At 38.3% G+C, this 229,555-nt stretch carries 241 protein-coding genes, 11 tRNA genes and 3 rRNA genes (2 of these 255 running past the window's edge); 133 read left to right on the top strand and 122 right to left on the bottom strand.

The genetic code is table 11. The annotated features are described in order from the left end of the window. Positions 1–1,046: the 3' portion of an adenylosuccinate synthase gene (locus O5635_RS09065; protein ID WP_036901192.1), read on the top strand. The gene continues 268 nt to the left of window position 1, outside the view; 1,046 of the gene's 1,314 nt are visible here — the last part of the coding sequence; the start codon falls outside the window, past its left edge; its stop codon occupies positions 1,044–1,046. A gap of 40 nt (positions 1,047–1,086) precedes the next feature. Further along, positions 1,087–2,103 (top strand): adenosine kinase, encoded by a 1,017-nt coding sequence (locus tag O5635_RS09060; RefSeq protein ID WP_036901193.1) that lies wholly within the window; start codon positions 1,087–1,089, stop codon positions 2,101–2,103. A 5-nt stretch (positions 2,104–2,108) separates the two neighbouring features. Here the strand turns inward: O5635_RS09060 and cutA are convergent, their stop codons facing one another. Together cutA and O5635_RS09050 are read right to left on the bottom strand one after the other, a co-directional pair. After that, a complete protein-coding gene (gene cutA, locus O5635_RS09055; RefSeq protein WP_036901194.1) occupies positions 2,109–2,441 on the bottom strand; it encodes a divalent-cation tolerance protein CutA in 333 nt (110 codons plus the stop codon). A 33-nt stretch (positions 2,442–2,474) separates the two neighbouring features. After that, positions 2,475–3,275, bottom strand: a complete 801-nt coding sequence (locus O5635_RS09050) for a precorrin-6A/cobalt-precorrin-6A reductase (RefSeq protein WP_036901928.1) — start codon at positions 3,273–3,275, stop codon at positions 2,475–2,477. 28 nt (positions 3,276–3,303) lie between these two features. Here O5635_RS09050 and O5635_RS09045 point away from each other — a divergent pair, with 28 nt between their 5' ends. Continuing rightward, the gene (locus O5635_RS09045) at positions 3,304–3,750 is read left to right on the top strand and encodes a single-stranded DNA-binding protein (RefSeq protein ID WP_036901195.1); all 447 of its coding nucleotides are present in this window, start codon (positions 3,304–3,306) and stop codon (positions 3,748–3,750) included. A gap of 25 nt (positions 3,751–3,775) precedes the next feature. Here the strand turns inward: O5635_RS09045 and O5635_RS09040 are convergent, their stop codons facing one another. Then, positions 3,776–3,964, bottom strand: coding sequence for a hypothetical protein (locus O5635_RS09040; protein WP_036901196.1), 189 nt, complete (start codon positions 3,962–3,964; stop codon positions 3,776–3,778). Between the two features lie 52 nt (positions 3,965–4,016). On the opposite strand from O5635_RS09040, the gene O5635_RS09035 reads away from it, so the two are divergent. The 3 genes from O5635_RS09035 to O5635_RS09025 are packed head-to-tail and all read left to right on the top strand — an operon-like array spanning position 4,017 to position 6,600. Continuing rightward, positions 4,017–4,586, top strand: a complete 570-nt coding sequence (locus O5635_RS09035; protein ID WP_036901197.1) for a DUF2854 domain-containing protein — start codon at positions 4,017–4,019, stop codon at positions 4,584–4,586. Positions 4,587–4,601: 15 nt separating this feature from the next. Beyond that, positions 4,602–5,504 carry an acetylglutamate kinase gene (gene argB, locus O5635_RS09030; RefSeq protein WP_036901198.1) on the top strand — a complete coding sequence of 301 codons (903 nt, stop codon included), beginning with the start codon at positions 4,602–4,604 and terminating at the stop codon, positions 5,502–5,504. A 1-nt stretch (position 5,505) separates the two neighbouring features. After that, entirely contained in the window at positions 5,506–6,600 is a 1,095-nt protein-coding gene (locus O5635_RS09025; RefSeq protein WP_036901199.1) for a DUF3153 domain-containing protein, read from the top strand. An 8-nt stretch (positions 6,601–6,608) separates the two neighbouring features. On the opposite strand, the gene priA is transcribed toward O5635_RS09025, so the two are convergent. Beyond that, complete coding sequence (priA, locus tag O5635_RS09020) at positions 6,609–8,870, bottom strand: replication restart helicase PriA (RefSeq protein WP_036901200.1); 2,262 nt, start codon at positions 8,868–8,870, stop codon at positions 6,609–6,611. A gap of 386 nt (positions 8,871–9,256) precedes the next feature. Here priA and rpoD point away from each other — a divergent pair, with 386 nt between their 5' ends. Beyond that, positions 9,257–10,534 carry an RNA polymerase sigma factor RpoD gene (gene rpoD, locus O5635_RS09015; protein ID WP_036901201.1) on the top strand — a complete coding sequence of 426 codons (1,278 nt, stop codon included), beginning with the start codon at positions 9,257–9,259 and terminating at the stop codon, positions 10,532–10,534. Between the two features lie 180 nt (positions 10,535–10,714). Further along, a complete protein-coding gene (gene hemC / locus O5635_RS09010) occupies positions 10,715–11,665 on the top strand; it encodes a hydroxymethylbilane synthase (protein WP_036901202.1) in 951 nt (316 codons plus the stop codon). Here the strand turns inward: hemC and O5635_RS09005 are convergent, their stop codons facing one another. Both O5635_RS09005 and O5635_RS09000 read right to left on the bottom strand, forming a co-directional pair. Next, entirely contained in the window at positions 11,666–12,253 is a 588-nt protein-coding gene (locus O5635_RS09005) for an inorganic diphosphatase (RefSeq protein ID WP_036901203.1), read from the bottom strand. A gap of 26 nt (positions 12,254–12,279) precedes the next feature. Beyond that, positions 12,280–13,824, bottom strand: a complete 1,545-nt coding sequence (locus O5635_RS09000) for a carboxypeptidase M32 (protein ID WP_036901204.1) — start codon at positions 13,822–13,824, stop codon at positions 12,280–12,282. 365 nt (positions 13,825–14,189) lie between these two features. Here O5635_RS09000 and O5635_RS08995 point away from each other — a divergent pair, with 365 nt between their 5' ends. Genes O5635_RS08995 through O5635_RS08980 form a run of 4 tightly spaced genes read left to right on the top strand, consistent with a single transcriptional unit; the run spans position 14,190 to position 17,825 of the window. Then, on the top strand, positions 14,190–14,837 hold the full coding sequence (locus tag O5635_RS08995; RefSeq protein ID WP_036901205.1) for a secondary thiamine-phosphate synthase enzyme YjbQ: 648 nt from the start codon (positions 14,190–14,192) through the stop codon (positions 14,835–14,837). A 7-nt stretch (positions 14,838–14,844) separates the two neighbouring features. Then, positions 14,845–15,135, top strand: coding sequence for a 4a-hydroxytetrahydrobiopterin dehydratase (locus O5635_RS08990; RefSeq protein WP_036901206.1), 291 nt, complete (start codon positions 14,845–14,847; stop codon positions 15,133–15,135). A 60-nt stretch (positions 15,136–15,195) separates the two neighbouring features. Further along, a complete protein-coding gene (locus O5635_RS08985) occupies positions 15,196–16,278 on the top strand; it encodes a CobW family GTP-binding protein (RefSeq protein ID WP_052042723.1) in 1,083 nt (360 codons plus the stop codon). After that, positions 16,269–17,825: an ABC transporter permease gene (locus O5635_RS08980; protein ID WP_420063652.1), complete on the top strand. Its 1,557-nt coding sequence runs from the start codon at positions 16,269–16,271 to the stop codon at positions 17,823–17,825. Before O5635_RS08985 ends, O5635_RS08980 begins: the two co-directional genes overlap by 10 nt. On the opposite strand, the gene O5635_RS08975 is transcribed toward O5635_RS08980, so the two are convergent. From O5635_RS08975 to O5635_RS08960, 4 genes are all read right to left on the bottom strand, one after another. Next, the gene (locus tag O5635_RS08975) at positions 17,822–18,811 is read right to left on the bottom strand and encodes a lysylphosphatidylglycerol synthase domain-containing protein (RefSeq protein WP_072013262.1); all 990 of its coding nucleotides are present in this window, start codon (positions 18,809–18,811) and stop codon (positions 17,822–17,824) included. The two genes, O5635_RS08980 and O5635_RS08975, sit on opposite strands and share 4 nt — an antisense overlap. After that, on the bottom strand, positions 18,808–20,040 hold the full coding sequence (gene larC, locus O5635_RS08970) for a nickel pincer cofactor biosynthesis protein LarC (protein WP_036901208.1): 1,233 nt from the start codon (positions 20,038–20,040) through the stop codon (positions 18,808–18,810). Before larC ends, O5635_RS08975 begins: the two co-directional genes overlap by 4 nt. Positions 20,041–20,187: 147 nt before the next feature. Beyond that, complete coding sequence (locus O5635_RS08965) at positions 20,188–20,850, bottom strand: hypothetical protein (RefSeq protein WP_052042731.1); 663 nt, start codon at positions 20,848–20,850, stop codon at positions 20,188–20,190. 63 nt (positions 20,851–20,913) lie between these two features. Continuing rightward, positions 20,914–21,240: a hypothetical protein gene (locus O5635_RS08960; RefSeq protein WP_193742006.1), complete on the bottom strand. Its 327-nt coding sequence runs from the start codon at positions 21,238–21,240 to the stop codon at positions 20,914–20,916. 64 nt (positions 21,241–21,304) lie between these two features. Between O5635_RS08960 and xth the strand changes: the two genes are divergently transcribed. Both xth and hemL read left to right on the top strand, forming a co-directional pair. Next, a complete protein-coding gene (gene xth, locus O5635_RS08955; RefSeq protein ID WP_036901210.1) occupies positions 21,305–22,138 on the top strand; it encodes an exodeoxyribonuclease III in 834 nt (277 codons plus the stop codon). Positions 22,139–22,459: 321 nt separating this feature from the next. Further along, the gene (gene hemL / locus O5635_RS08950; protein WP_036901211.1) at positions 22,460–23,758 is read left to right on the top strand and encodes a glutamate-1-semialdehyde 2,1-aminomutase; all 1,299 of its coding nucleotides are present in this window, start codon (positions 22,460–22,462) and stop codon (positions 23,756–23,758) included. Between the two features lie 98 nt (positions 23,759–23,856). Here the strand turns inward: hemL and O5635_RS08945 are convergent, their stop codons facing one another. The 5 genes from O5635_RS08945 to O5635_RS08925 form a co-directional block, all read right to left on the bottom strand. Further along, positions 23,857–24,660 (bottom strand): prohibitin family protein, encoded by an 804-nt coding sequence (locus O5635_RS08945; protein WP_036901212.1) that lies wholly within the window; start codon positions 24,658–24,660, stop codon positions 23,857–23,859. An 82-nt stretch (positions 24,661–24,742) separates the two neighbouring features. Beyond that, entirely contained in the window at positions 24,743–24,952 is a 210-nt protein-coding gene (locus O5635_RS08940; protein WP_036901213.1) for a hypothetical protein, read from the bottom strand. A gap of 57 nt (positions 24,953–25,009) precedes the next feature. Beyond that, positions 25,010–25,507: a YajQ family cyclic di-GMP-binding protein gene (locus O5635_RS08935; RefSeq protein ID WP_036901214.1), complete on the bottom strand. Its 498-nt coding sequence runs from the start codon at positions 25,505–25,507 to the stop codon at positions 25,010–25,012. Between the two features lie 107 nt (positions 25,508–25,614). Next, positions 25,615–26,139, bottom strand: coding sequence for a DNA recombination-mediator protein A (locus tag O5635_RS08930; protein ID WP_036901215.1), 525 nt, complete (start codon positions 26,137–26,139; stop codon positions 25,615–25,617). A 33-nt stretch (positions 26,140–26,172) separates the two neighbouring features. Further along, positions 26,173–27,264: a phosphotransacetylase family protein gene (locus O5635_RS08925; RefSeq protein ID WP_036901216.1), complete on the bottom strand. Its 1,092-nt coding sequence runs from the start codon at positions 27,262–27,264 to the stop codon at positions 26,173–26,175. Positions 27,265–27,452: 188 nt separating this feature from the next. On the opposite strand from O5635_RS08925, the gene O5635_RS08920 reads away from it, so the two are divergent. Continuing rightward, on the top strand, positions 27,453–28,199 hold the full coding sequence (locus O5635_RS08920) for an SDR family oxidoreductase (RefSeq protein WP_036901217.1): 747 nt from the start codon (positions 27,453–27,455) through the stop codon (positions 28,197–28,199). 31 nt (positions 28,200–28,230) lie between these two features. Here the strand turns inward: O5635_RS08920 and map are convergent, their stop codons facing one another. Beyond that, the gene (gene map, locus O5635_RS08915; RefSeq protein WP_036901218.1) at positions 28,231–29,073 is read right to left on the bottom strand and encodes a type I methionyl aminopeptidase; all 843 of its coding nucleotides are present in this window, start codon (positions 29,071–29,073) and stop codon (positions 28,231–28,233) included. A gap of 395 nt (positions 29,074–29,468) precedes the next feature. On the opposite strand from map, the gene rplS reads away from it, so the two are divergent. The 5 genes from rplS (at position 29,469) to gltX (ending at position 32,006) form a co-directional block, all read left to right on the top strand. Next, positions 29,469–29,960, top strand: a complete 492-nt coding sequence (rplS, locus tag O5635_RS08910) for a 50S ribosomal protein L19 (protein ID WP_036901219.1) — start codon at positions 29,469–29,471, stop codon at positions 29,958–29,960. A gap of 62 nt (positions 29,961–30,022) precedes the next feature. Beyond that, a tRNA-Trp gene (locus O5635_RS08905) sits at positions 30,023–30,095 on the top strand. Between the two features lie 36 nt (positions 30,096–30,131). Further along, on the top strand, positions 30,132–30,320 hold the full coding sequence (locus tag O5635_RS08900; RefSeq protein ID WP_006043540.1) for a hyperconserved protein Hcp: 189 nt from the start codon (positions 30,132–30,134) through the stop codon (positions 30,318–30,320). Positions 30,321–30,481: 161 nt separating this feature from the next. Then, positions 30,482–30,555 (top strand) — tRNA-Asp (locus O5635_RS08895). 20 nt (positions 30,556–30,575) lie between these two features. After that, positions 30,576–32,006, top strand: a complete 1,431-nt coding sequence (gltX, locus tag O5635_RS08890; RefSeq protein WP_036901220.1) for a glutamate--tRNA ligase — start codon at positions 30,576–30,578, stop codon at positions 32,004–32,006. Between the two features lie 2 nt (positions 32,007–32,008). Here gltX and O5635_RS08885 read toward each other — a convergent pair whose 3' ends face one another. From O5635_RS08885 to tsaD, 4 genes are all read right to left on the bottom strand, one after another. Then, a complete protein-coding gene (locus O5635_RS08885; RefSeq protein ID WP_036901221.1) occupies positions 32,009–33,217 on the bottom strand; it encodes a cation:proton antiporter in 1,209 nt (402 codons plus the stop codon). A gap of 256 nt (positions 33,218–33,473) precedes the next feature. Next, on the bottom strand, positions 33,474–34,016 hold the full coding sequence (locus O5635_RS08880; protein WP_241462928.1) for a DUF1643 domain-containing protein: 543 nt from the start codon (positions 34,014–34,016) through the stop codon (positions 33,474–33,476). A gap of 32 nt (positions 34,017–34,048) precedes the next feature. Next, positions 34,049–34,225, bottom strand: a complete 177-nt coding sequence (locus tag O5635_RS08875) for a high light inducible protein (protein ID WP_036901222.1) — start codon at positions 34,223–34,225, stop codon at positions 34,049–34,051. A 39-nt stretch (positions 34,226–34,264) separates the two neighbouring features. Next, positions 34,265–35,335 carry a tRNA (adenosine(37)-N6)-threonylcarbamoyltransferase complex transferase subunit TsaD gene (tsaD, locus tag O5635_RS08870; RefSeq protein ID WP_036901941.1) on the bottom strand — a complete coding sequence of 357 codons (1,071 nt, stop codon included), beginning with the start codon at positions 35,333–35,335 and terminating at the stop codon, positions 34,265–34,267. Between the two features lie 81 nt (positions 35,336–35,416). Here tsaD and O5635_RS08865 point away from each other — a divergent pair, with 81 nt between their 5' ends. Further along, positions 35,417–35,968, top strand: a complete 552-nt coding sequence (locus O5635_RS08865; protein ID WP_036901223.1) for a photosystem I reaction center subunit III — start codon at positions 35,417–35,419, stop codon at positions 35,966–35,968. 57 nt (positions 35,969–36,025) lie between these two features. Next, positions 36,026–36,160 carry a photosystem I reaction center subunit IX gene (psaJ, locus tag O5635_RS08860; RefSeq protein ID WP_072013251.1) on the top strand — a complete coding sequence of 45 codons (135 nt, stop codon included), beginning with the start codon at positions 36,026–36,028 and terminating at the stop codon, positions 36,158–36,160. 10 nt (positions 36,161–36,170) lie between these two features. Here psaJ and gmk read toward each other — a convergent pair whose 3' ends face one another. After that, positions 36,171–36,731 carry a guanylate kinase gene (gene gmk, locus O5635_RS08855; protein ID WP_036901224.1) on the bottom strand — a complete coding sequence of 187 codons (561 nt, stop codon included), beginning with the start codon at positions 36,729–36,731 and terminating at the stop codon, positions 36,171–36,173. An 83-nt stretch (positions 36,732–36,814) separates the two neighbouring features. On the opposite strand from gmk, the gene O5635_RS08850 reads away from it, so the two are divergent. The 3 genes from O5635_RS08850 (at position 36,815) to tatC (ending at position 39,815) form a co-directional block, all read left to right on the top strand. Next, a complete protein-coding gene (locus tag O5635_RS08850; RefSeq protein ID WP_241462929.1) occupies positions 36,815–38,539 on the top strand; it encodes an Rqc2 family fibronectin-binding protein in 1,725 nt (574 codons plus the stop codon). 10 nt (positions 38,540–38,549) lie between these two features. Beyond that, on the top strand, positions 38,550–38,849 hold the full coding sequence (locus tag O5635_RS08845; RefSeq protein WP_036901944.1) for a hypothetical protein: 300 nt from the start codon (positions 38,550–38,552) through the stop codon (positions 38,847–38,849). 174 nt (positions 38,850–39,023) lie between these two features. Next, positions 39,024–39,815, top strand: a complete 792-nt coding sequence (tatC, locus tag O5635_RS08840) for a twin-arginine translocase subunit TatC (protein ID WP_241462931.1) — start codon at positions 39,024–39,026, stop codon at positions 39,813–39,815. Here the strand turns inward: tatC and O5635_RS08835 are convergent. Further along, a complete protein-coding gene (locus O5635_RS08835) occupies positions 39,766–40,260 on the bottom strand; it encodes a DUF3067 family protein (protein ID WP_081934268.1) in 495 nt (164 codons plus the stop codon). The genes tatC and O5635_RS08835 overlap by 50 nt on opposite strands. On the opposite strand from O5635_RS08835, the gene petC reads away from it, so the two are divergent. The 5 genes from petC to O5635_RS08810 are packed head-to-tail and all read left to right on the top strand — an operon-like array spanning position 40,208 to position 43,983. Next, a complete protein-coding gene (gene petC, locus O5635_RS08830; protein WP_036901226.1) occupies positions 40,208–40,744 on the top strand; it encodes a cytochrome b6-f complex iron-sulfur subunit in 537 nt (178 codons plus the stop codon). The genes O5635_RS08835 and petC overlap by 53 nt on opposite strands. A gap of 48 nt (positions 40,745–40,792) precedes the next feature. Next, complete coding sequence (gene petA, locus O5635_RS08825; RefSeq protein WP_036901227.1) at positions 40,793–41,725, top strand: cytochrome f; 933 nt, start codon at positions 40,793–40,795, stop codon at positions 41,723–41,725. A gap of 25 nt (positions 41,726–41,750) precedes the next feature. Next, the gene (lgt, locus tag O5635_RS08820; RefSeq protein WP_036901228.1) at positions 41,751–42,662 is read left to right on the top strand and encodes a prolipoprotein diacylglyceryl transferase; all 912 of its coding nucleotides are present in this window, start codon (positions 41,751–41,753) and stop codon (positions 42,660–42,662) included. Then, on the top strand, positions 42,659–43,411 hold the full coding sequence (cobM, locus tag O5635_RS08815; protein WP_036901229.1) for a precorrin-4 C(11)-methyltransferase: 753 nt from the start codon (positions 42,659–42,661) through the stop codon (positions 43,409–43,411). The genes lgt and cobM overlap by 4 nt, the downstream gene beginning before the upstream one ends. A 38-nt stretch (positions 43,412–43,449) precedes the next feature. After that, positions 43,450–43,983, top strand: coding sequence for a helix-turn-helix domain-containing protein (locus tag O5635_RS08810; protein ID WP_052042739.1), 534 nt, complete (start codon positions 43,450–43,452; stop codon positions 43,981–43,983). Here O5635_RS08810 and O5635_RS08805 read toward each other — a convergent pair. Then, positions 43,972–45,603, bottom strand: a complete 1,632-nt coding sequence (locus O5635_RS08805; protein ID WP_036901230.1) for a Ppx/GppA phosphatase family protein — start codon at positions 45,601–45,603, stop codon at positions 43,972–43,974. The two genes, O5635_RS08810 and O5635_RS08805, sit on opposite strands and share 12 nt — an antisense overlap. Before the next feature lie 87 nt (positions 45,604–45,690). Between O5635_RS08805 and O5635_RS08800 the strand changes: the two genes are divergently transcribed. Together O5635_RS08800 and O5635_RS08795 are read left to right on the top strand one after the other, a co-directional pair. Further along, a complete protein-coding gene (locus tag O5635_RS08800; RefSeq protein ID WP_152557277.1) occupies positions 45,691–46,575 on the top strand; it encodes a 4-hydroxybenzoate polyprenyltransferase in 885 nt (294 codons plus the stop codon). A gap of 2 nt (positions 46,576–46,577) precedes the next feature. Next, the gene (locus O5635_RS08795; protein WP_036901231.1) at positions 46,578–47,480 is read left to right on the top strand and encodes a S66 peptidase family protein; all 903 of its coding nucleotides are present in this window, start codon (positions 46,578–46,580) and stop codon (positions 47,478–47,480) included. Here O5635_RS08795 and ispD read toward each other — a convergent pair. Beyond that, a complete protein-coding gene (gene ispD / locus O5635_RS08790; RefSeq protein WP_036901956.1) occupies positions 47,461–48,141 on the bottom strand; it encodes a 2-C-methyl-D-erythritol 4-phosphate cytidylyltransferase in 681 nt (226 codons plus the stop codon). The two genes, O5635_RS08795 and ispD, sit on opposite strands and share 20 nt — an antisense overlap. Positions 48,142–48,257: 116 nt before the next feature. Here ispD and fabG point away from each other — a divergent pair, with 116 nt between their 5' ends. Continuing rightward, positions 48,258–49,010 (top strand): 3-oxoacyl-[acyl-carrier-protein] reductase, encoded by a 753-nt coding sequence (gene fabG / locus O5635_RS08785; RefSeq protein WP_036901232.1) that lies wholly within the window; start codon positions 48,258–48,260, stop codon positions 49,008–49,010. A gap of 319 nt (positions 49,011–49,329) precedes the next feature. On the opposite strand, the gene O5635_RS08780 is transcribed toward fabG, so the two are convergent. Continuing rightward, positions 49,330–49,647: a hypothetical protein gene (locus O5635_RS08780; protein WP_193742015.1), complete on the bottom strand. Its 318-nt coding sequence runs from the start codon at positions 49,645–49,647 to the stop codon at positions 49,330–49,332. Between O5635_RS08780 and groL the strand changes: the two genes are divergently transcribed. Next, the gene (groL, locus tag O5635_RS08775; protein ID WP_269607505.1) at positions 49,634–51,316 is read left to right on the top strand and encodes a chaperonin GroEL; all 1,683 of its coding nucleotides are present in this window, start codon (positions 49,634–49,636) and stop codon (positions 51,314–51,316) included. The genes O5635_RS08780 and groL overlap by 14 nt on opposite strands. A gap of 71 nt (positions 51,317–51,387) precedes the next feature. Here the strand turns inward: groL and O5635_RS08770 are convergent, their stop codons facing one another. The 5 genes from O5635_RS08770 to O5635_RS08750 form a co-directional block, all read right to left on the bottom strand. Further along, positions 51,388–51,933, bottom strand: coding sequence for a hypothetical protein (locus O5635_RS08770; protein ID WP_036901235.1), 546 nt, complete (start codon positions 51,931–51,933; stop codon positions 51,388–51,390). Between the two features lie 4 nt (positions 51,934–51,937). Next, positions 51,938–52,792: an ABC transporter permease gene (locus O5635_RS08765; RefSeq protein ID WP_036901236.1), complete on the bottom strand. Its 855-nt coding sequence runs from the start codon at positions 52,790–52,792 to the stop codon at positions 51,938–51,940. A gap of 54 nt (positions 52,793–52,846) precedes the next feature. After that, the gene (locus O5635_RS08760; RefSeq protein WP_036901237.1) at positions 52,847–53,860 is read right to left on the bottom strand and encodes a daunorubicin resistance protein DrrA family ABC transporter ATP-binding protein; all 1,014 of its coding nucleotides are present in this window, start codon (positions 53,858–53,860) and stop codon (positions 52,847–52,849) included. A gap of 72 nt (positions 53,861–53,932) precedes the next feature. After that, positions 53,933–54,934, bottom strand: a complete 1,002-nt coding sequence (locus tag O5635_RS08755) for a heme o synthase (RefSeq protein WP_036901238.1) — start codon at positions 54,932–54,934, stop codon at positions 53,933–53,935. After that, positions 54,927–55,844 carry a COX15/CtaA family protein gene (locus O5635_RS08750; RefSeq protein ID WP_241462932.1) on the bottom strand — a complete coding sequence of 306 codons (918 nt, stop codon included), beginning with the start codon at positions 55,842–55,844 and terminating at the stop codon, positions 54,927–54,929. Before O5635_RS08750 ends, O5635_RS08755 begins: the two co-directional genes overlap by 8 nt. Before the next feature lie 265 nt (positions 55,845–56,109). Here O5635_RS08750 and O5635_RS08745 point away from each other — a divergent pair, with 265 nt between their 5' ends. The 4 genes from O5635_RS08745 (at position 56,110) to O5635_RS08730 (ending at position 59,640) form a co-directional block, all read left to right on the top strand. Further along, positions 56,110–56,934 (top strand): cytochrome c oxidase subunit II, encoded by an 825-nt coding sequence (locus O5635_RS08745; RefSeq protein WP_036901240.1) that lies wholly within the window; start codon positions 56,110–56,112, stop codon positions 56,932–56,934. Beyond that, the gene (ctaD, locus tag O5635_RS08740; RefSeq protein WP_036901241.1) at positions 56,931–58,592 is read left to right on the top strand and encodes a cytochrome c oxidase subunit I; all 1,662 of its coding nucleotides are present in this window, start codon (positions 56,931–56,933) and stop codon (positions 58,590–58,592) included. Before O5635_RS08745 ends, ctaD begins: the two co-directional genes overlap by 4 nt. Further along, the gene (locus tag O5635_RS08735; RefSeq protein WP_036901242.1) at positions 58,589–59,203 is read left to right on the top strand and encodes a cytochrome c oxidase subunit 3; all 615 of its coding nucleotides are present in this window, start codon (positions 58,589–58,591) and stop codon (positions 59,201–59,203) included. The genes ctaD and O5635_RS08735 overlap by 4 nt, the downstream gene beginning before the upstream one ends. 74 nt (positions 59,204–59,277) lie before the next feature. Then, on the top strand, positions 59,278–59,640 hold the full coding sequence (locus O5635_RS08730) for an AbrB family transcriptional regulator (protein WP_036901243.1): 363 nt from the start codon (positions 59,278–59,280) through the stop codon (positions 59,638–59,640). Between the two features lie 45 nt (positions 59,641–59,685). Here O5635_RS08730 and O5635_RS08725 read toward each other — a convergent pair whose 3' ends face one another. Further along, the gene (locus tag O5635_RS08725) at positions 59,686–60,351 is read right to left on the bottom strand and encodes a riboflavin synthase (RefSeq protein ID WP_036901244.1); all 666 of its coding nucleotides are present in this window, start codon (positions 60,349–60,351) and stop codon (positions 59,686–59,688) included. A gap of 569 nt (positions 60,352–60,920) precedes the next feature. Between O5635_RS08725 and O5635_RS08720 the strand changes: the two genes are divergently transcribed. After that, positions 60,921–62,054: an aldo/keto reductase gene (locus O5635_RS08720; protein WP_036901246.1), complete on the top strand. Its 1,134-nt coding sequence runs from the start codon at positions 60,921–60,923 to the stop codon at positions 62,052–62,054. Here the strand turns inward: O5635_RS08720 and O5635_RS08715 are convergent. From O5635_RS08715 to topA, 5 genes are read right to left on the bottom strand one after another with little or no spacing between them, the layout of a single operon-like run. After that, positions 62,043–63,047 (bottom strand): ABC transporter substrate-binding protein, encoded by a 1,005-nt coding sequence (locus O5635_RS08715; RefSeq protein WP_036901247.1) that lies wholly within the window; start codon positions 63,045–63,047, stop codon positions 62,043–62,045. The genes O5635_RS08720 and O5635_RS08715 overlap by 12 nt on opposite strands. 31 nt (positions 63,048–63,078) lie before the next feature. After that, positions 63,079–64,251 carry a nicotinate-nucleotide--dimethylbenzimidazole phosphoribosyltransferase gene (locus O5635_RS08710; protein ID WP_036901248.1) on the bottom strand — a complete coding sequence of 391 codons (1,173 nt, stop codon included), beginning with the start codon at positions 64,249–64,251 and terminating at the stop codon, positions 63,079–63,081. A 15-nt stretch (positions 64,252–64,266) separates the two neighbouring features. Further along, complete coding sequence (locus O5635_RS08705) at positions 64,267–64,953, bottom strand: DUF2232 domain-containing protein (RefSeq protein ID WP_052042845.1); 687 nt, start codon at positions 64,951–64,953, stop codon at positions 64,267–64,269. Between the two features lie 5 nt (positions 64,954–64,958). Then, on the bottom strand, positions 64,959–65,456 hold the full coding sequence (locus O5635_RS08700) for a hypothetical protein (protein ID WP_269607496.1): 498 nt from the start codon (positions 65,454–65,456) through the stop codon (positions 64,959–64,961). Beyond that, positions 65,456–68,149, bottom strand: coding sequence for a type I DNA topoisomerase (topA, locus tag O5635_RS08695; RefSeq protein ID WP_036901249.1), 2,694 nt, complete (start codon positions 68,147–68,149; stop codon positions 65,456–65,458). Before topA ends, O5635_RS08700 begins: the two co-directional genes overlap by 1 nt. Positions 68,150–68,277: 128 nt before the next feature. Between topA and O5635_RS08690 the strand changes: the two genes are divergently transcribed. Continuing rightward, positions 68,278–69,849 carry an NAD(P)H-quinone oxidoreductase subunit N gene (locus O5635_RS08690; protein WP_036901250.1) on the top strand — a complete coding sequence of 524 codons (1,572 nt, stop codon included), beginning with the start codon at positions 68,278–68,280 and terminating at the stop codon, positions 69,847–69,849. Next, positions 69,842–70,540, top strand: coding sequence for an ABC transporter ATP-binding protein (locus tag O5635_RS08685; RefSeq protein ID WP_036901251.1), 699 nt, complete (start codon positions 69,842–69,844; stop codon positions 70,538–70,540). Before O5635_RS08690 ends, O5635_RS08685 begins: the two co-directional genes overlap by 8 nt. A 24-nt stretch (positions 70,541–70,564) precedes the next feature. Here the strand turns inward: O5635_RS08685 and O5635_RS08680 are convergent, their stop codons facing one another. Continuing rightward, on the bottom strand, positions 70,565–71,323 hold the full coding sequence (locus O5635_RS08680) for a biotin--[acetyl-CoA-carboxylase] ligase (protein ID WP_052042744.1): 759 nt from the start codon (positions 71,321–71,323) through the stop codon (positions 70,565–70,567). A 6-nt stretch (positions 71,324–71,329) separates the two neighbouring features. Next, positions 71,330–71,671 carry a PspA/IM30 family protein gene (locus O5635_RS08675; RefSeq protein WP_052042747.1) on the bottom strand — a complete coding sequence of 114 codons (342 nt, stop codon included), beginning with the start codon at positions 71,669–71,671 and terminating at the stop codon, positions 71,330–71,332. 65 nt (positions 71,672–71,736) lie between these two features. On the opposite strand from O5635_RS08675, the gene O5635_RS08670 reads away from it, so the two are divergent. Beyond that, entirely contained in the window at positions 71,737–72,252 is a 516-nt protein-coding gene (locus O5635_RS08670) for a DUF721 domain-containing protein (protein ID WP_036901252.1), read from the top strand. Positions 72,253–72,264: 12 nt separating this feature from the next. On the opposite strand, the gene ubiE is transcribed toward O5635_RS08670, so the two are convergent. Then, a complete protein-coding gene (gene ubiE / locus O5635_RS08665) occupies positions 72,265–72,972 on the bottom strand; it encodes a bifunctional demethylmenaquinone methyltransferase/2-methoxy-6-polyprenyl-1,4-benzoquinol methylase UbiE (RefSeq protein ID WP_036901253.1) in 708 nt (235 codons plus the stop codon). Positions 72,973–73,024: 52 nt separating this feature from the next. Next, positions 73,025–73,801 (bottom strand): imidazole glycerol phosphate synthase subunit HisF, encoded by a 777-nt coding sequence (gene hisF, locus O5635_RS08660; RefSeq protein ID WP_036901254.1) that lies wholly within the window; start codon positions 73,799–73,801, stop codon positions 73,025–73,027. A 56-nt stretch (positions 73,802–73,857) separates the two neighbouring features. Between hisF and O5635_RS08655 the strand changes: the two genes are divergently transcribed. Genes O5635_RS08655 through O5635_RS08645 form a run of 3 tightly spaced genes read left to right on the top strand, consistent with a single transcriptional unit; the run spans position 73,858 to position 76,840 of the window. Next, entirely contained in the window at positions 73,858–74,082 is a 225-nt protein-coding gene (locus tag O5635_RS08655) for a DUF2862 domain-containing protein (protein WP_036901255.1), read from the top strand. Between the two features lie 11 nt (positions 74,083–74,093). Beyond that, positions 74,094–75,044, top strand: coding sequence for a chlorophyll synthase ChlG (gene chlG / locus O5635_RS08650; RefSeq protein WP_036901256.1), 951 nt, complete (start codon positions 74,094–74,096; stop codon positions 75,042–75,044). Continuing rightward, on the top strand, positions 75,044–76,840 hold the full coding sequence (locus tag O5635_RS08645) for a transglycosylase domain-containing protein (protein WP_269607489.1): 1,797 nt from the start codon (positions 75,044–75,046) through the stop codon (positions 76,838–76,840). Before chlG ends, O5635_RS08645 begins: the two co-directional genes overlap by 1 nt. Positions 76,841–76,854: 14 nt before the next feature. Here O5635_RS08645 and O5635_RS08640 read toward each other — a convergent pair whose 3' ends face one another. Beyond that, positions 76,855–78,186: a 16S rRNA (cytosine(967)-C(5))-methyltransferase gene (locus O5635_RS08640; RefSeq protein ID WP_036901258.1), complete on the bottom strand. Its 1,332-nt coding sequence runs from the start codon at positions 78,184–78,186 to the stop codon at positions 76,855–76,857. 220 nt (positions 78,187–78,406) lie between these two features. Between O5635_RS08640 and trmH the strand changes: the two genes are divergently transcribed. Further along, positions 78,407–79,096, top strand: coding sequence for a tRNA (guanosine(18)-2'-O)-methyltransferase TrmH (trmH, locus tag O5635_RS08635; protein WP_036901259.1), 690 nt, complete (start codon positions 78,407–78,409; stop codon positions 79,094–79,096). 40 nt (positions 79,097–79,136) lie between these two features. On the opposite strand, the gene O5635_RS08630 is transcribed toward trmH, so the two are convergent. The 3 genes from O5635_RS08630 to O5635_RS08620 form a co-directional block, all read right to left on the bottom strand. Next, entirely contained in the window at positions 79,137–79,952 is an 816-nt protein-coding gene (locus tag O5635_RS08630) for an ABC transporter permease (protein ID WP_036901260.1), read from the bottom strand. 321 nt (positions 79,953–80,273) lie between these two features. Next, positions 80,274–82,082: a translation elongation factor 4 gene (gene lepA / locus O5635_RS08625; RefSeq protein WP_036901261.1), complete on the bottom strand. Its 1,809-nt coding sequence runs from the start codon at positions 82,080–82,082 to the stop codon at positions 80,274–80,276. 89 nt (positions 82,083–82,171) lie between these two features. Further along, on the bottom strand, positions 82,172–83,662 hold the full coding sequence (locus tag O5635_RS08620) for a malate:quinone oxidoreductase (RefSeq protein WP_036901262.1): 1,491 nt from the start codon (positions 83,660–83,662) through the stop codon (positions 82,172–82,174). 78 nt (positions 83,663–83,740) lie between these two features. Here O5635_RS08620 and O5635_RS08615 point away from each other — a divergent pair, with 78 nt between their 5' ends. The 4 genes from O5635_RS08615 (at position 83,741) to O5635_RS08600 (ending at position 86,852) form a co-directional block, all read left to right on the top strand. Further along, positions 83,741–83,986 carry a NifU family protein gene (locus tag O5635_RS08615; protein WP_036901263.1) on the top strand — a complete coding sequence of 82 codons (246 nt, stop codon included), beginning with the start codon at positions 83,741–83,743 and terminating at the stop codon, positions 83,984–83,986. Between the two features lie 571 nt (positions 83,987–84,557). Then, complete coding sequence (locus O5635_RS08610; protein WP_072013263.1) at positions 84,558–84,725, top strand: DUF4278 domain-containing protein; 168 nt, start codon at positions 84,558–84,560, stop codon at positions 84,723–84,725. A 581-nt stretch (positions 84,726–85,306) separates the two neighbouring features. Next, entirely contained in the window at positions 85,307–85,528 is a 222-nt protein-coding gene (locus tag O5635_RS08605) for a hypothetical protein (RefSeq protein WP_036901264.1), read from the top strand. Between the two features lie 148 nt (positions 85,529–85,676). Further along, a complete protein-coding gene (locus tag O5635_RS08600; RefSeq protein WP_036901968.1) occupies positions 85,677–86,852 on the top strand; it encodes an aminotransferase class V-fold PLP-dependent enzyme in 1,176 nt (391 codons plus the stop codon). Here O5635_RS08600 and O5635_RS08595 read toward each other — a convergent pair. Genes O5635_RS08595 through yidD form a run of 3 tightly spaced genes read right to left on the bottom strand, consistent with a single transcriptional unit; the run spans position 86,835 to position 88,986 of the window. After that, complete coding sequence (locus tag O5635_RS08595; protein WP_036901265.1) at positions 86,835–88,382, bottom strand: UDP-N-acetylmuramoyl-L-alanyl-D-glutamate--2,6-diaminopimelate ligase; 1,548 nt, start codon at positions 88,380–88,382, stop codon at positions 86,835–86,837. The genes O5635_RS08600 and O5635_RS08595 overlap by 18 nt on opposite strands. 23 nt (positions 88,383–88,405) lie before the next feature. Beyond that, a complete protein-coding gene (locus O5635_RS08590) occupies positions 88,406–88,714 on the bottom strand; it encodes a glutaredoxin family protein (RefSeq protein ID WP_036901266.1) in 309 nt (102 codons plus the stop codon). Between the two features lie 5 nt (positions 88,715–88,719). Beyond that, the gene (gene yidD, locus O5635_RS08585; protein WP_072013252.1) at positions 88,720–88,986 is read right to left on the bottom strand and encodes a membrane protein insertion efficiency factor YidD; all 267 of its coding nucleotides are present in this window, start codon (positions 88,984–88,986) and stop codon (positions 88,720–88,722) included. Between the two features lie 68 nt (positions 88,987–89,054). On the opposite strand from yidD, the gene rpsD reads away from it, so the two are divergent. Beyond that, positions 89,055–89,663, top strand: coding sequence for a 30S ribosomal protein S4 (gene rpsD, locus O5635_RS08580; RefSeq protein WP_036901970.1), 609 nt, complete (start codon positions 89,055–89,057; stop codon positions 89,661–89,663). Positions 89,664–89,795: 132 nt separating this feature from the next. Continuing rightward, on the top strand, positions 89,796–91,655 hold the full coding sequence (locus O5635_RS08575) for a hypothetical protein (protein WP_269607482.1): 1,860 nt from the start codon (positions 89,796–89,798) through the stop codon (positions 91,653–91,655). 106 nt (positions 91,656–91,761) lie between these two features. Here the strand turns inward: O5635_RS08575 and pseC are convergent, their stop codons facing one another. Together pseC and pseB are read right to left on the bottom strand one after the other, a co-directional pair. Continuing rightward, positions 91,762–92,934, bottom strand: coding sequence for a UDP-4-amino-4,6-dideoxy-N-acetyl-beta-L-altrosamine transaminase (gene pseC, locus O5635_RS08570; RefSeq protein ID WP_036901268.1), 1,173 nt, complete (start codon positions 92,932–92,934; stop codon positions 91,762–91,764). Continuing rightward, a complete protein-coding gene (gene pseB, locus O5635_RS08565; RefSeq protein ID WP_036901269.1) occupies positions 92,934–93,935 on the bottom strand; it encodes a UDP-N-acetylglucosamine 4,6-dehydratase (inverting) in 1,002 nt (333 codons plus the stop codon). Before pseB ends, pseC begins: the two co-directional genes overlap by 1 nt. 519 nt (positions 93,936–94,454) lie before the next feature. Between pseB and hisH the strand changes: the two genes are divergently transcribed. The 5 genes from hisH (at position 94,455) to cysK (ending at position 101,130) form a co-directional block, all read left to right on the top strand. After that, positions 94,455–95,087, top strand: coding sequence for an imidazole glycerol phosphate synthase subunit HisH (gene hisH / locus O5635_RS08560; protein WP_036901270.1), 633 nt, complete (start codon positions 94,455–94,457; stop codon positions 95,085–95,087). A gap of 7 nt (positions 95,088–95,094) precedes the next feature. Next, positions 95,095–97,140, top strand: a complete 2,046-nt coding sequence (locus O5635_RS08555; RefSeq protein ID WP_072013253.1) for an N-acetyl sugar amidotransferase — start codon at positions 95,095–95,097, stop codon at positions 97,138–97,140. A 288-nt stretch (positions 97,141–97,428) separates the two neighbouring features. Then, the gene (locus O5635_RS08550; protein ID WP_036901271.1) at positions 97,429–98,598 is read left to right on the top strand and encodes a trans-sulfuration enzyme family protein; all 1,170 of its coding nucleotides are present in this window, start codon (positions 97,429–97,431) and stop codon (positions 98,596–98,598) included. Then, positions 98,595–100,067, top strand: a complete 1,473-nt coding sequence (locus O5635_RS08545) for a PLP-dependent transferase (protein WP_269607478.1) — start codon at positions 98,595–98,597, stop codon at positions 100,065–100,067. Before O5635_RS08550 ends, O5635_RS08545 begins: the two co-directional genes overlap by 4 nt. A gap of 85 nt (positions 100,068–100,152) precedes the next feature. Next, positions 100,153–101,130 (top strand): cysteine synthase A, encoded by a 978-nt coding sequence (gene cysK / locus O5635_RS08540; protein WP_036901273.1) that lies wholly within the window; start codon positions 100,153–100,155, stop codon positions 101,128–101,130. A 13-nt stretch (positions 101,131–101,143) separates the two neighbouring features. On the opposite strand, the gene queA is transcribed toward cysK, so the two are convergent. The 5 genes from queA to lipB all read right to left on the bottom strand — a co-directional run bounded on the left by queA (position 101,144) and on the right by lipB (position 107,399). Then, positions 101,144–102,259, bottom strand: coding sequence for a tRNA preQ1(34) S-adenosylmethionine ribosyltransferase-isomerase QueA (gene queA, locus O5635_RS08535; RefSeq protein WP_036901274.1), 1,116 nt, complete (start codon positions 102,257–102,259; stop codon positions 101,144–101,146). A 37-nt stretch (positions 102,260–102,296) separates the two neighbouring features. After that, complete coding sequence (locus tag O5635_RS08530; protein WP_036901275.1) at positions 102,297–103,670, bottom strand: dihydrolipoamide acetyltransferase family protein; 1,374 nt, start codon at positions 103,668–103,670, stop codon at positions 102,297–102,299. Between the two features lie 445 nt (positions 103,671–104,115). Next, positions 104,116–104,547 carry a YlqD family protein gene (locus tag O5635_RS08525; protein ID WP_036901276.1) on the bottom strand — a complete coding sequence of 144 codons (432 nt, stop codon included), beginning with the start codon at positions 104,545–104,547 and terminating at the stop codon, positions 104,116–104,118. Between the two features lie 80 nt (positions 104,548–104,627). Continuing rightward, entirely contained in the window at positions 104,628–106,604 is a 1,977-nt protein-coding gene (locus O5635_RS08520; protein ID WP_241462934.1) for an AMP-binding protein, read from the bottom strand. An 87-nt stretch (positions 106,605–106,691) separates the two neighbouring features. Beyond that, complete coding sequence (lipB, locus tag O5635_RS08515) at positions 106,692–107,399, bottom strand: lipoyl(octanoyl) transferase LipB (RefSeq protein WP_036901277.1); 708 nt, start codon at positions 107,397–107,399, stop codon at positions 106,692–106,694. Between lipB and hpf the strand changes: the two genes are divergently transcribed. Genes hpf through O5635_RS08490 form a run of 5 tightly spaced genes read left to right on the top strand, consistent with a single transcriptional unit; the run spans position 107,382 to position 112,077 of the window. Continuing rightward, on the top strand, positions 107,382–107,969 hold the full coding sequence (gene hpf / locus O5635_RS08510; protein WP_036901278.1) for a ribosome hibernation-promoting factor, HPF/YfiA family: 588 nt from the start codon (positions 107,382–107,384) through the stop codon (positions 107,967–107,969). The genes lipB and hpf overlap by 18 nt on opposite strands. Positions 107,970–107,987: 18 nt before the next feature. Next, positions 107,988–108,665, top strand: a complete 678-nt coding sequence (gene deoC, locus O5635_RS08505) for a deoxyribose-phosphate aldolase (protein WP_036901279.1) — start codon at positions 107,988–107,990, stop codon at positions 108,663–108,665. Beyond that, on the top strand, positions 108,662–109,447 hold the full coding sequence (gene recO / locus O5635_RS08500) for a DNA repair protein RecO (RefSeq protein WP_036901280.1): 786 nt from the start codon (positions 108,662–108,664) through the stop codon (positions 109,445–109,447). Before deoC ends, recO begins: the two co-directional genes overlap by 4 nt. 23 nt (positions 109,448–109,470) lie before the next feature. Further along, entirely contained in the window at positions 109,471–110,769 is a 1,299-nt protein-coding gene (locus O5635_RS08495) for an MFS transporter (RefSeq protein ID WP_036901281.1), read from the top strand. Between the two features lie 36 nt (positions 110,770–110,805). Next, positions 110,806–112,077, top strand: coding sequence for a glycosyltransferase family 4 protein (locus O5635_RS08490; protein ID WP_036901282.1), 1,272 nt, complete (start codon positions 110,806–110,808; stop codon positions 112,075–112,077). On the opposite strand, the gene proC is transcribed toward O5635_RS08490, so the two are convergent. The 7 genes from proC to O5635_RS08455 all read right to left on the bottom strand — a co-directional run bounded on the left by proC (position 111,983) and on the right by O5635_RS08455 (position 117,394). Further along, positions 111,983–112,846, bottom strand: a complete 864-nt coding sequence (gene proC, locus O5635_RS08485; RefSeq protein ID WP_052042753.1) for a pyrroline-5-carboxylate reductase — start codon at positions 112,844–112,846, stop codon at positions 111,983–111,985. The genes O5635_RS08490 and proC overlap by 95 nt on opposite strands. Next, positions 112,816–113,388 carry a cell division protein SepF gene (locus O5635_RS08480; protein ID WP_036901283.1) on the bottom strand — a complete coding sequence of 191 codons (573 nt, stop codon included), beginning with the start codon at positions 113,386–113,388 and terminating at the stop codon, positions 112,816–112,818. The genes proC and O5635_RS08480 overlap by 31 nt, the downstream gene beginning before the upstream one ends. Before the next feature lie 159 nt (positions 113,389–113,547). Continuing rightward, the gene (locus tag O5635_RS08475) at positions 113,548–114,189 is read right to left on the bottom strand and encodes a YggS family pyridoxal phosphate-dependent enzyme (RefSeq protein ID WP_052042757.1); all 642 of its coding nucleotides are present in this window, start codon (positions 114,187–114,189) and stop codon (positions 113,548–113,550) included. A 7-nt stretch (positions 114,190–114,196) separates the two neighbouring features. Then, positions 114,197–114,469, bottom strand: a complete 273-nt coding sequence (locus O5635_RS08470; RefSeq protein ID WP_036901284.1) for a PipX family protein — start codon at positions 114,467–114,469, stop codon at positions 114,197–114,199. A gap of 92 nt (positions 114,470–114,561) precedes the next feature. Further along, positions 114,562–115,449, bottom strand: coding sequence for an energy-coupling factor transporter transmembrane component T family protein (locus O5635_RS08465; RefSeq protein ID WP_036901285.1), 888 nt, complete (start codon positions 115,447–115,449; stop codon positions 114,562–114,564). A gap of 3 nt (positions 115,450–115,452) precedes the next feature. Continuing rightward, on the bottom strand, positions 115,453–116,823 hold the full coding sequence (der, locus tag O5635_RS08460; RefSeq protein WP_036901286.1) for a ribosome biogenesis GTPase Der: 1,371 nt from the start codon (positions 116,821–116,823) through the stop codon (positions 115,453–115,455). Between the two features lie 151 nt (positions 116,824–116,974). After that, positions 116,975–117,394, bottom strand: a complete 420-nt coding sequence (locus tag O5635_RS08455; RefSeq protein ID WP_052042759.1) for a DUF1823 family protein — start codon at positions 117,392–117,394, stop codon at positions 116,975–116,977. Positions 117,395–117,451: 57 nt separating this feature from the next. Here O5635_RS08455 and O5635_RS08450 point away from each other — a divergent pair, with 57 nt between their 5' ends. After that, positions 117,452–117,661 carry a hypothetical protein gene (locus O5635_RS08450; protein WP_036901287.1) on the top strand — a complete coding sequence of 70 codons (210 nt, stop codon included), beginning with the start codon at positions 117,452–117,454 and terminating at the stop codon, positions 117,659–117,661. Positions 117,662–117,664: 3 nt separating this feature from the next. On the opposite strand, the gene cobI is transcribed toward O5635_RS08450, so the two are convergent. The 3 genes from cobI to aroQ are packed head-to-tail and all read right to left on the bottom strand — an operon-like array spanning position 117,665 to position 119,592. Next, positions 117,665–118,495 carry a precorrin-2 C(20)-methyltransferase gene (gene cobI / locus O5635_RS08445; protein WP_241462935.1) on the bottom strand — a complete coding sequence of 277 codons (831 nt, stop codon included), beginning with the start codon at positions 118,493–118,495 and terminating at the stop codon, positions 117,665–117,667. A 33-nt stretch (positions 118,496–118,528) separates the two neighbouring features. Then, the gene (locus tag O5635_RS08440; RefSeq protein ID WP_036901288.1) at positions 118,529–119,146 is read right to left on the bottom strand and encodes a tRNA-(ms[2]io[6]A)-hydroxylase; all 618 of its coding nucleotides are present in this window, start codon (positions 119,144–119,146) and stop codon (positions 118,529–118,531) included. After that, the gene (gene aroQ / locus O5635_RS08435; RefSeq protein ID WP_036901289.1) at positions 119,146–119,592 is read right to left on the bottom strand and encodes a type II 3-dehydroquinate dehydratase; all 447 of its coding nucleotides are present in this window, start codon (positions 119,590–119,592) and stop codon (positions 119,146–119,148) included. The genes O5635_RS08440 and aroQ overlap by 1 nt, the downstream gene beginning before the upstream one ends. A gap of 107 nt (positions 119,593–119,699) precedes the next feature. Between aroQ and O5635_RS08430 the strand changes: the two genes are divergently transcribed. Both O5635_RS08430 and O5635_RS08425 read left to right on the top strand, forming a co-directional pair. After that, positions 119,700–119,781, top strand: a tRNA-Tyr gene (locus O5635_RS08430). A gap of 9 nt (positions 119,782–119,790) precedes the next feature. Then, positions 119,791–119,862, top strand: a tRNA-Thr gene (locus tag O5635_RS08425). A gap of 304 nt (positions 119,863–120,166) precedes the next feature. Here O5635_RS08425 and O5635_RS08420 read toward each other — a convergent pair. Continuing rightward, positions 120,167–120,745, bottom strand: a complete 579-nt coding sequence (locus O5635_RS08420) for a hypothetical protein (protein ID WP_036901290.1) — start codon at positions 120,743–120,745, stop codon at positions 120,167–120,169. Positions 120,746–120,868: 123 nt separating this feature from the next. Between O5635_RS08420 and O5635_RS08415 the strand changes: the two genes are divergently transcribed. The 4 genes from O5635_RS08415 (at position 120,869) to O5635_RS08400 (ending at position 124,445) form a co-directional block, all read left to right on the top strand. Further along, positions 120,869–121,786, top strand: coding sequence for an ADP-ribosylglycohydrolase family protein (locus tag O5635_RS08415; RefSeq protein WP_036901291.1), 918 nt, complete (start codon positions 120,869–120,871; stop codon positions 121,784–121,786). Positions 121,787–121,937: 151 nt separating this feature from the next. Beyond that, positions 121,938–123,158, top strand: coding sequence for a type IV pilin protein (locus O5635_RS08410; RefSeq protein WP_206537194.1), 1,221 nt, complete (start codon positions 121,938–121,940; stop codon positions 123,156–123,158). Between the two features lie 223 nt (positions 123,159–123,381). Next, positions 123,382–123,741 carry a DUF7326 family protein gene (locus O5635_RS08405; RefSeq protein WP_036901293.1) on the top strand — a complete coding sequence of 120 codons (360 nt, stop codon included), beginning with the start codon at positions 123,382–123,384 and terminating at the stop codon, positions 123,739–123,741. 302 nt (positions 123,742–124,043) lie between these two features. Beyond that, positions 124,044–124,445 (top strand): hypothetical protein, encoded by a 402-nt coding sequence (locus O5635_RS08400; protein WP_036901294.1) that lies wholly within the window; start codon positions 124,044–124,046, stop codon positions 124,443–124,445. Between the two features lie 80 nt (positions 124,446–124,525). On the opposite strand, the gene O5635_RS08395 is transcribed toward O5635_RS08400, so the two are convergent. Continuing rightward, positions 124,526–125,230, bottom strand: a complete 705-nt coding sequence (locus O5635_RS08395) for a TVP38/TMEM64 family protein (RefSeq protein WP_269607468.1) — start codon at positions 125,228–125,230, stop codon at positions 124,526–124,528. Positions 125,231–125,494: 264 nt separating this feature from the next. Between O5635_RS08395 and O5635_RS08390 the strand changes: the two genes are divergently transcribed. Together O5635_RS08390 and O5635_RS08385 are read left to right on the top strand one after the other, a co-directional pair. Continuing rightward, a complete protein-coding gene (locus O5635_RS08390) occupies positions 125,495–126,874 on the top strand; it encodes an aldehyde dehydrogenase family protein (protein ID WP_036901296.1) in 1,380 nt (459 codons plus the stop codon). A 222-nt stretch (positions 126,875–127,096) separates the two neighbouring features. Beyond that, on the top strand, positions 127,097–127,819 hold the full coding sequence (locus O5635_RS08385; RefSeq protein ID WP_420063643.1) for a LysM peptidoglycan-binding domain-containing protein: 723 nt from the start codon (positions 127,097–127,099) through the stop codon (positions 127,817–127,819). Positions 127,820–127,835: 16 nt separating this feature from the next. Here the strand turns inward: O5635_RS08385 and O5635_RS08380 are convergent, their stop codons facing one another. Beyond that, a complete protein-coding gene (locus tag O5635_RS08380) occupies positions 127,836–128,873 on the bottom strand; it encodes a hypothetical protein (RefSeq protein ID WP_152557296.1) in 1,038 nt (345 codons plus the stop codon). A gap of 130 nt (positions 128,874–129,003) precedes the next feature. Between O5635_RS08380 and O5635_RS08375 the strand changes: the two genes are divergently transcribed. Together O5635_RS08375 and O5635_RS08370 are read left to right on the top strand one after the other, a co-directional pair. After that, the gene (locus tag O5635_RS08375; RefSeq protein ID WP_036901987.1) at positions 129,004–129,213 is read left to right on the top strand and encodes a photosystem I reaction center subunit IV; all 210 of its coding nucleotides are present in this window, start codon (positions 129,004–129,006) and stop codon (positions 129,211–129,213) included. 5 nt (positions 129,214–129,218) lie between these two features. Continuing rightward, positions 129,219–130,079 (top strand): DNA-formamidopyrimidine glycosylase, encoded by an 861-nt coding sequence (locus O5635_RS08370; RefSeq protein WP_036901299.1) that lies wholly within the window; start codon positions 129,219–129,221, stop codon positions 130,077–130,079. Positions 130,080–130,146: 67 nt separating this feature from the next. On the opposite strand, the gene rrf is transcribed toward O5635_RS08370, so the two are convergent. From rrf to O5635_RS08345, 5 genes are all read right to left on the bottom strand, one after another. Then, positions 130,147–130,263: ribosomal RNA gene (rrf, locus tag O5635_RS08365) — 5S ribosomal RNA — on the bottom strand. Positions 130,264–130,343: 80 nt separating this feature from the next. Further along, positions 130,344–133,219 (bottom strand): 23S ribosomal RNA (locus O5635_RS08360). A 381-nt stretch (positions 133,220–133,600) separates the two neighbouring features. Next, positions 133,601–133,673 (bottom strand) — tRNA-Ala (locus tag O5635_RS08355). Positions 133,674–133,682: 9 nt separating this feature from the next. Then, positions 133,683–133,756, bottom strand: a tRNA-Ile gene (locus O5635_RS08350). Positions 133,757–133,928: 172 nt separating this feature from the next. Then, positions 133,929–135,413: ribosomal RNA gene (locus O5635_RS08345) — 16S ribosomal RNA — on the bottom strand. The 16S, 23S and 5S rRNA genes sit together here with 2 tRNA genes alongside, the layout of an rRNA operon. 645 nt (positions 135,414–136,058) lie before the next feature. Between O5635_RS08345 and O5635_RS08340 the strand changes: the two genes are divergently transcribed. Next, entirely contained in the window at positions 136,059–137,507 is a 1,449-nt protein-coding gene (locus O5635_RS08340) for a glycoside hydrolase 100 family protein (protein ID WP_036901300.1), read from the top strand. On the opposite strand, the gene petD is transcribed toward O5635_RS08340, so the two are convergent. Next, a complete protein-coding gene (gene petD, locus O5635_RS08335; protein ID WP_036901301.1) occupies positions 137,493–137,975 on the bottom strand; it encodes a cytochrome b6-f complex subunit IV in 483 nt (160 codons plus the stop codon). The two genes, O5635_RS08340 and petD, sit on opposite strands and share 15 nt — an antisense overlap. Before the next feature lie 60 nt (positions 137,976–138,035). Beyond that, a complete protein-coding gene (gene petB / locus O5635_RS08330) occupies positions 138,036–138,692 on the bottom strand; it encodes a cytochrome b6 (RefSeq protein WP_036901302.1) in 657 nt (218 codons plus the stop codon). A gap of 76 nt (positions 138,693–138,768) precedes the next feature. Between petB and ctpZ the strand changes: the two genes are divergently transcribed. The 6 genes from ctpZ to O5635_RS08300 all read left to right on the top strand — a co-directional run bounded on the left by ctpZ (position 138,769) and on the right by O5635_RS08300 (position 143,461). Beyond that, positions 138,769–140,094, top strand: coding sequence for a carboxyl-terminal processing protease CtpZ (gene ctpZ, locus O5635_RS08325; RefSeq protein WP_052042860.1), 1,326 nt, complete (start codon positions 138,769–138,771; stop codon positions 140,092–140,094). Continuing rightward, the gene (locus O5635_RS08320) at positions 140,084–141,340 is read left to right on the top strand and encodes an HD domain-containing protein (protein WP_036901303.1); all 1,257 of its coding nucleotides are present in this window, start codon (positions 140,084–140,086) and stop codon (positions 141,338–141,340) included. The genes ctpZ and O5635_RS08320 overlap by 11 nt, the downstream gene beginning before the upstream one ends. Positions 141,341–141,367: 27 nt before the next feature. Then, positions 141,368–141,994 carry a septum site-determining protein MinC gene (minC, locus tag O5635_RS08315; protein WP_241462936.1) on the top strand — a complete coding sequence of 209 codons (627 nt, stop codon included), beginning with the start codon at positions 141,368–141,370 and terminating at the stop codon, positions 141,992–141,994. A 139-nt stretch (positions 141,995–142,133) separates the two neighbouring features. Beyond that, the gene (gene minD / locus O5635_RS08310; protein WP_036901305.1) at positions 142,134–142,949 is read left to right on the top strand and encodes a septum site-determining protein MinD; all 816 of its coding nucleotides are present in this window, start codon (positions 142,134–142,136) and stop codon (positions 142,947–142,949) included. Between the two features lie 4 nt (positions 142,950–142,953). Further along, the gene (minE, locus tag O5635_RS08305) at positions 142,954–143,274 is read left to right on the top strand and encodes a cell division topological specificity factor MinE (RefSeq protein WP_269607460.1); all 321 of its coding nucleotides are present in this window, start codon (positions 142,954–142,956) and stop codon (positions 143,272–143,274) included. Positions 143,275–143,389: 115 nt separating this feature from the next. After that, positions 143,390–143,461, top strand: a tRNA-Thr gene (locus tag O5635_RS08300). A gap of 178 nt (positions 143,462–143,639) precedes the next feature. Here O5635_RS08300 and O5635_RS08295 read toward each other — a convergent pair. The 5 genes from O5635_RS08295 to O5635_RS08275 all read right to left on the bottom strand — a co-directional run bounded on the left by O5635_RS08295 (position 143,640) and on the right by O5635_RS08275 (position 146,402). Next, the gene (locus O5635_RS08295; protein WP_036901992.1) at positions 143,640–144,230 is read right to left on the bottom strand and encodes an L-threonylcarbamoyladenylate synthase; all 591 of its coding nucleotides are present in this window, start codon (positions 144,228–144,230) and stop codon (positions 143,640–143,642) included. 20 nt (positions 144,231–144,250) lie between these two features. Then, a complete protein-coding gene (gene prmC / locus O5635_RS08290) occupies positions 144,251–145,114 on the bottom strand; it encodes a peptide chain release factor N(5)-glutamine methyltransferase (protein ID WP_052042762.1) in 864 nt (287 codons plus the stop codon). An 18-nt stretch (positions 145,115–145,132) separates the two neighbouring features. After that, positions 145,133–145,582 carry an acyl-CoA thioesterase gene (locus O5635_RS08285; RefSeq protein ID WP_036901307.1) on the bottom strand — a complete coding sequence of 150 codons (450 nt, stop codon included), beginning with the start codon at positions 145,580–145,582 and terminating at the stop codon, positions 145,133–145,135. Between the two features lie 159 nt (positions 145,583–145,741). Next, positions 145,742–145,891 (bottom strand): photosystem II reaction center protein PsbM, encoded by a 150-nt coding sequence (gene psbM, locus O5635_RS08280; RefSeq protein WP_072013255.1) that lies wholly within the window; start codon positions 145,889–145,891, stop codon positions 145,742–145,744. Positions 145,892–146,039: 148 nt separating this feature from the next. Next, complete coding sequence (locus O5635_RS08275) at positions 146,040–146,402, bottom strand: 2Fe-2S iron-sulfur cluster-binding protein (RefSeq protein ID WP_036901995.1); 363 nt, start codon at positions 146,400–146,402, stop codon at positions 146,040–146,042. Positions 146,403–146,642: 240 nt separating this feature from the next. Between O5635_RS08275 and psbB the strand changes: the two genes are divergently transcribed. The 9 genes from psbB (at position 146,643) to O5635_RS08230 (ending at position 153,985) form a co-directional block, all read left to right on the top strand. Continuing rightward, positions 146,643–148,166 carry a photosystem II chlorophyll-binding protein CP47 gene (psbB, locus tag O5635_RS08270; RefSeq protein WP_036901308.1) on the top strand — a complete coding sequence of 508 codons (1,524 nt, stop codon included), beginning with the start codon at positions 146,643–146,645 and terminating at the stop codon, positions 148,164–148,166. A 33-nt stretch (positions 148,167–148,199) separates the two neighbouring features. Continuing rightward, positions 148,200–148,298, top strand: a complete 99-nt coding sequence (locus O5635_RS08265) for a photosystem II reaction center protein T (RefSeq protein WP_072013256.1) — start codon at positions 148,200–148,202, stop codon at positions 148,296–148,298. A gap of 194 nt (positions 148,299–148,492) precedes the next feature. Then, the gene (gene nrdR, locus O5635_RS08260) at positions 148,493–148,966 is read left to right on the top strand and encodes a transcriptional regulator NrdR (protein ID WP_036901309.1); all 474 of its coding nucleotides are present in this window, start codon (positions 148,493–148,495) and stop codon (positions 148,964–148,966) included. A 101-nt stretch (positions 148,967–149,067) separates the two neighbouring features. Continuing rightward, positions 149,068–150,180 carry a 30S ribosomal protein S1 gene (locus O5635_RS08255; RefSeq protein ID WP_036901310.1) on the top strand — a complete coding sequence of 371 codons (1,113 nt, stop codon included), beginning with the start codon at positions 149,068–149,070 and terminating at the stop codon, positions 150,178–150,180. Positions 150,181–150,194: 14 nt separating this feature from the next. Beyond that, positions 150,195–150,971 carry an HAD family hydrolase gene (locus O5635_RS08250; RefSeq protein WP_036901311.1) on the top strand — a complete coding sequence of 259 codons (777 nt, stop codon included), beginning with the start codon at positions 150,195–150,197 and terminating at the stop codon, positions 150,969–150,971. A gap of 41 nt (positions 150,972–151,012) precedes the next feature. Beyond that, positions 151,013–152,245: a methionine adenosyltransferase gene (gene metK, locus O5635_RS08245; protein WP_269607451.1), complete on the top strand. Its 1,233-nt coding sequence runs from the start codon at positions 151,013–151,015 to the stop codon at positions 152,243–152,245. Positions 152,246–152,256: 11 nt separating this feature from the next. Next, positions 152,257–153,501, top strand: coding sequence for an FGGY-family carbohydrate kinase (locus tag O5635_RS08240; RefSeq protein ID WP_036901313.1), 1,245 nt, complete (start codon positions 152,257–152,259; stop codon positions 153,499–153,501). An 86-nt stretch (positions 153,502–153,587) separates the two neighbouring features. Further along, positions 153,588–153,660 (top strand) — tRNA-Phe (locus tag O5635_RS08235). 103 nt (positions 153,661–153,763) lie between these two features. Next, positions 153,764–153,985 carry a hypothetical protein gene (locus O5635_RS08230; protein ID WP_036901314.1) on the top strand — a complete coding sequence of 74 codons (222 nt, stop codon included), beginning with the start codon at positions 153,764–153,766 and terminating at the stop codon, positions 153,983–153,985. 8 nt (positions 153,986–153,993) lie between these two features. On the opposite strand, the gene O5635_RS08225 is transcribed toward O5635_RS08230, so the two are convergent. Then, entirely contained in the window at positions 153,994–155,451 is a 1,458-nt protein-coding gene (locus tag O5635_RS08225) for a nucleotide sugar dehydrogenase (protein WP_036901315.1), read from the bottom strand. Positions 155,452–155,561: 110 nt separating this feature from the next. Between O5635_RS08225 and O5635_RS08220 the strand changes: the two genes are divergently transcribed. From O5635_RS08220 to O5635_RS08200, 5 genes are read left to right on the top strand one after another with little or no spacing between them, the layout of a single operon-like run. Then, a complete protein-coding gene (locus O5635_RS08220) occupies positions 155,562–156,950 on the top strand; it encodes an MFS transporter (RefSeq protein WP_036901316.1) in 1,389 nt (462 codons plus the stop codon). A 12-nt stretch (positions 156,951–156,962) separates the two neighbouring features. Beyond that, on the top strand, positions 156,963–157,757 hold the full coding sequence (locus O5635_RS08215; RefSeq protein WP_036901317.1) for a phycobilisome rod-core linker polypeptide: 795 nt from the start codon (positions 156,963–156,965) through the stop codon (positions 157,755–157,757). Between the two features lie 16 nt (positions 157,758–157,773). Beyond that, the gene (locus O5635_RS08210; protein WP_036901318.1) at positions 157,774–157,962 is read left to right on the top strand and encodes a hypothetical protein; all 189 of its coding nucleotides are present in this window, start codon (positions 157,774–157,776) and stop codon (positions 157,960–157,962) included. Between the two features lie 37 nt (positions 157,963–157,999). Continuing rightward, positions 158,000–158,488 (top strand): phycobiliprotein lyase, encoded by a 489-nt coding sequence (locus tag O5635_RS08205; RefSeq protein ID WP_241462937.1) that lies wholly within the window; start codon positions 158,000–158,002, stop codon positions 158,486–158,488. Beyond that, positions 158,475–159,053, top strand: coding sequence for a chromophore lyase CpcT/CpeT (locus O5635_RS08200; protein WP_036901320.1), 579 nt, complete (start codon positions 158,475–158,477; stop codon positions 159,051–159,053). The genes O5635_RS08205 and O5635_RS08200 overlap by 14 nt, the downstream gene beginning before the upstream one ends. A gap of 20 nt (positions 159,054–159,073) precedes the next feature. On the opposite strand, the gene O5635_RS08195 is transcribed toward O5635_RS08200, so the two are convergent. After that, the gene (locus O5635_RS08195) at positions 159,074–160,360 is read right to left on the bottom strand and encodes a HEAT repeat domain-containing protein (protein WP_269607449.1); all 1,287 of its coding nucleotides are present in this window, start codon (positions 160,358–160,360) and stop codon (positions 159,074–159,076) included. A 184-nt stretch (positions 160,361–160,544) separates the two neighbouring features. Between O5635_RS08195 and O5635_RS08190 the strand changes: the two genes are divergently transcribed. Then, the gene (locus tag O5635_RS08190; protein ID WP_036901323.1) at positions 160,545–161,438 is read left to right on the top strand and encodes a HEAT repeat domain-containing protein; all 894 of its coding nucleotides are present in this window, start codon (positions 160,545–160,547) and stop codon (positions 161,436–161,438) included. Between the two features lie 16 nt (positions 161,439–161,454). On the opposite strand, the gene O5635_RS08185 is transcribed toward O5635_RS08190, so the two are convergent. Genes O5635_RS08185 through O5635_RS08175 form a run of 3 tightly spaced genes read right to left on the bottom strand, consistent with a single transcriptional unit; the run spans position 161,455 to position 163,185 of the window. Continuing rightward, positions 161,455–162,069: a HEAT repeat domain-containing protein gene (locus O5635_RS08185; protein ID WP_036901324.1), complete on the bottom strand. Its 615-nt coding sequence runs from the start codon at positions 162,067–162,069 to the stop codon at positions 161,455–161,457. A 53-nt stretch (positions 162,070–162,122) separates the two neighbouring features. Beyond that, entirely contained in the window at positions 162,123–162,590 is a 468-nt protein-coding gene (locus O5635_RS08180) for a bleomycin hydrolase (protein WP_036901326.1), read from the bottom strand. Between the two features lie 46 nt (positions 162,591–162,636). Continuing rightward, positions 162,637–163,185 carry a bleomycin hydrolase gene (locus O5635_RS08175; protein WP_036901327.1) on the bottom strand — a complete coding sequence of 183 codons (549 nt, stop codon included), beginning with the start codon at positions 163,183–163,185 and terminating at the stop codon, positions 162,637–162,639. A gap of 237 nt (positions 163,186–163,422) precedes the next feature. Between O5635_RS08175 and O5635_RS08170 the strand changes: the two genes are divergently transcribed. The 3 genes from O5635_RS08170 (at position 163,423) to O5635_RS08160 (ending at position 167,443) form a co-directional block, all read left to right on the top strand. After that, positions 163,423–163,632: a hypothetical protein gene (locus O5635_RS08170; protein ID WP_036901329.1), complete on the top strand. Its 210-nt coding sequence runs from the start codon at positions 163,423–163,425 to the stop codon at positions 163,630–163,632. Positions 163,633–163,710: 78 nt separating this feature from the next. Further along, positions 163,711–166,158, top strand: a complete 2,448-nt coding sequence (locus tag O5635_RS08165) for a UvrD-helicase domain-containing protein (protein WP_036901336.1) — start codon at positions 163,711–163,713, stop codon at positions 166,156–166,158. A gap of 25 nt (positions 166,159–166,183) precedes the next feature. Then, entirely contained in the window at positions 166,184–167,443 is a 1,260-nt protein-coding gene (locus O5635_RS08160; RefSeq protein WP_052042768.1) for a CCA tRNA nucleotidyltransferase, read from the top strand. A gap of 24 nt (positions 167,444–167,467) precedes the next feature. Here O5635_RS08160 and selD read toward each other — a convergent pair whose 3' ends face one another. Next, positions 167,468–169,657: a selenide, water dikinase SelD gene (selD, locus tag O5635_RS08155; RefSeq protein ID WP_036901337.1), complete on the bottom strand. Its 2,190-nt coding sequence runs from the start codon at positions 169,655–169,657 to the stop codon at positions 167,468–167,470. Here selD and mtnP point away from each other — a divergent pair. Continuing rightward, positions 169,643–170,605 (top strand): S-methyl-5'-thioadenosine phosphorylase, encoded by a 963-nt coding sequence (gene mtnP / locus O5635_RS08150; RefSeq protein WP_036901338.1) that lies wholly within the window; start codon positions 169,643–169,645, stop codon positions 170,603–170,605. The genes selD and mtnP overlap by 15 nt on opposite strands. On the opposite strand, the gene O5635_RS08145 is transcribed toward mtnP, so the two are convergent. The 6 genes from O5635_RS08145 to O5635_RS08120 all read right to left on the bottom strand — a co-directional run bounded on the left by O5635_RS08145 (position 170,602) and on the right by O5635_RS08120 (position 172,847). Continuing rightward, positions 170,602–170,799 carry a photosystem II reaction center protein J gene (locus O5635_RS08145; protein ID WP_036901339.1) on the bottom strand — a complete coding sequence of 66 codons (198 nt, stop codon included), beginning with the start codon at positions 170,797–170,799 and terminating at the stop codon, positions 170,602–170,604. The two genes, mtnP and O5635_RS08145, sit on opposite strands and share 4 nt — an antisense overlap. Before the next feature lie 14 nt (positions 170,800–170,813). Further along, positions 170,814–170,933: a photosystem II reaction center protein L gene (locus O5635_RS08140; protein ID WP_011124485.1), complete on the bottom strand. Its 120-nt coding sequence runs from the start codon at positions 170,931–170,933 to the stop codon at positions 170,814–170,816. 21 nt (positions 170,934–170,954) lie between these two features. After that, on the bottom strand, positions 170,955–171,101 hold the full coding sequence (gene psbF / locus O5635_RS08135) for a cytochrome b559 subunit beta (RefSeq protein ID WP_011124484.1): 147 nt from the start codon (positions 171,099–171,101) through the stop codon (positions 170,955–170,957). A 3-nt stretch (positions 171,102–171,104) separates the two neighbouring features. Continuing rightward, entirely contained in the window at positions 171,105–171,353 is a 249-nt protein-coding gene (gene psbE / locus O5635_RS08130) for a cytochrome b559 subunit alpha (RefSeq protein WP_036901340.1), read from the bottom strand. Positions 171,354–171,457: 104 nt separating this feature from the next. Then, entirely contained in the window at positions 171,458–172,471 is a 1,014-nt protein-coding gene (locus O5635_RS08125; protein ID WP_036901341.1) for a photosynthesis system II assembly factor Ycf48, read from the bottom strand. A 10-nt stretch (positions 172,472–172,481) separates the two neighbouring features. Continuing rightward, a complete protein-coding gene (locus O5635_RS08120; protein WP_420063651.1) occupies positions 172,482–172,847 on the bottom strand; it encodes a rubredoxin in 366 nt (121 codons plus the stop codon). Between the two features lie 148 nt (positions 172,848–172,995). Here O5635_RS08120 and O5635_RS08115 point away from each other — a divergent pair, with 148 nt between their 5' ends. Genes O5635_RS08115 through O5635_RS08105 form a run of 3 tightly spaced genes read left to right on the top strand, consistent with a single transcriptional unit; the run spans position 172,996 to position 174,642 of the window. Then, positions 172,996–173,358 (top strand): NAD(P)H-quinone oxidoreductase subunit 3, encoded by a 363-nt coding sequence (locus tag O5635_RS08115; RefSeq protein WP_036901345.1) that lies wholly within the window; start codon positions 172,996–172,998, stop codon positions 173,356–173,358. Further along, positions 173,324–174,082 (top strand): NADH dehydrogenase subunit K, encoded by a 759-nt coding sequence (locus O5635_RS08110; protein ID WP_193742008.1) that lies wholly within the window; start codon positions 173,324–173,326, stop codon positions 174,080–174,082. Before O5635_RS08115 ends, O5635_RS08110 begins: the two co-directional genes overlap by 35 nt. Positions 174,083–174,087: 5 nt before the next feature. Then, complete coding sequence (locus tag O5635_RS08105) at positions 174,088–174,642, top strand: NAD(P)H-quinone oxidoreductase subunit J (RefSeq protein WP_072013257.1); 555 nt, start codon at positions 174,088–174,090, stop codon at positions 174,640–174,642. On the opposite strand, the gene O5635_RS08100 is transcribed toward O5635_RS08105, so the two are convergent. Continuing rightward, positions 174,639–175,898, bottom strand: a complete 1,260-nt coding sequence (locus O5635_RS08100; RefSeq protein WP_152557297.1) for a uridine diphosphate-N-acetylglucosamine-binding protein YvcK — start codon at positions 175,896–175,898, stop codon at positions 174,639–174,641. The genes O5635_RS08105 and O5635_RS08100 overlap by 4 nt on opposite strands. A gap of 242 nt (positions 175,899–176,140) precedes the next feature. On the opposite strand from O5635_RS08100, the gene O5635_RS08095 reads away from it, so the two are divergent. Beyond that, positions 176,141–176,953 (top strand): ABC transporter ATP-binding protein, encoded by an 813-nt coding sequence (locus O5635_RS08095; RefSeq protein WP_152557284.1) that lies wholly within the window; start codon positions 176,141–176,143, stop codon positions 176,951–176,953. A 5-nt stretch (positions 176,954–176,958) separates the two neighbouring features. After that, positions 176,959–177,804, top strand: coding sequence for an MlaD family protein (locus O5635_RS08090; RefSeq protein ID WP_036901347.1), 846 nt, complete (start codon positions 176,959–176,961; stop codon positions 177,802–177,804). Positions 177,805–177,818: 14 nt separating this feature from the next. Here the strand turns inward: O5635_RS08090 and bchD are convergent, their stop codons facing one another. Then, positions 177,819–179,939 carry a magnesium chelatase ATPase subunit D gene (gene bchD, locus O5635_RS08085; protein WP_036901348.1) on the bottom strand — a complete coding sequence of 707 codons (2,121 nt, stop codon included), beginning with the start codon at positions 179,937–179,939 and terminating at the stop codon, positions 177,819–177,821. Between the two features lie 49 nt (positions 179,940–179,988). On the opposite strand from bchD, the gene folK reads away from it, so the two are divergent. Together folK and O5635_RS08075 are read left to right on the top strand one after the other, a co-directional pair. Next, on the top strand, positions 179,989–180,570 hold the full coding sequence (gene folK, locus O5635_RS08080) for a 2-amino-4-hydroxy-6-hydroxymethyldihydropteridine diphosphokinase (RefSeq protein WP_036901350.1): 582 nt from the start codon (positions 179,989–179,991) through the stop codon (positions 180,568–180,570). 73 nt (positions 180,571–180,643) lie between these two features. Then, positions 180,644–181,204, top strand: a complete 561-nt coding sequence (locus tag O5635_RS08075; RefSeq protein WP_036901352.1) for an NUDIX hydrolase — start codon at positions 180,644–180,646, stop codon at positions 181,202–181,204. A gap of 54 nt (positions 181,205–181,258) precedes the next feature. Here the strand turns inward: O5635_RS08075 and O5635_RS08070 are convergent, their stop codons facing one another. Both O5635_RS08070 and O5635_RS08065 read right to left on the bottom strand, forming a co-directional pair. Next, complete coding sequence (locus O5635_RS08070; RefSeq protein ID WP_036901353.1) at positions 181,259–182,455, bottom strand: DegT/DnrJ/EryC1/StrS family aminotransferase; 1,197 nt, start codon at positions 182,453–182,455, stop codon at positions 181,259–181,261. A 40-nt stretch (positions 182,456–182,495) separates the two neighbouring features. Continuing rightward, positions 182,496–183,128, bottom strand: a complete 633-nt coding sequence (locus O5635_RS08065) for a thioredoxin family protein (RefSeq protein WP_036901355.1) — start codon at positions 183,126–183,128, stop codon at positions 182,496–182,498. 108 nt (positions 183,129–183,236) lie between these two features. Between O5635_RS08065 and fabI the strand changes: the two genes are divergently transcribed. The 3 genes from fabI to O5635_RS08050 all read left to right on the top strand — a co-directional run bounded on the left by fabI (position 183,237) and on the right by O5635_RS08050 (position 186,253). Continuing rightward, on the top strand, positions 183,237–184,019 hold the full coding sequence (fabI, locus tag O5635_RS08060; protein ID WP_036901357.1) for an enoyl-ACP reductase FabI: 783 nt from the start codon (positions 183,237–183,239) through the stop codon (positions 184,017–184,019). Positions 184,020–184,054: 35 nt separating this feature from the next. Continuing rightward, entirely contained in the window at positions 184,055–184,675 is a 621-nt protein-coding gene (gene hisB / locus O5635_RS08055; protein WP_036901359.1) for an imidazoleglycerol-phosphate dehydratase HisB, read from the top strand. Between the two features lie 81 nt (positions 184,676–184,756). Beyond that, the gene (locus O5635_RS08050) at positions 184,757–186,253 is read left to right on the top strand and encodes a carotenoid oxygenase family protein (RefSeq protein ID WP_052042865.1); all 1,497 of its coding nucleotides are present in this window, start codon (positions 184,757–184,759) and stop codon (positions 186,251–186,253) included. Here the strand turns inward: O5635_RS08050 and rdgB are convergent. Then, on the bottom strand, positions 186,246–186,875 hold the full coding sequence (gene rdgB, locus O5635_RS08045; protein WP_036901363.1) for an RdgB/HAM1 family non-canonical purine NTP pyrophosphatase: 630 nt from the start codon (positions 186,873–186,875) through the stop codon (positions 186,246–186,248). The genes O5635_RS08050 and rdgB overlap by 8 nt on opposite strands. Next, positions 186,872–188,329, bottom strand: coding sequence for a phosphoglucosamine mutase (locus O5635_RS08040; protein ID WP_036901365.1), 1,458 nt, complete (start codon positions 188,327–188,329; stop codon positions 186,872–186,874). Before O5635_RS08040 ends, rdgB begins: the two co-directional genes overlap by 4 nt. 52 nt (positions 188,330–188,381) lie before the next feature. On the opposite strand from O5635_RS08040, the gene O5635_RS08035 reads away from it, so the two are divergent. Continuing rightward, complete coding sequence (locus O5635_RS08035) at positions 188,382–189,845, top strand: TM0106 family RecB-like putative nuclease (RefSeq protein ID WP_036901367.1); 1,464 nt, start codon at positions 188,382–188,384, stop codon at positions 189,843–189,845. Positions 189,846–189,847: 2 nt separating this feature from the next. On the opposite strand, the gene O5635_RS08030 is transcribed toward O5635_RS08035, so the two are convergent. Then, on the bottom strand, positions 189,848–190,693 hold the full coding sequence (locus O5635_RS08030) for a folate-binding protein YgfZ (protein WP_036901368.1): 846 nt from the start codon (positions 190,691–190,693) through the stop codon (positions 189,848–189,850). Beyond that, a complete protein-coding gene (gene pyrE, locus O5635_RS08025; protein ID WP_036901371.1) occupies positions 190,690–191,274 on the bottom strand; it encodes an orotate phosphoribosyltransferase in 585 nt (194 codons plus the stop codon). Before pyrE ends, O5635_RS08030 begins: the two co-directional genes overlap by 4 nt. Positions 191,275–191,383: 109 nt before the next feature. Here pyrE and O5635_RS08020 point away from each other — a divergent pair. The 3 genes from O5635_RS08020 (at position 191,384) to O5635_RS08010 (ending at position 193,798) form a co-directional block, all read left to right on the top strand. Continuing rightward, positions 191,384–191,456 (top strand) — tRNA-Ile (locus tag O5635_RS08020). 13 nt (positions 191,457–191,469) lie between these two features. Beyond that, the gene (locus O5635_RS08015) at positions 191,470–192,753 is read left to right on the top strand and encodes a hemolysin family protein (protein ID WP_036901374.1); all 1,284 of its coding nucleotides are present in this window, start codon (positions 191,470–191,472) and stop codon (positions 192,751–192,753) included. 37 nt (positions 192,754–192,790) lie between these two features. After that, a complete protein-coding gene (locus O5635_RS08010) occupies positions 192,791–193,798 on the top strand; it encodes a Gfo/Idh/MocA family protein (protein WP_036901376.1) in 1,008 nt (335 codons plus the stop codon). A 120-nt stretch (positions 193,799–193,918) separates the two neighbouring features. Here the strand turns inward: O5635_RS08010 and O5635_RS08005 are convergent, their stop codons facing one another. Continuing rightward, complete coding sequence (locus O5635_RS08005) at positions 193,919–194,062, bottom strand: photosystem II reaction center protein K (protein WP_036902007.1); 144 nt, start codon at positions 194,060–194,062, stop codon at positions 193,919–193,921. 33 nt (positions 194,063–194,095) lie between these two features. Beyond that, positions 194,096–195,214, bottom strand: coding sequence for a tRNA guanosine(34) transglycosylase Tgt (gene tgt / locus O5635_RS08000; RefSeq protein WP_036902010.1), 1,119 nt, complete (start codon positions 195,212–195,214; stop codon positions 194,096–194,098). Positions 195,215–195,255: 41 nt separating this feature from the next. Here tgt and O5635_RS07995 point away from each other — a divergent pair, with 41 nt between their 5' ends. After that, complete coding sequence (locus O5635_RS07995) at positions 195,256–196,080, top strand: adenosylcobinamide-GDP ribazoletransferase (protein ID WP_241462938.1); 825 nt, start codon at positions 195,256–195,258, stop codon at positions 196,078–196,080. Here the strand turns inward: O5635_RS07995 and O5635_RS07990 are convergent. Further along, positions 196,049–197,179, bottom strand: a complete 1,131-nt coding sequence (locus O5635_RS07990; protein ID WP_036901377.1) for a sensor histidine kinase — start codon at positions 197,177–197,179, stop codon at positions 196,049–196,051. The genes O5635_RS07995 and O5635_RS07990 overlap by 32 nt on opposite strands. A gap of 354 nt (positions 197,180–197,533) precedes the next feature. Between O5635_RS07990 and O5635_RS07985 the strand changes: the two genes are divergently transcribed. Next, complete coding sequence (locus tag O5635_RS07985; RefSeq protein WP_036901378.1) at positions 197,534–197,902, top strand: DUF3155 domain-containing protein; 369 nt, start codon at positions 197,534–197,536, stop codon at positions 197,900–197,902. Here the strand turns inward: O5635_RS07985 and O5635_RS07980 are convergent. Continuing rightward, positions 197,899–198,504 carry an alpha/beta hydrolase gene (locus O5635_RS07980; RefSeq protein ID WP_036901379.1) on the bottom strand — a complete coding sequence of 202 codons (606 nt, stop codon included), beginning with the start codon at positions 198,502–198,504 and terminating at the stop codon, positions 197,899–197,901. The genes O5635_RS07985 and O5635_RS07980 overlap by 4 nt on opposite strands. Positions 198,505–198,566: 62 nt before the next feature. Here O5635_RS07980 and purH point away from each other — a divergent pair, with 62 nt between their 5' ends. Further along, positions 198,567–200,123: a bifunctional phosphoribosylaminoimidazolecarboxamide formyltransferase/IMP cyclohydrolase gene (gene purH / locus O5635_RS07975; RefSeq protein ID WP_036901382.1), complete on the top strand. Its 1,557-nt coding sequence runs from the start codon at positions 198,567–198,569 to the stop codon at positions 200,121–200,123. A gap of 17 nt (positions 200,124–200,140) precedes the next feature. Here purH and O5635_RS07970 read toward each other — a convergent pair whose 3' ends face one another. The 4 genes from O5635_RS07970 to sfsA form a co-directional block, all read right to left on the bottom strand. Further along, on the bottom strand, positions 200,141–200,686 hold the full coding sequence (locus tag O5635_RS07970) for a DoxX family protein (RefSeq protein ID WP_036902014.1): 546 nt from the start codon (positions 200,684–200,686) through the stop codon (positions 200,141–200,143). Positions 200,687–200,834: 148 nt separating this feature from the next. After that, positions 200,835–202,040 carry a 4-hydroxy-3-methylbut-2-enyl diphosphate reductase gene (locus O5635_RS07965; protein WP_036901383.1) on the bottom strand — a complete coding sequence of 402 codons (1,206 nt, stop codon included), beginning with the start codon at positions 202,038–202,040 and terminating at the stop codon, positions 200,835–200,837. 109 nt (positions 202,041–202,149) lie between these two features. Continuing rightward, a complete protein-coding gene (locus O5635_RS07960; protein WP_269607436.1) occupies positions 202,150–203,640 on the bottom strand; it encodes an ammonium transporter in 1,491 nt (496 codons plus the stop codon). 153 nt (positions 203,641–203,793) lie between these two features. Next, the gene (sfsA, locus tag O5635_RS07955; protein WP_036901388.1) at positions 203,794–204,540 is read right to left on the bottom strand and encodes a DNA/RNA nuclease SfsA; all 747 of its coding nucleotides are present in this window, start codon (positions 204,538–204,540) and stop codon (positions 203,794–203,796) included. Between the two features lie 86 nt (positions 204,541–204,626). On the opposite strand from sfsA, the gene murJ reads away from it, so the two are divergent. Continuing rightward, positions 204,627–206,234, top strand: a complete 1,608-nt coding sequence (gene murJ / locus O5635_RS07950; protein WP_036901391.1) for a murein biosynthesis integral membrane protein MurJ — start codon at positions 204,627–204,629, stop codon at positions 206,232–206,234. Here murJ and O5635_RS07945 read toward each other — a convergent pair. From O5635_RS07945 to O5635_RS07935, 3 genes are read right to left on the bottom strand one after another with little or no spacing between them, the layout of a single operon-like run. Further along, entirely contained in the window at positions 206,221–206,484 is a 264-nt protein-coding gene (locus tag O5635_RS07945; RefSeq protein ID WP_036901393.1) for a hypothetical protein, read from the bottom strand. The genes murJ and O5635_RS07945 overlap by 14 nt on opposite strands. Positions 206,485–206,508: 24 nt before the next feature. Then, the gene (locus tag O5635_RS07940; protein ID WP_036901396.1) at positions 206,509–206,799 is read right to left on the bottom strand and encodes a DUF3181 family protein; all 291 of its coding nucleotides are present in this window, start codon (positions 206,797–206,799) and stop codon (positions 206,509–206,511) included. A gap of 45 nt (positions 206,800–206,844) precedes the next feature. After that, entirely contained in the window at positions 206,845–207,120 is a 276-nt protein-coding gene (locus tag O5635_RS07935; RefSeq protein ID WP_332299663.1) for a hypothetical protein, read from the bottom strand. Positions 207,121–207,170: 50 nt separating this feature from the next. Between O5635_RS07935 and O5635_RS07930 the strand changes: the two genes are divergently transcribed. From O5635_RS07930 to O5635_RS07910, 5 genes are all read left to right on the top strand, one after another. Then, positions 207,171–207,244 (top strand) — tRNA-Arg (locus tag O5635_RS07930). A 118-nt stretch (positions 207,245–207,362) separates the two neighbouring features. Next, positions 207,363–208,619 (top strand): serine hydroxymethyltransferase, encoded by a 1,257-nt coding sequence (gene glyA, locus O5635_RS07925; RefSeq protein ID WP_052042871.1) that lies wholly within the window; start codon positions 207,363–207,365, stop codon positions 208,617–208,619. A gap of 10 nt (positions 208,620–208,629) precedes the next feature. Next, positions 208,630–209,913: a competence/damage-inducible protein A gene (locus O5635_RS07920; RefSeq protein ID WP_036902020.1), complete on the top strand. Its 1,284-nt coding sequence runs from the start codon at positions 208,630–208,632 to the stop codon at positions 209,911–209,913. Between the two features lie 12 nt (positions 209,914–209,925). Further along, entirely contained in the window at positions 209,926–211,335 is a 1,410-nt protein-coding gene (leuC, locus tag O5635_RS07915; RefSeq protein ID WP_036901398.1) for a 3-isopropylmalate dehydratase large subunit, read from the top strand. Positions 211,336–211,358: 23 nt separating this feature from the next. After that, a complete protein-coding gene (locus O5635_RS07910) occupies positions 211,359–211,982 on the top strand; it encodes a 3-isopropylmalate dehydratase small subunit (RefSeq protein ID WP_036902023.1) in 624 nt (207 codons plus the stop codon). Positions 211,983–212,018: 36 nt separating this feature from the next. Here O5635_RS07910 and O5635_RS07905 read toward each other — a convergent pair whose 3' ends face one another. The 3 genes from O5635_RS07905 to psbN all read right to left on the bottom strand — a co-directional run bounded on the left by O5635_RS07905 (position 212,019) and on the right by psbN (position 214,576). Then, positions 212,019–214,079: a DUF3769 domain-containing protein gene (locus O5635_RS07905; protein WP_036901400.1), complete on the bottom strand. Its 2,061-nt coding sequence runs from the start codon at positions 214,077–214,079 to the stop codon at positions 212,019–212,021. Positions 214,080–214,174: 95 nt separating this feature from the next. Continuing rightward, entirely contained in the window at positions 214,175–214,303 is a 129-nt protein-coding gene (locus O5635_RS07900; protein WP_036901402.1) for a photosystem II reaction center protein I, read from the bottom strand. Positions 214,304–214,435: 132 nt separating this feature from the next. After that, on the bottom strand, positions 214,436–214,576 hold the full coding sequence (psbN, locus tag O5635_RS07895; protein WP_036901404.1) for a photosystem II reaction center protein PsbN: 141 nt from the start codon (positions 214,574–214,576) through the stop codon (positions 214,436–214,438). A gap of 86 nt (positions 214,577–214,662) precedes the next feature. Between psbN and psbH the strand changes: the two genes are divergently transcribed. The 4 genes from psbH to O5635_RS07875 are packed head-to-tail and all read left to right on the top strand — an operon-like array spanning position 214,663 to position 216,057. After that, positions 214,663–214,866: a photosystem II reaction center phosphoprotein PsbH gene (gene psbH, locus O5635_RS07890; RefSeq protein ID WP_036901405.1), complete on the top strand. Its 204-nt coding sequence runs from the start codon at positions 214,663–214,665 to the stop codon at positions 214,864–214,866. A 33-nt stretch (positions 214,867–214,899) separates the two neighbouring features. Further along, positions 214,900–215,118 (top strand): TatA/E family twin arginine-targeting protein translocase, encoded by a 219-nt coding sequence (locus O5635_RS07885; RefSeq protein ID WP_036901406.1) that lies wholly within the window; start codon positions 214,900–214,902, stop codon positions 215,116–215,118. Positions 215,119–215,177: 59 nt separating this feature from the next. After that, positions 215,178–215,807 (top strand): aminoacyl-tRNA hydrolase, encoded by a 630-nt coding sequence (pth, locus tag O5635_RS07880; RefSeq protein ID WP_036901407.1) that lies wholly within the window; start codon positions 215,178–215,180, stop codon positions 215,805–215,807. Then, positions 215,800–216,057, top strand: a complete 258-nt coding sequence (locus tag O5635_RS07875) for a DUF3146 family protein (protein ID WP_036901409.1) — start codon at positions 215,800–215,802, stop codon at positions 216,055–216,057. Before pth ends, O5635_RS07875 begins: the two co-directional genes overlap by 8 nt. On the opposite strand, the gene O5635_RS07870 is transcribed toward O5635_RS07875, so the two are convergent. The 3 genes from O5635_RS07870 to ntcA all read right to left on the bottom strand — a co-directional run bounded on the left by O5635_RS07870 (position 216,041) and on the right by ntcA (position 218,268). Next, positions 216,041–216,478, bottom strand: coding sequence for a hypothetical protein (locus O5635_RS07870; protein WP_036901410.1), 438 nt, complete (start codon positions 216,476–216,478; stop codon positions 216,041–216,043). The two genes, O5635_RS07875 and O5635_RS07870, sit on opposite strands and share 17 nt — an antisense overlap. A 4-nt stretch (positions 216,479–216,482) precedes the next feature. Next, positions 216,483–217,469: a DUF3084 domain-containing protein gene (locus O5635_RS07865; RefSeq protein WP_036901412.1), complete on the bottom strand. Its 987-nt coding sequence runs from the start codon at positions 217,467–217,469 to the stop codon at positions 216,483–216,485. A gap of 64 nt (positions 217,470–217,533) precedes the next feature. Then, the gene (gene ntcA / locus O5635_RS07860) at positions 217,534–218,268 is read right to left on the bottom strand and encodes a global nitrogen regulator NtcA (RefSeq protein WP_036901416.1); all 735 of its coding nucleotides are present in this window, start codon (positions 218,266–218,268) and stop codon (positions 217,534–217,536) included. 239 nt (positions 218,269–218,507) lie between these two features. Between ntcA and O5635_RS07855 the strand changes: the two genes are divergently transcribed. The 3 genes from O5635_RS07855 to thyX are packed head-to-tail and all read left to right on the top strand — an operon-like array spanning position 218,508 to position 220,338. Next, complete coding sequence (locus O5635_RS07855) at positions 218,508–219,110, top strand: cob(I)yrinic acid a,c-diamide adenosyltransferase (RefSeq protein WP_036901418.1); 603 nt, start codon at positions 218,508–218,510, stop codon at positions 219,108–219,110. Beyond that, positions 219,110–219,703 carry a dCTP deaminase gene (dcd, locus tag O5635_RS07850; RefSeq protein ID WP_036901421.1) on the top strand — a complete coding sequence of 198 codons (594 nt, stop codon included), beginning with the start codon at positions 219,110–219,112 and terminating at the stop codon, positions 219,701–219,703. The genes O5635_RS07855 and dcd overlap by 1 nt, the downstream gene beginning before the upstream one ends. A gap of 2 nt (positions 219,704–219,705) precedes the next feature. Further along, the gene (gene thyX, locus O5635_RS07845) at positions 219,706–220,338 is read left to right on the top strand and encodes an FAD-dependent thymidylate synthase (protein ID WP_036901424.1); all 633 of its coding nucleotides are present in this window, start codon (positions 219,706–219,708) and stop codon (positions 220,336–220,338) included. A 5-nt stretch (positions 220,339–220,343) separates the two neighbouring features. On the opposite strand, the gene O5635_RS07840 is transcribed toward thyX, so the two are convergent. Beyond that, positions 220,344–220,910, bottom strand: a complete 567-nt coding sequence (locus tag O5635_RS07840) for a thioredoxin domain-containing protein (RefSeq protein WP_052042771.1) — start codon at positions 220,908–220,910, stop codon at positions 220,344–220,346. A gap of 124 nt (positions 220,911–221,034) precedes the next feature. Here O5635_RS07840 and glmM point away from each other — a divergent pair, with 124 nt between their 5' ends. Then, positions 221,035–222,405, top strand: a complete 1,371-nt coding sequence (gene glmM, locus O5635_RS07835; RefSeq protein ID WP_036902029.1) for a phosphoglucosamine mutase — start codon at positions 221,035–221,037, stop codon at positions 222,403–222,405. Here the strand turns inward: glmM and trmB are convergent. Beyond that, a complete protein-coding gene (trmB, locus tag O5635_RS07830; RefSeq protein ID WP_036901426.1) occupies positions 222,402–223,085 on the bottom strand; it encodes a tRNA (guanosine(46)-N7)-methyltransferase TrmB in 684 nt (227 codons plus the stop codon). The genes glmM and trmB overlap by 4 nt on opposite strands. An 85-nt stretch (positions 223,086–223,170) precedes the next feature. Here trmB and O5635_RS07825 point away from each other — a divergent pair, with 85 nt between their 5' ends. Continuing rightward, positions 223,171–223,782 carry a DUF3177 family protein gene (locus O5635_RS07825; RefSeq protein ID WP_036901428.1) on the top strand — a complete coding sequence of 204 codons (612 nt, stop codon included), beginning with the start codon at positions 223,171–223,173 and terminating at the stop codon, positions 223,780–223,782. A 7-nt stretch (positions 223,783–223,789) separates the two neighbouring features. Here the strand turns inward: O5635_RS07825 and ileS are convergent, their stop codons facing one another. Together ileS and O5635_RS07815 are read right to left on the bottom strand one after the other, a co-directional pair. Then, the gene (ileS, locus tag O5635_RS07820; RefSeq protein ID WP_036901430.1) at positions 223,790–226,711 is read right to left on the bottom strand and encodes an isoleucine--tRNA ligase; all 2,922 of its coding nucleotides are present in this window, start codon (positions 226,709–226,711) and stop codon (positions 223,790–223,792) included. Positions 226,712–226,732: 21 nt separating this feature from the next. Further along, positions 226,733–227,284: a hypothetical protein gene (locus O5635_RS07815; protein WP_052042773.1), complete on the bottom strand. Its 552-nt coding sequence runs from the start codon at positions 227,282–227,284 to the stop codon at positions 226,733–226,735. Positions 227,285–227,669: 385 nt separating this feature from the next. Between O5635_RS07815 and O5635_RS07810 the strand changes: the two genes are divergently transcribed. Both O5635_RS07810 and crtR read left to right on the top strand, forming a co-directional pair. Next, positions 227,670–227,751: transfer RNA gene (locus O5635_RS07810), tRNA-Leu, on the top strand. A 138-nt stretch (positions 227,752–227,889) separates the two neighbouring features. Beyond that, positions 227,890–228,915, top strand: a complete 1,026-nt coding sequence (crtR, locus tag O5635_RS07805; RefSeq protein WP_269607435.1) for a beta-carotene hydroxylase — start codon at positions 227,890–227,892, stop codon at positions 228,913–228,915. A 6-nt stretch (positions 228,916–228,921) separates the two neighbouring features. On the opposite strand, the gene gatC is transcribed toward crtR, so the two are convergent. Further along, positions 228,922–229,215: an Asp-tRNA(Asn)/Glu-tRNA(Gln) amidotransferase subunit GatC gene (gatC, locus tag O5635_RS07800; RefSeq protein ID WP_036901434.1), complete on the bottom strand. Its 294-nt coding sequence runs from the start codon at positions 229,213–229,215 to the stop codon at positions 228,922–228,924. Continuing rightward, positions 229,215–229,555 carry the 3' portion of a creatininase family protein gene (locus tag O5635_RS07795; protein WP_036901435.1) on the bottom strand. It continues 457 nt past the right edge of the window, so the window shows 341 of its 798 coding nt (coding positions 458–798); its start codon lies beyond the right edge, outside the window — the gene reads right to left on this strand; it ends in the stop codon at positions 229,215–229,217. Before O5635_RS07795 ends, gatC begins: the two co-directional genes overlap by 1 nt.

Genomic DNA, 229,555 nt, shown 5'->3' with positions numbered 1-229,555 from the left:
ATATTAATATTTCCGACTTACAGCTAGCCTCAACTGCTCATGTAACGATGCCTTACCACCGTTTGATTGATCAAGCGATGGAAAACAATAGGGGGCATCAAAAGATCGGGACAACTGGGAGAGGGATTGGGCCAACCTATTCTGATAAGGCACAAAGGAATGGAATAAGAGTTGGCGATCTTCTAGATGAGAAAAAGCTCAGAGAAAGATTGCGCATACCTCTTGAAGAAAAGAATAATGTTCTGCAAAAGGTATTTGGCGAAAAGCCTTTAGAAGAGGAAAAAATAATTAAAGAATATCTTGAGTACGGTGATCGCTTAAGACCGCATGTTGTTGATTGCACAAGAGTCATTCATCAAGCTGCAAGAAATAAAAAAAATATCCTTTTTGAAGGAGCTCAGGGGACACTTCTAGACCTTGATCATGGAACATATCCCTTCGTAACATCATCTAATCCTGTATCAGGGGGGGCATGCATAGGAGCAGGAGTAGGTCCAACGCTTATAGATAGGGTAATTGGAGTAGCTAAAGCATATACAACAAGAGTAGGAGAAGGCCCTTTCCCTACTGAATTGCAAGGCAGCATTAATGATCAGTTGTGTGACAGAGGAGGAGAGTATGGAACAACCACTGGAAGGAGAAGACGATGCGGATGGTTTGATGGGGTTATAGGTAAATATGCAGTACAGGTAAATGGATTGGATTGCCTAGCAATTACGAAATTGGATGTCCTCGATGAGCTTGAAGAGATAAAAGTTTGCATTGCATATCAATTAGATAATGAAAGAATTGAACATTTCCCAAGTAGCTCAGAAGATTTCAGCAGATGCAAACCAATATTCAAGACACTGCAAGGATGGCAATCATCAACTGCTAATTGCAGAAGGTTGGAAGATCTACCTCCTTCAGCAATGGCTTACCTAAGATTCCTAGCAGAACTTATGGAAGTGCCAATAGCCATTGTTTCACTAGGTGCTAGTAGAGATCAAACTATTGTTGTTGAAGATCCTATTCATGGCCCTAAGCGTGCTTTATTAAATATTTAAACTTAAACTAATAGCTAATAAAAACTCTGAAGGAGACAATTTGAAAAAAGGAGACAAGACACTCAAAAAGCAATTTGATGTTGTAGGGATAGGGAATTCAATTGTAGATATTCTTGTACATTCAACAGACACTTTTTTAGAACAGAATTCATTGACTAAAGGTTCCATGACCCTAGTTGATCAGAGCAAAGCAGAAGAACTATACCTAGTAAGCGGACCTGGTCTGGAAAGCTCTGGAGGCTCTGCTGCAAATACAATTGCAGGACTAGCACAACTAGGAATTGAAGCAGGCTTTATAGGACGAGTAAAAAATGATGATCTTGGGAAAATATTTACACATGATATATGTTCAACAGGTGCTAATTACCAGACTCCTCCAATTGATATAGGACCATCAACTGCAAGGTGCTTAATACTTATAACGCCTGATGCACAGAGAACTATGTGCACTTACTTAGGTGCTTCAGTTTTTCTCAATCCTCAAGATATAGATCTATCTTTAGTAAAACAAGCAAAAGTTCTATATCTAGAAGGTTATTTGTGGGATCATCCTGAAGCCAAAAAAGCTTTTATAACTTCTGCAAAGGAATGCAAATCTTCAGGAGGTAAAATTGCTCTTTCTCTCTCAGATGCATTTTGCGTTGAACGACACAGAGAAAGCTTTCAAGAATTAATTAGTAATTATATAGATATAATATTTGCCAATGAAGGTGAAATAATTTCACTATACAAAAGCAAAGGCCTAGATGAAGCTAAAAGCATTATCAATAAGCATTGTGATATATCAGTCCTAACGATGGGAGAGAATGGTTCTATTATAATTTCAGGTGGAAATTGTTTCACAATTAAACCATATAGAATGGGAGAAGTAATTGATACGACTGGTGCTGGTGATCTTTACGCAAGTGGCTTTCTTTATGGTTACTCTCTCGGAAAAAGTCTAGACATATGTGGGCAAATAGGCTCAATCTGCGCTGGCCATATAGTTACACAAGTCGGCACCAGGTCTCAAATTGACCTTAAAAAGCTAGTTAATAATTATTTAGATGAAACATAACTATTTTAAGTCATAATTGCATGCTGCAGCCAATCCCCATATGCTTTACTGCAATCCGCATCCCAAAAAACTATCTCGGGTTTTAAATATGAATGTAATTTTTTTATTTCTTTTAAAAGTAAATCCAATTTATTGTGATTAGTTTTTATCATAAGTTGAACCTCTTTACTCTCTTCAATTGAACCATCCCACCAATACATAGATTTAATTTTGCGTAAAGTAATGCACGCTGCATATTTCTTAACTAGCAGCCTATTAGCTAAATAATTAGCACTATCATTATTCTTTTCTGTAGTTAGAACCAAGACACAGTTTTTACGCTTTATAGATTTAGACATAGATAGAAATTTAAAAGTTAAAACAAGAAGGTATTAAAGCCCTATATATTGCAATAATTTTACCAGGGTATCAGCCACTAAAATACCTTCAGGCGCAGTGGGCCTTGATATAAGCCAGAGCTTGATATTTTGCGCTTTACAGATGGACTGCCATAATCTTTGAGTTCCACCTCCTGATTCTCTACAAATAACCCCATTTATATTCCAGCTTCTACAGAGTGCTTTCTCTATTGCACCTTCAGGCGAAGAAGTCAAAGGTTGTAAAATTGCTAAGTTTTCTTCAGGTATTTTGCAAGATAATGCTTTGGCGAAACTAGAAACTCGAGGCAAAACTCTTGCAAATGGAATTGCACCAATATCATGGATTTCATTTAAACATTCTGATAAATATTTTGAACCTATAGCTAAAAGTAATTTTTTGCCTTTCAAGTTAAAACTTGAAAGATCATGAAAATTTCTTATGAAGTTAGCCCCAGGTAGGTTCTCACAATAACGTTCATATCTAATAATGATTTGGCCAAATATTAAACAAGCTTTTCTCAAATCAGAGCTTATTATTCTTGCGAAAGGGTGTGTTGCATCAATAACATAGTCAAATCCATTGTGATTTTCCTGAGCATTGCTTAAAACCAAAGAAATTTCTTCAACTCCTTTCAAAGAACCAACCCATAAAGACTCCAAACCCAAGCCAAAGTATGACAAAGAAGCCTCATAAGAAACAACACTGACGCTAACTTTGCACCCTCTGTCTATAAAGGCTTTTGCCAGCTCTGGTCCTTCCTGCGTGCCGGTTAACAACCAAATATGTAGGTGGCAATTTTTTCTACTGTGCATCAAGATAACTCTGCGCGCTTGAATTGAAATGAATCACTGCTTACTCGAAGCTGTTGTGAGGCAAGCTCCAACAATTCGTTACACCCAAGGGAACACCACTCCCATAGCAGAAATGGAAGTTAGTTTTAACGGTCTTAGAGCGGATGACCCTCAAGGCTTTATAAAAGTAATTGGATGGGGGAACTTGGCACAAGAATTACAAAATAATATTCATGTTGGTCAGAAACTTGTTTTAGAAGGGCGCCTGAGAATGAATACAATCCCCCGACAAGATGGAACAAAAGAAAAGAAGGCAGAATTCACTCTCGCTAGGTTTCATAGCATTTCAGAGCAATCCAACACTAGAGACTCTTCTCCCCTGAACACACCAGAAGTTCAGAGCAAAGCAGCAGCGAACTCACCAAGCGATGGTCAACCATCTACAAGTTGGGACAGCTCGCCTTTAATTCCCGACACAGATGAAATACCTTTCTAAACGCCAAGCCTTTTGAAAGTTGCAGTTAGTCAGACTCGAACTTCTCATATGCAACAGTTAAAAGCTGACTCAATTCCCTTTCCAAAGCAGCTAAATCATGCCTAAGCTCAGGCCAGTCCCCTTGATCAATTTTCTCTAAAATCAAAGCTCTATCATCATTTAATAGAGCTATTAATTCATTTGGATCAATAGTTTTGCTTTTAGATGAATCCATAAATCCTTTTTCTTAATGAAATTCTGAAACAACTAATGCCAAAATAAAGTTCATGAATAAATCAATTTCTCCAGCAAGTCTAATTTCTATTTTAGGAGCCTTGTTAACTGTTATAGGACTAAGTTCTTACTTCAGCAATGCCGCTAATCTGAGTGTACCAACCTTTTTTTATGGCGTACCTATTCTTCTTATTGGACTGGCTTTAAAGAATTCTGAATTATCCCCTGCAAATTGCAAGAATTCATCAAAGGAATTAACACTGCTCAAAACAAAAGTTCCTCAAGAGTTCCAAGATCTAATTGATGATGTAACTAGATGGCGATATGGGCAAAGAGCACATCTTGAATCTTCTCTTCAAGTACTTAAACTGTGGGACGAATTGAAGCCTCCGCAACTCAAAGAAATAGCTATTCTTGATAAAGGAACAAGATCTGGGATTCAAATGAAATTCGAAGTTAATGGAGTCCCGATAGAAAAGTGGGAGGAGAAAAAAGATCGATTAGGTAGATTTTTCGCAAAAAATTTCGAAGCAACCTTAATCAGCTGCGGTACAGGACAACTAGAATTAACGCTACTGCCTAGTCAAAAACCTGGAGATGGTCTAACAAAAGACGACATTTAATGATTTTATTACCTCGTGGACAACAAAAATTCTGAAAATCAATTTAACTCAGCTCATTTAGGAAATGATGCAATAAGAGTGTCTGTTCTAAGCGAAGCTCTTCCATATATCCAGAAGTTTGCAGGACGTCGAATTGTAATCAAATATGGAGGCGCAGCAATGTCAAGTGAAAAATTAAAAAAAGCGGTTTTCAGAGATATTGCATTACTTTCAAGTGTTGGAGCCCAACTAGTGATTATTCATGGTGGAGGGCCTGAAATTAATCAATGGCTACAAAATTTCGGAATTAATAGTGAGTTTCGAAATGGATTGAGAGTTACTGATAGGCAAACAATGGACATTGTCGAAATGGTTCTTGTTGGAAGAGTTAATAAGCAGATTGTTAATGGAATCAATCAATTGGGTTCACTATCTGTAGGCCTATGTGGGATTGATGGCGGCCTTATAGAAGCCAGGAAGCTAGGGGATGGCAGTCATGGATTAGTTGGAGAAGTCGCGAAAGTAAACACTGATGTTATTGAACCACTTTTAGCGAAAGGCTACATACCTGTAATTTCTAGTGTGGCCTCATCATCGCAAGGAGAATCTTTAAACATTAACGCTGATACTGTTGCAGGAGAAATTGCAGCAGCATTAGGAGCGGAAAAGCTCATTTTACTTACTGACACGCTTGGCGTGCTTAAAGACCAAGACAATCCCTCTTCGCTCATAAGGTGCATACGTCTAAACGAAGCAAGAAAATTAATTGAAACAAACGTCGTAACTGGTGGAATGGTACCTAAAACCAACTGTTGCATTAGAGCGTTAGCTCAAGGAGTCTCTGCTGCACATATTATTGATGGTCGAATCCCCCATGCTTTATTGCTTGAAATATTTACAGATGCTGGTATAGGAACAATGATTACTGGTAGGGGGTGAATTGCAGGTCTCTGAAAGTTTAAATAGTGCTGAGATTGCGCTGGCGAAAGGCGAATATAGGCAGTGTCTTGCGTTACTTAACAAATTAGACAAAGTAAATAATCTAACTCTTGAGATTGAAGGGAAGGTCAAACTCTTAATGATTACTGCTTATATGGGGCAAGGTGATGAAAAAGAAGCTATTGCACTATGTCAAAATCTTCTAAGTCATAGTGATATAAGCATTCGTCAGAATGCAAAACACCTTCTTTCCATACTGACAGCTCCCACACTTATAAGACCAGATAATTGGTCTGTTAAAGTCCCAAATTTAAAGCTCGAGCCCATAACAAAAACAAGCCAAGGGCGCAAAAAAATTATCAAAAAAAAGGACGTGCAATTACCACCTACAGGTCCAACACAACCATTAAAAGCAGGTTTTACATTACTAGTTATAGGTATCCTATTAGGGATAACTATTATTTTGAGTGGGTGTGTGCGGTATACCACTGAAATCAAACTAATGGGACCGGACAAGCTAACAATGAATGTAAATGTAGACAGCAACTCGAACAAACTAATACCATGGCAATATCAATTCCAAAATTCATTAAATACAACAATCCCAAAAATAAATATCTTAACAACAGAAGATGGTAAACAAGTATTTAATACTCCCTCTCTTAGCTCTATAGAAGCTAATGCATTGCTAAAGCAAACTATAGATTCCGCATTAGAAGTGACAGGTATTAAAGTTGAACCTCCAGACATGAACTTGAATCAAACAAACTTTTTAATTGGCTATAAACAGTTGTTCAAGTTAAAAGTAGACCTTAGAGATCTTCCTCAAATACCTGGGTTAAAACTGTCACTTGTAGTAAAGCCAGCTCCAAGCAAATTAGGAATAAAAGCGTTCCCTCAACCTGCTATTACAAAAAGTTCAAGTGTTAATTGGGAACTAAAGGAAGGTCTCCTTAATGAGCTTGAACTGAAGTACTGGAGATGGAGCAAGCTTGGATTAGGAGTCGCTTCTGTGATATTGGCTTTAACCTTGGTAATTGTCCTGCAGAACCTTAAAGTAAAAATGGGCTACGGATTTCCCGAACTGCCTCCTTAATTTGATTGTCAAAGATTAATTGGATCGGGGTCTACTGAAAGATTGACACCTTTAGGAAGACATTCCCACAATTTATTACCTTGCGGCAAGGGCAAGGGAGCGCCTTCTGGTCCATGCAATAAAATCTGCCAGCGACTTTTGCCTGCAATTTTTTCTACTAAGGCAGGTGCAGGTCCAATGATAGTCCACCCTTTGGCCTTGCAAAGAGGTTCTATGTATTCTGCCAAGGCAGTAGCCGAAGTTGCAGTTACAGAAGCACGCTCTCCAGACAGGCGAAGCAAACAAGCCCGACTGTAAGGGACCAAGCCAGCCTCGCTTCTTAATTTGGCTTCTTTACCTAGAAAATCCTCATAACAACCATCAACTAAATGTTTGATAACTGGATGGTCGGGAGAGTAAGTCTGCACAAAAACTTTTCCAGGTTTATCCCCTCGTCCAGCCCTTCCTGCCAATTGCATAAAAAGCTGTAGAGATTGCTCTTCTGCAAACAAATCAGGTCGATGCAACAAACCATCTGCGGCAAGAACCACAGCAAGAGTCACCCGAGGGATATCCATACCTTTGGCAAGCATTTGCGTGCCTATAAGAACATCAGCTTCTCCAGAGGAAAATCTTTGCAGCAATCGGCGATGGCCATCGCGGCCACCAGTTGTATCACGATCAAAGCGTAACAACTTCAAATGGCTTAATTCATTAGACAGGTGCTCTACTACTCTCTGTGTTCCTGCGCCAAAAGGCTTGAAAGCACTTGATCCACACTCATTACACCGAAAGCCAATATTTGCTCGATGGTCACACCAATGACACCGTAACCATTGAGACCCTTGCTGCCCTTTGTGAACAGTTAAAGAGACATCGCAATTTGGGCATTGGACCACATCTCCACAACTACGACAACTTAAGAAAGTGTTATAACCTCTTCTAGGCACCAAAACAACTGCTTGCTCTTTCAGCTCGGGTAAAAGTGAAAGCCTCTTCATCAAGGGTTTACTTATCAGCCGCCTATTACCTTCAGATAGCTCCTGCCTCATGTCTACAACATGAACTAAAGGTAAAGGCTGGTTAGCAATACGAGAAGAAAGTCTTGCAACAGCTATCGATCCTGCAGGTTGCAATTCCTTCCATGTAGACAATGATGGTGTAGCACTGCCTAAAATAATTCTCGCTCCAGTTCTTTTTGCTCTATCTAAAGCCAAATCTCTAGCGTGATAACAAGGCATTGGGGACTCTTGTTTATAAGAACTATCATGTTCTTCATCTAAAACAATCAAACCTAACGGTGACAAAGGCAAGAAAACTGCGGAACGAGTCCCTACAACAATTGTGGGTTCCGAAGTTGTTAAAATCTTACGCCAAGTGCTGATACGTTCATTCTCAGAACATCCACTATGATATTCCAAAACTTGAGAGCCGAAACGTCTAACAAAGCGATCTACAAGTTGAGGTATTAAACCAATCTCAGGGGCTAAGATTAAGCAATGTCTACCTTTAGTCAGTTCTTGTGAAGCTATTTGAAGATAAACTTCTGTTTTTCCTGAACCTGTTACACCCCACAATAAAAGAGCAGTTCCTGGTGATTGTTTAGAAAAGCAATCAATAGCAAGTTTTTGTTCGTCAGTTAAATTCCGCGGTTTCTCTTGTTCATTTACTAAAAACCCTTTGTCTTTTCTAAAACGATCATTAGTTTTTTGGATCGTACGTTTTTCACGCAATACTGCACCAATAGATAAGCAACTCCTTAATACTCCGAGAGTTACTCCATTTGCCAATAAGTCCTTTTGCCATATACCACCACCCTTTGTCTTAATCAAAGCAATAACTCCTTGCTGCTTCGAGGGAAGATTTTGCTGACAATCAAATGATGGGTTTATAGAAACCCATAAAAGCCTTTTTAGTTTTTTGTTGGCTGATTTTCTATACCCAAGCCATCCTGGAGGCAAGGCCGCTTTTAGCATTCGAAAGGAACTTGTATAGCATTTCGATGCAGATTCCTCTAACCAGTCTTGCCATTCCTGATCTACAGCTGCCTTCTGAACAATCTCCTCAACTTCTGTCAAAGAACGATTCTTTTCTTGATCTTTACATCTTTTACCACTTAAAGGATCCTCTCTTATTCGCTTACCTACAACAAGACCGTTCATCTGCCGGCCACGCAAAGTCACTGCAACAATATCTCCTAAATCAATACTCAACCCTTTGCTATCGCAATAGGTAAAGGAACGTCCTTCTCTACCAACTTGAAGCCATACTTCTATTTCAAAAAATCCCATAAAAGCAATAGTTGCTAACTTTGAAAATTTTTCTTAAAATTAAAGAGTAAGCAGCAAACTGCTGTTGCGTTAATCATTCAGAGTTCTGTTCAGAGGGAAGGAGCGAAGTCAAAGCAATTTAAGGTTATGTTCCTTAATTGTTTGGCCGTCCTAAGAAAGCCCCTAGCAACGCTGCAATGATGATAAATACCTTCATTCAACTGCAACAAAAACTTTAAAATAGTTTTTAAAGTCATCAATGAAGAGTATTCGCTTAAAAAATAGCGAATACTCCTCTCAATAGGCTTTTAAAAGCGTAAGTTTTAAAAAGTTGCAATTGATGATCAAGGATCGTTTTTAAGAAATATTTATTAATTAAATTTCTACCATTTTTTAAACTTTTAGCAATGAGTTCTGTCGTCTCCAAAAAACCTGTTGCAAAGGCAAAAACCAAAGCAACAAAAAAAGACGGTTCTAAAGCTGTCGAAACTAAATCATTAAAAAGCACTAAAAGTAAATCAATTACAAAAAAATCAAAAGGGAAAAGTACTGCAAAATCTAAAGGGAAAGCCTCTACTAAGTCTAAATCTCTTGAACCAAATAATTTAGATCTTGCAGCTGATCAATTACTTGCTCAAGCAAGCAATACTGAAATCAATGCGGATATATCATTAACTAACGCTCTAGAGAGCCCCGTTGATAAAGCACTCGCAAGTATAAAAATTGGCCCTAAAGGAGTTTATACGGAAGATTCTATAAGAGTTTATCTACAAGAAATTGGTCGGATCAGATTACTTAGGCCAGACGAAGAGATTGAACTCGCCAGAAAGATTGCTGATCTTCTTGAATTGGAAGAACTTGCCACTCAATTTGAGAGTGAGAATGGGCATTACCCATCAAAAAAAGAATGGGCTGCTTTAGTCGAAATGCCAGTAATAAGATTTCGAAGAAGGCTAATGCTTGGAAGACGTGCTAAGGAAAAAATGGTGCAATCTAATCTTCGATTAGTTGTTTCAATAGCAAAAAAATATATGAATAGAGGGCTTTCTTTCCAAGATTTAATTCAGGAAGGCAGTCTTGGTCTTATTAGAGCAGCCGAAAAATTTGATCATGAAAAAGGATATAAGTTTTCTACCTATGCAACATGGTGGATTCGTCAAGCCATTACAAGAGCAATTGCAGACCAAAGTCGAACCATCAGACTCCCTGTTCATTTATACGAAACTATTTCAAGAATTAAGAAGACAACGAAAGTCCTTAGTCAAGAATTTGGCAGGAAACCCTCCGAGGAGGAAATTGCAGAAAGCATGGAAATGACTATTGAGAAGCTTCGATTCATTGCTAAGAGTGCTCAATTGCCAATATCTTTAGAGACACCTATTGGCAAAGAAGAAGACTCTCGTCTTGGTGATTTCATTGAATCAGATTCAGAGAATCCAGAGCTGGACGTTGCAAAAACACTGCTTAGAGAAGATTTGGAAGGAGTTCTTGCAACCCTCAGTCCTCGAGAAAGAGATGTCCTGCGGCTTAGGTATGGTCTTGATGATGGCCGTATGAAAACTCTAGAAGAAATTGGACAAATTTTTGATGTAACAAGAGAACGAATTCGTCAAATTGAGGCCAAAGCTCTTAGGAAACTTCGTCACCCTAATAGAAATGGTGTGCTTAAAGAATATATTAAATAGAAGAATATAGTTAGCAAAGTCTGCTTAATCGCTGCTCCAGTCTAGAAATAAAGAATTGAATTTCAGTGTCCAAATATCAAACTACATTTTTTACAAGGATCAGAGTAATTAAAGTATCGCAATATGAGTGAATTAGGGTTACCTCCAATGAGTAAGGTGAATAAGAAATAAATAATACTAATGGTTCTAGACCAAGTGCGTATAGCAACTCGCAGAAGCAAGCTAGCCATGGTCCAGACAAACTGGGTGAAAGATCAGCTTGAGAAGGCCTATCCCGGCATTAATGTTTCAGTAGAGGCAATGGCTACACAAGGGGACAAGATCCTAGATGTAGCACTTGCCAAGATTGGAGATAAAGGACTCTTTACTAAAGAACTTGAAGCACAAATGCTAATTGGGAGAGCAGATATAGCAGTACATTCTCTAAAAGACCTCCCAACAAACCTGCCAGAAGGATTAATACTTGGATGCGTAACTGAACGAGAAGATCCAGCAGATGCCTTAGTGGTAAATGAAAAATTTAAAACCCATCAACTACATACTCTCCCCTCAGGGACGGTAGTAGGAACTAGTTCACTTAGACGACTAGCACAACTTCGACATCATTATCCCCATCTGGTTTTCAAAGACGTTAGAGGTAATCTAATTACCAGACTTGAAAAACTTGATGCGGGAGAATACGATTCTTTAATTTTAGCCGCTGCAGGATTAACAAGATTAGGTTTTAGCGACAGAATTCATCAATTAATTCCGAGTAAAATATCTCTACATGCAGTTGGGCAAGGTGCATTAGGAATCGAATGTGTAAAAGGGAAATCAGAAGTGATTGAAATTATTAAAACTCTTGAACATCTGCCAACTTCCCAAAGGTGCCTAGCAGAAAGATCATTTCTAAGAGAGTTGGAAGGAGGATGTCAGGTTCCTATTGGGGTTAATAGCCAAATAGATAATGATGAATTGATACTTACAGGAATGGTGGCAAGTCTTGATGGTAAAAAGTTAATTAAAGACTCTAAAAGGGGAGATAAAACAAATCCCGAGTTAATTGGAATAGATTTAGCAAATGAGTTGAAATCTCAAGGCGCAATGGAAATACTGCAAGATATTTTTGACAATGTACGTTCAACTTAATTAATCTACTAATTTTGGATCAATTTCAGTTAAATAGCGAGTCTCACAAGATTTAATAATTTCAATTGCTTTCTCTACCCCAAAAAAGCCATTAACTTTGCATGTACCTGGCTTTTTAAGATCTTTATAGTGCTCCCAATAATATTTTGTTTCTTGCAGCCAGTGTTCTCCTAATTGCTCAAAACTTTTTATGTGATCTAAGCGTTTATCATCTGCAATAACACCAATAATTTTGTCATCAACCTCCCCTCCATCATCAAAAGTCATAACCCCAATAATCCTCGCTTCAACAACTGAGCCTGGAACCAAAGGCTCTGTAACTTGAACAATCTCAATATCCAAAGGGTCACCATCTTCATCCCATGTTCTAGGAATACATCCATAAGCAAATGGATAGGCTAAAGATGAGTAACCAACACGATCAAGTTTTAAATGCCCCGTTTCCGTAATTAATTCGTATTTATTAATTGTGTTGGAATTAAGTTCAACTATTGTATTTACCCGTAAATCCTTTTCTGCTGCGAATGCAGGCAGAACATGTAGGAGGTTGGACATAACCCTACTTGGCGCTTGATCAAGATTGGCCATACTGAAAAATATTTTCGAGAGGCATCCTAAGGTGTACTGGTCATTTGCTCTAACTTATTCTGTAAATACTTCAAAAAAGGTTCGCTGGAAAGAGGTTTTTTAGTCACTTTTTCCACCAATTGCTCAGCGTTAACTTGTCTCCCAAAATGATGCACTTCTTTTCTTAGCCAAGACAAAAGCTCTGACTCCGAACCCTCTAAAATGCAACTGCCAATAGGATCTTTTGCGTATATTCCACTTTTATCTAAATCGAGAATCATTGCTTCAGCCAGTTGAGCACTAATTAAATGTCCGATTAAATAGGAAGGGAAGTAGCCAAAAGCACCTTCACTCCAATGGACATCTTGTAAGCAACCTTCAGAATCATTTGTTGGCTCTATGCCAATAAGGTCACGATATTTTTTATTCCATTCAGAAGGTATTGCATCTACTTCTAATCCGTCTTCAAGTAATGAAATCTCTAGTTCAGTACGAATCAATATATGCAAACCATAGCTAAGTTCATCAGCTTCAACGCGATTCAATCCAGGTGTTAATGGATTCATTTGTCTCCATAAATCATCCCCAGACTGAAGCGGAGCTCCTGCTTCTTCAAAGTACTTCCAAAACCGATTTGCAAATTCCTTACTTCTGGCAACTCTGTTTTCCCAAAAAAGTGATTGGCTTTCGTGAACTGCCATAGAGGTCGCTTGCCCCAAAGGCCAAGCGAACCATTGGTGAGTTTCAGCAGGAAGCCCTTGTTCATAGAGCGAGTGTCCCCATTCATGAGCTGTAGCAAGAAAACATGATAGAGGCTGTCCCGGTACTACTCGAGTAGTAAGGCGAAAATCCTTTGGACCAAGAGTAATAGAAAAAGGGTGGGGGGACCTTGCTAAAGATGTGAGTTTATTATCCCTCCCCCATGTATTCAGTAAACGATCACAAAGAGCTTGCTGAGACTTTTCTGATAAGTCCCATTTAGGTTGCTTTAAATTTTTAGGAGTACTGTATTTATCTATAAGTTCAGGTAAACATTTTTTTAGAGGTTCAAATAATTCATCCAATCTTTTGATTGTTAGATCAGGTTCAAAAGGTTGAGCCAATGTTTCCCAACAACTTCTTTGCTCATTAAGCTGCTTAGCTTGCTCTTGCCTAAGCAAAATTAATTTCTTAAGCGCAGGTTTAAAACATTGGAAATCATTTTTTAATTTAGCTTGTTGCCAAAGAGCATACCCATTTGCCTGAGCAGCTGAAATTTGACTCACTAATTCAGGATCTAACTTCTTTTGACGAGTTATCTCTTGATCTAGCAATTCGAGATTTCTTTTCTTTGCAAGCAACTCATTGGAAATAGAATTGTGATTATTGTTTTGTAATTCTTCCTTTGCATTAATCAGCAATTCCTGAAAATAGTCACTAGTTTGTCTTGAATGTAATGACCTTGCTAAAAGACTTAATTGAGCTCCTCTCCACTCAGCCCCTAAAGCTGGCATTGCAGTATTTTGATCCCAGTAAAGGGTACTGTGAATTGAGCCAAGTACCTTAGTCTCCTGGAGATAGTCTCCTAGCTTTTGCCACGCTTTATCAGACAATTGATTTGATCGACATTTATTAAGCCTAATGTCAAATCAACCAATCAGTCTTTAAATATCAGGCTTTATTAGTTATCTCTGATGCCATCCTGAACCTATAGCAAGATAGTTCTTGGTCGCCTTCAAAAGCAAAATCTGCAAAAGATTCGCCATATTTATAGAGAAAGTCTTTTTAAAACTTAAGTTATTTTAGACCTAACAGAGAACAGCTTGAACACTGTAAGATATAAAATAAGCTTTGCCTCTTATAATTATTAGTCTAAAAAGAAAAATAATAATTCATTAAATTATTTATAATTTTTTGTTGTATTTTTAAAAAAGATTTATTAGAGTGAAGGAAAATTCTAATATTATTTTAAAAATCAGTGGATCAAATCTTTTCAGAAATTACCTTTAAAACAAATGGTGAAGGCTTTCTAAATATCACTCCAAAAATCAATGAATGGATAATCAAAAATAAAATAAATCAGGCCATCCTTGTTCTATCTATTCAACATACTAGTTGCAGCCTGACAATTAATGAAAATGCTGATCCAAAAGTTTTAAAAGACCTTTCTTCATACATGAAAGCGATAGTGCCGGAAAAAGAATTTACCTCTCTTAATAAGACAAGTTTAAAGCAAGAGTACCTGCATTCAGAAGAAGGGATTGATGATATGCCTGCTCATATTAAAACAGCCCTCACATGTACTTGCTTAAGTTTAAGCATTAATGATTCTAAGCTTGTACTAGGGACATGGCAGGCAATTTATCTTTGGGAGCACCGTTATGCTAATAATTTCAGAAAGGTAAGCTTACATGCAGTTGGAGAAATAGCTAAAGTTGAGTCAAGGCCAAAAAGTGAATCCTTGAATCAAATTCTCGTAAAAACAAATCCTGAAAAAATAAATAAAGAAGTCATCAAAAGGGACAACCCTGAACAAACCAATCAAGATGGTGAAATTGAAACAAAGTTAGATTTACTAATCGATCGTATGCATGATTTAACTAGTCAAAAGAATCAACCCACTTAATAATGTTATGGAAAGATCATTGTTAACTCAAAGTGAACTCAGCAAACTCAGTGATGTGCTGCCTGAATGGAAATTAGAAGATAACAAACTCCAAAGAACATTTAAATTCGATAATTTCATTCAAGCATTTGGTTTTATAAGCAAAGTCGCTCTTTTATCAGAGTCATCAAATCATCATCCTGAGTGGGATAATGTGTATTCTAAAGTCTCAATTAAGCTAACAACACATGACCTTGGAGGAATTAGCAGTCTTGACATTAAACTTGCTAATGAAATTAATGCCGTTTTTACGATGTAAGGCACTTTATACTTAAAAAATATCTCTGAAAAGCTTTCAAGCTCTTTCTCCTACAAAAGCATGAGTTCATTAAAAGAAAAATCCTTAGGAAAAGCTGAGGTCGTTGAAATTGACTCAAAAACCCTTCCAGTAACTATCCTCACAGGTTTTCTAGGAGCAGGGAAAACAACTTTGCTTAATCATATACTTAGCAACCAAAAAGGATTGAAGACTGCTGTTCTAGTAAATGAGTTTGGGGAGATTGGTATTGATAATGACTTAATCATTAAAACTGGAGAGGATATGATTGAATTAAGTAATGGCTGTATTTGTTGCTCAATAAATGGGGAACTTCTTAAGGCTGTAGAAAAAATCCTTTCAAAGAGGGACAGTGTTGATTATCTAATAGTAGAGACTACAGGGTTAGCAGATCCTTTACCTATTGCCATGACATTTCTTGGCAGTGAACTTAGAGACAGTACTCGTCTTGATTCAATTATTACTCTTATTGATGCTGAAAACTTTAACGATGAAATTACCACTAGCGAAATAGCAAGATCACAGGTGATTTATGGAGACATCTTGGTAATAAATAAATGTGATCTTGTAAAAGAAGAAAAAATTAATGAGCTTGAGAAAGAATTATCTGGCTTAAAAAAAGACGCTAGAATCTTAAAAAGTTCCAATGGAGTTGTACCGCTTGGATTACTCTTAAGTGTTGGACTTTTCGAATCAGACCGCCTTCACTTAGAGGGAACTTCTAACAAGCACGATCATGATAATTGTGATCATGATCACGGGATATGCAATCATGAGCATAGTCATAATAAGGATTCTCATAATCATCATGACAATGAAATTGAAGGATTTTCTTCTTTTTCATTTACGTCCGATGGTCCTTTCTCACTAAGAAAATTTCAGAATTTTCTGGACAATCAATTACCTTCAGAGGTCTTTAGAGCAAAAGGGATACTTTGGTTTAATGAAAGTGATAGAAAGCATATTTTTCACCTAGCAGGAAAGCGTTTTTCAATTGATGACAGCGAATGGATTGGAGAGCGCAAAAACCAAATTGTTTTAATTGGAAAATCAATGGATCGTAGGAAACTAAAACTACAATTAACAGCTTGTGTTGAATCTCATTCTGGGAAGGGATTTGCTTGAGCTCTTTTAATTCAAAATCAAAACAAGGAAGAGCCCTTTTAAATCTACTTGCGATTGTTCTTGCTTTTTTAATTTTATGGCCAATTTTCGGTCTTCTTGGCGAGGGAATAAATGGCATTAAAACAGGTGTTGTTCGCCTAGGACTTGATGGATTAAGTCAAATATGGGGGACTTTTCAACTTGTTTTATTTACTTCAATAGCTGGAGGTTTGCTCGGCACTATTAATGGGTGGCTTTTAGCAAACTGCAGATTTAATGGAAGGAAATTCCTTCGTATAGCTCAACTATTGCCTCTAGCAACTCCTGCATATTTACTTTCAGCAACGCTAATTGATCTAGGCAGCATAAATTCTCTACGAGTTCATGGCATGAGCTGGGGTGTCTTAATAATGGCTTTAACGACATATCCATATGTTTTTCTTTTAAGCACAGAAAGCTTTGCAAAATGTGGAAAGAATCAACTTGAAGCTTGCAGAAGTCTAGGGATTGGTCCTTGGAATGGTTTCATGAGCATTGCACTTCCGATGACACTGCCTGCTATAGGAGCAGGAATAGCACTTATGGGAATGGAAGTAATAAATGAACTTGGAGCAGTTGAATTACTAAATATCCCAAGCATTTCAGCTGGAATTATTGAAAATTGGATTACAGAAGGGAACCCTGCAGGAGCAATAGCTCTTGCCTTAATTGCGCTGGCCTTTGTAATGTTTCTAGTCGTATACGAAAAAATCCTAAGAAGAAAAAGCAGGAGATGGTCTGAAGATGTTGATGGAGCTGACTCTCCTACATGGGAATTGCAAGGTTATAGACAATTATTAGCTCAATGTATAACAATTACCCCTCCACTTTTCACTCTTGGTATTCCTTTAATATGGGTAGCAATTAACTTAGACCAAATTCAACAAGGATTAGATATAGAGCTTGTAGAACTATCAATTAGAAGTATTTGTTTGGGATTAATTTCTGCATCATTTGCGATGTTTGCAGCAATATTTCTGGGAATTGCTAAAAGATGGGAGTCAAATACATGGATGCAAAGTATTACTTTCCTTTCAGGTATTGGCTACGCTATACCAGGGGCTGTCTTGGCACTAGCCTTGCTTTCATTTGGAGGAGATCCATGGGGTTTCTCCCCTTTATTATTGTTACTCTGGGGTTATTCAACTAGGTTCTTAGCAGTAGGGAAAGGAGGAATAGATTCGGCATTTGAAAGAATTAACCCAAATATTGATGAAGCGGCAACTAGCCTAGGTTCACAATGGAAAGAAATTTTAAATAAGATACATTTACCATTGCTGAAAGGGCCTATTGCTGTTGGATTTTTATTAATTTTTGTAGATACATTAAAAGAGTTACCACTAACTTTTGTTTTAAGACCTTTTAATTTTGACACACTTTCCGTAAGAATTTTTCAATACGCTGGCGATGAAAGAATGGGTGAATCTATCATTCCTTCCTTGATTATACTCTCAGTGGGGCTAATAGCATCCATTGCACTAATACCAACGCTAGATTATAAAAATAAATCCCCCAAGATAGACAACTAATTCTCTCTTGAGATTCGACTAAATCGAGAAAAGAATCTTATGTTGCTACCTACTAGTGCAGCAAATAGATCAGCTAAGCTTGCAATTAACCGATAACAAAGCAAAACTGAAATAAGTGAAATCTCTGGGGCGCCACCTTTTACTAGTAAAAGAATAGAAGCTTCAAAAATACCTACACCTCCAGGGGCAGAAGGTACAGCAAGGCCTATTATCCAAGAGAGAGAAAATGCCGAAAGCCAACTAAAAGTTGTCAAACTATCCTGGATAGAAAATGCATATAAACAAAACCAGAACCCTCCAAAGCGCAATAAAATAAAAGCTAATTCTGCTAAGATTGCAATATAAGGGTAATTAGAGTGTTGTATAACACTTAGATTTGAAGATTGGGAAAAAGAAATTTCTTCATCTATTTTTTTGAAATCGGAAATCTTTAAGCTTTTCAATGAGGAAATAACTGGTCGTCTAAATTTCCGGGTAAGCAAAAGTAATGGGAAAAAGCAAATTATCATAGTCAAGAAATGAAGCCTATTAAAAGGTACCCAAAATAATGCTGCTATTATCATAAATAAAGGTTCTAATATAACTGAATAAAAAGCAGTTTCTAGACTCATATATTTCTTTAATGTTCTAAACCTCTCTAAAAAATGCCAAATACCTCCTGGTAAATATTTTAGAATGTTTGTAGTTAAAAATAGACTTATAAAATTAATATCTTTAGATTTATAGCCCAGCCATATTACAATCCTCTTCCATGCATATGCATTAACTATCAGACTTAGGAAACTTACAAAAAAACCAAATATCAAGAAGAGAAAAGAAGATTTAGGTATTGATTGTTGAGATAATTTACCAAAATTAGAATAAATTGAATATCCTATAAAAAGAAAAGAAAAAAATGTAATCCAAATTTTTAATCCACCAGGTAAATATACTTTTTTAAATAATTCTCTACAAATATGAATTACTTTTCTAAATTTATCAATCATATTTTCCATTCCTCTGTTGAAGAGAATGTTTCAGTTCTAAGAAAAAACTCATTACGAATCTCATCTATAGTTTTACCTGTCTTAGAGCTGATTCTAACCAATTCATCATGTTCAGGCTTAATAGTTAATTGACCATTAGGACGGCGAACTTGCTTTGCATTAATTTCACCAAAAGGAGTCAAGCAAACCCCTATCCTTCTAGGTAAAACCCAGCGACCTTCCAATGTTTCTCTAATTCCTATGGTGACTCCATGCAACAACCAAACCATTCTTAACTTATCCAAATCATTTTCTCTTACCAAAGCTATTACTGATATACCTTGCCGGCCTTTCTTCATATGAATAGGTTGAGAAACAACTTCAATTGCACCGGCAGCAACAAGTCGGCTCCTCAACATAGATATATCTTCTGGAGTGGCATCATCAATCCATGACTCTTGCTTATATATCTCTTGCCAAGCAAAATTTTGAATACTTGAATTAAATTTTTTGCATTCTTCCACTTCCAATAAGCACGCCCTTAATAAATTAGGCCTATCTAGTTTACGAGTCCCTAAACCAATACCTAGTGATTTAATACTCAAAGATTTAGGCCTAGAAAATGCATCAGCAAGTACTATCATCAATGCCAATCCCGTTGGTGTAGTTAACTCACCCAATGGTTCATCATCTTTGGAGGAAAGAATAATCTGATGGTTTTTGACTAGTTCTAAAACTGCAGGAACCGGAACTGGCAATTTACCATGCTCAGTTTGAACAAAACCCGAGCCTGCTGGTGGTGGAGTACAGCATATCCTCTCAGGAGCTAAATGTTCTATTGCAGCACAAACACCTATAACGTCAACCAAAGTATCTAATGACCCAATTTCATGAAATTCAACAAGCGCAATATCAATGCCATGAACAGATGATTCAGCATAAGCTAAGGCCTCAAAAACTTTCAGAGAATTCTGCTTTACAATTTCCTTTAAGGTAGAATCGACAATTAAATTCTTGATGTCAACCCACCTTCGATGATTTTTTTTAGTCTCATTGCTCTCCACCAATACTCGTTTTCCTCTGAGGCCAAAGCTTTTCCCTTCTTGAATTTTAAAACAAGACTTAGTTTCAATGCCTACAGCTGATAACGCACTTTCTATAACATTAAGGGGAACACCTAGGTCAACCAAGGACCCTAATAACATATCTCCTGCAAGGCCAGTAGGACAATCAAAAAAAAGTTGTTTCATTTTCTAATCAAATAAAGAGGGGCAAGTATTTCATTACAAAAGTGTCAACTGTTTAATCTAATTACCCCAGAATAAGAATAGCAGTTATTAAAAAAAACCTTTTTCGAAATGCAGAGTAACAAGTCCTAGAGACATTAAAAAAAGATTTCATTCAATCTTCTTTCGTTTATACAAATACGAACTCTTACTTTTATTCTTTCCACCTCTAGTAGATATGGGGGCTATAGTTTCATAATTCTCTAAGTGCAAAAATTGTCCAATACGTCTCACCTCTAAACTTACAAAATTTCTTAAGCTATCTAGTGGAATGCTTCCTTTTAATCTTAGCTTAAATGGGAGTGGCCTGGTTCCATTCAACCTTGATTTTTGCCGTACTTTAATAACTAAGTCATTACTTTCAGGTTTTGTATATATCAATTCTCCCCTTATCGAAAAATAATTATCGCCTTCTTTCACACTGTCTAAAACTTCGGTCGATTCTTTAGCTTGATTTTTTAAATCAGGTTGGTCTTCGCATTTTGAGTTCAAAGTGCTTGGTTCCCAAATACCACTTATTTGGAAATGCAAATGATCTGAATCTCTACATCTGGGGTATACGACCCACAGATGCGGTTTGTCCATAGGTATATGTCTTTTCATTAGAGTCATAACTCTCCCTAAAACAACAGCTTCTAATTCTTCTCCAGCAGAATCAACAAGATTTCCACGTGTAAAACAATTTCCATCAACTGGTTTATACATCCCTCTAACAAGCCCTATGGCTCGATATTGCAAAGGCTCGGTAACCGGTGGAATTGGATGATCTCTCATAAATAGTCTTTATCCGACCATCTCAAAATCTAGCCAAAATCTGAATAGTTGCTAATAAAAATTTCAATTTACAGGGGGTATAACCAAGTTGTCTTGTTCTTGACTATTGAAATTATGAATGGCTTCATCAAGTGCATCAGTAGGATTTGTGGCATCATCCATAGCTGTTGCTCTTCTAATAGCATTCATTAAATCCATTGGGCCTGAAGGCAAATCAGGCTTATTTGGATCGTCAAAGTCAGTATGAGCATTCCTTTCGGGCTCAAGACTATTGAAGCCAGCTAAATGAAAGGATTTATTTCTAAGCAAGGTGTTTTGCACGCCAACTAAAGCAAGTATTGGAAGAAGGGTATAAAAAATACGAAAAAAATATCGCGTAGGAGACTTCATCAGTTCAAACATTAATCGAATAAATATAGCTAGATTATAGCAATATATTTATGAACATTCTCTAGTGCTGATTTCTACTTGGAACGTCAACTCAGTTAGAACACGAATCAATCAAATTGAATCCTTCCTAGAAGAGGTGAAACCTGATTTATTATGCCTCCAAGAAACAAAGGTTGAAGATAAATTTTTCCCAAGAGAATCTTTTGAGAAAAATGGTTATAATGTTAGTTTTTATGGTCAAAAATCATATAATGGGGTTGCATTAATAAGCAAAATTCCACAAGAAGATATTCGCTTTGGGTTTATTGGTGAACTTGCAAATTCCTCCGAAATTAAACATTTTGATGAACAAAAAAGAATTATAAGTGCTTCATTAAATGGTATTAGATTCGTCAATGTATATGTACCTAATGGCTCTTCTTTAAATTCTGAAAAATACATTTATAAACTGAAATGGCTTGAGTTGCTAAAAAAATATCTTGCTTATCAGTCAAAAAGAGAAGAGCCTTTATGTCTTCTAGGTGATTTCAATATTGCTCTTGAAGATAAAGATATCCACAGTCCTGAAAGATTATCAGGGGGTATTATGGCAAGTGAACCTGAAAGGAAAGCTCTAAAATATATATTAAAGGAAAGGCTAGAAGATATATTTAGAATTTTTGAACAAAATACAAACCACTGGAGTTGGTGGGATTACCGTAGTGGCGCATGGGATCGAGACAAAGGCTGGAGGATTGATCATATATACCTATCAAGTGAACTTGTTGATAATGTCAAAAGTTGCGTAATTCACAAAAAAACTCGAGGCAACATTAAACCAAGTGACCATGCGCCAGTAATTGTCGATATCAATTGGCCTCCAGATGAAATTTATGATGAAGATGATCATTTTCTATAACAACCAATCAATAATTGAAAATATCAAAGCTTTAAAGCCACACATCAATTCTTGTTAAGCAAATTGTGAAGATCTATTTTCAAATCCCCACACTATTTGCAACATCTTACGTAATGTTTTTTAAAGCCTTTTAAAACCAATGGATTTCCTCTAAGAGTGCTGCTACAGCAAGGTTTACCTTCCTGCCTAGTGCAATAATATTTTTTTAACAATAGACAAATCACCCTATGGGATTTAGAACAAACAAACATTTACGAGACGAATTGGGCTGTTTTGAGCCATTATGGCGAACTGTCTTAGCAGCCCATTAGATTAGTTGCCGTGACAAACGCTTTTAACACAAATCTTTCCCAGGCAGTTTTTAACGCTGCTCAAGAACTAATGCCTGGTGGTGTCAGCTCTCCTGTTAGGGCTTTCAAATCAGTCAATGGTGATCCGATTGTCTTTGACAGGGTAAAAGGTGCTTATGCTTGGGATATTGATGGAAATCGCTTCATTGACTATGTCGGAAGCTGGGGGCCAGCCATCTGCGGCCATTCTCACCCTGAGGTTATAGCCGCCCTGCAAGAAGCCTTAGAGAAAGGCACAAGCTTCGGAGCTCCTTGCGCATTGGAAAACAAGCTCGCCGAAATGGTCATAGAAGCTTTGCCAAGCGTAGAGATGGTTCGTTTTGTCAATAGTGGTACAGAAGCTTGCATGTCTGTATTAAGGCTTATCAGAGCTTTTACTGGAAGAGACAAAATAATCAAATTTGAAGGTTGTTATCACGGCCATGCAGATATGTTCCTGGTCAAAGCAGGATCAGGCGTTGCAACCCTTGGACTGCCTGATTCTCCCGGTGTACCAAGAAGTACAACTTCAAACACTCTTACAGCCCCTTACAACGATTTAGAGGCCGTTAAGGAACTATTTGCAGAAAACCCTGATGCTATAGCGGGCGTAATCCTCGAACCTGTTGTTGGCAATGCTGGCTTCATACCCCCAGAGCCAGGTTTCCTAGAAGGCCTAAGAGAACTAACAAAAGAAAATGGTTCTCTTTTGGTTTTTGATGAAGTTATGACTGGGTTCAGGATTAGTTATGGAGGTGCGCAAGGAAGGTTCGGAGTCAAGCCTGACCTAACTACTATGGGCAAAGTTATTGGTGGTGGTCTGCCTGTAGGGGCTTATGGAGGCAGGAAAGAAATCATGTCAATGGTTGCCCCTGCAGGGCCAATGTACCAAGCAGGAACACTCAGTGGGAATCCACTTGCAATGACAGCAGGGATAAAAACCCTAGAACTTTTGAAACAAGAAGGAATCTACGAAAAACTAGAAAATCTTTCTCAAAGATTAATTAATGGTATTTGTGAAGCAGCAAAGCAAGCTGGGCTTCCTATTTCCGGGAGCTGTATTGGCGGAATGTTTGGTTTTTATCTATGTGAAGGGCCAGTGAGAAACTTCCAAGAAGCAAAACAAACTGATTCCGAACGTTTTGGAAGGCTGCACAGATCAATGCTTGAAAAAGGTATTTATTTAGCTCCAAGTGCTTTTGAAGCTGGATTCACATCACTAGCCCACTCAGAAGATGATATAGAAACAACGATCAAAGCTTTCCAAGAGACTTTTCAAGAAATTGCATGAAAGACTAGTTAGCAATTAATTAGCTATCTGTGCTTGCACCTTTTTAAAAGGATGCAAGCACAGATAGCTAATTAATCATTTTGAATGAGAGATAATTATTATTTTCTCCCACCAACAATTACAGGCGGAGTGGATCCTTTATTTCCAGGCAATGAAGGGACAACTTGAGTTCTACCATCCCACTTATCTAAGAACAATTTAAATAAGACCTGATCATCCAAGCTTCTAGTAAGAGTTTCATATCTAAGCGCTTCTTGTTCAGCAATCTTCACCTCTGTTTGAGCTTTAAGTAACTGCTGCTCAGCAATTTGCTTTTGCTCAATAGCAGCTTTATATTCATCAGCTATTTTCAAGTTTGTTAAGTCTAGTGCTTGTACACTTACATAATCAAACTTGCTAAGTTCTTCAGAAACAGTCTTCTCTACTAATTCAGAAATATCACTCCATTGACTGGCAATTGTAACCAGCTCATATTGAGAGAAGACCGATTTCAAAGCCTTTAATAAAGAAGGCTTTATGATTTTTGAATAAACTTCTCTATCACTGTAAGTAATTGTTCGAAAAACTCGACCAGCTTCACTTGCTTTCAAAGCATATTTGACAGTTGCATTTGCATCTATAACCTGCAAATCCTTAGTAAGAGAGCTAAATTTTTCATCTTGTACCTGCGTCCTAACATCAAAAGGGTAAAAAGACTGTACAAAAGGAACCTTAAAATTCAAACCTGCTCGCCTAGAGCCTCCACTGACTTTCCCAAGAGTTGTAACTACAGCAACTTGACCTGCAGGAACAATGAATAAAGCTTGAGTAAGCAGCAAAATCCCTGTAAATGAAAGGATAAGCATTAGAGTTGCTGCCCCACCTGATCCCCCAGGCGTGACATTGCGGATAGGAGTAGTCATAGTTTTTTTAAGATACTTAAAGGATATCTTTAACTGAGAGTTTGTGTGATGTTTTTCAGACTAAGCAAGCAATTCAAATAAATTATTTCTCTAGTTGGGCTCTGACACTCTTAAGCACTTCTAAATATAGATCTTCATCAATACCCCTAATGTCATATTCAAAAGGCATGGATCCATTACAATATTCATGTACAATCATCCAACAATTTTTCTCCAAATCATTAGGCTTAGAAGTTAAAGAAAGGACTTTTTTCGTTAACTTATCAATTAATTTTTCTTGACTTAAGCTCATAAAAAATCCTTTTTGCAAATTAGTCTTAAGTAGGGTAATTATTTTTCATTCACTGACTTACCTATAATTCTCAAACTGCAAAGGGACCTCAAGGTCAGATTCTTTTTTACGGAAATATTCTATCGCTAATTGTAATTCATCTTTACTCTTGCCAGTTATTCTCAGACTATTTCCTTGAATAGAAGCTGTTACTTTCTTTAATTCATTTCTAATTTCTTTACTTAGTTTTTTTGCAAGTTCCTTAGAAAGTCCTCTTTTTAAATGTACAACTTGTCGAACTTTATTTCCAGAAGAGCTTTCTGCGGGTTGAAAATCGAAAATCTTTAAAGAAAGCTTTCTTTTTGTTGTTTTCTGGAGAAGTACCGTTTCAACTGATTGCAAAGTCATATCACTGGCAGTTGTGATAATTATTTTCTCTTCCTCAAGGACAATTTCAGTATTTGAATCTTTTAAATCATATCTTTGACTAATTTCTCTTCGTAATTGATCAATTACATTAACCAATTCTTGATGGTCGAAATCTGAAACGACATCAAAAGAATAAGTGGCGGCCATAGGGTCTATGCACTTCGTATTAGATTATAAAAAAGTGCATTGGATTTCCAACAAGTTATATATAAAAAAGTATTTTTTAATTTTTCAAGCCATCTCTAAATTCCAATTCAATCAAAAAATAACAAGCTAACTACTTTTCCCATATCCTCCGCACTATGGCAACTATTTAAAAGCGTCTCACTGTCATGAAAAGCCAGGCAAATCAATTGATCGCATTTACTTATTATTTCTTGATTGCACAAACTGCTTGCCATAGGCAAAGAAAGATCATCATTATCCCCCTTCTCAACCAAATGCAAAACAAGACTGAGTAGCTCTCTTATCTCTGGGGTTTGCCTATCAAGACTCTGAGGGAGTAATACAGTTAACAATGAAGGATCGACTTCTAAAACTGCTCTAATAACTGCAGCGTTAACACCTTGCGAGCCAGAAGTAATTAAAGTATGTCCCTCTTGGGCTAAAGAACGAGCTATTAATTCAACAAGATGAATTGCCACTACAGGAACATGCCTGCTCCCAAGGATAGCTATTCTTCTTTTCCCTTTATCTTGCAATAAAGCTAATTCTTGGGCAAGCGTATCAATCCGCCCAAGAGCTGGTAAATCGAGGGAGCGACTCAAGGGCTTCCTCATGAAATTAAAAAGAAATTAGCGGCATTCATTGGTTTATAAACTAATTCCAATGGCTTCCATAAAACGACTCAACTCACAATGTTCTTGAACCAAACGAAATGCGTAATTAGCTTTCACTGACTCATGAAGTCTTACATGTCCAAAAGCTTGTTCAATAACTTCTACAGTTGAGAGTGTATCTGTATCTACTTTCAACAAAGGTACTTCTAGCTCTTCAGCTCTATTAATCAATTGGGGCAATGGCTCTCCTGCTCCAGTAAGAATCAAGCATTGGGTAGACGCTTCCAAAGCAGCTAGCTGTATATCAGTTCTATCAGCACCTGTAACTACTGCCATGTTGCGTCTCTTACGAAAGAACTCCATAGCAGAATTAACATTCATCGCACCAATTGTTAAAGTTTCGACCATTAATTCCAGCCTATCTTCGCAGCATATAACTCTTGCGTGAAGACGTCTTACTAACTCCTCGACAGTCACACTTCTAAGCAAAGGCGAACGTGGCATTACTCCAAAGACATCAAATCCTAAGGAATTCAAAGTAGGTATAACCCTGGCTTTAAGCGATTGCAAATCATCTGGGGTGACTGCATTCAAAACAACTCCAGCAAGATTTTCACCAAGTTGCTCTTTTGCTGCTAAAAGTGCATCAACACTTCTACTATCTTCCCAAAGATGAACAAGTAAAACCCTTGCATTTAGGGCCTTTGCAACTTGTCCAAGACTCAACCCAAACAGTAATCCCTCATGAAGGCTGCCTGCCGCTTCAAGAATATTTAAACCCTCAAAAGCATTCTCTAATTGATCTTGTATTAATTTAAAGCCTTCCCCAGGTTCAAGAGTTGATTCTTGTAATCGTTTTTCTGCAGTTTCTGCTGCTACTAAATGAACAGAAGGAATCAATTGTTCTTGAGTTAATCCAAGTATGGAGCCTACAAAACGAACATCATCATCGATAAGTTTTTCAGGCTCTGAATGAGTTCCTAGCTCAAACTCAAAGCTAGTAGCAAGTGGCTTTCCAAAACGAATGTCCTTTCCAGAATCCTTTAAATATTTTGCAATACCAAGAACTAAAGCCGATTTTCCGCTAAACGGCTCACAAGACCCAATAATTAAGGTCTTACCCATTACCGAGTTTCCTTACTATTAAAATTATTATCTAAAAATTTTAGTCTGCATTAAAACTTTTAGAAGTGTTTTTAAAAAAAATACTTTGGTATCAAGAATTAGCGACTAGTCTTGATCAAGCTAAACGATGCTCAAAATTTCTCTATTTTGGTTTCCCATAACTAAAACTCGTTATTTATGAACTAATTATGGAAAGTTTGTCTAGTCCTGGTGTGGCTTCTACTCGAAATTGGGAAAATCGACGCGTAGGAATTACAGGAGTTGGAGGCAGCCTTGGTTGCTCCTTATCAAAAAAACTTAGATCGCAAGGAGCTTTGGTTATAGGTTTAAGCCACAAATCCATTAAAAATAAAGACAATTCTGCCAATTCTCCTAACGAATGGGTTCAGTGGAAATGTGGTCAAGAAGAAAAGCTAGACGGTATTTTTAAAACGTTAGACGTCCTAATACTGAATCATGGAATCAATCCAGGCGGAAGCATTAGCTCATCAGCGCTACATGAGGCTCTTGAAGTAAACGCTCTAAGCACCTGGAGGCTTATGGAGCGATTCGAAAAAATCGCTGAAAACAGCCCTAATCCTGAGTCCAAAAAAGAACTTTGGGTAAACACCTCTGAGGCTGAAATTCAACCTGCACTTAGTCCAAGCTATGAAATAAGTAAAAGATTAATTGGGCAAATTGTCAGCCTAAAATGGCATTCAGCAAAACCTAAAGAACGTTCTAATTTAAAAATTCGCAAACTAATTCTTGGCCCATTTCGATCAAAGCTAAACCCCCTTGGTATAATGAACTCAGATTTTGTAGCGAATCAAATTCTCAATCAAGCAAGGCTTAATTTAAATTTAATAATAGTCACACCAAATCCTATAACTTACTTTTTATGTCCTTTAAATGAACTAATTAGAACTATCTACATAAGCTTGACTAAAAAATAATGATTTATAAAATTCAAATTCTTAGTAAAAACTAAACCTGTCTATCAGTAAGAATTTCATAACCATTAGCAGTTACTAAAATAGTGTGCTCCCATTGAGCTGATAGATTTCCATCTTTCGTAATTACAGTCCAACCATCTTTAAGCGTTCTGCAATATTTCTCCCCAGCATTAAGTATTGGTTCTACAGCAAGAGTCATTCCTGGACGTAATTTTATATTTGGCAATTCATTAGTCCTAAAATTAAATACTGATGGTTCCTCATGAAGATTCCTACCCACTCCATGACCTGTGTAGTCTTCAACAACGCTAAATCCATTAGCCTTTACATGATCTTCAATTGCACCGGCGATATCTAGAAGCGTATTGTCTGGTTTTATTTGAGCAAGACCAGCCATTAGAGACTCGTGAGCAACTCTACTTAATTTTCTTGCCTCTTCTGAAACATCCCCTACGCAAATAGTAATGCAACTGTCACCGTGATATCCCTCAAAATAAGCACCAGTATCCACTTTCAATAAATCGCCAGAGTTAATTATTTTCTTAGGGCTTGGTATCCCATGAACTACTTCATTGTTAACGCTTGAGCAAATACTCGCAGGAAACCCATGGTATCCCTTAAAGCTAGGCACAGCTCCCATTTGTCTTATTCTTTCTTCTGCATATTGATCTAGATCTGTGGTGGTTTGTCCAGGCTGAACCATCTCATTAATTTCTCTAAGGACAGTTGCAACAATTCTGCTTGCCTCCCTCATGATTTCAATTTCTTTAGCTGATTTGATTTCCACTCCTCTTCTCTTCTGAATAACAGGGCCTTGAGTATTGCTCCTGCCTAAAGAACCCGTCGAAAGTAAATCTGCAAATAGCTTGTTCATATTGAAACCAAAAAGATTGTGCGTGAGCAAACCTTCTTTGAAGAAAGGATGCTTAGTAATAACTTCAAGCTACCAATAATTATTGGATAAATTCTAAAAATTAAAGATGAGCTGGATAAAGGATTCTAACCAATCAATTAATTATATAAAGCAATGAGTCAAGCATCCTTTGTTTCAGCTTGTTAGATAGCTATAAGGCAAAATTCTCAAGGGTGATGAGCTAGCCGCCTTTATGGAGCAAGAATATTCAATGGTCACCAATGGATTGAGATGGTATACAAAGGGAGTATTTAAGTTTTAAAAAATCTAAACATAAAGAAAAAAAGCCAAATCTAAAAAAGAACTCTTTGCGAAGAGTTACAATAGTTTTTCGGCAAATAATTACAAAAAGCGTGATGACGTCTGAATTAGAAAATACCTCTCCAATCGAGGAAAAAAGCAAAGATGGGACAAAGGGTTCCGATGAGGCGATTGCAACTAAAGACAAGCCTGCTAAATCTTCTGCAAAGAAAAAAACATTGCTAAAAAGCTCTAAACCCTATGACCTCATTAGAGAATTTGAGCTAGCTCAGCAAAAAAATAAACTCCCTGATGTTTATGTTGGTGACACGGTAAAAGTAGGTGTACGCATAAGCGAAGGTAATAAAGAGCGTGTTCAGCCCTATGAAGGAGTTGTAATCGCTAAAAGGCATGGGGGGCTTAATCAGACAATTACAGTAAGACGTATTTTTCAAGGAGTTGGGGTCGAAAGGGTTTTTATGGTACATAGCCCACAAGTAGCCTCAATTAAAGTCGAGCGTCGCGGTAAAGTTAGAAGGGCGAAGCTTTTCTATCTGCGTGAACGAGTTGGCAAAGCCACTCGCGTCAAGCAGCGCTTTGATCGCTGAGGTCTCGACCTCGTTCAATCCAAATACCAAAATCACCACTTTGGTACTAGGGCAACTACAATGCGCCGTTAGTTCAGTTGGTAGAACGCAGGTCTCCAAAACCTGATGTCGGGGGTTCAAGTCCTCCACGGCGCGTTCGATCACCCCTAAAGCAGTTTCTTTGTTCTGAGAATGGAGTTAGATCTACAACCTGGAGATGTTGTTAAAGTCCTTGAGTCAGCAGCTCTTGGCTGGGTTAGGGCACGTGTTATTCGAGTCAAGTCTGGCGGCAGAGTTGTTGTCCAAAGTGATCAAGGGCGCGAATTCACTGCACGGGGAAACCAAGTCAGACTTATAGAGCCGGCAGGTTTTCGACCCTGACCCTCAAAAAATCAGTCAATCTTGAACTTCTATAAAGAAGTTAAAAACTTAAAATTCCTCTTAGCAAATTTGACGAGGGGCATGTTCTAGATTGATACTTCTTTGGTTACTCTGAAGAATTAGGCTAACTCTTCTTAGAGTTTTTAAAAGCCTTATCCCTTGGGACCGTAGTTCAACTGGTTAGAGCACCGCCCTGTCACGGCGGAAGTTGCGGGTTCGAATCCCGTCGGTCCCGTATCCAGATTTTAAAGAGCATTGACTGTAAGAGTTAGACTTGCGCCCAGCCCAACAGGGACTCTTCATATAGGGACAGCAAGAACTGCTTTATTTAATTGGTTATTTGCAAAAAACAACAACGGTAGTTTTTTAATTCGTATAGAAGATACCGATAAAGAACGATCTAAAGATGAATATACCCAAAACATACTTGCAGGTCTCTCATGGTTAGGGATCAGTTGGGACGAAGAACCCTTAATTCAAAGCAAACGTATCGATTCCCATCAAGAAGCCATCAATTTATTAATTAAGAAAGGTCTTGCTTATAGGTGCTTCACAAGCGAAAAAGAGCTTGAACAAATGAGAGAATCTCAAAAGGCACATAATCAAGCCCCAAGGTATGACAATCGTCATAGGAACTTAAGTGAAGTAAAGAAAGCTCAGTTCATCTCCGAAGGCCGAACCTCTGTTGTTCGTTTCAAAATTGATGATGATGAACTCATTGAATGGAATGATCTGGTTAGAGGGCCTATGCGATGGAGAGGGAAAGACCTTGGTGGAGATATGGTTATATCTAGAAGAGCCCCCGCAAATCAAATTGGAGACCCCCTATACAACCTAGTTGTAGTAATAGATGATTCCTATATGGAGATCAGTCATGTCATAAGGGGAGAGGACCATATTGCCAATACTGCCAAGCAGATTCTTCTTTACAAAGCTCTAAAATTATCTATCCCCAACTTTGCCCATACTCCTCTAATACTTAATGAAGAAGGACGAAAACTTTCCAAAAGAGATGGTGTTACTTCAATAAATGACTTTAGGACTATGGGTTACACCTCAGAAGCAATGGCGAACTACATGACATTGCTGGGGTGGTCTGTGCCCGAAGGGATGTCAGAGCAATTCACTCTTGAAGAGGCATCAAAAGTATTCAATTTTAACCGTGTAAATAAAGCAGGAGCAAAATTTGATTGGGAAAAGCTAAAGTGGCTTAATTCACAAGTAATTCATAATTGGCCATCTAAATTAATACTTAAAGAGATTGAACCATTACTGCAAGAAAAAGGATGGGTTTTGCCTAATCAAAGTTGGGCTAATGAGCTAGTAGAATTAATAAAGCCATCTATTACTTTGCTCAAAGATAGTATTGATCAATGTCAATTCTTTTTTGAAAAGCCTTACCTCCAAGAAGATGCTATTGAACAATTAGCAATAGAAGGTGCCAAAGAATCTTTGCAATTACTCTTACAAAAAATAGAATCTGAAACATTCAAAGAATTAAGTCACGCAAAAGCCAAAGCATTAATAAATGAAGTTGCCACAAATGGAGGGTTTAAAAAAGGTTTAATCATGAAAAGTCTTAGAGCAGCTTTATTAGGATCTTTGAAAGGTCCAGATCTAATATCTTCCTGGGTTTTACTTTCTAAAATGAATAAAGACCTAAAAAGAATAAGAGAAGCTATATAGGCCTAAAGAGACTGATCTTCTTCTGCTAAAAGTCCTAAGCCTTTTGCTAAAGGTTTAGCTGTAAGTCCTTGGATCCCAACAGTCATCAAAATCGTTAAAAAGACCAACCCTTGTAAACGACCAGCCCCTAATACACCTGCCTGCTCTAAACGAATAGAGAACAAAGAAGCAACTGCGGCTGTAACTATGCCTCTAGGCGCCAACCAACCAAGAAATAGCCTTTGCCTGAAATCCAAAGGGAGTCCTATGGTCGCAACACTTACAGCTGCAGGTCTAACAATTAACATCAAAACCATTACGCAGCTAATACCTCCCCATCCCAAAGGACTTAACTCACGCCAGGACACATCTGCCGCTAGAAGAGGGAAAAGCATTGTTATTGCTAATTGAGCCAACTCTCTAATTAATTCGTCTAACTGATCTATTTCAACTGAAGGTCTTCTACCAACTATAAATCCTGCAGCCACGGAGGCTGGCAAGCCAGACTCAGGCAAAAGCCATTCACAAAAACCATATATTAAAAACACGATCCCAAGTGTTAATTGCAGTCTGATTCCTAAAGAAGAGTCTGTTTTAATCCTCTTTAAGCCTTCTGCAAGAACCCAGCCTCCACTTACTCCTACGACTACTCCACCCCCAACTCTTGTTAAAAATCCAAAAGCGACTTCTCTCAAACCATGTAAATTGCCTAAAACTAGCTCTAAAAGCAGCAAAGCCAAAACAGCACCTATTGGTTCAAGTATTAAACCTTCTGCTTCAAGAACATCTCCCAAAGGGGGTGCAAGACGAATTTGTTGAACTAAAGGAGTCACAACCGTAGGTCCTGTAGCTAAAACTATTGCGCTATAAACCCCTGAAAGCGACCACCCCAAACCTGCTAAAAAATGTGCAGTAACTAATACAGCAGCAAAAGAAACAAAAAGCCTTATAAGGGAAATTCTAAAAACAGTGGATTTAATTGTTTCTCCAGGTATACGAAGATTTAGGCCCCCATCAAAAAGAACAAGACTAACTAATAATCCAACAATTGTTTCGAGACCTTGGCCTAAATCAAGTGGTTCAACCAGTCCTAGGCCTGACCTACCAATAAGGAGTCCCGATAAAAGCAATAAAACAACTACAGGGAGACCTGTCAGCAAAGAAAGAAGCCTTGCACCAGCACCAGCAAAAACGGTGATGCCCCAAAGGAGACCTAGCCGTTCAGGTGTCATAAAAAGAAAATGCTGGTTTTATTTTGCTCATTTCAAATTAATGTCCTTGAGCAAATTGAATGACTTTTACGCCAAATAATATGCAAAAAATTGTTTTTGAATATTCTCTCAAAGAGAATGGTTTAAACATCTCTTTATGTAAACCCTCTAATGTATAAATGGTAGTACTAATTACTGTCTTTAATTTTTAATAAAGCCGATTTAAAGGATTTCAAAAAAATCTTCCTTGCGACTCTAAACCAACCAAGCCTATGCGCTATATAAGAAAATCCTTGTAAGGCATCAAAACTTTGCTCCTTGAGACATACAAGGGGTGCATTGGGTGGCCACCCTTCGTGCAGCCAATAACCATTGGGCCTAAAGACTTTTGCAACTTCTTAACTCTAATCTTTGAGAAAAACTCTAAAAAATTAAGCACTTTACTATTTCTATTCTTATAGACACCCATAGCTCCCCACCCAAGCCATAAATTCCAATCAGAGTTATTTGCCCATACCAAAAGTCTAGATTTAATTTCTGAGTCATTCTCAATCCCAACTGGGTCTGAACAAAGCTTCAAACTCGAAGGAGACTTGCTAACTTTTGCAAACAAGTTAATCACCACAAGAGTCCCGTACTTCCAAGCTCTGCAAAAGCCCATAAGCCTTTTTAGAGTCATATCATCTGACAAGTTACTAGCTGTAGAAGGATTCAATCCAATAAAAAGCAATTTTTCTTTCTCTGAACCAATCTGTCTTTCTAGCCACCATCTATAGCTTCCACAATCACTAAAACATTTCCGAATTTTCTGAGAATTCACATTCAGAGTTGACAAAATATGTTCCAGAGAAGCTAAAAGAAAAAGTTTGCAATAATTAAAGCACCTACTCCAAGAATCAATCCAATAGTTGCCATCCTTCCATTCCATATCTCGGCCTGAGGAGTAAAACCTCGCTTCCAAGAATTCAATTCTTGCTTACTGACAGGTTCAGCAGAGTTATCCAAATTTTTTTCATTTTCATAATTCATACCCTCATTCTAGTGATCTAAAAAAATCTTGAGAATATTTTAGAAAGGTGGCTCTCTGCCATATAGGAGATCTGCTTGATCTAAAGGCAATCTCGCAGATACACCCAAATTTCTTGAACTAGAACTATTTCCTAAAAGAAATCTTCTTAATGCAGCAAGACCAATCATTACTGCATTATCAGTACAAAATTCTTTGGATGCCAAATGAAGATTGACTGAACTTGCTATGGAACGGGAAAGCATTAGTTGTCTTAAACGATTATTAGCAGCAACTCCACCAACCATGAGCATGGAGTTAATCCCTTCGTCTAATGCACATTTCAAACTTCTTTCAACAAGAACTTCTGCCACAACTTGTTCAAAGCTTGCCGCGAGATCTTCAACGGGCATTTCTTGAGATATTGATTTAAAGGTTTCAACTTGACGCAATACTGCAGTTTTCAAACCACTGAAAGAAAAATCATAAGGATAAAACCCTCCGCCAGGCTTAGATACTTTCCCCTTGGGGAAGGGAAACCTTTTTGGATTGCCATTCTTAGCAAGTCGCTGAATAGCTGGCCCCCCTGGATAAGAGAGCCCCAAAAGCCTTGCAACTTTGTCAAACGCTTCTCCTGCAGCATCATCATGACTTTTACCTAAACGCAGGAAATCAAAATCTTTATTGACTCTTATCAACTCTGTATGCCCCCCACTCACTAATAAAACTAAATAGGGCGTAACAGGGGCTTGTTCTGATAATAAAGCAGATGAAAGATGCCCTTCCAAATGGTGGACACCAATAAATGGAATTCTATGCAAACTAGCAAGTGTTCTTCCAGTAACTGAGCCGACTAATAAAGCACCTGTCAATCCAGGAGTTACTGTCGCACCGATACAGTCAATTTCATTGCAATTTATATTTGCAACGTTTAACGCCTTCTCAATAAGGAAAGGAATTGTTTCTAGATGGCGTCTAGAAGCAATTTCTGGAACAACTCCACCCCATTGGGAATGCTCATCAGCCTGAGAAGCAATACAATTGGCTAGCACATGAAATCTACCAGCCCTGAATCTGACGATTGCTACGGCTGTCTCGTCACAACTTGTTTCGAGGGCCAGTACAGTTTGCATCATTTGGGCGTATCTCATTTAACTTAGGTAGTAATAAAATCCTGTTTCTTATAAGAGCAGGCTAAAAAAGGCTTCGAACTAATGCGTCGTCTCTTCTCAATCCTTCTATCCGCATTCCTTTTATTAGGTTTTGCTCCAATCGCTAATGCAGCTGGGGAAGCTTTAAATGCTGATAGAGCTGATACTGGTTTTACAGCTTCTGCTCTGACACTGTGTTCAGAGAATACCCGTTTCCAAGAACGGGCAAGCAGTGCATCAACTCCTAAAGACATAGCCAGATTTGAGCGCTATAGCAAAGCATCATGTGGTGATGATGGTCTACCTCACCTCATAATTGCTGCCACCATTGAACCTTTTGGTGCTTTGGCAAACCGTCATCACGAAGGTGATGTTTTAATCCCAGCCCATATATTTATTTATATCGCAGGGATTATTGGTTGGTCTGGCAGAGAATACCTAAGAGCTTCAAAACTGAAAAAAAATCCTGCTGAGAATGAAATAATCATTGATTTTGCATTAGCAAGACAATGCTTAAGGAAAGGAGCAGCATGGCCCTTTGAAGCTAATAGGCAAGGCAGAAGCGGTGAGCTTAGAGAGAAAGATGAAAACATTACTCTCAATGGTCCTCGTTAAAAAAATCTAGATCAAATAAAAATTCTTAAATTTAAGCTTCTTTTCTAAATCAATCTTATGTTCAAACTATTTAGTACAAAATGGTTCCGATCAGCCCCTGTAGTGGCTACCATTTGGATAGTTATTACTGCCGGTATACTTGTTGAATGGAACCGGTTTGTGCCAGACCTTCTTTTCCATCCTGGTTTATAAATTTTAATTTTTAAGATCGCAAGCCTATAAGTTTTTCAATATCAATTAAAGCCTCTTGAAGGTCATCATTAATTACTATTGCATCAAATTCTTTTTGTGCTGCAATCTCTTCTTTTGCTCTAGCCAAGCGACTCTGAATTGATTTTTCAGTTTCGGTACCTCTACCTCTAATTCTTTTTTCAAGCTCTTCAACACTTGGAGGAGCGATAAAAATCTGAAATGAGTCTGGAAAATTATTTCTTACTTGCCTAGCTCCTTCAAGCTCAATTTCCAGTAATACTTTTCTTCCTTCGGAAATTTTTTTATTTATTTGATTTCTAGGCGTGCCATAAAAGTTACCGGAAAATTCAGCCCATTCCAAAAAACCCTGATTCTCGATTTCCTTTTTAAACTTGTCAATAGTTAAAAAGAAATAATGCTCTCCTTCAGTCTCACCCTCTCTAGGCAATCGAGTAGTAGCAGAAATCGAAAGCCAAATTTGATTATTCCTTTCAAGCAATTTTTTAACTAAAGACCCTTTCCCCACACCACTGGGGCCAGTAATTACGGTAAGAGAACTAGTTGAAGTCATAAAATAGCTGAAGTAATAGCCTGCAAAAAAGATCTACTGACATTTTCCAAACTAGATCAATGGGAACTAAGACACTCCAAAAAATGGATATAACCAGTATTAAGGCTGTAGTTGTGGAATTACGTAAAAAAATAATTCCCAGTCGATTTGAAAAAGCTCAACAACCTGAAGCAAATACTCTTCAAATAGGCTTAAGAACTATTAAAGAACTTATATGGATTGAGCTAAGTTGGGACGCCTATTCAGCCAGACTAGTAGAAATCGCCCCGCCACCAAAGACATCAGGGGAGAGCACACTTGCAAAACAAGTAAATCATGGTCTTAATCAAATGGCCTTAATCGATTTAAAACAAAAAGGCTTTGAAAGAGTTATAGAGTTTCATTTTGGATTTAGACCTAAAGAAAAATCTCATAGGTCTCTGATACTTGAATTAATGGGTAGACATAGTAATTTTTTAATGCTGAATAAAGAAGGAAAAACAATCACCCTTGGCAAGCAAGTTAGAGAATACCAATCAAGACTCAGGCCGATTAGCACTGGTGATATTTATACACCTCCTCCTCCTCTAAATGGGAAGGAACCTAACAAAGACGAATGTTTTGAAGATTGGAAAGAAAGGCTTTCTCTAATTCCTATAAGTCTAAAAGAAGCTCTATTGATGAATTATCAAGGAATCAGTCCCTCTCTCGCTATTCAATTAGCAAGTGATAAAAAAGAAACAGCTGAACAAATTGTAAATTTATCTGTAAAAGATCTAGCTCAAGAAACCTGGGAATCCATTTACAAAAGATGGCATGCTTGGTTAGAGGTTTGCGACAAAGAAAGCTTCTGCATATGTTCTGAAGGTCCTACTGCTTACAGAGTTTGGAAAGAAGGCAATGAGAAACTAGCACCATCTTCAGCTCTAAATATAAGTCTATTTCTTGGAAAGTATTATAGAAGTCATTTAGAACAAAAGAGGTTTAATAAACTATTTGATGAAATGAATCAAAGACTTATCAAAGAAAGAATCAATGAAGAGAAAAGCCTAATTAAGCAAAAAGGACTTCTTACTAGAGTTAAAGAAAGCGATGAAATTCAAAGAAAGGCTGATTCTATTCTTAGTTCCCATAAGCCAAGTAAAGCAATTATAAAAGAAGCTCAATTACTATATAAAAAAGCAAAAAAAATAAGGCGTTCTGAATCTATGCTAATAGAAAGAGTGAACTTTCATCAAAAAAAACTTGCTCTCATTGCTGAAAGTGAACTTTTTGTCCATGATATTATTTTAAATACTTGTGAGAGTAATTTAGAGAAAATTCATGCAATTAGCGAGTTAAAAGAAGAACTAGATAAACATCTTTTTTCAATCGATAAGAACAGTTCAAAACCTTCTTATACAAAAAAAATTAACCTTGTTCTTGAAATCATTAGCCCTAACGGACTATCAATACAAATTGGGAGGAACCATCGCCAAAATGAATTAATAAGCATAAAAAATGCTCGCAAAGGTGATTTTTGGTTTCATGCCCAAGAATGTCCAGGTGGGCATGTTGTAATCAAAGCCTCTCAAGGCGGAGGAGCTGAAGAAAGCGATATTCAATTTTGTGCAGATCTAGCTGCATACTTTAGTAAAGCCAGGCACAGTAAAAAGGTTTCTATAACAATGGTTCCAATCAAGCAACTTCAAAAACTCAAAGGGGCTATTCCTGGAACTGTTACGCATCGAGGAGGGAAAGTGTTATGGGGAGATCCATTAAATGGCAAAGATCATTTTGAAAGGTCTAGAGCAAAAGCACAAAATGCTTTATCATCAGCAACCAGTTAGGAAGATCGACATGTTGGAATTTTTACTTGGCACTCATGAATTCTTAGGCAACCATAGTTTTGCAGAATTCTTAGTTGGGTATATTTTTGGTGCAGCTCTAATCATTGGTGCTCCAACAGTTTTTCTACTATTAGCTTTCATAAGTGCTCTAATGAAAACAAATGGCAAAATGGGTGGCTATCGAGAATATGAAGTATATGGAGAGTCCTCACTGAATGACTGCCCTCCGTTTTTACTCCCTGACCCTACTAATCCTGAAAGAATTAATAGCACCCAATCAAGGGGCTCCAAAAGAAGTAAGTATGCATAGACAACTTAAGTTCCAAGAATTTTAAAGAGAACTCAGGCTTAACCAGAAGAGAAATACTTAATTTATAGTTATTTTTTTAGTAGAGTTAGCTTATATATATTAAAAATTAATTTGATTAGTCTCTTATCCTCCTAAAACTAATTTTTCATAGCAGTTGCAGTCAAAAAGATACTTATGAAAGATCCTATTAAGAAAAAAAATAACACTGATAATTTTAATGATGGCTTAGTAATGCCTTTTGTAGATCACCTAGAAGAATTAAGGCAAAGAGTCCTAAAGTGTTTAATTGCAATAGTTGTTTCTGCCGCTGCAAGCCTTATTGTTATAAAACCATTAGTAAGGTTTTTAGAAGCTCCAGCAGGATCTATTCATTTTCTCCAACTTGCTCCTGGCGAGTTCTTTTTTGTGTCAATAAAAGTAGCTGGATACTCTGGTTTAATTATTGCAATTCCATATTTGCTTTTTCAAGCACTTGCATTCATCCTCCCAGGCTTAACAAAACGTGAAAAGAACCTGATCGCGCCTGCTGTCGCAGGCTCAGCTGTTTTATTCATGGGAGGTCTGTTTTTTGCTTGGTGGGCACTAATCCCAGCTGCTTTAAAATTCCTATTGAACTATGGAGCTGATGTAGTCGAGCCGCTTTGGTCAATAGAGCGATATTTAGACTTTGTCCTATTGCTTATGGTTGCAACTGGCTTATCCTTTCAACTTCCAATCCTGCAACTTTTATTAGGGATATTTGGTCTCTTAAATTGGAAGCAAATGATCTCTTCTTGGCGTTGGGTTTTGATGGGAGCAGCTATTGCTGGTGCTGTTTTAACCCCTTCTACTGACCCAGTAACAATGTTATTACTTGCGGGGTCAATCTTAATATTGTTCTTCATAGGTGTTTTGCTTGTAGCACTAAGCAATAAATTTAAAGAAGAAATTCCCTCAAAAGTTCACCCCCCTTCAAATGCAGGTTAAGAGCCCTGCCAACTCTTGGCTTCCCTGAGCAGCTGGGAATCCATTCTCTAATAAGTCCTTGCTGCCCAAGCCTATTCAAAACATCAACTACATAACTTACTTTTTCCAAGTATTCTTTTTCGGTACAACAAAAAGACTGTTGTTCTAGATAAGCCCACATAATCTGAAAATAAATAGAGCTACCTTTAACCTCCAGCCGCAAGTCATAAGAAACGCCCCATCGCCTTCTTACCAAATAAACCATTTCTTGAACAGTCAATTGCTTTCTTGGCTTTTCAGCAATTTCAAAAGTCATTTTTAAAATCAAATCATTGAGATAGCTTGATTTAAGAGCAATCGCGCACCTCGAAGGTACATAATGGTATTGATTATGGACTGTTAGAACATCAGGCATGACACAAATGACTCCTAGCGATGTGCCCTCTATGGGTCGGAGGCAGTTCATGAACCTTCTCACATTTGGTACTGCTACAGGTGTTGCATTAGGCGCCTTATATCCAGTGGCAAATTATTTCATGCCTCTAAGGGCTGGTGGAGGTACCGGTGGAACCTCTGCTAAAGATGAACTTGGCAACCCAATAACTGCTAGCGGTTGGCTTTCAAGTCACCCATCTGGAGACAGAAGTCTCGTACAAGGCTTAAAAGGAGATCCAACCTATTTAATAGTCGAAGGGGACAACGCAATAAGTGATTTTGGTATAAATGCTATATGTACACATCTAGGATGTGTTGTTCCATGGAATAGCGGGGCTAACAAATATATTTGCCCTTGTCATGGAAGCCAATATGATTCGAATGGGAAGGTTGTAAGAGGACCAGCGCCGCTTTCTCTTGCAATCGCCCATGTCGATGTTGAAGATGACAACGTAGTTGTTAGTCAATGGACTGAAACGGACTTTAGAACTGGAGACAAGCCTTGGTGGACATAAAAATCTAAACACTAAAACATTTATTCATCAGCTATCAACAATTTTCAAATGCGCAGAATTCTTGCACTATTACTAGGCTCTACCCTTGTAGTTCTCTCATTAATAATCATGCCCTCCTCAAGCTGGGCATATCCTTTCTGGGCGCAAGAAAATTATGAAAACCCACGTGAAGCAACTGGAAAATTAGTTTGCGCCAATTGCCATCTAGCCAAAATGACAACACAAGTAGAAGTGCCTCAATCGGTTGCAGCAGACAGTGTCTTTACAGCTTCAGTAAAAATTCCCTACAAAAAAGGAACCCAAGAGATTGGTGCTGATGGAAGCAAAGTGCCTCTACAAGTTGGTGCTTTAGTAATGCTTCCTGATGGTTTTAAACTAGCACCTCAAGATCGTTGGTCAGACAAAATAAAAGAAGAGACCAGTGGTGTTTATTTCACTCAATATAGTGAAGACAAAGAAAATATTATTGTTGTTGGCCCTCTATTAGGTGACCAAAATAAAGAAATTGTTTTCCCAATACTCTCACCAGATCCTTCTACGGATAAAAATATTCACTTTGGCAAATACTCAATTCATGTAGGTGGGAATAGAGGTAGAGGTCAAGTTTACCCAACTGGAGAAAAAAGTAATAACACAAGCTTCACTTCAGCGTCCTCAGGGACAATTTCTTCAATAAATGTCAATGAAGATGGTTCTAAAAGCGTTATTGTTGAAGCCGGAAACGGGGAATCCTCAGCACAGGAGATACCTGCCGGACCAGATCTTATAGTCAATATAGGTGACAATATCCTACAGGGCTCTCCTTTAACTAATGACCCAAACGTAGGAGGTTTTGGTCAATTAGATGCAGAAGTAGTGCTTCAAAGTCCTGCAAGGGTTTTGGGCTTGATTGCTTTTTTTGCTGGTGTTGCGTTAACTCAAATATTACTTGTTCTTAAAAAGAAACAGGTTGAGAAGGTTCAAGCTGCAGAAGGAATATAAACACAGCAGTCAAGGCTGGAAATAAATGAGTCTTTTATTTTTAACCTTTCAATCTCCAGGGCCAGATTTAGTAAAAATCGGTCCTTTAATATTGCGGTGGTATGGTTTTTTGATAGCAATATCTGTGTTAATTGGGATTAACTTATCAAGTAAATTAGCAACAGAAAAAGGGTTAAATCACAATTTAATTAATGATCTTTTTCCAATATTGGTTGCAAGTTCTCTGGTAGGTGCAAGGATCTATTATGTTTTATTCGAATGGAGGAATTACAGTGGGGATAATTTCTGGAGTTCTTTAAAAGTTCTAAACTTTATAATACCAATACCATCTTTTCTTGAAATCTGGAGAGGGGGCATAGCAATACATGGAGCCTTAATTGCAGGAGCAATATCAATATTACTTTTTTGCAAATGGAAAGAACAATCATTTTGGGATGTTCTCGATGTAATCGTACCTTCAGTTGCCTTAGGGCAATCAATTGGAAGGTGGGGTAATTTTTTCAACAACGAAGCTTTTGGTGTGCCTGCTGATATTCCCTGGAAGTTATTTATTCCCTATCCATATAGACCTACTGTCTTCCTAGATGCTCAATATTTCCATCCAACTTTCTTGTATGAATCACTCTGGAATATTAGTCTATTTATTATATTGATTTATTTATTTAAATTAAGCATCAAGGGACGCTTAAAGCTTCCTTCGGGTTCTTTAAGCTGTATATACATAAGCGTTTATAGCGTTGGCAGGTTATGGATCGAAGGCTTACGCATTGACCCTCTTTGCTTAGTAGGCATTCCACCCTATTGTTCAGGAGGTATTCGCATTGCACAATTAATCAGCACGCTTTTCATAGGGTTAGGGGTATTTGGATTGTTCTGGATATACATAAAAAAAAGAAAAATGCCTGATTCGAAAAAGAATATCAAGCAAATCCAATGAACAGAGTTTCAATTGTTGGAGCAGGGCCTGGAGCCCCCGACCTTCTTACTCTACGGGCACTAGAAAGAATAAAGAATTCAGAGGTTCTTATTTGGACAGATTCTTTGGTATCTCCGCAAATAGCAAACCTTGCTCCAAAGAATTGCAAAAAAATAAAAACAAGTTCTTTAACACTTGAGGAAATAATTAAATTAATTATTCGTGAGAGCAAGGAAGGGAAAAACATCGTGAGGTTGCATGACGGAGATCCTTGTCTTTTTGGAGCAATTTCAGAACAAATATCTGCGCTCCATGAAGCAGGAATTGAAGTTGAGGTTATTCCAGGAGTCAGTGCTTATCAAGCAACTGCCTCAACATTAAAAAAAGAGCTTACTATTCCTGGAGTTGTGCAAACTATAATTCTAGGAAGAGCAGGTGGTCGCACAGGAACTCCAGATAATGAATCTCTAGAGAATCTCGCCTCCATAAAAGCAACACTTTGTTTATATTTAAGCGCTAGACATGTTAATGACGTTCAAAGAACCTTGTTGAAATACTATCCAGAAGATACTCCCGTAATCATTGGATATAGAGTTAGCTGGCAAGATGAGGTGATAAAAATTGTTAGCCTTAAGGAAATGGCTTTCGCGTCAAAAGAAATGAATCTTTTTCGCACAACACTTTATATAATTAGTCCAGGCTTCAATGCAAAACATAAACGATCGAAGCTATATAGTTCAGATCACAAACATCTTTTTCGCCAAAATTAATTATTTGCACTAGAATTATTAAAAAATGTATTGAGATAGTGAGCGATATTGAAAATAGCCAAATTAGTGAACCTTTAAAGGATGAGTCCTTATCTCTTTCGGAGGTTGGATCTTCGATAAAAAACTCTAGAGAATCTCAAAATCTATCCACTAAAGAGTTAGCTGAGATGCTAAAAATTGGCGAGGAACAACTCATTGCAGTTGAACAAGGTCAAGCAGAACTCCTACCAGAAAAAGTTTTTGTGAAAGCAATGATTCGAAGAATCTCTGAGAAATTAGGGATTGAAGTGAAGTTAGGTGATGAAAGTCCAATTACTAATGATTCAACTAAGACTGAAGAAGTAAAAAAGAAAGAGTCAAATATAATTGACAAAAAAATTGTCGCAGTCGCTTCAATCACTAGCTTGTCAATACTAACTTTGCTACTAGGCATTTCTTTGCCATCGATTATAATTAATAGTTTTTACTCAAAAGAGAAAACTAATCCCAACCCAACTACACCTTCAACTGAACTTAACAATCAAAGTCCATTCAAGTTAGATAGCTCTTTAAATCCTGAATTAACCAACTAGTATTTTTAAATTAAATCCCGTCAAATCTTTGACTAAAGAATAATGATTCTTTAGGCTCCATACTTCAAGGCTTAGATCTTGGCAAGGCTTTTCAGGGACAAGTTTAAGAGTCAACTCAGAAGCTTTAGCAGAAACATTAATGGATTCAATTACAGGCTCAGGTCTTCTATTAACTGCTACTGATAAGCGCAAAAGAAGAGACATTTCGGAAACAATTTTACGGTTTTCTTTTGTTTCCAAAATTTGCCAAGCCTCATGACGCTTTTTAGGCAAACTTCTACGTTGATAGCGAGCAATAGCAGCCACCATTAAATGCTCTGCTTGCGAATAACCTAAAAGTTCTCCATGCCGTATTAAATACCAAGAATGCTTATGGTAAGCACTGAGATTTATGTGCTGACCACACGCATGAAGCATTCCAGCAGCCCATAACAACTCTCTTCCTACACCTTGATCGTCATGCAAGATTCCTTGAGAGCCGTCATACAATTCAAGTGCATGTTGAGACACTCTTTCGGCTCTAACGTTATTTACTGCAAACCGTCTTGCTTGATGAAGGACCGTTCGTTTTCTAATACTTCCTTGTAAGACAAATTTATCACTTAAAAAACCATTACGAAACATCCAATCAACGACTAAACCTTCTCTTAAGGCTCTTTCACTTAAAACAACTTCCTCAACATCAAACATTTCCATAATTGTTTGCAAAATCAAAGACCCTGGCACTAATATTTCTGATCTCTTCTGACTAATAGAAGGTAATTTCTTTCTCTCATCTGGAGTTAGACCTACAAGTTCTAAGATCAGATCATCCAAAAAACTTTTAGAAAATTTAAATCCATGTAATTTTTCAATATGGTGATTCATTTGCTGAGCAACCAAAGACCCTATAGCCATCGCCGTCCCACTAGTAGCGACCATTACTGGTACCTGTTCAGGGTCCATGCGACTCACAATTTTTTCTACGGCAGGCTCTAAAGACCCTTCAATAAAAGTTCTTAAAAACTTTCTTCTTTTGGGGGGCATTGGGTCATCTTTAACAAAATCTTCTTGAAGTCGAACAGCTCCTACTCGAGTACTAGTTAAAGCTTTCGCATCTCTTCCGTCAGCCAAAATTAATTCTGTTGAACCTCCTCCAATGTCGACCAAAACATGTGGTTGACCACCAAACGGCATCCCCGAAAGAACTCCTAAATAAATCAATCGTGCTTCTTCAGATCCACTTACCAGCTCTACATCTAAATCTAGTTCTTGTTTAATACGGTTTAAGAACTGTGTACCATTACCAGCTTCTCTAACAGCACTTGTAGCAGCAATAATTAGGTGTTCAACTTTGTAACTAAACGCTAGTTCTTTAAAGTGCTTTAAAGTATTTACCACCTTATGCATTGCTGCTTCTGTTAAGTCGCCAGTCTCAGAATCTCTTTCACCAAGTCTAGTCGATGATTTTTCAGCAAGGGCTATAGAGAAAGTATGCAAATAAGCATCGACAGATGCTACTAATAAATGCGTTGAATTAGTCCCTATATCAATTGCACCTATATAAAAAGTTTTTTGATTTTTAACTTTTTCACTTTCAAAGTTTTCTAATGGATTAGACAGAGAGTTAACACCTGTCATATAAGTGGGGCCAGCTACATAGACACTTTGGCATTGAAAACGTCTTTTGCTTCAAAATCCAAACTTTTTTCTTAAACGCATCTATCAGTGAAAATTCAAAACTCTACTGAACATCTCATTCATTGGATCGAACTTCTTCGCTGGAACAAGCCAAGCGGAAGAATTATTTTATTAATTCCAGCTGGATGGTCACTTTGGCTAACACCTTCTGCACCACCATCCGGATGGTTGGTTGGTTTAATAATTTTGGGAGGAATTTTTATAAGTGGAGCAGGATGCATTGCGAATGATCTATGGGATATGAATATCGACAAGAAAGTTCAGAGAACTAAAGACCGACCTTTGGCTTCTAGGAATATCAAACTTTCTACAGCATGGATACTATTATTTTCAACTTTAATTCTGAGTCTATTGACAATTTTCCTTCTACCTAGTGAGAGCCAAATTTTATGCTTACAGCTTGCGTTGATATCAATAGTTCCTATTTTAATCTACCCTTCTTCAAAAAGATGGTTCAAATACCCTCAAGCTCTTTTAGCGATTTGTTGGGGGTTTTCAGTCCTAATTCCATGGGCAGCTATGGAATCCACCTTAAATGGAGGATGGCCACTGATTTCCTGTTGGATAGCAACCCTAACATGGACATTTGGCTTTGACACTGTCTATGCAATGTCTGATAAAAGTGATGATAGAAAACTAGGCATCAAAAGTAGTGCTCTAAGCCTTGGAGAGAAGGCGCTACCAATTGTATCTATATGCTATGGAATAACTTCCCTTTTTCTTGCATATGGAGCTTTTAATGCAGGTAAAAGTCTGATTTTTTGGCTTATATTGTTTATATCAAGCATAGGCATGCAAAAAGAAGTTATTTTATTAAAAAAGCACGTTGGTGGAACGTCTAATTATAGTAGACATTTTACGCGGCAAGTTCTACTCGGTAGTTTCATTTTGCTAGGATTAATACTTAGCTAAGCATGGTTTCTATCAATCCAACCACTTATGCGACACCTCTTCAAGAAGGGGAAGAGGTTATAACAATTGCTGCCAGCTCTATAGTTTCAGACGAGAATTCTTTAAGAAATGGTTTAGAAATATTTGCAAAGTGGGGGTTACTTTGCAGAGAGAACAATGTAATTGGACGTAATTGGGGGTATCTAGCAGGAGACGATACAATCAGGTTCAACGAATTGCATCCAGATCATTCTGCAAATCTTAAAGTATTTGCAAGAGGAGGTTGGGGCGCCGCAAGACTGCTAGAACGCCGCCAACCATGGCAAAAAGGTTGGCTTCTTGGTTTCTCAGATGTCAGCTCAATCTTACTCTCAAGGTTGGCATCAGGGTTCGATGGAAATATTCATGGTCCTTTAATCACTTCCTTGCCAAAAGAACCTGAATGGAGCAAGGAAAGACTAAGGTCGATCCTCTTCGGCGAGTCAATTCCAGATCTACATGGGGTCTCCTGGCACAATGGAATCGCTCGAGGACCATTAGTAGCTTGCAACTTAACTGTTGCCTCTCATCTACTTGGTAGTAGCCATATGCCAAGTCTGAAAGGTGCCATCCTTGTTTTAGAAGATATCGGGGAAGAACCTTATCGTATTGACCGCATGCTAACTCAATGGAGACTTTCAGGATTACTACAAGGTCTCGCAGGACTAGCATTCGGGGATTTCGTTAAATGTGAGAACCAGTTCTCTAATGAAGAGACTTATGGATTTGAGGTAAATGAAATTCTCAAAGAACGGTCTAAAGACTTACAAATTCCTGTGATAGCAGACCTTCCAGTAGGGCACTCTTCCGCTAATGCCGCTCTTCCTTTAGGAAGGGAAGCATTAATTGATGGGAATAAAGGATTGCTTAGAGTTTTTTCTTCTTAGCAATTATTGCTTCGGCCACAGAAAGGTCAAAAGGAGTTGTGACTTTAATATTTGAAGGGCCGGATTGAAGAATTTTCACTGGCCAACCAAGCTTCTCAAAGAGAGATGCGTCATCAGTTACATTCAATTTTCTCTTAATTGCTTGTTCATGAGCTTTCTTTAACTTTTCAACTTGAAAACCTTGAGGGGTCTGGGCAGCCCATAAAACGTCCCTATCAGGGGTGTCTAATATGAAACCATTTTCATCCACTTTTTTAATTGTATCCGTAACAGGAGTAGCTGCTATTACCGCGAATCCTTTCTCAACCATTTCAGAACACTGATTCAGTAAGTCTGGTTCAATTAAGCATCTTGCTCCATCGTGTATAAGTACATATTCAGCTTCTGTTGGCAATGCGGCTAATCCCCTTTCCACAGATTCCTGACGAGTCTTCCCACCTTGAATCCATTCCATGGGTTTAGAAAAGTCATCAAACATTTTTACAATAACCTGCTGATCACCAGGCTGTCCTATGACTCCAATCCATTTAATTGAATCAGCAGAGTCAACTGCATCCAATGTCCATTTCAAAATAGGTTTTCCGGCTATTGGTAATAACAACTTGTTGAAACCTGCCCCCATTCGACTCCCAATCCCTGCAGAAGCAATTAACAAATGCACAGCCATCTCCTATATAAAAGAAATTAAAATATTGAAATCATCATTACCCAGTTTCTTTACTTTTAGGTTGAGTCGCAACTAGTTTCTTACGTACGATATAAATAATCAAAAAACTAATGGTTAATTCAGCTCTAATGGAAGGACAAACTGCCTTAGTAACAGGGGCTAGCAGAGGTATAGGGAAGGCGATTGCTTTCAGCCTTGCCGAAGCAGGGGCTGAAGTGGCTGTGAACTATTCAAGCTCCCCAGAAAAAGCGGAAGAAGTGGTTTCTACAATTAAAGAATCGGGAGGACGTGCATACTCAATTCAAGCCAATGTAGCTGATGAGAACTCTGTGGATAACCTGATAAAAGCCATCTTGGAAAAAAGCGGAAAAATAGATGTATTGGTAAATAATGCCGGGATTACAAAAGATGGTCTATTAATGAGAATGAAAACTGAAGATTGGCAATCAGTTGTAGCACTGAATCTGACTGGAGTATTTCTATGCTCAAGAGCTGTTGCAAGGCCTATGCTTAAACAAAGGAAAGGAAGGATTATAAATATCACCTCTGTAGTGGGACTTATGGGCAATGCTGGGCAAGCAAATTATGCAGCAGCAAAAGCAGGTGTTATTGGACTTACAAAGAGTTCTGCGAAAGAATTTGCGAGTAGAGGAATAACTGTTAATGCTGTTGCTCCTGGTTTTATTACAACTGACATGACTAAAGAGCTAAATGCAGATCCAATTTTAACTGCAATACCATTAGGATTTTTTGGGAATCCTGAGCATGTTGCTGGCACTGTGCGTTTCCTAGCTGCTGACCATGCTGCGTCCTATATAACTGGTCAAGTTTTACAAGTTGATGGGGGGATGGTAATGAGCTAGCATTTCATCTGCAAGCTTTTACGACCCTAATCATTATAATAATCACAAGGATAATAAAAATATAAAGTGAACTTATTTGCTCTCGAATAAGATTATTTAAAGCACAAGGATTCCAGGATAAGGCAATAGATAACTACTACAATTATTAAAACAAAAACCTCAAAAAAGTTCAAGAAGCCTTAGCACTTAAGCTTAAAGGATTATCGGCTAAATAGGAAATATAAATTGCATAAAATATTTAATTAAATATAACTTTGGCTTAAGTAAATTAGCAAGTTAGACTCTTGCAAGTAAAAGGCTTTTAAACTTTTATGGAAGATCAATTCTCAATCGGCTGGCCCAATTCATCTCTAAGCCTGCGAATCCTTTGTAAGAGTTTAAGTCTTCGACTCCTCGCTGTGGCAGTAAGAAATAATCTCACAGGTACATATATCAATGTCATTGTCCCAGCCAGTCCGGCCATAAGGATAAAAAACAAAGCGCCTGGATCATTCATATTTGGACCATAACTGCCTTTGAGCACTAATGGAATTAAAAGTGTCCTAAGGATTCGGCTTTCCCCACTTATTAACAACTGTCTTTGCGTAAGAGTGTTATAGGAAATTGACGCACCAAAATTTAAAATGGCCAAACTCATTAGTTCTTCTGATGAATCTAGAGGTGCCCTTGAAAAAGGCGTAGATGCACTAGCTAACGCAGTAAAAGTAACCATTGGCCCCAAAGGTAGAAATGTAGTTCTAGAAAAAAAATATGGGGCACCAGACATAGTTAATGATGGTGTTACCATCGCAAAAGATATAGAGCTAGAAAGCCCTTTCGAAAATTTAGGTGCGAGACTGATTGAGCAAGTTGCTTCAAAAACTAAGGATAAGGCTGGCGACGGAACAACCACTGCAACTGTTCTTGCCCAAGTCATGGTTCATGAAGGCCTGAAAAATACTGCAGCAGGGGCGAGTCCTATTGAACTTCGTAGAGGTATGGAAAAAGCTGTATCAGTAATAGTTCAAAAACTTGAAGCTAAAAGTAAAGAAATTAGTGGGAACGATATCTTGCAAGTGGCAACAGTAAGTTCTGGTGGGGATGAAGAAATAGGGCAAATGGTTGCCGAAGCAATGGAAAAAGTTAGTTTTGATGGTGTTATTACAGTTGAAGAATCCAAATCCCTAAACACTGAGCTAGAAATTACAGAAGGGATGGCATTTGATCGTGGGTATAGCTCTCCGTATTTTGTCACTGATCCTGATCGTCAAATCTGTGAATTTGAGAATCCCTTACTTTTAATAACTGATAGAAAAATAAGTTCAATTAATGATCTAGTTCCTGTCCTTGAAGCCGTTCAAAAAAGTGGTTCCCCATTGATCATTTTGTCTGAAGAGGTTGAAGGGGAAGCTTTAGCAACTTTAGTAATCAACAAAAATCGCGGAGTATTGCAAGTTGCAGCTGTTAGAGCACCATCATTCGGCGAAAGGCGCAAAGCAGCACTTGCAGATATTGCTGTTTTAACAGGTGGAACATTGATAAGTGAAGACAAAGCTATGTCTCTAGATAAAGTTTCACTTTCAGACCTGGGTAAAGCAAGAAAAATCACTATTACAAAAGACACAACAACTATTGTTGCTAACGACGATCATCGTAAAGAGGTTGGCTCGCGAGTAGCCTCTATAAAAAGAGAGTTAGATGCAACAGATTCTGATTATGACAAAGAAAAGCTAAATGAGAGAATTGCAAAACTTGCAGGTGGCGTAGCAGTTATCAAGGTTGGTGCTCCAACTGAAACAGAATTAAAAAATAGAAAACTTCGAATTGAAGATGCTTTAAATGCTACTCGAGCTGCTGTTGAAGAAGGAATAGTTGCAGGAGGTGGAAGTACTCTTCTTCATTTAAGTGCTGAACTTCAAAGTCTCGCAGAAGAGTTAGATGGCGACCAAAAAACCGGCGTTGATATTGTTAAGAAAGCACTTTATGAACCTGCGAAACAAATAGCTATTAATGCAGGAGCGAATGGTGATGTTGTTGTATCAAAAATTGAAAGCCTTGGGAAAGGTTATAACGCAGCAACTGGAAATTACGAAGATCTTCTCTCGACAGGCATAATCGACGCAGTCAAAGTAATACGCCTGGCAATACAAGATGCAGTTTCAATAGCATCTCTAATAATCACAACTGAGGTTGTCATTGCCGACAAACCAGAGCCACCTGCTGCTGCCGGTGAAGGTGGTGGCGACCCAATGGGTGGTATGGGTGGTATGGGTGGTATGGGTGGTATGGGTGGTATGGGTGGTATGGGTATGCCTGGGATGATGTAATCATCTCTCTGGAAAAATTTCTTGAAATTTTTCCAGCCAAGCAAATATCCTCAACTGAATATTTAAGTGAGTTATGAGGCCTCCATGTTTCTATCAAGAATCGAAGGTAACCATCTACGCAAATGACTAATAGATGGTGGTGGTGGTGGGGGCGCAGAAATATTGACAGCTTCAATTATAGACTGTTCAATTTGCTCTTCTCTATTAGTGATTAAACCATCTACCTCAGACAAGTCTTTTGAGGCTTCGTCAATAAAATCTCTATCTATTTTATCTTCCAATTCAATTACATTCTGGGTTAAAGTTTCTTCTTGAATTTGAGAAGATAATTGAAATCCGACTTTTGCGGAATCTTTAATTAGTGACTTCTCTGAACTTCCTCTTCCCGAAGTAGACTTATCGAGCTGATTAATATCAGAGGGAAAGTTTTTTGGAAGATGAAGCGTGGCATCCTTTAAATCTGTTTCATGCAAAGTTTCCAGCCCATAACGGTGAACCCATTGAGCTTCCAAGACCGAAAGAAGTTGCTTATTATTTTCTATTGTCGCTTGCGAGATTTGATTCTGAAGCCAGTCTTTCCTCGAAGAAAGAAGCTCTGTTGTTTTAGTTGAATTCACAAGATCAAGTGAGTTTCCGGTTTAAAAGAGGGCGAATGATTAAAAACAACCCAATAGTAAGAACCGTCAAAAGAAATAAACATCCGTATCCAGTTATATCTCCATAAGGAGCTTTAATTAGAACAGACGTCAAATCAATAGAACTGCTATAAGCAATTCGAATAGGTTCTATAGCAAAGGTAAGCGGATTAATCGCTGCTAGCCAGCCCAACCAAGCTGGCATGAAAGATATTGGAACTAAAGCTGTACTTGCGAATAGCAAAGGAAGGTTTGCTACAAAGATAACTGCAATCAACTCAATATGTCCTGGCAAGATAAAAGCCAATCCCAAACTTAATGCTGTGACTCCAAAAACTAATATTAATAAAGTAAGCAAAACTAAAACAAATCCTGCTCCAGAGGGCCAACCATAACCAAGTACAAAAGCTGTGCCCATAATTGCCAAGCTTTGCAAAATACTTATTGTTGAAATATAAATAACAGACGAAACAACAATAGAGCTTCTTGCTTGAAGAGGGGCAACAAGTAATCGATTTAGAAAACCAAATTCACGGTCAAACATTATGGGCAATCCCGCATTAAGGGCTCCACTAAAAGCAGTAAAGACAATAATTCCAGCACCCAAGAACTTGCCGTATTCCATACCTCCGGGGATAAGGTTTGCGGGAGCATTAGCGAATAAGGCTCCAAATAGAACTAACCAAATTAAGGGCTGAAGAATGCCTGCAATCAAAGTTGATGGGCGACGTATTAATTGAAGGAAAAGCCTTTTAGTCAAGGCTTTTGTTTCCTGGAAAAAATCTGAGAATTGGAACTTTTTATTAATAGTTGGCGATAGTTGAGAAATAGAACTGCTCATGTGGATAAAAAAGAAAGCGCCTCAAATAGTTCGGTAACAAAGAAATGATTTTTTTCACCTCATAGATTGCTTGGCCTCATTTTTAAGATCTCTCTTCCCAGCAATTTCTAATTCAGTGTCCATAATAGTTCGACCAGTGGCTTGCAAATACACATCATCCAAACTAGGTCGACTCTCAGAAAGTGCAAACAATTCTGCCCCCGCCTCAATTAACTTACTTCGTAATGCTTGCAATACCTGTTGATCATCAACTACAAAATTCAACGAAAAACCCTGTGCCCTATTAATAACAACTTGACTCACTCCTGCTATCTGAACAACTAAAGACCTGATTTTCTCAGCTTCTGCAAGGTCACTAAACTCTCTCACTTTAAGAGTAACGCGTTGTCCACCTAACTTTTCTTTGAGTTCTTTAGGAGACCCTTTTGCTATTAATTCTCCACTATCAATAATTGCCATTTGATCGGCAAGGGCATCTACTTCCTCTAGGTAATGGCTGCTTAAAAGAACAGTAGTTCCATTGGTGCTCAGTTCTCTTAAAAGAGACCATATAGTTGAACGACTTTCTATATCCAACCCCACTGTTGGTTCATCCAAAATTAATAATTTAGGTTGATGCATTAAACCAGCAGCAAGGTCAAGCCTTCTTTTCATCCCTCCTGAATAGGAGCCTGAACGACGATCGATCCACTCATTCATTTCAAGTTGTTGTATTAAATCTTCTATTCGTGAATCCCTATTGCTCCTAGGCAAATGGTAAAGGTCGCCATGCAATTGAAGGAGTTCACGCCCAGAAAGAATTTTATCAATCGCAACTTCTTGAGCTACATAGCCAATTTTTTGTCGAACATCTTTTGAATTTGCTAAAACATCTATTCCATCAATGAGGACTCTCCCTGAATCAGGAGCTAATAATGTAGAAAGAATCTTAAGTGTCGTAGTTTTCCCAGATCCATTAGGGCCTAACAGACCAAACAAGGAGCCTTCTGATATTTCAAGGTTTAAATTTTGCAAAGCCCTTACAGGACCGTAAGACTTATATAAATCTTGAATTTCAACCAATGCCATTGAAAGAAAGTACTTCTTAAATGAATGCTAGGAAAACTTAAGAAAAGTCGAATTGATGCATTATTTGTTAATTTAGGAGATTGGGAAAGCGCTTGCAATATTTAAAATTATTTGCATACCTTGGCTATGAAATTCCCCCGCTAATGGGAAACGACTAATTACTAGCAAAAGACAAATCCCAAACATATAAAGAATCGACCAACGGAATAACCCTTTAGCATTCTTTAAATCATCTGGATCAGCTGCCAATCTATTTACCATTTGAATCAAGCGACCATTAAAAGGAATCAACAACAATCCATATAACAGTCCTCCATCCGGCAACGCAAAAACGCCTAAGACACTCAAAAAAACAGTTGCCCAACCATATTGAGAAATAGCTTTTGCTGTGAATACTGAGCCTTTAACAACAGGCAGCATAGGTATACCTACAGATTCATAGTCATCCTTAAGGAGAATTGCCAATGCCCAAAAATGAGCCGGGGTCCATACCATTACCAAGGCAAATAACCACCAACTACTAATTCCTATATGGCCTGTAGCTGCAGCAGCACCAACTAATGGTGGAATAGCACCGGCAACTCCACCGATAACAATATTTTGAGAAGTTCGAGGCTTAAGAAAAGCTGTGTACAAAAGGACATAACTACATAAGCCAAGTAAAGATAACCCTGCAGCCAAACAATTAACTCCACTAACTAAAAGCGCTGCTGCAGCCAAAGTACAGGAGATAGCACCCGTAAATACAGCAGTCGAAGAAAGTCGTCCTGAAGGTAGTGCCCTAGAGCTTGTCCTTTTCATTCGTCCATCAAGCTCCTGCTCCCAAAGGCAATTCAAAGCTCCCGCTGCAGCCGCTGCAAGCGCTCCACCGCCAAGCGTGCATGCCAATCGAGGGGAAGGCAATGGCCAACCCTCACTCAATGCCATCCCACCCAAGGTTGTGGCTAAAAGCAAAGGAATTAAACGTGGCTTGGCTACTTCTAACCAGGCCGGAAGTCTTACAACCTTTCTAGAAGGAACAAATTTTTCACGGTTGGAAACCGATTCAGGAAGGTGCGAAGTGGAACTAACCATGACAAACCTCAAACAATGAATCTTGAAAATCGTGATTAATGCCTAGATTTTCAGCTTTAGGCCTACGAAAACTCAATGCAGACAGGAACGCAACCAATAAAGCTGCAATCAACTGATGAGAGATAGTCAACAGAGGCTGTTTTAAACCAAGTTGAACAGAAAACACTCCCAGCATAATTTGGATAACCAGCAAGGAAAATACAGTTAATAAAAAAGGCCATTGGTCTCTAAACCAACCCCCTTTATATATAGAAGTAATTACAAAAGAAATAATAAAAAAAGCTACTGGCAGGGCAGTAAAGCGATGCAAGTCAAGCAATTGACAATCAATACCTTGAGCAATACATCTTTGTGAAGACCATGTTGTAGCCATTCCTCCGCCAACTAAACACTGTGTGACTACTGCTATCAGCGAACCCATGCTTAAGCCTCTCCACCAAAGAGGCGTTTCGATTCCATCAGGGTTAAGAAGCATCTGAGATACTCCGCTCATTAAGCCTAGGAGAGTCAAAGCCAGAGCCAGATGTGCCATGACAACCATTGATGGTAATAATTCAAACACCGTCAAAGCACCTAGCATGCCCTGAGAGAAAACTAAAACAAGAACGATCCCATTGAACATAGGGATCCATTTAGGCAAAGAAGATTTAAAAGAAAGAGAAAAAACCAGTTGAATTAGAATTGTTATCCCAACAAAAAATGCATCAAGACGATGCAACCACTCCAAGAAAACCCGCACGTTCATCTGCCCCTGTGGGAAAAATGATCCATAGCAAAGAGGCCAGTCTGGACAAGCAAGCCCAGCTTCCATTACACGAGTAGCACCGCCTATGACAACAAGCATGACAAGTGCTACAACAATATGAGAAGCCAGCTTCCCAAGGCGCTTTCTTAAAATATAGGGTGGCAAGCTATAAGACAGAGTAAAATCTAAATAGTGCTATATCATTAAGGTAGCTATTTGGAGCATTACGGCACGATATTTACAGGAGTACAACATTGAAATACATCGTTAAATCTCCCATTCCTGACAGAACAATCAAAATCCAACTAATTCAAGGACAAAATCTCATACAAAAGAAAGAAAATCTATCAAAAAGAATCCTCTGGACAACATTGCATGCGCAAATCAAAAATTCTTAATAACCTGAAGATATACACTGAGCTTTGTATCGTTGTCCCCTACAGCTATATATACGATCCTAGCGAGTCTCATATTGACAATTGGAGGCATTTGGGTTGGTAACAACGTAAATCTGCTCCCTGTCGTCGCAAGCTCCAACGCCCCTATTTATGACGAACTCTTTAAAGTTCTCTTCATTATTGGAACAATTCTTTTTGTGGGGATGTTCGGACTTGTTGTTTATAGCCTTATAAAATTTCGGAGGAAACCTGGTCAAATTGGAGATGGGCTAGCTATTGAAGACAACCTTCCACTTGAAATTTTTTGGACAGCTGTGCCAGCAATAATAATATTATTTGTTGGCCTCTATAGCTATGACATATATGACCGAATGGGAGGAATGCAAACATTAACCCACGTAAATCATGATCAACATGCCATGGCCCCTGAAGAGAAAGTTTGGGGCGGGATAGGCTCATCATCATCACAAGGATTAATGCAAGAAGGAAGCTTGGGGACCATTCCTGTTGAAGTAACTGCAATGCAATTTGCTTTTCTTTTTCACTACCCAGCAGGGGATATTATTTCAGGAGAACTTCATGTACCTGTTGGTCAGCCAGTCAGTATGAAAATGGAGTCCAAAGATGTCATACATGCTTTCTGGGTACCTGAATTTCGACTTAAGCAAGATGTCATTCCAGGACAACCAACCATATTGAACTTTACTCCTACAAGGATAGGTAAATATCCGATTATTTGCGCTGAACTCTGTGGGCCATACCATGGAGGTATGAGATCAACAGTTGTAGTGGAAGATCCTGAAGACTACAAGAATTGGTACATGAAGAATTCAAAAAAGCCTAGTTTGGAAGCATGACACTCTCAATACCTCCTACAAAAACAAATAGTTCAGGTGGGCTTCAACCAACTGGGTGGCTCCGATACCTAAGTTTCAGCTTAGATCACAAGGTAATTGGTATCCAATATTTGGTTTGCGGCTTTATTTTCTATTTAATTGGTGGAGCACTAGCTAGTGCCATAAGAATTGAGTTGACAAGCCCCGTTTCAGACTTCATGGCAAGAGACGTATATAACCAAGTGCTAACTCTGCATGGAACAATCATGATATTTCTTTGGATAGTGCCGGTAGTAAATGGTGCCTTTGGTAATTATTTAATACCTTTTTTTGTAGGTGCTAGAGATATGGCTTTCCCGCGATTAAATGCCGTTGCATTTTGGTTAATTCCTCCAGCAGGTTTGATGTTGATAAGTAGTTATTTTATTAATGGTGCCGCACAATCAGGTTGGACGGCCTATCCACCTCTCAGCATTACTACACCAGCTGCTGGGCAAATAATCTGGATAGTAAGTGTATTGCTTTTAGGTGGTAGTTCAATATTTGGTGGCATCAATTTCATAGCAACTATTCTAAAGCTTCGCAGACCTGGTCTAAAGCTTATGCAATTGCCAATGTATTGCTGGGCAATGCTAGGGACAAGCATACTAGTGGTTCTTTCAACTCCTGTTTTGGCAGGAACATTAATCTTATTGAGCTTCGATATTGTTGCTCATACAGGTTTCTTTAACCCAACTCTTGGAGGCAACGTAATTGTCTATCAACATTTGTTCTGGTTTTATTCACATCCAGCTGTGTACATAATGGTCCTACCAGCATTTGGATTGGTCAGTGAAATACTTCCAGTGCATTGCCGAAAACCTTTATTTGGCTATACAACTATGGTTTATTCCATTATGGGAATTGTTGTTTTAGGATTAGTGGTATGGGCACATCATATGTTTACAAGTGGCACTCCTCCTTGGATGAGGCTTTTCTTTACCATTGCCACGGCATTTATAGCCGTACCAACTGGGATAAAGTTTTTCAATTGGGTGGCAACTCTTTGGGGTGGGAGAATCTCTCTTAACACAGCTATACTTTTTTCATGTGGTTTCATTGTAAATTTTGTACTCGGTGGGATTACTGGAGTTGCATTGGCTCAGGTTCCTTTCGACATCCATGTGCATGATACCTACTTTGTAGTTGCTCATTTTCATTACATAGTCTATGGCGGATCGGTTTTTGTAATATTTTCATCAATTTATCACTGGTATCCAAAGTTTACTGGACGGATGTTAAGCGAAAATATTGGGCGTCTGCACTTTATTATTACCTTTATTGGTTTTAATTTGTGCTTTGCACCTCAACATTGGCTAGGGCTGAATGGGATGCCTCGGCGCGTAGCAGAATATGATCCTCAATTCGCTTTTGTGAATCAACTCAGTAGTGCAGGTGCTCTATTGATGGCGATAAGTACACTGCCTTTCCTATGGAATGTTATTTATAGCGCATTCAAGGGGCCTATCGCAGGCGATAACCCTTGGGAAGCACTAACTCCAGAGTGGCTAACAAGCTCTCCTCCTCCTGTTGAGAACTGGAAAGGAGAAGCACCTCTAGTTACCAAACCATATGGGTATGGCCAAGTTGAAATCAATGCTAATTCTATCGCGAACAAATCTATCGAGGGTTCTGAATGACAACAATTGCTCCTTTAGAAGATAACTCTCCTGGTTCAACTACCGATCCCAAAAACTTAGAAGGTGAACATTCCGACCATAGATTATTTGGACTCATAGCTTTTTTAGTAGCTGATGGAATGACTTTTGCAGGTTTTTTTGCTGCGTATCTTACTTTTAAAGCAGTCAACCCATTACTACCTGGAGCGGTATACGAACTTGAGTTAGGACTTCCAACTATTAATACAATTTTATTACTAATAAGTAGCGCTACATTTCATCGCGCTAGTAAAGCATTGCAGAAAAAAGATGCGAAAGTCTGCCAACAATGGTTGCTGGTTACTGCAGGGCTAGGTTTAGCCTTCCTTGTGAGTCAAATGATTGAATATTTCAGCCTTCCCTTCGGCCTCACTGACAATTTGTACGCCAGTACTTTCTACGCCCTAACAGGATTTCATGGGCTGCATGTCACTTTAGGCACCTTGATGATTTTTATAATCTGGTGGCAAGCACGCTATCCGGGGGGCAGAGTTACCAGTACCAATAAATTCCCACTTGAAGCAGCTGAACTCTATTGGCACTTCGTAGATGGGATCTGGGTGATTCTCTTTATCATCCTTTACTTACTTTGATGAAGAAAATTGAAAGAGTTTTCTTGCCACAATCACAATTTGTCGTCAGAATTAATAGAAATTAAAACTGCCAAATGCTAGTAGGCAAGGAACTGCTCGACAAAGCCAGATCTTTAAGCTCTCATCCTGAAGATGAGATCGCAAGAGGTTGTGGTTACGTAGGCCCTAGTGGGAGGGTCCTCCGCAAAAGCTTCTATAGAGCCTTAGTGCAAGCGAAAGGATATAAATTACGCTCTAATGGCCCTGGCAGACCAGGGAATCGATCACCAAGAGGACGGCAAGCAGAGTTTAAAACTCGTGTTCATGGGAATGGGAACCTTCTAATAGGTCATGCCTATACAAAAAAACTTGGTCTTGTTCCAGGGCAAGAGTTTAGAATTGATGTAAAAAAAGATTCGGGAGCTATTAGCCTGCTCCCTTTGGAAAAGAAGAATTAAATCAAATTGATCATTAAGGGAAATATTTGATGGGTTGGCAAGGTTTTATTGCCAACCCTGTTCGCTTAGCCATTCTTTCGAAATATTTGGGTAATTGTTGTTTATATTGTCCCGAGTAGCAAGTTCCGATTTAGATAAAAGCCTTTCAGCATATTTAGCCATCAAATCAACTTCAAGGTTTACTAAATCTCCTACAAGCAAATGATTTAAGGAAGTATTGAACCAAGTGTGTGGTATTACCGCTATTGCAAATGAATTCGCATCTTGCAAGCTTTGCGATACAGTTAGACTAATCCCATTGACGGCAATACTTGCTTTTTCACAAATATATTTTGCATACATATTTTGCTGCAAATTAATTTGTAAATTCCAAGAATTTGGCAACGATTCTAGAGATTCAACCATACCTAAACCGTCAACATGGCCGCTTACCAAATGTCCACCCAATCGATCAGAAAGTCTAAGCGCAGGCTCGAGATTTACTAGCGCATTCTTCTCGGCTTTAAAGCCAAGGGTAGTTCTTTTTAAAGTCTCTTCACTTATATCAGCTAAAAATCCATTACCCCTACAAGAAGCAACTGTTAAGCAAACCCCATCTACCGCAACGCTATCACCAATGTTAATTGAGAAAGGCAAATCTTCACTTTCAACAAGAAGGCTTTCGCCTTGGGAACGAATTTTACCTACAGCTTGAACAATGCCTGTAAACATAAGATTAAAAAAACTGTGAAAAATGATTCATCCATTGATAAAAAAATAAGTTTTTTAAAAATGTTTGAAATGCAAATGACTGAATTAGTCTCAAATATTGCAATCTCTTGTCTAAGAGATTCTGGTTGGAGATGATTAAAAGCAAAGACAAATATTATCTATATAGATAAAGGCCAAGCTCCTAACCTCTCACGGGCTTGAGAACATTACCCCAAGAAAGGGCTCTGAAAGATGACTGAATAATGCCAATAATACAAGTAATTCATTTAAGAATGGCGAAACTACTTTTTGATTCAATAAAAAGAATGCCTTTCATTACTAACGCGGATACAAGCGACCCTTTTAAAAACAGCAACTATTGCAAAAAGAAAATTTACAGCCTATTGGATGAGAGTTCAACAGAAAATAATAAAATGGTTTGCTTTGAAAAAAATTATTTGCTCAAGTTTTCTAAATTCAAAAGTTTCCTCATTAGCAACTCTTTCATTAGAGCAGAAGAATTCCCTTCATTCCATATAAATGGAAGTGATGCCCCCTTACTCGGCTGAGTTTCAATCTCCCAAAAGATTATGAAAGTTTTTAAGAGACGTTTTGGGAAAGGAGTAAACGTAAGTTTATTCACATTAGGAACAATGCGAGTTGCTTCTTCGGAAGTAATGCTTTCCATACTCAAAGAAGCTCGCCTAGCCGGAATAAACCATATAGAAACCTCTCCTGCTTATGGTTTGACGCAAAAATTCCTAGGAGAGGCCTTGCAAAAGCTAAATAGTCAGCCAGCAAGATATCAACAGAAATGGGTCATTACAAGCAAAGTACTTCCAGGTATTAGTTTTATTAAAGGCCAAAAACAACTTAGGGACACTTTAAAGGACCTCCGCTTAGAAAGCATTGACAACCTAGCCGTACACGGCCTCAATCTTTGGGAGCATCTTCATTGGGCTATATATGGAGATGGGTTCAAGTTAATTCAATGGGCCCTAAGAAAGAACCTTGTCAAGCAATGGGGATTTACTTCTCATGGCTCTCAAGAACTTATTCAAGAAGCAATCAAAACTGGTCAGTTTAATTTCTGCAGTCTCCACCTTCACCTACTAGATCAAGAAAGAATTCCACTTGCACAACTTGCATTAAACTCAGGGATGGGAGTCATGGCTATTTCACCTGCTGATAAAGGTGGCCATTTACATTCACCTAGCAAAACATTAATCAAGGATTGTGCTCCAATACATCCATTGAAATTGGCATATAGGTATCTTTTATCGAATGGGATTAGCACATTAACTCTTGGAGCGAGTGGCCCTGAAGATTTAACACTAGCCAAAGAATTAAGTTCTTCCGATGGCAAATTGACCCAGGAAGAAGAAAGCGCTATTAAGAATCTTCAGACGGAAGGTAGACGTCGCCTAGGCAAAACATTTTGTGGACAATGTCGTGAATGTTTACCCTGTCCTAAAGAGGTCCCAATAACAGAAATTTTACGTTTAAGAAATTTGTCAATTGGCCATGACCTTCAATCATTTGCTAAAGAGAGGTACAACTTGATAGGCAAAGCTGGACATTGGTGGGAAAGATACAATGCCTCAGCTTGTGAAAGATGTGGTGAGTGCTTACCTCGATGCCCAAACAATTTAAAAATACCTGATCTTTTAGAAGAGACTCATAAAAAATTATTAGATAAACCTCTAAGAAGACTATGGGGCTGATTCATACCACCGCTCTTGGAGAGCTTGAATATTTTTTTTAGATACAGGTGGTATAGACCAAAGCCTTTGAAAATGTTCTTCTGTTGATAAAAAAGACAGTGCAGGAAGTTTTGGGAAAGAACTGGTTCCCTTAGATATTTCAGAATAAGAAAGAGGAGGGATCCAACCTCTAGAAATTAGTTTGCCCAATAATGGTAATGACCACATTTTGCGTACCCATGAATCAGGGAAATCTTCATTACTAGCTTTCGGCATAGTTAAAAACGTCCAATTTAAAGGTGCCCCCTCACGAGGAATTGCCACACTCAGTCGTGGATCACTCAAAAGCGCCGTCATGCAATATTGCAAGGGCAAGACAACAGCCTTTGCCCTACCAGATAAAACCCAATTCAAAGCATTTTTATCATCATATGTTTTAACTTGTTGTCTTAAACGTTTCAAGCCCTCGTTATAACTAATTCGATCAGCAATGGTCATTACAAGACGAGGGCTATTAGGCAACACCAAAGACCCTTTTAAATCTGATTCTAGTAAAACATCCCATGTCTCTTGTGCCTTATCTAGCAAGTAATCACCATTTCGGAAAAGCATTGCCCAAGGTGTAAAGCCTATAGGGAAGATTTTGGCTGAAAGTTCTGAACCAAAGCTTTGTGAAAAAATTATTGCCTCTTGATTTAATCGACGTCTAAGATGATTAACCTCTATTCGTTGAAAATCCTTAAAGGCTAATTCCTTCACCCACCCATCACCCAAAGCCAGCAAGTCAATATCTTTATCTACTATTAATTCATTTATATCTTTTGCAGAGTAAACTTCTAATAATTTAAAACGCCATCTTGATGGAAGGGATTTTAAAATATTTCCAGGCAAAACACCCAACGGAGATGTCAATACAGCTCTATTAGCCGTATTCCCAGAAGCCGAGAAGCTAAGGGCTGCAGACAAAATAGTCCCCCTTAGCAAGTCCCTTCTTGTTAGAATCCAATCTTTCATGATTTAGACCCTAAAAGTAAAGAGTACATAGCTAAGCACAATCGTTCAATTTATCAACTGCAGACTCACATTCTTCAAGTAATTGTTGACAACTGCTGCCATTAATTTGAGCTAGCAATGACAATGCTCCAGCCCCCACACCTTCTTTTACATAGCCAATTTCATAGTCAAGTAAAACTCTCTTAGTGCTTTTATCAAAGCGTAATCCAGTAGATAATCCAAGAATATTGACATTGTAATGAGCTCCTAAAAGATGTACTAAGCGAGGGAAGGAACTTTGCTTCTCTGAGCAAACAACAACTTCATCTGCAAGCCAAGAAGTTGTAGCAATAGAAATATCTTCAACAAAGCTCGCTCTTAATTCTGGATCAACCGTTGCTATAGCTAGCCCCAACACTGCCGCCATTTGACTACCTCCTCCTAACAGCACAGGAACCCCAGATTGCCTTGCGGCAATTAGTAAGCCTACAGAAAAAGCTTGGAATGGATCCCCTACAGCTGCCAATACATCCTTGGGAGAAGAAGACGCTCCTAAATTTGCCCGTGCCAAGCCTTTGGCAACTAAGTTATTTTTCAACTTCATGGGAGGATTGCGATGACTACCACTTATCAAATCACCAACCGCCATTCCCAATCCTGTCAATACAGCCAAAGCAGTAGTAGTTCCTCCAGGGACACATTCTGTTATTAGTAAAGGCTTTTGTAATGTCCGACCAATTTCAAAGCCTTGGTCCCACAAATTCTTTACACGATTGATATCCATTGCTTTACCTGTACTTAAACATTGAGCAGGACCTAAAGGCAAAGGCTCAATACTGAGATGTGGGAAGCAAGGCATATCTGTTAGGCCAATGGCTACAACAGTTGGTTCAAGACCCAGCAATTTTGAAGAGACATAGCTTATCAATGCTGGTGAAACCCCTGCAGGCAAAGGAGGTAAAGAAGTTTTCCTTGAAGGAGTTGGTCCATATAATAAAAGCTCTGCATCTGCGACAGCAGTAAACTTCCGAGAATCAGGTGTAGCCCCAGCGGCAGAAATACCTTTTACTTCTGCCGTTAACGAAGCTGATAACACTAAAAGAAATTCAATATCATCAATAGAGGATCTCCACTTTGCAATCCATCGATCAACAGCCAAAGGAGTGATACCAAACCCAAATGCTTTGCAACCCGACGGCAAACCTGAATAATAAGAATCTTCCAAATTAAAAAAGTTTAATTACGTAGACTCCCAACCAACAATCCCGTTTAGCAATCGTGGTGGATTTGGGATAGAAGCACTAAGCCGCGGAAAAACCCAGAAGGCCACAACATGTAAGGTCAGTACAAAAATAAATTCTTGCATAACAACCAATCCTAAAGCTACGAACTGAATAAGATTTAAATCTGGGATTAAAGCAATGTTAAACCAATCAATTAATCGTTCGAGCAAGATATATCCCGCACGTGTTATTACAATCCAGAGATTTTCTCCAACTAAAATTGATAGTAAAAATACTCTTATAAGAAATCCAATAGTTCCGATAAAAACACCAACACACCAACTCAACCACCAACTATAATTTTTACTCCAACTCCACCCCAACCAAACTGACAAAAAACCATACGGGAATAAAACCAAAGGACCTCTCACTGGTCCCATTAAGACAACTAAAAGCATTATCAATAGAGACAGTCCTTCCCAACCAGTTGAAGCCCCTCTCCTTACTTGCAAGAGCGCTAAAGGCAGAGGAAGAACAAGTCTAAAAAATGCGCCCCCAACAGGTAGATAGTAAAGTGCTATCCAAATTAATGCAGTAGCCGAGGTTAAATAGGACGTCTCTATTAATTTAATAGATTGTCCTCTTGAAACTAATTTAGAGGGATTGCGATCCTGAGTATTCCTATACCTTCCAAATCTTTTCAAAACTTTCACCTTTTGATTGATTTTAAGTTAAGAGGTGAGGAACTATTGTCAAAACGTTCGATTCTTTCAACCTCAAACATGACACCAGCATCCCTTAATGCTCTTGTTAGCGCTTCTGCAGGTGCAGATGGATCAGAGCCCGAAAGACGAATAATAATTCTATATGGTTGAGGTTTGTAATTAAATCTTTTATTCTTGATCTTGGTTGCTTTCTGTACCTTTGCTTTGACAGGTTTGTCTTTTTCAGAAGTAATTTTTTCAGCAGTTAAAATATTTCTAGAAAAACCTTGCTTGCCATTGGCTTTCTTAAGCACCTTATTATTGGAAGTTAGATTTTGATTTTGTCTATCTACAGTAGGCTTAGAATTTGAAGTTACCTCAATAGGTGTGTCAAAGCTATTAGAAAGCTTTTTACCCCATTCAGAATCTGCACACGCTTGTGTCAGAAGAAATGATGACAACATGCAAATAACTGGAAGAAAGTTCTTTTTTAAATCAATCATTAATTATTATCTTTTTTAATAACTCTTACAGCACTAGCCCTTAGACGACCAGATTTTGTCGTCGAAGGTTTTTTTGGACTAGCCTTTGATGTACTTTTTACACTTTTTTTCGCTGTAGCTTTCTTTCTCGTTTTAGTCTTCTTTGTTGAAAGTTTAGCTTCTAATAATACTAGAGCTTCTTCAAGAGTGATTTCTTCAGCCGTTTTACCTTCTGGCAAGGAGGCATTCGTTTTCCCTTGTTTTACATACAAGCCATAAGGGCCATCATAAACTTGTATCTTTTCTTTTCCTCCTTTAGGAATACCAAGGTCTTTAAGAGCCGTTCTTCCACCTCTGCCACGCTTAGGCATTTCTAATAGCTCAAGAGCTCTTTTGAGATCTACTTCCAACACATCATCTTCTCCTTTAATTGATCTGTAATCCTTCTCTCCTTTACCTTTATTCCAAACTATATAAGGTCCAAAACGTCCTAGTCCTGCAGAGATTTTTCCACCATCTGGATGTTCACCAAGTGGACGAGGTAGTTTTAATAAGCCAAGTGCTTCATCAAGAGTTAACTCTTCTGGTTTAGAGCCTTTAGGCAAGGAAGATCTCTTAGGTTTAGGTACTTCCTCAGTAACTCGTCCTCTTTGCACATAAGGGCCATATTGACCAAACAGCAAATATATCTCTTCTCCAGTTTCTGGGTCCTTACCTAGAGGGTCTGGGTGGTCTGACTTCTGCTTAAGTATCAATTCGGCCTTCTCTTCATCCAAGTCAGCTGGATTAGTCTCCTGAGGCAATGTGGCCTTAATTAATTCTTCTTTGCCGTCATCATCTAATCTTCTGGATTCCAAATAAGCACCAAATCGGCCAATGCGAACAACGCATTTTAAGCCTTCTAATTCAATTGTCCTTGATAGGCCTGGGTCGATATCACCTTCTTTCTTCTCAACTTGTGTTTCCAGTCCTTTGGCCCCTTTATAAAAACCATCTAAGTATGGTAGCCATTCAACTTTACCTGTCGAAATTTCATCCAAAGTGGATTCCATCCTAGCGGTAAATTTGGTATCAACTAAATCAGGGAAGTGTTCCTCTAGCAGAGCTGTTACGGCGAATGCCGTAAAGCTTGGTATCAAAGAATTATTTTGGAGAGAAGAATATCCTCGATCAACAATAGTTCCAATAATACTTGCATAAGTAGAGGGCCTTCCTATACCTTCACTCTCCAGCATTTTTACTAATGACGCCTCGCTAAAGCGAGGTGGTGGTAACGTTTGATGCGAGATAGACTCAATCTTGTTGACAATTGGAATATCACCAACAACTATTTTAGGCAAAAGGACTTCTTGACCTTCGAGTGCTGCTTCAGGGTCGTCATTGCCTTCAACATATGCTCTGAAGAAACCGGGAAAATCAATCCTCTTACCAGATGAGCGGAAAACTGCTTCCCCAGCGGTGATTTCAACAGCAATCATAGTCAAACGTGCTTCTGCCATCTGACTCGCAACAGTTCGTTTCCAAATCAACTCATAAAGAGCCAAGTCGCGGCCATCCAAGCCTGTCTCGTCTGGCATCTTAAAAATTGCACCTGCTGGTCGAATAGCTTCATGTGCCTCTTGAGCATTTCTGGATTTATTACTGAATTGTCGAACTTGCTTGCTTAAGTAATCTTTTCCATATCTAGATTCCACGCATGTCCTTGCTGCACTAATTGCTTGTTCAGATAAATGAACTGAATCTGTTCGCATATAAGTAATAAAACCTCTCTCATATAAACCTTGTGCGCAACGCATTGTTTCCCTAGTAGAAAGCCTAAGTTTTCTATTTGACTCTTGCTGCAGGGTACTTGTAGTAAATGGTGGGACTGGCCTCCTAATTGAAGGTTTTTCTTCAACAGAAGTTACTTCCCATCTGCTTGAACTAAGAGTCCCTTCAAGATCTTTTGCTTCTTTTTCTCCAATCAAGCGTACATGGCTACCTTGTTTGATGAATCCAGTGGAATCATCAAAATCAATTCCACTTGCTATTTTTTGGCCTCCCAAGGTGATTAACTTGGCGTCAAAAGGACTCCCATGGTTTTGCAAAGAAGTCTTTAAATCCCAATAATTTGCAGTCCGAAAAGCTCTTCGTGCTCTCTCTCTTAAAACTAAAAGCCTTACAGCAACAGACTGAACCCTACCCGCAGAGAGCCCCCAAGCAACTTTTTTCCAGAGTAAAGGAGAAAGAGTATAGCCAACTAAACGATCAAGAATCCTCCGAGTCTCTTGAGCATGAACCAGCTCCATATCAAGATCTCTAGTTTGCGTAAGAGCCTTTGAAATAGCATCTTTGGTTATTTCATGAAAAACCATCCTCTTTACTGGAACTTTTGGGTTCAGTAATTGCATTAAATGCCAGCTAATACTTTCGCCTTCGCGATCTTCATCAGTTGCAAGCAAAAGCTGATCAGCTTCCTTTAAAGCAGATTTGAGTTCCCTAACAATTTTCTTTTTATCTTTTGGAACTACATATAGCGGTTCAAAATCAGCAGTTGTATTCACTCCTAAATTTGCCCATTTTTCCCCTTTCTGAGCAGCAGGAATTTCACTTGCATTATTTGGGAGATCTCTGACATGCCCCATAGAGGCAACCACTTTAAAGTCTTTTGGCAAGAAGCTTTTAATAGTTCTTGCCTTTGTTGGACTTTCTACGATGACCAGAGCTTGCGCCACAAGCAGATAATAAACTATTCTTCTTCTTTATCGCATCATCAGGCCAAGTGCATAGATCATGTTGATATCTAAGGCATAATTCATAACATCGCTAGAGTTTGAAGACCTGGTATTTTTCTTTGTAAACCATGCCCGATATGGGTGCAATCCTGATCACATCTCAATCCATTGCTGAGCCTACAGAGCTTTTAAGCCTTTCTCTTAATGCATCTGCTGTTGCTCCAGAAGGCTTTGTCCTTTTAGCTTTGATTGGGACATTAATAGTTGATCTAGCCGGAGAAGAGACCGCAGCAAAATGGGCACCACCGATATGTTATTCGGGATTAATTGCTGCATTAATACTACTTTCAATTCAATGGAATTCCACAGCAGAAAGCTCATTCCTAGGTGCATTTCTTGCAGATAATTTGGCCATTGCATTCAGAGCAGTTGTTGCACTTTCAACTCTTATTTCTTTACTAATTAGCTGGAGATATGCAGAGAAAAGTGGAAGTCCTATAGGCGAATATGCAGCAATACTTCTAGCCGCAACCCTTGGAGGCATGCTGCTTTGCGGGTCAACGGATCTAATTAGTATTTTTGTTTCTCTAGAAACTCTTTCAGTGGCGAGCTATCTCTTATCTGGATACATGAAAAGGGATCCCAGGAGCTCAGAAGCAGCCCTTAAATACCTTTTAGTTGGATCTGCAGCTGCCGCTGTGTTTTTGTATGGTGCATCCCTTTTGTACGGGCTGAGCGGGTCAACGAATCTTGAAATAATTGGTATTGCGCTTGTTAATAGCCCTACTCCATTAGCTGCATTAGCACTCGTTTTCATACTTGCAACGGTTGCTTTCAAAATTGCTGCTGTACCTTTCCACCAATGGACTCCAGACGTATACGAAGGTTCTCCTACACCAGTTGTAGCATTTCTATCCGTCGGATCTAAAGCAGCTGGGTTTGCACTAGCAATAAGATTATTAGTTGGCTGCTTTAATGCTTTTGATGCTGAATGGAAACTACTATTTACTGTTTTAGCGGTATTAAGCATGAGCTTAGGCAACATTGTTGCTCTGGCTCAAACCTCAATGAAAAGGATGTTGGCATATAGCTCTATTGGTCAAGCAGGCTTTGTGATGATTGGCCTTGTATGTGGAACAGAAGATGGATATGCCGCCATGGTTCTATATATGGCTGCATATTTGTTTATGAACCTCGGTGCTTTTGCATGCATAATCTTATTTTCACTTAGAACAGGAAGTGATCGAATTGCTGATTATGCTGGCCTTTATCAAAAGGATCCTCTAATCACTCTAGGGTTAAGTCTTTGCCTCCTTTCCCTTGGTGGTATACCTCCGATGTTGGGCTTTTTTGGGAAAATATATCTTTTCTTTGCAGGTTGGGCAGATGGGCAATATTTGTTAGTAATTGTCGGTCTAATCACTTCTGTAATCTCAATTTATTACTATATTTCAGTAATAAAAATGATGGTAGTAAAAGAACCTCAAGAGGCTTCAGAATTAGTCAAGTCATATCCGTTAATACAATGGAAAACCTTAGGTCTGCCCCCTCTTAGATTTGCTCTGTTGACATGTGTTTTAGCTACGGCAATTGGAGGAGTTCTGTCTAACCCACTCTTTCAATGGGCTAACAGTGCTGTCGCAGGGACACCTATCCTTCAACAAGCCTTGGCTCTAGCTGATAAAAGCACCATTGGATAATCAAACAATCATTCATACTCCTGTAGCCAAGCTTAGAAATGTCTGCAAGTTTTATGGACAAGGTGATTTACTTGTAAAAGCACTTGATGAAATCAATCTAGAAGTAAATAAGGGTGATTATGTAGCTGTAATGGGCGCCAGTGGCTCTGGCAAAAGTACTGCAATGAATATTTTGGGATGCTTGGATAGACCAACCCATGGTAATTATTTGCTTAATGGGCTTAGTGTTGAAAAATTAGATGATGATGCCCTCGCAGATTTGCGCAATCAAGAACTAGGGTTTGTTTTTCAGCAATTTCATCTCTTACCTGACGCTACAGCATTGGAAAATGTAATGCTGCCAATGATCTATGCCTGCGTAGAGGAGTCAACCCGTTCGGAATTGGCCAAGGAGGCATTAGATAGAGTTGGGCTAACTGGGAGAATACAAAATTATCCGAATCAACTTTCTGGGGGACAACAACAGCGAGTTGCGATAGCAAGAGCAATTATCAATCAACCCTCGTTACTTCTAGCAGACGAACCAACTGGAGCACTGGATTCAAATACAACTGAAGATGTTCTCAAACTATTTGATGATTTACACTCACAAGGTATAACAGTCGTTCTGGTTACTCATGAAGATGAAGTTGCAAATAGAGCTCATAAAATAGTGAAGTTTAAAGATGGGAAAATAATAAGTATTTCTTAGAAATGGCCTTCAAGTAATGGATTTTTATTCCCATCTACTTAATGATTTAGATTGAGAGCCACGTCTTAATCTTAATGAACCATTTTCATTAAACCCTTCAATTTTCCATATGCAACCTGTGCTCTTTTCTTTATATTGATTAGACCAAAGCAACTCTGAAGCTTGCTTACAAAGTTTTTCTTGATCTTTTAAAAGTGATAATACTTCTTCTAAAACTATTAATACTTCTGCAGTCCATAGTTCCTTTGATAGATTTTTTCTCCCAAGGATCTGCCTTAAAGAGATACCACTTTTAGGAACCTGATTTAATACATTCAACCCAATACCTATCCTTACAAATTTCAAGTTACTACCGCGAATAATTAATCTAGGCAAAAAGCCTGCTAGTTTTCTATTTTGAACAAGTAAGTCATTGGGCCATTTAATTTTAGCTGGCACACAATTCTGGTGAAGTTTTTTAGCGAGCGCAACTGAAATAGCTAAACCAAATAGCTCAGTTGATTGAGGATTCTCTCTAAGAGGAATTGCGACACTAACCCACACACCTCCCTTAAGAGAATTCCATGTGCGGCCATATTGACCCCTTCCATAAGATTGGCGTTCTGCCAAAAAGGCACGAGGGTAATTTTTATTCAAAGGCTTTTGATTAAGCCATTTGGAAAGCTCAATTTCCGTGCTACCACAAACTGGTTTAGATCTTATATGCCATTGTAGTTTTGAGGATTTTATTTTTAAGAAATAGGCTACAGCTCCTGCACCTTTCTGTTGAATAAGTTTCAACATTTTGGCCTATAGTTCTTGACTTTTAATCTGAATAGGTAAGTTTACAAAAGTTTCTTGGAATCTTTTACGTCTAATAAGAACTTCCCTAGCAAGACCTTCATCACCTTTCTGAATAGCTTGTTCTAATCTCTGATACCAGACCTGAACTTGTTGTTGAGAATGATCTGCTTGCTTAGATAATCGTTTCTGACTTGTAATTGCCATTGCAACAGCTTGGCGAAGCTTTTCAAGATCAGCTTGCACATCAATAACTGCCTGATCAAGAATCTTCCCAGGCCCCTCTGCAGTATTAACAACCTGATTCACGTTGCCTCGCAAAAATCGGCTAAGCCTTTCAAAAAATCCCATAGGACATTAATGAAGCCCTTCACAAGGCTAACTATCCTTGCACATTCTTCCCTTAAAATTAGTGAATGAATTTCTCACATTATCAACAGTTAACCAATCTCAAAGAAGAAGAGCGCCTGACAAAGGGAGATTTAATAAATTGCCCTTCATCTCTTTCAAGCTGCCTTGATAATCTGCAAAACGATTTCAAAAGAAACAAGCGAATTGCATCTTTATGGCAAGACTGGCCAAAAATAGCCGGCAAGGACCTTTCATTACATTGCAAACCCTTAAGTATTAATAGGGGTGTTCTGACAATTGGAGCAAGTCATCCTCAATGGATACAAGCTCTAATTTTTAATAAAACTCAATTATTGGCAGCTCTGAAAGCTAAAGGGCATGAAGTTAAATCTCTTAAAATTCAAAGCCACTATGTAATTAAAGCTGACGAAAAACAGACTGAACAAACTATATGGAAAAATCATCCAAGCAGAATTGATATTCATGGAATAAAAACTTGCGTTTATTGCAACCGCCCATCACCAGCTGGTGAAATTTCTTTATGGGGTAAATGTAGTCTGTGTAGAAGGAAAGAATTATAAATAAAAGAATTCTCACTTATCATTAACAAGCAGCAAAATACCCATTTGTCCACCAGCTATAACCCTATATGATGCTTTTTGAAAGCCTAGATTAAGTGCTATTTTTTCCTGCTCAGATCCATTTGGAAAGTTCTTTAGGCTCTCTTCGAGATAAGAGTATTGCTCATGAAGTCCAAGTATAGAAGCTATAGGAACAACAAATTTGCGCAGGTAAAATCTTTGAAAATGAAAGCTTGTAGAGCCTTCAATTGTACGATTAAAATCAAGCAAACCAGCTCTAGATCCTGGTTTTAAAAGTCTTTTTATCTCTCTTAAGCCATGTTCAGGAGCCGATAGATTCCGCAAACCATATGCCATAACAATACCATCGAACTCATTTTGCTGAAGTCCACTATTTAAAACATCAGCTTTAAGCCATGTTATTGATTGCAGAGATTTTTTAAAAGCTCGTTTTTTTGCAAAATTTATTTGCTCTGGAGAAAAATCTACACCTATTATACTTCCTGTATTTCCCAATCTGCTAGACAAATAAATACTCAAATCTCCAGTCCCGCAACAAAGATCTAACCATTTTTCACCTATAGATGGTTGCAGCAAATTCAAAAGCTGTTTTTTCCATAACCTATGTAAACCAAAGCTAAAAATATCATTTAATATGTCATAGCTTGGGGCTACGCTATTAAATAACTGCTTAACCAACAAAGGATCTCTATATCTCATCTTTAACAATCCAAATTAGAAATAGGTCTATATAGGTAATACATGAAAATCATTAAAAGTCTTCTATCGGTCTAATTAATAATTTCTTAGCAAGCAAATAATACTTAATTTCTTTAATAGTTAATTCACCGTCATGAAGAAGTGATGCCAAAAGGGCTGCCGAAGCTTTTCCCATCTCAAAAGCCTCATAAATATCCTCTAAAGAACCTGCTCCCCCAGAAGCAATAACTGGTATTTGCACACTTTCAGAAATAGCTCTTGTTAGTTCAAGATCATATCCATTTTGCGTCCCATCTCCATCCATGGAAGTAAGCAATATCTCCCCCGCACCTAGCTCAGAGACCCTCTTTGCCCATTGCACTGCATCTAAGGATGTGTTTTTTCTACCCCCATTAACAAAAACATCCCATCCTCCTTCGTTTTTATTCCTACGTTTTGCATCAATAGCCACAACGATGCATTGAGAGCCAAATTGGCTAGCACCTTTTGCTATTAATTCTGGGTTCTTTACAGCAGAAGAATTTAAACTTATCTTATCCGCACCAGCCCGTAAAAGATCTGTTATACCCTCAATAGAAGCAATACCCCCTCCAACAGTGAACGGTATCGTTACAGACTCAGCTGTTCTTTTAACAATATCAAGTAAAGTAGATCTTCCTTCATAACTAGCCGCTATATCTAAAAAAACCAATTCATCAGCCCCTGACTGGCTATACCTACAAGCCAGCTCTACAGGATCCCCTGCATCCCTAAGACCTACAAAGTTCACACCTTTTACAACTCGCCCCTTCGCAACATCAAGACAAGGAATTAATCGAAGTGCGACCATAGTTAGTAAATTACAGTGACTGTTAGTGTTGCCACTACACCTAAGCCTTGAAGGCCATGCCTCAATCAGTAAACCTTACAAGAATCGGCTCCCGAATCAAGATTGATTTGGAAAAAGTCCGTGATCGAATCCCTGGGAAATTAATTGAGAAGCTCAATAAAGACCCCAGAGGTACTGTTTTAGATTACAAAATGACTGATGGAGGGGGTGTAGGAGTAGTAGTGAAATTCAATGATGGATCAAAGAGCTGGTTCTTTGATAACGAATGTGGACGTGGTTGAGGTTTTGAAAAGTGAGTGACGCCCGCCAGCTTCTTGGAATCAAAGGAGCAAGTGAAACAAAAAACTCTTGGAAGTTGCGTTTGCAACTCATGAAACCTATTACTTGGATCCCATTGCTATGGGGAGTAATTTGTGGAGCAGCCGCAAGTGGAAACTACCATTGGACACTAAGCAATATTGTTGCTTCATTAGCCTGCATGATTATGAGTGGCCCTCTCCTCGCTGGATACACTCAAACTATTAATGATTACTATGATCGTGAAATAGATGCAATTAATGAGCCCAATCGACCTATCCCTTCTGGGGCAATATCACTTACACAAGTAAAGTTACAGATTTGGATCCTTTTACTATTAGGTTTAATTGTTGCTTACGGACTAGATCTATGGGCCAAACACTCAACTCCATCAGTTCTATTGCTTGCATTAGGTGGGTCTCTTGTTAGTTATATTTATTCAGCACCACCGCTTAAGCTCAAGCAAAATGGATGGATTGGCAATTATGCATTAGGTGCTAGTTACATAGCGCTTCCATGGTGGGCAGGGCAAGCGCTTTTTGGGCAGCTTACCTGGACAACTGCAATCTTAACTCTTGCTTATAGCTTGGCTGGTTTGGGTATAGCTATAATTAACGACTTCAAAAGTGTAGAAGGAGACAAAGCTCTTGGATTGCAATCATTACCTGTAGTTTTTGGTATAAGAAATGCAAGTTTTATTAGCGCAGGGATGATTGACATTTTTCAATTGGCCATGGTTGTAGTACTAATTATTATTGGTCAACACTTAGCCTCAGTCATTTTAATTCTACTGATTATTCCTCAAATTACTTTTCAGGATATTTGGCTATTGAATAACCCCTTGAAATATGATGTCAAATATCAAGCAAGTGCTCAGCCATTCTTAATCCTGGGGATGCTAGTCACAGCTTTAGCGATAGGGCACAGTCCTCTTAGTAGTTTTTAGTGAGAAGGGGCATATCTGCATTTTTTGCAATAGCTATAGGCTCTTTTACCTTTGGATCAGTAATAGGTTTTGCAGAACAATTTATATCAAATTCAATAGATTCAGCTCTCCCTGAGCCTAAGAAAATAAATTTCTTTAGCAGACCAGGAACGATTACTTTGCTTTCAGCTAATGGTCAAATAATTCAAAAACTTGGTCCAGTTACTCGTCAAAAAATAAAGTCAGGCAAGATGCCAAAACTTGTCAAAGAAGCTTTTATAGCAGCCGAAGATCGGAGATATTACTCACATCAAGGTGTTGATTTATGGGGTATTGGAAGAGCTTTGCTTACTAATATTGAACAAAGGAAAGTGGTTGAGGGGGCAAGCACAATCACGCAACAACTTGCAAGAATAGTTTTCCTGAGTCAGGAGCGGACCTATACAAGAAAATTAAAAGAAATTGCACTTGCATATAAATTAGAACGTCATTTTACTAAAGAAGAAATCCTAGAAAAATATCTTAATAATGTATACCTTGGATCAAATGCTTATGGAATCGCCGATGCATCATGGGTATACTTTTCAAAAACACCTGATTTATTAACAATTGAAGAAGTAGCTTTAATTGCAGGACTACCTGCAGCCCCTTCTTTATATTCACCGTTAATAAATAGTGATTTAGCAATAAATCGAAGAGCTACTATTTTAAAAAGAATGCACTATCAAGGATTCATCTCTGATGATGAGTTGTCTAAAGCCTTGCGATCTCCTCTTAGCCTAAGTCCTTCTTTCCCAAAATACTCTAAAAGTAGAGCTCCTTTTTTTACAAGTTGGATTAAGCAAAGACTTCCTAACCTTCTATCAAAAGAAGAAATGGAAATTGGAGGGCTAACAATTAAAACTAGTCTTAATCTGGAATGGCAATTAAAAGCAAGACAGGTTTTACGTAATCACAGCCCAGGCACTCGGCAAGGAGCAATAGTATCCATTGAGAACAACACTGGTCTTATTAGAGTATTGATTGGGGGTAAAGACTTTGATAAAAGTCAATTCAACAGAGCGACCCAAGCATATCGATCCCCAGGTTCTACTTTTAAAGTTTTTCCATACGCGGCTGCAATCCAAGAAGGATTCATGCCTGAAGACTTGCTATTTGATACACCAAGATGCTGGTATGGGTATTGCCCGAAAAATTTCGGGGGTAGATACTATGGAGAAGTCTCCATCAAGGAGGCTTTTATTAAATCCCTGAATACAGTTGCAGTAGACCTTCTCGCAAAAGTCGGGTTTAAAAAAGTCATTTCCTTAGCCAATCAACTTGGTGTTGGCAATGAGGTAAAACTAGGAGAATTTTACCCTTTAGCTATTGGTGCATACGAAGAGAATCTGCTCAACATGACAAGTGCTTATTCTGGGATAGCCAATAACGGGCTATATCATAGCCCCTCTCCTTTAGTAGAAGTGCGAGGTCCTGCTAACGAAGTGATTTTTGGGAAACATCTACAAAAGTCACAAGGACAAAGAGTTCTTTCTCCTCAAGTCGCAAAAATCATGAACACACTGCTAAGAAAAGTTGTGAGTGAAGGTACTGGAAAAGCCGCATCCTTAAAAAATATAGATGTAAAAGGGAAAACAGGTACATCCGAAGGAGGAAGAGATCTCTGGTTTATTGGGTCCATACCACAATTAACAACTGGTATCTGGTTGGGGTATGATAACAATAAGCCTACTAATAGTAGCAGTGGTGAATCAGCATTGATTTGGAAAATATTTATGCGCGAAATCCTAGAGTCTTCTACAGACAAACCTGGCTGAGGGTATAAAGAAAGTTACTTGTATTCTATTACTGCAGCAAAAAAACCATCCCCAAGTTTCGTAGGGTCTGGCCAAATTTGTTTTTGATACGTAAGCCTCATTCCTAAATTCGATTGAACAAATCTTTGAATCTGATTGAAATTCTCATCCGGATGAATAGTGCATGTAGAGTAAACAATTTTGCCACCAGGCATTAATAACTTAGACAACGATCGCAACAGGCTAGCTTGCAATAGGGTTAATTCATGAATTTTTGGTGGGGTTATTCTCCATCGTGCATCAGGATTTCTCGCTAATGTCCCCAAGCCAGAGCAAGGTGCGTCAATTAAAATCCTATGGAAATAATTTTTCCAATGGGGCTTCACATCAAGAAGCGAAGAAGCATCATACAAAAAACAGTTCAAAGAAGTCAAGCCTAATCTGGCTGCATTAGCAGCTACTTTCTGTAGACGTTTAGCCGATCGATCCACAGCCCATATCTCTCCGTCATCATTAATCAATTCCGCAAGATGAGTTGCTTTACCTCCTGGAGCGGAGCAGGCATCAAGAATCCTTTCTCCTGGCTGAGCCTCTAGCAATGGAGCAATCCACTGTGAAGATCTGTCTTGAACAGACCAGTACCCCTCTACATATCCCGGCCAACAACTAACATCACCAAAACTAGACGTGATGTGTAAGCCATCAGGGCAATCATTAATTTGCGAGCTTTGAATCCCTCTCTTCTCAAACTTTTCTTGAATAGTCTTGATAGTTGCTTTACAGCGATTAACCCTCAAGTCCAAGGAAGGTACTTGATTAAAAGCTTTTGCAATGCACTTTGCACCTTCGGATCCTCGCCAAACAATTAATTCCTTTGCGAGCCAACTTGGAACAGAGAACTCTTGTGCCAAATGCTCTTCAAAATTCTTTTTAGGTGGTAGCAGTTGGCCTGAATCTCGACTTCTGATCGCATTTCGAAGTATTCCATTTACTACTGAAGAAAGACTTGCTATATCACTTTTCTTTGCAAGCTCAACAGTGGTGTTAACTATGGCTGACGCAGGGACACGTTCCATTTTAAAAATTTGATACAGTCCAATATGAAGTAGCCATCGAAGCCTGGGTGGCTGACGTTCCGCTGAGACCTTTGCTAAATGATCAATCCAACTATCTAGGTATTTCCGTTGACGAATAGCTCCATACGCAATCTCTGTTGAGAGTGCTTTATCAGCTGCTTTCATGGCATGGTTCTTTAAAGTTTTGTCAAGAGCAAAATCTGCATAAGCTCCAGCGGCAACTGCCTCTAAGACTTTCCAAGCAACAAATCTTGATAACAAACCATTTTTAGAAGTTTCAGTTTGGATCAATCAACCTCCTTTGCTATACCTATTTTTTTAAATGTAGAAAAAATTCTTCCTGGTTTCTACAAAATCATATAGAAGTAATTAACTCAAATTGTAATAACAATTCTTTTAAACAAAATTATTAGCAATTTTTGAAGTTATACAATAATTCGCATATCTTTTGTATATTGCAATCCGCTTGAGATTTTTTATCTTCTCAATACTGATCTTTAATAATAACCCTATGCCTATCTTGCCTCGTCGATTCCAAAAACTAAAATCTGTTCTCAATTGTCGTATGAGTGATCTAACGATACTACTTGAAGAAGTTGAAAAGCCTCATAACCTCTCAGCAATTGTGCGTTCTTGTGATGCAGTTGGAGTACTAGAAGCACATATAGTTTCAAAGAAAAATAGAATACAAACTTTTAATAGCACCGCTCAAGGTAGCCAAAAATGGATTTCTCTAAAGGAGCATGAAAATATTGAGAGAGCTGTAGCCACTTTAAAAAAGAACGGTTACAAACTTTGCGGCACAAATCTAAGTGTTAATGCAATTGATTACAGGCATTGTGACTATACGGGTCCCACCGCTTTTGTATTAGGAGCCGAGAAATGGGGACTAAGTAAACCCGCGACAGAATTAATGGATGAAGCTATTTTCATACCAATGCAAGGGATGGTTCAATCTTTAAATGTGTCAGTTGCTGCAGGAGCATTGCTTTATGAAGCACTACGACAACGAGAATCATCCGGGAATGTCCCTAAGAATGGTGAAGGCATTCCTAAAGATAAATATGATCAAGTCTTATTCGAATGGTCCTATCCAGAAGTTGCAAGTTGGTGCAAGAAAGAAGGTAGGGAATACCCTCTACTTAACTCAACAGGTGAAATAATTGAAGATCTCCCAAGGAAAATTAAACTGAGATGCTGATAACAATCAGGAGCAATCATCATTAGGCTTGACTCCAAATTTAAATATCTCTAATACTTTTTATATTCATAAATTCCTCTAAAGCTTCCCCCACAAAAGATAGTCCTAACACCAATCCAAACATTGCTACACCTGGATATAAAGCTGTCCACCAAATACCAACTGGCACAGCATCTAACGCCATATTTAAGTCGCTCCCCCATTCTGGTATTGTTTCTGGCAATCCTAGGCCAAGGAAGCCAAGACTCCCTAACACTAAAACCGCATCGGCAGCATTTAATGTTAAAAGCACTGGAACAGAAGTAATAACATTCTTCAACAAATATTTTCTCATAATCCAAATAGGTCCAGCTCCCATTGCTCGGGCTGCTTCTATATAAAGTTCTGCTTTAACTTGTGCTGTTTGGTTCCTAACAACACGGAAATATTGAGGTATATATACTACGCATAGAGCAATTGCAGCATTAAAAAGTCCACGGCCTAATAGAAATGCAATGACTACAGATAGTAGCAATACAGGTACTGTATAAAGAGTCTCCATCACCAAGACAATCACTCTATCAAACCAACCGCCTAAGTAACCACTTAGGATGCCTAAAGGCACTCCGATCAATACAGCAAAAGTAACCGCCAAACAAACAACAGAAAGGGCGACTCTGCTTCCTATCAATGTTCGCACGCATACATCTCTACCTAATCGATCTGTCCCACACCAGTGTTCCAAAGACGGTGAGGAGTATATTGGATTGCCAAGTCCTGCATCCGGATCAGGTAAAAAGCCATAAGCCGTCAAGTAAGGTGTAATTAAAGCAGCTATAAAGTAAATAAGTAGAATTACAATTCCCCATACAGCCATTTTTCTTGGCAGTGTATTATTCCTAAGGAAACCCAAGTAATAAGAAAATCTCAAGGGAGAAGGTCAACTAGGAAAATAATAATAAGACTAGAAATTTAGAGCAATAAGCGCTTAAATATAAATACTAAAATTATTAAAAATGAAGCCCAAGAATGATGGCCTAACTGTTGGAGAACTATCCATTACAGTTGGCATACTACTTCTAATATTGCTAATATGGTCATCAACAGGTAAGAAGCAAAGCACTGACCAGAGTAATTTAATCATCGAAACCACTGAGATTATTTCTTATAAAAAGGAAATTTTATAAACATTTTTGTTTTATTGATTCAATTTTAATACTGCCATAAATGCTTCTTGAGGAACATCTACTTTCCCCATAGATTTCATTCGCTTTTTCCCTTTTGCCTGCTTCTTAAGCAGTTTTTTCTTGCGTGAGATATCCCCTCCATAACATTTTGCTAAAACATCCTTTCGCAAAGCACTGATGTTTTGGCTTGCAATGATTCTACTCCCAATAGAAGCTTGCAAAGGAATTTTAAATTGTTGTCTGGGAATAAGTTCCTTCAATTTTTCAACAAGTCCTCTACCTACTGAATAAGCTTTGTCCTTATGGACAATAGTTGTTAAAGGATCCGCTCTATCCGAATTGATCAATACATCTAGTCGAACTAAATCATTCTGTCGATAACCAATTAAATGGTATTCCATCGAAGCGTACCCTTTTGTTCGACTTTTCATTTGGTCAAAGAAGTCTGTAACGACTTCAGCAAGAGGCATCTCATAAATAAGCGTTACTCTGTCAGTAGTTATATATTTCATATCTACGAAATCGCCACGGCGATCTTGGCATAAACCCATCAAAGTACCGTTAAATTCATTAGGTGCATAAATCTCCATCCGAACATATGGTTCTTCTATAGAATCTCTGAGCTGTGGATCTGGGAGAGTTGCTGGATTATCAACCATTAGAATATCTCCATTCAACATATTTACTTGATAAATAACTGATGGAGCCGTGACTATTAGGTCTAAATCATATTCTCGCTCCAATCGCTCCTGAACTATTTCCATATGCAGTAAGCCAAGGAAACCACATCTAAAGCCAAAGCCCATAGCACTACTAGTTTCTGGCTCATACTTCAAAGCAGCGTCTGAAAGTTGCAATTTTTCCAGGGCTTCTCGTAAGTCTGGATACTGATCTGCATCAGTTGGGAATAGGCCACAGAAAACCATCGGTTTTGCTTCTGTATAGCCTGGTAAAGGATCTATAGCGGGCGAGCTAAGCAGAGTAATTGTGTCTCCAACCCGAGCATCTGAAACAGCTTTAATTGATGCGGCTAAATAACCAACTTCACCAGCATGTAATTCCTCTACTTTTCTTTGGTCTGGAGCCATTATTCCTATTTCATCAAGCTCGTAACTTTTTTGACTAGCCATTAAAAGAATTTTATCTCGCGTAGAAATCCGTCCAGTAATTACTCGAAAATAAACAATCACCCCTCTATATGGGTCGTAATAAGAATCAAAGATTAACGCTTTAGTTGGTTGATTAAGTTGATCTGCAGGAGGGGGAATACGCTCCACTACAGCTTGCAGAATTTCTTGAACACCTAAGCCCGTTTTCGCAGAGCATTCAATTGCATTAGAGACATCTAATCCAATAATCGATTCAATTTCTTCTTTAATCTTGACGGGGTCCGAGCCAGGTAAATCAATTTTATTAAGTACAGGAATAATCTCTAAATCATTCTCCAAAGCGAGGTAAACATTGGCCAAAGTCTGAGCTTCTACTCCTTGACTAGCGTCCACTACTAATAATGCACCCTCACAAGCTTGTAGTGAGCGACTAACCTCATAAGAAAAATCAACATGTCCAGGTGTGTCAATTAAGTTAAGTACATACTTTCTACTATCTTTAGCCGTGTAATTCATTCTTGCAGCTTGTAATTTAATTGTTATGCCTCTTTCCCTTTCAAGATCCATATTGTCTAAAAATTGTTCTTGCATATCTCTTGAAGCGACAGTATTAGTATCTTGCAAAAGCCTGTCTGCAAGGGTTGATTTCCCATGGTCTATATGAGCAATAATGCAAAAGTTTCTCAATTGAGAAACAGGGACGTCAGTCATGTGATTAAGGTTTCAACAATTGAAGGGAGATAAGTCAACTATGCAGGTCTAAACAAATACACCTTATCTCTGAAGGTAATTTTATTTAATCACTTACCCAGACCAAGCAAATGATTGTTGCGCTCTCGACTGTTAAGAAGGTTTTCTTCAGAACTAAGGCCTTCGCCAAGATTTGGAAGAAGCCTGCACAACCTTTCCTTCCATAGATCAGTAGCCATTTGTTCGCCCCAACAAGTATTTAAAACCTCCAGCATAATTGATACTGCTGTACTTGCTCCTGGAGAGGCGCCTAATAAAGCTGCCAAAGAGCCATCTGATGAAGTGACAACCTCAGTTCCCATTTTCAAGATCCCGCCATCAGAAGTTTTTTTAATGATTTGTACTCGTTGACCTGCAATAGATAAGTCCCAATCGTTCTGATTCGCTTCAGGAAAGAAGTTTCTCATTAATTCAATGCGGCTAGTATGGGTTTGCTGAAGTTGACCTATTAAGTATTGAATTAAATCAAGATTCTTCCAACCTGCCTGAAGCATTGGTCCAACGTTCCCAAGTTGAATAGAACGAAATAAATCTAAGTTTGATCCATTTTTTAAAAACTTTGTGTTGAATCCTGCAAATGGTCCAAAAAGCAGAGACCGCCTACCTCCTATCCAACGTGTATCTAAATGAGGGACTGACATAGGAGGTGCACCAATTTCTGCTTTGCCATAGACCTTGGCATTATGCTTTTCGGCTAATATGCTTTGATTGCAAATTAACCATTGCCCACTAACTGGGAACCCACCATAGAAAGTACTTTCTGGAATCTGAGATTTCTGGAGAAGAGTTAAAGCACCTCCTCCTGCACCTAAAAAAACAAAATTTGTTTCAACGCGACAATCACCTGCATCACTCTTTAAAAATATTTGCCATGGCTCTTGACCAACTCTCTTAATATCTTGAACCTCTGTAGAGAAACGAGTTTCAACAGTTCCTATGCCCTGAAGTAAGTCAAAATATGCTCGAGTTAATGCACCAAAATCAATATCTGTACCTCTATGAACACGAGTTGCAGCAACTGATTCATTAGGTTGTCTACTTCCCATAACTATTGGCATCCAATCTCTCAGTTCTTCCTTATCATTGCTCCATTCCATCCCCTGAAAAGCTTTGGTAGCACTGAGCTTTAAATACCTATTTTTCAGAAAATGAACATCATCTTTCTTCCAAACGAAACTAATATGAGGTAAAACATTAAGAAAGTTATTTTTCGAGATTTGTCCTCTCTCAGATAAAGAAGCCCAAAACTCTAAGCTTCTCTCAAAAGCAGCGTTAATGTTTAAAGCTTTTGCTATCTGGATATTGCCACCAGGTAAAACAGGAGTGTAGTTAAATTCGCAATTAGCAGCATGACCGGTGCCTGAGTTGTTGAAAGCAGAGCTACTTTCTAACGCTGGGGCATCTAATCTTTCTACTAATAAAATGCGAATGCCCGGCTCTAGCTCACTTAGCAAGACAGCCAGGGTTGAACTCATAATCCCAGCACCAATTAGCACCGCATCAAAACGATCTTCATCTCCAAGAGCCTCTGAAATAAACACCTTTGAATTTTGTCTTTATTATCCAGAATATGAGTTTATTAACTAAGCTCAAAGAAAATAAATCAATCTATCAAGATTATGGCTGAAGAGGCACTTGCACTTACCCAAGAAAATGTCGAAAAAGTTCTTGATGAATTAAGACCATTTTTAATGGCAGACGGGGGCAATGTAGAAATTGCTGAGATAGATGGCCCAATAGTTAAAGTTCGCCTTCAAGGCGCATGCGGAAGCTGCCCTAGTAGCACAATGACTTTAAAGATGGGCATAGAGCGAAAACTTCGGGAAATGATCCCAGAAGTCAGCGAAGTAATTCAAGTACTTTGAATAAGAATTATAGGTATTTTAGCCTAGCCTTTCCCTGCATCAATTTCCTTTCGTATTGCATTCTCATAATTAAGGCAGTCAACAGGTAGGCCTCTATTAATTGCAAAGAATAAAGGGCCTAGAATTAACAACATAAATAGCAACCCGTTATTTGCGAATGAATTCGACTGGGCATTATATACAGTTAAATAAATGAAAAGAATGTACAGATGAAAAACCAAAAATCTTTGCGGCTTTAGCGCCATTATTCGGATAGCAGTTCCGAGAAAATAGAAGAGTGGCTTCATCTTCCAATCAATCTGTTTAAAGGGCATGAACCAATGCGAAGTCAAGCTCGAATCTTGAAGAACGTGCTTTATCTTGCAAGTTTTACTTTAGACCCTCACGAGGAAATCTTAACCAAAACTGAAAATACAGTGTTTTGTATCCTCTCGAACTACAAAAGGCTAAGAAATTCGGCAAAAATAAATATTGTAGCGGATGCTACAAAACGTTCACCCTGATATTTTCAGGGCGCAAGTTCGAACCAGGCCATGGAACGGGGACCTGGTCATTGAATCGGACTCTGTACATGACAACTCTCACTTATCGCGGCAAAGCCTATGTTCAAAGTAAGGGGCCTTCTCGGAAGGAATTACTTGAGTTGACATATAGGCGCAACGTCTACACAACCCGAAAGCAAGAGGCTGCCCAAGAGCATTCTCTTCTTACTTATCGGGGTGTAAACTATCAAAACTAGATTAATTTTTAAAATCCTTAAAAGAGCAAGTCTTTATTATGGGCTTGCTTTTTTATTTACTAGGCACAAAGCAAAATCATTTTCACGCTTATATATAGCAGCTCTGCTGCCTACCTCTAATATTTTTAATCTGTAGAGGTAGGGGGAACATCTCTACAAATCGAAGAGCTTTGCTGAAGCAAAGAAAAGAAGAATTCCCAATTTATAAATAATCACAAATCAAGCTTCTAGAATAATAGCAAGAATATTAATTCTAAAAACATTTAACGACGAGTACTAATAGTTGTATTTAGTTGCATACTCTTAAAACAAGTAGAAAATCATATTCGTCTACAGAAACCATAAAAGCCTTAGCAATCATACGATCATCCTCACGCAGGGAAAAATCAACTTAATAAGTTTATTCCTTTAACGTCTACACAGGATTAATTAAAAGGTTCTTAACCCTAAGCCTGATGGATGTAATAAATTCATTTAGTTTTTGCAACAATACAAGCATCAACAAATCCAGATAGCTTTTCAAAGTGAATTTTTACGTTAAAAAGGTATGAAGTCCATTTGTCCTGTGGGAGTTAGTTCCTATGGTGGAACTCACATTACTAGCATTACTTAATTCAGTAGGAAGTGATTTTTGTGATTACAGGTCTGCAGGTAATGATACTTACAAGTCTTTGTTACTTTCCTATAGTGACGCAAATGCAGAATATGGAGTGAAAGAAGTGAAAAAAGTAATTGAAAATTCTGATAATTTAAACTTCTCAGCAGTAGCCATGGTAATGGTCAAGTGTCCTCAACATTTATAAGCATCTGAGCTCACATTATTTCTCTGCTTATCTTTACTAATTTAATCTATTATAAATTGAAAAACAAACCTTCATAGCCATCTAAAATAGATTTTTTAATAACAGTCAAAACCTTCTTTCATACGCAGTGGACAATTTAAGATTTTCAATGCCTGCCTTGGCAAATAAAAGTTACTTCAACTATGGAGGCCAAGGTCCCCTCCCTGAACCATCCCTAAATGCGATCATAAGTAGTTGGGAAAAAATTCAAGAGCTGGGTCCATTTACAAATCAAGTTTGGCCCTATGTAACTAAAGAAGTTGAATTGACACGAAATAAATTAGCCAACCTATGCGGAGTAAATAAACATCAAATCGCTTTAACAGAAAACGTCACTAGTGGGTGTATATTGCCTATTTGGGGCTTGCCATTATCTGCAGGAGAAAGAATTTTAATAAGTGATTGCGAGCACCCCGGAGTAGTATCAGCTTGCAAAGAACTTGCCCGTCGAAAGAATCTAGAGATAGATATACTTCCAGTTCAGACTTTAAGGCATGGGATTGATAATCAAGACAAGAATACAACTGAATTACTCAGGGCTCTAGACGTAGCTTTAAAAGAGGAGACGAGGCTTGTTGTCCTGTCCCATCTGCTATGGAATACAGGAGTAATAATGCCAATAGTGGAAGTTGCAGAGAAACTATCTTCACATGCATGCAGGCCATTCTTGTTAGTTGACGCAGCCCAAAGTTTTGGGCAAATACCGATCCAAGATGCTGCTTCTAAAGCAGATATATATGCATTTACTAGTCATAAATGGGCATGTGGTCCCGAAGGGCTAGGTGGAGTTGCAATTTCTCAGAGGGTTATAGAAAACGCACACCCAACTTTAGTTGGATGGAAAAGTTTAAAAAACGAAGGAAGTATTTATGATCATGAGGCAAACCCTTTTCATGCAGATGCACGGCGCTTTGAAATTGCCACCTCCTGTGTACCATTGTTAGCAGGATTAAGGTGCTCTTTAGAACTGCTTGAGAAAGAAGGGGATGTAATGGAAAGGTTAAAAAGAATCAATCAGATGAGCGCAAGGCTTTGGGAAAAACTAAGGGCTATAGATGGAATAGATCTAGTACTAGCGGGAAGGCCATCTACAGGCTTAGTTAGTTTTTCTACAGCAACAAAGTATTCGTCATATGAATTAGTTAAAAAACTAGGGGATAAAGGCCTTTGGATAAGAGTTCTTGAAGATCCAGAATGGCTACGTGCTTGCATTCATATCACGACTACAGCTGAAGAAATTGACAATTTAGCAGAGTCCCTGAAAACTTTAATTAATAGAATCTAAACGCCGACTTTCAAGGTTTTTTCTAAATATATTCTCTGAAATTTCTCGATCATTAAAGTAAATCTTTTGATCACCAAGAATCTGATAGTCCTCATGACCTTTGCCAGCAATCAATACTACATCATCCTTTTGCGCTATGGAAATAGCTCTGTCAATAGCTATAGCTCTATCTAATTCAACAAAAACTTCTCTTTCCCTAGGTATTCCCTCAAGAATATTGTCAATAATTCTTTGAGGGTGCTCCGTGCGAGGGTTGTCTGATGTCACTATCAGTACATCCGCTACTTGTGCCGCTATGCTACCCATCTTGGGCCTCTTACTTTTATCTCTATCACCACCACAGCCAAATAAACATATAAGCCTACCCAAGGTAAATGGTTTAAGTGCAAGCAAAGCATTTCTCAAGCCGTCAGGTGTATGCGCATAATCTATTAAAACAGTTGGAAAATCTAAATTATTAGAAGGATTTAAAATTTCAACTTTTTCCATCCTTCCAGGAACACCTGGAAACTTTTCACTTGCCACCAATAGTTCATCAATATTCAAGCCTTGTTGCACAAGGACTCCAATTGCTTGAAGTAGATTCATTAAATTAAACCCTCCTATCAAAGCAGATCTAAAAGAACCGCTCCCTAAGGGTGTAAATAAAACTCCTTCAACCCCATCAGAAGTCATTTTCAGATCCCTCATAAAGAGTTCAGGCTTCTCTGATTCGATAACCTTTGAGTCAATAGAGGATCTCCAACAGCAGTCACCTAAGCTTTTCGCAAGACGAGCACCCCATTCATCATCAATGTTAACTACAACCCTAGTTTCACTCAAAACCATTAAAGGTGATTTAAAGAGTCGAGACTTTGCCTCAAAGTATGTCTCCATTGTATCGTGGTAATCCAAATGATCCTGAGTCAAATTCGTAAATACAGCTCCCGAAAACTTTATTCCAGCGACACGATATTGAGAGAGCGCATGTGAACTTACTTCCATCGCTCCCAAAGAGGCCCCTTTAGAAGATGCACTAGCAAGTTTTGAGTGCAAAGAATCACCAAACAGAGTGGTATGTGTAGAAGTTTCACTATGCATCGGCCAACGGTTCACCAAAGTGCCGAACAAGGCTGTCTCTTCTCCAACTGCTTTACTGAGAAATTCAATTAAATGAGTTGTAGTCGTTTTGCCATTTGTTCCAGTCACACCAATTAGCCGCATTTTCAAAGAAGGATTACCCCAAAATTCTGCTGACAATTCTCCTAGGTATTTCGTAACTGGATCAGGAACCACTAAAACAAAGTTTTTCTTATCCTGAGGTATCTGATTAGTAGTTGAAGGCCCAACAATAGCCGCTACGGCACCGCCCGAGAAAGCTTGAGAGCAATAACATCCGCCATCTACATTCTCCCCAGGTATTCCAACAAACAAATCACCTTTATTGATATTCCGAGAATCAGAAGATATTCCGCTAATAAAAGGGTCTTCAAGGTTTGGAGGTATCTCTATCTTTACCGCTTGCAACAGTGAGTGAAAGCTCTTAATCATTTCAAAATAAGCAGAAGGTAGGACTAATTGATCCTTTTTATTTTCCCCTTAATATTCTTATTAAGCCAGTCTAAAAGAGCGTGCTGATTGAGACGTGGGGATACTCTTGGAAGTTCAAATGATTGTTCTAATTTTTTTGATTTCAAAAGCAAAACGGGAACTTCCATTGAGTAACGAGTTCTTTCGATATCAGTTATATCCTTACCATCAATGTCTTTAACGATTAATTGAATATCAGGAAGCAGATTTTGCAAAAAAATAGTTCTGAGCTTTGTCTCAAGCCCTTGGCACAAGCAGCACCCAATTCGACTATATAAGACTAATTTCAACATACGTGTTAATCAGGCACAGGGTCACAGCCACAAGGGGTGAAAGGATGGCACCGTGACAGCCTTTTCACCGTAAGCCATCCTCCTTTCCAGGGACCATGACGGGATATTGCTTCTAGTCCATACTCACTACATGTAGGAATGAACCGACAATTAGGTCCCAATATTGGCGAAAACCACTGTCGATAGAATCGAATTAAGGCCAATAGAAGAACGCCTAAAGCATTATTCAACTTATTTGGCTGGCGACGAGATAGAGTAGAAAGTTCGTGCATATAAGCCCTCAAGTTATTTAATCAGCTTGATGGATGAACTATCACGATTATCCCTTATTTTATTAATTATGTCTCGATATCGTGGACCTCGATTGAGGATCACGCGTCGCTTGGGAGATCTACCAGGTCTCACTAGGAAGGCCGCAAAGCGGTCAAATCCACCAGGTCAGCACGGCCAAGCCCGTCGCAAGCGCTCAGAATACGCGATCCGCTTAGAGGAGAAACAAAAACTAAGATTCAATTATGGAATCTCTGAAAGACAACTTGTCAGGTACGTGAAAAAAGCCAGAGCGCTAGAAGGCTCGACAGGTACCAACTTGCTAAAGCTTTTAGAAAACAGATTGGATAATGTTTGCTTCAGATTAGGTTTTGGTCCCACTATCCCAGGTGCTCGCCAACTAGTTAATCATGGGCATGTGACTGTTAATGGGCGAGTACTAGATATCGCAAGTTATCAGTGCAAACAAGGCGATGTGATTTCAATAAGAGAGAAAAAAGGCAGCAAAAAGCTCGCTGAAGCCAATCTTGAATTCCCAGGCTTAGCTAATGTGCCACCCCATCTAGAACTAGAAAAGTCAAAAATGAGCGCTAAAGTGGTTGGGAAAATTGAAAGAGAATGGGTGGCAATAGAAATAAATGAGCTGTTAGTTGTTGAGTACTATTCACGTAAGGTATAAGTCAATTCTTTCTGGGGGAGCATCATCTCAGAACAAGGTCTAAGAGTTAAAGCTTGCTCTATTTAGCAGGCTTTAACAGGGACTAAGTAAACATGGTAAGATTGAAATAGGTTATGAGATTACTTAATATCTATGATTATTATAGATAATTTAAGCAAGTTATCTTTCTATTTATTATTACCACTTTCAAAGTCTGGCATATGTATTTACTATCACAAGTCGAAGCTTAAATTAAATGAGAATGCAGGGCATCTCAAGCCTATAGTATTTAACCAAAAAGAGCTTAGCTGCATTAATTCATTGAGGAGTTATGACTATGGGGACCATAAGGTTCTTGAAAAATATGCAAAGAAGTATATAAACGAAAGAGTAATTAAATATTTCAAAAAGGAATTCAAACAGGTAAGTAATATTAATGAAAAATTGACACTTGGGTTTATCTCTTCTCTGGCCTTAAACAACATTGGCTCAATGTATATATTTGCAGAGCTAATTCTAAAAGGCAAGAAAAATGAAAAGTTATATATAGTACATACAAATCTATACCAGTATATGTGCAAGAGCAATGGGTCATATACAAATAGGAAAGTCATAAATATTTATTTGCCGTTAGATGATATGGCGAACATTAGCAAGTCTGCCTGGAAGTTGGTTGAGACAATCAGAGGAAAGATAATTAGGAAAAGAAAAATTAAAATAGCAACTAATAAACTTTCCAATGCACATAAAGCTAGGCCAAAATCAAAAACAGCACTAGTAGTTCACCAGTCGCTATCATTCACCAGCTTATATAAAAAATCTCACTATTTCTCAAATGAACCAAGTAGCCCCTTACATTTTGCGAATGTTGAATTATATTCTCTTCGCCATATTGAAGCAGTCCAACATAATGGGTTAAGAAGGGAAGTAATCACTCTAGAGAAAAAGATAAGCTTAAAAGATATATTATCTTTAATAAGTTGTCTGATATTTACTCTAACAAGAATAAGGTCCATTGAAGAGCTGTATGGAGTAATTTATATAAGCATTATGTTGTTTAAATATAAATCCTGGATAAATTGTTTTAAAGACTCTGATCTGTCAAATTTAATATATGATTATGACATATTATTTCCCAAGTCACTGTCTATTGCTTTAGAGACTCTAGGCATAAAGACGATTGCATTACAGGAAAGAGGGGCATCATCTTTTAGTTATTACTATGGTGTAATAGTAGATACTTATCTATATGGAGGTAGTATATACGCACAACATGGGGAAGAAAATAATGCTATCCAATCTAGAGATTCATATAATTTTGGGATGTGGAGAGTATCCCTTTTCTTCGATAATTCTCTAGTCTCCTTTAACAAGATATCATTCCTAAAAGAAACCAATCAATTGCCTTCAGACTTTGATTATAAAATTACCATTTTAGGCTTCTTCCTGATCAGTGATAATAATTTACCGTACACAAATTCTAGGGCCCTTGAAGATATGATAGGACTTATAAGAGAAGTATCTGAAAATTTTAGCAATGCAGCTATAATTTTAAGAATGAAGACTTTAAGTGAGGAAGATGCAGGTTATATATTAGAAAGATGCAAATTTATTAAGAACTTTTTTCTTTGTAATGACTACGAAAACACCTCTGCCAGTTATCGCTTATGCAAAGAGTCAGATTTAATAATTTCAGTTCAAACATCATTAGCTGAAGAAGCATTAGCTTATGGGAAAAAAGTTATATTTATCAACAACCTATATCCAATTTCTGACATGTGTAAAGATACTTATCCTGCAGACTTTCATTTTTGTATTGCCAATGATATGGATGAACTGAATACTCTTGCAAAAGATTGCTTAATAAATAAAGATGATATAAATAAAAAATATAATCTCTTAAAAGGCAAAGTTTCTGGAAATATAGATTTAAGTAAAGATAATAATATTGCAAAGTCACTAGAGAAGTTTTTAAAGCCTTATAGGCTTGATAGGGTTAAAAATTTAAGATAGTTTTCACTAGAAATGATTCTTTTCAAGAATATGTTTCATACAATATCTGCTTAAAGCCATGCCCTTTCGTCTCTTATATGCAAGTTATATATTAACAGAATCATTTCTATTTAAGCACTATATCTTTTATACTTTTAATTATATATTTCTGATCTTCGAGCTTAAGAGATGGAAATATTGGCAGACTAATTACTTCTTTAAAATGGGCTTCTGATTCTTTGCAATATCCCTCATTAAATCCTAAATTCTTGTAATAAGGGTGACGATATATAGGTATATAGTGCAAGTTTACATTTATTCCTTTTGCCTTAAGGCCATAAAACAAATCCTTTTGATTTACATTGCAATAATCTTTAGAAACTCTTATAGGGTAGAGATGATAACTTGAAAAATTTGATGTAGATTGATAAGGAAGTTTTATACTTAAGCCAGACAAATCTTTGTTATATAGTTCAGCTATTCTATGTCGTATATGAATAAAATCATCAATCCTCTTTAACTGACTAGAGCCAAGGGATGCTTGTATATCTGTTATCCTATAATTATATCCCAAAGAGACTTGTTCGTAATTCCATATTTCATCATTTCTTTTCATCCTAGAAAGATCGAAAGAACTATCAATCCTTTGGATACCATGACTCCTTTCCATCCGAATCTTGTTGGCAATTAACTTGTCATTAGTTAATGCGACACCACCTTCTCCAGTGGTGATTATTTTAACTGGGTGAAAACTAAATACTGTAACATCACTATACCTACAGCAGCCAATTTTTTTCCCATTATATTTACCGCCTATAGCATGGGATGCATCTTCTATAATATGAAATTTAAACTCTTTAGATAACTTATATATCTTATACATATCACAACTTTGGCCTGCAAAATGGACTGGCATAATAACTTTTGGAAGATTATTTTTTCTTTTGGCGTCAACAAGCTTCTTTTCTAACTTGGCAATCGAAATATTATATGTATCCTCATCAATATCTACAAAGTCTACCTTGGCACCACAATATAATGCAGCATTTGCACTCGCAACAAAGCTATTTGGACTGGTCCAAAGCCAATCTCCTTTCCCTAAACCTAATGCCTTGCAACCTAGGTGAAGGCAACTGGTTGCACTATTGGCCGCGATTGCATATTTAGAACCAACATATTGTCTAACATCATTTTCAAATTTATTGACACTAGGGCCTTGTGTTAAATAATCAGATTTTAATACATTAATAACTTCATTAATATCATCATCAGATATATTTTGTCTTCCGTAAGGTATCATCAAAATTTAATGATGTTTCCCTTATTTTTTTCAATCCAGGATAAAAGTTTGTCTTGATCCATCCATTCTTTATTAGTATCACTTGAATAAACAAAGCCATCTTCAACTTTTTTACCTGATTGAATCCTATCAGAATCATTACCCCAATCATTTATTTGGGGCAATATTTTAAAGTAATCAGAATATTCATAAGTATATGGATTATCTTCAATTCCTATCATTTGCTCATGCAACTTTTCGCCTGGTCGTATCCCAGTAATTTTTTGTTTAGCATCTGGAGCTATGGCCTTTGCTATATCAATAATTTTCATAGAAGGTATTTTCCTTACATATATTTCCCCGCCAACCATATCTTCAAATGCTTTCCATACCAACTCAACTCCTTGTTCGAGAGAAATCATGAATCTAGTCATTCTAGTATCAGTAATTGGAATAAAACCCTTACTTCTTATCGACATAAAAAAAGGAATAATGGATCCTCTGGAGCCCATAACATTTCCATACCTAACAACAGCAAACCTTGTTTGATGTCCACTAGCGTAAGATGAATTACTTGCTACAAATAGTTTATCGGAGGCCAATTTTGTTGCTCCGTATAAATTAATAGGACTACTTGCTTTATCTGTAGATAACGCAACAACTTGCTTAACTCCTTGGTCAATTGATGCGTCTATTATATTCATGGCACCATTAATATTTGTTTTGATACATTCAAAAGGATTATATTCTGCAGTTGGGACTATTTTAGTCGCGGCTGCATGAACTACATAGTCAACTCCGTCCAAAGCTCTATGAACCCTGTCTTTATCTCTAACATCTCCTATAAAAAACCTTATACGCTTATCCCCTTCAAACTTTTTAGCCATTTCCCATTGCTTCATCTCATCTCGCGAAAAAACGATTAGTTTCCTAGGGTTATATTTTTTCAAAGTCATAGGTATGAATGTATTCCCAAACGACCCTGTGGCCCCTGTAACTAATATGATTGAATCTGAGAACATTTAATTATTAAAAGATGAAATTGCTACATATGCCTCTCAAGGCATGAAACATACTTATAAATACTTAGAGCATTCATAAGACTCATGGTATAAGTTTATTATAGTTGCTCAATTATAATTTCGTCTAGCAAGGTTCAATGAAAAAATGAATTATCACTTTGGTGATTTGATATTTCTTAATACTGGCAAGCAATGCCAAGTTTGAAAAAATGCTTTTAATTCGATGGAATAAGTGGTTAGTTAAGGGAATAAAAAACTACCAGCATGAGCTGGGATGATAAATTAGCCACAAATCTCTGGTCGGCAAAGCTTAAAGAAAAAAGAGCACTTGATGGTTTAAGATATAATTATTGCCGATGGCGTTTGCTAAATCAAAGCAAATGCACCTTTAATGAGTAAAGATTAGGGCGTTTACTCTAGGAAGGTATGTTATAATGGAAGAATGATTATCTTGTAAAATTGGAAAGATTAAAATTCTTATATCAAATAAATAGTCTTAAATAGCAAGGGATAGAAAGTATGTCTCGTAAAAAAATAGTTATAATGCACACAGGGATAGGCAATATTGGATCGATAAAAAATGCACTTGAATTCATAAATTATGATTGTGATGTAATTAATAGTTATGAAAAAGTAATTTTTAAAAATTATAGTGGTTTCATTTTACCTGGCGTAGGCGCTTTTAAATCTGGCATGGAAAGTATTAAAAACAAGGGGCTTGATAGACTAGTATTTGAAATGATTGATAATTGTGTTCCAGGGATTGGCGTATGTTTAGGCATGCAAGTAATGGCAGAATGGAGTATTGAAGGTGGTGAAAAAACCAAAGGCTTAGGTATATTTAAAGGTGGAATAGTTAACTTGAGAAAATCAGATGACACCGTTCCACATATAGGCTGGACATATACAAAGGGTCAATTAGATTATCAACCATGGCATAACAATTTAAATGGTGAGTTCTACTATATTCATTCATATGCTTTGTCATCACAAAACAATGAAGAAGTAGCTGCTTCATTCAAGCACGGTAATAAGGACTATGTAGCTGCAGTTTATAAAAGTAGAATTCTTGGAGTACAATTTCATCCAGAGAAATCTCAACATTTTGGCTTAAAACTGATAGATAGCTTCTTTTCTTATTTCACCAATTGAACATATTTTGACTTATAAACGCCTTATCCCAATACTCCTAATTAAAGATGGTTTACTCGTAAGAAGTCAACTGTTTCAATATCACCAGGCCATAGGAGACCCAATTCCTACAGTAAAGAGATTGTCGGATTGGAATGCAGATGAAATAGTGATTTTGAATATAGGCCTGTCCAGTGTGCTCGATTCCCGCAGAGAAGACAAATGGCACAACATAGGCAAATCAGATTTTACTGGCTTAGTAAGGCTAACTTCTACATTTTGTTTTGCCCCCCTTTCTGTAGGCGGTGGAATAAGAAAAATCGAAGATTTTAACGATCTTTTTGAAGCCGGTGCGGATAAATGCATAGTTAACACTGCTCTTTTTGAAAACCCGGAAGTAATTAAAGAAGCAGTTAGTAAATTTGGCTCCCAAGCAGTTGTTGCTTCTATAGATATAGGGACAGATAATTCAAATAATACAAGTATCTTTTATAAAAATGGAACTCAAAATACTGGTCTTAATATAGATCAGGGTATTGAATATGTCTCTAAATTAGGGGTTGGAGAAATTCTTATAAGCTCTATTGATAGAGATGGTTCAGGCAATGGCTATGACCCACGAATAATTTCTCAAATTCCTCAAGGGTTATCTGTTCCTTTAATCATTAATAGCGGCCCTGGGAGATATGAGCATTTTTCAAAGGCACTAGAAACTAATAAATTCAAAGGATTAGCAGCATCTAATATATTCTATTTCACGGAACTCTCATATCCCAATATTAAAAGAAATTTAATTAGGGATGATCATAAATTACGGAATGTGAATCTTGATTGTTCATTCATTAAAAGAGAACCTAATTATGAGCATGCAACCCGTATAAAATTACTTAAAAAAGCTAACCATGGTTCTTTTGTTGATCATAAAAAGTATGACGGCCAATTAAGATTAGATGTGAAGTACTGCTCACGGTGTCTCTATCCAAGCCTCAGTGCAACTCCAATGCAATTCGACAACAAAGGTTTATGCATGGGTTGCAGGGTTTCAGATGCTAAAAGGAGTCTTACAAAGCAAGATTATGCTACTAGAAAGCTACAACTTTTAGATATAGTTAAAAATTGTAAGACCGATAGTGAATACGACTGCATTGTATCTGTTAGTGGGGGTAAAGATTCTTACTATCAAACCTATTATGTAATAAAAGAATTAGGGTTAAAGCCACTTTTAGTTACTTATAATGGCAATAATTATTCTAAAGTTGGTTGGAGAAATCTACTTAGGATGAGAGAATGTTTTAATTGTGATCATCTTATATTCAGTCCATCAATATCCATTTTGAAAAAATTAAATAAGTTAGCCTTTGTTGTCATGGGAGATATGAACTGGCACGGACATATGGGAATATTTACCACGGCACCACGAATTGCAATACAACAAAAAATACCACTCATTTTTTGGGGAGAACATGGGTATGCTGATTTATGCGGTCAGTTTTCAATGCAAGACTTTCCAGAGATGAACTATAGAGAAAGAACGGAACATGCAGGAAGAGGCTTTGATTGGAATTTTTTTGTTGGATTAGATGGTATAAGCATTCAGGATATGAATCCCTGGAAATATCCATCTGATAAAGAAATTTTCGATATAAATCTGAGACAAATATACCTAGGTCACTATATTGAATGGGATTCAAATAAACATCTTGAATTAATGATAAAAGAGTTTGGTTTTGAAGTTTCAGATGAGCCTTTCGAAAGAACTTATAGAACCGGTTCAAACTTAGATGATATTCACGAAAATGGAGTTCATGACTATTTAAAATATATAAAATTTGGCTATGGAAGGTGTACTGATCATGTATCTAAGGATATAAGATCATCTGTAATGACAAGAAAAGAGGGTATTAAACTTGTAAATCAAATGGATCCAATAAAGCCTAAAGATATTAAAAGATGGCTAGAGTATGTATCAATGAAAGAAACTGATTTTGATCGCATAGCAGATCATTTTAGAGACCCTAGAGTGTGGGAATGGTCTCAAGAAGAAGGCTGGAAAAAAACCATGCTTAACAATTAAATCTGGCTGCAAGCTCTAGGTTAACTATTTCTCTTTGTAATACAAGACTTTCAGATGTATAACATAAAAAAGAAGCATTTTATCGTCTAAAGCAAGGATTGAATTCTAGTTAATCTTGTGTAAGCCTCAATTGTATTTTGCGGTAAGCCTATAGGCACGTAAGATTCAAAATATCCTGATTAAACTCTGTTTTAAATGACGAAAAGTCTTTAGATAAACAAAAGTATTCTCCAGAGAAAAATATTTCATAGAATTATCTAAGCTGAAGAAATTCGGGGACTGTTTAAAGTGGCATCAACTAATCAAAACAAAAATAATACTGCCGGCATAAGCACTCAATTGATTCATCATGGCGAAACCTTCGCTGAAAAGACTGGTACGGTTATGCCTCCGATATTTCAAAGCTCTACATTTGAGCATGGCAACCCGGGAGGGTTCGACTACACCCGATCAGGCAACCCTAATTTTAGAGTCTTGGAGTCTATCTTGGCTTCACTAGAGAATTGTAGATATTCGACAGTTTTCGCTTCTGGAGTTAGTGCTGTTACAGCTGTGGCTGCCTCACTTAAGACAGGAGACCTTGTCCTGTGTGAAGAGAACTTATACGGATGTACAGTACGTTTATTTGAACAAGTTTTTAATAAATTTGGCATAAGAACACAATGGATTGACTTTACCAAAGATGCCTCAATTAATTCAATCACTGAGCATAACCCAGACATGATTTGGATTGAGAGTCCGACCAATCCTCTTTTGAAAATAATTGATATTGAAAAGGTCTGTGGCATTGCTAAAAAGCACAACGTACCAGTAGTCGTAGATAACACATTCGCTACAGGACTAATTCAGAAACCATTGGATTTAGGTGCCACCATGTCCTTGACAAGTACAACTAAATACATCAATGGTCATTCAGATGCTTTAGGAGGCGTGGTTTGTACCAATGATCCTTCTTGGTCTGAAAAAATGAGGTTTTCTCAGAAAGCTTTAGGTCTTCAATCTTCTCCTTTTGATTGTTGGCTCATCACTCGAGGTGTAAAAACACTACCTTTAAGACTTGAAAAACAAGTGCAGAATGCATTCTCTTTAGCAACTGAATTGGCAGAAAATCCCGTAGTAGAAGAAATTATATATCCTTTTCACCCAAGCCATCCTCAATATGATTTAGCAAAAAAACAAATGCGTTTCGGAGGAGCAATTGTTACTGCCAAGCTTAAAACCAATCAATCAGAAACATACTCATTTTGTAAAAGTCTTAGCTATTTCACCATGGCTGAAAGCCTTGGTGGAGTGGAGAGTCTTGTCTGTCATCCGGCGACCATGACTCATGCATCCGTATCTAACAAAGCAAAGGATTTCCTAGGTATCACTGAATCTCTTGTAAGGTTTTCAGTTGGCTGTGAAGACTTTATCGATCTTAGTAACGATCTAAAGCATGGCTTAAATCAATTGAAGTGACTGAAAGAAATTTGCTACTAGACCCCTACTGGGAGGCCAGAGATACTGGAAAAGCAATTCCTCAGAGCCCCCATGCTGTCTCTGTAGCCTTGCCGCTCTGGAGGGATGTTATTGCGTATGAGGAAAACGATCCAGCATGCATGGCAACTCTACAATCTATTTATCCACGATTTGGGTTAAATCCTATAGTGGCTCAAATAGCTAATAGAGCTTTAAGCAAATCAGAGCAATCGCAAAATACTTGTTGGCCTTACCCGAATCTTCCTACTGCGAAAAAGGCTAGACAATATTGCAAAAGTGTCACCCCCAATGCGCATATAACAATAAAAGAAGAATCTGGTCTCTTTTGCTTAATTGTTGATGAACACACAACTCCCACTGCTAAAGCGTTTTGGCAGCACACTGGCCTAGGGGCCTCATCAAGGCAGGCTGCGATAGCACTTAACCAAGAGAAGTCTCCTTTAGCTTCTGATGGAGAGAGGGCTAGAGAGTTAATACGAAATCGATTAGCACATATATATGGTTGCGAATCGAGCTTAATCCATATTCATCCTTCAGGGATGGCAGCACTCACAACAGCACTTGAAGCATTAAATAGACTGAGTTTCAACAAAGCATCATTTCAAGTTGGCTTCCCTTATGTTGACGTCTTAAAACTTCCTGAAAAAATATTTAACGGTAGTGAACTGAGCCTCACAAAAGACCCTTGTAAGCTAGAGATAGAACTTGACCAAAAAAGGCCCTCGGCATTAATAGTTGAGCTTCCAAGCAACCCAATGCTGCAATGTGTTGACTTGCCTTTAATATCAAAACTTGCTCATCAGAGGGGTATACCAGTCATTGCTGATGACACTATTGGATCTCCTGTAAATATTGATGCATTACCTTATGCAGATTTAATATTTAGTTCATTAACAAAAAGTTTTGCTGGACGAGGTGACATTCTTGCTGGGTCTCTGGTCATTAGCCCTCATTCGAAATGGAAACAGCTATTCCAAGAAACAATTCCTAATTCTTTACTAGCAGAACTATCTGATTCAGACTCAATTGCTCTTGAAAAGGCTAGTAAGGATGTACATCTTCGCATAAACGAATTAAACAATTCTTGCTTGGTTTTAAAAAGAAATCTTGAAGACCACCCTGATGTCAAAAGAGTTTTCCATCCAGAACATTGTTCAAACTTCAAGTCTCTTATGCGGCCTAAAGCTGGTTTTGGATGTCTACTTTCACTTGAGTTATTCGGAGGTTTAGCAAAAACAAAAAGATTTTATAATTCTTTAAAAGTTTGCAAAGGTCCAAGCTTAGGAACAAATTTCACCTTGGCATGTCCATACGTTCTATTAGCTCATTACCAAGAATTAAAATGGGCAGAAGAATGCGGGGTACCCTCAAACCTTCTGCGAATTTCAGTCGGACTTGAAAAACCAAGTGAACTTTGGGAACGCTTTAAAACAGCCTTGAATACCTAAAAAGCATCTAAGCGTTATTAGTTGAAGTCAGTTACGTGCAATATGGCTAGATTTTGGCTAATTATATAAAAAGTAAATTTTTAAAATGGCTCGTATTTACGAAGATAACAGTGCTGCAATCGGCAACACCCCCTTAGTAAGGCTTAACTCTGTTACCAAAAATGCTAAGGCGAATGTACTAGCAAAAATTGAAGGACGCAATCCTGCCTACAGCGTCAAATGCAGAATTGGAGCAAACATGATTTGGGATGCTGAGCAAAAAGGCTTGTTAACGAAAAATCAAACAATCATTGAACCAACTTCAGGCAATACAGGTATCGCACTTGCATTTACTGCTGCAGCAAGAGGATACAAGATAGTTTTGACAATGCCTGAATCTATGTCTTTAGAAAGACGTAGAGTCATGTCAGTTCTTGGAGCAGAGTTAATTCTCACTGAAGCAGCCAAAGGAATGCCAGGTGCAATTGCAAAAGCTAAAGAGATAGCAGAAAGTGATTCAAAAAAATATTTCATGCCAGGACAATTCGACAATCCTGCAAACCCAGAAATCCATTTCAAGACAACGGGGCCAGAAATTTGGAACGACTGTGATGGAAATATTGATGTGCTTGTCGCAGGCGTAGGGACAGGAGGAACAATTACAGGCATTTCAAAGTTTTTAAAAGAAGAGAAAGGCAAGTCAATTCTTTCAGTCGCAGTAGAGCCTTCACATAGTCCTGTAATCACCCAAACTCTTAATGGAGAAGAAGTAAAGCCTGGTCCTCATAAAATCCAAGGTATTGGAGCTGGTTTTATCCCCAAGAACCTAGATCTTTCTGTAGTCGATCGTGTAGAGCAAGTAACGAATGAAGAATCCATTGACATGGCTCTCCGTCTCTCCAAAGAAGAAGGTCTGCTCGTTGGGATATCTTGTGGAGCTGCCGCTACAGCCGCTATTAGACTGGCAGAACAAGAAGAATTTGCAGGGAAAACTATTGTTGTAATCCTTCCAGATTTAGCCGAAAGATACCTTTCTTCCGTAATGTTTAGTGACGTGCCAAGTGGAATTCTTGAACAACCCTAACCCAATTAATATTTCAACTGCGAGCTTCAGGTAATACAGCTTCTGGTGTAATCAACATTGCATCTCCATAGGAAAAGAAACGATACCTACGATCTATTGCTTCTTTATAAACTGCTAGCAAGCGCTCTCTCCCAATGAGAGCACTGACTAATAGTAATAAAGAACTTTTAGGTAAATGAAAATTTGTCAACAGTCCATCTATTGCGCCAAATTGATGGCCAGGCTTTATCACTAAATCTACTGATCCCTTAAAAGGTATTAAAGATCCGTCCCCTAATGCGAACGAAGCTTCTAGTGACCTCACGGTTGTTGTTCCCACAGCAATAACACGACCACCACGAGCTTGGCAATCTGCAATAGCATCAATTACTTCTTGCTTGACTTCGACCCATTCTTTATGGAGTTCAAGGTCTATAAGGTCCTCCTTCTCTAAAGGTCTAAAAGTACCAAGACCAACATGTAAAGTTACGCTTACTTGTCTAATCCCACGAAGTTGAAAGGCATTTAAAAGTTCATCACTTAAATGCAAACCCGCTGTTGGAGCAGCAACAGCTCCCGGTCGAGAGGCATACCGAGTTTGATAGCGACTTTCATCCGTGGAGTCATGTCTTTGAATATATGGAGGGAGTGGAACCTCTCCATATCTTTCGAGGAAATTCTCGATAGTTTCTCTTTCACTAAAACATTTAGGGAATTGAACTACTCTTCCACCAGTAAGATTATCTTTACGAATAACTTGTAGACGCACAGGCTCCTGCTCTAAAGACTCCAACCACAAATAATCACCAGGCTTCATCTTCTTGGCTGGCTTGCCCAAACAAAGCCATAGGCCCTCACCTTGTGGCTCAAGTAATAACAGCTCCGCTAAGGAACCACTTGCTAAACGTACTCGAACTCGTGCTTTCAAAACACGAGTATCATTCATGACAATCAAATCACCTGCATGCAACTCATCAACCAAATCCCATACCTTTAAATGTTTTATGCCTAATGAGTTTTTCTGAAGCTCTTTAGAAATAAGCATTAATCGAGCCTCATGACGGGGGTCTAATGGCTCTTGGGCTATAAGCCTCTGATCCAACTTATAGTCATAAGAACTTAGTAATAAATCTCTTTTCAAAATTGACAATCTATGCGGATATTTTTAATTGAATTAACAAAACTCTTTATGAGGAAATATCCTCAGGATGATTTTCAATCAAGTTGGCCAGATCTCTTAAAAAAGCCGCACCATCTGCTCCATAAATCACTCTATGGTCCGCAGTAAGATTCACTTGCATTTGTTTCTTGACCGAAATCGAACCATCCTTGCCTGCTACGACTGTGGGCAAGGATGCAGCGACAGCCAAAATCGCTCCTGTACCTGGCGGGAGTATTGCATCAAATCGATCAACTCCAAACATGCCCAAGTTTGAAAGAGTAAAAGTTCCACTGTTGTATTCATTTGGCTGAAGTTGTTTTGATCTAGATCGCTTAACTAAATCTGCCCATTGACGTGACAATTCAAATAAATCCGTATGATCAGCATCCTGCAGGACAGGTGTTATAAGACCACCTTCCTCCATTGCAACTGCTACAGCAACATTAATTTGGGACGGGTAAGACATGCCCTCATTTGTAAAAGTCACATTTAACTGAGGATGTCGAGAAAGGGTTTGACCAACTGCCTTAGCCAGCAAGGCAGTCATGGTTACCCCCTTTGGCTTAACTTGCTTATAAAAAGAATCAAGTTTATCTGTATTAATTGCATAGCCCACCCTGAAACAAGGAACAGACAAACTTGCTTCCATATTTCTATTAACTGCTTGCTGCAGAGTATTAAAAGCAATTGTTTCGCCCTGACCACCAAAGCTATTCCCCTTTGGTACCTCAACCTTATTAGAGTCATTAGTCAATGGAATGGCACTGTTCGCAGAGTCTTTTTTCTCATGCTGCACAGCTGCAGGAGCATTGCTTTCTGCAATCCATGGAACTGTTATTGGCTGACCCTGCGCTCTTTGAACATCCTCTAATTGAATTCTCCCATGCGGACCAGAGCCAGGGACTGTTGCTAAATCCACCCCAGTTTGAGAAGCAAACTTTCTAGCCTTTGGAGTCGCAACGATTCTCCCATCATTAACAATAATTGGTGCTGGTGTATTGATCGGTTGTCTTTGTGGCGGTGGTGGTGGTGAGACCTTGGAAGATGATTCTTCAGAGTTATTATTTTCTTTGGAAGACTGCGTCCCTTCCTGCTTAGGTAGTTTTGCGGCAGGTTGATTGGTTGGATTTTTTGCTTGAACATCAGCTATTTCACCTTCTGTTTCAACAATCAAACCGATAGTTTCCCCAACTGGCGCAGTCCCGCCATCTGGCATCAAAACAGCGGCAAGGAATCCATCTTGAAAAGATTCAACATCCATATCAGCCTTGTCTGACTCAACAACCAGGACGGCCTCCCCTCTCCCGACCTTGTCGCCTGGTTTCTTAAGCCATTCAACTATTTTCCCCTCAGTCATCGTTGAACTAAGAGCAGGCATAAAGATGTCGTGTGTTGCCAAAACGTTTCTCCAAGGAATGGTTGTTTAGGGATCTTCAGCGTCCTATTCAACAGAACTCCAGAACTGTGGAATGCTGCTGCCGGTTAATTCGTATTTTAGATCTCCATCCAACTACAGGCACAAAGATGCCAACTTTTATTTTAAAGGTTTCGGTATAGGCTTTGCTAAAAATTCCCAAACAACTCAACTGAACTCAACAGAAGATGTCATGAACATCAATGATAGAAAGCACTATTAAGAATAAAAATATGAATCCAGAATAATGTGAAATACTAGTTTTCAAGTAACTCCCTAGGGCAAGAGTTTTGAGAGAATTTGAACCCAACAAGTAGTAATGCACAAAATTGATTAATTGAGATAATCAATACAAGGAAAACTCTAAAGAGGTATAATTAAAACTAGAGATGTGGCTTTGTTACTAACTTATTATAAGGTATTCCAATAATTAAGATTGATCAATTGATTGGACAACTCCATCTTTAACTAATACCGAGACTTGCATTTTATTTACTAAATTATCTCCAACATTTAAATCACAAAAACTTTCAATCTGACCCTGCTCAACAATCTCATCCATTGCCAGCTCCCTTACTTGGGATTGATTTTGCAATAGATTTCTTTTTTGCTCTTCCAATTCGGACCGCTTCCCTGCAACTTGTTGTTGAACTTGAGCAACCTGATCTTGAATCCTAGGATCTAAAGGGTTTGCACTCTGGCTTCGTAGGCCCTCAACTATCTGTTGGCCTTCTTTCTCAAGCTGAGAAAGTTGTTGATCAGTATTTGCAATAGCACTGCTGATCTCTCTTTCAGCCTCTTCTTTCCAAGATGGAGTAACAACAGCTCTAATCGTGATAGAACGTTTTATAGAGATAGTCATCCTTAGAGAAAAACTTTATCAAAAGCCAAGACTCTCAGTGAATGTGAAATTGGTCAACCAAATAAACGGGTTAACAACAATCAAGAACTATAAATTAAAGCTATTGCATTTGAATCTCGTTCTGTGATTTGTTGGCGTTTTTGCTTCAATGTTTGAGTTAACAAACCATTTTCAATAGAAAACCCTTCTACAAAAGCGACCCCTGAAATTCTTTCATCAGGACGGCATCCCTGCCTCCTTAAGAGCAAATAATTAATCTCTCGCTTTAAAGCTTGCCTTAAATTGCTATCACCAACCCAGTCTTCAAAGTTTTCTGACAAAGAGATACCTTTTTGATGCGCCCACAAAAGCATCTGCTCAACATTAGGCACTACTAAAGCTCCTAATTGCTTCTGGTCTTGCCCCACAATCATTACTTGTTCAATTAATGAACTTGAAAGTAATTCTTCCTCTAATGGAGCTGGCTCTATATTCTCACCATTGCTTAATACAATCGTATCTTTAGCTCTTCCAGTTAAGACAAGTGAGCCATCGGGAAGCAACATTCCCAAGTCTCCTGTGTTAAACCATCCATCAGGATCCAAAACCTTAGCAGTCGCCTCTTCATTAGCTAAGTAACCGTTCATAACTTGAGGACCTCTTGCTAGAACTAAGCCCTTTTGATTGAAATTCAAGAGTCTGTAGTCTTCTTGGTCAACTATTTTTAATTCCGTCTCAGGTAGCGGGAGGCCTGAACTGCCTCTAATATTTCTCCACGGCCTGCGACAACTCAAGACTGGGCTGGTTTCTGTAAGTCCATAACCAACCAGCAATTCTATCCCTAATGCTTCAAAAAACTGATCGACATGAGGTGCAATGGCTCCACCTCCATTAATTGGGAACTTTAACCTTCCTCCACAAAGCTGCTTAAGAATTTTAGGCCATAGAAAATAAGAAGCTATGAAATGTATTGGCCACCTATAGATGACCTCTGCCAAAGCAAGTAGCCATTCCTTAAAATTCACATCAACTATCATTAGTTGTCGAATCTTCCTTAAAGCTATTTTGTATCCAGAACTATTTTTAAGAGCTTTTTTTAAAAGCTTCTGTCTTTGACTTGGCATCTTCTTCACTGCTTCATCAAAACCTACTTTTATTGACTCCCAAAGGCGTGGAACAGTTGCCATCACAATTGGTCGGACTCTCTGTAAATCTTGTTTTAAATTCTTAATCGTTGTGTAATGTTGCGTGCATCCACAAGAAAAGAAATAATACTCTGCACTTCGCTCGTAAGAGTGCCATATAGGCAAAATACTTAAAAGAGGAGTACCTGGTGATGGGTTGGCGATACAGGCCAAGGACCTCATCTGATGCAAAAGATTTGCATGAGTTAAGGGCACCCCTTTAGGCTCCCCAGTCGTGCCAGATGTGTACAAAATTGTTGCTATAGGAGAGACCACCGCGGATTTCTTTGAAACATCAGCCTTACCTGCCCTTTCTTTAAATTCACTCTTGTCAACCTTTTGAGAAAGGTAATCCCATCCAAAAAATGTGCCTTTAGTATCACCTTCTATTACAAATACAAATTTCAGTCTCTTCCTTTGATTTTCATTTAAATCAAGCTCCTCAAATAATTGTTCTGATTGAACTATTAAACCAACTGCACCACAATCATCCAATATATAACGAAGTTCATTTATAGGAGCTGATGCACCTCTAACAGCATTTGCTGCTCCAACTCTCATCAAACTCTGGTCAGCGATTAACCATCGAGGGCTGTTTTCAGCAAAAAGCGCAACCACATCCCCTTCCTTTAAACCTAAAGAACGAAATACATCTGCACCTTGCTCAATTTTAATTGCCAACTCTTTATAGGTATAGCTCTCCGCGTAAGCAGTATGAGGTGATTCTAAAGCTGGAATATCTCCACAATGTTTTTTTAATAAAGGCCAAATGTCATCAATGCGGTCTATCCCTCTAACAAAACTGTGATTATCTAAAGCTTTGCATTCCTTTTTGGTAGGTTTCCAAGTTGTCTTGGCAAAATGAGAAGATATTTTTGAACCTTTAATAATCACTTCTAAACTCCATTTTCAAGGAATGGGGGGCAATTTTATTATCTTCATTGCTTAGCCTATAAACAAAATTATACTCGATATAGTCCATTACAAACCGAAATGATTTTTCAAAGATTCTTTCATTAACGGCATCACATCTTCTGTTTTAATCCCAGGGATAAAAGAACTTAGTCTTCCAACCTTTTGTCCTTTAAGGCCACAAGGAATTATTTGATCAAAACCTCTCAGATCACAATCAACGTTAAGTGAAAGACCATGCTTAGTAATCCATCTGCGACAACCAATCCCAATTGAGGCGACTTTCTCACCATCAATCCAAATTCCTGTCCTTCCAGCAACGCGTTCACCTAAAAGCCCTAATTTATCGATTACATCTAGTAGCACTTGCTCTAATTCACGCAAGTACCAGTGAAGATCTGTTTGATATCGATGTAGATCAATAACTAAATAAGCAATGAGCTGCCCAGGCAAATGATGAGTCACTTCTCCCCCTCTATCAATACGGTATAAATCAAAAGGAGGTTTGTCTGTGTTAAATAGCAAATTATCTTGAGTAGCCCCTCTCCCTAGGGTATAGCATTTAAGATGCTGAAGAATCCAAACTGCCTGAGGAGACCATGGCTTTTCCAGAAGTGTTTTTTGCCATTCTTTCTGCCAGTCCCACGCAGTCTTAAACTCTATTAATTCAGAAGATTGGAAAATTAGAGTTGAAGGATCGCCTTCTGATAAATAATCTATATCTAACCTTCGCCAACCATCTGGATCCGGAGAAAAAGAATGAAACTGCTTATTCATGGCCGTAATCTTGAACTAACTCCTGCCCTTCGCGAATACACTCAATCAAAGCTGGAAAAGGCTATACATCACTTTGATGGAATAGTACAGGAGGCTGATGTTCATTTGTCAGTAGCAAAGAATCCTAGCGTTCCACAACAAACTGCCGAGGTTACTGTTTTCGCAAACGGCACAGTTATTCGTGCACAAGAGCGTAGCCAAAACCTTTATGCAAGTATTGATTTAGTTGCTAACAAGCTATGCCGACAATTAAAACGGTACAAGGAAAGACATAGCGATCACCATCACAGTCATGGACACCGGGCATCTGTAACTCCAAAAACTGAAGCCGTTTTAGATAAAGACAATATCAACAGTTCATTACTTGATGGTAAAGAAGCACATTTGCCCAATCCAGGAGTTCGAAGAAAATATTTCACAATGTCACCGATGAGCATTGATGAAGCCAGGCATCAACTTGATCTTATAGATCATGATTTTTATATGTTTAAAGAAGTGGAAAGTCAAGAAATACAAGTTATATATAAAAGAAATCATGGTGGCTACGGCGTAATTCAAGCTAAAAATTAATCTCTTTCGTCTGAGAAAATGAAATCAGATAGAACTGACCACTTAGATATCTCTTCATATATTCATCAAGCATCCCTTGACCCTCATACGAGCATAGAGTCTTTAAACACATTATGTGATGCATCTAAATTTTTTAACTTTGGAGGATTTTGCACAAATCTTATTCGAATACCTTTAGCTCGTAAAAGGTTAGGTTCAAAACAAAAAATTAAGTTAATCGCTGTGATTGGTTTCCCCTTTGGCAGTGTCCCAAATAAAATAAAAAGATCTGAAGCTGAGTGGGCAGTAGAACACGGTGCTGATGAGTTGGACCTGGTCCCAAATTTTCTTGCTCTTCAAGAGGGTAATTTTGAAGTTTTTGCTGAAGAGCTTTCAATAATATGCGAAGTTGGGCTGGTTACAAGAGTAATTATTGATGCGGCAAGATTAAGTGAAGACAAGCTCTCATTAGCAATAGAAGCGTGTATTGATGCTGGGGCAAGAGGTATTCAAACAGGTACTGGATTTGGACCGAAAATTGATACAAGTATGGTCCTTAAGTTGCATTCTTTAATACGAGGTAGATGTTCGCTAAAAGCGATAGGAGGAATCAATACTATTAGTAAAATGGTCGACTTACTTGAGGCTGGAGCATCTGAAATTGGTACATCTTACGGTCCTGAAATTATGAAAGAGCTTCGAACTTTTAAAGAATGAGAGAGACCTGCAAAATCAATGGTCTTTCTTTAAAAGTAGGGCCTCTTGGAGAGAATGATCGACTGTTAACAGTACTTTCTGAGCAAGAAGGTATTGTTCGACTAGCAGTTCCAGGGGCTCGGCGACCAAAAAGCAGTCTTTCAGCAGCTTCTCCTTTAACGCTACTAGAACTACAAGTGTCTGGGAAATCCGGCCTGAGAAGAGTTAGACAACTTAAAGTAGTCAAAAGTTTTAGCAAACTTGGGGAGCAGCTAGAAACTCTTGCAGCTGCTCAAGTTTTAGCAGAACTTTCAATAATCCTAGTCGGAACAAACGATCCTCAGCATGGGATCCTTGAGGCAGTGTTAGAGCATTTAGACCGCTTAGAGAATACAAGCAAAGAGCCCTTATATATATTGGCAAACTGCGTACAATCCCTTGTTCACCTTCTTGCCTTAGGAGGTTACAGTTTACCTACTCACACATGTTGCAGAAGCGGGAAACCTCTTCAGCCTCCTATTGGTAATTGGGACTGGCGATGCAGTCTTTTGGAAAACGAAGGGTTTGCCATTGGATCAATTCCTGAAGCCTATACAACACTCAATGCTTCGGAATTAGCTTTGCTTCAACGTCTTATCAAACCTCAGCTTCCACTTAAAAAGAATGGAGAAGTACTTGGGCCAATAATGGTATGGGAGAAATTTTTTATCTTAATTGAAAAATGGATTGCACATCATCTTTCTCGCGAACTAAATACTATGAAAATCTTAAAAATGTCCATAATATCTAAACAGTTAAATTAAATTATACTATAAAGAATAATCACTTGAACTCAGAACAGAAAAGACAATTAGACACGAAAGGAGTGAAATTTGTAATAGGCATTGAAGGCTTTCGTAAACTTTGGATTGCTCAGCTTTTCTCGCAACTTGCTGACAAATTCCTAATAATTTTAACAATCTTTATTATCAGTGAAAATTGGGCAAGTTCAGCCCCATTTAACATAGAGAGTCCTGGGCAAATAATTACTCTTCTTGCCTCTGGCGTGTATTTAGCAAATAGCTTACCAGCTATATTATTTGGTGCAATAGCAGGAATATTCTCAGATATTTTTCCAAGACTAAAATTGATGATTTTATCAAATTTATCAAGGGCCATTTTGGCCTCATTAATACCAATATGCTTAATAAAAGGAAGCACCTGGAAAGGTTTAGATTGGGGGTACTGGTACTTATTAATAATTATCTTTCTACTATCTTGCTTTACTCAATTATTCACGCCTGCAGAGCAGTCATCAATACCCTTATTAGTAAAAAAAAATAACCTTCTAGAGGCAAATTCAATTTACCAGGCAACAACAATGGGGGCCACAATATTTGGATTTGCATTAGGCGATCCATTATTAAGAATAATGAGGTTAACATTTCATACTTTAGGTATAAACGGAGGGCAATACTTCCTGCTACCAATCTGCTATGGGATCTCAGCGATCGTTCTAACTGAGATTATTTTAAAAGAAAGTGTTAAAAATAAGTATCAAGGGAGTATTATTGAAGAAATCAAATCAGCATTATTTCTACTCAAAGAACAATCCATAGTACGTAGATCAATTATTCAGTTAGTCATTCTTTACTCTCTAATGACTAGTCTTTATATAGTTGCAATAGGTCTCGCATCAGAGATACCAGAATTAGGGCCTACAAGATTTGGCATACTTTTATCTTTTAGTGGAATCGGAATAGCCACAGGAGCGTTTTTTATAGCTCAGAGAAGTCACTTCTTTAGAGAGCACAAACTATCCACAATAGGAATGAGTTTAATAGGCTTAAGCCTAATCTTATTAGGCCAAGTCAAAGGCACTTTAATTGCAACCATTATTCTTTGTACATTTATTGGAACAGGTGCCTCCTTTGTTGCAATTCCAGCCCAAACAAAAGTTCAACAGCATACACCCGAGAAAAAACTTGGCAAAGTTTTAGGTATTCAAAATAATTTAATTAACATCGCACTTAGCTTTCCACTTTTACTTGTAGGGGGGTTGGTTGCAAAACTTGGTTTATTACCTTTGCTTTGGATCCTTGCTGGAATTGCTCTATTTTCAGCGCTTTTCGAAAAATCTCTATAACAACTGCTAGCTTTTAGTAAATGTAATCTTTTTACGGTGGCTCATATTGCTTGGCTGGGAAAGAAATCTCCTTTCTGTGGGAATGTCAGCTATGGGAGAAGTACTACAAAGGCTTTAAGAGAGAGAGGCCATCACATCAGCTTTATTCACTTCGACAATCCAAGTAATGCAAGCAATACAAATACCTCTTTACTAGCCAATGATCCTGAAGTAAGCCTCCCATATTTAATTAAATCGCAAGTTTATACAATCCCTTCCCCCAGGGCTCAAAGAGAGTTAAGAGAATCACTAGAAAGATTAAAACCTAATGTTGTTCATGCAAGTTTAACCCTCTCGCCGCTTGATTTCAGGCTCCCTGAATTGTGTCAACAAATACGAGTTCCTCTAGTTGCAACATTTCACCCTCCTTTTGACTCCAAACTTAGAAATCTTACGGCTAGTACCCAACAACTGACTTACCAATTATATGCTCCCTCTCTTGCGAAATACGAAAAAGTAATTGTCTTTTCAGATAAGCAAGCAGAGTTCCTCGCAAAACTTGGTGTCAAAGAAAAATGCCTTGCAGTTATTCCTAATGGTGTAAACACAGAAGTTTGGAAGCCTTGTGACAGCGTCAATATTTCGTCAAAACTAGAAGAGGTGAAAAGAAGATTAGGTCAAGAAAGAATCTTCTTATATATGGGGAGGATTGCAGCTGAAAAAAACCTTGAAGCACTTTTAAAAGCTTGGAAAGCCTTAAATACTAAAGGTTGTCGACTTGTAATTGTTGGCGATGGTCCTCTTAGGCCTACACTTGAGAACAATTTCTTGTCCACTAATGAAAGTAAGATTTCTTGGTGGGGCTATGAATCAGATCTCTCTACAAAAGTAGCGCTTATGCAGTGTGCTGAACTATTTATACTCCCTAGTCTTGTAGAAGGACTCTCAATAGCACTTCTTGAAGCAATGGCTACAGGAACAGCATGTATAGCGACTGATGCAGGTGCTGATGGTGAAGTGTTAGAAGAAGGCGCAGGGATAGTCATCAGCACCGAAAATGTTACCGCTCAATTAAAAACACTACTCCCCTTACTAAAAGAGCATCCTTCTTTAACTTTTGAGTTAGGCAATAGAGCGAGGAAGAGAGTATTAGAGCAGTACACTCTGACAAAAAATATTGATCATTTGGAAAATTTATATTCAACAATATTAGGGGAGTCAAGCGAAAAAGGTATCAAGCAAGTTCTCGGCTTCGTTGAGCAGCCAAAACAACAGCTTCCATCAAAGCGGAACGAATGCCTGCCATCTCTAGATGGCGTAGAGCAGTAATTGTTGTTCCTGCTGGAGAAGAAACCATATCTTTAAGCTGAGCAGGGTGTAAATTTTTTTCTATTAACAATTTTGCGGAGCCTAAAAGGGTCAAATTGGCCAAATTATATGCCAAGTCACGAGGGAGACCAGACGCAACAGCTCCATCTGCTAACGCCTCTGAAATCATCGCTATATAGGCAGGGCCAGATGAAGTTAGCGCAAGAAAAGAATCTAATTGCTCCTCGGGCAATTCGAATGTTTGACTAATTGGTTTAAAAATAGCCTCTGCTGAAAAGCGCTGTGCATCAGAAACACCTTCTCCCCATGACAAACCTGTCAAGCCCGCTTTAACAAGAGCTGGTGTATTTGGAACTGCACGTACACAATTATGAGAAGGAAATGCAGTTTGTAATTTTTCCAATCTCACGCCTGCCAAAAGTGAAATTAACAAAGGTTTATTTGTAGGCGAGAAATTGTCTTTTTTTAAAGTCTTTTCCTTGATCAAGCCTAACTGTTGAGGCTTAACTGCTAAAAGCTTAATTGGAGAATTCCAAACTTCATCAGCAGAAGAGTCCTCCGAAGATACAACTACTAAGCCTTTAGGTAAGTGACTTAAAGCGGAGTTAACACTTTTCTTTTTACCAACTACACCGATAATCTCTTTGGGATTAAAAACACCTTTCTCCATCAAAGGAGCAAGAATAGCCTGGGCCATTCGACCTAAACCAATCACTCCGATAGAAAAAGGCACTTCCCCTAAATAGCTGATGCCATTGAGGTTCCCCATGCAGGCTCAGGTGCTGTAACACTTTCCATTGAGGTATTATCCACCTCTTGGCTAGTCACATTTGAAGGCGCGGGCTCTTCCTGAAACGAATTAGTCACTGATACGCAACTTGGAGCAAATAAGAAAATGCTTTCACCCACTCTTTCTTGATGACCATCTATAGCAAAAGTACCTCCTGCAACAAAGTCAACAGCTCTCTGGGCTTGATCGGGGTCCATCATTGTCAAATTTAAGATAACTGTCTTTCTTTCTCTTAATGCCTGAATAGCTTTTGGCATTTCATCGAAGCTTCTTGGCTCCATCAGATTAACTTGAGCCGTCGCAGTTGAAATTCCAGGCATCCCAATAACATTTGAAGAATTATTAGCATTCCCATCAAAAGGGTTTAAGCCAGCAATAGAAGCAAGGCCAGTTGCATATTCTCGAGGATCTCTATTGTCTACTTCATAGTCATCACTTCTACCATAATCAAGGTCATCAAAATCGCTGTCCAAATAGTCATCACCAGCGACAACTGCTCTAAGGCGTGAAATAAGCGACACCAGTTAAGTCCTCTCAGAATAATTTTGAGACTATCGGCAAAAAATACCGACAAAAGGACAATCTCGCTAAAGGAAAATATGTCCTATCCCTAAATAACGTTTTTTATAGGTAGGAGCAAGGTTTTCAATTGGTTTTATTGATATCCTTATGGAATTGACTTATTTATGACGCTCTCCAAACAAAAGAGAACCGATCCTAATCCATGTAGCTCCTTCCTCAACCGCTTCTTTCCAGTCTTTACTCATTCCCATAGAACAATCTTCAAGGCATAATTTGTCAGCCAAGAGCCTACAGTCTCTGAACAAAATCTTCCGTGCCTGTAAATCAAGATCGATAGGTGCAATGGTCATCAAGCCAACTACTTTTAAATTTGGCAAGCTAATCAATTCGGACCACGAATTCATAAGATTCTCTTCTGAAAAGCCTGATTTTGAATTGTCTTTACGGAGTTTTACCTGAATCATCACCATTGGGAGTTTATTTTCCTCACAAGCAATTCTTGAAATCCTTTGGGCAAGCTTCAATGAATCAATTGAATGAATAAAGTCAAAGTTCTTTACTACGCCTCTTACTTTGTTCGCTTGAAGGTGTCCTATAAAGTGCCATTTGATTTGTTTAAGATCATTCAGAGAAGTCAGCTTGATCAAGGCTTCCTGTAATCGACTCTCACCAAAATGAATCTGGCCGTCCATCGCCAATTCGCGTATAGAGCTAGCTGGATGACCTTTGCTAACTGCTAGCAGCTTGGTGCCCTTATTACTTAATGCAGCGTATTCAGCCAGTCGACTAAAAGGAGTCACAAATAAACTAAATAAATGTCTGTTTAAATAATTGTCTCCATTTTTCGAACTCTGGAGACCCTTCTCTCCTACAACGTTTTAAATGCATATCAGCATGATGTCTTGCGTCAAGATAAGGTATTACTTCAAATTCAGCTCCTCTAGGCTGCAGAGTGACCAGGAAAAACATCTTCTGTGCATACAGGGTTGCATAAACATCCCTACCTTCCCCACCTGGAGAGACCAGATAAAGCATCCCAAAAGTTGGATGATTTAAATATCGTTCAGCCTCAGATCCCAAGGAATTAAATGTTTTCCACGATCAGAATACTTCTACCTATGCAAAGTTACTCACTAGCTTTGGAAAAAGATAATTAAACATAATTGCAATCTCTACAAAGAGCCAAGCTTAAATCTTAAAGAAATTGCCAAAATCAAAAACAAAGCAGCAGTACTATTTATTAAAAAGTAGCTAGAATTTTTTATTGTCTCTGGCTTGAGATGATCAGGTGTGAGAATTTTCCCTCCAGTACGAACAAAGAAAGCTTCCGCTCCTTGATCAGCTCTAAGTAAGATATTTGCCAAAAAACGCTCTCCCATAGTAAGGAAAACATTCACAGATCCTTTCAACCCAAGCTTGCGAAAATTAACGGCTCTTGTAGAAAGTGCTCTCAAGAGACTTTGAAGTTCCTCCTGAACTAAAGGGAGGAATCTCAGTGCCAAAAGAAGCTGGAAACTCAATCGCTCCACAGGAAACCCCAAGATTCCCAAAGGGCGCATCAGCCAACTTAATGTCCAGACTAATTCTTCTGGGGAAGTAGTTAAAAGCATCAAGTTCACGCTATGAACAACAGTAAAAACTAAAGAAGAGGTTTTAATACCTAGATCAAAAGATCGTCTATCAATCAATAAAGGGCCAAGCTTGAATAATTCCCAAGAGGGGCCATCAGCAATAGTATTTGGTATTTCTGAATATGAGCGTAAGGGCAAAGAGGTAAGCGCTTCACTGGTTGGCAGAAATATTGCGAAAAAACCCAAGAAAATTGAAAAAATTGATAAATAAACCACTGATCTCCCCCAAACCCTTAAGGGAATAGCACTGAAACAAGTGATTATCAAAAGGAACAAGACTAGTCCCACACGCCAAATAGTTCCAGCGAGAACAGGTGTAACTAAAAACATCATTACCCAAGCAAATTTCAACCTTGGATCAAATCTTCTTAGCCAACCTGAATCACCAGCCACAAACTGACCTATGGGCAATTTCTTTAAAAAATCCATCAGTCAGGAAGGTAGGTTATTTTTTTGGCGAGCCAAGTCTTTTTCGGCAACACGTTGCTGTTTACCTCTCCAAAACAGTTTCAATGGAGTACCCTCAAAGCCCAATCCCTCTCTCAACTGTCTTTCGATATACCTTCTATATGTCTCACCAAAAAGCTTTGGTTCATTTACGAAAAGGCTAAAAGTAGGAGGCTTTACTGATACTTGTGTACCGTAATATAATCTGCCTTGCCTACCTCCACGAGTCGTTGGAGGACTACGCCATCGCAATGCATCTGCTAACACCTCGTTAACAACTGAGGTGCTGACTCGACGCTGATGTTGCTCAACAGCTAATCTAGCCAAGCCGAAAATAGACTGAACCCTTTGTCCAGTAATAGCAGAGGCAAACAACATTGCAGCCCAATCAAGAAAATAAAGCTTCGAACGTAGCTCCTTTTCCATTAAAGACATTGTATAAGTATCTTTTTCTATTGCATCCCATTTATTCACTACAACTAAACAGGCCCTACCATCTTGTTCTATCCTTCCAGCCAGCTTTTGGTCTTGCTCAGTAACACCATCTAATGCATCTATAACTAGTAAGCAAATATCACTTCTTTGAATGGCTTTAAAACTTCTATTAATACCAAAAAACTCAGGCCCATAATTAACACTACGACGTCTACGAATACCCGCTGTATCTATTAATTTCCAAGACTTGCCTTCTCTAGTAATCATCGTATCAATAGTGTCTCGTGTTGTTCCTCTAATAGAACTAACAATTGCTCTATTCTCTCCAGATATTGCATTCAACAAACTTGACTTGCCAACATTTGGTCTCCCTATAATTGCCAATTGAATTGGTTCATTATCTTCTTCATCGAGTTCTTGAGGTGGCAAAAGAGAAATAGCGTGGTCTAGCAAATCACCAGTCCCAGAACCATGAATTGCAGAAACAGGATATGGCTCTCCGAGTCCTAGCCGCCAAAACTCTGCTGCCATAGCTAGTCCCTGCTCGGGCGATTCACACTTATTTACTACTACTAAAGTAGAACAGTCGTAATTTCTCAACCAAGAAGCTATTTCCTCATCAGCAGCAGTAACACCTTGCTGACCATCAACAACAACCAAGGCTATTGAGGCTTCTTCAAGGGCTAGCCTTGCCTGCTCTCGTATCTCTGGAAGGAACTCAGTATCATCAGCAAAAACAAGGCCACCTGTGTCTACAACCTTAAACTCTCTCCCTCCCCAAAACCCCTCTTGATAAGTCCTATCTCTAGTAATTCCTGGTTGGTCATGAACAATAGCCTCTCTGCTTCGACAAAGCCGATTAACAAGAGTTGACTTCCCAACGTTTGGGCGACCGATTATGGCGACGATTGGACGCGCCATGACTTATAAAAACATTAATATTACTGACCCTACTTACGAATAAAAGAAATTAAACATTTTTGCTTATATAAGAATATTTTTTGGTTATTAAAGCTTTAGTCCTTAGAAGAAATCTGATCTTCTATAAATCACGCGCAAAAAACTTGAGATTTCAATCCTCATTGAGATATGAAGGTATAGGGCCTGCTTCAGGAAGGCTTAAGTCCATTTCAAGTGTCCATGCCAACAACCAATTTACTGCAGTTGCTCTTCTTGTTTTCCTCGGATAAAGCTCACCGATTCGATAACCCTCAAATTTCAATAGCGTCTTTAATGATTGTTTATGCTCTTTAGGTATAGAGCGAGTTAGATGAACAGAGGCAGCTCTTTGTGAAATAATTTCTGGCGCCTCTGGAAATTTTTGAGACCAATACAAAGGTGTCTCAGGGCCAGCAGGCCACGGCATATTTTTAAACTGTTGTTCTTGATATCCCAATCTTTCCCAGACGAGTCTTGCAACAAAACGATCACTCATACGATCATCAAGAACTTGAATTAACAACTTTTTGCTTAAAGGCCAAACTCTGTTCATAGGATAGATAGGATCATTTAATTACTAATCGCCTAGACCTCAAAGTTAGTCTCAACTATGAAAAAAAAGACATTAGGGGCTTTGAAACGAAAAACACTTCAACAAAAGAAACACTATGGCATCCCATCTTCCTGGATGAGCGCAGCTTTAGTTTTTATTGCCATTTGCCAATTGCCAATCACACTGAAAGCATCTCTAGAGCTTGCCTGTATTGCATCTCTACATATCAGCAACTATTCTGAACCAAGCTTCTGCAAGATAAAATAACTATTATTTCTTATAGTATTTAGAAAAATCTGTTGGTCTAATAATCAACAAAGAAAAATAAGATATTTGTTCAGAAAGTGTATCAATACCTTTCGATAATTGCTGATCCGAAAACCCTAATTTTTGAGCAACTAAAGTTTTTTCTAATAAACCTTTTTCCTCTAAGACAGATCTAACCCATTCCCACTTAGAACCTAATTTTAATAACACTAAAGTTCTCTCTGAGTTAATACATTCATCAAGGATATTCTCTAATGAAAATTTACTTTCAGGGACTGGTGAGATCAGCAAGGTTTCTGTTTGCAATGATAATGGTAACTGACCTATCGCAGCAGCCAAAGAGAAAGAATTAATTCCTGGTATAACAGTAATAGGGCATTCTGGATATAAAGACTTTATATAAATAAGCAAATAAGAACTAGTTGCATATAAAGAGCTATCACCTTGGCACAAAAAAACAACTTTCTCTCCATTAAGAACTGCCTTTGCTAATTTATGACTTGCAGAAATCCAAGCTTCACTAAGTAGGTCAAGGTTTTTGACCATAGGGAAGATAAGCTCTAGTTTCTTCTTATTTTTAATCCAGCTTGAGGCAATTTCTGCCGCCATACTTTTTGTTTGATAGCTTGATATTGGATAAGCAATTAAGGTGGCTTTCTTTATGCTATTTACAGCAGCAATAGTTAAAAGCATAGGGTCTCCAGGACCAACTCCGACAAGTGTTAACCCTGGAGATTTAATAAAAAATCTTCTGAGTCCAATTATTGATAAATAAATCTTCTTAACCCTAAGAAATCTATTTATTAAGTAAGAAAAAATATTTAGATTTTTCAAAACAGATTTAAAGAATTCAATAGATCATTGCCATCAGCTATGCATTCTTGGTTCAGGATGAAGCTCAGCAAGTATTCCTGATTCTATTTTAGCTAAATCCTTTATACGCAATAAGATAGTCTCTTTATTAAACCTTTCTGAAGCCAATTGCCAATAAATTCCAAAATGACGGGCCTCACTTTCAAGTAAATCACTGTACAAACAACTAAGTTCTGGATCAGGAGAATGCATGGCTAATAAACTCATTCTTTCATGACTTCTGGCTTCTATTAGCCCAGAGATTAAAAAGCTATCAAGCATTCTGTAAGGCTCATCTTTCCTAATTGCTTTTGCTAGCAATGCACCATAAGGAGGAGCAGGTAAAGGCTTTAAATATTCCCCGCGAGAAATTAACAAGTTCAGAACTCTTTCAAAATGCTCAAGTTCTTCCCTGACTAAAGGACTTAAAACCTCTGCCAAGCCAGGTTCGCATAAATAGCGGAACATTAATTGCACAGCAGCTCCTGCGGCTTTCCTCTCGCAATGAGCATGGTCAACAAGAACTTCGATAGGGTTTGCGATAGCCATCTTCAACCATTGGTCATTTGTTCTACTGAGTAGCCATTTGACCTTCGTTGGCTCCAGATAGTAATTCTCAATCAACTTTCCCATTAGTTTCTACAAGCTTTTCTCAAGTAGTCCAACGCGCCATCAAAAGCTAATTGATAACTCATAGCTCCAAAACCACTTACAATTCCAATCGCTTGATCTGCTAATAAGGATTTTTGACGAAAGTCCTCTCTTGCTGAAGTATTGCTCAAATGAAGCTCCACATAAGGAATACCTGTACTGATGAGAGCATCTCTTAGAGCAATTGAAGTATGTGTATATGCTCCGGCATTAATCAAAATTGCATCTACCTTCCCCATGCTCTTATGGATATAGTCAACAAGCTCTCCTTCAGAATTACTTTGAAAACAACAAAGAGAAATTCCTTCTCTCTTGGCCGTTTCTAAAAGGCGAGCTTCAATAGCCTCCAAACTCTCTGACCCATACACGGAAGGCTCTCGTATACCAAGGAGATTGAGGTTGGGACCATTAAGAAGCAACAAATTCATGGCCCAAATTTAATAAGCATTAAGAAAATCGTATCTACCTCTGAGTGAAACGCCCAACAAAATAGATAAATTTCGACGCTTTAACTGATATTCTCCTTGTGAGGTGCGGGTCGGTGCCCGAGTGGTTAATGGGGGCGGACTGTAAATCCGCTGGCTCTGCCTACGTTGGTTCAAATCCAACCCGGCCCACCTCTACAAGCCCTTGTAGCTCAGCGGTAGAGCACTCCCTTGGTAAGGGAGAGGTCTCGGGTTCAAGTCCCGACGAGGGCATGAGCCCTGATCTCAATCAAGGGAAACAATCTCGAGCACTAGGGGTTGTTGATACCTGAAAGTGGACGTCCACTTTTAAGTCCAGTTTGGCTCTATTGATCATTGTTGCTTGATGCATCTGACCTGATGCAATTCAAGAGATGGCAACCATTCGAAGAAGCGGCAAAGGCTGGCAAGCACTCATAAGAAAGAAGGACTATTTAGGTCCAAAAGCCAAAACATTTCGCTCAAAACTGTTTAAACCATTGCCATCAATTAATTTAGTCCATTTTAGCCATTTCTCTTTACTTTTAAAAGTCAAGCTTCAACTCAAAAACCTCCATGGATTTCGCCAACTAAGTGCAACTAGAGTAATTAAAAATAACCTTAGAGTAATATTTATAGCAGGAATAATGCTTAAGACAGCGATCAAAAATATAACTATTAGAAAGTAGAGCAAAGTATCCGTAAATTGCAAAAGATCATGCCACCAACACAAAGCCATCGGGCCATGTAGTTCGTAGCCAGACCAACGCCCAGGCTTACCACAGATCTCGCAGTAATAAGGTGGCTCTCCCCATGAAGATGAATCTTTCTTTTGAAGTTTATTATTCTCAATTTCTTTATTACTTATTAGTCTATTTGTATCGGAAATGTTATCTAATAATTCATTTATTTCATTTGAAGATAGCTCTACAAAAAGACATTCAATACCTTGAACTCTTTGTTTTATGGTATTACCTATAGTTCCTAAAAAAACGATATTTCCTATTCCAATAATTAGACAAGAGTTAGATCTAATAGGATCTGGTGTTATCCCCAATGGAATCACCAAATTATCTCTGCACCATTGAAGCGAGAAATATTTAGTAATAAGTTCCGAGATTTCTGCATTGTCAATCATCTTTGATCTAAGAAAAACGAATTGTATGAAATCTCTTTCTATTGAGATGATACTATTGTTAATTTTCAGCAATGAATTTCTTTATAAAGCTCTAAATGGCTATAGCGCAAAAGCAGATTGACAATGGTGATTAGCAAAGATAAATACCTAGGGTGTTTTGTTGGTCTTGCATTAGGAGATGCACTTGGAGCACCTTATGAAGGAGGATTTTTAGAAAGGTTGCTTTGGAAATTCTTTGCTCGTACCCCAATTGGCGAGGCTCGCTGGACTGATGACACTCAGATGTCAATTGATCTCGCAGAATCAATCCTTGAAAATCAGTATATAAATCCTGATGACCTAGCTTCTAGGTTTGCATCTAGCTTTCATTGGACAAGAGGATATGGACCTGCGGCAGCAAAATTACTAAAGGGAATCCGCAAAGGGGAAGACTGGCGGTTAGCTAATCGCTCTATTTATCCAGATGGATCTCTTGGGAACGGAGGTGCCATGAGATCTCCAGTTATTGCCCTTTACTATCACGACAGTTTTGAGCAATTAGAAAAGGCGACAATTCTTGCTTCAAGCATTACCCATGCACACCCTCTTGGGATAGAAGGAGCTGTCTTGATTTCTCATGCGACTGCGAACGCATTACTAGGAGTTGGCTCTATGGAGATTCTTGAGGACACTTGTAAGCGAGCGCAATCAGATGTGTACAAAGACAAAAGTAATTTGGCAATGTATTGGATAGATAAAGAAGAGGCGCCAAGCCCAAGTGAAGTGAGACTTCGATTAGGAAGTGGTATTAAAGCGACTGATTCTTGCATTACAGCGATTTACTTAGCAATTTGCTTTAGGTCGAAAGGGTTTGAAGAGATGATTCAGTTCAATAGAAAATGTAGTGGAGACGTTGACACAATATCTTCAATGTCTGGAGCGATCTGGGGAGCATTTAACGGCGTTGCAGCTCTACCTCAAAACTTGCTAATGAACTTAGAGCAATCAAAGCGATTGTTTTCTATTGCGAGTAGGCTATATGAATCAAAAAATGAGAATTGAATCCTTCAATTACATCGATAGCCTCATCTACACACTATTCACACATAGCAATATAAAGGCTTAAAGCCTTACAAAATTGAATCCACAAGATTTAAATAAATCAGTTCGATTTAGAGTCATATTTATAAGTTGAGAATTTAGCAATGTCTCAATTTCACAAAAGAATAATGAAGGGTTCACTCTTATAGAAACAGCGGTAGTGATGGCTGTCATATCCATAGCCACTGGAGTAAGTGTTCCGGTCTACAGGAATGTACAAACTAGAGCGGTAAAAGAGTCTGCCCAACTAGCTGTAGTCAGCATGAAATCTCAATGTGAAGCCAGCTATACCCTTGGTTTCGTAGAAGAGATGCCAAAGGTTAATGTTCGCAATTATCGAATTCAAAGTACATCCAATACCTGTGAAAAGATTCAAGCAATTCCCAATGATCCCAAACGTTGGCCAACATATTCGTATGACATGCATGCGGGTACTTTGACATGTGATTTTGCAGGAGCAGAAACAAGCCCATTTCCTGAATGCAAAAAGATCAATGCGAAAGATTCCATCAAACAAGCAGCCGAAGAAAACAGTAGACGCCTAGCTCAAGAAAGGGCTGCCTTAGTTGCTCAAATCCAAGCTGAAGAAGAAGCCGAAACTAAAGAAGAAGCGTTAGCCAAAGCGAAAGCCGAAGCCAAAACAGAGGCTGCATTACGTGTTGAAATACTAGAAAAAGACTTGGCAGATTATTTAGCGAAGAAAGCAGCTGATCCATGCAATCCAGAAAATATCAGGAAAAATTCAATGGTTATGACTTACCCAGGTGGAGCAGATGGGCCAAAAGTTGCCGAATTTTCTGAAGAGAAAAATAAGTTAGTGAAATCAAAATTAAGAGGCTGCCCATCTCCATTCAAGCGAGATGATTTATTAAATTCAAAACTGACCGCTCTGGCCGAGGCTAAATCAATAGCCGAACTCGAAACAAAAACCAAAGCAGAAGAGGACGCCGAAGCGCTAGTCAAAGCCCAAGCTGAAGCACTAGCCAAAGCCGAAGCCGAAGCACTTGCTAAAGCCGAAGCCGAAGCTGAACAAGAATCCGATCAGGGAGGTCCCTGTAGTATGGCAACTGATAAAAAAGGATATTTGTTAAAAATTCCCGAGTCAGGGTGCGGTTGCTTAATGACTGGAGGCATAGAAGGAACTCCAGGCAGACCAGGGTACAAAAATTACAATCACAAGAGCTGCAGTAAAGAGTTCCCATGCGACCAATATGGACAAACAATATTATGTAAACCAGGTCAATTTAAGAAGTATCAGCAAAAAACAGGCTGGGGACTTCCGAAGCAGCAAAGGAATGAGCTCTGGCAAAAGTTAATCAAGAGAACTCCTTAACTTTTCAAATCAAGAAGACTCGAAAGAGTCTTTTTTTAATGCTATGACAGGGATAAAGAGGAATTAAGAGATTCACCAATCCTCACGATAATTCAAACTTCAAGAAAAAGTGTTCTTGTCAGGTTTACGTATTTCCAAATCAAATATTTTTATTTTTGTCTACTTTTAGTTGTGTCTATTATGAATATTGGTAAAAATGAGAAGTTTATAGCAACTTTAACGTGTGAAAAACGAAGAAATTTCTTTTAAGGATTTAACCAAACCTCAACTAGATGCTCTCAAGCAAATCTACATTGATATTCGTGTCGAATCCATGTCAGAAACTGAACTAAGAAAATTTGCAAAAGAGGTGATTGATCTTCAAGTTAGCGGGACCGTAGGGAATGAGGAGGAAAGAGAAGTTTGGAAAGAGATGAAAGAGTACTTTGATGATGAATTTGAAGGAAAAGTAAAAGAAGTGGTTAAAGTTAAAGGCTTAGAAGAAAGGGACTCTTCAGATGAAGAAATCGAGTTCAAAAAACGACTTGATGCCTTAGAAAAGAGAAAAAGCGAAAAGGATGATAGCAATGAAGATATGTGGTAAGAGTCAAGGCCTAAAAAGCATTGTGAGCAACAATTAGGTGTGCCAGTTAATTGCTACCTATTGACCTGAGCACAAGGGAATAGATGAAGATCAGGAAATACAAATAAGTTTTTATTTGTTAAGATTAAATGTTGCTTAGCAATGATAATTAAAATAACTTTTCAAATTATTTGCTTGTCAAATGACAAGCAAATTATACACCAACATAGATAATTTGGCATTTTGGCTCATCTCTGATATAAGCTTATTAACAAGTTAATCTGTTTCATATAGATCTAAAAATAACTGCGAACAAACTCTGCATGATTAAAACACCAAGACCTTTAACACCAATAGAAGATTTTGAAAAAGCTTTGAACAGTGCAAGCTTATCAGCTAGAGAGTTAGAGTTAATTGATTACATCAGGTATATAGGAGTATTTTCTCAGCCAATGATGGTAAAAGATTTAAAATTAAAACCTAAACCACCAGCATTGTCGCAAATTTGCGAGATCTGCAGAAAAATAGGCGGCGAAATGCCTGAGCATTTTGAAAAAATACGTAAATGGTCAAAGCAAGTTAGCGAGTATGGCGTCAAGTGGGATGGTGATCTGATCTGTAGCTCGGCCAAAAACATCGACGGGGATTATTTAAGTCCATCTTCAGGTACTTCTCCATATGAATTTCTTGTTGTTCACAAAGAACTTTTTATAGGGCTGAGTTAGAAAACAGATTTGCCATTGAAATCATGAAATCAATTGAATAGTAATCTTAAAATAGAAAAAGAATTAATAGATGATATATATCAAACTCTTTTTTTCAAAAATAAGTTTAAAAATCCTAAAGTGAATACGATAAGAGCAGAAACTACAAATACTAATAAATATGGTCCTTGCAAGACAGAGACTTCACCATTTAGGACTTGGCTTACACTTGCATCTTTCAATTCTTTAATAGCAAATCCACCTGCTACAAAAGGAATATCTGATATAATTATACTTACAACTAAAGCTGGCATAAACCTTTTCCAAGAGATTTTAGTTAGACCAATTGCATAACAAACAAAATCAAAAAATTGTGTCATCAGGAAACCAGTCATTAAGAAAAAATTTCTCTCTATATATTTTTTACTGATGCCTTCAATCTTTTGCATTTGCCTGGCTCCTAAAAAATTAGCGATAAAAGAACTACCTAATTTCCTAGATAGGAAAAAAGAACAAGAACAAGAAGTAAAGTCTGCAAAAAATACCAGAAATAAACCCGCTTCTATTCCAAAAAAATAACCTGCCAAGATAGAACAATAAGTGCCAGGCAATATAGGAATTATAATACTGATAAATCTTAGGGAGAAGATCAGCAAAATGGTTACAATACCTACACTCCCTATATTGTTATAACTTTCCAGTATTAAATTATTTACAGTAGATGTATCAAATGTTTTATAGCCAACAATCAATCCCGTAATAAGGATCACAAGCAATAGATACTTATAAATAGACTGACCACGCATCCAATCTTTCATAAAAAATATCTTTAATTATTAATTTTGGATCCTTTCTTTCAAAGAGTCAAGTATTAATTAGACCTAACCTCTAAAAAAATTCTAAAGGTATTTAATCAAAGTCAAAGATATCGCAATCGTCTTTAATTTCGAATATAGTACGAATTAAGGTATAGACTTGCAAATTAAAGATTTTATAAGGTCACAGAAATTTCGTGACACCTCTAAATTCTTTATTTTATTATTTAATTTATTACTTTGGACAATAAGGAGTTGAATACAGAAGACTTCAACATTAATAACCTTCGCAAGCCAGTTTTAAATGGCGAAACAAGATCTATTAATTGGAGAAAGCTTCAACTTGGCATTTTAAAAGCACTTGTAGAAGAAAACGAAGATGCCATTCTAGAGGCCTTAGCATGTGATTTAGGCAAGCCACCTACCGAAGCATTTTTTGAAATAGCAGCTCTAAAGCAAGAACTATCTCTGACGAGTAAAAATTTGAGTTCATGGATCAAGGCCAAATCGGTGAATGTTCCAATATTTCTCAAGCCTGGCAATGCAATGAGCTTAAACGAACCTCTTGGTTGCGTTTTGATTATTGGTCCATGGAATTACCCTTTCATGCTTACAATTCATCCACTCATATCCGCTTTAGCCGCAGGGAATACTGCAGTTGTTAAGCCATCAGAATATGCACCTGAAACATCCAAATTAATAGCAAAGCTAATAAATTTATATTTTCCAAAAGATGTAGTTCTAGCTTTTGAAGGCGACTCAAAGTTCTCTGAACAGCTAGTAAAAAATAAGTTTGACCATATCTTTTTTACTGGTGGGAGTAAGATAGGCTCGAAAATTATGCAATCTGCTGCGAAGACTCTCACACCTGTAACATTAGAGTTGGGTGGAAAGAATCCAGCAATTATTATAAAAGGTGCAGATATCGAAACAACTGCACGAAGGCTAATCTGGGGCAAATCAATAAATGCTGGGCAAACATGTCTTGCTCCAAATCATATTTTAGTTGAGGAAGGTTTGAAAGAAGGTTTAATCAAACAGATGAAAGATTCTATTATCAATTTTTATGGATCTGAGCCTTTGGAATCAAGTAGTTTAGGTAATTTAAATAATAGACATTTTGAAAGAATAAACAACTTGCTAGAGAATGCTAGAGATAGAAATCAAATTATATTTGGGGGCGATGTAGATTTAAAGAGGAGAAGAGTAAGTCCAACATTAATTGATATAAAATCCTTCAAAGACTCATTACTTGAAGAAGATGAAATATTTGGTCCTCTATTGCCCATTGTTGAAATAAAAAACCTTTCTTATGCATTAGATCAAATAAGGAAATATGAAAAGCCTCTTGCTATTTATATGTTTGGAGGATCGAAAGAGGATCAAAAAATTCTTATAAATACAACTAGCTCTGGTGGAGTATGCTTTAATGATGTGATAATACAAGCTGGAATACCTGAGCTTCCCTTTGGGGGAGTTGGCTATAGCGGAATGGGCAGCTACCATGGCAAAGCAGGCTTTGACAACTTCTCCCATAAGAAATCAATCCTTAATAGACCATTTTGGCTAGACCTGCAATTCAGATACCCACCCTACAATATTGATATTTCACTTCTCAGAAAACTTTTAAGCTAAATGGTAATTAATAAATTTTCAAATTACTTATATCAATTAGCTGTTCATATAAAGGTGATTAGCTTTAAAAACAATGAACTAAACAAGATGGTAAAAATTTTTCTACTACTCTTTGCATTTTTAATGTTATCACCTAGTAAATGCTTGGCAGATATAATAATAAAGCCTGGTGATACGTTGTCAAAAATAGCCCAAAGATACAATGTAAGCTTAAGGTCTCTCATGGATTTAAACAGAATTTATGATGCAGATAAACTAAAAGTAGGTCAAAGAATTAAGCTTCCAGGTAATAACAATCTTGCAATTAAAAAAAGTAGCCTCACTCATTTAGTATCAAGTGGAGAAACTCTTAGTGAAATTGCTTTCTTATACAAGGTGAATATTAAAGATATTATATATTTGAACAAACTTGATGATTCTAACTTTTTATACTTAGGGCAAGAATTAAGACTTCCAAAGTCGGCCTTAAAGCCAAAAGAAGCCGCTCAAGTAGTTCATATTGTATCTGAGGGTGAAACATTAAATTCAATATCTAAAAGGTATAATCTGTCCATGAAAAATATCATAAAGTTTAATAGTTTATCAAGTCCTAATAATATTCAGCCTGGGGATAAGATTTATCTATATTCTAAGACTAATGAGAAGTCAGCAATGAGAGCAAATTCTTTAATTGATAACTATACTATTAAAGAAAAGACCAGTAAAATTATTGATTGGCGTAACTATGGTTCTTTAAAAGTAAACTTTTCGGAGAGGAAGAGAGTGGATGGAAGTTTTGTAATGCCAGCAATTAACAAAAATGGTAATTCGTTATTTCTAGCAATTAATTGCTCATATTATAAGATTACTTCTACAAAGAGTAATAATCAATGGAAAAAATGGTTCACCCCTAAGCGTGAATTCGAATTCAAGTTGGTTGATGATATCTGCACCAAGAAACTTTAACTTAAGAAAAGCCTGGTTAAGTTTTCTGAGTCTCAGGAAAGCTGGGGGGCTCAATTTGCTCTGGCGACTCCTCAACTATTTGCAATCTTAGTGTTTTACCTCCAGATATTTCGCCTAAAGAGACTCGCATGGTTGCCCCGCTTAACGTTTGCAATGCATCTAAGACTGCTCTTAAATGAGGAGTACTGCTTCCACTTTCCACCCACAACTTTTCATATAAACCTTCAAGCCTTTTCCAGGAAGTATGAAATCTAAGAATTGAGGATTCTATTGATTTCGCCTGGGTAAAAGCATCACTTAAGAACCCTAACGAGTCTATTCTCTGCGCTTCTTGAGTGGCCTTTTCAAGGTCTAGGCCTTCTCTTTGCAATGCTCTTAAAGATATTGAGGCGTCAATAGCCTTGCCCAAATATCTGGCGACTGAAGTGACGTCCTTAACCGAATCTAAATGCGGGTCGTCTTTTAAAGTCTTGCGAAGATCTTCTTGCTGTATTGGAGGCAATTTAGACAGTTCTTTAACCAAAGGAGCAATTGTTCTGGAAGGAAGCAAATTAGACTGGGCTCTTTCACGGATCTCCTCCGGTAATAAAGAACTTGTTGCAGCAGTAAATTCATCTGAAAGCCTACGGACATCTTTTCGAGTTATCGCATTCCCTTCATTTGCTGATTCAGCAATCAATTGCTGCACTTCAGGTGCAGATTGAGCTGTCTCTATAAAAGACCGTCGAGAGAAATTGTTTACACTTTCACTCTGCAGCATTCCATCCCCAACAAGGTCATCGGCAGAATCTGCAAGTTGAATTAGTGCATATCCTCTTGTCTTACTTATCTCCATTTCGCGCAACCATTGCAAAAAGCCAGCTCCTCTACCTTCTCCTCCTTTTTTTTCACGATCTCGAACAATTCTTAAAATTCTTCCTCTCCAAATCTCAGTTTGCAAATCAACTCGTTCACATATTGACCAAGCATTCTCCAGACGCTCTAAAAACTCAATATTACTGATATCTTCCTTGTCAGGATCAGGCAAATTGAAATTAAGTAACGAAGGTTCTATTTTCACAAACTCAAAAAACTCCTGTTGATAATTACACAGTCTGCAGGTTTAGGGACGACATTCTGTGACGCTAAGGTAAATTTTCACTATCTAGGCGATAATGTAATTAATGAGTTGTTCAAAAGCAGTAATGGCTATTTCCAGAGGCGACATGGTAAGGGTGAAGCGACCCGAATCATATTGGTATAACGAAGTGGGAAAGGTTGCTTCCGTTGACACTTCAGGAATTAAATATCCTGTTGTTGTTAGATTCGATAAGGTGAATTATGCCGCATACAGTGGTATTGATGGCGGCAACAATACTAATAACTTTGCAGAAAGTGAACTAGAAGCTGTTTAAGATTCTTGCCCGAACTTCCAGAGGTTGAGACTGTTCGCAAAGGATTAGAAAAGCGACTTAAAGGTTTTTGTGTAAAAAAAGTAGAAGTACTTTCCCAGAGGACAATAGCTAGCGAGGGTGGTTCCGAAGAGTTTATATCGTCAATTAAAGGTTTAATTATTGGGAAATGGGAAAGAAGAGGAAAGTATTTAATAGCAAAGCTCTTAACTGAAAATTCCTCAGGTGAAAATATTAATTCTGGATCATTAGTTATTCATCTAAGAATGACAGGTTATTTTCAGTGGCATAAAAAGAGCAATGCAGCTTGTAAGCATACAAGAGTTAGGCTCTGGAATAGTCAGGGGGCAGAAATACGGTTTGTCGATATACGTAATTTTGGTCAAGTTTGGCTAATACCAAAGCATAAAAATCCGAGAGAGGTAATTAGAGGTTTGAGAACTCTTGGGCCTGAGCCCTTTAGTAAGGAATTTAACCCTATCTATTTAAAACGATCACTAAAAGGTAAGTCTAGAAGTATTAAATCAGCTTTGCTAGATCAATCACTTGTTGCAGGTATTGGAAATATATATGCAGATGAAAGCCTATTTGATGCAGGAATAATACCAATCAAACAATCTGGCAAGCTAAAAGATAGTGAGATTAATAGACTATGCAAAAGCATAGTAAAAGTTATAAGAATAAGCATTGGGAAAGGAGGAACAACTTTCTCTGATTTCAGGGATCTTGAAGGTTTAAATGGCAATTACGGAGGTGAAGCATGGGTTTATCGAAGAGATACAAAGCCCTGCAGAAAATGTGGCGAAACGATATATAAGGAGAAAATCTCGGGCAGAAGCTCTCATTGGTGCCCAAGATGTCAGAATTAATTATTTTAATTTTCTATTTTTAGTTGATTATTAGTTCTATCAAGGAAAATACTTTGAAAGATGTTTTACCTGGCATTGAGCTATTTTCTCAGGGGGCTACCCCCCAAATATCGTCGCCGCTGATGCGTTTCACAACCGAGTTCGAGATGGATCGGAGTGGTTCCACATCGCCATGAACACCAGGAAAAACATTCAAGGTTGAGCCTTGAGAACTGCATAGTGGCTGAAATGAAAAAGCTTTTTCTAAAGTCAAGAGTAATTATAAAGGTCAAGCCCTCGGTCTATTAGTACTCCTCCGCTGCACCTGTTACCAGGCTTCCACGTAGAGCCTATCAACGGGTGTTCTTCCCGTGACCTTACTGGCTTATGCCATGGGAATACTCATCTTGAGGTGGGCTTCCCACTTAGATGCTTTCAGCGGTTATCCACTCCGCACATGGCTACCCAGCGTTTACCGTTGGCACGATAACTGGCACACCAGAGGTGCGTTCCTCCCGGTCCTCTCGTACTAGGGAGAAATCCTCTCAATATTCCTGCGCGTACACCGGATATGGACCGAACTGTCTCACGACGTTCTGAACCCAGCTCGCGTACCGCTTTAATGGGCGAACAGCCCAACCCTTGGGACCGACTTCAGCCCCAGGTTGCGATGAGCCGACATCGAGGTGCCAAACCTCCCCGTCGATGTGAACTCTTGGGGGAGATCAGCCTGTTATCCCTAGAGTAACTTTTATCCGTTGAGCGACGGCCCTTCCACTCAGAACCGTCGGATCACTAAAACCGACTTTCGTCCCTGTTCGACTTGTAGGTCTCACAGTCAAGCTCCCTTCTGCTTTTGCACTCAACGACTGATTTCCAACCAGCCTGAGGGAACCTTTGTGCGCCTCCGTTACCTTTTAGGAGGCGACCGCCCCAGTCAAACTGCCCAGCAGATACTGTCCGCTTCCCGGATAACGGGTAAGCGTTAGAACCCTAGCTCTGAAAGAGTGGTATCTCACCATTGACTCAGTAATACCCACAAGCACTACTTCATAGTCTCCCACCTATCCTGCGCATTCAGAGCCCGAGACCAATATCAACCTACAGTAAAGCTTCATAGGGTCTTTCTGTCCGGGTGTACGTAGTCCGCATCTTCACAGACAATTCTATTTCGCCGAGCCTCTCTCCGAGACAGCGCCCAAATCGTTACGCCTTTCGTGCGGGTCGGAACTTACCCGACAAGGAATTTCGCTACCTTAGGACCGTTATAGTTACGGCCGCCGTTCACCGGGGCTTCAGTCGCCAGCTTTGCTTACGCTAACCAGCTTCCTTAACCTTCCGGCACTGGGCAGGCGTCAGCCCCCATACATCGTCTTGCGACTTAGCGGAGACCTGTGTTTTTGGTAAACAGTCGCTTGGGCCTCTTCACTGCGGCCAGCTCTCGCTGGCACCCCTTCTCCCGAAGTTACGGGGCCATTTTGCCGAGTTCCTTAGAGAGAGTTATCTCGCGCCCCTCAGTATTCTCTACCACCCCACCTGTGTCGGTTTCGGGTACAGGCAGTTATGCCTTAACGGGTATAGGGATTTTCTTGGAAGCATGACATCACCAACTTCGCTGCCGTAGCAGCTCGTACTCACGCCTCAGCTCAGAACGTTTTCTCCGTTCCTCAAAGCCTCGAACGCTTGAACCAGTAACCAACATCTGGATTGGCTAGCCTTCTCCGTCCCCCTTCCCAAAACATAACTGGTACAGGAATGTTGACCTGTTATCCATCGACTACGCCTTTCGGCCTCGCCTTAGGTCCAGACTAACCCTCCGCGGACGAGCCTGCCGGAGGAACCCTTAGGGTTTCGGGGCATGGGATTCTCACCCATGTTTTCGCTACTCAAGCCGACATTCTCACTTCAATGCAGTCCACGCCCGCTTACGCTAACGCTTCACCCCACATAGAACGCTCCCCTACCATTTAACAAGTTAAATCCGCAGCTTCGGTACAACGCTTAGCCCCATTCATTTTCGGCGCAGGATCGCTCGACCAGTGAGCTATTACGCACTCCTTTGAGGATGGCTGCTTCTAAGCAAACCTCCTGGTTGTCTAAGCAATCCCACCTCCTTTATCACTTAGCGTCGATTTTGGGACCTTAGCTGGCGGTCTGGGCTGTTTCCCTTTCGAGTGTGGAGCTTATCCCCCACAGTCTGACTGCCTAGTTACACACAGGGTATTCAGAGTTCATCTCGATTTGGTACCGCTCTCGCAGCCCGCACCGAAATGGTGGCTTTACCCCCCTGCTGGAGCACTAGACGCTACGCCTCAACGTATTTCGGGGAGAACCAGCTAGCTCCTGGTTCGATTGGCATTTCACCCCTAACCACAGCTCATCCGCTGAATTTTCAACTTCAGTCGGTTCGGACCTCCACTTGGTATCACCCAAGCTTCATCCTGGCCATGGTTAGATCACCAGGGTTCGGGTCTATAAACACTGACAAACGCCCTATTAAGACTCGCTTTCGCTATGGCTCCACCATTCCCGGTTTAACCCGCCAGTGCCTATAAGTCGCCGGCTCATTCTTCAACAGGCACACGGTCACCCGATAAGTCGGGCTCCCATTGCTTGTAAGCTCACGGTTTCATGTTCTATTTCACTCCCCTCCCGGGGTTCTTTTCACCTTTCCCTCGCGGTACTGTTTCGCTATCGGTCACACAGGAGTACTTAGCCTTACGAGGTGGTCCTCGTAGATTCACACGGAATTCCACGTGCTCCGTGCTACTCGGGATACAGCTAGGTCAACTCTCCTTTCGATTACGGGGCTTTCACCCTCTATGGCGCGCCATTCAAACGCTTCTTCTAGGTTCGTTGATCCACATTGCTGTCCCACAACCCCGACGATCGAAATCATCGGTTTGGGCTTTTCCCCGTTCGCTCGCCGCTACTTAGGGAGTCGTTTTTACTTTCCTTTCCTCCAGCTACTAAGATGTTTCAGTTCGCTGGGTTGGCTCGTTCCAGCCTATGTATTCAGCTGGTCGTTTTAAGGGTTGCCCCATTCGGAAATTCCCGGATCAAAGAGTGTTTCCATCTCCCCGAGACTTATCGCAGGTAACCACGTCCTTCATCGCCTCTGTGTGCCAAGGTATCCACCGTGAGCCCTTTGTAGCTTGACCATTAATCTATTTAAATTGCCTTTAACACTTATAAAAACGAACTAAAAAATAATTCAATTTAGTATAACTTTAAAAGCTAAGATTAGCGGCTCTTGAAAATTAGAATTGTATATAAAATCTATTAGTAAAAAATTTACTAATGGAATTAGACATCTATAGTTAGATGCTTTTTCTTTCCAGACTCACTTATGCAGTTGTCAAGGTTCTACTGAACTTAAGCTGTGATTAATTAAAACCACAGTGAGCCCAGCGTCTTATCAATCAAAATAAATTTAATTACCTAAGAGTGATAGGAAGCTAGGTTCAATCAGTTGAACAACGTCTAAATCACATTTAACAAATGTCAATCTCCTTGAATCGAGTTATCAGGTAGTTGATCAGTGGAGGTAAGCGGACTCGAACCGCTGACATCCTGCTTGCAAAGCAGGCGCTCTACCAACTGAGCTATACCCCCAACAACGAATGGGCCATCCTGGACTTGAACCAGGGACCTCACCCTTATCAGGGGTGCGCTCTAACCACCTGAGCTAATAGCCCAGAAGAAAGTTTGTTGGGTGTGACCTAGACAAGTTTAGGAACTGAAATTAATAAAAATAAAAATTGATTTCTCATTTTCTATCGTCTTAATCAGAGGTACCGATCGACCTAAGGTGACAGGATTATCTCCTAAATTTTTTATTAGGAAAAATAATCAGTTTTTGTCTCCCTGTTAGGAGGTGATCCAGCCGCACCTTCCGGTACGGCTACCTTGTTACGACTTCACCCCAGTCATCAGCCCCACCTTCGGCGTCCTCCTCCACAAGGGTTGGAGTAACGACTTCGGGCATGGCCAACTTCCATGGTGTGACGGGCGGTGTGTACAAGGCCCGGGAACGTATTCACCGCAGTATGCTGACCTGCGATTACTAGCGATTCCTACTTCACGTAGGCGAGTTGCAGCCTACGATCTGAACTGAGCCACGGTTTATGGGATTTGCTTGCTCTCGCGAGCTTGCTGCCCTTTGTCCGCAGCATTGTAGTACGTGTGTAGCCCAGGATGTAAGGGGCATGATGACTTGACGTCATCCACACCTTCCTCCGGTTTATCACCGGCGGTCTTTCTAGAGTGCCCAACTAAATGCTGGCAACTAAAAACGTGGGTTGCGCTCGTTGCGGGACTTAACCCAACATCTCACGACACGAGCTGACGACAGCCATGCACCACCTGTCACTGCGTTCCCGAAGGCACCCTCTAATTTCTTAAAGGTTCGCAGGATGTCAAACCCTGGTAAGGTTCTTCGCGTTGCATCGAATTAAACCACATACTCCACCGCTTGTGCGGGCCCCCGTCAATTCCTTTGAGTTTCACACTTGCGTGCGTACTCCCCAGGCGGAACACTTAACGCGTTAGCTACGACACCGAAGGGGTCGATTCCCCCGACACCTAGTGTTCATCGTTTACGGCCAGGACTACAGGGGTATCTAATCCCTTTCGCTCCCCTGGCTTTCGTCCATGAGCGTCAGTTATGGCCCAGCAGAGCGCCTTCGCCACTGGTGTTCTTCCCGATATCTACGCATTTCACCGCTACACCGGGAATTCCCTCTGCCCCTACCATACTCAAGCCCATCAGTTTCCACTGCCATGATGGAGTTAAGCTCCACGTTTTAACAGCAGACTTGAAAGGCCGCCTGCGGACGCTTTACGCCCAATAATTCCGGATAACGCTTGCCACTCCCGTATTACCGCGGCTGCTGGCACGGAATTAGCCGTGGCTTATTCCTCAAGTACCGTCATATCTTCTTCCTTGAGAAAAGAGGTTTACAGCCCAGAGGCCTTCATCCCTCACGCGGCGTTGCTCCGTCAGGCTTGCGCCCATTGCGGAAAATTCCCCACTGCTGCCTCCCGTAGGAGTCTGGGCCGTGTCTCAGTCCCAGTGTGGCTGATCATCCTCTCAGACCAGCTACTGATCGAAGCCTTGGTGAGCCATTACCTCACCAACTAGCTAATCAGACGCGGGCTCATCCTCAGGCGAAATTCGTTTCACCTCTCGGCATATGGGGTATTAGCGGTCGTTTCCAACCGTTATCCCCCTCCTGAGGGCAGATTCCCACGCGTTACTCACCCGTCCGCCACTAACCCGAAGGTTCGTTCGACTTGCATGTGTTAAGCACGCCGCCAGCGTTCATCCTGAGCCAGGATCAAACTCTCCGTTGTAGTCAGGCCCTATTGTAAAAATAAATTCTACTCAGTCTGATTTGCTTCTCCCACAGATAACAGCACTGGCGTACTGATTGTGATTGTTGCCACCTTGTTTTTAATAAGGGTTCTAAAGAGTGCACTTAGTTTTATCTTCGTGACTTTCCCGGATCTCAGATCCGTCGTTGCTCTAACTCTGTAACACCGAATATCAAAATAGAGCCGTGAAACTCCAATTCGAAATAGTGACAGAACTATGCAACTAATTTCTTTTGACGGGACCTCACACCTCTATCGCATATACATCCAAGGAAATTCCAAGGACGCGATAAAAGCGTCAGTTCCTAAACTTTTTAGTTGTCCAGGTTCTACCCCTTGGCTTTTAAAAGCCAAAGGATTTAGTAGCAGAAGCTACTTCTAGAAACCTACAACAAGATGGGTTTATCCTTCAAAGTTGTAAGCGCTCACTGACATTACAAGGAAACAACCTTGGTCAATTAGCGAACTGTGTTCCAGGTATTAACCTGATTCACATCCAGTCCTTAATTTTAAACCACAAAGCGACTTAAAAGCAACAAATAGTCGCAACTATAGTTTCGTGCTAAGTCTGAAGATGTACTGCTTCTCAAAACCCCTTTCAGAAGCTGACTAAACAATTACTAAATGGCAGGACGTTTTAGCCAGCAAAACAAAAGATTGAGACCAAACTCTAATGAAGATGCGGTTATCAAAAGAGCTAAGGAGCATTTCGAAAGGTCTCTAGTTGAGATCTCCGGAAGCATTTCTGGCAGCGTAGCGGCACTTGAGCACCCAGCAAATAATGATGCGTTGAATTACGGTGAGATTTTTTTGCGGGACAACGTACCCGTCATGATTTATCTCTTAACCCAAAAAAGATATGACATAGTCAAAAAATTTCTAACAGTCTGCCTTGATTTACAAAGCACCGCATACCAGACCAGAGGTATTTTCCCAACTTCTTTTGTAGAAGAGAAAGGACAACTTATTGCAGACTATGGGCAAAGGTCGATAGGAAGAATAACTTCTGCCGATGCGAGCCTTTGGTGGCCAATATTGTGTTGGCTATACGTAAGAAAAAGCAAAGATACTAGTTTTGGAATCAGCCAACAAGTCCAAAGAGGCGTTCAACTTTTATTAGATCTAGTTTTGCACCCAACTTTCGAAGGGACTCCTGTCTTATTTGTTCCCGATTGTTCTTTTATGATTGATCGTCCCATGGATGTTTGGGGAGCCCCTTTAGAAGTAGAAGTTTTGCTATATGCATCCCTAACAAGTTGTATTGAGCTTATGAATCTAAGTAGTAAGCATCAAATCAGCAGATTACTAGATCAACGACTTTTACTAACTAGACAATGGGTACATGATCTGAGGCAATTTCTTTTAAAGCATTACTGGGTAACTAGCAAGACAATGCAAGTTCTGAGAAGGAGGCCAACAGAGCAGTATGGGGAAGATCAGCATCAGAATGAATTCAATGTCCAACCACAGGTTGTGCCTTCTTGGCTTCAAGATTGGCTGGAAAATAGAGGTGGATACTTGATTGGAAACATCAGAACTGGAAGACCAGACTTTCGTTTTTATAGCCTTGGCAATTCCCTCGCATGCATGTTCGGGGTACTAACAGCTCCACAACAACGTGCTCTTTTTAGGTTGGTTCTACATAATCGAGAGCACCTCATGGCTCAGATGCCCATGCGAATTTGTCACCCGCCTATGGAAGTAGAAGAATGGCAAAACAAAACCGGCTCTGATCCTAAAAACTGGCCATGGAGCTACCACAACGGAGGACATTGGCCAAGCATACTTTGGTTTTTTGGAGCATCAATACTGATGCATGAGCAAAGGTACCCGAAAGCAGATGTTCTTTTAATGGGCCAAATGCGAACACTTTTAGAAGAGTGTTATTGGAGTCAACTCAATCAATTACCTAAACAAAAATGGGCGGAATATTTTGACGGTCCTACTGGAACCTGGGTAGGTCAACAATCAAGAACATATCAAACATGGACAATAGTTGGTTTTTTACTTTTGCATCATTTTCTAAAAGTGTGCCCAAATGACGTCTCAATGCTCGATCTAGAAAAGTCCTAACGTTAATGACTTGTCAATTGGGAAGCACGCACCTACGCCTAAATAAATTGTCAACAAAGTTCCAAACAGAAAAAATCCCATTGCAATTGGACGTCTAAAAGGATTCGCAAACTTATTTACATTTTCAATAAATGGTATAAGTATTAAGCCTAAAGGGATAAGAGTCTGCAGAGCTATACCTAACAGTTTATTGGGAACGACCCTTAATATTTGAAATACAGGGTACAAATACCATTCAGGAAGGATTTCCAAAGGGGTGGCAAAAGGATTAGCTTTATCGCCGAGGAATGCAGGGTCAAGTACAGCGAGACCTACAACACAAGCTATTGTCCCAAGAATTACAACTGGGAAAATATATAAAAGATCATTTGGCCAAGCAGGCTCTCCATAGTAATTATGCCCCATCCCTTTTGCTAACTTAGCTCTGAGCTTAGGATCTGAAAGGTCTGGTTTTTTTAGAGTGGACATAATAAAAATTTATAGAAAATTATGAGAGTTTAAAGAACCTAGTAATAGTTCTATTTTGTCTTATAAAGGTCCTGAAATACCTTGCTTTCTTATCATTAGAAAATGCATCAACATAAATATAGCCAAGGTCCAGGGCAAGACGAATGTATGAAGACTATAGAAACGTGTAAGAGTTGTTTGACCAACACTTTCTCCTCCTCTAAGAAGTTCAACCATAAAATCTCCCACAACTGGAATTGCAGCTGGTACCCCAGATACAATCTTTACAGCCCAATATCCAACTTGGTCCCAAGGCAAAGAATAACCAGTAACTCCAAAAGCAACTGTAATAACAGCCATTACAACACCAGTAACCCAAGTAAGCTCTCTTGGTCTTTTAAAGCCTCCAGTCAAATAGACCCTGAAAACATGCAAGATCAGCATAAGAACCATCATTGAGGCACTCCAACGATGAACTGACCTAATTAACCAGCCAAAACTAACATCTGTCATCAAGTAACTAACTGAGCTATAGGCTTCAGTCACTGTGGGTTTGTAGTAAAAAGTCATTGCAAACCCTGTTGCAAATTGAATCAAGAAACAGACTAAAGTGATGCCTCCAAGACAATAAAAGATGTTTACGTGTGGAGGTACGTATTTTGAAGTGACATCATCTGCTATGTCCTGAATTTCAAGTCTTTCCTGGAACCAGTCGTAGACAGGTGAGGAGTTCGCCATTTATCTAATGAGCTTTGAGTGTTAATACCAAGAGTCTACTGAATGTGCCCCATGGTTCGCGCAATTGATCAATCCAATGCCTTCAACTGTTAAATCCTTGTCAAAATTTCTTCATAAAATTTTCTGTGCTTTTTTAAGCTTAAGCCTGGTTTTCCTAGTTGCTGCAAGGCCTCTACTCGCCTTGAATGATGGTCAACAATTAATCATCGAGTCTTGGAACATTGTTAACGAAGGGTTTGTAAATCAAGAAAAATTCGGTGACATTCAATGGAAACGTCTCAGACAAAAAGCTCTAGAGAAACAAATTGAAACTTCTGAGGATGCTTATGAAGCGATAGAAGCAATGCTTTTGCCCCTAGGAGATCCTTATACAAGACTCTTAAGGCCAAAAAACTATGAATTAATGAAAGAAAGTAATCTTGGCAGTGAGATTAATGGCGTTGGCCTCCAACTAGGTGCAAGGAATGAAGACGGCAAAATCGTTGTTATTTGCCCATTAGAAGATTCTCCAGCAGCTGATGCTGAAATTATTAGTGGCTCTATTCTCTTAAAAGTCGAGGATGAATCTCCTCAAGCTCTTGGCCTAGAAGCTACTGCAGCAAAACTCAGAGGAGAAAGTGGCTCTAAGGTACTTCTAGAACTTGAATCCCCTAATGGGGAAATAAAAGAAATAAGTCTTGAAAGACGAAGTGTTGATTTAAGGCCTGTAAGAACACGCAGAATAAGAAATGAAAACCATACTCTTGGATACTTAAGAATTACCCAATTCAGCGAAGGAGTCCCTGAGCAAGTAAAAGAAGCTTTAGAGGAGCTTCAAGAAAAAGGTGTCGAAGGGCTGGTTTTAGATTTACGGAATAATTCAGGTGGTTTGGTAAGTTCTGGGCTTGCAGTTGCAGATGCTTTCTTAAGTGATAAGCCTATAGTGGAAACAAAAAATAGAGACTCAATTAGCGACCCAATCCCGTCAAATGCAGAAACTATTTATGACGGACCAATGGTAACTCTTGTAAATGGAGGCACAGCAAGTGCTAGCGAAATCCTTGCAGGTGCACTGCAGGACAATGACAGATCACAATTGCTCGGGAATAGAACCTTTGGGAAAGGTCTGATTCAAACACTAACAAATTTGAGTGATGGCAGTGGGTTAGCAGTAACCGTGGCGAGCTATTTAACCCCTTCTGGTAGAGATATTCAAAATCTTGGCATTGAGCCAAACCGGTACTTAGAAGCTCCAGAGCCCCTTAATCCTGGAAGTATTGAAGACAGATGGTTAATAGATGCTGAACTTGCTATCGAGGCAAATTTAGATCGTCAAAATTTAGATGAAGAGAAAAAATTGACAGTTGAAAACCCTGACGAACCAATGATCCCTGCAAGCGATGAATTAGTAGATGCCAAGTAGAACCTATTACGACCCGCTTCACAAAAGTATCAAACTTGATAGCACAATTCCTGAAGAAGGGATGGTACTTGAATTAATTGATTCTGCACCTTTTCAAAGGCTAAGGAAAATTAGACAACTTGGTCCTGCTTCTCTTACTTTCCATGGAGCAGAATCAAGTAGGTTTACCCATTCACTAGGTGTTTTCCACATAGCACGAAGAGCGTTTAATAAGCTTGTTGATTTAGACCCTAAACTTAAAAATTTCCGAGCCTTACTATATGGAGCAGCACTTTTGCACGATATTGGCCATGGCCCATTAAGCCATACAAGCGAAGAAATGTTTCATATCAAGCATGAACATTGGACTGCTAAATTAATAAAAGAGCACAGGGATATACGAAATATACTTGATAGCTTTAGCAGGGGCCTTGCATATAAAATAGCAGATATAGTAGAAGGCAAAGGTATAAGTTTAAAGGCAATCAGTACATTAATAAGTAGCCAGCTAGACTGCGATAGATTAGATTATCTAATGAGAGATAGTTACAGTACTGGAGCGCAGTATGGTCAGCTAGATCTAGAAAGAATCTTATCAGCGTTAACACTCTCTCCAGATGGGGACTTGGCTATACATCCAAAAGGTCTTTTAGCTGTAGAACATTATTTAATTGTACGAAATTTAATGTATAGAGGTATTTATAACCACCGACTTAATGAAGTATGCAACTGGTTGCTTAATAAAATAATTAGTACTGCAAAGAATTATGGGCCAAAGCTTTTATGGTGTGACAAAGTAATGCATAATTGGTTATGGAATCAACAGGAATTGAGTATTGAAGATTTTCTACAAAATGATGATATAAGAACTGGCTACCACCTATTAAGATGGAGTGAAGATGCTAAAGGAAATCTTGGAACTCTTTGTAGAAATTTCTTAAATAGAAAGCTATTGAAAGCCGTAAATGTTGAATACCTTAAAAACGAATCTCAATTAGAGGCTCTTTCAATAGCAATAAATCTTTCAGAAAAGATTGGGAAAGATGCTTCAATATGCTGCGGTTTAAGACATAATAAAGTATATGGGTATCATCAATACAAAAGTGGCCTTCGATTATGGGATGGAGATCAACTAAAAGCTATTGAGCAAGAGTCACCTTTGGTCGAGAAACTAATTAGTCCATCTCAAGCATCTTGGCTTATTCACCCAAAAGAGATACAAGAAGATTTAAAGCATGAACTTATACGTTTAAGGAAAGATAATTAACATATAATTATAGTCATGCTAAAAATAATGTACTTATCGAGTGAAAACAATAACAATTGGAAAAATTACATAGCTTCAAAAATACAAGAATTTAGCAAATGCTATTTAGAGATTAAATTAAATGATTTAGCGCTAAAATGCAATGATATAGTTTATATAAATAGTCTTTGTGAAAGATATTCAATTACAATTTTATCTATAGACGCCTCCTTCCCAGAGACTGTTGTAAGCGCAAAATCTCTAGGATTTAAAAGCTCACTCATGCTCGAAAGAGATCAAGTGCCAAGCAATCGCCAATTCAATGCTTTCATTGCTGATGAAAAAGAACCAAATACAGTTTTCCATGAAGGGACTTTGCGCTCGGGAGAAAATATTGATTCAGATGGAGACTTGTTAATACTGGGTGATATCAACCCTGGAGCAGTTATTTCTGCAGGGGGTGATGTAATGGTTTGGGGGAGATTACTTGGCATAGCTCACGCAGGTAAATATGGAAATGATCGCGCAAAAATAACAGCTCTACAGTTAAGGCCAGTTCAACTGAGAATATCAAATAAAATTGCAAGAGGGCCTAAGGAGAAGCCTGAGCAAGGGCTTGCTGAAGAAGCCATTATCGAAGACGGAGTAATTGTTATTAAACCATCAAGAACTTAATTTTTTTTGCATTGGCCATTTAAACCCGAATATAACTAGTTCAACTGCTCATCTATTAGGCAAAAGAATTGAAGCTTTGCCCAAATAATATTGTTATCCCTCAGTTTCCCATTAAAATTATTCAACTTTGCAAAAGTCCGTGACATCAGATACGCGAGTGATCCTTATCTGCTCAGGCAAGGGGGGAGTAGGTAAAACCACTCTCACCGCAAACCTGGGCATTTCTCTAGCGAGTAAAGGATGCCCTACTGCTGTTTTAGATGCAGATTTTGGATTAAGAAATTTAGACCTATTACTTGGTCTTGAAAATAGGATCGTATATACCGCCCAAGAAGTACTAGAAGAAAGCTGCCGACTAGATCAAGCATTGGTTAAGCACAAGCAAGAGCCAAATCTTTCTCTGCTGCCAGCAGGTAATCCACGAATGCTCGATTGGCTAAAGCCAGAGGACATGCAAAAAATAGTTGGAATGCTTAAAGAGCAATTTCAATATATTCTTATTGACTGTCCGGCCGGGGTCGAAGATGGTTTTAAAAATGCTGTTGCCGCTTCAAAGGAGGCAATTATCGTAACGAATCCAGAAGTTTCAGCAGTCAGAGATGCCGACAGAGTAATTGGTTTACTTAATACCCATGGTATTAAGCCTGTTCAGTTGGTGCTGAATAGAGTTCGTCCAAAAATGATGGAAAGCCAAGAGATGCTTTCCATTCAAGATGTGACCGATATTCTTGCATTACCTTTATTAGGACTAGTTCTGGAAGACGAACAAGTAATAGTTAGTACTAACAGAGGTGAGCCGCTTACTTTAATAGGCAGCAATTCTCCCGCTGCCAGATGTTATTCCAATATTGCAGGAAGACTTCAAGGGGAAAAAATACCACTTATTGATCCATCAAAAGAAGGTTCAAGTCTTCGAGACAAATTTCGCAGACTGATGCAAACAAAAATTTTCTAAATCAATGACTTTAAGAGATTTAATCAACAAATTACTTGGCAGGCAGCAAGCAAGTGCTGCCAAAGCAAGAGAAAGACTTCAATTAGTACTCGCTCATGATCGAACGGATTTAAGTCCTGATCTTTTAGATCAAATGAGAGAAGAGATCTTAAGTGTTGTAGCTAAGTATGTGGAAATTGATGTTGAGGAAGGAGCAGTTAGCTTAGAAACAGAAGATAGGATGACCGCACTAGTAGCAAACCTGCCTATCAAAAGAACCCTTTCAGGCCAAATTAAATTAAAAGAGAAATCATCTGAGAGCGCATCCGAAAACAAATCCGACTAAATTGGTTCTCCTCTAAAAAAGATATAGAAATGAACCTATTAAAAATTTAATCATTTAGTTGATTGGCTCACTAGACGAGCAAATAATTACGGTTGGAAAGTTAAACTAAAATCATGCCGGCTTAGCTCAGCGGTAGAGCAGCGCTTTTGTAAAGCGAAGGTCATCAGTTCAAATCTGTTAGCCGGCATCCAACATCTACTCCAAAAGCTTTTTTCCAGTTCCAGAAAAAAGCCATAAAATCACTAGTACAAAAAATAGGCCTAAACTTCTCAGCTCAAAGAAAGAAGTGGTTGCGAAAATTAGTGGCTTTAAAAGCCAATAAAAACTAGCCTGAATTAATGAAACCAACCCAACAAGCCAAAACATTATTTGCCAATAACTTCAGGTATCACAGCACCTTTTCTTATTAAATGCCAATTTCCTGGCCCTTGCCAACTTATTACAGTGCTAGCCAACCCTGAAGGTTTTGGCCAAGGTGTTGGAGCTAATAATGGAAATCTTGGGAATTTTGCTGCAACTTCTTCAGACAAAAGTAATGGTTCCTGACCAGATAAATTTGCACTTGATGTTGCCAAAGGTCCGCTTTGAGAAAGTAAATGTTTAGCGAGATCACAGTCAGGGACTCTCATACCTATGGAAACTCCTCCAGGGTTAAGTTCATGCACAAGCTCACTTGATGAAGGCAAAACCATAGTTAGAGCTCCTGGCCAATATTTTTGGGCAATACTTAGAGCATCTTTCAATGCAACTTCATTCACAAAATTAAAAAGGTCTTCAGAAGATGATCCCATCAAAATTAAAGGCTTACTTTTAGGACGACCTTTGATTTCCCACATTTGATAAGCAAACTTGGGCAATGTTGCCAATGCGGGCATAGTGTCAGTAGGGAAAACCACTGGCGAACCTTGGTTTAACTGATCTACTAACTTAGGGATGCTTAAAAAAGAAGATTTCATTTTGCCTAAGATTTCATATCTCAAGGATGACGTCCAAATGCAAATCTTCGCACCCCTTCAATATCTTTTTGAAAATCTACTTCTACTAAACCAGCTTCTAGCAAATAATCTAAAGCTCTTTGACTTTGATCAAAATGATGCTCAAAAATCAACCATCCACCAGAACATAATCCTTGCATAGCCCCATCGACAATTACGCGAATAGATTCCATGCCATCCATACCACCATCAAGTGCAACATGAGGCTCATGATCTCGAACTAAAGGATGAAGGGTCTTTAATAATGAGTTTGGAATATAGGGAGGATTAGCTATGACTAAATCAAGCTTCCCCCAAATAGGTCTAAGTGGTTCCCACCAATTCCCTAAAAGCAAATGAACCTTTGAGGTTTTAATTAAACTTTCTAAGTTTTTTTTAGCTAAACGCAAAGCATCATTACTGCAATCCACTCCATAGCCAGACCAATTGGGCAATTCCTTAGCCAACGCTATAGCCAATACTCCAGATCCAGTACCCAAGTCAGCCCAACAACCATTACTAGTATCCTGAAATTTTTGCAAAGCTAATTCAATTAATATCTCTGACTCTTGGCGAGGAATTAATACTGAAGAATTCACTTGAATCTCAAAATCTCTCCAAGGACATTTACCAACAAGATGCTGCAAAGGTATTTGTTCTTTTAAATGTGTTTCCCAAATCAAAGAAAGATCTTCTAAAGATTGAGCGAGAATATAGTCACCATTCTGAAATATCTTGACCTTTTGAAGAGCATCCCAGCCTAAGCCAGCGCCTATATCAAGCAACCAATCCAGATCTACTGCCCTGCCTCCTCGAGATAACTGGTCTATTCTCCAAGCCAAGATTTCTTTTGATGAAAACAACATAACTAATTTCAATCAAAGCTATTGAGAAGGCCCTTCTTGAAGTTTTCTTATTGCTGCAGAAAGAAAAGAAGGATATTTCCTTACCAAGCGAGTTCCTTTCTTATCTAGTCTTGTAATAACTAATTCCACATAAGCCTTAGCAGAAATAATATTTCCATTTTTCAAAAAATTTGTTTCCCATGGAACTCGAAGTCCTGTTTTGCCTAAAACTGAACTTTCCATTATTACTTCATCTCCATGATGTAATGAGGAGATATATTTAATCTTAAGCTCAATAACTGGCAATTCAAATCCTTCCTTAGAAAGATCTGAATAAGACAATCCAGTCTGAGCTAAAGCCTTAATTCGAGCTTCTTCAAGCCAATTCAAATAAGAGCCATGCCACATAACACCTGCATGATCGGTGTGCTGAGGCAAAACTTTTTTCGAAAGTTTCCAAGGCTTTGCATTTAAGCCTACTAAACCCATGTCATTGCTCTGGCCTTAAAAGTGTCTAAATCTAATTAGATTAAAAGGGCTTTTGAAATCCTGTAGATAACAAATAAAAAGTATTAAAGGGATGGCTAGCAACCCTATGCAACTATTAATCCATTAATCAAGAGTTTTAAGACTCCTAGGCCTGCAAAATTATTTAGGGCCTAGCTTCCCTTTGCCGGAATCTGAGAAAAAGCTTGACTTCTCTCCATCACTTGTTGATATAAAGAGACCTATTAGGAAAATCGTTGGGACTCCAACGAAAAGCAGACTGGCAATAAAACCGAAATTGGTGGTTTCCATGAACTAGAGAGCTACGAGGACTGCGAATCAATTAAACGAACTATATAGGGATAACCACTAACTAAAGAGAAGAAATCTTTGCAGCATTAGATGTTGTAACGAGAAAAAATGAAACCTCATCAAATTTTTCACATGTAAGGCTGAAGGATCACTTAGGCAAAACCTCTTCAATTGCTTGTTGGATAAGAGCTTTTGAATTTGAGGGAGGTGCCTGAGGCTTAGTAAGTATGGCCAACGAAGATTTGACAATGCACTGGCAGGCCAGTCTCCAATTTGATGGTCTATTCCGTAATTTTATTTTCTCAACCTCAGTCAAAGGTGATAAAGAATCTGATTTTCCACCCTCTACAGATATAAAGCAGGTAATACATTGCCCACATCCGCCACAATTGCCGAGAGTTCCTTTTAAACCATAGAGCTCTAGTCCCTCTCGAAGGGCCAATTCTCTTAGATTTTCTCCAGGTCGGCAAGAAATATCCCTACCTTCTCGAATAAAACGAACGATTGGCATGGTTAACAAAAGAACAAAGTCCAATATCAATTTAGACATGAGAAGGTCGCAAACGTGGCTAAAAACCTAGATAAAAAGAACATTTAACTAGGTTTTACCCTGCCAAAAGGGGGCTCACATATTTTTTGGAATATCAACAGTCGTTGCAGCTACGTGCAACCTTGACCTTGATTGCCTTCAGACCAATTACGATCATCGGGTCTAGCTGCATTAAGCAGCTTCCTTTTTTGAACCTTACCCATGGGATTGCCCTGGTATCGGGTGCACACAGTCGTAATCAACGACCCCGGTCGTCTTCTGGCCGTGCACCTCATGCATACAGCTTTGCTAGCCGGCTGGGCCGGCTCCATGGCCCTATATGAATTGGCCATATTTGACCCTTCCGATGCGGTCCTCAACCCTATGTGGCGCCAAGGCATGTACGTCATGCCGTTCATGGCCCGCCTAGGTATTACTGGTAGCTGGCAAGGATGGGACATCACTGGAGCAACTGGAGTGGACCCAGGATTCTGGAGCTTCGAAGGTGTTGCTGCAGCACATATTGTTTTCAGTGGTCTTTTAATGCTTGCTGCCGTCTGGCACTGGACTTATTGGGACCTTGAACTTTGGGAAGATTCAAGAACTGGTGAACCAGCTCTTGACCTTCCAAGAATTTTCGGCATTCACCTTCTACTAGCAGGTCTTACCTGTTTTGGTTTTGGTGCATTCCATCTATCCACAGTTGGCATGTGGGTCTCTGACTCCTATGGCCTATCTGGTCATATTGAACCTGTTGCTCCCGTATGGGGTGCAGAAGGGTTTAACCCCTTTAGCGCAGGGGGCATAGTTGCCAACCATGTTGGAGCTGGTCTCTTAGGAATTATTGGTGGCATTTTCCATATCACCAACCGTCCAGGAGAAAGACTCTATAGAAACTTAAGGATGGGAAGCCTAGAAGGTGTACTTGCTAGTGCGCTTGCTGCGGTTCTTTTCGTATCATTCGTAGTTTCTGGAACTATGTGGTATGGATCAGCCACAACTCCTATTGAATTATTTGGTCCTACTAGATACCAATGGGATTCTGGTTACTTCAAGACAGAAATAAACAGAAGAGTGCAAACAGCAATTAATGATGGTGCTTCAAAAGCAGAGGCATTTTCATCAATTCCTGAACAACTTGCTTTCTATGATTATGTAGGAAATAGTCCAGCTAAAGGTGGATTATTCAGAGTAGGTGCATTAGTCAATGGAGATGGAGTTCCTACTGGCTGGCAAGGTCACGTTTCTTTCTCAGATAAAGAAGGCAATGAACTTGAAGTCAGAAGAATTCCAAACTTCTTTGAGAACTTCCCTGTAATTCTTGAAGATAAAGATGGCAATGTCAGAGCTGACATACCTTTCCGTAGAGCAGAAGCCAAGTACTCTTTCGAGCAAACTGGAATCACTGCAACAATTTATGGAGGGGAGCTAAATGGACAGACATTTACTGATCCAGTAGTTGTTAAGCGTCTTGCACGCAAAGCTCAACTTGGCGAATCCTTTAAGTTTGACAGAGACCGCTACAAATCAGACGGTGTTTTCAGAAGCTCTCCAAGAGCATGGTTCACATATGCTCATGCTTGCTTCGGATTGCTCTACTTATTTGGCCACTGGTGGCATGCAGCAAGGACTCTTTACAGAGACACCTTCGCTGGTATTGATCCTGACCTTGGCGATCAAGTTGAATTTGGTCTCTTCAAAAAACTTGGAGACGAATCAACCCGACGCGTCCCAGGGCGTGCTTAATTTCAAGGAATCCTTAGCCTCTATTTAATCCCTATGGAAGCCTTTTCTTACACCCTCATACTGACTTTGGCAGTCGTAACATTGTTCTTCGCTGTCGCTTTTCGCGATCCACCGAAGTTCGATAAAAAATAAACGCCAAAAAAACCCTGCTACAAAGCAGGGTTTTTTTTATCTTTTTAGAAATGACAAGTAAAAATAATTCTTTTTTCTTTGATGAATTTCCTAAGAATTTGTGAAATGTATATAAATTAAATGAACCAAAGTCTTCTCATATACCAATTCATTGTATAAAGTAATATCAAATACACTTTAACTACAAGGGCACTATGCAATGCCCCTCTTGCCAAAACACAGATAGTCGTGTTCTAGAGTCACGTGCTGCCGATACAGGTAAAAGCGTCAGAAGACGAAGAGAGTGCCTCAACTGCGATTTCCGTTTCACAACTTATGAAAGAGTGGAAACAGTTCCTATAACAGTAATAAAGCGAAGTGGTTCTAAAGAGACTTTTAGCAGAAGTAAATTATTAAATGGCCTAGTAAGAGCTTGCGAAAAGACTACTATTGATAATCAAAAAGTAGAAACAATCGTAGATGAAATCGAGTTACAACTTCAACAAAGGAATATGAAAGAAGTTCGGAGTGAGGATTTGGGTGAAATGATTTTAGGCCAACTCAAAGGTATTAACGAGGTTGCCTATATCCGTTTTGCTTCAGTATATCGTCAATTTAATGGTATTAATGACTTTGTAGATACTCTAGAAACTTTTAAGCCAAGCAAAAAATTAGCAACTGTTGGCTAATAATTACACTTTGATCTGTAGAGTGTTGTACTAACTCCTTCCGGTTGGCGGGCCTAAGGAGAAATTTTTTCGCATTGCCATAGGCATACTGCCTTCAAAACATGACTGAAACTACTCCAGGAACTGCTCAAGAATTAGATGTAGCAGATAACTCTACGGAAAATCTTGAAAGTGCCGAAGTAGCTGCAGTTGAAAATAATGACCAAGTTTCTGAAGAAGGTATTACAGAGGAAACATATATCTCTGAAGAAATACCCACTGCAGATGACCCTTCTAGCAGAGTAAAAAAATATGATTTCAATGGTGCCGGATTTACCCTTGAAGAGTTTGATTCACTATTAAGTAAATACGATTACAACTTTAAGCCAGGGGACATAGTTAACGGAACAGTTTTTGCGCTCGAAACGAAAGGAGCAATGATTGATATCGGTGCCAAGACAGCTGCATTTATGCCAATGCAAGAAGTTTCAATTAATCGAGTAGAAGGCTTGAGCGATGTGCTTCAACCTTCTGAGATTAGACAGTTCTTCATAATGAGTGAGGAGAATGAGGATGGACAATTGTCATTATCAATTAGAAGAATTGAATATCAGCGTGCATGGGAGCGTGTTAGACAACTCCAAAAAGAAGATGCAACAATTTATTCAGAAGTATTCGCCACAAATAGAGGTGGAGCTTTAGTAAGAGTAGAAGGATTAAGAGGATTTATTCCTGGATCTCACATAAGTACTAGGAAAGCAAAAGAAGAATTAGTGGCTGAATTTCTTCCTCTTAAATTTCTTGAGGTCGATGAAGAAAGGAACCGATTAGTACTTAGCCATAGAAGAGCTCTTGTGGAAAGAAAAATGAATAGACTTGAAGTTGGAGAGATTGTTGTAGGGGCCGTTAGAGGAATAAAACCATATGGAGCTTTTATTGATATTGGTGGGGTAAGTGGATTACTTCATATCTCAGAAATCAGTCATGAGCATATAGAAACTCCTCACTCTGTTCTTAATGTCAATGATCAAATGAAAGTCATGATTATTGACTTAGATGCTGAACGTGGTCGTATTTCTTTATCAACAAAAGCGTTAGAGCCAGAACCAGGAGATATGTTAACGGACCCTCAAAAGGTATTTGATAAAGCTGAGGAAATGGCAGCAAAATATAAGGAGATGCTACTTGAGCAAGCAGAAGAAGGTGAAAACCCTATCGCATCTATGGAAATATAATTAATTGCAGCAAGATGCCTCAATTACTTCTTAGAGGCGAGCCTCTTGGCGTTGTAAAAGGTATTTTATTTGATAAAGATGGGACTCTTGTAAATAGTGAAAAGCGTTTAAATAGGCTTGGCAAAATGAGAATTAATCAAGCCGTTAGACTTTACCAGTCGCAAAAAAAACCTCTTGAAAAAATTTTAGAACTCAGCAAGTTCCTCAACTTAATCTATGGGATTAATTCCCAAGGAATTGATCCCACAAGTTCTTTAGCAATAGCTTCTCGAAAAGATAATTTAATTTCTACAGCGACTATCTTCTCTCTAATTGGTGAAACCTGGCCAAACTCTCTTCAATTTGCTAATCAAATTTTCAAATCAGCGGATAAAGCTATTAATGAAATTTTTTCCGAAGATTACTCAGATCAGATACTACCTGGAGTGTTGGAAATTCTTCAAATCCTAAAAAGAAAAAATATTTCTTTGGCTTTAATAAGCAATGACACAAAAACAGGACTTATTGCATTCTTAAAAAAGAACAAGCTAGAAAAGACTTTTACAGGTCTTTGGAGCAGTGATGACCTGCCTAAAAAACCTAACCCACTTGCAGTAAGCAATCTTTGTAAGACTCTAAAGTTAGAAGCTCAAGAGTGCGCCCTAGTAGGCGATGCTGACACTGATCTATTCATGGCTAAACAAAGTAAAGTTAAAATTGTCCTTGGATACACTGCAGGATGGTCCCAGAAACCTCTCCTATATGAATATGACCATCTAATTCATCATTGGGATGAGTTAAATATTCAGTAAAATCATAAAATTAATACTTGGGAAATCAGAACAAAGACTTAATGAGCAGTTTCGTATTTACTTCCGAATCAGTTACGGAAGGTCACCCAGACAAAATTTGCGATCAAATAAGCGACGCAATCCTTGATGCTTTGCTTGAGAAAGATCCTGCCAGCAGAGTTGCTTGCGAAACCGTTGTAAATACTGGCTTATGTCTAGTTACAGGAGAAGTAACGTCTTCAGCTGAAGTTGATTTCATTAATCTCGTAAGAAGTGTCATAAAAGAAATTGGTTACAAAAATGCCAAAGCAGGGGGATTTGATGCAAACAGCTGCGCAGTACTCGTAGCACTAGATCAGCAATCGCCAGATATAGCTCAAGGTGTTAATGAAGCTGAAGATCAAACTGAAGACCCTTTTGACAAAGTAGGAGCTGGAGATCAAGGCATAATGTTTGGCTATGCGTGTGATGAAACTCCCGAATTAATGCCTTTACCAATTAGCCTGGCTCATCGACTTGCAAGACAATTAGCAAAAGTTCGCCATGAAGAGACGTTGAAATATTTACTGCCTGATGGCAAAACTCAAGTCAGTGTTGTATATGAGAATGACGAACCAATTGCAATTGATACAATCCTAATTTCAACTCAGCACTCTGCTCAAATTGACAATATCTCCAGTGAGTCAGGCATTCGGGATCGGATTACTAAAGACCTATGGGAATATGTTGTAAAGCCTGCAACAGCAGATCTAAAACTACAACCCAGTCAAGAGAAAACAAGATTTTTAGTAAATCCCACCGGTAAGTTTGTCGTAGGTGGTCCACAAGGAGATGCAGGCTTAACGGGCAGAAAAATTATTGTTGATACTTATGGTGGCTATGCAAGACATGGTGGTGGAGCCTTTTCAGGTAAAGACCCAACCAAAGTAGATAGGTCTGCAGCTTATGCAGCCAGGTTTGTCGCAAAAGCAATCGTGGCAGCTGGTTTAGCCAAAAGAGCTGAGGTGCAATTAAGTTATGCAATAGGAGTAGCTAACCCAGTTTCAATACTTGTTGAGACGTTTGGGAGCGGAAAACTTTCAAATGAGGATCTAACAAACTTAGTAAAAGAAAACTTTGACCTTCGACCTGGAGCAATAATTCAAGAATTTGGATTAAGAGAACTTCCTAAAAAAAATTCAGGCAAGTTCTATAGGAATGTCGCTGCTTATGGGCATTTTGGGCGACCAGATCTTGATTTACCTTGGGAAAAAATAGAGGGCAAAGTAAACGAACTTTTACGCCGCCAAAGTTAAACAATTAACAGATGAAAGACGATCAATTAGCCATGGGAATAGACCTTGGCACTAGTGGGGTTCGGATTGCAATTATTAATGCTCAAAAAAAACTTATTTATTCTTCTTCGGAAAATTATCTGACTGAGCTGAAGGATTGCAATGAATGGGTAAAGTGCATTAGTTTGTTAATTAAAAATACACCTAAAAAGCTTAAAAATAAAATCTCAGCCTGTGCAGTCGATGGTACTTCGGGAACATTATTAGCATGCGATTCTCAAGGGAAACCATTAGGACCTGCAATACCATATTATATTTCTCTGGATGATATAAAAGAGAGCGTACCTAAGAAGGCTGGCAACAACAAAAGCAAATTAAATTCAACACCAAGCATCTCTAAAGCAATTTATCTGGTAAACAAATATGGAAGCAAAATCCTCTTGAGGCATCAAGCAGATTGGATAATTGGTTGGCTAGCAAATAATTGGGAGTATGGAGAAGAAGGGAATAATCTTAAACTTGGTTGGAACTTATTAAGCCAAAAATGGAACGAAGAAATTGGAAAATTAAACCTTGAGAATCATCTTCCTAAAATTATACCTAGCGGTCATTCTATTGGAACAGTTTCTGAATCAATAGCAAAAGCGCTAGATCTCCCACAAAACATGCAAATAATTTTAGGAACTACGGATTCAAATGCAGCAATTCTTGCAAGCAACCCAGATTTCGATGATGGTGTAACTGTTTTAGGAAGCACAATAGTAATTAAACGGTTTGTTAATAAACCAATGCAAGAGCCAGGGGTTACGAATCATTTCCTTGGAGGGCAATGGATAGCTGGAGGAGCTTCGAATGCTGGGTGTTCAGTTCTAAAGCAATTTTTTTCTGATAAAGATCTGATGGAGTTAAGCAGACAAATAGATCCAGAAATAGATAGTGGCTTAAATCTCCTTCCCTTAGCATGCAAAGGAGAGAGATTCCCTGTTGAGGATCCAAATTTAGACCCCATTCTCGAACCAAGACCAATCAGTGACTCTCTATATTTACATGGGCTTCTTGAAGGAATGGCGAATATAGAGAAAAAGGGTTGGTCTAAATTTAGAGATCTAATTGGCAGCAAGCCTAAAAGAATAATCACTATCGGAGGAGGAGCTCGGAACCCTCAATGGCGTCGAATAAGAGAAAGGAAAATAGGAATCCCAATTGTGAGTTCTAATAGGCAACCGGCTGAAGGTGTGGCATATCTAGCAATGCAAGCAGTTAGGAAGCAAAGATAAATGCAACTCAAATTCAATAGGTTGGGAACAACAAAGTTATATGGTCCTATTGCTGATATAAGATCAAGAAGTAGCCATTGCGACAAGCCGGGATAGCTCAGTTGGTAGAGCAGGCGACTGAAAATCGCCGTGTCCGCAGTTCAAATCTGCGTCCTGGCATTTTAAAGTGTTCACACAATTTATCAATCCACTTAGCTAAAGACCTTTTTCTTTCAAGGGAAAGTGTTAATTAGGTAGCATTATCAAAAAATGGTTAATTAAAATGCAGAGCAAAAATAATGTTTATAACAATGCTGATAGTTTCTCAATGGCTTTTGATGATGCATGGAAAACCCATCAGTTTCAAAAGCAAAGTGAATTATTAGTAGACGAAAAAATTAATGAAATACTCAATTTGATTAAAGATCATCCATTCCTCAAAAATTCACGTGCCGAAGCTATAAAAATCGCAAAATTCCGTATTCGATTACTTAATTTAAAGTGATTAAGACTCTAAGAGTCTAATTCTGATCCATCTCCTACCCGCCAGAATTGTAATCCAGCAGATAATACTTTTTCTGAATTAATTATTGATCTTGCATCAAATACCCATGCAGGATTTCTCATTTTTGTTGCAACTAATGGCCAATCAATTTCAGAGTATTGGTGCCATTCCGTCAAAATCAACACTGCATCGGCCGCTGAACATACTTCATAAATATCTTCAGAAAACCACCATATCCCTTCCATTGAATTTTTATTCAATTCAATATTTTTCAAATTAGCCCTTGCCTGTCCCAAGTCACGCTCTATTTGACTAGGGCTAACTTTTGGGTCATGAATAGAAAGTAGTGCTCCCTCATCCAATAAATCTTTAGCAATATTAATAGCAGAAGACTCCCTAGTATCATTTGTATTTGCTTTAAAAGAAAAGCCAAGTAAAGCTATACGTTTACCAGACAAAGTACCAAAGAGTTTTTTAACTACTAATCTTGATATGCGATGTTGATGCCATGTATTTAATTCAACTACACCTTCCCAAAAATCAGCAACTTCTGGCAAACCAAAGTGTCGCGACAAATATACAAGATTAAGAATATCCTTTTTAAAACAACTACCACCAAATCCAGGGCCTGCATCCAAAAACTTTGACCCTATTCTACTGTCAGTTCCTATCGCTCTGGCCACCTCTCTAACATCGGCTCCAGTAGCTTCACATAAAGCCCCTATAGAATTAATAGAACTAATTCGCTGGGCCAAAAAGGCATTTGCTGTTAGTTTTGCCAACTCACTACTCCAAATATTAGTTCTTAAGATCTTCTCTTCAGCTACCCAATGCTTATATATCCAAGCTAATGATTCAATAGCTTGTTTACTTTCACCGCCAATCAAAACTCGATCAGGATTCTCTAAATCCTTGATAGCACTCCCTTCTGCTAAGAATTCAGGATTGGACAAAACATCAAATGTAGATGGGTTCAAAATGTTGCCCAAAGAAGACTGTGCTGCTTCGAGAATAGTTTTAATTACTTCTGCAGTCCTTACTGGCAAAGTACTTTTCTCAACAACAATCGTATGTTGCTTCGCAAACTTTGCTACTTGACGAGCACAAGCCTCAACCCAACGAAGATCACTTGCCTTACCAGCTCCCAGGCCTTTAGTTTTCGTAGGAGTATTTACAGATATAAAAACCATATCTGCTTGAGCAATAGCATCTTCAACATTTATAGAAAAAAATAAATTCCTATTTCTTGCTCGACTTATTACTAGATCTAAACCGGGTTCATAAACTGGTAATTTACTGAGATCAGAGCTATTCCAGGCATCAATTCTTGCTTGATTAATATCAACAACTTTTACTTGTATGGAGGGGCAGCGATCTGCGATCACAGCCATTGTGGGGCCCCCTACATACCCAGCCCCTATACAACAAATATTCTGGATCTTAGTGTTCGAAATAGGCTCTATCATTTGATCACCTTATTAAAGCAATACATTATATATAATGAAATTTAAAACAATTAATTCTATAAATACTAATCTGTTGAGAAGAAATCATACCTATTGATACTGAGATTACCTTGGAAAACTCAACTCATCTGCCCCCGATAAAGCTTGCAAGGTTGAGCTTATTCCAAGGATGCTTGGGGTGTCTAGCAGTAATTTTTGCTGGGATGCTGAATCGAATAATGATTTCTGAACTTGCTTTCCCCGCAATACTGGTAGGAGGAGGACTGGCCTTTGAACAATTAGTGGCACCTTCACGAGTCCTTTTTGGCAATATTTCTGATCGATGGCCCATCAAAGGAAAAAAAAGAACTCCCTATATATATATTGGAACTGCTTTATTTTGCCTACTTGCAATTCTTTCGATCCCAGTAATATTTATTACTAATAATGCCTTAAGTAGTGGTTCAACTCCAGCGATAGTCTTAAGCGCCCTCGGATTATGTTCACTTTTTGCGCTATATGGGTTAGCCATTTCAATGGCTACAACCCCTTATTTAGCTCTAGTCATTGACATTACCAATGAAAAGGAAAGGCCTAGAGTGGTTGGAATTATCTGGTGTATGCTAACGATTGGAATAGTCGTAGGTGCGATAGCAATATCAATAGCAACTAAAGGTCTTGATGGAATATCTGACCCATTGATTTTGCAGACAACCCTGCAGAAATTTATGCTTCGAGTCGGTTTAATTATCTTTGCAATTTCAATCATTTCTTGTCTAGGGATTGAAAAAAAAGGTACAAAGCAAATACATAGTAAAAAAAATGAAGCCAAGGAAATTGGCCTTAAAGAAGCTTGGGCATTGATATTATCTAGTAAGCAAATATTTATATTCTTTAGCTTCCTAATTTTTTATACATTAGGTCTTTTCTTGCAAGATCCAATTTTAGAAAGTTTTGGAGCTGAAGTTTTTAGTTTACCAATATCTAAAACAACATTACTAAATGCATATTGGGGAGTAGGTACACTCATAGGACTTTTAATTGCAGGCCTATGGATAACGCCTAGGATTGGGAAGTTCTCAACTGCAAAAATTGGTTGCTGGATGATAACATCATCACTAATTTTATTAGTCTTGAGTGGTTTTGTTAAAAATGAAAACCTACTATTCGGAGTATTATTCATATTTGGATTAGCAGCGGGTATAGCTACAAATAGTGCACTATCTTTAATGCTTGATTTAACTTTACCGGAAGTGGCAGGCACATTTGTAGGGGTATGGGGACTTGCACAAGCGCTCTCAAGAGCTATGGGCAAGTTACTAGGAGGAGGCTTGCTGGATATTGGAAGGGTTATATCAGGGCCTGAAAATCCATTAATAGCATTCTCATTTGTATTCTTTTTAGAAATAATTATAACTATTATTGCAGTATTAATACTGGACAAGGTTAGTATTAAAAAATTCAAACTTGATACTTCATCAAAAATGGAAAATATACTTATGGCAGATCTGGATAATTGATCAATCTCTTAAATGAAACATCTTACTAAAAATTCTTTCGAAAGAATACTTTCAGGTATAAACACCAAGCATCCAATCAGCTATGGTAAAAGTAGAGTGGCGGGAAGTAATCAGACTACTTATTATATGCACTCAAAAAGTGCTTGTATGCCAGGCCAACCAACTAAATTCAAGGAAAACTTATATTCAGGCTTAAAACCAAACCTAATATCACTTGAGAATACTTTTACTAGATTATATAAACGTGAGAATTATCTAATTGAACAAAAACCAATTGGTAAAAAGTATATTACAGATAATATTGAGGCTTTTACTTATCAAGTATATACACCATATGACGACTCTTCACTAAAAATTGCAATAACTGCTTGTTATAAACAAGTTTATGGAAACTTGTACCCAATGGATAGTGAAAAGTCTATAGACTCTGAAAGACGACTCCGGAATGGAGATATCTGTATTAGAGATTTTGTAAGAGATCTTGCTAAGTCAAGTTTCTACAAATATCACTATTTTACAAAAGTCAGTCAGATTAAATGCTTAGAAATGAATTTCAAGCATTTACTTGGACGGCCAATCGTTGATCAAAATGAGCTAATAAACAATATAGAGTTGATTAACTCTTATGGTTTCGATAATCATATTGATTCAATTATAGATTCAATAGAATACCAAGAGTTGTTTGGTGAGGATGTAGTCCCTTACGAGCGATTTTGGGACTCCCCTATAGGGGCTAGGACATCAAGCTTTATAAAGACTGCTGCCTATCAAAAGGGTTTTGCAACTAGTGATAATCTAAATTGTTGATGCAAGAAACATTAGAATGACTATAAAGAGACCTAATTCGAACAAAAAACCAGGGGATCAATCCGCTCAAACTCCATCCGGCAAAGAAGTTCCAATGGCAATGTCAATGATGGTGGATTCAATGGTAAGAATGATTCAACAAGGTAGTCATCCAGATTTAAGGGCTGGTAAAGAAAAAGCTTTAAATACTGAAGATGAGGATTGAGCAATTTGTCGCTCAAAGCCTAGGCAAATGGAAGTCAATGAGAAGCAGCCATTCCCTAGCTTTCAAGCAATTTGAAGACATTGTCAGTACTATTTCAATTGAATCTTTAACTAGTAATAATCCCAATGTCAAAAAACTGGCTGAGGAGTACAACGCTCAAACTGGAACTATTAAATCCCCTTTTAAAATAAGTTGGAATCCAGATAGTGATTGGGGAAATAATGATCTAGAAGGCAACATGCAAGGATCAACTATATTAGTTCCTATAATAACTGGGAAAGAAAATGGGATTATTATTCGAAGCATTGGCTATACCGAAAAAGTAAAAACCATATCTAAGTTTAATTTTTTAGATGATGGCACCTTGATATTATCAACGGAATATAATCAATCTTTTGCAGAGGAAAAGATATGGTTTCAAACCGATAATTTTCGATGCAGGTCATCTATTGTTAGTACAACAAAAGGGTCAGGGATATTGCAATCTTCGTTCTGCTCTGAAGTAAGAATTAATGAATCTAAGTAGATTAGATAACTTTACTAGAGCATTTACCGGTCACTTTAGTAATAAAGAGCAAGCAATTAATAGTCCAAAAGACTTTGCACATATTGATATATATGTAAGAACGCTTCCAATTGATTTATTTAATGTGCCTAGTTTTTATTCCGAGCAAAGTTTCAACTACAGTCCATGGTCGCCATATCGTCAAGCTGTACATAAATTATATTACGAGAATAACACTTTTTTATTAAAGAATTTCATGTTGACTAATTCAAAAAAAGTTGCTGGAGCTGGATTCCAAAGTGATTTACTGAAATATATCGAAGCAGGTCAAATAAAAATTAGAAATGGTTGCGAAATGGAATTTACCGAATTAGATAAAGGTCATTATATAGGAAAGCTAAAGAATTGTAAGAAATGTATCATACAAAAGGATGGCAAAGAAACTTATTTAATAAGCCAAGTGGAGATAAATAAACATAGCTGGGTGAGTATAGATGAAGGATTTGATATAGATACAAATGAAAAGATTTGGGGTTCGATATCTGGTGCTCTTAAATTTGTCAGGCTAGAAGAAAATATTGATTAATATTTTCTTAATTAAATAATCTAGAACTTAGAAGCAATCTGTAAAGCCTTTGCTCGTACAAACCTATGACTATCTCGATTAAGAGTTTGGATAATTGGAGAAAATTCTATTATTTCATCTAGATTAAATGAGTCTTCAATAGACATCAATACAGCATAGCGACAAGCCCAATATGGATTATTTTTTTCATCTAGCCAATTAGGTATATAATCTTTGCACATAGCTTTGTCTATCATCATTAAAGATATAATTGCTGAAGGCCTAAACTTCATAAACAAAGGCCAATTATTTCCTAAACAAGAAAATAAGAACTTTTTAATTTTATTTTGATCATGTTTTTCTAGCTTTCCTATGTCTCTAAAAAGCATTGTCAAGAAATAAATCGAGCCATAATCTTTTGTCAATTTATCCCATAATTTCTTTAAGCAAGGTAATAGATCTCTGATATCTTTGGTCATCAAAATTTCTATTGCGCCATAAGATTTTGCAAAATCTGTATTGAGTAGCTGATTGATCAAATAATTTACATCTGTAGTGCTTCCATAATGGTATAAATTAGATATCTGACTTGGATTATCAATTAAAACTCTATTAATAAATTCTAGAACATTAATTCCCTGATTCTTCTCAGGTGACAAATCTTCAGTGAATAAAGAATTAATTGCACGGCATTTAAAAAATGGAGATATTGGAGCTTCTAGAACTCTTGGAAGAAGATTTATACTATTGGAATCTATAATATCTTGAACAGCAGATTGTCTATCATTCTGATTTGAAGATTTCAAGAAATCCTGCAATTGATCCAAGCAAGATTTGTCTCCTATCAATTTTGAGAATGCTGCTATACATGCACCTTTCGCAGCTTGTGATGCAATTGGATTATTAAAAAAATCTCTTATTATATGAATTTCAGATTTTGCTTCCATTTTGACAAGTGCTTGAATTAGAAACCTATGATTTTGATTTGGCTTACAAAGTAAAGAACTGACTTTTCTAACAAAGGCTTTATCTCGGCAACCAAGTTCTTGCAATGACCATATGGTGCTTTCTACAGTATATGGATCAGGACTATCTAAATAAACTCTAATAAAAGGCATTGCCCGCTTACAATTTAATTGAGCTAAAACTTCTATCGCTTTTCTTTTTGCAATGTGTATAGGCTGCTCAGAAGATTGATTGTTAAGAAAGAAAATAAGTTTTTCTTCGGTTTCAAACCCTGGGTATTTAGCTAAATGAAAAATTGCTTTGTAATAGTCACTTGAAAGTTTCAAGCAATTAACTGGAGTGTCTAAAATGCTAAAAGCCAAATCTTTAGGAAGACAAGGCAAATTATCAAACAAGTCTGATTTCATATATAAATCAGATTTAATTCATATAACTAATTTACTAATTGCATAGAAAGCCTCTCGGAGGAATTTACAAAGCTAAATGCTTAGCTAGAGCTTTTAGCAATGCCTAACACACCATAATAGAATTAGAATTATTTGAAGTTTGAACGAAAGCTTCCTGTCCTCAATTAATACTCAAGAATTAAGCCTTACTGCCGACGAGGCTGCGACTCTTGCCAAAGAATTGACTTTAAGTCTTAAAAAAGGTCAAAAGCTTGAAGGAACTGAAAGTCAAATCAGAGCGCTTATAGCAGGGCTTGCAGACCAAAGAGGCCTGCTTAGGAGAACATTCTCTGAAAGTCTTGGATTAATAGGCCCTAAAGCCTTACCTCAACTTCGCCAAGCATTATTAAATAGTAAGAATGTAACCGTGAGGAGAGCTGCCGCAAAAACACTTAAATTAGTTGGTGATCCAGAAGCATTGCCCGACCTACTTAAAGCATTACTAAATGATGAGGATCCTGTTGTGCAAGGATCTTCAGCAGGAGCTATAGCAATTTTTGGGGGAACAGCTGTTGAATATCTAGTCAAAGTGCTAGAACACCCTCAAAGTTCTTCAACACAATGTGGGCTTGCACGATGGGGACTCGCTTTTATTGGGGCAAAGGGATCTAAAGAAATCAAAAAAGCTGCTAAGTCAAAAAATCAACTTGTTAGAGCATCTGCAATTGCTGCACTTGGAGATCAAATAGAAAACTTAAACGATAGAGATGCAAAGAATATTGTTAAGGAAGCATTAAATGACCCCTCGTATGAAGTGCAAATTGAAGCTATAAGGTTAATTAATTTCTTTCAACAAGAAGAATGGTTTTCAAGAGCATTAATTGACAAATTAAATAGCGATAATAATGAAGTTAGGAAACAGACAGCGTTATCACTAATGAGATTTAATGCATTAGGTCAGGTTAGCTATCTACAGCAAAGATTAGATAAAGAAAAAAATATAGAAGTGATTAAAATTATTAAACTTGCCATAAATAGTCTAACTAATATCTAGAAAAATAAGATTTAAATCAATTAGATTCCAAATTTGATAAAGCATATATTGCACTTTCTCGCAAAATTAAGTCTAAAGCCGAATCATCTAGTAATTGATTCAAGCAATTTATTGATCTAGTATCAGAAATCTCTCCTATTGCTGTAATAGCAGCCTTAGAAGCAAGAATATTATCTGTATTAATTGCTAATTTTATAAGCATTGGCAGTCCTTTTTTCCCTAATTGCCTTAATAAACAAATAACGGAAAGGATTATTTCAGCTGAATCTTCTTTTATTGCTAATTCAATGAGACTAAAGACCTTAGTAAAAAAGTCATCTGTATTATTATTTGCTGCAAGCTTAATTAATACTTTTAAACAGCTTACTTTTAAAACAACTTTCTCTGAAGATATAAATAAATTCATGATAGGCTCAACAATTTGTATACCAAAGGTCGAGAGGAATTTCACGGATTTTCTTCTAATTTGAACATCATCACTATCAAGATTATTTGTTAGGAACAAAATCGTTTCTTTAGGCCAATAAGCCCTCATCTGCAAGCAAGCTTCTTCATTAAGATTTGGATTTGGATGCCGGAAAGCCTCTAATAAAGCTTCAAAATCAGCTTTTTTTTTAAATAACCGATTCATAAAAAGGAATTTCTTTTTAGAAATTTCCTAAAGATTCTTCAAAAATATTATTCTCAGGCAAGTGCATTAATCAAATAATCCAACAAAGCCTTAAACTCTGTTGCAGCTTGCTGGCCCATCTCACCTGGGATATCTATTTGATCTCTAACAAATGAAAGGGCCTCTACATATGCTGCAGTAGGTAACATCTGAGCTCTAATTACTTCTCTCATCCCTGCGATACCCCATTCGTCTAAAGGACCTGTTCCGCCTGTAACCAAGCAATAATTAATCAACCTCAAATAGTGATTTATATCTCGTGCACACTTATCTTTATTTGCCTGGTCGTAAATCCCAACTCCATAGACTTGATCTAATGCAGCTGAAGTATATTTATCTATATAAATGGAAAGTTTTTCAGCTGCTTCTAATCGCGCAGGAGCCCTATCAAAAGAGCCTTTAACTGACTCCAAATCGCTAATTGTAGGAAATCTGCCAGCAGCATCTGCTGAAGAGAGTACTGTGGTGACTGCTGATTTCATTTCCGCTTTCTTTAAAAAAGAATTGAATTAAGTAAGAATTAATCAGTTAACTGAGGGCACTGATTACTCTGTCAAAATAAGATGCAGCTTCTGAGGCTATATCCTGACATTGAGCTCCTGTTCCTGAATTAATGCCATCAAACATTTTTCTACCGGTATTTGTTTCAGTCATAATTGCAACGGTGGCTATTTTCATTATTTCTATTGCCCTAATTGCACTAGCGATAGGGACACCCAAAGCTATATAAGTTTCTTTCAAACCATTAATACATCTGTCATCTAGGATCGAAGGGTCTCCAGCAAGCAAAGCATAGCTGACATATCTCAATATAATTTCTCCATCTCTAAGACAGGCAGCCATACGTCTAGTGGGGTAGCAGTTGCCACCTGGCTGAGTCAAACCAGTATTTTCGCATACGATTCCTGATACAGCGTCAGCTGCTATACAAGAAACGTTTTGAGTAATAGCAAGTGTTGCATCAATTCTTTTGTTTGCATCCGCTACGTATTTACGTAGAGAAGCAAGTTCAGCACTTCCAATAGGTGAGCCTTTGGAATCAGCACTAACTACAGCACGTGAGAATGCATCAAGCATCTGAATGTCTTTAAGCCTTGTCTGTGATGTGATTAAAGTGCTTTTGATCCGTAAGGAAAAGCACCAATAACCAACCTAACTCTTCTACTGGCACCTCCAACGAAGTGAATTGATCAACGCAATGCTTCGTAACTGAAGTTGATAAGAAAAAGCCCGACTTAACTCAGTGCCTGAAATGAAAACCAATCCAATCCTTCGCGTGATTATGGGTTACCCTCCTAATAAGTCTATGAAGCCATGACTGAACCGAACATCCAAGAGCTGAATAAATCCATAGAGATGCTTACCGTGTATAGGGATAGGCTTAAGGAAGAGATAACCGTTATCTCGCAAAAGCTTCAAATTCCAGAAAAAAAAATAAATTCCACACTTAACGAAAACACAGAGTTAACTAATCTACAGAGAGTGCTTGATCAACTTATAAAGCAACGTGATAAGTCAAATTAACGCAGACTTCCACAAAGATTTCCAATGGCTATATACAACAATAAAAACAAAATATTTCACATGAAGGTTTTATAAGTAATGGCAAATAAAAAACAATCTGGTTTTCTTTTTGGTCTCAATGAAGAACAATCAAATGCTGTCAACCATCATGAAGGTCCTTTACTGGTTGTAGCAGGAGCGGGAAGCGGCAAAACTAGAGCATTAACACACCGTATTGCCCATTTAATAAGTGAATACAAAGTAGATCCTTATGAAATTCTTGCTGTGACATTCACAAATAAAGCAGCAAAAGAAATGAAAGAAAGATTAGAGTTGCTTCTAGCAAGAAGACTTGCAGAGAATCAATTAGGACAGCCATGGTCAAGCATAAGAGATGTTGAAAAGAATCAATTCAGGACTCTTATATATAGAGAAGTCACAAAGAACCTTTGGATTGGAACATTTCATTCATTATTTTCAAGGCTTTTAAGATTTGATATTGAAAGGCTTATAGACAAGGAAGGTCTTAGCTGGACAAAACACTTCTCTATTTATGATGAGAGAGATGCACAAAGCTTGATTAAAGAAATTATAATTCAGGATATGAACCTTGATCCAAAGAGGTTTGAGCCAAAAAAAATCAGATGGTCTATCAGTAACGCCAAGAATTTAGGAATATTACCTGATAAATTTGCTGAGAAGGCAGAAGGTCAAAGAGATAAGTTAATAGCTCAGATATATAGTCTTTATAGAAAAGCATTAGCAGCAAATAATGCTCTTGATTTTGATGATCTTCTTTTACTACCAGTTCAACTTTTACAACAAAATAAAGAGGTCAGATCTTATTGGCATAATCGTTTTAAACATCTGCTCGTAGATGAGTACCAAGATACAAATTGGACTCAATATGAATTAATTAAGCTTTTAGTAACCAATGGAATAAGTCCATCTTTATTTACAAATTGGTCAGGTCGTTCTGTTTTTGTTGTTGGAGACGCTGATCAGAGTATTTATAGTTTTCGCGCAGCAGATTTTAGAATACTTATGGGTTTTCAAAACGATTTTAGTAACAAAGATCCAAAGTCAAAGAGTTCTAATATTATCAAATTAGAAGAAAACTATAGGTCAACCTCGACAATCTTAGATGCTGCAAATTCATTAATATCAAACAATAAAGAAAGGTTGAAAAAGACTTTAAAAGCTACAAGGGATTCAGGTGAAATGATAAAACTTACAAGATGTGATGATGAAATATCTGAAGCAGAATCTGTAGTCCACAGACTTAGGTTATTAGCAGCATCTGACTCGAACTTAAAGTGGAAAGACATTGCTATTTTATATAGAACTAATGCTCAGTCCAGAGTTATAGAAGAATCACTGGTCAGATGGAGCATACCTTATATTGTCGTAGGAGGATTAAGATTTTACGATAGGCGCGAAGTAAAAGATATTTTAGCTTACCTGAGGCTTTTAATTAACCCCTCAGATAGCGTTAGCTTGCTAAGAATTCTAAATGTACCTAAGCGAGGTATAGGTAAAACAACTGTTCAGAGATTTAGTGATGCATCTTCTCAACTAGGTGTTCCATTATGGCAAATTGTTAGTGATCCAGAAGCCATTAGATCTTTAGGGGGTAGGTCTGCAAAAGGCTTGTTAAAATTTAAAGAATTAATCGAAGATCTCAATTCATATTTAAACAATAGTGAACCGTCTAAACTGATCCAATTAGTCATGGAAAAGAGTGGTTATATTAGCGAACTTATTGCTGCTGCAACTGATGAAGCAGAAGAGCGACGGAGAAACTTACAAGAACTTGTAAATGCTGCGCTTCAATATCAAGAAGAAAACGAGACCTCTGATCTGGAGGGTTTTTTAGCTACAGCTGCTTTATCAAGCGACGCAGACAATACAGATATTGTCAATGATCGCGTTACTTTAATGACCTTGCACAGCAGTAAAGGTTTGGAATTTCCAATTATTTGCCTTGTAGGTTTAGAGCAAGGACTGTTTCCTAGTTATCGCTCGCTTGATGATCCAGCTTCATTAGAAGAAGAAAGAAGGCTATGTTATGTCGGTCTTACAAGAGCACAAGAAAGACTGTTTTTATTTCATGCAAATGAAAGAAGATTATGGGGAGGCATGAGAGAACCTGCTGTAGCATCTATTTTTCTCTCGGAGATTCCAACAAAGCTTTTAGAAGGAGATATTCAATTAAATGGAGGGACAGCTTTAAGAAGGGACAGACATCTTGAACGTCTAACTAGAGTGGATCGAATAGGACAAACAAATAATTCTTTAAATATCGAAAAAAGTTTTCCAAGCAATGCTGTTAGACGAAAAAGTTCAAATCCTTTAAAGGGAAGGTCATGGTCTGTAGGAGATAAAATTGAGCATGCGGCATTTGGATCAGGAGAAGTAACGCATATTTTTGGAAGTGGTGAGAAAATGTCTATTGCTATTAAATTCAATGGCATGAGTCCAAAAATCCTTGATCCAAGACTTGCACCAATAAAACTAGTAGAAGAAAATTCAGATCCTACTAATTAATAAATTTTAAGTATAAGATAGTTTTATGGATAAACCGATAATAGAAATCATTAGTCCAGATTTTTTAAATAAGTTGCCAGGATTACCAAAAAATTTTTTATCAATTATAAAAATTTCTGCTAAAGAAGCATCTATAAAACGTATAGGGATAGTCGGAGGTGTGATAAGAGATCGAATTATTTATTGTACTCATAAAAGTACTTTAGGCAAATACAAGGATATTGACTTTGTAATTGAAGGTTCAGCAGAAGAGTTTGCAGAGGTTTTGCAAACTAATCTGAAATCAGAAAAAGTCTCAATTGCTCAAAGAAATTCTATATATCAAACAATTCAATTAATAATTAATGAAGTGAGGTTTGATTTAGCTACTGCAAGGAAAGAAACTTATCTATTTCCTGGCGAGAATCCCAAAGTTGCACCTTGCAATATTAAAGAAGATCTAAGAAGAAGAGATTTTTCAATGAATGCTCTTTGTTTAGAGCTCCTAAGTAATCATTTGATAGATCAATACCAAGGTCTAAATGCCATTAGGGATAAAAAAATTGAATTTATCCATGCTAAAAGTGTTGAAGAAGATCCAACTCGAATATTTAGAGCTGCAAGATATGCTGGTAGGTTAGGTTTTGAATTAGAGTCAAAATCATTAGAGCAGGTTATATCAACATTAAATATCTGGCCTTGGAATTGGTCCGATAAAGATTGTCCAAAAAGTGCACCTCCTGCATTATCATCAAGGCTTCGTATGGAATTAGATATTTTATTAGAGGATGAGCCTTGGGAAAATTGCATAAGGAAATTACAAGATTGGCAGGCCTTAGTTTTATTAGATGAGGACTTGCAAAATGATTGCTATTGGCAAAAACGTATTAAATGTGCATTTAAATTACATTTAAATCCATTAATAGCTTTTATATCTGCTGCTAAAAAACCTACTTTACTAGCTCAAAGATTAGGTTTAAGTAAACACCACATGGATTGCTTAGCACAAGCTATGGAAATCAAACAAGAAGTTTCAATAATTCAAAAAGAAAATAATTTTTCTTCTTGGAAGCCATCCAAATGGTGCAGCCTAATAGAAAACTCTAACTGGCAGAGAGATTCAGTTGTAATAGCCATATGCCTAGGAGTTCCTTTGTGGAAGCCATTATTTAAATGGCTAAAAAAGTGGAGGTTAGTTAAATCAAAATTAACTGCAAAAGAACTTTTGAGTAAAGGGTGGGAACCTGGCCCAAAAATCGGGCAAGAATTAAAACGGCTGAGAGATTTAGAACTAGACAATAGATAATTGTCTTACGCTTATTTTATAGATTTAAACTTGATTAACAAAGCCAATTTGAATCCAGTTAGTATTTTTTATAAGCTTGTGTGCATCCTCTTGAGAGCAAGCTATTACTAAAGGGCCACATGTTTGCGGATCTATAATTAATTCCTTGATTCGTTGATGTTCATAACTCTCTTTAGGAATATCAGCTAAATCCAAATAAATTGAAGGATTTAAGTTCTTTGAAGGGTGTAATAAAGACAAGAAACTTCTGTTTGAATCTGCGAATGTGCTGGTAATGCCTTTTCTTAAAAGATTATTGACACCTTGCAAAGCAGGTATTGATTTTGCATTCAAATAAATTTGCAATTGTTCCTTACCAATAGCTGATCTTGCATGATTACTAGAAGAAAGCATCTCATTGAGATGACCTAGTAATCCAAATCCCGTTATGTCAGTACAAGCATGTACCAAACCAGGGAAAGTTCCACCTAAATCTTCTTTGAGATAATCATTGCGCAAAATCATGTGTTGACTTTTACTCATTTGATCCAATGCCGAATCAATATCTGCAATCAAAGTTTGTCCTCTCATTGCACCTGCAAACAAAATTCCGCTGCCCAAACTCCTGCTAATTAAGAGTGCATCATCAGGTTCCAGGCCATCTTTTCTTAGAGGAGATTGATTAGATGGCAATTGACCATTAACACAAAGTGAAATTTCTATTCCAAGAGTTATTGGATCAGAAAGCTCACTCCTTGATTCAAAGGTATGTCCCCCTACTAGCCGAGCAGATTGGGGTTCAAGAGCAGATTGAATCCCTGAAATACATTGAACAAGAAGTTCTTTCTGCAAAGAAGAACTCACCTGTGGAAGAGTTATAACAGCCTGTGCAGAAAACACAGAAGCTCCAGTCGCCCAGACATCAGAACAAGCATGTAATGTTGTCAATCTGCTATTAAGCCAAGGGTCACTTAGCAATGCTGGGAAACCATCAACCGTTTGAACAATATTTTCTCCCTTGTTAGAGGTAGTAATTAGAGATGCGTCCTCGGGACTCTGTGCCAAGTGATCTAAATCAGCCTCTAGCAAAGCTTCTTTTAAAGTTGAAGAAGCAATTTTGGAGGCACAACCTCTGCATAGCAAGCTTGCTGTTTCATTGTGTTCCTCCATGGACCTCGAAGAATTAAACATTGCAATAAACCGACGATCTATTAACTCCTTAACTTTCCAAAACAAAAAATTAGGGCCCACCAGAATCGAGCCCCAAGAAGCCCAAGCAGATGGAAGGGTTTTTATAGAATTACTCCCTATTAATTGCAAAGCAAATTTCCGAGGCTTCCATGACACAACTCTTGAACCTCTGCAAAATTTTTCTAAGTTCAAAGCAAGAGGTCTTGCTGATCTAACGGCCCAAACACCAGAAGGAGGTCTCTCTTGATTAACAATCACTGCGCAATCACCGGCTGCAAAAATATTCGGATGATTAAGAACTTGAAAAGTATCCTTTGTTAAAACTCTTCCAACACTATTTAGCTCCAAGCCCGCCTCTTTAAGCAATTGATGAGGCTGGCTTCCTGTGCAAAGCAATACAGGTCCTTCTGTAATATCTTGAGGCTCAATTAAGCGAATATTTTTTGCTGATAAATCCTTAATATAAGATCTTTTTAGTTTGCGTCTATATGCTTTTAATTGCAATTCCCTTAGCGGCCATCTTTTACGTAAAGCCAATGCTATTTCAATAGCAGCATGGCCAGAGCCAACAATAGTTACAGGTTTAATCTCTTGACTTACAGGATCTTCATCTAACTTTTTTATCCATGCAAAAGCTTTACAAAATGGCTTTATTTTACAAATACTATTATTTGTAAAATGCAAATTACTTTTATAATTAGATATAGTTTCACTGCCAATATCTAGGCTAATAGTAGAAAAATTTATGGGATTTCTGTTTGTTAAAAGTAAAATTTTACGATGAGGATCTAATGCTTTTATTTCAGCTAGTACAAATGAAACACCTGCTCTATTTGCTAAAGAAAAAAGATCTATTGCGGCATCATCAATCTTATATTTACCAGAGATCACACCAGGGAACATACCTGAATAGATATTCGTGCTATTTCTATTAACCAATGTAATTAAACCCTTGGGCCTTAAATGGGGCTTTAGCACCCAACGAAGCAAAATAAGTGCATGGGTATGACCACCACCAGCTAAGACCAAATGATCAGCAAACATTTTTCTTCAGATTTTCATGAAAAAGGATCTGCTACCTGCCATTTAAAAAATTCCAGGCTTGGAGTTTTAGGAGGGAGTGGTCTTTATTCAATCAACAATTTGGAAAATATAAAAGAACTTGATATTCAAACTCCTTATGGAGCACCTTCGGACAAATTAAGATTGGGCACTCTTGGAGGGATGGAAGTAGTTTTCCTAGCTCGACATGGAAGAAATCATACATTTACTCCTACAGGCGTCCCTTATCTTGCAAATATCTGGGCTCTACGTTCATTGGATGTCAGATGGATACTCTCACCATCTGCAGTTGGATCGCTCCAAGAACAAGTAAGGCCTCTAGATATGGTAGTACCTGATCAATTTATTGATAGGACTCATCAAAGGCCTTTAACCTTTTTTTCAGAAGGCGTAGTGGCCCATGTCACTATGGCTGATCCTTTCTGCCCAAATCTTTCAAGATTACTTACAGAAGAAGGAATTAAATTGATGCCTGAGGGACGTCAACTTCATAAAGGAGGCATTTATCTTGCAATGGAAGGGCCTGCATTCTCTACTCGTGCCGAATCAGCTCTATATAGGAGCTGGGGCTGCAAGGTTATTGGAATGACTAACCATACAGAAGCAAGGTTGGCAAGAGAAGCAGAAATTGCCTATGCATCAATAAGCATGGTGACCGATTATGACTGCTGGCATGAACGGCACGGGGATGTAAATGTAAATATGGTTCTAGATAACCTTCAAGCAAATGCTCAGGTTGCAAACACAATAGTAGAAGCAACCGCTAAAATAATTGCTGAAACAAGACCTAAAAGTGAGTCTCACTCGGCATTAAAGAATAGTTTGTTGACAAACAAATATAAGGTCCCTAAAGAAACCTTCAAGAAAATCAATTTATTTACTAAAAGCTACTGGGGAAACTTCGAGGAAGCTTACAAAGAAGGGTCCTAAGCAGAACCAACACCTGTGTAAGAACCATAGAAAAAGATCCCTAGAACAAAAATTACCGCTATGCCACCAGCAGTAGCTACTAGCCATAAAGGCAAAGTACCTTCTGTCCAGCGTCTTTCCCATGAAACAGCAGGTCTCCCATCGGAAAGCCTGTCTGGGATGCGGCCATCAGGTCCCTTTAATTTTGAGCTCATGATTAGAGAAAGGTTTAGTTAAAGAAATAGCTTGAGAACAAAATCCCTAGAACAAAAACAAGCAAAAGACCTAGATAAAGGCTTGTTCGATTTAATTCAACCGAAAGCTTGTTTGGATTTGGATTAACTTGCATGGCTAAAAATTAGTCGAATAATCAACGACGGATGAACTGCATTGCTGCAATCGCACCTAAGAAAAATACTGTTGGGATAGCCAGTGCATGTACTGCAAGCCAACGCACCGTAAAGATTGGATAGGTGCGTACTTCAACAGCCTGTAATGGAGAAGAAGAATTAGTCATTGGTTATTTCAGGCGCAAATCAAGTTGAGCCTTAGAGTCAAAACGCTCTGATACAACTGGAGCCTTAGTTTCAGATGCCTGAAAATAGGTGTCTGGTCTGGGAGTTCCAAATGTGTCATAGGCAAGGCCTGTAGACACAAATAAGAATCCTGCGATAAAGATCGCTGGGAGAGTTACCGCATGGATGATCCAGTAGCGGACACTTGTAATGATCTCAAAAAACGGGCGTTCCCCGGTGGAGCCGGCAGCCATAGCCTCACGCGTATTAGCTTAAAGATCTTATCAAGGCTCTATCTAAAGTTGTGCTGGTTTTGCAGCATGGTTACAGAGCGTTGTGGATTCGGAAGTGATAAAGACTAACCAATCCATCTCAAAAGATTCCCTCTTTCACCTAGGGCAAAGCCTTTTGGCTGATTTAGCTCAGGGTTATCGATAAAAAAGATCCTTATAAAATTTGTAGGAATTAATTCACCTAGAGGATCTTTTTCCCAACTTTCTCCTTGATCTTTACTTAACAGAAGAGTCCCATTACCCCCTCCAGCCCATATATGACCGTTTGGATCCCAGGCCATATCCAAGTAGTTGTATCCATTTACTATTGGAACTTTTGGCTTGGACCAGCTTTCATAATCACCTTCAATTTCATTAAAACGAATTTCAGCTCCTCTCGATAACATCCAAAGTTGGCCATTTGGTTGAAAGCCTAGGGTTTGAACTCTTTTGCTACTAGCTCTTTGGTGGGGTTGCCAGCTTTCTTGACCTGATTCCAAGGTCACGAAGAAATTACCCAAACTACTTACGCTTACATAAGCACCATCATCCCTTCTTCTCATGTCCCTTACACCCCCTGATGCCTCCGCCACTCTCCCTTGCCAAGTTGCCCCCTCATCAACGGTTTGATAAATGGCCCCTGCTGTAGTGGCCAATTCCGCAGAGCTATCTCCTAGGGTTTTAATCAAATAAGGGTTGCCAGGTAATTTATTGCCAAGAACAAGACGGTTCCAATTTTTCCCGGCATCATCAGTATGCATAACCAAACCAGGTTGACCTACAAGCCAGCCTTCACTGCCCTTAAAATCAATACTGATTAATCGGAAATTTTCTTCACTTGGAAGTTCTAATGCCCTTTCTTGCCAAGTTGAACCACCATCAAATGTCTCGCGAATCAGTCGATTTGCTCCGACTAAAAACCCATGGTTTTCATCCACAAAAGCAATATCAAGCGGATTGTCTTCAAGCTCAAGCTGCACTTGCTCCCAAGGAGAAGATGACGCAACAGGAAGCCTGGTTGTAGAGACACATCCACTTAAAGCAAATGCTACGAATACAAACAAAAGCAAATTTGCAGAAATTTTAAATAATCGATTCATGAGAGGAAGGTTAATGCAATGAATACAGAGATAAGAAACAAGCTGCTGCTAATGCTAGACCACCAAAAATCAAAACATTCTTCTGTCCAGGAGGAAGAGTATTGAAACCAAAGCCATACTGAATGTTTTCTTCAAAGCCTTCAGCAGGTTTAAATTTAGCGCCGATATCTTTGTAAGCATCAACACTAGCTCTGCAAACAGGACAACGGTATTTTTGCCTGTCAATTTCCTTAAAAGGAGTCCCTTTAGGAATCTTATATTTCCTCAAGCCTTCTTTAGGATCATAAATGTAACCACATCCTCTACACTCAAATCGATTCAGCCTGAGATCATCAGAACGATCAGATATCTGATCAGATTTTGTATCTGCATTGATAGAGTCTTTACCCAATTTATTGGGTTCGGCTTGGTCTAATGCAGCTTTTTGTTCGTCGTTCACCGTTTGCAGTCTCACACAACTTAACTCTATCCATGAAACTACTTATGAGTGAGTGTCAAACTAAGAATAAAGTTTTTTATATCTAATGTTCTCGCTTCAGGGTTACGACGCATTTCTAGGATTTCTGATAATTTCTGGTGCTGTTCCGATTCTGGCACTAGTAACCAATAAATTTTTATCACCCAAAAGCCAAAAAGGGGAGAGAGAACTTACCTATGAATCAGGAATGGAGCCGATAGGAGGGGCATGGATTCAATTCAATATTCGTTATTACATGTTCGCTCTTGTTTTCGTAATATTTGATGTGGAAACAGTTTTTCTTTATCCCTGGGCCGTCGCATTTCATAAACTTGGTTTACTGGCATTTATTGAAGCCCTGATTTTTATTGCAATTCTTATAGTTGCATTAGCATATGCCTGGCGTAAAGGCGCACTTGAATGGAGTTAATTACTTGACTGATCTACCTACAACAAATGCAGTTAGAGACATTCGGGAAGCTACTTGTGGTCCAGTTGGATCCCCAAATGTCACTAGTGACCTAAGTGAAAACATCATTCTTACTAGCCTTGATGATCTTCATAATTGGGCAAGGTTAAGTAGCTTATGGCCTCTTCTTTATGGCACAGCATGTTGCTTTATTGAATTTGCAGCCTTAATTGGCTCAAGGTTTGATTTTGATAGATTCGGCTTAGTTCCAAGAAGTTCGCCTAGACAAGCTGATCTACTAATTGTGGCAGGAACAGTAACAATGAAAATGGCTCCTGCACTAGTAAGGCTTTATGAACAAATGCCAGACCCCAAATATGTAATTGCAATGGGTGCATGCACAATCACTGGTGGGATGTTTAGTGCAGACTCAACTACAGCTGTTAGAGGCGTAGATAAATTAATCCCTGTAGATCTTTACTTACCAGGATGTCCACCAAGACCTGAAGCAATATTTGATGCAGTGGTCAAATTGAGAAAAAAAGTTAGTAATGAGTCATTTCAAGAACGAGGGAAGCTAGTCCAGACTCATCGTTATTTTACTGTTCGACATGAGATGAAAAAAGTTGAATCTCAAATCACCGGTGCTTACTTAAAAGCAGAGTCTCAACAATTTGCTTTAAAAGGTTCTCAAGAAACGCCTCTTCAAGCAAAAACTGAACCCTCGAAAGAAACCATCACATAGCAAACATGGCATTAGATCCTGAAGCATCAAAACAAAATCTATCTAACCCTGAAGCGAAAGAAGTAGAGGTAATAGAGCCTGGCCCAATAAGTCAATGGCTGAATACTCAAGGTATTGAAAACGCCCCTATAGGATCTGATCACATAGGGATAGAAAATATTGCAGTCAATCCAAACTTTTTGCTAAAAGCTGCTTCTGCCTTGAAAAGTAATGGCTTTAATTATTTGCAATGCCAAGGAGGTTATGACGAAGGGGCAGGGTTGTCTCTTGTTTGTTTTTACCATCTTATAGAAATTAGAGATTTTAAAGATGATTTCCATCCTAGGGAAATCAGAATGAAAGTCTTCCTTGACAGGAACGAAGAAATGAGGGTTCCTAGCTTATATCAAATATTTAAAGGAAGTGACTGGCAAGAAAGAGAGACTTATGACATGTTTGGTATAAATTTTGCTGGTCACCCTCACCCCAAAAGATTACTTATGCCAGAAGACTGGAAAGGTTGGCCGCTTCGAAAAGACTACGTTCAGCCTGATTTCTATGAAATGCAAGATGCATATTAATGCTCTCTTTTATATTTTCTATAAAAGCGCATTACAGCTATAGATAAGCTCCTTGGATCATGTCTTAATGTTGGTGTAGTTTTAGATCCTTGTAGAGAAGTTAAATAAACCTTATAGCCTTTAGAAATAAGATTTTGCCTATCGCATTTAACTGGTTCAGCTCCTCTTGAACGATAATATTCAATAAGAGGTGAAGCACCTAATTGTTCTTGCGCAAGAATATCATTAAAAATGCGATTTGTAATTCCCAGACTAGCTAATTGGGCTTCAATAGCTCTAATATGTCCACTAACATCAAGTCCATCGGTCTCCCCTGGTTGAGTCATTAAATTGCAAATATATAATTTAGGTGCTTTGCTTTTTTGAATTGCAGCAACAATCTCAGGTACTAATAAATTTGGCAATAACGAAGTAAATAAGCTACCTGGGCCTAGCAAAATTAGCTCAGCATTCTCTATGGCATCTAAAGCCCTTGGTATCGCAGGTGGCTTTTCAGGATAACAACCAATTCTAACGATTGGGTTTGAAGCTCTCCCTATAGATGATTCCCCTTCAACATGTTCTCCATTTTCCAACTCTGCCCATAAGCACACATCCGCATTTGTGGCAGGAACAACTTGACCTTGAACTGCAAGAATTCGACTTGAAGCCGTAATGGCTGTATCAATATTACCTGTAATGGAAGTTAAGGCCGAAAGGAATAAGTTACCAAAGCTATGACCAGCCAAGCCAGTGCCAGAAGAGAAGCGATATTGAAACAGCCTTGTTAGCAATGGTTCCTCATTAGATAAAGCGGCTAGACAATTGCGAATATCACCAGGAGGCTGCACACCTAGTTCCCTTCTCAAAATTCCGCTGCTACCTCCATCATCCGCAACTGTGACTATTGCAGTGATTCGACTGCTATAGCGCTTCAATCCCTGTAGCAAAGAAGCCAAACCTGTTCCACCACCAATCGCAACAATGTTTGGTCCTCTATTGCGCTTACTTTTTACCATTAACGCATCTACTAAGATTGCATCCTTATCTGGAGCTACAGCTTGTTGTATAGAGTCAAAGCTTCTACTCTGCCCCCATAGCAGTAAGCCAATACCTACAAGAAATACCAATGGACCTGTAAAACTTCTTGGAAGGAAGGTAGTAATAGTTTCAAGAAACCAAAAAAGTCCTTCAACAGCCCAATAAACAGGCCTTAAATTCGCCCAAATAGCTGCTCCAAAAAGGGCTACTATCAAACCAATTCCAGAAGTAAACATCCACCGCTTTACTACTAAACCTGGCAATAACCAACGCACCGCCCTTTGTGATCGCCTTAAAAAATTTAATTGACTTCCTTTCCTTAAAGTATCCTTAGGGGAGTTATGCCTAGAGATTTGCCTCCTAAGTGTTCTTTTTTTAAATGGCTTATTCAACAAAGACAAATCTAAAAACTAAAGCAGATTAATTGCTAATAAGTTTAAAAGGGAAGTTGCCCTAGAGTCTATTTAAACGAAGCTAGATGGAACATTCAAGAACAAACAGAATGGTAAAAGATACCTTACCAATTATTGATATTGAAAGTTTAGTGGTGCAATGGGATTCAAAGCCAGTATTAAATCAATTTGATTTAATCATGAAACCTGGTGAAAAAATTGCGATCATTGGGCCATCAGGTTGTGGCAAATCAACAACACTAAAGGTTCTTGCAGGTTTGCTGCTTCCAACAAGTGGCGAAATTAAATTGTTTGGCACTAGTCAAAAATATTTGCGTCTGGACCAAAACAATCCTCCAGACGTGCGTTTAGTTTTTCAAAACCCTGCACTTTTAGGCTCTTTGACAGTTGAAGAAAACGTAGGTTTTCTCTTAAGAAAAAATACAAGCCTTAGTAAAAGCAAGGTAAGAGACATTGTCATAACTTGCCTTAAAGAAGTTGGCCTCTACAATGTAAGTAATAAATTACCTGGCGAATTAAGTGGAGGAATGCAAAAAAGAGTCAGCTTTGCTCGCGCATTAATTAAAAGCCCTTATTTAAATTCATCTTCAATGCCATTACTTTTATTTGATGAACCTACCTCTGGTTTAGACCCTATAGCTTGTACGAGAATAGAAGATTTAATTATTAAAACTACTAATGTAGCCAAAGGCTGTTCCATAGTTGTCAGCCATGTAATGAGCACAATAGAAAGAGCTGCTGAAAGAGTGTTAATGCTATATGGAGGTAAGATCCAATGGGATGGCACAATTCAAGAATTTAGGGAAACTGATAATCCTTATATCAAACAATTTAGAGAAGGTAGCCTTCGAGGTCCTATTCAACCTGAAATAATTTAATTACGATGAAAAGAAGCCATAGAGATGCAATTGTTGGTTTTACTCTTTTAGGAGGCGTAGTAATATTTTCTGGTTTAATGATTTGGCTAGAAGGGCTAAGGCTGAATAGAAATAATTGGGATTTTATTGCTAATTTTGATGATGCCAGTGGCTTATCAGAAGGAACACCTGTTACCTTTCGGGGTATCAAAGTAGGTACTATTGAAGATGTTTCTTTTGATGTGCAAAATGTAAAGACTAAAATTAATATTAATAATAAAAAACTTATTTTATATAAACCAGTTTATGCAAAAGTTCTAGCAAGCTCAGTCCTTGGTAGAGATATAGAAGTAGCCTTAATTAGTAAAGGGAAGCCGCTTGAAAACTTAAACAATTTACCAACACATCAAGATTGTCCTGGGAATTTAATCTTGTGCGAAAATGATGTTATACAGGGAAGAGCAATTAAAAGTATTTCGACTTTAACTGAAGAATTAAATAACTTACTCAATCAAGCAGGCGAAGAAGAGGTTGTAGCTAAAGTTGTAAAGTCAATCAGTAATTTCGATGATACTCAAACAGAATTAAAAGAACTGATACAATTATCAAAGCAAGAAATGAACCGTGCCAAGCCAATAATCACAGAGCTAAGGAAGACTGTTGCGCACATAAATAATATTTTAGCTGCTATAGATAGCCCTGAGACGCTTGAAGACATTAAATTAACTGCAAGTTCAATGAGTTCAACCACACAGAAACTGGACAAGTTAGCTACTGATTTAAGTGAAATTCTCAATAATGAAGAGTTAAAAGATGCCTTGCAAAGTGCAGCAGTTGGCATAGGTAAATTATTTAATGACCTTTATCCTTAATAATCAAAGCTCAATTATTTGACCTCATTAATAGCATCCATTGCAATAGAAGCTATTGCCTGGTCGCTGGCTTTAGGAAGTTGAACATATTTACCACCTGCTGATTCTGCCAAGTCTTTTCCCATACCACTAGCAATAAACTTTCTTTCAGTATCTATAACTAGTAACTTTATGCCCAAACTTCTATAGCGAGAAGCTACATCTAAAACCTCTTGTTTTAAGTCAACTGGTTCTTCTCCTTCTATTGAAGGCTGGCCTAAGGATATCCCCAATGGGACATTACCTCTACCATCGGTAATTGCTACTACTACAACCTGACCCAAATCCCCTGTAGCGAGTGCATTGGCACCGACTCTTGCTGCCTGAGTCAATCCGTGAGCGAGAGGAGACCCCCCCCCGCAAGGCATTGTTTCCAAACGTCTTTTGGCAGCAGTTATAGACCTTGTAGGAGGTAGCAAAACTTCTGCCTGCTCTCCTCTAAAAGGAATCAAAGAGACTTCGTCTCGATTCTCATAGGCTTCGGAAAGCAACCTTATCAAAGCTCCTTTAGCGCTCTGCATGCGATTTAGAGCCATTGACCCACTTGCATCCACTAAAAAAATCACAAGAGCTCCTGCTTTTCGCTGAAGAAGCTTTGCCCGCAGATCTCCTTCTTCTACAATAACCTTCCTAGATGGGTCTCTCTCTCGTCGAGCCTTCTGATAAGGAGCAGCTGCTCTTAAAGTTGCATCAACCGCAATCCGAGTAACAGGTCCCCTAGGGAGAATTGGTTTTACATATCGTCCGCGACTATCACTAAAAACAGCTGATCTACTACCACTGTTTCCAGTTTTTGCTTTTGCCGAAGAGAAAAGCAACAAGTCTGGGTCAATGGCACAAGCCTCAGGGTCAAGCATAAATTCTTCTGGAATAGGGGGTGCTTGCTGATCTTCAGGAGTGTCTTCATCATCATCTTCAGAATCTTGATCTTCTAAATCATCATCTTGAGACTGGTCAGGTGGAGGCGGCTGATCTTCAGGAGGCGGAGGCTCCATTTGATCTTCATTAGGTGGCAACTGCAAAGCTCGAGGAGCTATAACCAAGCGAACAGCAACTTGTAAATCATCTGCATCCACTTTATCTCTACCAGACAAAGCAGCATGAGCTTTAGCAACGCGTACTGCATACAATTCAGATCGATGGCCTTCTACTCCACCTCTAATTGCTTCGATCACTAAATATTCAATCTGATCTTTAGTTATTTGAACATCTTGAAGCCACTGTCTTGCTAGTAACAATTGGGTTGCCAAGGATTCAGTGGCTTCAGACCAAGTTTTCGAAAAAGTCTTACTTGATTCACCAAACGCCATTGAAGATTTTGTTATCTCAACTCTTTGTTCATTAGAAACAATCTGATCGGCAGATAAAACAATTGCAAATCTATCTAGTAAATGATCACGCACAGCTCCCTCTTCTGGATTATATGTTGCAATTAATAATGGGCGGCATGGATGTCTAAGGCTCAAACCTTCTCTCTCTATTAAATTTTCACCAGATCCAACTGCGGCCAACATAAGGTTCACAATTCCATCATCTAAAAGATTTAATTCATCTATATACAAAACACCTCTATGTGATTCGGCTAATAATCCAGGTTGGAAAACTGCATTTCCAGAAGCAAGTGAAGATGCTACATCTACTGAGCCTACCAATCTGTCTTCTGTAATCCCAAGTGGCACCTGGACAAAAGGGGCTTTCACAACTCTTTTAGGAGCTTCGTGTTCTTTATTATCAAGAGAAGACTCTTTTTCTAGTTGAATAATTCGTTTGCTAATTTCATCCCATTCTTCTGGTCTTTTTGGATCAAGATTTAATCCAATAGGGCGAAGCTGATACTGGAGAGAAGGAGTCTCTAAGTCTAAAACTTCTATTGGTGGCAAAAGTGCATGTAACCCCCTTGCTAAGACGGATTTACCAGTGCCCCTGCCACCAGCAATGATCACCCCTCCTAAGGCCGGATCAACAGCAGCAAGCATTAAAGCAAGCTTAAGAGTCCCATGACCTGTAATTGCAGCCAAAGGGAAAGCTCGGTTGTCTATCTCCATAGAATCGAGGCTTTGATTATTAAGAGTGGTGTTAGCTCCGCTTGAAACCATCGAAAATCCCTACCCTGATCATTTTTGCATCAGTTTGACTAATAAAACCATGTCCTCTTTGAACTCGTCCAGAACAAACACTCTTGTGCTTGCCTTAGGTGCAAACATATCCAGCCCTGCAGGGCCTCCTATAGCGACACTCATATCTACGAAACCTCTACTAGAAAAAGTGATTTGTGAATGGATGCAAGTAGTTCAAGAGACAGATCAGGATATTTCATCAATATATTCCAGCCTTAATTGGACATGGTCTCCTTTATATAAAACTAAGCCAATAGGGGGTCCTAGCAACCAACCTGATTATGTAAATGCAGTTGTTATTATTAAAGGGGGATTTTTAAACAAAAAAAATCCTTCAGAGAATGCTGCTTTAGAACTTTTAAAAAGGTTACTGAAATTAGAAACTGAATTTGGAAGGAATAGAGCATCATCCAAAATCAGATGGGGTCCTAGGTCATTAGATATAGACATTATTTCGTGGGGGGAACTACATTTAAACACTTCAAATCTGAAACTACCGCACCCTCGACTAACTGAAAGAGCTTTTGTAGTTATACCTTTGGCTAAAGCAATGCAAAAATATTCAAATGATATAACTCAAATCACTGGTCAAAAAGGTTGGCCAGAATAAATTAATTTATTAAATATGATTCCAAAAGGGGCGTAAAGTTATTCATTCTTAGTAATAGTTACTCAAGCTGCAAATGTCACCATTACCTCCTCAAGAACCATCTCTTATTCTTGAAAATAAAAGATCTATTGATGTAAAGAAAATTCGTTTTGAAGTAAATCGAATTGAACTACCTATAGGTTTCCAAGGGACTTTTGGAGTGATCAAACACCCTGGGGCTGCTTTAGCAGTGCCAATAAAAGAGAATGGAAATGTAATCATCCTCCGTCAATATCGATTTGCAGTCTCAAGAAGAATTCTTGAATTCCCAGCAGGCACCCTTGAAAACAATGAAGATCCTCTTTCTTCAATTCAAAGAGAATTAGGAGAAGAATCAGGTTATGAAGCTTCTAATTGGGATGAACTTGGTGTCATGCTTCCTTGCCCAGGGTATTCTGATGAATCTATTCACATGTTCTTAGCAAGAGACCTAAGCCCTCTTCAAAGTAAACCCCTTGGCGATGAAGATGAGGATATTGAAATTCTTGAGTTAACCAAAAATGAACTAGATAAAATTATTTCAAACGGGAACGAAGCTCTTGATGGTAAAACAATTACAGCTTGGCATAGAGCTTGTCAATTTTTAGATCTTTAAAAGTTTATATAATAAAGCCAATACTTTTTCTAAAATGAAATTTTAGAAAAACAATCAATCTAATAATATAGCTCGAATTGTATTAATAACATATTCTTGCTGTTCAATTGTAAGTTCCGGGAAAATAGGCAGACTTAAAACTTCTGAAGACAATCGCTCAGTAACAGACAAGTTAGACTTTTTACATCCTATTTTCTTATAAACTGGCTGCAAATGAATCGGTATAGGGTAATAAATAATTGTATTTATACCCTTCATAAATAAACTCTCTTTCAACCAATCTCGAGGAATGATGCCATCCAAATCATAAGAAGTTTTTTTTGCAATAATGGGGTTCTTTAAATTTAAGATCTTTTTTTGGATGTCTAATTCCTTCACTTGAACTACAAATTGATTCCATGAATGGATTGTACCTTCCTCACTTGGTTCGGACGGTATTTCTAATCCTGGTAGATCTTTTAGATTCTCTTGATATCTTTTAGCAATTTCGGATCGCTTATTTATCCAATTAGATAAATGTGGAAGTTTAATGTTTAATATTGCCGCCTGCAAAGCGTCTAATCGACTGTTATAACCGAGCTCAGTATGTAAATATCTTTCAGGCATGCCATGCACAGCCAATTCCTTAATTGTTTGAGCAATTAAAGCGTCATGAGTGCTAATTGCTCCGGCATCACCAGCAGCTCCAAGATTTTTAGTAGGGAAAAAACTAAAGCAACCGACATCACCAAAACCTCCTACAGGAAGACCTTTCCAGAAGGTTCCCGCTGCCTGAGCACAATCTTCGATAACTCTTAAACCATACTTATTAGCTATAGACAGAACGATATCCATATTTACAGGGCATCCAAAAAGATGTACTGGCAAAATCACCTTGGTTGCAGGAGTAATTGCTTCCTCCAGAAGACTTGTATTAACAAGGAAGTCTCTTGAACTTACATCCACAAAAACAGGAACAGCCCCGACATTACTAATTGCCTCAGCTGTAGCAAAAAAACTAAAAGAAGCGGTAATAACTTCATCTCCTGGTCCTACATCTAAGGCTCTTAAGGCAAGAACCAAGGCATCTGTACCGCTATTGCAACCGACAACAAAAGGGACTTTGAGGACTTCAGCAAAAGATTTTTGAAACCTCTCAACATCATCCCCTCCTATGTACTTCCCACTATGGAGGACCTTAGAAACAGCTTCATCCAAATCAGAGCCAATTTGAGAAAGCTGTTTATCAAGACTAAAGGGTGGCACTTGCATAAATGGAACCTTAAAGCTTTACGAAGTACAGCTTGCAAATTTAACCATCAATTGAACCAAACCAAGACGGTTCATTATTCGGGTCCCATTTGATATTGCAGCCAATAGAGGGTTTTTGTTCCGAAAATACTTTTTCATTTTTCAAAACAGAATTGAGAGCTAAACGTAAATCGCGTCCATCTAATGGAACTTTATTACCAGGACGACTATCGTCCAATTGTCCTCTATATCTCAATTCTTGAACACCATTAACATTTGGTGAAAAAAGGAAGAAATCCGGAGTACAGGCTGCCCTAATAGCCTTAGCAAAGCTTTGATCAGAATCCAACACATAAGGGAACCTCCAACCGGCTTGCAATGATTGAGATCGCAAATTATCTGGACTGTCTTGCGGGTGAGTTATAAGGCTATTACTCGCAACCGCCAAGAAATCAACTTTATCTAAATAATCCTGGTCTAATTTCGTTAATTGAGTTTCTACATGTTTTACAAAAGGACAATGAGCACAAAGAATCATTATCAGTAAAGGTTTTTCATGGAAAGTACTGGTTTTTAGTAAGGCAATTTTGCCATGATGAACTTCATCTCTTAAGCCTGTACCTGATATAACAGGCAATTCAAAGAATGGTAATTCTGTCCCTAGGGGCAACATTGTTGATAAAGCTTTAACCATGTGAAAGAACTTTCGAATTAGCCTGTTATGAAATAGTTACCTAGGCTCCTAGATAAGTTTCCCCTAGTAAGCGAGAATCATTAAAGCTTACTAAATATTTTAGAACTAATGCTTCTCGATCTAAGTGGTAAAAAAATCCTTGTCACAGGAATAGCTAACAACCGTTCAATTGCTTGGGGCATTGCCCAACAATTACATGCTGCTGGTGCTGAACTTGGCATAACTTATCTCCCTGATGAAAAAGGACGTTTTGAAACAAAGGTTCGAGAACTTACTGCGCCTCTTAAACCCAGTTTATTTCTGCCCTTAAACGTTCAAAACAATTCTCAAATTGAAGAGGTTTTTACATCTATAAAAAATGAATGGGGACAACTAGATGGTCTTGTTCATTGTCTTGCCTTTGCTGGGAAAGATGAGTTGATAGGAGATTATAGTGCGACAAGCTCTGAAGGATTTTCTCGAGCATTAGATATTAGTGCGTATTCACTAGCTCCACTATGTAAATATGCAAAACCACTTTTCAGCGAAAAAGCTGGGGTAGTTACCCTTACTTACCTTGGGGCTGATAGAGCAATACCTAATTACAACGTTATGGGAGTGGCCAAAGCCGCGCTAGAAGCTTCAGTTAGATATCTTTCCGCAGAGCTTGGTCCAGAGAAGGAAGTAAGGGTTAATGCCATCAGCGCAGGACCTATCCGCACATTGGCAAGTTCTGCAATTGGTGGGATTTTAGACATGATTCATAATGTTGAAGAGAAAGCTCCTCTACGACGAACAGTCACTCAAACCGAAGTTGGCAGCACAGCAGCATTCTTGTTAAGCGACCTCTCTAGCGGTATATCTGGTCAAACTATTTATGTTGATGCAGGTTATTGCATTAACGGAATGTGATTTCAATGGCACTATGACTACATAAACACAAAAATATGAACTCACACAGAGAAGCAGAAGTTCACCGCATCACTAATGAAACGAATGTCAAAGTTCGTTTGAAATTGAATGGGCACGGAATAGCCAACATTTCCACGGGCATTGGATTCCTTGATCACATGCTTCATCAACTGACAAGTCATGGATTATTTGATTTAGAAGTAGTTGCCAATGGAGATACGCATATTGACGACCATCACACCAATGAAGATGTTGGGATTGCCATAGGCCAGGCACTTTCGAAATCACTTGGTAACAAAAAAGGTATCCATAGATTTGGTCACTTTATAGCTCCTTTAGATGAAGCACTTGTTCAAGTTGCTCTTGATTGCTCTGGAAGACCTCATTTGAATTATGGGTTAAAGATTCCTGCTCAGCGAATTGGGAGTTACGATACAGAACTTGTGAAAGAGTTTTTCATAGCAGTTGTTAATAATAGTGGCCTCACTCTCCATCTACGGCAGCTAGATGGAACCAACTCTCACCACATAGTTGAAGCATGCTTTAAAGCATTTGCCAGAGCGCTAAGAATGGCTACAGAACCGGACCCTCGTCGAGGCGAGACAATCCCTAGTAGCAAAGGTATTCTGGAGCAAGCTGGCGGGGATAATCTGTAAAAATAACTATGAAAACAATGCTCATCAACTCGCGGTTTGAAATTATTTACGCGAGTATTACCAACTATTGAAAATAAAATTGTGTCTAAATCAACCTCTTCTGCAACTCCATTAGAGGCTTCTGAACATTTTGACAAGAAAGATTGGTCAAGTGCATATTCCAATGTCAAAGAAGAACTAACCAATGTTGAAATAAAAGCAACAAGAGGAGAGATACCTAAAAGTCTAATAGGGAGCTTATACAGGAATGGACCAGGTCAATTAGAAAGAAATGGGCAATGGGTTCACCATCCATTTGATGGTGATGGAATGATTACTTTGATCAAATTTGATAATGGAAGCGTCTATTTAACTAATCGGTTTGTACAAACAGAAGCATGGATAAAAGAAGAGAAAGCAAAAAAATTTTTATATAGGGGTGTTTTTGGAACTCAAAAACCAGGAGGTTTTTTTGCAAACGCATTCGATCTCCGACTAAAAAACATTGCCAACACAAATGTGATCAAACTTGGCAATGAACTTTTAGCCCTATGGGAAGCAGCTAGTCCATATTCCCTTGACCCATCGACATTAAAAACCAATGGAGTATCTATGTTAAATGGAGTGCTTAAACCAAATGAAGCATTTAGTGCTCATCCTCGGTTTGATCCAGGGCATTATGGCGAGCCCAGAATGGTTAATTTTGGTGTAGATGCAGGCCCTAAAAGCACAATCCGATTAATGGAGTTCTATACGACGGGTGATCATGCAGGAGAACTCATATCTGACAGGAAAGATAGTTTCAACGGTTTTGCATTCCTCCATGACTTCGCAATTACTCCTAACTGGACAATATTCTTACAAAATGCAATTGCCTTCAATCCACTCCCATTCATACTGGGCAAAAAAGGAGCGGCTCAATGTATTTCATCTACCCAAAGTAGTAAAGGGAATTTTTTACTAATCCCAAGAGATTCTGGTTCCTTTGGTAAAGAGCCTCCACGAATCTTCGAAGCCCCTGATGGCTTTGTTTTTCATCATTTAAATGCATGGGAATCAGATTCAGAAATTGTTATCGAAAGTATTTTTTATGATGATTTTCCATCCATTGAGCCTAATGAAAATTTTAAAGAAATTGACTTTAAAAAGATTCCTGAAGGAATTTTAAAAAGATGCCACCTAGACCTAAAAAGCCAAAGTCTTACCACAGAAGTTCTAAGCAAACAATGCTGTGAATTCGCAATGGTAAATCCACAATTTGTAGGTCTTGCTCCTACATATAGCTGGATGGCCACCGCCCAACAAGAAACCGGCAATGCCCCTCTACAGGCTATTAAAAAACTAAATCTGAAAACTTCAGCAAAAAACGTATGGAATGCTGGACGTCGAAATTTTGTAAGTGAGCCAATTATGATTCCCGATGATTCATCTACTGAGGATGATGGTTGGGTCTTAGTATTGACATGGAACGGAACACGCCAAGCAAATGACTTAATTATCTTGAAGGCTAATGATTTAAGTGAGCAAGCCACTATAGAATTGCCAATAGCAATACCACATGGATTACATGGTAGTTGGGTAAGCGAAATAACTAACTAGTGCTACTTCTGTTATCAGTCGAAACTTCAAAAAAGTTTCTTAACTTTGGAATTAGTTGTTGAAACGCCAATCCTCGATGACTTATAGATTTTTTTCTTGCAACTCCCATTTCTGCAAAAGTTAAGCCTATTCCTTTAACTTCAAAAATTGGATCATAACCAAATCCCCCTTCACCACGAGGTGCATTAACAATTTTCCCTTCACACCTTCCTTCTACTTCAAATAAAACACCCTCTGCAGGCGAAGCAAAACAAAGTGCACAGTGAAAATACGCATCTCTATTCTTGCAAGGTGCTAACTCATTAAGCAATCTATTAATTCGATCTGAATCTGTTTTGCCATATCGTGCAGAATGAATCCCCGGGACACCTCCTAAAGCATCAACACTTAATCCAGAGTCATCTGCAAGAGAAAGTTCCCCTGTGAATCGAGATGCAGTGATAGCTTTTAATCGGGCATTCTCAGCAAACGATTGTCCTATTTCATCAACATCAAAACCCTCTGGCTGACTAATCACTTGTATAGGCAAACTGGATAAAAGTTCTCGAAATTCTTTTACTTTCCCTAAGTTTCCACTGGCAATCACCAATTTCGGAATGCTGGTGTTGGATTTTAAATTCATGCCTTTTCAACAAACTCTCTGGCCCAATTAAGAGTAAGGTCAACTCCCTTTCTAGTTGGAGCTTCACAATATATCCTCAGAAGTGGTTCTGTACCAGAGAATCTGAACATAAGCCAATGCCTTTCTCCAAGTATTAATTTGAAGCCATCCAAGCTAATGACTTTTTGTACAACGTCATTTAAAACAAATTTAGGGGGAGTCTTCTCAAGCAACTCTTCTAACTTGTTCCTTGAATCATCATCTTCTAGTCTCATATCAATTCGATCGTAAAAACTCTTGCCAAATCGTTGCTGGAGTTCATCAAGACGACTACCTAATGGAATTCCTTTATAAGCAATAGTTTCCAATAGAAGTAAAGCGACATACAAAGCATCACGTTCAGGGATATGATCTCCCACTCCTATTCCACCAGACTCCTCTCCTCCAATAAGAACTTTATTATTCAACATTTCAGCCGCAATATATTTAAACCCAACAGGGAGTTCAATTACTTCTCGTCCAAAATGTTCTGCAACTAAGGTCATCAAGTCTGACCCACTAACCGTTTTAACTACTCTCCCAGGAGACTGTCTAACAGTAGACATATGCTCTATTAAAAGTGGCAACAACAATTGATTACTACAAAATCTTCCTCTCTCATCAATTGCAGCTATTCGATCACCGTCGCCATCAAAAACCAATCCAATCGCCGGCTTCCCACAAGAAGTTGAGGCCTTCACCTTCAAAATCAGTTGTTCCAAATTTCTAGCCAAAGGTTCAGGTGAATTTCCTCCAAACAATGTGTCTCTATTCGAGCGTATCTCTTGAAAACAGTCATTGGAATATTCAGAAAAAAGTTCTTGTATACAGCCAGCAGCAGATCCATGCATAGAGTCAACGATTACTTGCATGCCCATTTCGCGCAAGCGTTCAATCAAAACTTGACAGTCGAATACTTGACTCAGACCATCCAAGTGCTCTCTTCTACAATCAAATTTTTCTGTAATCCCTTTGATTGGGATTGTTATACCTCCTGCCGAAAGTCTTGATTCCACAGACTTTGTGAAATCGCTATCAACTGAAGCCCCTAGGTGACCTTTAATTTTCAGTCCTAGCCATTCTGGAGGATTATGACTAGCTGTTATTACTAAGGCGCCTAAGGCTTGATGCTTAACAACTGCCCAGCTACAAGCAGGTGTAGTGACAGCCGTTGAGGAAATTATTGGTTGAAGATTACAAGCTCTTACAGCACTAGTGATAGCCTCAGCAAATTCACAAGCCAAGAATCTCCTATCATATCCAATAATAATTTTCTTACTTAAGCCACTTGGTGCTCTATAGGCAAGTTCCTGACTAGCAGCTATAGCTACACGAATGAGTCTTTCAAGAGTAATATCTACTCCTAGAACTCCACGCCAACCATCCGTACCAAATCGAATGGGCTCAGGCTGCAACTTCAAAAAATTCTTAAGCATGTCTAAGTCTTAGTTGAAAGAAGAAGAAAAAGAAGCAACTTAAGCTCTATATATGCGAATCACTAAACCCAACAACCAAATACTGACAGATCGTTTACTAAGCAGCTGGATTCGATGTAAGCGTAAAGCCTGGCTAGACCTTTATGAGAATAAAGAAAGAAAAATTTGGGTAGCCCATAGAAGTCTTGAGTTAGATCACCAGTACAGAAGCCTTATGGCATTTGCAGAGCAAAAACTCTCTCATGGGATTGAGTCCTGCCATAAGGGCCATGAAAATGTAATTGGCATACGCCTCAAAATGAATAATGCTTTTGAGACACAACTTGAAGGACATCCAACATTAATTCATAAAAGAGAGGGGAAAAGTTATTTTGGGAACTTTAAATATCAACCAGTCATTGCAAAGCAGGGCAGAAGGTTAACAAGAAAACATCGTCTTCTTCTAACTCTATGGGCATTTTTGCTAGAAAGTTTCCAAAAAGCATCTGTTGAGGAAGGTCTCGCTATCTCAATAACGAATAAAGGTCTTAACGTCCTAAAGGTTCCAATTACTAAAACATATAAAAAACAATTAATTGATTCTTTAAAGAAACTTTTAGAAGGCTTGTCTCAAGAGACCGCACCCAATTTAACCTCTGACAGAAAGAAATGTTTACTCTGTCCATGGAAAGAGGTATGTGATGCAAAAGCTAAGCAAGAGGGTAATTTAAGCGAAATAAATGGAATTGGGGCAAAGCGAAAGGAAATGCTTGAAACAATTGGCATCAACAATCTTGAAGAGCTCGCCAGTGCAGACTCAAAAGATGTAAGTGAGAAGCTGAAAGTATATGGAGAAAGCCATGGTATTATTCCAGCTCAGATTATCAATCAAGCCGAAGTACAAAGAGATCTTATCCCCAAACAAATCAATTCAGGAAGTATACTTGCACAAATTAAAAATGCTCCTGGTGTTATAATATATGATATAGAATCTGATCCAGATATAAATCATGATTTTTTGCATGGTTTAACTTTTATTAAAAGAGATAAGAGCAATAAATGGGATGCAAAAAAAATTGAGTACAAAGGAATAATAAGTCTTCCCGAAAACAATTTAAAATCTTCTTGGGAAGAATTAAATAAAGAGTTTCAATGTCTAAATGAATGGCCTATTCTCCATTATGGGGAGACTGAATACATAACAATTTGCAAGTTAGCTAAACATCTAAATATTAGTGAGAATGAGTCAAGCCTATTAAAGAAAAGGTTTTTCGACATTCATAAAATAATAAGGATTCACTGGATGTTACCAGTTAATAGTTATGGCTTGAAAAGTGTCGCTAAATGGCTTGGTTTCTCATGGAGTCAACGCAATGCAAATGGAGCACAGGCATTGCTTTGGTGGAGACAGTGGAGAAGCCATAAAGAAGATAGCAAAGCCAAACAAAATGCTTTGAAAAACATATTGCAATATAACCGAGATGATTGCTTAGCAACTTGGGAAATAACAAAGTGGCTTCTAAAAAATAAAACTTAGCTTTATTCAGATAAATAATCAACAAATCCGACTGGAGCTGATAATTTTATGGAATTATCTCTATTAAATATGAACAATTCTTTAGATGCTAAAAATCTTCTTCTAATCATTGCTAAGCCTATATTTAAACCAGTTGAACTCTTCATATAAGAAGTAATAAATCCTGCATTATTATTGGAAGGAGATTGAATACGAATATTATCAAGTTCTTTTCCTCCAAAATCTTTTGTTCCTCCTTGCCAAAAACGTAATTGCTGTTTTATTTGAGAACCATTTTTCAACTTAGCCATCGTTTCTTGACCAAGGTAGCATCCTTTATTTAGATCTACAAAATCGGAAAGACCTAATTCATAAGGATTGCTTTCAGCATTTAGTTCATTCGCACCAATAGGCAATCCTTGATTAATTCTCCATTCCTCAATATAAGATGAAGCTGCATCTTGGAAATCAACAAAAGTCGCAGGGATCGTTTCACCAGGATCACACCATTCAACATAACTTTGACTCCAGGGTTTATGAATAGAAATTTTTTGCAATCTTCGGATATTGCCTATATTTTTTACTTCTACCTTGTCAGAAGGAAAAATAACTTTCTGAAAACCTTGCAAAACATTTTCAGGATCGCCTCCTAAAACAATAAACCTTATATCTTCTTCAAGAAATTGCACTTCCAATAAAGCCTTAAACCTTCCTGTTGGCGAAAGCCAACAAGTTCGAAGTAAATTACTTGATTGAACATTCAAAATATTTGCAGTGGTTTGTCCGTGCAAAAACTGTTTATTTTCTTCGCCTCTCAAGCAAAACAAAGTAAAAACATTATTCCAGCAAAAAGTATCTTGTAAATTCATTTAAGTAACTCTTTCGAACGAGTAGAAATTTCATTAAGAGAGAAAAGACTGATCAACTTCAATCCTGAGTCCTGAATTTTCTGCGCAGCACCTTCTTGTCTATCAACAATCGCAATAATTGTTTCTACCAAATAACCCGCATCACGAATCTGATTAACGGCTTTCAAGGAGGAGTCACCTGTAGTAACTACATCCTCAAGAACGGTTACAAGTGAACCTGCAGGTGGCATAGGTCCTTCCAACCAAGCAGCAGTCCCATATCCTTTTGGCTTCTTACGGACTATCAAAGCATCGAGTGCTCGGCCTTGCTGATAAGCCGCCATAGCGACTCCACTAACAAGTGGATCTGCCCCAAGAGTCAAGCCTGCGACAGCAGAAGAACTTTTCTCCACCTGAGTCAGAAGCAATTTGCTTAAGGCGAGAAGTCCCAGTCCACTTAGTGTCACAGGCTTGCAATTGACATAATGAGGGCTTTTCCTACCCGAAGACAAAGTAAAATCTCCATGCTTATATGCATTCCTTGCTAGAAGATCTAAAACTTCATCTCTCGAAGTTTCTATAAAATTATCAGTTTGATTCATTTTGAAATTTGCATCTATGGAGATTGATTTACATCAGCCTCCTTCAATGTAATTATTATTGGTTTAAAGGTCTTCACATTAAATCAAGATCTTTCGCTAATCCTTTAAAGGGGGTGTAGCAATCTGGTGAATGCAGCGAACTCATAATTCGCCTTAGGCGAGTTCGATCCTCGCCACCCCCATTTGATCATTTTGATGAGGCTAATTTTTCTTATAATATTGCTTATTTTGCCTGCATTCTTTGCAGCAGGGGAAGTTGCGATTTTAAGGCTCAGGCCTATTCGGGTTGACAGACTAATTCAAGAAAAGCAATCCGGTGCAAATTCAGTTCTAAGGTTGCAACGACGATTAAAAAGAACTCTCACTGTCTGTCAACTAGGCATAACTATCTCTTTAGTAGCATTAGGGTGGTTATCAAATGGGTTTACGCAGTTGTGGGGGGCTCCTCAAGGAAAAATCCATGTCCTTTTAGATTTAATGATTTTCCTTAGCGTTGTAATGCTAGGGACACTCCTTTCTGGATTGCTGCCAAAAGCATTCGTACTCAACAGGCCCGAAAAAGTTGCTCTTCAAATATCTCCACTTTTAGAAGGTGTTATAAGAGGGATGACCCCTATATTATTTTTATTAGAGACACTTGCCTCTTCTCTTTTAAAGCTAATTGGGCTTAATACTCAATGGGATTCTCTAGTCTCTGCATTGTCAGCAGGTGAATTAGAAACCCTTATTGAATCTGGGAGAGTCACAGGATTGCATCCAGATGAGAAAAATATACTTGAAGGTGTATTTGCTCTTAGAGATACACAAGTCAGAGAAGTTATGGTCCCTAGATCAGGGATGGTTACTCTCCCTAGAACTGTTGTTTTCTCTGAATTAATGAAGGAAGTGCATTTAACTCGTCATGCTCGTTTTTTAGTTACAGGAGAATCACTAGACGAAATACTTGGGGTACTAGACCTTCGACTGCTTGCAGAGCCAATCTCTAAAGGGGAAATGAACCCAGAAACAGCATTAGAGAAATATATAAAGCCAGTGCCAAGAGTTGCAGAAACCTGCACTTTAGAGAAACTTCTTCCTGTAATTAGACAAGGGAACCCATTCCTTTTAGTGGTTGATGAACATGGAGGGACAGAAGGGTTGATCACAGCAGCAGACCTTACTGGTGAGATTGTTGGGGATGAAATGGATCCTGGTATTAAGGAGCCAATTTTAAAAAATATTGATACTAGTTCCCGAAAGTGGGTCGCAGCTGGAGACCTTGAAATTATTGAGCTAAATCGCCAACTCAATATTGATTTACCAGAAAATATAAATCACTACACTCTTGCTGGTTTTTTACTGGAAAAACTTCAAAGTGTTCCAGTGAAAGGAGAAACTGTTATAGACAAAGGAATTATTTTTGAAATAACCTCTATGAAAGGGCCAAGAATTGACCTAGTCAGGATAACCTTGCCTCAAAAACTTTCTCAAAAGCAATGATTAACGATAATCTCAGTAAATTGATAATGAAACTTAAATGACCCCCACCATGATTCCTGTAAAGGTTGGGGTAATAGGTATCGGCAACATGGGCTGGCATCATGCCAGAGTGCTAAGCCTGCTAAAAGACGCTGAATTAATCGGCGTAGCAGATTTAGATCCAGATCGTGGCCAATTGGCAACGGAACAATTCAATTGTGCCTGGTATAAAGACTACAAAGACCTATTATCTGACGTTGAAGCAGTGTGTATTGCAGTGCCTACATTGCTGCATCATGAAGTTGGGCTGAATTGTCTTCAAGCTGGCAAGCATGTTCTCATAGAAAAACCAATTGCAGCCAGTCAATTTGAAGCCTCAGATCTTATTGCTGCATCCAATAAAGCTAATTGCTTACTTCAAGTAGGTCACATTGAAAGATTCAACCCAGCCTTTAAAGAGTTAACAAAAGTAGTAACAAATGAGGAAGTTGTCGTTCTAGAAGCAAGAAGGCATAGTCCTAACGCAGACAGAGCAAATGATGTTTCTGTTGTCTTAGACCTAATGATTCATGATCTTGATCTTGTACTTGAACTTGCAAATGCGCCAGTCGTTCGCCTTGCAGCAGTAGGCGGGTGTAGTAGCGACGATGGTCCTATGGACTATGTAAATGCAACCCTTGGTTTTAGCAATGGTGTAGTAGCTAGTCTTACTTCAAGTAAAATGAGCCACAGAAAGATTAGAAGTCTTAGTGCTCATTGCAAAAAAAGTCTTGTAGAAACAGATTTTCTCAACCATACACTTCATATTCATCGTCGCTCACATGAATGGTATTCAGCAGACCATGGTGAGTTGTTATATCGCAATGACGGATTTATCGAAGAAGTCAGCACTACTTCTATAGAGCCTTTATATGCAGAATTAGAACACTTTCTCCAGTGCGTAAGAGGCCTTGAAAAGCCTGCTGTAGATGGTTTGCAAGCTTCTAGGGCTCTTGTTCTCGCAGATCTAATAGAACATGCTGTAGATCAGCCTGGCGAAGGCATCTCTTTAGACAAGCCAATTTAATTTTTTGAATTTGCCATAAGAAAATTGTCACTGCTAAGCAATGACAATTAGCCTCTTTCAAAATCTGATCAACGTAATAAAAGAATTGCTTTTGTTTAACAAAGTAATTCTTTTATCAAGCTAACGGAAACCAACAGCTGCCTGCCAAACAAAAACAAGCAAGAAGAAAAGAAGAGGAATTAATGGGAGTACATCAACCGTTGGAGCATAAATTTGATACGCCTCAGGTAATTGTGCAAGCAAGTCGACAGAAAACGGTGTCATCCCTAGATAATTCATTGACATTTGCAAGTGACGCTACCACGTGTAATGCGCAATGGAGTCTTTCTGCCATGGAGCGAAATCCTCTGAAAAACATCCGTCCTCTATAGACCTCGCAATTGAGCGGGTAAAACGAATCAAATGGCTAATGTTATGCAAGCTTAAAAGTGTGAGACCAAGCAGTTCCTCACTACGAATTAAGTGATGTAAGTATGCCCGACTATGGTTAGAACAAGCTTCGCAAGTACAAGTGTCATCTAAAGGTTTGTAATCATTTCGAAATCTTGCATTACGAATATTCCACCTCTCTGCATTAACTAAGGCAGTCCCATGTCGGCCAAGTCTTGTTGGCAATACGCAATCAAACAGATCAACGCCATTAGCAACTGCTATTGCAAGTTCTCTCATGGAACCTATACCCATCAAATACCTTGGTATCCCCTCAGGAAGAAGAGGGGATACAGCCCTCACAATGTTATTTATTTCATTACTAGTTTCACCAACGCTAACACCACCAATTGCAATGCCAGGCAAATCAAAACTTGAAACAATCTTTGCACTTTCTTTCCTCAGATCTTCAAAACATCCACCTTGCACAATTCCAAATAAAGCTTGGTCATGCTTGGTATGAGTTGATGCACACCTCTCTAGCCAAGTATGAGTTCGACGGCATGCTTCTTCAATATCATTCCTAGAAGAAGGGAATGGTGGGCATTGATCAAAAGCCATTACAATATCCCCACCTAAAGCCATTTGAATTTGAACGGCCTTCTCGGGTGTCAACTTGATAAAACTGCCATCCCTTGGATTTTTAAAAGAAACTCCTTGATCGTCAATTGTATTTAACTGACCAAGACTAAAAACTTGATAACCGCCTGAATCTGTAAGGATAGGTCCTTGCCAGCTCATGAAATCATGAAGACCACCCGCTTGATTAACTATTTTTTCTCCTGGCTGTAAATGAAGGTGATAAGTATTAGCAAGTATCATCTGAGCACCAGTACCTAATAATTGATTAGGCGAAACTCCTTTAACTGTGGCCAAAGTTCCTACAGGCATAAACTGTGGGGTATGAACTTCACCATGGGGAGTATGAAAACAACCCACACGAGCGTTTGTATTAGAGCAATTGGTTTTGATTTGGAAATTAAACACAAGTTCTTGATGCAAAAATCTAAACTTGGAAAGACCTAAGATTGCTTAACAACCTACGTTGTCTTGTAAATATTAGAGAGGTTGTTTTTCTGATTACTCCGAATTGGTTCCGAGATTTTGCAGGAGCTTGGCTCTTTTATACGATCCTGCCACAACTTCCATCTGTAAAGCCACAATTCAAAAGAATAGCTCGATTTGCGCCATTAATCGGAATAATAATAGGGCTAATCAAAGTATCAATCTGGGTATTACTTTCTAAATTCAATTGGCCAAGAAACTCATTACCTTTCATTATAATAGCGGTTGAAATAATTGTTACTGGAGGCATACATTTAGATGGTCTTATAGATACTGCGGATGGAATTGGGGCAGGGGAAGAGAGACAAATTGAGGCAATGAAAGACAGCAGGATTGGAGCAATAGGAGTTCTATCATTAATAGTAATTTTGCTAATTCAAATTGCGTGTATGCTTAAACTTGGGAACAACATAATTATAGCTTTACCAACTGCATCATTTGGATCTAGGCTATCAACTTTATGGGCCATTGGCCATTTCCCATATATTCAGAAAGAAGGTTCTGGAAAAATTCATAAAGATAATTGGCAAAATGGCTTTAAAGAGCTTATACCTTCAATTATAGTGATTATTTCTTCTTTTATAATATTAACTATTAGCCCAATTAATTCTCAGTTAATTCTTTTACTGTATATAGGTTTTCTAATTGGTATAACTCCATTATTCTGGCTGGCAAATACTATAAATATCCGTTTTAAAGGCTATAATGGTGACTCTTACGGAGCCCTTCTTGTAATCATAGAGACTACAATACTGTTTACTCTTGCAATAATTCTACCGGAAGTTTGAGGATGAAAGCATTACCTTTCTTTGGTAGAGATTGGTGGAAACCTTGAGGGTTAACATCTAAGTAAAGTTCTCCCCCTAACTGTTCTGCTAACTCTTTGCCCAAAGCCAAACCCAAGCCAGATCCTTTGGAAGCCAAGCTATTTGCACTTCGAAAACCTCTATAAAAAATCTGATCTCTATCTTCTAAAGGTATTGGCTCACCTGAATCCCAAACGCAAATTCCTATTTCACTAATAAACAATCCTATTGCAGAATCAGCTGGACTATACCTAAATGCATTTTCCAAAAGATTAGCAACTATCTCTGCAATTACCCCTTCAGATACTGGTCTTTCTTGAAGAATCCAATCAGGCCAGGTTATAGGAGCAACCCATTCTCTACCTTGCAAGCTTGCCTTAGCAGCTGCTCTTTTTAGCAATGGTTCAATTAATTCTCGTAAATCTAATGATTTAGAATTAGGCAACAAAGGGGGTAATAATAATCTTTCAGAGAAAAGTTTTTTACTTTCTTTTCTTGATTGACTTAGCTCATCAAGAGCAACTAAATACTTATCAAACTGTTTTTGTTCTGTAATTAAACTTTCAACCAAATTTCTTTGTGAGCTTTCTGGACCTAGCTTTCTCAATAACAATTGTGCATATGTTCTTAATGCTGCTAGAGGGTTTTTTATTTGATGAACCAACATACCAATTTGCTCTTTCTGTTGATTTAGTTCTTCAAGAAGTTTTTTGCGATCCAACTCTAAACTCAAAGAATTAGATAAAGAAAAAGCACTTGCTTGCAATCTTTTATCTAACAATTCTGGCCAAGCCTCTTCAGAAGCAAAGCGCTCTGCCCTAATTACTCCAAGCAGAATTGATCCTTCCTGAAGAGGGTACCAGCGTCTATTAGGAGAAGGGGCTCTTAAATCAGGATCGTTTGCAATTGGCGTCAAAATCCTTTTTATATTGCTTGGTATCTGACCAATAACTTCCAGAGTGGGGGCATCCTCGTCGTGAGTCTGAGCTACATACACAACAACATTCTCTAAGCCAGTTTCTTCATTGAAACTATTCAATTCCTGCTGAACTAAATTGAGAAACCTATCTGAGAACTCCATAACTTCTTATTAAATCAAGTTGAAGGCAAAATGGAAGAGGATTTCACTTGATAATTCAGGAAAAAATTATTAAGATAATTGAGGAGGTCTGAAGTGGACCTTGCAAGAATCTATCTCAAAATCAATCTGGCACAGTTGCATTATTGCTGCTGGCAAGGTCTTTCAAGAAGTTTATGGACTACTTGAGCTTGACCCAACCAATTGACTAAAGATTTTTTCTAGCATCTTTTAGGCCTAGAGAACCGTCTGCACTAAATCAGCAAGTTTTTTGACTACTAAGCAGTGTCAGATTTTTATTAATCGGCTATAAGCCGAACGATTTTTAAATCAATTTTCCTTACGAAGGTTTTTATCATGTCAAAAAAGCGCAAGAGGATAAGCCGTAGACGCCTTGCTGGTCAAAGGGTGATGGCACATGTCTCAACTTTCCATTTAGATACAGGAGAGTACAAACCAGTTACTGCTGCCAGACGATACATAGCTGAAGCAGCTTTAAGAGCCCCCTCGATTCTCAATGTTCGTCGCAACGAACACACGACAGATCGTTTCTTTTGGGGTGAAAAAGGATTATTTAGTGCTCAGTATGCTGAAGAGAACCATTTTCTTTTCCCATCTCTAAGGCATATTGTCGATTCAGTTGGTGACCACAATATGTTCGATGGGCTAGAACTTACTTCTGATGATTGGGAAGAGATCGAAGAATATGAGTACGCGTTTGTTTAATGAATATGTTTTTCAATAAATAATGAGATTTGTATAATTATTTCTTCATTGATTTCATGCCCACCTTGAAATTCATAAAGGTCACTTTCAAGTTCATTAGTTTTCAATAATTCAATAATTTTTCTTGATGCCTCAATAGGAACTACCTCATCATTCACTCCATGAGTTAAAAAAATAGGCGATCTTTGGCCTATTGGATGCCAACCTGGGTGAGGGTAGGCGCTACAAAGTATTAAACCTGCCATAGGGAGATCAATACCAGTGGCTAAAGCCATTGCACCTCCTTGCGAAAAGCCTAAGAGAAATGTTCTGTGTATAGGAATCTCTTCTAAAGGAAGTTCCTTTAACCTAAGTTTAAGATGATCTACTGCTTGTGGGACAGCAGACCAATCTGCAGGGAATAGTTGATACCACTGCCTACCAACTGAATTAATAACAGGTTGTGGAGCTCTTAAAAAAACCAATTCAAGCCTGGTTCCAGACTTGCCTAGCAAGTTTTCACCTAAAGGAATTAAATCTTCAGCATCCGCACCCCATCCGTGAAGCAAAATGAGCCTATGAGTAGGATTGTCACATTGAAGACAAATAAAATCCTTTGGCATTTAGCAATTTTGTCCTTTGATGCGTAAGTTAGCTGTTTAAAGGTCTTACTTAATCTTTCCCTATGTCACCTATAGCTTTACTGAGTGTTTCCAATAAGGAAGGGTTAATACCTTTAGCTCAAGCATTAACAAGTCTTTATGGCTTTGAACTTATTTCCAGTGGAGGCACCGCTAATACTCTTGCAAAAGCAAACATTCCAGTCACAAGGGTTTCTGACTACACTGGAGCTCCTGAAATTCTAGGTGGGAGAGTTAAAACTCTTCATCCTCGTATTCATGGTGGAATTCTTGCAAAAAGAGGAGATTCTATTCATGAATCTGACCTTTCTAAGCAAAATATCAAGCAAATCGATCTCGTAGTTGTCAATCTATACCCCTTTCAGCAAACAGTTTCTAATCCAGAAGTCACTATGGAAAAAGCCATAGAAAACATCGATATTGGCGGACCTGCGATGGTTAGAGCAGCAGCAAAAAATCATGAATCAGTAACCATTCTTACCGACCCATCGCAATATGAAATTTTTATAGAAAGGTTAAAAAACAACAAAATCTCACCCGAATTTAAATCTGAACTTGCTCTCAAGGCTTTTGAACATACAGCTAGCTATGACATAGCAATTAGTGAATGGTTGCAAAAAAGAATTGATTCAAGTTTTTCTCCTCTATTTAATGCATTACCAATTAAACAGAAACTTAGATATGGAGAGAACCCGCATCAGAATGCTTCTTGGTATAGCAAAGCCGAGGAAGGGTGGGGTGGCGCTCATCAATTACAAGGCAAAGAACTTAGTACGAATAACCTTTTAGATTTAGAAGCTGCAATTGCAACAATCAGAGAATTCGGATATGGAAAGAATCAAGAAAGCAACTCGCATAAAAAGGCTGCGGTAATTATTAAGCATACAAACCCCTGTGGCGTAGGAATAGATCACAACTTATCAAGTGCATTTTCTAATGCTCTTGCTGGCGATCCAGTAAGTGCATTTGGAGGGATTGTTGCTCTAAACTCTTTAGTAGATGAAGACACTGCTAATAAACTTACAAATTTATTTTTAGAATGTGTTGTGGCTCCATGCTATGAAGATAAAGCAAAAGAGATACTATCAAAAAAGAAAAATTTGAGGGTTATTGAAATAAATGAGTCGACTATAGATTGTTCTGAAAAAAACTATATAAGAAGCATACTTGGCGGTGTAATTTTACAAGAAATTGATGATAAGAAAATAAACTTAGAAGAATGGGAAACTGTTACTAAAAAAGAGGTTTCAACTAAAGAATATGAAGATTTAGAATTTGCATGGAAAGTAGTGAGGCATGTTAGGTCTAACGCAATAGTGATTGCCTCACATGGTCAAACTCTTGGGATAGGTGCAGGACAAATGAATAGGGTTGGGGCTGCAAAGATTGCATTGGATGCAGCTGGAGAGAATGCAAAAGGTGCTGTATTAGCTAGTGATGGTTTCTTGCCCTTCGACGATACTGTGCATTTAGCATCTAGATATGGAATCAAATCAATAATTCAACCAGGAGGAAGTATTAAAGACAAAGAATCTATAGAAGCTTGCAATAGACTTAATATGTCAATGGTTCTAACAAAAAGAAGACACTTCCTTCATTAGAGAATCTAAAAAGATAATTATTTACTACCTTTTGGATAATAAGTCACTTTATTTTTCTTTCTAAAAGCTGACAATCTACCTGGACCAGCACATAAAAAATATAAAGCTATTGCGGCGTAAATTGCAGATAATTCAAATATATAATTATGTCCTTCAACTACAGCGAAGGGAAATCCTTCTAAGCCTGTATCAACTAGGTGAAAGTAAATCGCAAATAACATAGTTGAAAGCAAACCTAGAGCAGAGAGTCTTGCAAAAATTCCTATTGCCAAGCCAATTGGACAAACAATCTGTGTAACACCTGCCGCAAAAGTCCAAATGATTGGATCACCAGGCAAGAATCCAAAATATTTACCAACTACAAACTCAGCGAAGCCTTCCGGATCTTGTAGTTTTTCCAATCCATGATGAATCATAAAAAGGCTAAAACCTACTCTAAGCACAAAAATTGCTAGTTCACCTAAAATATCAACTTCCCCTTCCGAAGATTGGTTTGCAACAACCACTTCAACCTTTTGAGCTTGATTGGAGGATTGGGATTCTTTGGCAGATTCAGGTCCCATGGAATTTAAATTTTCAGACTCATTCATCAATTTTAAGCACTAAGTAACTACATTAGTTACTTATCATGAAATTCTAATGTCAAAAGAGAATCTTCATAAGATTGCCAAATTATCAAAGATTTAGATTGAAAAATTATTTCTAATCAATCTACAGTTTTATTTCGCTCAAATTAATAAGTTTGTGAATTACCTCTTCAACGATTCGATCTGGAGTTGATGCACCTGAAGTAATCCCAACACTTACATTTCCTTCTGGAAGGAAACTGTATTCAGTCAAAAGATCCTTTCCTAATGGTTTATGAATAATAGTATTTTCTTTATCACCTATCCTTTCAGGTGTATCTATATGAAAAGAACGTATACCTCTACTAATAGCTATCTCTTGCAAGTGAGTTGTGTTAGAAGAGTTAAAGCCACCTATAACCACTAGTAAATCCAGAGGCTCATCTACTAATGAGAACATTGCATCTTGGCGTTCTTCTGTAGCATCACAAATGGTATTAAAAGCTAAAAAATGCTCATTTAATTCAACTGGGCCATATTTGCGAAGCATCGTTTTTTCAAAGAGTCTCCCAATTTCCTCAGTCTCACTTTTAAGCATTGTCGTTTGATTAGCCACTCCAAGTCTTTGCAGATCACGTTCTGGATCGAATCCATTGGAAGAAGCCTTGGAAAACCTCTTTAGAAAGTCTTGTCGATCTCCTTTGCCCAAAATATAGTCAGCAACATATTGTGCTTCTTCCAAATCCAGCACAACAAGATATGTTCCTGCAAAAGAGCTTGTTGCAAGAGTTTCTTCGTGTTTTACCTTCCCATGGATAATAGAAGTGAACTCATGTTTTTTATGCTTTTCTACTGTGTGCCAAACCTTCGAGACCCACGGGCAAGTTGTATCAATGATATGACAACCTCGTTCATGAAGCAGTTTCATCTCTTGAACGGTTGCTCCAAAAGCAGGAAGTATTACAACATCACCTTCTTGAACTGAAGAAAAATTTTTTATACCTTTTTCAGCTGATATAAACCTCACATTCATATTTCTTAGATGATCATTGACCGATGGATTATGAATAATCTCATTGGTAATCCAAATGCTTTCATTTGGGTAATGTCTTCTTGTTTCATAAGCCATTGCAACTGCCCTTTCTACCCCCCAACAAAATCCAAACGCTTCAGCAAGTTTTACTCGCAATCTACCGTGCTCCAAAAGATATCCGTTATCTCGAATAGATCCAATCAAATTACTCTGATAAGCCTTCTCTAAAGCTTGAGCTCTTTTAGTTGGAGATTCAAAACCTCTTCTGTTATATCGATCAGAATGATGCAGCGATCTCTTAAAAGCTTGGGTGTCCATAACAATGGAAGCTGCATTAATTCAACAACTCTATTCGGAATCACGAAAAAGCACAAAAAAGCCTGGCTAAAAGCCAGGCTTTTGAAAGACAAATTATTAAATATATTGCCTAACTTGATGCAAAGTCTGGATATGCCTCCATACCATGCTCTCCAATATCAAGGCCTTGCAGCTCTTCTTGTTCACTAACACGGATCCCTCCAAACAAACTACCAATAATGGACCATGCAATCCAACATGTGACTATTGTCCAAATTGCATAAGCAGCAGCTCCTAAAGCCTGAATAAGCAATACTTTCAAGCCGCCCCCATTGAGAAGGCCTATTCCTGCTACTCCTGGATCCATTCCATCTACACCCCATAGGCCAATAGCCACTGTTCCCCAAACACCGCATACTCCATGAACTGAGAATGCACCAACAGGGTCATCTATACCGGCTGCATCAACTGCTGCCACTGAGAACACAACAATTGCTCCTCCTACAGCACCAGCCAACCAAGCACCACCAAAAGTCATATTGCCGCAACCCGCAGTAATACTTACAAGGCCAGCAAGGATCCCATTGATGATCATTGTTAAATCAGGCTTACCTGATGTAAGCGTAGAAATCACTGTTGCTGCAATAGCTCCACCAGCAGCAGCGAGGGTAGTTGTTACAGCCACATAAGCAACGTATTGGTCCATAGCCAATTCTGATCCAGGGTTGAATCCATACCAACCGATCCAAAGTATCAAGGCACCAAGAGTAGCAATGGCCATATTGTGACCAGGCATAGCCTGAGGCTTTCCATCTACAAATTTCCCAATTCTTGGTCCGAGCAGCATTGCTCCAATAAGACCAGCCCAACCACCAACTGAATGGACAATAGAAGAACCGGCAAAATCAATAAAACCAAGCTCTGAAAGCCATCCGCCATTCCACTGCCAACTTCCAGAAATTGGATATATGAATGCAGTAAGTACTAATGAGAAAACAACAAATTCGCCGAATTTCACTCTTTCAGCAACAAGACCAGAAACAATTGTTGCTGCTGTTCCAGCGAATGCTGCCTGGAAAAGAAAATCAACTGCAGGGACTAGGCAACCTGTATCACCAGCTGCAGCACATTCCAAGGCTCCTGATGGATCAGCATCAAAGAAAAGACCAGAAAAATAAAGCCATCCGCCTGCAATAGAGTCTCCATACATTATCGAGTAACCAATTACCCAATAAGCAGTTACAGCAAGTGCAAATACAAAAAGATTTTTAGTTAAAATGTTTACAGCGTTTTTAGAGCGACACATTCCTGCTTCGACCATTGCGAAGCCAGCATTCATAAAGATGACAAGGATTGTGGCTATAAATAACCAAAGGTTATCAGCTAAAAAAGTTGCAGCTTGTGCACCTGATAAGTCTGATAATTCAACACCAGCTCTAGCAGCAAAGCTGAAAACCCCTAATCCCAGTAGGGCTAGAGGGATAGTGGCTAGCCAAGTCAAAGCTTTGTTTGTTCTTAAGCCACGAATACTTCGAATAAGAAGCATTGGCCCATTCAGAAGACTTGCTTCCTGAAGGCGGGCAGTGCTTCTCACTCTCGGTGATTGCAAAGCAGTAGTCATGAATAATCCAAGCTACAAATGAACTGTTTAAAACAGTAAGTACAAAGACAAATATGAACCAACTCTGATTCATGGCTAGTAATTGTTGATACCAAATCCAAACTTGCCAAATCAGAAGTTATCTATTGCTATAAAAATTATTCAATTTCCAGATTAAAGGTTATAAGGTCGTAGCCCTTCCCAAGTGATATGGTCATTATAAAAACCAAAGCAACATGGCAAAACTTTAACGCCTGAACTTAAGGCAAGTCTAAAAAGTTCTCCATACTTTGGGTCAGCTGAATCTCCAGGGGCAAAAGAATCTACATCATTGCGACTAATGCATGGAACTAATACAGCTTTTGACTTTGGCAAGACATCAATCATATCAATTAGATGTTTCTGACCTCTTTCGGTAATAGTATCTGGGAAAAAAGCAACTGAATTTTTTACCCAAGTCGTATTTTTGACTTCTAAATAGATTTTCCTATCATCAATTTCACTTTGATGAGGAGTAAGAAGCATGTCAATTCTGCTATTGCCCTTTTTACCGTATTTAACTTCATTGCGAAGCTCAGCAATTTCTCCCAATTCCTCCTTTAAAAGTCCTTCCTCAACAACCCTCCTAACAATTTTATTTGGTAATCCAGTGTTAATTCCTACCCAAGTTTTAGTTTTTTGATCATTTTCAACCTCAGCTTGTTCCCAAGACCAGGAAAGTTTACGAGTGGGAGATGGAGCATATCGAACTCTAACTTTACCTCCAGTATTTAAAACCCCAGTCATAGGACCTGTATTGGCGCAATGTGCAGTTACTATTTCACCACTCTCTAATTTCACATCAGCCAAAAAACGCTTGTACCGTTTCAATAAAATTCCCTCTTGAAGAGCTGGGAAAGTTAGAAGAATCTTTCCAATCATGAACAGAAAATTTCTATTGCAATACATTTAGAGGATAGAACTAAAAAAACCTCTAAATAATTCCTTTAATTTGTTGTGCATACAACATGAAAAGATCACTCAAAAAAATTGCCTTAATAGTTAGCTTTGGAACATTGCTCAGCAAAGTTGGGGGGATGACTCGCCAACTTGTCATTGCAGGAGCATTTGGAGTTGGCGCAGCATATGATGCTTATAACTATGCATATGTAATACCTGGCTTCTTTCTAATTCTTATAGGAGGTATTAATGGTCCTTTGCATAATGCAATGGTAACAGTCCTTAGTAGAAGAAATAAACTAGAAAATGCTTATATAATCTCCTCAATAAATACATCAATAAGCTTATTTTTAATTGTTGTTAGTGCAATACTATTTTTTATCCCTGATGAAATAATAAGGATAGTAGGACCTGGTTTAAGCATAGAAGTTCATGACATAGCAGCAAAACAACTTCAAATAATGTCGCCAATTGCTTTTTTATCAGGATTAATAGGAATTGGTTTTGGATCCTTAAATGCAAATAGCCAATTTTTCATTCCATCAATATCACCTATTATTTCTAGCTTGTCCTTAATAATAGCTGCTGGAGCTTTCTGGATTTATCAAAATCCAACAAATAGCCCTTCAGAGATAAATCTTAAAGGAGGAATCATCCTTGCCCAGGCAACGTTAATCGGTGCTTTTCTGCAATTGATAATACAGATACCTGCTTTAGTTAAAAAAGGTCTTTTTAAATTTAAGCTCATTTGGGACTGGACTCATCCTGGAGTGAAGGAAGTGTGGGGGATTGCCACTCCAGCAATACTCTCTTCAGGTATGTTACAAGTAAATGTAATTACCGACCTATTTTTTGCATCAAGTATTCTTGGTGCAGCTGCTGGTCTTGGATATGCAAATTTCTTAATTCAGGCTCCTTTAGGTTTATTTTCCAATGCAATCCTAATACCTTTATTACCAACATTTGCAAAATTAGCCAAGGAAAATGATAAGCATTTGTTAATCACAAAGATCAAGCAAGGTTTAATACTTTGCTCTGCAAGCATGATTCTATTGGGCTCGATCTTTGTTGTTTTAGGAACATCAATAATTGATTTAATTTATGGGAGAGGAGCCTTTGATTCTGAAGCAATTTCCCTGGTTGGTGGCTTACTAGTTGCCTATGGATTCGGCATGCCCGCTTACCTTTGCAGAGATTTATTAGTGAGAGTCTTTTATTCACTTGGGGATGGATCAACGCCATTTAGATTGTCTTCAATAGGAATCATCCTTAATGTAATTCTGGACTGGGCTTTAATCGGTGGTCCATCTCCATGGGGGAACCAACTAGGTATAAACTTTGGAGCCAAGGGCCTTGTGCTAGCTACAGTTGGAGTAAATATTTTTACTTGCATAGGGTTATTATTTAAACTAAATAAATCAATCCAAGGCATACCACTCAAGGAATGGTTGAATGAGGTATTTAAACTTATTATTTGTGGGCTTATTTCTGGGTTTACTGCATTATTATCAAGCTATATTTATCTTATGCCCATTGGATTCTTCTCTGGAATTATAAGATTAATCTTTATATCTATGGTCAGTATTTTAACCTTTGTATTAATGGCAAACTATTTTAAAATTAAAGATATAAATTATATATTTAAAAATTTTCTTGAGAGAATCAATCTTCTTTGATCAATACCGCGCGTTCTTCCCGAACATGAATAGGTAATTCCAGTGATTGACTACCTTCAATACGGGGTCCATCTACTGAAAGTATCCTTGCCTCAATACCAAACTCTTGGAAAGCAGTTTCCATTTCTTGAATCAAGGCCTTTTCCACTTGGGACTCTGCATCAACAACTTTGCCTATAAGTCTTTCACCTAGTCGCCCAATCCGTTTACGAACCACTTCTCGGGCATTAGTAACCTCAATAATCAACACATTGATGTTGTAATTAAAGCAACCTTATCTGCAGTAGGGGTCTAAAATCTCTTCTAGATCAAAAATTTGGCCAGAAGAAACTAATCTTGCTAAGGGGAATTTAACTTTACCTCCACCCATTCTTACTTGAACAGCTTCCAGAGCTTTTCTAGCAGCGATGCTCGCACCTTGATGCAAATTGGCTTTGCATTCAATTGCCAGGGATTCCGCAAGTCCAGCATCTCCCAAGTAAAGATGCCACTTTTCAACTTGTATATAAATGCGATCAGAGATAGATGATTCAAGCTCTCTGAATTGATCAAGGTCTAAATTCATAGAGATAGTAAAAAAGTAGGCTATTTCAGGTTTGTAAAAATTGTTCTACGAAGAAGATGGTCTCTTAGATAAAACAAAAACCAAATGAAGGCCTAGGACAAAAGCCCAAACAAAAGTAAAAACCTGCAGCTGCTGCCATGGATGTCGAATTTCCTGGACAAACCAAAGGCAACTATTTAACGCTGCGAAAGCCATTGCATGAATAGTGAAATTAACTATCCGAGAGAAATGAAGATATAGGGGATCAGTTTGATCTCCTGTTCCGTACCATTTAATTGGCATAAACTTTTCAGATTTATATGATTTTGGATCTATAAGCATGAATATAGTTGACTAAGGGTACATAAATAAGCTCTTATTAATTGTTTACTGCGCCTGTAGCTCAGCGGATTAGAGCATCTGACTACGGATCAGAGGGTCGGGAGTTCGAATCTCTCCAGGCGCGTTCTAGCTATGTTTTTGCTGAGATCAGCATTTAATAATCAAATAAGAGATTGTTTTCTCGCAAAGACACAACCTTTGCTTACTATCCCTTTGGAAAGACTAAAACAGGAGACTTGCAATTGACTCCACTTACTTCTGCTCTAGAAAGCACCGATCCAAGTATCGCTGAATTAATAAATAAAGAGCTTTTAAGGCAAGAAACTCATTTAGAGCTTATTGCAAGTGAAAACTTTGCCTCGAAAGCAGTCATGCAGGCTCAAGGCTCAGTTTTAACCAATAAATATGCCGAAGGATTGCCATACAAGCGCTACTACGGAGGCTGTGAACATGTTGATCAAATTGAAGATTTAGCTATTGAGCGATCAAAAGAATTATTTAAAGCAAACTGGGCAAATGTGCAGCCGCATAGTGGGGCTCAAGCTAATTTCGCAGTATTTTTATCTCTTCTTCAACCTGGCGATACCATCATGGGAATGGACCTGTCCCATGGGGGGCATCTAACACATGGTTCACCAGTGAATGTAAGTGGTAAATGGTTCAAAACAATTCATTACGGAGTAAACGAAAATACGCAAAGACTGGATATGGACGATATCCGTAAAATAGCTTTAGAAAGAAAGCCTAGATTAATAATATGTGGATTTTCTGCCTATCCAAGAATTATTGATTTTCAAGCTTTTCGAACAATTGCCGATGAAGTCGGAGCCTTTTTATTAGCAGATATTGCCCACATCGCAGGTCTTGTTGCAACTGGAAACCACCCTAACCCAATTGAGCATTGCGATGTAGTTACTACAACCACGCATAAAACCTTAAGAGGTCCACGAGGAGGATTAATACTTTCGAAAGATATAGAACTAGGCAAAAAACTCGACAAGGCCGTATTCCCTGGCAGCCAAGGAGGACCACTAGAACATGTTATTGCCGCAAAAGCAGTTGCATTTGGGGAAGCTCTTCAACCTGAATTTGCAAAATACATTAATCAATTAATAAAAAATGCCAAAGCTCTTGCTAACCGAATTAATGAAAGAGGCATTAATGTGGTAAGCAATGGAACAGACAATCATATTGTTCTTCTAGATTTAAGAAGTATCAATATGACTGGTAAAGAAGCAGATTTACTTGTTAGTGCAATCAATGTAACAGCCAATAAAAACACTGTGCCGTTCGACCCTGAATCTCCTTTTGTAACAAGTGGACTCAGACTAGGTACTGCAGCTTTAACTACTAGAGGCTTTAATGAAGAAGCCTTTATGGAAGTAGCAGATCTAATAGCTGATCGTTTATTAAATCCAAATGATTCAAGGAAAAAAGAACAATGCAAAGAAAAGGTACTAGGTCTTTGTAAAAGATTTCCTCTGTATAGTCTTCATTAAGGTGTATTCATTGTCAAAACATTCTCAAGAAAAAACAGTTGAAATTTTATGTATTGGAAGTGAATTATTGCTTGGCAATATTTTGAATAGTAATGCGCAGTGGTTAGCAGAAAAGTTAGCTTCCATAGGTCTTTCACATTTTAGACAAACAGTAGTTGGAGATAATTTCGACAGACTTAAAGAATTCATTTTAGCTACCTCTCAAAGAACTAACATACTTATCACAACAGGAGGCTTAGGTCCTACTCCAGATGATCTAACAACTGAGACTATTGCTGCAGCATTTAATACGCCTTTAATAGAAAGCAAAGAAATTTTAATTGATATTAAAAAAAAAGTTAAATATTCATCTAAAGATTTGCCTTTAATAAATAAAAAACAAGCTCTTTATCCAAAAGGATCAAAACTTATACACAATCCTACAGGTACAGCGCCTGGCATAATTTGGAACCCTAATGATGATTTTACCATAATTACACTTCCAGGCGTTCCATCAGAGATGAAGAATATGTGGGACCAAAGTATTGAGAAATGGTTAAAAGAAAATTCATACAAAAACAAAACTATTACCAGCAAAGTATTAAAATTTACCGGGATTAGTGAGTCCGAACTGACGGAAAAAGTAAATGATATTTTAGAAGGAAGCAATCCTACGATCTCTCCGTATGCTTCTCTGGGTGAAGTGAGATTGCGAATAACATCTAAAGCAGAAAATATAGAAAGAGCTAATGCATTAATTGAGCCTATACAACATGAGTTAATTCAAAGAGCTCGTAAAAATTATTTCGGCTCTGATGAGGATACTTTGGCCTCAATAATTATTGACTTATTAAGGCAGCGCAATGAAACACTCTCGGTCGCAGAGTCATGTACTGGAGGAGGTTTAGGAGCTAGTCTAACAAGTGTAAGTGGTGCATCTGATATCTTCTTAGGAGGGATAATTGCATACCACAATTCGATCAAGAAGTCCCTACTTAACGTTCGAAGTAAAGAACTTTTAGAAGACGGTGCTGTATCTGCCGAAGTAGTACAAGATATGGCGTTAGGAGTAAAAAAGAAACTTGGCACTGATTGGGGACTTGCTATTAGTGGGATAGCAGGTCCATCAGGAGGAACCCCAAATAAGCCTGTGGGTTTAGTGCAATTTGGTATTGCAGGTCCAAATATTCTTGAATCAATTGAATTCCAATTCAACCCTTATATAGGGAGAATTGGAATTCAAAAACTGAGTGTCATTAGAAGCCTTGACATCCTGCGTTTATTTATCCTGCATGGGGCTAAGGTCAAAGCCTAAAGGGAGTCAAATTTGAGCTCTGGAACCCTCTATGACAAAGTCTGGAATCTGCACCGAGTTGCAGATCTTCCTGGTGATTCAACACAGCTTTTCATTGGACTCCACTTAATTCATGAAGTAACAAGTCCACAAGCTTTTGCAGCTTTAAAAGAAAAAGCGCTATCTGTTAAATACCCTCAAAGAACAATTGGCACAGTAGATCACATAGTTCCTACAACAAACCAGACAAGGCCATTCAAGGACCCACTTGCTGAAGAAATGTTGAGCACATTAGAAGCCAATTGCAAAGAACATGGTATCAAGCTTTTTGGGATTGGCTCTGGAGGGCAAGGAATAGTGCATGTGATAGCTCCAGAATCAGGATTAACACAACCAGGCATGACTATTGCTTGTGGTGATTCGCATACCTCAACCCATGGAGCATTTGGAGCAATCGCATTTGGGATAGGGACTAGTCAAGTACGAGATGTATTAGCCACCCAGAGCCTGGCAATGAAGAAATTAAAAGTTCGAAGGATATGGATAGATGGACAACTCCAAAAAGGAGTATATGCCAAGGATCTAATCTTACATATTATTCGTAAACTTGGTGTCAAAGGTGGTGTTGGGTTTGCATATGAGTTTGCAGGGCCAGCAATAGAAAGTCTTTCTATGGAAGAAAGAATGACTATTTGCAATATGGCTATAGAAGGCGGTGCTAGGTGTGGATACATCAACCCAGATCTAACAACATTTAAATACCTAAAAGGAAAGCCATTCCTACCAACTGGGATCAATTGGGATTCAGCTGTGAGTTGGTGGAAAACGTTGGCTACCGACTCAAATGCACAATTTGATGATGAAGTTAAGTTTGACGCAAATAAAATCTCTCCAACCGTTACTTGGGGCATTACACCTGGACAAGCAATCGGTATAAATGAATATATTCCTGAGACAAATGCTTTAGATGCAAATGATAGAGATATTGCGAAAGAAGCTTACGAATATATGCAAGTAAAACCTGGAGAATCTATTAAAGGACTTAAGGTTAATGTTTGCTTTATAGGAAGCTGTACCAATGGTCGTTTAAGCGATTTACAAGCTGCTGCTGAAATTGCAAAAAATCATCATGTATCTCAAGGGATCAAGGCCTTCGTTGTCCCTGGTTCAGAGCAAGTTGCAAAAGCAGCAGAAGCTGAAGGACTAGACAACATTTTCAAAAAAGCAGGTTTTGAATGGCGCAAACCAGGGTGCTCAATGTGTCTAGCAATGAATCCTGATCGACTTGAAGGCAGGCAAATTAGTGCTAGCTCAAGTAATAGAAATTTCAAAGGGAGACAAGGTTCTGCCAAGGGAAGAACATTATTAATGAGCCCAGCGATGGTTGCTGCTGCTGCAATATATGGTTGTGTTGTGGATGTAAGAGAATTAATCAATCCCTAAGCATGAAAAAAAATACTTCCAGCATGAACAACTCTAAACATTTTCCTAAAGGTCCCATCGAAAATGTAGAGGGGCAATGCATAAATCTCAGAGGCAATGATATTGATACAGATCGCATAATTCCTGCAAGGTTCTTAAAATGTGTAAGTTTTGAAAATTTAGGCGAGAACGTTTTTGCAGATGACCGCAAAGAAAAAAAAGGGTTACACCCTTTTGACATAAAAAAGAATAAGAATGCTTCAATACTTATAGTTGATAAAAATTTTGGCTGCGGATCAAGTCGGGAACATGCACCTCAAGCATTAATGCGATGGGGAATAAGAGCGATAATTGGAAATAGCTTTGCAGAAATATTTCATGGCAATTGTTTAAGTATGGGCATTCCCTGTATTATTCTTAGTGAAGAAGATTTGTTATCATTTCAAACTGAATCTGAGAATAATCTACAGAGCATATGCAAAATTAGTCTTGATAAAAAAACGATTGAATTCAACAAGAAAGAATGGAACTTATTTATTGAGAAAGGGGCTTTGGAAATGCTTATATCAGGGAACTGGGATGCAACTAATACACTGATATCAAAGATGAGTAAAATAAAATCTGTGGAAGAAAATTTACCTTATTTCAGCTTTTCTAAATTGAATTAAGTATGTATACATCTAAATTATAGTCAATAAATTATCTTACATTGATTGCGTATCAAGAGGGATAAGAGAACCATCAAAATCAAAACCATTCAGCCTAAACATTAAGCCTCCATTATTATCATTAATATCATAGAATAGTCCAAAAGAAAAAGATCTTCTCTCCCAGAGTAAAGCCACTTTTGAATTTATAGTTTTTCCATATTGGTCAGAACCACTATCAACATTTACATCGTAAATACCTGATAACAAAAATGGGCCATATATCTGCTGAGTTAATTTAAAAGAAACTTTCCGAAGGTCAACAACATTATCGAATTTAAAAGGGCTATCACCTCCTTTAGCAGTAAAGCCTGGCATTATAGAAACTTTTGTATAATCCAAGATAGGCTTCCTAAAATGACCAAAGGTGATTTCTGGGCCAGCACTAATGCCTATAGAGCTCTGATTACTATTATCTTCATAATAGTAATAACTAGCAGTTATTACTGTGTTAAAAGTTATTCCAGGCTTTACAGGTAGAACAGAATAGCGCGGTGGACTGCTTGAATTTAAGTTGATTCCTTTACCGAAAGAATAGATTGGTCTAGATATACTTAAACTATTAAAAATACTAGTTCTCCATAGATTCTCTAAATCTACCTTTTTTAATTGTTCTGCTTGATATTTAGCCATTCCTGACCTAAATCGATAAGCAAAATTTGTTTTCCTATAATCCCAAGATACATTCTTATCAATATAACCACCATAAGCAGTATAGATATCACTTTGACCTAATGATCCATTCCAAGTTTTATAGCGGTAAGCACCAAACAAAGTCCCAATAAAACCATCTATACCAGCAAAGCTAAATGCTTGTTTAAGAGATCCCCAGTATCTACTGCCATCTGGCAGTCTGCCTATATTAAATGTGGAGATACTTGCAGAAAGTTCAGAGTCAAGATTAAATGTTTTACCCTTTAATTTTGCTTTTAAACCAAACAGATCACTAACCTTTGCAGATCGTTTAACACTAGGACTCAAAACACTAGATCCTGCTTCTGGGTATGAATTAGTCTCAGACTTAATAGCACGTTGTATAAGGAACTGAGGCTGTAATTTTAGTGTATAGTTTTTATTTATATCAATAGGATTAAACCGTCTGCCAAGAAAAAATCCATCTCTATCTTTATAATCATAACCTAAAACCCAGCTTTGCTTTGCTTGATTACCTCCTCCAAAAGTTCGCTTGCCAAGCGGCAAAGTAAGTTTATCTTCTATTACCAGCTTACTTCTATTAGCAGTGATAATTGACTTACCTAAGTTATTTTCAGTCGCTACAACATCTTGAGCTAGTATTTTAGTTTGAACTGGGTTAAATGGGTCATTTGAAAAAATTATTTTTTTAGCTTTCCAGCCTGAATTATTGATAAGAATTTTAGAAGCTTTAAAGCGCCAACTATTTATACCTTCTGACAATAAAGACCCCTTATAAAAAGGATTCATACCTGCATCAATTTTGCCTCCTTCAATTAAAATACTATCTTTCAAAGTTAATGCTGATTTACCATTCTTAGAATCTCCTTTAAATTTTGATTTTATATTTAAATCTGTTGGAAGTAATTCAATGCTAATTACTCCATAAACATCTTTAATCTCACCTTTTTGATTGTTAAAATTATATATAAAATAATTCGCCCGAAAATATTGTCCGCCTCGGGAGAATCTCACATTATCGGTAGCTATAATAGTATTTTTTGCCTGATCAAAGACAAGTCTTCCAGAACGAAGAGTTCCTCGATTTAAAGATGTAATTACGTTACCTTCTGCTATGAAAATATTATTACTTTCCCAGTATTGCCGTTTGGCTTGAATATTCAGAGGGATCAGGGAAGGGTCTTGATCCTCTATAGAAAGAAAAGTATTCCCCCCTTTATCAATCTTCTCAACTCTCTCGGACTCAGATACTAACAAATTTCCAGAATCTTTGAGACCTCTAGAAGAAGGAGAATTTCTTAAAAACTCATTATTACCTGCTAAATAACCCTCTAAAGGATTAAAGATCAGATAACTTGCTGAAAAACAACCTGCTAACCAGGCATTAGATAATTTCGCCGCCAAAACCTTATGTCGACGAAATTAATGATTACACAATCAGAAAATTACATAGCCATTGATGGCCAGTATTAGTTCTGATTAACTGTTCAGTCTAATTTTCAGTCCTGAGGACCTTCTAAATCTTTCCTAGCAGGTGTTCTAGCTGGGTCACTAGCTAAGAAGCCAAAAAGGAACACCCCAACAAAAAAGAAGACGACCGTGTATACAGAGATCTTTAAAGCAAGCATGAAAGCAACAAACGTCTATAGAACCACGGATATTGTATGGGGCTTTAAGGCAGAATTACCCCACTTATGAACTTTGATTGAAATGTTTATAAGTCGATTAACTGGAAATTTTAACAATATGGCCAAAAAGCTTCAATCATCATGCTCGTCCCAAGGGTCATCTAACCGTTTAGCAGGAGGGCCAAACGCGGTATAGACCCCTAAACCTGTAAGACCAAACAAGATCAGAAGGACAATTATTGCGAATTGAAGAGCTGGAGATGAAGTTTCCATCAAAACTTTGTACAGGTTGGGTAACTAAGAGTCAATTTCCCATACAATATCCAAAATTAACCCTTAACTGAGGCTTAAAAATCAAAATGGGACAAAAAACAGCTCTAGGATCTCTACTGAAATCCATTGGTAACTCTGGTCAAGGTAAGGTTGTGGCAGGCTGGGGCGCAGTTCCAGTCATGGCATTTGTTGGTGTTTTACTACTAGTCTTTTTAGTAATTCTTCTACAGATCTACAACCAATCTCTCCTTTTACAGGGATTCTCAGTTGATTGGAACGGAATTAAATAGTAAAACCTTAATAAAACAGAAGAGGGTTCCCCAATGAACATCTTTGGCGTTGGTTTGCCTGAGATTGCTGTGATTGCTGGGTTGGCATTGGTAATTTTTGGTCCCAAGCGACTCCCAGAGCTTGGGAGAACCCTAGGTAAAACTCTAAAAAGTCTTCAACAAGCTTCGACAGAGTTTGAGAGTGAAATTAAAAATGCAATGTCTGAATCAGAGTCGAAAGACAGTGAACAAAAAAATGACCCCAAAAATTAGCATTATTGATTAATTCAAAATAAAATCAGAGAAAAAACACGGTCATCCTAAAAATCTCAATGAGTTCAGATGACTTTCGTTTATTAGTTGGCCTAGGTAATCCTGGATCAAAATACCGTTTAACGCGCCATAACGTCGGTTTTATGGCCTTAGAGAAGCTTGCAGAGAAAGAGTCAGCCAAGTTTAAGCTCAACAAAAAACTCTTCGGAGAGGTGGCTGAGTTTGGGATAGGGGATGATCGTAAAAGGCTTCTTATGCCTGACACCTTCATGAATCAAAGTGGGCGCTCAGTTCAAGCTGCTATGAACTGGTTCAATATTGAAATCAGTCAAGTACTTATCATCTCAGATGATATTGATCTACCGCTAGGAAAATTAAGAATTAGGAGACAAGGCAGCTCAGGTGGACACAATGGTCTCAAAAGCATCATTAATTGTCTCGGGACTAGTGCTTTCTATCGTTTAAAGATTGGTATTGGGAATTATCATTCAACAACTCAAAAGAATCAATCCAATACAATTTCCTATGTTCTTGGAGATTTTGATCAGAAAGAAAAACTTATAATTGAGAATGTATTGAATGAAGCATTAGCTGGGCTTAGTTTAATTAAAAATTCAGGAATAGAAAAAGCAGTTACATATCTCAATTCGATTAAACCTGAACCATATGAGAAGAAATTAGATGCATAAAAAACCTACAACAACTGCTCATTTAAGAGTGAATAAGCAAGATTTTTTGAATAAGTCTCTGGAAGGGGAGGTATCTGCGGGAGGTTTTCAATGGGATTTCATATGGAAGTTCACTAGTGGTGAATTAATTGTTGAGCCTTCCCTTGGCAGAGCACTAATTCAAGATGCCTTATTAAGGTTTTTAATTAAGAAAGACTATTATCTAGAGCCAGGAGGAGATTATGTATTCACAATCAGGGCAAAATTTTAAGATTCACTTCGGCAGCCCATTCCAATTTTTTAGATAAATAATCTTCTAGAAGTACTAATGCAGCAATTGAATCTAAATTACTCGGTGGGGGTAGAAGTCCTCTTGGCAACCATCTAAATAACAATCCAGGTGGCACAATTTCCCAATACCTATGCCTTGCTCGAAAAGTAGTTCCCGCTTCTTCAACAACTTTGACATTTAAGTTTGAGAAAGTTGCGAACTCATTAACCCAATAAAAACTATTAGTTCCATTACCGATTATTATTAACTTAACAGAATATTTTTCTTGCCATTTTCTTACAAAATTACTAACTGCAGAGACTTTAAGGATATAAGCTTCAATTACAGCTGAATTAACCAAGTCTGCCAACAATAATCCACACTTATCTCTACCAGGGTCTAACGCAATAATAAAATCCATGCGTTTATAAAGATCTATTTTCCGAATTTAACTTTGTTAGTCTTAAAAAAACTGAAATCTTCTCTGCCGTATCACTTTTCCTACCTGAAATAGCTTGAAGATTAATCTGAGAGAACTTTGTTCTTCTTAATTTTTTAGATAAAGAGTTTATAGAGTTTGTATCCACCTTTATTTCAGATACCAAAGAACCTCTTCGTTTAACCTCAGCCAAAGTCGAAGCTAACAAAAGTTTGATCTGATTATTTAAATAATCATTTGTAAACTCTTTAGAATTTAGAGTATTACTTGCTATTACTTCATCTTTAGCCACAATGTTTTTGTTAAGCAAGACTTCTGGGAAAGCATATACATACTTCTCACCTAATAAAACATTCCCCGCAGAGCGAATATTGATCACCCATTTTCTTCTATCAGATATTATCGACTGCATTTTTTCTACATGATCTTTTCGAATTAATATAAGCCTTCTATCTGCTGGAGCCCCTGGCATGACTCTTGAGAAAGCATTCAAATTAGCTGTCCTAAAAATATTCTCAATTTCCTTCTTTATATTAGTAGTATCATCTAATTGAATAATAAAAGCACCTAAAGACTGACCACTAGTAATAACAACCTCTCCTTGCCGTAAAGCAATTAAATCTTTTTCAAGTTTTACCAAATCATTCTCGCCTTTTTTGATTCTTTGTTCAAGTAGTTCTCTTTGTTTTTTTAAAGGTAGCAAAGCCAATCTGCTCTGTTTCAACTCCGCTTGTATATCATTCAATCTAAAAAGGCCGTCCCTTAATTGTCTATCCACTAAAAGCATCAGCATTAATGAGATTGAACTAATAAAGCTACCAGTTAAAATTGTTATTAAAACAGCAGTTCTTCTGGGTCTCAGCTTGAATATACTTAAACGAGCTTTCCCGATTTTTGACCCAAGAAAATCCCCAAGCGTTGAAAGTACGCCCCCTAGCACAAGCAAAAAAATAATTAATAGCCAACCCGTCACAATAAAAAACTACCAAGCCTGTAAGAAAGATAATATTATTTTATTATGCTTAGAGTTGGTTGGTTTAATTAAATCGTTTAGCAAGAGCTATTGGATCAAAAACAGTTATTTTTTTTCGATCTATCTGGAGAAGTCCCAAGCTTCGCAAATCCCCAAGCAATCTAGTAATAGTTACTCTAGTAGACCCTATCGCTTCAGCAATTGCCTGATGAGACAATCTAAGGTCAATCGTTATTCCCTTCTCTCCAGCCACTCCAAAATCCCTGCATAGAACCAAAAGGAAACTAACCAATCTAGAAGACATATCTCTATGAGTAAGAGTCTCAATCATGGTTTCAGTTTGTAAAACCCTGCTAGATAAGCCTTGAAGTAGAAGCAAGCCAACACTGCTATCTCCCTCAAGAGCATTTCTAACAGAACCTGCGGGTGCAGAAACCATTTCAACTCTCGTGAAGGCTACGGCATGATAAAAACGATCAGACCTCTGTCCTGTCAGCAGGGAAAGGACTCCAAATAAACTATTTTCTCTTAACAAAGCTACTGTTATTTCTTCCCCTGATTCATACACTCTTGTCAGACGAACAGCACCTCTTCTAATCAAATAAACCCTTTCAGCGGGATCCCCCGGAAAAAAGATTGTTTTAGAACGCTCAACCAACTCAGGAGTTGCTCCATCAAGGGCCCGAATTACATCCAGAAGGCTCTTCTTAGCTTGAGGTTGTTCATTAAGTTGGTTTTGTGATTGCACCCCAGAAAAATAGTTTGAATAGCAGCTCAAGCCAATCTCAGCAGTTGCCATTTTGGCAAAGCAATAACAAAGACGCTAAAGACAGCTAAAGAAATGACTTGTAGCAATAATGACTTTTTCTAGCTTTAGTTTTCAAAAACTCATTACGCCTTCATATAAATGAAGCATTGAAACATATTCAAAAGACAAGTAAAAACGGTATAAAAGCGTCATTGCAACACTATCTATAGTGTCTACTTATTGTGAAGATGAATCATGGCGCTAGATTTAAGGGATAATTTTTCAGATTTTTGACAGCAACCCCTAGCCCCATCAGTGCCTCAACAGAGAAGCCTTGTGGTGAGTTATATCCACTATCTTCTGCAAATTCAAAACCAAAGCTGAGAATTGTTGAATCGCAAGGCCAAGTTCAAGTTCATATGGCAAGTTACAGCGGTAGCTTTCCTCTTGTACTAAGTGAAGCACTGAGATCTGCAGGGCTTGGCAGTCGAGTATTAATAGCTCAGTTTTTGAAAGGAGGAGTAAGTCAAGGTCCTCAAAAAGCTATTAATCTCTGTGGAAGATTGCAATGGTTCAGGCCAAATACAAACTGCTACCTTGGCAGGAGCCACAGTGGGCAAAATCACTTGTCAGATGAATTTGTTAAATCCAAAATGGCAGTTCAAGAAATCTGGGAAGTATGCAAAGCAAATCTTCTAAAAGAAGCTGTCAATAAAATTGTTTTGGATGAGATTGGACTAGCAATGAAGTTAGGATTTATTAAAGAAGATGATCTAATAGAAACTCTTGAACAAAGACCTCGCTCTATAGATTTAATTCTGACAGGTCCATTTATTCCTGAAAACGTCATTGCTATGGCTGATCAAGTAACTGAATTAAGGTGCTCTAGATAATGCTTAAAAACGATCGCTGGATAAGTGAACAAGCCAAAGCAGGCATGCTTAAGCCTTTTCAAAGCAAACTAATCAGGCATCTGAAGCCTCAGTCTCAAGAGCAACCAGTTTTGAGTTTTGGATGCTCATCTTATGGATATGACCTAAGACTTTCTTCAAAGGAATTTTTAATCTTTCGCCATGTGCCTGGGACCGTAATGAATCCCAAAAAATTCAATCCTAAAAATTTAGAATCAACTCCGCTAAATCAAGATGCAGATGGTGAATATTTTATTCTGCCAGCTCACTCCTATGGACTAGGTGTTGCTTTAGAAAGAATGAAAGTACCCCCTAACATTACTGTAATTTGCTTAGGGAAAAGTACGTATGCAAGGCTTGGAATCATAGTAAATACAACACCAGCTGAAGCAAGTTGGGAGGGGCATCTCACTCTTGAATTCAGCAATAGCTCAGGGGCTGATTGTCGGATATATGCAAATGAAGGGATATGCCAATTATTATTTTTGGAAGGAGATCCTTGTGAAACGACATATAGTGATCGGAAGGGTAAATATCAGAATCAACCCGAAAAAGTTACGCTTGCAAAGATATAACTATGCCATTAACCCATCTGGTTACAGCCACTCCAGATGCTGAAAAAACCATGGCATACATTGCCAGAGTCAGCAATCCTAAGAATCAAGACAATCAAGATTTCTCAAAATTGCTGAAATACTGCATAAAAAATGAACATTGGAGTGTATTTGAACAAGCATTTATGACTATTCAAATTGAAACTAATAGAGGAATAGCAGCACAGATTCTTAGGCATAGATCTTTTACCTTTCAAGAATTCTCTCAAAGGTATGCCGATAGTAGTCAACTTGGCGAAATACCAGTACCAGAATTAAGAAGGCAAGATACAAAAAATAGACAAAACTCAATTCCTGACTTATCAATAGAAGTTAGAAATACTTTTGAGCAAAAGATAAGAAAGAATTTCGAAGAAAGCATTTCTTTATATAGAGAAATGCTTAACTCCGGAATAGCAAAAGAATGTGCAAGATTTGTTCTTCCACTAGCCACTCCAACTCGTATATATATGAGTGGTTCTTGCAGATCCTGGATTCATTATATAAATTTAAGATCAGGACATGGTACTCAAAAAGAGCATATGGATATAGCTAATGAATGTAAGAAAATATTTTGCAAACAATTCCCAACTGTTGCTATAGCTCTTGAATGGTAAGTTTTTTATCCATGACTTCTAGGATTTATAATCTTATATCCGGGCCCACTATTTAACTCCGAAAAGCTTTCTTTATCAGAAGTTTGATTATGAGAAAGGTCTTCTTTTGAAAATCCTACTTCATTTAGAAGTGCATGAGATAGTTTGCTTATTTCGTTGGGATCCAAGAATCCAACAAATTCTCCTTGCATTTCACCCCTTTCGTCAAAAAAGTTAAATTGTGGGACACCATTTACTTCGTATTTATCTACAAAAGAAAACCATCGATCATTATCTACATTCAATAAAACAAAATCTATTTTATTCCCGAGCTTCGTTTCAAGGTCTAGCATTGTAGGAGCCATTTTTTGGCATATTTCACACCAATCTGCATAAAATTCCAAAATGGTAGGTCTACCATTCGATAAAGCAATGTCAGGAGGAATAGATCTTCTAGCCAACTGATCAAGAGGCTGAGAAGGGGACAACCCTCCTCTCACAACAAAAATGAATGCCGAAAGTAATAAAGCAACCACTAAAAGAACTATTTTTTGTACTTTGCCTAATTCAACTGATCTGGGATTATTTTCCATAAAAGCATTGATTTAAAAATCAGCTTGCAGGTATATTTAGCTACTTTATTAGGAAAAGCGATCTATTTGAGCTAACCTTTCGAGCGGTTTACCTCTTTTGGGTATAAAAATAGCAAACAATGTAATGCATCCTTTTGGCACTGGACCTATTACTAGCAAAAATCCAATCTTCGGTACAGATGGCATCCGCGGGAAAGCATCTTCATTGTTAGCACCAGATTTTGTCCTAAAGATTGGGTTTTGGTGTGGATTAGTAATAGAAGGAGAAGGGCCATTCATTATTGGGCAGGATTCGCGGCAGAGCAGTTCAATGATCACCTCTGCTTTGAGTGCAGGGCTAACCGCAGCTGGGCGAGAAGTGTGGCAAGTAGGTTTATGCCCAACCCCTGCCATCCCTCACCTCATCAAACAATTTGGGGCTTCTGGCGGGCTAATGGTATCGGCCAGTCATAATCCTCCAGAAGATAATGGAATAAAAATCTTTAATAGTGCTGGTCAAAAAATAAGTTTGAAAGAACAACGCCTTATCGAAAAAGGCCTTACCAAAGAAATAAACCCTTTAGAACAAATAGGAGCAATACATTATCGAAATGAGCTAATTCAGCACTATTCAAATAGTCTTCTAGAAACTGCGAATGGGAAAACACTTAAAGATGTTTCTATTGTTCTAGATCTTTGCTGGGGATCGGCAACCTCATGTGGAGAAAAGATCTTTACATCCTTAGGTGCAACTTTAAAAACAATTCATAGCCATTCAGATGGAGCAAAAATCAATGTCAAATGCGGATCAACCAACCTAGGTCCACTTAAAGAAGCAGTTAAAGCAGAGAATGCTCAAATGGGATTTGCATTTGATGGAGATGCTGATCGTGTAATAGCTGTCGATGAGAAAGGAAGAGTTATTGATGGAGATCACATACTTTATTTATGGGGATCATTTTTGAAAGAACAAAACCAACTCCCTGAGCAAAGGCTTGTAGCTACATCTATGTCGAACCTTGGCTTGGAAAATGCATGGCTAGCCAAAGGTGGGCAGCTTGAGAGAACACCTGTGGGGGATAGATATGTTCAAGAAAAAATGTTAGAAACTAATGCAACACTTGGTGGGGAACAGTCAGGCCATATCCTTTCCAAAATGAATGGTCTTTGTGGTGATGGTCTTTTAACTGCAATACAACTTGCGACAATATGTAATGGGCTTAATCTTCGTCTTTTTGAATGGCTAAATCAGAGTTTCAAACCTTATCCACAAAAGCTCATTAATGTACCAATTAAAAATTCCTCCTCGAATCAATACTGGGAGGAATCAGAAGCCTTACAAGAGGCAATGGATAAAGCAAAAGTTGCGATGGGCTCCCGAGGAAGGGTTTTAATAAGAGAAAGTGGAACAGAGCCTTTACTGAGAGTTATGGTTGAATCTGAAGACCCTAAAATGGTTGATTCATGGAGTTCCCATCTTGCAAGTATTGCCCTTAATGATTTAAATGCTGCTTAATTATTAATAAACTCATAGCTTTTGCTTAATTCAGAAAGATCAGGTACATCATTATCATTACGAAGAAATAAGGTCCTGTATACTGGCAAACCTTTTGCAGTTACATATTCTTCTCTCTCTGTAGGAAGATTGTAAGGGTTGAAATTTAGCCATTTACTTTCCTTAGAATGGATACAATCAAAACACCCACTAAAGTTAATAAGTTTAATCATTGAAGTGATAACAGGTAAAACATCACTTTGAAGATATAGTTCAGATCCTAAAGTCAAGTTAGATGATAAAGAACCAAGTAAAGATGGACTCAAAACACGTCGCTTTTGATGCCGTTTTTTAAACCAAGGGTCTGGGAATTGTATAGAGACTCTTTGCAATTGACCCACTTTTAAAGATTCCAGCCATCTATGCAAACTGACATTTGCATTACAAAAGAAAAATCGTAAATTAGTTAGTTCCTTCTCTTTTCTTACTTTTTCTGCTGAATCTACAAGTTTACTTCTTATATCAACTCCGAGGAAATTCCAACCTTTTTCTAGTGAGGCAAAGTTAATCAGAAAGTTTCCCTTCGCTGACCCTATATCTAAATGTATTGGCAACGTTTTATCCAAAAAAAGATCTTCAGGATCAGGTATATCAAGTTGGTTTTGGAAAAAACGACTAAGCGGGTTTACATGTTGACGCACTCTGTAGGACACGATAAAAATTAACTTATTCAGCTTAAAAGATTTATTGCGAGAATTGATACTGAAAAAGCTTTAATATTGCAAAATGATAGAGCTTACATTCCACACTCTTGTTTGGCTAACCTACAAACTAGGAGCTACCTTTGCTTTTGGACTGCCTTTAACGCTATTAATTTGGGCCAATATAAAAAAAGAAACCTCTATAATCAGGTTATTATCAATTTACTGGAAAATAGCTAGCCTAATTCCAATAAGTATTCTTCTCATTACTGGAGATCGAGCTATAGGCTATTTAACTTCTTTAGCCTCTCCCTTGCTTTTAATAATATCAGTATGGTTCTGGGTAGACCTAAATGAAGAGTTGGCAGATCTTCCTCCTTGGAAGCCCTTGGGAGTAATAGTCAAAGTTTGGAGGTGGATAATAAGTTTCTATGGATTGCTTTATCTAGCTATTAGTTTAAAAAGCTTATCTTGCATTCAATCTATAACAGAGCCAAAATGTTTTGCACTCCAAGAAGCACCGGATCAATTCCACCTGCTAATAAAGAATTTATTTAACTTCCTGTTTGGAGCAGCTTGGACAGAAGCAATAGCTGCTTTCACAGGTTACCTAGCTCTAATTGTTTATGTTGTAGGACTGATTCAATGGATACTTATTCGCCTGCCAAAACAAGGAAGAATTGCTGGAGGTTTTTAATAAAAAACTACTGATTAAAACCTATTCTGTTTACTACATCTATACACCGCCCACATATTGTTAAATGATTTGGAGAATTCCCTATATCATTTTCATAATGCCAGCACCTTTCACACTTAATACCTCTTGCATTAGATATTTCAATAGTACCAAATTCAAAATCTAAGCTAGTTAAGACTTCTGCCCATGGCTCACCCCCTATTTGAAACTGTGAAACAAGCAACCAATCTCTTATATTGTCAACATCTGAATGACCATTATTATTAATAAATTCGATAGCCTCTAAGATAGAAGAGTTATTAGTTTCAAAGCGTACACTAGCTTGTAGAGATGAACCTAATTGCTGATTATTTCTACATTCTTCTAACGCACGATTCACTGAAGTTCTCAATTTTCTAATCAAAGAAATAGGTTCACTTAAAGATTCATCTTTCCAATCTCCTGGTGATGTTGGCCATCCTCTTTCAAATACAGAAGCTTCTGGCAATATATAAGGAATATTTTGCCAAATATCTTCTGCCATGTGACACAAAACTGGTGCTATTAATCCAGCTAGTCTCTCAATTATTAAAGCCATTACAGTCTGGCAAGATTTTCTCCTCTTATCATTTGGCGCACTAACATAAAGTCTATCTTTAGCTATATCTAAATAAAAATTTGATAAGTCGACGACACAATAGCTTTGCAATAATTGAAAGAATTTTGAAAATTCATAGTTTTTAAATGATATAGTAACTTCATCAATAACTTCAGAAGTTCTTTGAAGCATCCATCTATCCAAAATCGGCAAATCCTTTACTTCAATTGAATCTTTCATAGGGTCAAAATCATGCAAGTTTCCCAAAAGATACCTAGCTGTATTTCTTACTTTTCTATAAACATCAGAAAGTTGTTTTAATATATTAGAACCTATAGGAACATCAACTGAATAATCAACTGAGCTGACCCATAGTCTAAGGACATCGGCCCCATATGCAGGTTCAATCTTTTTATTAGAGCCACCATTAATAATTACTGAAGGATCAATAATATTGCCCAATGATTTACTCATTTTCCTACCATTTTCATCTAAAGCAAATCCATGAGTAAGAACAGATTTATATGGGGCCTTACTATTTGCTGCTACTGAGGTTAATAATGAAGACTGGAACCAACCACGGTGTTGGTCAGATCCTTCTAAGTACAAATCAGCAGGATAATTAAGAGCATCTTTTTTACTTGTAACTGCCGCCCAACTTGATCCTGAATCAAACCAAACATCCATAGTATCCATGCCTTTACGCCACTGATTTGCTTGAGATGCAAATGAGGGTGGTAATAATTCTGACTCATCTAATTCCCACCAAATATCTGCGCCATGAATTGCAAAAAGATTTTTTATATGGTCAAGAGTTTCTTTATTCAGAAGAACTTCTTTATTATCTCGCCTATAAAAAACTGGTATAGGTACACCCCAAGTGCGTTGTCTAGATATGCACCAGTCACCTCTTTCTCGTACCATAGATTTAATCCTGTTCTTTCCAGACTCAGGAAGCCATTGAACCTGTTCTATTGCATTTAATGCATCACTTCTAAAACCTTCAACAGAAGCAAACCATTGCTCAGTAGCTCTAAAAATAGTTGGTTTTTTAGTTCTCCAATCATAAGGGTATTTATGAGTGTATGGTTTCTCCTTTAATAAGAATCCTGATGTCTTTAATGCATTGATAATCTCATTGTTAGCATCTACCAATACATTTAAGCCCTCAAACTTACCTGCTTCAGAGGTAAATATACCTCTTTCATTAACAGGGCAAAACACATCCAAATTATTCTCTTTACCTGTTTTGAAATCATCAATTCCATGACCAGGTGCAGTATGAACAAGTCCAGTGCCAGACTCAGTTGTAATGTAATTACCACCAATTACAACTGGGCTTATTCTATTAAATAATGGGTTTTGATAAAGAATGCCTTCTAGCTGTTTACCTTTAAATGTAGCAAGTTTATCCAATTTAATATCTGTATTTACAGCCACTTCCTCCAAGAGTTGAGAAGCAATGATTAATATTTTTCCATCTAAAATATCTTTAACAAAAGAGTACTCAAGATTTGCATTTACTGCTACAGCACTATTAGCTGGAAGAGTCCATGGTGTAGTAGTCCAAATTGCAACTTGCAGTTTTTTATTTACCTTATTTTCTTGGTATGAGAATTCAAGGCCCTGTTCTCTAAGACTTTTAACTAGCTGATTAGGAAGCTTAGTAATAGGAAATCCAACATAAATACTTTGGCTAACATGACCTTCTGGATATTCCAACTCTGCCTCTGCTAAAGCCGTTCTTGAACTAGGACTCCAATGAACTGGTTTCAATCCGCGATACACATACCCTTTTAGTGCCATTTCTCCGAACAGTTGAATCTGTGCAGACTCATACTCTTTTTTAAGAGTTAAATATGGATTACCCCAATCGGCCCATACGCCCCACCTTTTAAACCCTTCCATCTGGGAAGCAATTTGTTTATTTGCATATGCTGCAGCCTTCTTCCTTAATTTAAATGGGGTTAATTCTTTTCTTTGTTCTTGAGTAAGTGTTTGAAGAACTTTTAATTCAATAGGAAGACCATGGCAATCCCAACCTGGAATAAAACGAACCTTATAGCCAAGCATTATATGAAATTTATTAATTATGTCTTTAAGAACCTTATTAAGTGCATGGCCCATATGCAGTGCACCATTGGCATATGGTGGTCCATCATGCAAAGTGAAAATTGGGCCTGGATTACCTCTTCCCAAATCAAAATCAATCCCTTTAGTCGCCCAAAATTTTTGAAGCTCAGGTTCCCTAAGAGTTGCATTAGCTCTCATTCCAAAGCTTGTCTTTAGAAGGTTTAGAGAGTCTTTGTAGGAAGGTCGAGCATTCTCGCTCCTATGCTTATCCTGGTTCACAATAAAAATTAGTTAAAGCGATTATGAATCGTTAGAGGGAGCATTTTCCTTGTTCAGAGATGAAATTTGATCAGGATCAGATGATTCATGAGCTTTTTCAACTACTGAAGAAAGTGCCTCTTCTGATTTTATAGGTTCCTTTTGTTCCTCAGAACTTGGTCGAACCCATTTTTTACCAGAAGGGTTTCCTTGCTTCCTAGGAGTAAAGACTTTAAAAAGCCCAACAGAGAGAGAACCTAATTTAAGGAAAGCTGAGAGTAATTGACTCAGCCGAGTATTCCATCTATTGAAGGATCTCAAGCTTGTCTGTTCTTCAAGAGTTAATTGATGCCAGCGATTACTAGACACTTCCCATAAAAGTCTTAAAAAAATAACAGTTGCAAAAAATAAAGCCACTGCTTGATTCCAATCAAAACTATCAGCCTCTAATAGCAAAATCAGACCAAAGACAATTATTAAGGCTCCCCAAAAAGAATCTTTTGGACGACTTAATTCAGTAAGCATCAAAGGCAAAAATAAGACAAGAAAGCCTAGTAAGATATTTAAACCAGCTATTAAAGTAATTACAGTCATATCTTTAAAGTAACTACTAATTAATAGATTTTATGCAAAAGTTAACTAATAAAGCCAATGAATGGCAGAAAAGCTTTCTTAATTATACGAGTGTTACAAGAAAGATTGCTAACAAACAAATTTCAGTCTTTTAGCAATTCAGGTATTTAACAAAGAGTTTTCAGGGACATTATCGATGATTCGCGTCGGTCTACTAGGAAAACCATTTATTTATCAACTTTCAATGATCTGTTCTTGATGTGATACTTATCTTTTGTGAAGCATTCATTCAGAAATACAAGAATCAATAATTCTGCCAAGGGTGCGAAAATTCTTATATACAAATACAAATGCCTTTTAATTAAGAAAAAGGGAACTCCCTCAACTACAATTTCTTTTGATTCCAGCCCACCTGGCGGAATTGGTAGACGCGCTGGTTTTAGGTACCAGTGACTTCGGTCGTGGGAGTTCAAGTCTCCCGGTGGGCATCATTACAGGAAAGCAAGATAAAGTGCTATTAAATGCAAATAAATTAGTTCTTAAAGCAAATAGCAATTCCTTAGATGCAAAACTCAAGCCTTAATAGCAGTAATGATTTTTTACCTAGGAATTAATGGGACAATGCAATGAATCAGATATTAGATTCTTCTCTCAAAGAAGTTTCAACCAAATCTAAGTCTTCTGCTTTTTGGCAAAAGGCAATTCACGAGTACCTGGATCCTCCAGCCCGATTAAACCCAACACTAGGACTATTTCTTGGTGGTTACTGCCTTGCAGTATTAACTATTTGGCAATGGTATAAAGGTGATTGGCCTTTACCTGTCTTAGTTGCCTTGGCATTCCTTTCATTACATATGGAAGGAACAGTTATTCATGATGCGTGTCATAAAGCTGCTCACCCAAACAAATGGATCAACCAAGCCATGGGCCATGGTGCTGCTATTTTGCTGGGTTTTAGTTTCCCTGTTTTCACAAGAGTTCATCTTCAACATCACTCACACGTAAATGACCCAAAAAATGACCCTGACCATATCGTTAGTACTTTTGGTCCAGTTTGGTTAATCGCTCCAAGATTTTTCTACCACGAATATTTTTTCTTTCAAAGAAAACTTTGGAGACGTTATGAACTTATGCAATGGGGTATTGAACGTTCAATATTTATATCAATAGTTCTAGCAGGAATTAAATTTGATTTTATGAATATTATTTATAACTTATGGTTTGGACCAGCACTAATGGTTGGAGTCACTCTAGGGATATTTTTTGATTACTTGCCTCACAGACCTTTCTTAGCGAGGAATAAGTGGAAAAACGCAAGAGTTTATCCTAGTAGAATAATGAATATTCTAATAATGGGACAAAATTATCATCTAATACATCATTTATGGCCATCTATCCCATGGTTTGAATATAAACCAGCATATGAGCGTACAAAACCCCTTTTAGATTTAAAAGGATCTCCTCAAAGAATTGGTATATTTGAAACAAAATCTGATGGGTATAATTTTCTATATGATGTTTTTCTAGGTATCCGAAGTCATAAAAAAGATAGAAGCAAGATGAGACCCTTGGCAAAAATTCTACCCACTTATCGTTTACGAAAAAACTGGATTAGTTTAATTAGGAGAACAGCTCTTACTCCAAAGAATTAAATCCTCTTACTCAGATAAAATCTTAGGAACACGAAAGAAATCTTCTTCTCTATTAGGTGCTAAATCTATAATTTCTTCTCGAACGTTCGTTTCTTGTACTAAATCTTCTCTTAAAACATTAGTCACTTCTACTGCTCTTGTAGTTGGGGGGATATTGTCAGTATCAATTTGCTCTAATTGTGCAACATATCCCAAAATCTCTTCAAGCTGCTTTGTGTAAGTGTCGACCAGGTCTTCTGGCAAATCTAGTCTTGCTAGCTTTGCAACTTTGCGGACATCGTCTGAAGTGATTTTGCTCATTAGTCTTCAAGGAAATTAGATAACTCTTGCTTTAAAGCCTGAGAAGCTTTTTCTAGCAAAACTTGACCATGAATTGATTCGGCCAAAAAAGGGTCAGACCCCATTCTGCCATCAGGGTATCTTCTTCGAAAATCTCGGTAATCATAAATTGGTCCTGACGGCGAAGGCTCGTCTAGTTTTCGTTGCTTTTTAACTAATCCAGGTTCTAAAAAGAGAGTTAACGCAATTTCGCTTGGAGTTGCGTGCTGTCCTTCTCTATCGCCATAAAGTTTTTTTGCTTCTCTAAAAACATCTGGGACCATAAACCAACTGGCAATTTTGCACCTAAACTTTGATGCAA

It is taken from the genome of Prochlorococcus marinus str. MIT 0919, assembly GCF_027359375.1.
Taxonomy (GTDB): domain Bacteria; phylum Cyanobacteriota; class Cyanobacteriia; order PCC-6307; family Cyanobiaceae; genus Prochlorococcus_D.
Note: the sequence above shows the minus strand (reverse complement) of the source record. Positions and strands in the feature narration are given on the sequence as shown.

Bases quoted from the DNA above. Each gene is read 5' to 3' on its own strand.
- O5635_RS08040 (WP_036901365.1), bottom strand. From the start codon at position 188,329: ATGCTTAAGAATTTTTTGAAGTTGCAGCCTGAGCCCATTCGATTTGGT.
- O5635_RS08525 (WP_036901276.1), bottom strand. From the start codon at position 104,547: ATGACTATCTCTATAAAACGTTCTATCACGATTAGAGCTGTTGTTACT.
- O5635_RS08225 (WP_036901315.1), bottom strand. From the start codon at position 155,451: ATGATAGAGCCTATTTCGAACACTAAGATCCAGAATATTTGTTGTATA.
- priA (WP_036901200.1), bottom strand. From the start codon at position 8,870: ATGGGATTTTTTGAAATAGAAGTATGGCTTCAAGTTGGTAGAGAAGGA.
- O5635_RS08230 (WP_036901314.1), top strand. From the start codon at position 153,764: ATGCAGAGCAAAAATAATGTTTATAACAATGCTGATAGTTTCTCAATG.
- O5635_RS07940 (WP_036901396.1), bottom strand. From the start codon at position 206,799: ATGAATTTAGACCTTGATCAATTCAGAGAGCTTGAATCATCTATCTCT.
- psbB (WP_036901308.1), top strand. From the start codon at position 146,643: ATGGGATTGCCCTGGTATCGGGTGCACACAGTCGTAATCAACGACCCC.
- lepA (WP_036901261.1), bottom strand. From the start codon at position 82,082: ATGACTGACGTCCCTGTTTCTCAATTGAGAAACTTTTGCATTATTGCT.
- O5635_RS08375 (WP_036901987.1), top strand. From the start codon at position 129,004: ATGGCTATTTCCAGAGGCGACATGGTAAGGGTGAAGCGACCCGAATCA.
- psaJ (WP_072013251.1), top strand. From the start codon at position 36,026: ATGTTCAAACTATTTAGTACAAAATGGTTCCGATCAGCCCCTGTAGTG.
- O5635_RS08210 (WP_036901318.1), top strand. From the start codon at position 157,774: ATGACTATAAAGAGACCTAATTCGAACAAAAAACCAGGGGATCAATCC.
- pseB (WP_036901269.1), bottom strand. From the start codon at position 93,935: ATGTTCTCAGATTCAATCATATTAGTTACAGGGGCCACAGGGTCGTTT.
- psbN (WP_036901404.1), bottom strand. From the start codon at position 214,576: ATGGAAACTTCATCTCCAGCTCTTCAATTCGCAATAATTGTCCTTCTG.
- O5635_RS08115 (WP_036901345.1), top strand. From the start codon at position 172,996: ATGTTCTCGCTTCAGGGTTACGACGCATTTCTAGGATTTCTGATAATT.
- tatC (WP_241462931.1), top strand. From the start codon at position 39,024: ATGAAAGATCCTATTAAGAAAAAAAATAACACTGATAATTTTAATGAT.
- O5635_RS08670 (WP_036901252.1), top strand. From the start codon at position 71,737: ATGAATTTCTCACATTATCAACAGTTAACCAATCTCAAAGAAGAAGAG.
- O5635_RS08925 (WP_036901216.1), bottom strand. From the start codon at position 27,264: ATGGGTAAGACCTTAATTATTGGGTCTTGTGAGCCGTTTAGCGGAAAA.
- O5635_RS08755 (WP_036901238.1), bottom strand. From the start codon at position 54,934: ATGGTTAGTTCCACTTCGCACCTTCCTGAATCGGTTTCCAACCGTGAA.
- O5635_RS07985 (WP_036901378.1), top strand. From the start codon at position 197,534: ATGTCAAAAAAGCGCAAGAGGATAAGCCGTAGACGCCTTGCTGGTCAA.
- cobM (WP_036901229.1), top strand. From the start codon at position 42,659: ATGAACAGAGTTTCAATTGTTGGAGCAGGGCCTGGAGCCCCCGACCTT.
- O5635_RS08700 (WP_269607496.1), bottom strand. From the start codon at position 65,456: ATGATTGATTTAAAAAAGAACTTTCTTCCAGTTATTTGCATGTTGTCA.
- O5635_RS08320 (WP_036901303.1), top strand. From the start codon at position 140,084: ATGCCAAGTAGAACCTATTACGACCCGCTTCACAAAAGTATCAAACTT.
- O5635_RS08595 (WP_036901265.1), bottom strand. From the start codon at position 88,382: ATGATTAAGAGCTTTCACTCACTGTTGCAAGCGGTAAAGATAGAGATA.
- O5635_RS09005 (WP_036901203.1), bottom strand. From the start codon at position 12,253: ATGGCCAATCTTGATCAAGCGCCAAGTAGGGTTATGTCCAACCTCCTA.
- hisF (WP_036901254.1), bottom strand. From the start codon at position 73,801: ATGGTCGCACTTCGATTAATTCCTTGTCTTGATGTTGCGAAGGGGCGA.
- selD (WP_036901337.1), bottom strand. From the start codon at position 169,657: ATGTTTGCTGATCATTTGGTCTTAGCTGGTGGTGGTCATACCCATGCA.
- O5635_RS08610 (WP_072013263.1), top strand. From the start codon at position 84,558: ATGACAACTCTCACTTATCGCGGCAAAGCCTATGTTCAAAGTAAGGGG.
- O5635_RS07840 (WP_052042771.1), bottom strand. From the start codon at position 220,910: ATGGAAAATAATCCCAGATCAGTTGAATTAGGCAAAGTACAAAAAATA.
- O5635_RS08145 (WP_036901339.1), bottom strand. From the start codon at position 170,799: ATGAGCTCAAAATTAAAGGGACCTGATGGCCGCATCCCAGACAGGCTT.
- O5635_RS08850 (WP_241462929.1), top strand. From the start codon at position 36,815: ATGGATATAACCAGTATTAAGGCTGTAGTTGTGGAATTACGTAAAAAA.
- pseC (WP_036901268.1), bottom strand. From the start codon at position 92,934: ATGATACCTTACGGAAGACAAAATATATCTGATGATGATATTAATGAA.
- folK (WP_036901350.1), top strand. From the start codon at position 179,989: ATGTCCTCTTTGAACTCGTCCAGAACAAACACTCTTGTGCTTGCCTTA.
- O5635_RS08205 (WP_241462937.1), top strand. From the start codon at position 158,000: ATGAGAAGCAGCCATTCCCTAGCTTTCAAGCAATTTGAAGACATTGTC.
- O5635_RS08440 (WP_036901288.1), bottom strand. From the start codon at position 119,146: ATGGGAAAGTTGATTGAGAATTACTATCTGGAGCCAACGAAGGTCAAA.
- O5635_RS08945 (WP_036901212.1), bottom strand. From the start codon at position 24,660: ATGACTACTCCTATCCGCAATGTCACGCCTGGGGGATCAGGTGGGGCA.
- O5635_RS08065 (WP_036901355.1), bottom strand. From the start codon at position 183,128: ATGGTTAAAGCTTTATCAACAATGTTGCCCCTAGGGACAGAATTACCA.
- bchD (WP_036901348.1), bottom strand. From the start codon at position 179,939: ATGGTTTCAAGCGGAGCTAACACCACTCTTAATAATCAAAGCCTCGAT.
- O5635_RS08605 (WP_036901264.1), top strand. From the start codon at position 85,307: ATGGTGGAACTCACATTACTAGCATTACTTAATTCAGTAGGAAGTGAT.
- O5635_RS08165 (WP_036901336.1), top strand. From the start codon at position 163,711: ATGGCAAATAAAAAACAATCTGGTTTTCTTTTTGGTCTCAATGAAGAA.
- O5635_RS08930 (WP_036901215.1), bottom strand. From the start codon at position 26,139: ATGAGGAAGCCCTTGAGTCGCTCCCTCGATTTACCAGCTCTTGGGCGG.
- O5635_RS08465 (WP_036901285.1), bottom strand. From the start codon at position 115,449: ATGGATTTTTTAAAGAAATTGCCCATAGGTCAGTTTGTGGCTGGTGAT.
- purH (WP_036901382.1), top strand. From the start codon at position 198,567: ATGTCACCTATAGCTTTACTGAGTGTTTCCAATAAGGAAGGGTTAATA.
- deoC (WP_036901279.1), top strand. From the start codon at position 107,988: ATGAAATCAGATAGAACTGACCACTTAGATATCTCTTCATATATTCAT.
- O5635_RS08735 (WP_036901242.1), top strand. From the start codon at position 58,589: ATGACAACAATTGCTCCTTTAGAAGATAACTCTCCTGGTTCAACTACC.
- O5635_RS08865 (WP_036901223.1), top strand. From the start codon at position 35,417: ATGCGTCGTCTCTTCTCAATCCTTCTATCCGCATTCCTTTTATTAGGT.
- O5635_RS08845 (WP_036901944.1), top strand. From the start codon at position 38,550: ATGTTGGAATTTTTACTTGGCACTCATGAATTCTTAGGCAACCATAGT.
- gmk (WP_036901224.1), bottom strand. From the start codon at position 36,731: ATGACTTCAACTAGTTCTCTTACCGTAATTACTGGCCCCAGTGGTGTG.
- O5635_RS08250 (WP_036901311.1), top strand. From the start codon at position 150,195: ATGCCTCAATTACTTCTTAGAGGCGAGCCTCTTGGCGTTGTAAAAGGT.
- O5635_RS08600 (WP_036901968.1), top strand. From the start codon at position 85,677: ATGCCTGCCTTGGCAAATAAAAGTTACTTCAACTATGGAGGCCAAGGT.
- O5635_RS08395 (WP_269607468.1), bottom strand. From the start codon at position 125,230: ATGCGTGGTCAGTCTATTTATAAGTATCTATTGCTTGTGATCCTTATT.
- petB (WP_036901302.1), bottom strand. From the start codon at position 138,692: ATGGCGAACTCCTCACCTGTCTACGACTGGTTCCAGGAAAGACTTGAA.
- O5635_RS08675 (WP_052042747.1), bottom strand. From the start codon at position 71,671: ATGGGATTTTTTGAAAGGCTTAGCCGATTTTTGCGAGGCAACGTGAAT.
- O5635_RS08005 (WP_036902007.1), bottom strand. From the start codon at position 194,062: ATGACACCGTTTTCTGTCGACTTGCTTGCACAATTACCTGAGGCGTAT.
- O5635_RS08765 (WP_036901236.1), bottom strand. From the start codon at position 52,792: ATGAGCAGTTCTATTTCTCAACTATCGCCAACTATTAATAAAAAGTTC.
- psbM (WP_072013255.1), bottom strand. From the start codon at position 145,891: ATGGAAACCACCAATTTCGGTTTTATTGCCAGTCTGCTTTTCGTTGGA.
- O5635_RS08900 (WP_006043540.1), top strand. From the start codon at position 30,132: ATGGAGTTAGATCTACAACCTGGAGATGTTGTTAAAGTCCTTGAGTCA.
- O5635_RS08265 (WP_072013256.1), top strand. From the start codon at position 148,200: ATGGAAGCCTTTTCTTACACCCTCATACTGACTTTGGCAGTCGTAACA.
- O5635_RS08170 (WP_036901329.1), top strand. From the start codon at position 163,423: ATGACTGAACCGAACATCCAAGAGCTGAATAAATCCATAGAGATGCTT.
- O5635_RS07910 (WP_036902023.1), top strand. From the start codon at position 211,359: ATGAACAACTCTAAACATTTTCCTAAAGGTCCCATCGAAAATGTAGAG.
- O5635_RS08760 (WP_036901237.1), bottom strand. From the start codon at position 53,860: ATGGCATTGGTTGAAATTCAAGATTTATATAAGTCTTACGGTCCTGTA.
- O5635_RS07815 (WP_052042773.1), bottom strand. From the start codon at position 227,284: ATGACTGTAATTACTTTAATAGCTGGTTTAAATATCTTACTAGGCTTT.
- O5635_RS08400 (WP_036901294.1), top strand. From the start codon at position 124,044: ATGATTAAAACACCAAGACCTTTAACACCAATAGAAGATTTTGAAAAA.
- O5635_RS08140 (WP_011124485.1), bottom strand. From the start codon at position 170,933: ATGCAAGTTAATCCAAATCCAAACAAGCTTTCGGTTGAATTAAATCGA.
- O5635_RS08415 (WP_036901291.1), top strand. From the start codon at position 120,869: ATGGTGATTAGCAAAGATAAATACCTAGGGTGTTTTGTTGGTCTTGCA.
- glmM (WP_036902029.1), top strand. From the start codon at position 221,035: ATGCATCCTTTTGGCACTGGACCTATTACTAGCAAAAATCCAATCTTC.
- O5635_RS08215 (WP_036901317.1), top strand. From the start codon at position 156,963: ATGAAACATCTTACTAAAAATTCTTTCGAAAGAATACTTTCAGGTATA.
- O5635_RS08125 (WP_036901341.1), bottom strand. From the start codon at position 172,471: ATGAATCGATTATTTAAAATTTCTGCAAATTTGCTTTTGTTTGTATTC.
- hisH (WP_036901270.1), top strand. From the start codon at position 94,455: ATGTCTCGTAAAAAAATAGTTATAATGCACACAGGGATAGGCAATATT.
- prmC (WP_052042762.1), bottom strand. From the start codon at position 145,114: ATGTTGTTTTCATCAAAAGAAATCTTGGCTTGGAGAATAGACCAGTTA.
- psbH (WP_036901405.1), top strand. From the start codon at position 214,663: ATGGGACAAAAAACAGCTCTAGGATCTCTACTGAAATCCATTGGTAAC.
- ctpZ (WP_052042860.1), top strand. From the start codon at position 138,769: ATGCCTTCAACTGTTAAATCCTTGTCAAAATTTCTTCATAAAATTTTC.
- O5635_RS08795 (WP_036901231.1), top strand. From the start codon at position 46,578: ATGGTTTCTATCAATCCAACCACTTATGCGACACCTCTTCAAGAAGGG.
- groL (WP_269607505.1), top strand. From the start codon at position 49,634: ATGGCCAAACTCATTAGTTCTTCTGATGAATCTAGAGGTGCCCTTGAA.
- O5635_RS07935 (WP_332299663.1), bottom strand. From the start codon at position 207,120: ATGCTTATAGATCCAAAATCATATAAATCTGAAAAGTTTATGCCAATT.
- O5635_RS08985 (WP_052042723.1), top strand. From the start codon at position 15,196: ATGAGTTCATTAAAAGAAAAATCCTTAGGAAAAGCTGAGGTCGTTGAA.
- O5635_RS08285 (WP_036901307.1), bottom strand. From the start codon at position 145,582: ATGGGTTTAGTAGGCTTAAATGCAAAGCCTTGGAAACTTTCGAAAAAA.
- O5635_RS08200 (WP_036901320.1), top strand. From the start codon at position 158,475: ATGAATCTAAGTAGATTAGATAACTTTACTAGAGCATTTACCGGTCAC.
- rpsD (WP_036901970.1), top strand. From the start codon at position 89,055: ATGTCTCGATATCGTGGACCTCGATTGAGGATCACGCGTCGCTTGGGA.
- O5635_RS07875 (WP_036901409.1), top strand. From the start codon at position 215,800: ATGCATAAAAAACCTACAACAACTGCTCATTTAAGAGTGAATAAGCAA.
- fabI (WP_036901357.1), top strand. From the start codon at position 183,237: ATGCTTCTCGATCTAAGTGGTAAAAAAATCCTTGTCACAGGAATAGCT.
- aroQ (WP_036901289.1), bottom strand. From the start codon at position 119,592: ATGAATTTGTTGCTTCTTAATGGTCCCAACCTCAATCTCCTTGGTATA.
- O5635_RS08420 (WP_036901290.1), bottom strand. From the start codon at position 120,745: ATGATTGACAATGCAGAAATCTCGGAACTTATTACTAAATATTTCTCG.
- O5635_RS08805 (WP_036901230.1), bottom strand. From the start codon at position 45,603: ATGACAGGTGTTAACTCTCTGTCTAATCCATTAGAAAACTTTGAAAGT.
- O5635_RS08340 (WP_036901300.1), top strand. From the start codon at position 136,059: ATGGCAGGACGTTTTAGCCAGCAAAACAAAAGATTGAGACCAAACTCT.
- O5635_RS08655 (WP_036901255.1), top strand. From the start codon at position 73,858: ATGCCTCAATCAGTAAACCTTACAAGAATCGGCTCCCGAATCAAGATT.
- metK (WP_269607451.1), top strand. From the start codon at position 151,013: ATGAGCAGTTTCGTATTTACTTCCGAATCAGTTACGGAAGGTCACCCA.
- O5635_RS08875 (WP_036901222.1), bottom strand. From the start codon at position 34,225: ATGAATTATGAAAATGAAAAAAATTTGGATAACTCTGCTGAACCTGTC.
- O5635_RS07885 (WP_036901406.1), top strand. From the start codon at position 214,900: ATGAACATCTTTGGCGTTGGTTTGCCTGAGATTGCTGTGATTGCTGGG.
- yidD (WP_072013252.1), bottom strand. From the start codon at position 88,986: ATGCACGAACTTTCTACTCTATCTCGTCGCCAGCCAAATAAGTTGAAT.
- murJ (WP_036901391.1), top strand. From the start codon at position 204,627: ATGAAAAGATCACTCAAAAAAATTGCCTTAATAGTTAGCTTTGGAACA.
- hemC (WP_036901202.1), top strand. From the start codon at position 10,715: ATGGTTCTAGACCAAGTGCGTATAGCAACTCGCAGAAGCAAGCTAGCC.
- O5635_RS08715 (WP_036901247.1), bottom strand. From the start codon at position 63,047: ATGAAAGATTGGATTCTAACAAGAAGGGACTTGCTAAGGGGGACTATT.
- O5635_RS09050 (WP_036901928.1), bottom strand. From the start codon at position 3,275: ATGCACAGTAGAAAAAATTGCCACCTACATATTTGGTTGTTAACCGGC.
- O5635_RS08100 (WP_152557297.1), bottom strand. From the start codon at position 175,898: ATGTTTACTTCTGGAATTGGTTTGATAGTAGCCCTTTTTGGAGCAGCT.
- O5635_RS08010 (WP_036901376.1), top strand. From the start codon at position 192,791: ATGACCCCCACCATGATTCCTGTAAAGGTTGGGGTAATAGGTATCGGC.
- dcd (WP_036901421.1), top strand. From the start codon at position 219,110: ATGCTTAAAAACGATCGCTGGATAAGTGAACAAGCCAAAGCAGGCATG.
- O5635_RS08680 (WP_052042744.1), bottom strand. From the start codon at position 71,323: ATGTTGAAACTTATTCAACAGAAAGGTGCAGGAGCTGTAGCCTATTTC.
- O5635_RS08885 (WP_036901221.1), bottom strand. From the start codon at position 33,217: ATGACACCTGAACGGCTAGGTCTCCTTTGGGGCATCACCGTTTTTGCT.
- psbE (WP_036901340.1), bottom strand. From the start codon at position 171,353: ATGGCTGCCGGCTCCACCGGGGAACGCCCGTTTTTTGAGATCATTACA.
- minE (WP_269607460.1), top strand. From the start codon at position 142,954: ATGACTTTAAGAGATTTAATCAACAAATTACTTGGCAGGCAGCAAGCA.
- O5635_RS07900 (WP_036901402.1), bottom strand. From the start codon at position 214,303: ATGCTTGCTTTAAAGATCTCTGTATACACGGTCGTCTTCTTTTTTGTT.
- ctaD (WP_036901241.1), top strand. From the start codon at position 56,931: ATGACACTCTCAATACCTCCTACAAAAACAAATAGTTCAGGTGGGCTT.
- crtR (WP_269607435.1), top strand. From the start codon at position 227,890: ATGAATCAGATATTAGATTCTTCTCTCAAAGAAGTTTCAACCAAATCT.
- O5635_RS08615 (WP_036901263.1), top strand. From the start codon at position 83,741: ATGGCTGAAGAGGCACTTGCACTTACCCAAGAAAATGTCGAAAAAGTT.
- O5635_RS08965 (WP_052042731.1), bottom strand. From the start codon at position 20,850: ATGAGAGATCATCCAATTCCACCGGTTACCGAGCCTTTGCAATATCGA.
- fabG (WP_036901232.1), top strand. From the start codon at position 48,258: ATGGTTAATTCAGCTCTAATGGAAGGACAAACTGCCTTAGTAACAGGG.
- O5635_RS08450 (WP_036901287.1), top strand. From the start codon at position 117,452: ATGAAAAAAAAGACATTAGGGGCTTTGAAACGAAAAACACTTCAACAA.
- O5635_RS08835 (WP_081934268.1), bottom strand. From the start codon at position 40,260: ATGAACTGCCTCCGACCCATAGAGGGCACATCGCTAGGAGTCATTTGT.
- O5635_RS08690 (WP_036901250.1), top strand. From the start codon at position 68,278: ATGCCCGATATGGGTGCAATCCTGATCACATCTCAATCCATTGCTGAG.
- O5635_RS08075 (WP_036901352.1), top strand. From the start codon at position 180,644: ATGTCACCATTACCTCCTCAAGAACCATCTCTTATTCTTGAAAATAAA.
- hpf (WP_036901278.1), top strand. From the start codon at position 107,382: ATGAAACTGCTTATTCATGGCCGTAATCTTGAACTAACTCCTGCCCTT.
- O5635_RS08455 (WP_052042759.1), bottom strand. From the start codon at position 117,394: ATGAACAGAGTTTGGCCTTTAAGCAAAAAGTTGTTAATTCAAGTTCTT.
- map (WP_036901218.1), bottom strand. From the start codon at position 29,073: ATGAACAAGCTATTTGCAGATTTACTTTCGACGGGTTCTTTAGGCAGG.
- O5635_RS08030 (WP_036901368.1), bottom strand. From the start codon at position 190,693: ATGAATTTACAAGATACTTTTTGCTGGAATAATGTTTTTACTTTGTTT.
- O5635_RS08160 (WP_052042768.1), top strand. From the start codon at position 166,184: ATGGATAAACCGATAATAGAAATCATTAGTCCAGATTTTTTAAATAAG.
- cysK (WP_036901273.1), top strand. From the start codon at position 100,153: ATGGCTCGTATTTACGAAGATAACAGTGCTGCAATCGGCAACACCCCC.
- O5635_RS08935 (WP_036901214.1), bottom strand. From the start codon at position 25,507: ATGGCCGCCACTTATTCTTTTGATGTCGTTTCAGATTTCGACCATCAA.
- O5635_RS08180 (WP_036901326.1), bottom strand. From the start codon at position 162,590: ATGAAATCAGCAGTCACCACAGTACTCTCTTCAGCAGATGCTGCTGGC.
- O5635_RS07965 (WP_036901383.1), bottom strand. From the start codon at position 202,040: ATGGACACCCAAGCTTTTAAGAGATCGCTGCATCATTCTGATCGATAT.
- der (WP_036901286.1), bottom strand. From the start codon at position 116,823: ATGGCGCGTCCAATCGTCGCCATAATCGGTCGCCCAAACGTTGGGAAG.
- pyrE (WP_036901371.1), bottom strand. From the start codon at position 191,274: ATGAATCAAACTGATAATTTTATAGAAACTTCGAGAGATGAAGTTTTA.
- O5635_RS09040 (WP_036901196.1), bottom strand. From the start codon at position 3,964: ATGGATTCATCTAAAAGCAAAACTATTGATCCAAATGAATTAATAGCT.
- O5635_RS08780 (WP_193742015.1), bottom strand. From the start codon at position 49,647: ATGAGTTTGGCCATTTTAAATTTTGGTGCGTCAATTTCCTATAACACT.
- larC (WP_036901208.1), bottom strand. From the start codon at position 20,040: ATGAAACAACTTTTTTTTGATTGTCCTACTGGCCTTGCAGGAGATATG.
- pth (WP_036901407.1), top strand. From the start codon at position 215,178: ATGAGTTCAGATGACTTTCGTTTATTAGTTGGCCTAGGTAATCCTGGA.
- O5635_RS08385 (WP_420063643.1), top strand. From the start codon at position 127,097: ATGGATTTAAACAGAATTTATGATGCAGATAAACTAAAAGTAGGTCAA.
- trmH (WP_036901259.1), top strand. From the start codon at position 78,407: ATGCCTATCTTGCCTCGTCGATTCCAAAAACTAAAATCTGTTCTCAAT.
- O5635_RS08940 (WP_036901213.1), bottom strand. From the start codon at position 24,952: ATGAGCTTAAGTCAAGAAAAATTAATTGATAAGTTAACGAAAAAAGTC.
- O5635_RS08275 (WP_036901995.1), bottom strand. From the start codon at position 146,402: ATGCCAATCGTTCGTTTTATTCGAGAAGGTAGGGATATTTCTTGCCGA.
- petA (WP_036901227.1), top strand. From the start codon at position 40,793: ATGCGCAGAATTCTTGCACTATTACTAGGCTCTACCCTTGTAGTTCTC.
- O5635_RS08630 (WP_036901260.1), bottom strand. From the start codon at position 79,952: ATGGCTGTATGGGGAATTGTAATTCTACTTATTTACTTTATAGCTGCT.
- O5635_RS08590 (WP_036901266.1), bottom strand. From the start codon at position 88,714: ATGTTGAAATTAGTCTTATATAGTCGAATTGGGTGCTGCTTGTGCCAA.
- O5635_RS08175 (WP_036901327.1), bottom strand. From the start codon at position 163,185: ATGCTTGATGCATTCTCACGTGCTGTAGTTAGTGCTGATTCCAAAGGC.
- minC (WP_241462936.1), top strand. From the start codon at position 141,368: ATGTACTTATCGAGTGAAAACAATAACAATTGGAAAAATTACATAGCT.
- O5635_RS09045 (WP_036901195.1), top strand. From the start codon at position 3,304: ATGAATCACTGCTTACTCGAAGCTGTTGTGAGGCAAGCTCCAACAATT.
- O5635_RS08295 (WP_036901992.1), bottom strand. From the start codon at position 144,230: ATGAAATCTTCTTTTTTAAGCATCCCTAAGTTAGTAGATCAGTTAAAC.
- ubiE (WP_036901253.1), bottom strand. From the start codon at position 72,972: ATGAGATATAGAGATCCTTTGTTGGTTAAGCAGTTATTTAATAGCGTA.
- psbF (WP_011124484.1), bottom strand. From the start codon at position 171,101: ATGACTAATTCTTCTTCTCCATTACAGGCTGTTGAAGTACGCACCTAT.
- sfsA (WP_036901388.1), bottom strand. From the start codon at position 204,540: ATGATTGGAAAGATTCTTCTAACTTTCCCAGCTCTTCAAGAGGGAATT.
- mtnP (WP_036901338.1), top strand. From the start codon at position 169,643: ATGATCAGCAAACATTTTTCTTCAGATTTTCATGAAAAAGGATCTGCT.
- O5635_RS07970 (WP_036902014.1), bottom strand. From the start codon at position 200,686: ATGGGACCTGAATCTGCCAAAGAATCCCAATCCTCCAATCAAGCTCAA.
- O5635_RS08255 (WP_036901310.1), top strand. From the start codon at position 149,068: ATGACTGAAACTACTCCAGGAACTGCTCAAGAATTAGATGTAGCAGAT.
- O5635_RS07825 (WP_036901428.1), top strand. From the start codon at position 223,171: ATGATAGAGCTTACATTCCACACTCTTGTTTGGCTAACCTACAAACTA.
- nrdR (WP_036901309.1), top strand. From the start codon at position 148,493: ATGCAATGCCCCTCTTGCCAAAACACAGATAGTCGTGTTCTAGAGTCA.
- O5635_RS08720 (WP_036901246.1), top strand. From the start codon at position 60,921: ATGAAAGTTTTTAAGAGACGTTTTGGGAAAGGAGTAAACGTAAGTTTA.
- lipB (WP_036901277.1), bottom strand. From the start codon at position 107,399: ATGAATAAGCAGTTTCATTCTTTTTCTCCGGATCCAGATGGTTGGCGA.
- O5635_RS08920 (WP_036901217.1), top strand. From the start codon at position 27,453: ATGGAAAGTTTGTCTAGTCCTGGTGTGGCTTCTACTCGAAATTGGGAA.
- recO (WP_036901280.1), top strand. From the start codon at position 108,662: ATGAGAGAGACCTGCAAAATCAATGGTCTTTCTTTAAAAGTAGGGCCT.
- O5635_RS07990 (WP_036901377.1), bottom strand. From the start codon at position 197,179: ATGGAGTTCTCAGATAGGTTTCTCAATTTAGTTCAGCAGGAATTGAAT.
- O5635_RS09035 (WP_036901197.1), top strand. From the start codon at position 4,017: ATGAATAAATCAATTTCTCCAGCAAGTCTAATTTCTATTTTAGGAGCC.
- O5635_RS07960 (WP_269607436.1), bottom strand. From the start codon at position 203,640: ATGACTACTGCTTTGCAATCACCGAGAGTGAGAAGCACTGCCCGCCTT.
- O5635_RS08095 (WP_152557284.1), top strand. From the start codon at position 176,141: ATGGAACATTCAAGAACAAACAGAATGGTAAAAGATACCTTACCAATT.
- O5635_RS08035 (WP_036901367.1), top strand. From the start codon at position 188,382: ATGCGAATCACTAAACCCAACAACCAAATACTGACAGATCGTTTACTA.
- O5635_RS08730 (WP_036901243.1), top strand. From the start codon at position 59,278: ATGCTAGTAGGCAAGGAACTGCTCGACAAAGCCAGATCTTTAAGCTCT.
- O5635_RS08990 (WP_036901206.1), top strand. From the start codon at position 14,845: ATGGAAAGATCATTGTTAACTCAAAGTGAACTCAGCAAACTCAGTGAT.
- lgt (WP_036901228.1), top strand. From the start codon at position 41,751: ATGAGTCTTTTATTTTTAACCTTTCAATCTCCAGGGCCAGATTTAGTA.
- O5635_RS07980 (WP_036901379.1), bottom strand. From the start codon at position 198,504: ATGCCAAAGGATTTTATTTGTCTTCAATGTGACAATCCTACTCATAGG.
- O5635_RS08015 (WP_036901374.1), top strand. From the start codon at position 191,470: ATGAGGCTAATTTTTCTTATAATATTGCTTATTTTGCCTGCATTCTTT.
- O5635_RS08090 (WP_036901347.1), top strand. From the start codon at position 176,959: ATGAAAAGAAGCCATAGAGATGCAATTGTTGGTTTTACTCTTTTAGGA.
- O5635_RS08105 (WP_072013257.1), top strand. From the start codon at position 174,088: ATGGCATTAGATCCTGAAGCATCAAAACAAAATCTATCTAACCCTGAA.
- rdgB (WP_036901363.1), bottom strand. From the start codon at position 186,875: ATGAATTTAAAATCCAACACCAGCATTCCGAAATTGGTGATTGCCAGT.
- O5635_RS07870 (WP_036901410.1), bottom strand. From the start codon at position 216,478: ATGGATTTTATTATTGCGTTAGACCCTGGTAGAGATAAGTGTGGATTA.
- O5635_RS08975 (WP_072013262.1), bottom strand. From the start codon at position 18,811: ATGATTGATAAATTTAGAAAAGTAATTCATATTTGTAGAGAATTATTT.
- thyX (WP_036901424.1), top strand. From the start codon at position 219,706: ATGCCATTAACCCATCTGGTTACAGCCACTCCAGATGCTGAAAAAACC.
- gatC (WP_036901434.1), bottom strand. From the start codon at position 229,215: ATGAGCAAAATCACTTCAGACGATGTCCGCAAAGTTGCAAAGCTAGCA.
- rpoD (WP_036901201.1), top strand. From the start codon at position 9,257: ATGAGTTCTGTCGTCTCCAAAAAACCTGTTGCAAAGGCAAAAACCAAA.
- O5635_RS08575 (WP_269607482.1), top strand. From the start codon at position 89,796: ATGATTATTATAGATAATTTAAGCAAGTTATCTTTCTATTTATTATTA.
- O5635_RS08110 (WP_193742008.1), top strand. From the start codon at position 173,324: ATGCCTGGCGTAAAGGCGCACTTGAATGGAGTTAATTACTTGACTGAT.
- petC (WP_036901226.1), top strand. From the start codon at position 40,208: ATGACACAAATGACTCCTAGCGATGTGCCCTCTATGGGTCGGAGGCAG.
- rplS (WP_036901219.1), top strand. From the start codon at position 29,469: ATGACGTCTGAATTAGAAAATACCTCTCCAATCGAGGAAAAAAGCAAA.
- proC (WP_052042753.1), bottom strand. From the start codon at position 112,846: ATGGGGAACCTCAATGGCATCAGCTATTTAGGGGAAGTGCCTTTTTCT.
- O5635_RS08725 (WP_036901244.1), bottom strand. From the start codon at position 60,351: ATGTTTACAGGCATTGTTCAAGCTGTAGGTAAAATTCGTTCCCAAGGC.
- O5635_RS08070 (WP_036901353.1), bottom strand. From the start codon at position 182,455: ATGCAAGTGCCACCCTTTAGTCTTGATAAACAGCTTTCTCAAATTGGC.
- O5635_RS08960 (WP_193742006.1), bottom strand. From the start codon at position 21,240: ATGAAGTCTCCTACGCGATATTTTTTTCGTATTTTTTATACCCTTCTT.
- ntcA (WP_036901416.1), bottom strand. From the start codon at position 218,268: ATGGCAACTGCTGAGATTGGCTTGAGCTGCTATTCAAACTATTTTTCT.
- cutA (WP_036901194.1), bottom strand. From the start codon at position 2,441: ATGTCTAAATCTATAAAGCGTAAAAACTGTGTCTTGGTTCTAACTACA.
- hisB (WP_036901359.1), top strand. From the start codon at position 184,055: ATGAACTCACACAGAGAAGCAGAAGTTCACCGCATCACTAATGAAACG.
- petD (WP_036901301.1), bottom strand. From the start codon at position 137,975: ATGTCCACTCTAAAAAAACCAGACCTTTCAGATCCTAAGCTCAGAGCT.
- O5635_RS08240 (WP_036901313.1), top strand. From the start codon at position 152,257: ATGAAAGACGATCAATTAGCCATGGGAATAGACCTTGGCACTAGTGGG.
- tsaD (WP_036901941.1), bottom strand. From the start codon at position 35,335: ATGCAAACTGTACTGGCCCTCGAAACAAGTTGTGACGAGACAGCCGTA.
- O5635_RS08185 (WP_036901324.1), bottom strand. From the start codon at position 162,069: ATGAATCGGTTATTTAAAAAAAAAGCTGATTTTGAAGCTTTATTAGAG.